The organism is Alteraurantiacibacter aquimixticola, assembly GCF_004965515.1.
Taxonomy (GTDB): domain Bacteria; phylum Pseudomonadota; class Alphaproteobacteria; order Sphingomonadales; family Sphingomonadaceae; genus Alteraurantiacibacter; species Alteraurantiacibacter aquimixticola.
In genome coordinates this window covers 1-226105 of record NZ_SSHH01000003.1, presented here as the reverse complement: position 1 = coordinate 226105, position 226105 = coordinate 1, and the positions used below count along the sequence as shown (strand labels likewise).

Sequence of the window (226105 nt, the reverse complement as noted above, 5' to 3'; positions counted from 1 at the left end):
GCACATCGAGATGATCGGCCAGCGGATCGACCAGCCGCATCACCGGCACCTCGCCGCTATCGTCGCGCTCGGTCAGCAGCGCCGCGCTCACCAGCCGGTGCGGGTCGAGCGTGCGCGCATCGGCCACCAGCTGCGCCATGAAGGCATTGCGCGGCGCGTCCACCGGCGTCTCGTTCCCCACGCTCCAGATCACGACGCTCGCCCGGTTGCGGTCGCGCAGCACCATCTCCGACAGCATGGTGCGCGCATGGGTGAGCACGTCCGGATCGGCGAAGGCGATGCGCCAGTAGACGGGGATCTCGCTCCACACCAGCAGGCCCAGCTCGTCCGCCGCGCGCACCATCGCATCGCCATGCGGGTAATGCGCCAGCCGCACGAAGTTGCCGTTGAGGTCGTCCCTTACGATCGTGAGCAACGCACGCGCCGCAGCGGGCGTCATGTTGCGCGTCGGTTGCGCCCCCAGCTCCTCCTCATGCAGGCTGATGCCGCTGAGGAACACAGGCTCGCCATTGAGCAGCACCTCCGACCCGCGCACGGCAATGGTGCGGAAGCCCACGCGGTCGCGCCAGACGTCCTCGCCCGTGCGGATCTCGATATCGTAGAGCTTGGGGTTCTGCGGCGACCAACGCTCCAGCCCTGACGGCGGCGTGATGCGGAAGGTGACGCGCCCCGTGGGATCGGCATTCGTGGTGAGGCGCAATTCCAGTCCGGGGATGGCGATCTCGACCGGCGCGCCTGCCGCCTGCGGCCCGTCGAGCGCGATGTCCATGGTGATCCGGCCGTCGGGCGTCAGCCGCAGCCATGCATCGTCCACATAGGTCTCCGGCACCGCGATCAGCGAGACGGGGCGGGTGATCCCGCCATAGGTCTCCCAATCGGTGACGGGCGGCGGCACGTCCTGCCAGTCGCGGATCGAGTCCGCGCCGACCAGCAGCCGGTTGCCCTCTGCCCGCAGCTTGCCGGTCACCTCGAAGGCGAAGGGGGTGAAGCCGCCCTCATGCCTCCCCAGGAACTCGCCATTCAGCCACACCTCGGCCGCGTAGTTGACCGCGCCGAAGCGCAGGAACTGGCGCTCGCCCGCGACCGGATCGGCATCGAAGCGGCGCTGGTACCACACCAGCCCCTGATAGTGCCGCATCTCGGGCGCATGGGTCAGCCAGCTGGAGGGGAGCGTCGCGCGGGGCGCGCGGTCCATGTCGTATTCGTAGAGCGCCGGCGGATCGGCCCGCCGCGCCTGCTCCACATCGGTATCGTCATAGCGGCGATGGCCCGTGCCCGCCGCGCCACCATGGAAGCCCGCCATGCCGTCGCGATAGGGATCGATCGAGTAGGTCCACTCGCCCGAGAGGTCCTGCCCCTCGCGCATATCCGCCGACGCCAGCAACGGCCCATCGGGCAGCACTTGCGCGCCGGCCCTTCCCCCATGCAGCAAGGCCATGGCAAAGGCCGCCGCGATCATCCCGAGCATCCTCATGGTAGCGCTATCTACGACAGGCGCGGCCCAGCGACAAGCGAGGGGGCTTGGAACACGCAAGCGCCCTCTTGCGACTGTGACCTTCCGTCCTTCGCAGCCCTGCGCCGCAGCGCCTTGCGCCCCTCCCGCATGGCGCGGTCGATCTGCGCCAGCCAGCTCAGAAGCGCGGAATTGGGCGATTCCCGCACGCTGCCGCAATAGCGCCCGCGCCGCATGACCACGCGCCAGCGCCCGTCCACGATCGCCCGCCACGGCTCGTCATGTGTGACCTTTCGCGGCCCACGCCGTTCCATCGCCGCAGCGGGCGGCGCAGGAGGCCTGCCCCGCCGCGCATAAGCGAGCGCCACGTCCCAGGCCCAGGCAAACTCCTCCGCCCCTGCCCGCCGCCGCAAGCGATAGGCCGTCTCCCGCGCCATCCCCACAAACCGCGCCGCCGCCGCGACCGAGCCTGTCTGGGCGAGCATGCCGATAAACTCGGCCTGCCTGAGCGGCGTCCACCCGTCCGAACGGGCGCGCAGCGGAACGGGAGCAAAGCGCGGAATGCGCGGCGGAGGGAGGGTGCGTGTGCGGGTCATGCCGCCAGGCATGGCGGGGTGGTACGCCTGTAGGAAAGGGGCCTGCCTCAGGCCATCCGGGCGCTCTCAGGCCAAAGCGGCCCGGTAACGCGCGTCCACCACTTCCCAATCGAGGTTTGCCATGAAGGCATCGACATAGCGGGCCGCAGCAGTGCCATAGTCCATGTGGTAGGAATGCTCATACATATCGAGCGCAATCAGGGGCGCACCGCTGACCGCGCCATGCATGTGATCCCAGGCCCAGTAATTGTGCAGCGATCCGGTGTGCCGGTTGTAACTGAGCACGCACCAGCCTGATCCGCCCGAAAGCGACATCGCGGTGCGGCGGAACTCGGCTGCCCAGGCATCGACACTGCCGAAAGAACGGGCCAGTTCCTCGGAAATCGAGCCACCGGCACTGCCGTTGCCGCCGAGGCCTTCGAAGTAGAGTTCGTGCAGGATGACGGAACCCGTGCGATGCAGTTCCTCGCGCTTGAGCCCGCCATAGACCACCGGAGGAAATTCGGGATCGGCCAATGCCTCCGCGAGCCGGAGCTCGATCGTGTTCAAAGCCCTCACCGAACCCTGATAGTTGTTTTCCCAATGCGAGGTGATGAGGCGTTCGGACAGGCCGGTGAGCCCGGCGGGATCGAACCGGAGCGGCACGGGCGCGTGATTGCCGGCGAATGCGGCGATGCGGGCCGGCTCCTGGGCACCGGCAGGCTGGGCGGTTCCCGCCAGCGCGATACCAGCTGCGCCAGCGGCCGCCCTCCCGATTGCATCCCTGCGCGTCAAATTCATCATGTCAGCCTCCTTACAGGAAAAGACCAAGAACCAGTCCGCCCGCCGCGGCAAGGGCGAGCACTTTCGGCACGGACCATCTGGCGCCGAAGACAAGCAGGCAGGCAAGCATCGCCAGCAAAGCCGCGCGCCAATCGAAACTGGACCATTCGGGCAGATAGATCCGCAACGGACCCGCCGTGTCTTCACCCACCTGCCCGAACAGGACATGCAGGGTAAACCATGCAGTGAGATTGGCGATCACTCCTACCACGGCCGCCGTCAGCGCTGCCAGTCCGCCTTTCAGCCTGACCGCGTGGCGCAGCCGGTCGATCCATGGGGCAAAGGCGAAGATCCACAGGAAGCAGGGCGCGAAAGTGACCCATGTCGTCAGCCCCGCTCCGATCAGTCCGGCGACTAGCGGGCTGAAGGGTTCGGGCGCGCGGAAGGCGGCAAGGAAGCCGACGAATTGGGTCACCATGATGAGCGGCCCGGGCGTCGTTTCGGCGAGGCCCAGCCCATCTGCCATCTCCCCCGCCTGCAACCAGCCGAAACCCTGCACCGCTTCCTGCGCCATATAGGCGAGCACGGCATAGGCTCCGCCAAATGTAACGACCGCCAGTTGCGAGAAGAAGGCGCCGATGTCCCACAGCACGTGATCGCGCCCCAGCACCAGGAACACGATGACCATGGGCGCCGCCCAGATTGCTCCCCACAACAGCGCCGCGCCCAGCGTCGCCCGCCAGGGACGCGGGGCGCTGGGCGGCTCGCCCCCCGCCGGCTTCAGGGCCAGCCACTGCGGCAGCACCGCCGCCACAGCGATGCCGAGGACTCCGGCACCCAGCACGATCAGCGGGAATGGCAGGTCGAGGAAGAACAGCGCCACGAAGGCGGCCAGCGCCAGTGCCTGCTTGAAGCGCGTATCCAGCGCCCGTCCTCCGATCCGCAACAGCGCCTGCGCAACGATTGCCAGCACCGCCGCCTTCACGCCCAGGAACAGCGCCGCGAACCACCCGAGATCGGCAGCAAGAGCATAGAGGATGGAAAGCGCGAGGATCACCAGCGCGCCGGGAATGACGAAGAGCAGGCCCGCGGCAAGCCCTCCGCGCCAGCCATGCAGCCGCCAGCCGATCCATGTCGCCAGCTGCTGCGCCTCGGGTCCGGGAAGCAGGTGGCAGAAATTGAGCGCGTGGAGATAGTCCTCCTCGCTCACCCAGCGCCGCTCCTCCACCAGTTCGCGATGCATGAGCGCGATCTGTCCAGCAGGCCCGCCGAAGCTGAGCATGCCGACGCGCACGAATGCTTTCAGGAGAGCGGGGAAGCTTGGGCCGGCACCGGTCTCGGTCATCATCACCTCGCAAAGCACCGCCCGGCCAATGCCGGGGAGACGAGGCAACGCTTGGGCACTACGTGCCTGACCGGGAGGTTGCTCGAACCCGCAGCGCGATCATACAATTCGGGACCTGTAGTGGGAAGGGCCGATCAGCACGCGGCGGTGCAAAGAAAAAGGCCGGCGGATCGCCCCGCCGGCCCCTTCTGCCTTATTGCGATCCCGAAAGGGCTTATTCGGCAACCTCCACCTTCTCGGCGCCCGCACGTTCGGCGTCACGCTTGCTGACGACATAGGCGTAGACCAGCCCGGCCATGAACAGCACACCCACGCCGCCGGTAACGAAAGGCGGCACGTCCATCACCACGGCGAGCAGGAGCAGCGTCACGGCTGCCAGGAAGATCGAAAGTGTGGTCTTCGTCATTGCAGATCCCCTTGAATGGCGGTCCGGCACTCGCCGGTCCGCGATCGGGGCGATTCCACGCCTTTTGGGTTACTTTGACCTTAACAAGACTGGTGAGGGTGGAGTTAACTCTGCGGAGCCCAGCAAAAAGGGCCGGCGGATCGCTCCGCCGGCCCTTTTTATTTGGTTTGCCTCAAGCGCCGGCGGCTGCATCCGCAGCCTTGGCTATCCTCGCTTACGGGCAGGCAAGCTTCCCACGCGCAGTTTATCCTGAGCAGCTGCTGCAGAGCCGTTAGCTTGCTTTACGCGCCTTCGACTTCCGCCAGGTCCACCTTCAGGCCGGGGCCCATGGTGGAGGTCAGGGCGATCTTCTTGACATACTTGCCCTTGGCGCCCGACGGCTTGGCCTTCACGACCGCTTCGGTCAGCGCCTTGAAGTTCGCCTTCAGGTCCTCGTCCTTGAAGGACAGCTTGCCGATGCCCGAGTGGATGATGCCCATCTTCTCGACGCGGAATTCGACCTGGCCGCCCTTGGCGTCCTTCACGGCCTGTTCCACGTTCGGGGTGACGGTGCCCAGCTTCGGGTTCGGCATCAGGCCCTTGGGGCCCAGCACCTTGCCGAGGCGGCCGACGACGCCCATCATGTCCGGCGTGGCGATCACGCGGTCATAATCGAGATTGCCGGCCTGCATGTCTTCCATCAGGTCTTCGGCACCGACCTTGTCGGCACCGGCGGCAGTCGCCTTCTCGGCATTGTCGCCACGAGCGAACACGGCAACCTTCACGTCCTTGCCGGTGCCCGAGGGCAGCGACACCATGCCGCGCACCATCTGGTCCGCATGGCGCGGATCGACGCCGAGGTTCATCGCGACTTCAACGGTCTCGTCGAACTTCGCCTTGTGCTCGCGCAGCAGGGCGATGGCTTCGTCCACCGTGTAGAGCTTTTCCGCATCGAGAGCGGAAACGGTCTTCTGCTTCTTGGTCAGCTTTACCATGATCAGCCCTCCACCACTTCGATGCCCATCGAACGGGCGCTGCCGGCGATGATCTTGACCGCCTGGTCAACATCGTTGGCGTTGAGGTCCTTCATCTTGGCTTCGGCGATCTCGGCCAGCTGGCTCTTCTTGATCGAACCGATGATGTTCTTGCCCGGCTCCTTCGAACCCGACTTGATCTTCATGGCCTTCTTGATGAGGAAGCTGGCGGGCGGGCTCTTGGTGACGAAGGTGAAGCTGCGATCCGCATAGACCGTGATCTTGGTCGGGATCGGGGCGCCCTTTTCGAGATCCTGCGTGGCGGCGTTGAAGGCCTTGCAGAATTCCATGATGTTCACGCCGCGCTGGCCCAGTGCGGGGCCGATGGGCGGAGAGGGGTTTGCAGTGCCGGCGGGCACCTGCAGGTTGATATAACCGTCGATCTTCTTGGCCATGAGGCCACTCCTTTCTCACTGTCGCCCCGGAGCATGCCCCGAAGCTCATGGTAAGCGGTGCTAACGGCCCGCAAGCAGGCCTCCCGCGTGGATTCCCTTTCGGGAAGGCGCGCACATAGCGAAAAGCACACGGAATGCAAGGCGTAGCGCCGCCCCGGGCGATTTCCCGAATGTTAAGGCGCTGCTCGTTATGCTGCCCCGCGCGCGAGCGAAGAGGGGAAATAGCGATGATCGAGAGCGTTCCACCATCGCAAGCGCCATCCGGCTGGCGCAGGAACTGGGCCCTGCTGAGCGCCCTTGCCCTCGCCGCGATCCTTTCCCTGGCTATGCTCGCCACTCCGCGCGCGCAGACGGGCAGCAGCTCCAATAGCGCCGCCTGTTCGGACAGGCCGGTTACCCCGCCCGTCGCACCCGTCAGCAGCTGGGGCCGTGACATGAACCCCGGCGGCCGCGTGCCCGCCTGCGGCTTCGCGGCCTTCTATTTCGACCGCGCAAACCTCGGCGCGGGAAGCCACCGCCATCACGTAAACAGCATCGCCATCAACTACTCCTGGGACGACTTGCACGGCATCTCCTCGGAGAGCTTCGCCGCCTATTGGGTGGGTTTGGTGCATTTCGACATGCCCGGCATGCAGACCATCGCGATCAACCAGGGCCGGTCTTCCGCGCGCATCTTCATCGATGGCCAGCTGGTTTACCAGGGCAACGACGCCGAAACGCTGTCGATCGACATCAGCGAGGGAACGCACCTGGTCGAAGTCGAATACATCAACAACTGGCACACCACCGAATTCAAGGTGACCCTGGGCGGTTCGGGATCGGTTATCGCCCGCGAGGATGTCGGCACATTCATCGATCGTCACGCGACGTCATCGGCGCCGGTCTATTACATCGGTCTTTATGAAAGCGATGCGCGGGATACGCGGGTCGACGTCCACCTGCCCGCCAATGCGAGGAATGCGGTGGTATGGCTCGATTCCTACGAGGCGATCGACTGGGTCATTCACTCAAGCGCGCCCGTCGCAGCCGCGATCATCGCCTCGCATTCGCCCGGCTCACGCGTGGCCGGGGTGGAGGCGAACCGCGTCGCCGGGATCGGCCGCGGCCTGCGCGTGACCAGCGAAGGGACGCGCGGCTGCCATTGCACGGCCGGCCGCTTCCATTGCGAGGGCGAGAGTGGTCTAGATGACGTCGCCACCGAACTCGGCACCCTCACCGGTCGCGGAATGGCGGGATATGCCGTCGCCTATTCGGCCAGGCAGGTGTCCATCACGCCATGGACCAACGGCATGCTCGCCCGCATCCAGGCGCGCGAACAGGCGGTTTTGCGCGAGGCAAACCAGTGCCGCGCGCTGGCCAATCCCGATTTCGATACGATGTTCGAGTGAGGCGGTCGCTGGCCGGTCCGCATGCCCAACGTTGCTTATCGGATGTTAGCAATTGCATGCACAGATAAGCGGGTAAGGGGAATCAGCGGGGGAATATTGTGAAGATTGCAATCCAGATTCGGGAACTTGTGTCCAGCAATGTTTCGGGATTGGTCGAAGCAGCGACCGACCCGGCCAAGATGCTGAAGCTGCTGCGGAAGCAGATAGAGGAAACCGTGATCTCCCTGCAGGGCGACCTCTCCCGCACGCGGCGCCGGTCGGAAAGACTCGCGAATGACGCGCAATCGCTGCTTGCCAGCGCTGACAGCTGGCAGGACAAGGCAAAGACCGCCATGGCCCATCAGCGCGAAGACCTGGCCCGTGCCGCGCTTCTTGCCAGGGAAGACGCCGCGCTGCTGGGTGCCAAGCGGCAGCAGGAGGCGAAAGATGCGGCCGCGGAAGTCGGCGAAATCGAGACGGCTCTTGCCCAGCTTGAGGCCAAGCATGCCGAAACCTGCGAGAAATTGCGTGAGGTTACCCAGGCCGCTGCCGGCCATGGTGGCGAGAGTGGTGGGAATCCGCTCTCTTCCATCTTCGCCGATCGCGGCAGCGCGACGGAACGCAAGCTGGAAAGCGTGGAGCGGCTGGAGAAGCGCGTCGCATTCGCCACCGAGGGCGAGGACGAGCCGAAGTCCGCGAATATCGAGCAGGAAATCGAAGGCCTGCAGCGCGAAGCCCGTGTCGAAGCCGAATTGGCGCTGCTCAAATCCGAAGGTGCGCAGCCGGCTAAACCGGCAACGCGCAAGCGCAAGGCCAAGGGCTGACCGATCGCCGCGTGAGACAAAAGAAAAGGGCCGGCGCAAACCGGCCCTTTTTCGTACGGCACTGGTAGTATTCTTACTTGACCAGTTCGACCTGTTCGAAGTCCAGCTCCACCGGCGTCGCGCGGCCGAAGATGGAGACCGAGACCTTGACCTTGGCCTTGTCGAAGTCGAGCTCTTCCACCACGCCGTTGAAGCTGGCGAAGGGGCCTTCGAGCACCTTGACCTGGTCGCCGATCTCGTAATCGACGTGAATGTCCTTCTTGGGAGCGGCCTTGGCCTCTTCCACACCGCCGAAATAGCGCGCGGCCTCTTTCTCCGAAATCGGCTGCGGCTTGTTGTTGGTGCCGAGGAAACCGGTCACCTTGGGCGTGTTCTTGACCAGGTGATAGATGTCATCGGTCATGTTCAGCTTGGCCAGCACGTAGCCGGGCATGAACTTGCGTTCGACCTGCACCTTCTTGCCGCGCTTGATCTCGGTCACGGTCTCGGTGGGAACTTCCACCTCCTCCACGCCATCGGACAGGCCCAGGCGCTCGGCCTCGGCGAGGATCGAATCGCGGACCTTGTTCTCGAAACCGGAGTAGGCGTGGATGATGTACCAGCGGGCCATCTGAATTCTCTTTCCCTGTCAGTCGTAATCGCGTGCGTGGTGCAAAGCGTCAGGCCAGCGACAGCAGCCAGCGCACCAGCGCGCTGAACACCGAATCGACGCCGAGGAAGAACAGCGAGAGGATCACCATCATGATGAAGACGAAGATCGCCGTGCGGATCGTCTCCTCACGCGAGGGCCACACAACCTTCGAGGTTTCCGACTTCACCTGATTGAGGAATTCGCCGGGGCTGGTCTTCTTGCCGTCCTGAGCCATTGCTCTTGCCTTTGTTCGCTTCGCGATAATTCGTGATGCCTTTCGCCATAGGACCATCGCCGCCCCGATCCAGTTCTGATCGGGAGGGGCTGCGATGCTCCGATGTCGGAAGACGATGGGCTATTTAGGACGCGCTCGCGCCCTTGGCAAGGCTGGCGGTGATTCGTCCCGTGTCACGCGTGCGCACGAAGCCGGTTACAGATGCAACATTGGGGCTTTCCACGCTGGCGGCGCTTGTATAGCCTCCACCGCTTACACGGGATCAATCACAGATGGGGGTCGCCAACTTGGCACAGGCGCAGCAGACGGTCACATTCCTCGACCAGGTCACCAATGTTTCGGACTTCATCTGGGCCGGCCTGTGGAACGGGCAGGAAGTGCTTCCCTTCCCGCCGATGGTCATCATCCTGTTCGGCGTGGGTCTGTGGACCATGGTGGGTCTGCGCTTCTACCCGATCGTCAAGCTGGGCAGCGCCTTTGCCGGGCTGTTCAAGGGCCGCAAGGGAACGGGCGCGGGCGAGATCAGCCCCTTCGCGGCGCTTTCGACCGCACTTTCCGGACAGGTGGGAACGGGCAACCTTGCCGGCGTCGCCACCGCCATTGCACTGGGCGGGCCAGGTGCGATTTTCTGGATGTGGATCACCGCATTGATCGGCATGGCGCTGGCCTTTGCCGAAGGCGCGCTGGCGATCCGTTATCGCGAGAAGACTTCCGACGGCGTCTATCGCGGCGGCCCGATGAGCTACATCATGATCGGTCTTGGCCCGAAATGGACCTGGCTGGCCATCGTCTTCTGCCTGGGCACGCTGTTCTCCGCGCTGGTGACGGGCAATGCCGTGCAATCGAACGCGGTGGCTGACGGCATCAACGAGCTGTTCGGTATCGAGGAATGGATCGGCGGGCTGGTGGTGGCCATCGCGGTCTTCATCGTCATCATCGGCGGCATCAAGTCGATCGGCAATGTGGCGGAGAAGGTCGTGCCCTTCATGGCCGCGACCTATATCGTGATGGCGCTGATCGCTATCCTGCTCGACATCCAGGACATTCCCGAAACTTTCACGCGCATCTTCGACGGTGCCTTCAATCCGCAGGCGGCGACCGGCGGCTTCGTGGGCGCGGCGATCATCATCGCCATCCGTGCGGGCGTGGCGCGCGGCCTGTTCTCGAACGAGGCGGGCCAGGGTTCCACTCCCATCGCGCACGCTGTGGCGCAGACGAACGATCCCGAACAGCAGGGCCGCATGGCCATGCTGGGCACCTTCATCGATACGGTGGTGATCTGCACGATGACCGCGCTGGTTATCCTGACCGTGGAAGGCGATTTCACCGGCAATGGCGAGGCGGTAACGCATGCATGGCAATCGGACCTCACCGGTTTTGCCATGACCAGCGGCGCCTTTGCCGCAGCCTTCCCGTTCGATATCGCCAGCATCCCGGTGGGCACGCTGATCGCCAGCATCGCGCTGATCCTGTTCGTGTTCACCACGCTGCTGACGTGGAGCTATTACGGCGAACGGGCCATCACCTTCATCTATGACCGCGTGCCGGGCTCCACCCGTCGCGGCGAGAAGATGCTGCATATCGGCTGGCGGGTAATCTGGTGCCTGGCGATCTTCATCGGCGCCAGCCGCCCGTCGGAGGAAGTGTGGCGCATGGGCGACATCTCCAACGCCGCCATGGCGCTGCCCAACCTGCTGGCCCTCGCCCTGCTTTCGGGCGTGGTGTTCAAGCTGGCAAAGGGCGACCGCACCGCCGGGCCCGATCACCATGCGGATACCCCGGAAGAGCCCGAGGAGTATTAGGGGAAGCCTGATTGCGTCCACCCATCCGGGTGGACGTCCTCGGTGCTGTTCCCTCCCCCTTCGACAGGCTCAGGGTGCGGGGCACCTGCGGGCGGCCGTTCGGCCTTGCGGTCGCTGCGCGACCGTGCTGCCGCCAAATTGCCGTGACCTTGGTACAGGGCCACGCTGGATTGCCGCGTCGCTTCGCTCCTCGCAATGACGGTGGATACCGAGTCACGGCAGTCGCAGGCCGAACGGCCGCCCGCAGGTGCCCCGCAGTCCAAAGGACGGAGGGAACAGCACCGAGGACGCTCGCCCGGATGGGCGAGCGAAAAGCCAAAGATAAATGAAAATGGCAGGGGTGACAGGATTCGAACCCGTGGCCCTCGGTTTTGGAGACCGATGCTCTACCAACTGAGCTACACCCCTGCAGCGGACCGGGCCTCTATAACGCCTTTGCCGCAATGGCAAGCGACGAGCGCAATACCGCGTGTTAGAAGCCCGATCATGCATGCGCCCGTCCCTCCGAAAGAGCCGCAGATCATCCCGGCAGAGATGCTGATGCTGGCCTATCGCATGGGCGTGTTCCCGATGGCCGATTCGCGCGATGAGGAGGATATCTTCTGGGTCGAGCCGCGCGAGCGGGCGATCATCCCGCTCGATAGCTTCCGCGTCTCGCGCTCGCTCGCCAAGGTCATCAGGCAGGATCGCTTCACCGTCACCTGCAACAAGGATTTCCCCGCCGTGATCGCCGCCTGCGCCCAGCCGCGGCCCGACCATCCCGATACCTGGATCAACCGCCGGATCGAGGCGAGCTACATCGCGCTCCACCAGCAGGGCCATGCCCATTCTGTGGAATGCTGGCAGGATGGCGAGCTGGTGGGCGGCCTATATGGCGTCGCCTTCGACCGGGTGTTCTGCGGGGAGAGCATGTTCAGCCGCGCCAGCAATGCCTCCAAGGTCGCGCTGGCCTGGCTGGTGGCGCTGATGAAGCGCGCGGGCTTCACCGTGCTCGATTGCCAGTTCATGACCGGGCATCTCGGCTCGATGGGCGCGGTTGCCTTGCYGCAGGCGGACTACCTGAAATTGCTGGAAGAGGCCTGCGGCGACCATTTCACCGCCAGCCTGCCCTGGGCCCATGCTCAGTTGCTGGAAGATGCCGAGGCGGCTTCCTCTTCACCTGGGAAGCTCATCGCGCAGTCCTTCATCCACACGTCGTAGATCGGGTGTTCGACGACGTTGACGGCGGGTGCTTCCTTGTAGAGCCAGCCGGAGAAGATGCGGTTCCATTCCGGGTCGCTGTTCACGTCGGCGCGTTCCTGCACCAGCACCTGCACGAAGCCGCCCGTCAGCGGCGGGGTTTCCCACGGCGCGGTCCGCTCGCAACTGGCGAGGCGGATGATGACATCGCCCACGCGCTGCTGTTCGCCGGGGCGCAATTCGATATCGCGCGAGATGTTGTTGCGCTTGTTGATGAGGCCGATCGTCGCCACCCGCTCTTCCAGCGGCGTGCCGATACTCTCATCCACCTCTACCTGCGGCATGGGCTCTGCCGCCAGTTCGTCAGGGATCTCGGTTTCTTCCGCCTCGGGCGGTGGCGCACCGCTGTCGCAAGCCGCCAGCACGAGCAGCGGCAGGCAGGTCGCGGCGAGCCGCAGGCGCATCACGCGTCGGGCGTCCAGGCTTCGTAATCGCCGGTGGCGGCGGCGCGCTTGCCGCCGCGTTCCAGCGCACCCGCCGGGCGGTACGCCGCAGCAGTGCCGGTGGCATTGGGCGTGAAATCGGTTTCCCAGATGCGCGGCGGCGGCAAATGGCTCTCAGGCAGCTCGTCATAGGAGCCGTGCAGCCAGCCATGCCATTCGGCCGGTACGCGGCTGGCATCGTTGGCGCCGTCATAGATCACCCAGCGCCGCTCCTTCTCGCCATCCTTGACGTTCTTTGAGCGGTAATACTTGTTGCCCTGCGCATCGGTGCCGACATGCTCGCCCTTGCGCGCAGACCACAGGAGGGTGCCGATCGTGGCCCCTTCCCACCAGGTGAAGATCTTCATCAGGAAATTCATGCCCGGGCGGTTAGCCGGTTTTGGGTGACTCGCGCAAGCACATGTGCGCGCGAGCCGCTACCCCTCACCATTCCACCATATCGCCTGCCGCAATGCCCAGCTCCGCGGAGCGGCCCGCGTTCAATTCCAGCACCGCCCCGGCGATATCGACCGACCGCACCGATTCTTCCGAATAGGGCGTGGTGTCGGCCGCGATATTGACGATGCGACCATCGGGGCCGATGAAAATGATGTCCAGGGGGATCACCGTGTTGCGCATCCAGAAGCTGGCCATGCGCGGCTGGGTGAAGGGGAAGATCATCCCCTCATCCGCGCCCATGGCAGTGCGGAACATCAGGCCGCGCTGCTGCTCTTGCGCGGTGGCGGCGACTTCGACGCGGAAGGAATGCTCCTCCCCGCCCTGCGTGGTCACGGTCAGCGGGATGACTTCGAGGCCGGATTCGGGATGCACCGCGCTTTCGGCCAGGACTGGAGCGGTCTGTGCCTCGCTAGCCGCCTGAGTGGAACAGGCGGCCAGCATTGCCGCGCCCGCCAGCCCGATCATCCGCGTCCACTTACCAGTGATCATCCCTGCTCTCTTCCTCATCCAGTTCATGCGCCCATTCCTCGGCCGCCTCGACGGAGGCTGCATCGACCATCTGCCGCGCAAAGTCGAGCGTGTGCCCGGCGCGCAGCATGGCCGCTACCTGCTTTTCCCTTTTGTCCCTGTCGAGAGCTTGAACGCCGAAGGGGCCGAAGCGCCTTTTCTGCGCCATGGCGAGCGCGGCGTGGCGCAATTCCGCCTCACCCGGAGCCACTTCGTCGCGAATTTCGGGCGCTATGCCGTCCTGTCCCAGCACCTGCCCAACTCGCCTGGCACCATAGCCGCGCCGCAGCAGGATGGCGCTTTTCGAGCGGGCGAATCCCTTGTCATCGATATATCCGAGCTCGGAATAACGGGCGGTCAGCCCCGCAATATCGGGCGGATTCTCCTCATCCTCCCACCCGCGTTCGCGCAATTTGCGCTTAAGGTAGCGTTCAAGCTTGGCCGCAGAAGTGGCGTATCTCGCCACATAGGAGAGCGCCAAATCGCGCAATTGCGCCGCATCGAGCGGCTTTTTCGCCCGTTTTCTACGCTGACACTCTTGTTCATTGTCTGCCATCGGCCTTATTCGTGCCACACTTCCTATCAAATGGGAAAGATTGACACGGGGCCGGCTACCTAGTCGGCGCCGTTTTTTGAATTCGGGAAGAGCGCAAACAAGGCGCATAGATAGAATGAGGGTTAGCCTGAACGTCCATGACCGAACTCGTCCCCACACCCAATAATTGTGTCCTGCCGCGCATTCGCGCGGATTTCGCCACCTTCAATGACGCGATCGATTACGCGGCGAAGAGCGAAAAGGGCATGAACTTCCACGACATGCGCGGCACGCTGACGCGCGTCTATCCCTATTCCGAAATGCGCGCCGATGCCGTGCAGATGGCCTATCGGCTTGTCGATGCGGGAATCGGCAAGGCCGATCGCGTCGCGCTGATCGCGGAGACGGGTCCCGATTTCGCAGCCTTGTTCTGCGCCTGCACGCTGGCCGGCGCATGGCCCGTGCCGCTGCCGCTGCCGACCACTTTCGGCGGCAAGGACAGCTATATCGACCAGCTTTCGGTGCAGCTGCAAAGCGCCGATCCTAAAGTGCTGATCTACCCGCCGGAAATCGCCGAGATGGCTGCCGCAGCGGCTGAGCGGCAGGGCTGCGAAGGCGTGGACTGGGACACATTCGCCCAGCGCCCGGCGCCCGAAGTCGAGCTGCCCAAGGCCGATCCGGAAGATATCTGCTATTTGCAATATTCCAGCGGCTCGACCCGTTTCCCGCAGGGCGTTGCCGTCACCCATGCTGCGCTGCTGCACAATCTCTATGGCCATGCCGCCAGCATGGATATCGGCAATAACGACCGCGTCGTCAGCTGGCTGCCCTGGTATCATGACATGGGGCTGGTCGGCTGCTTCCTGTCGCTGATCGCCAACCAGGTCTCCGCCGATTACCTCAAGACCGAGCATTTCGCGCGCCGCCCGCTAGCATGGCTGGACCTGATCAGCCGCAATGAGGGCACGACGCTCAGCTATTCGCCGACCTTCGGCTATGACATTTGCGCGCGCCGCATTTCCAGCCAGTCCAATGTGGAGGAGCGGTTCGACCTCTCCCGCTGGCGCACGGCAGGCAATGGCGCGGACATGATCCGCCCGGACGTGATGCAGAATTTCGTCAACGCCTTCTCAGCCGCCGGTTTCAAGGCCAGCGCCTTCACACCGTCCTACGGCCTTGCCGAAGCGACGCTGGCAGTCACCGTCATGCCGCCTGGCGAAGGCATCAGCGTAGAGCTGGTCGAGGAAGAGCGCCTTTCCGGCACCCGCCGCGATCTCTCGCGCCCGGCCCGCTATCGCGCCATCGTCAATTGCGGCAAGCCGCTGCCCGACATGGATGTCGAAATCCGCGGCGAGAATGGCGAGGTGAAGTCGCACCACCAGATCGGCAAGGTCTGGTGCCGCGGGCCTAGTGTGATGCATTCCTACTTCCGCAACCAGGAAGCGACCGACGAATGCCTCGTCCCAAGTGAAGATGGCAAGGGGGCCTGGCTGGATACGGGCGACATGGGTTATGTCGATGCCAAGGGCTATCTGTTCATCGTCGGCCGGGCGAAGGACATGATCATCATCAATGGCAAGAATCACTGGCCGCAGGATATCGAATGGGCGGTGGAGCAGCTGCCCGGCTTCAACCATGGTGATATCGCCGCCTTCGCGGTGGAGACCGAAAATGGCGAGGAAGCCCCCGCCGTGCTGGTCCATTGCCGCGTCTCCGATCCGGACGAGCGGGTGAAGCTGCGCGACGAGATCCGCGACAAGGTGCGCGCGATCACCGGCATGAATTGCGTGGTCGAACTGGTGCCCCCGCGCACCCTGCCGCGCACCAGCTCGGGCAAATTGAGCCGCGCCAAGGCAAAGAAGCTCTACCTCTCGGGTGAGATCGAACCGTTCCGGCTGGCGGCCTGAGCGGAGCTTCACACCGCTGCAAATCCGTCCTATGCCTCCCGCTCTTCAAGGGACGGGAGGCTAGTCAATTGGATCATTCATACCGTATCACCCGCCGCGCCTTTGCGGCGGGCGCAATGACGTTCGGCATCTTCGGCGCCAGCGCGGCACGCGCGCAATTCGGTTTGGGTGACCTGCTGGATGACGGTCTGGGCCTGGTCGGCGACCTGGGCGTCGGCAAATGGCTCGAAGGCGAAGCGCCGGTAACGACCGCATTGAGCGATGCAGAGTGGGCCAATCCTGCGCTCGACAATGTCGACCCGCCTTTCACAGCGCAGCCGCTTGCCAGCCTGGAGCGGACCGACGATGGCGGCTTCATCCTTCAGCCCGGCTGGTGGCAGATCACCGCGCAAAGCTATTGCCTGCATGCCGGAACGCATGGCCCGGGCGGCGGCGACGGCTATCTCTATGCTCCGCTGAAGGGTTCGGCTGACGAATATGTGCGCGACATCTTGCGCAATTCGGTCTCTCGGCCCGATATCGAACAGCGCCAGATCCAGCTGCTGATCTGGGCGATCCTCGCCCGCGCGAAGTTCGAGGATTTGCGGCGCGAGCTGCAGGTGGTCGCGTCGCAATTGCTTTCGCGCCGCCAGCTTGCCCGACTCAACCGCTCGGCCATGGACCTCGTGCCAAACGGCATGATGGGCGAAGTGCTGGGCGAGGTGCCCGGCCCGCTGCGCACCGCGTTCGAGGCGGAGGCGGCGCTGCGCCGTGGCCTGACCGTGGGCGGCGCCAGCTATGACGAGCTGGAAGCGATCGCCGTGCTGGGCGGCGACGTGCCGCTTGGCGCAGGCAGCCGCGAAATTCCCTCCGGCCGCTGGAGCGATCACCCGGACGGCTATCGCATCCGCTACTTCCCGTCAGGCTATAGCGAGACGCGGACCGATATCTGGGTGGCTGAGGACAGCGATGCCGTGGGCGAGGAATACGATCCCTCGATCCAGGTCGCCGTACCCGGCAATACCTCGCGCCAACGCCTCGCCCAGTCGGGGCGCGAGCGCTAGGGCGGCTCAGCCGAGCAGCAAAATCGCGACGATCCCGAGCAGCGCGAGCAGGCCCACGGCCCATACCAGCGTGCGCAGTCTGGGAACGCCCGTCCAGTAAAGCGGCAGGTAGACGAGCCGCGCGCCTAGCCAGGTCCAGGCCAGCGCGGCCGTCACAGCGCTTGTGCGGCCCGTCGCTTCCACCGCCAGCAACGCGATGATGGCGATCGGCCATGTCTCGAGGAAATTGCCGCGTGCCCGGTCCAGCCTTCCGGCAATGTCGTTGAGCGGCGGCAGCGCCTCGTCGCGCGCGCCCATGTTCCATTCGACGCCATATTGCTTCGTCTTGAAATGCGCCGCCAGCAGGATGTGCGCGAGCGCCAACAGCGTGCTGAGCAACAGGACGGTAAGTTCGCCGGACATTTTCTATTCTTCCTCCGTACTCCAGCTCAGCGTCACGTCGGAGAAGCCCGCGCGGCCGGGCTGTGTCTGCACCTCGATCCCACGCTCCTCAAAGGCAAGGCGGGCGGCTTCCACGGCATCGCGGCGGCCTTCCAGCCGGATCGGCAGCTCAATGCGCGCTGCGGCCCATTCGGCAAGGCCGAGCGCTTCCTGCGCTTCGGGTGAAAGTTCGCCATTGGCGAAGGTGAGCGTTGGCAGGTCGCGCAGCGGCGGCGTGAGGCGGATGTCCCAGTCCTCCTGCTGGCCGGCGACGATGCGGCTTTCGAGTTGGCGATAGGCGGCCAAGGTCGCACCTTCCAGCGGGCGCGCGGTGACCGTGGCCCGACGGCGTTCGCGATCGACGGTCACATCATCGGTGGTCACGCCCGCGATCAGCGCCAGCCGCTCGGCCAGAGCGGCGGCTTGTTCGCGATCGGCCTGCTGCTGCTCCAGCGCGGCGGAAAGCTGGGCCTGCTCGGCCGCCTGCGCGCTGGTGCCGACGCGATACTGGTTGATCTTCACTTCCACCGGCGCACCGAGCGTGCGGCTCATCGCGCGTGCGGTGATCCGCTCCGCATCGCCTTCCAGCACGGGGGTAAGGACGGTGGCGGAAACCTGGATCGGGTCGGTGTTGAAATTGGTTTCGATCTGAGAAATACGCGCGCGGCTGTCGAAGGCATCGAGCACGACGCCGTTGATCTGCCGCGTCGCATTCGCCTCCCAGGCAATCTGCCGCAGCGAAATGCCCAGCGGGATGGCCAGCGCGACAAAGGCGGCGACGATCACGAAGGTCTGCAACGCCGTCTGCCTCTCCGACAGGGTGGTGCGGAAGCCGTAGAGACGCGCCATGACCGCCGCCGACAGCGCGATCGTCATCAGGTTGGTAACGAACAGCATCAGCGCGCCGGAAAACACCGTCCAGTTGAAAGTGGCGAGGCCGAAGCCCACCACCGCCAGCGGCGGCATCAAGGCGGTGGCGATGGCCACGCCCACGATCGTCCCCTCGCGCCCGCGGATCATCGCATAGGCGCCGGCGACGGCGGAAAACAGCGCCACCAGCAGGTCGAACAAATTGGGCTGTGTGCGCGCGGCAATCTCGCTCGTCACGGTTTGCAGCGGCGACATGAACACCACCACCGCGCAAAACGCCACCGCCGCCAAGGTGCCGAGAGCAAGCGAGCGCGCCGATTGCTTCATCCACTGGAAATCGCCGATCGCCAGCGAAAATCCGAGCCCCATGATCGGGTCCATCAGCGGGGACAGCAACATGGCGCCGATCACTACGGCAGGCGAGGAGAGCAGCAGGCCAAGGATGGCGATGCCCGCCGACATCGTAATCATCAGCAGGTAGCGCGAGCTGATTTCACATTCGGCGCGCCGCTTTTCGATCACCGCCGCCTGGTCAACCGTCGCGGTCACGGCCATGCGCCACCAGCGGCGCCAGCTCATCAACACATTGCCGAAACCATAGGAGCGGTCGGCCTTTACCGCAGTCGCACCCTGCGCCTCCACACCATCCGTACCAGCATCATTCGCCATAGACATCGCCTCCAAGGGGGAAACACGATATAAACCCATTGAAGCGGAGGGAAACTTGAAATGCGTGTCTTGCCTCACTAATACAGTAGCAAGACTTACGAGGGGAATTGCACTTCCATGGCCACATCCAACGATACGACCACCAAGGTAGCCACCGATCTGGACCTGGAGCTGACGCCTCCCGATCCGGTGCCGCAGGTCGCGCCCGAAAAGGCCTCAGGCCTCGTCCCCGTTTCCGAGGAGAAGAAATCCGCGCTGGAAACCAAGGTCGACGGCTTTGTCGACGAGCTGGTGGAGCTGGACGCCAAGTCGCCCGATTTCGGCAAGAAGGTGGACCAGATCACCAATATGGGCCGCAAGGAAATCATGGCGGCCGCCGGCATGTCCAACCGCTTCCTCGACCGCCCGGTGCGGGCGATGGACCAGGAAACGGGCGTGGGCGCGGATCTTTCCGAATTGCGCCGCACGGTTGAGGATCTCGATCCCGGCCGCCGCGGCAAGATGACCGGGCGCAAGCTGTTCGGCATCATTCCCTTCGGCAACAAGCTGAAGAACTATTTCGACAGCTACACTTCCGCACAGGGCCATATCCAGGCGATCCTCGCCCGCCTCGCCAGCGGCAAGGACGAGCTGCTGATGGACAATGCCGCGATCGACGTGGAACGCCAGAAGCTGTGGGAGGCGATGGGCAATCTTGAGCAGATGGTCCACATCTCCAAGACGCTCGACATCAAGCTGGAGGAAAAGGCGGCAGATCTCGACGCGACCGATCCGGATAAGGCCCGGGCGATCCGCGAGACCGCGCTCTTCTATGTCCGCCAGCGCACGCAGGACCTGCTGACGCAAATGGCGGTGTCGGTGCAGGGCTATCTCGCGCTCGACCTGGTGAAGAAGAACAATGTCGAGCTGGTGAAGGGCGTCGATCGCGCCAGCACCACCACGGTCGGCGCGCTGCGCACCGCCGTCACGGTAGCGCAGGCCATGACCAACCAGAGGCTGGTGCTGGGCCAGATCACCGCGCTCAACCAGACCACCGCCGGGATCATCGATTCCACCGGCCAGCTGCTGCGCGAGAATACCGCGCAGATCCACGAACAGGCCGCATCCAGCACCATCCCGATGGAAACGCTGCAGCGCGCCTTCCAGAACATCTATGACACGATGGACGAGGTCGACAGCTTCAAGCTGCGCGCGCTCGATTCCATGAAGCAGACGGTCGAAGTACTGTCCGGCGAAGTCGAGAAGTCGAAAGGCTATATCGCCCGCGCCGAAGGCCAGGCGCAGGCCGCCAAGGAAGTGAACACCAGTTCGCTGCTGAGCCTCGATAACTGATGAGCAATGACCTCACCCGGCAGAGTGAACGCCTGATCGAAGAGGGGCGATCGCTGGTGCGCGACAACCAGCACGGCGGCAGGCACCGGCGCGAAGGCATTGCCGAAGGGTCGCGCCGCCTGCGCCGCCAGCATTTCGGCAAGAAGCTGAAGTCGATTGCGCTGGCCGTAGTCGGCATCCTGGTCGCCGCATCGGTGGCGGGCGTCATTATCGACGGGATCGGCTTTGTCGGCGTGATGGTGACCTTCTTTGCGATCCTGGCCGCCGTGGGTTTCTTCTCCAGCCGCAAGATCAAGATCCCGCAGCGCGCCGACCTCACCCGCACGCAGGATGCGCGCCAGCTGGTCGCGCGAACCGAACTGTGGCTGGAAGCGCAGCGCCCCGCCCTGCCCCCGCCAGCTGTAAAGCTGGTGGAGGATATCGGCGTGCAGCTCGATGGATTGGGCGTGCAGCTCGAACATGTCGATCCGGCGCATCCGGCGGCGGGCGAAACGCGCAAGCTGGTAGGCGAAGTGCTGCCCGAGATGATCGACAGCTATCGCAAGATCCCGCAGCATTTGCGGCGCGAGCAGCGCGCGGGCTCCACCCCCGATGCGCAGCTGGTGGACAGCCTCGGCAAGATCAGCAAGGAAATCGACCACGTCACGCGGCAGCTGGCCGAGGGATCGCTGGACGACCTCGCCATCCGCACGCGCTATCTCGATTACAGATATGGCGGCGCCGACGGGCTGCCGCCGCCCGAAAAGTCCCAGGAGAATAACTGATGCAGGTCGCAATCCCCCATCAGCTCGGCCGCGAGGAAGTGCGCCGCCGGCTGAAGAGCAACAGCCATTCCATCGCCGATGCCGTGCCCGGCGGCATGGCCGAAGTCACCACCGACTGGCCGAGCGAAGACCGCATGGTGATGAACATCAAAGCCATGGGCCAGGACCTGACAGGCCATGTCGACATCGCCGATAGCGAAGTGGTCTTCGTGGTCGAACTGCCCGCAGCGCTGGGCTTCATCAAGCCGATGGTCGAAGGCGCGATCCGCCAGCAGGGCGAACGCCTGGTCGCTCCCCCGCGCGAGGACAAACCGGCGGACGAAAGCTAGAGCTTCCGCTCGATCTCCAGGTAACTGCGCGGAATACGCAAAGCCGCAGCCGCCTCGCGCGTCTCCTTCAGGAACAGCAGCAGCGCCGCCATCAGCAGCATGATGGCGACGATGAAAACGCCTGCGGCAAGGGGCTGCAGGCCGAGATGCGCGAATTCTTCCAGGAACAGCAGTGCCACCGTGGTGCCGATGCACACGCCGGACATCACGAGCAGCAATATCGCCTTGTTCAGCAGCGCCAGCCGCGCGTCGGCCATGCGTATCTCGCGCACAATGGCGTCATGCTCGGCGCCCTCGGTCTCGCCATGCCGTTCCTGCAAATCGCGCGCGCGATCGACCACACGGCCAAGGCGGCTGGAAAGGATATTCATGATCGATCCGATCGCCACCAGCACGAAGACGGGGGCTAGCGCGAGCTGGATCGTTTGCGCGATCATGGTGGGCATCACGTCTCCCGTCACTGGTTCGATGCTCCGCCAAGCTTGCCGACCTTCTGCGCGCCTTCCATCGTGGTGACGAGCACCTCGTCCCCGTCGACGATCACGGCCACATCCTCCAGCCCGATCACCGAGATGCGCGGCCCGTCGCTTTCGGCAAGCACATTGCGGCAATCGACCAGCTCCACCCGGCCCGCCACACGGTTGCCCTCGCCATCGCCGGTGCGCGCATCGCGCAAAGCGTGGAAATTGCCGATATCGGACCAGCCCATGGCGACGGGCACCATGGCGGCGCGCGCGGTCTTTTCCATCACCGCGTAATCGACCGATTCCCCGTCGATCATGGCGAAGCTTGCCGCGTCGGGGTGGAAGCTCGCGCCCTCCTCGCGACCCTTGGTCACGGCAGCTTCCACCGCCTCGGCAATATCGGGGCGATGGCTGCGCAGCTCGTCCATGAAGGCGCCCGCGCGGAAGGCAAAGATGCCGCCGTTCCAGCTGTATCCGCCGTCTGCGAGGAAGGCCTTGGCGCGCTCGAGATCGGGCTTCTCGACGAAACGATCCACCTTGAAGCCACCCTCCAGCGCATCGCCACGCCTGATATAGCCGAAGCCCGTTTCGGGCGCGTCCGGCGTGATGCCGAAGCTCACCATCCAGTCCTGCGCCGCCAGCGCCGCGGCCTTGCCCGCAGCCTCGCGGAAGGCAGCGACATCGGCGATATGGTGATCGCTGGGGCAGACCAGCATCACCGCCTCTTGCGGCAGGCGCGCGGCGGCGAGCGCGATGGCGGCGGCGGTGTTCTTCGCCTCGGGCTCGACGATGATAGAGGCATTCGCGCTGCCGGCGATCTGCTCGCTGACATGCGGCAGGTGCGCCGCCCCGGTCACCACGATGGGCGCGGCGAATTGTGCATCATCGGCGCAGCGATCGAGCGTCGCCTCGAACAATGTCCGCTCCCCCACCAGTGGCAGGAAGGGTTTGGGTTTGGTCTTCCGGCTCTTCGGCCACAAACGGGTGCCGCTGCCGCCGCACAGGATAACCGGATGGATGAGGCTCATTGTGTCGATCTGCTCCTGTGGGCCTAGCGGCGGAAGAAATCCTGCCGCCACCCATAACGTGCCGGCACCGGATTGCCGAGTGCGTCAATGGCGGGATTGAAGCGAATGCGTTCGATCACCAGCGGGCACACCAGCGCATTGGTCTGCGGGTCCGGCCCCGGATTGCGCACGCTGCAATCGGAGGCCCTGCCGTTGACCCCCACTGTGAAGACCACGGTGACGGAGGTTCCATCGCGCACCCGCCGCCCACCATCGGGAATGGGAAAGTCGCGCGCCGAATCGATGGTGCCGGAACGGACCGAGGGACCGGAGACCGGCACGCCGCCACGCCCCTGCCCCGACCTGCCGCTGCCCGTGCCGAAGCCCTCACCCGCCGCGCCCGTGCCCTCGCCCGCATCGGTGGCGCCCGCAGCATTCTCATTACCGGTGGAGGCCGCGCGCGGGATCGGCGTGGGACTGGGGGAAAGGTTTTCCGGCGCCGCCTGCTCGCGCGCCTCGGCATCGCGGCCGGCTTCGGCCGCAGCGCCTTCGTCCGGGTTCTCGTTCATCACCGGCTCCGGCTCGTTCTCCGGCTCGTCGGGCGTGGTGATGATAACGGTGATCTGCGAACTTGCCCGCTCGATCACCTCGGCGGTGAAATCGGGCGCGAGCAGGCGCATCAGCAGCGCCCCCAGCACCAGGTGGCCGAGCACGATCACCGCCACCAGCCACCAGCGCGGACGGCGGCGCGGATTGTAGCCCCGGCGCTCGACAGTGCCTTTCGCGGCGATGCTCTCTGGCTCTGTTGCCATGCTCCTCACCCTATCGGGTCCGCCCATTCCGTCAATCGCCCCGCAGTCGCGACGGACCGAGGAACGATGGCCCTATTATCCTCGTTGATAAGGCGTAAGTAACGAAAAATAGGAGGAAATATCATGATCGACAATATTATCGACAAGATCCGCATCAAGGAACACATGGAAGTCACCGACAGCAATGGCCAGCATCTGGGCACGGTCGACGAGGTCGAAGGCGACAACATCAAGCTGACCCGGTCGGACAGCAAGGACGACATGCACCACTACGTGCCGCTCGAATCGGTCGGGAAGATCGATGACAACCGTGTCTATCTCAAGACGGGCGCCGCTCTCCCTCCCGGCGTCTGATCTCGATAGCTCTCCTCGCCCGGCATCTGGGCGAAGGAAGCAAGGCCCCGGCCCGCGTCCCCCTCGCGGCCGGGGCCTTTTACGACCATGGCCAGAGCGGCAAATGCCGCTATAGTTAGCTGCGGGAAGTATATCTTGGGGGAGTACGAGGGATGAGCGACGGCAGATTTACGCGTCGCACCGCATTGGGCGGCGCGCTGGGGACGATGGCACTCGCAGTCACGCTGCCGGGTTGCGCGCGGCAAGAGGGGCGCGAGCCGAGGGCCAAGCCGAACTTCCTGTTCATTATGGCCGACGACCTCGGCTATGCCGACCTGTCCTGTTACGGGCGGCAGGAATACCAGACGCCGGTGCTCGACCGCCTCGCTGCCGAGGGGATGCAGTTCCTCGATGGCTATGCCAATTCCGCCGTCTGTTCGGCTACCCGCGTGGGCCTCATCACCGGGCGTTACCAATACCGGATCGAAGCCGGGCTGGAGGAGCCGATCGGCCGCCCCGGCATCGGGCTGGAGCCGGAACATCCCACGCTCCCCTCGCTGCTGAAGGAGCAGGGCTATCACACCGGCCTCGTCGGCAAGTGGCACCTTGGCGGCCTGCCCGATTTCGGCCCGCTGAAGAGCGGTTACGACGAATTCTGGGGCAATCGCGGCGGCGGCGTCGACTATTTCACCCATGAGGTGTTCGGCCAGTCCGACCTGTGGGATGGCGAGGTCCAGATCGAGGAGGTGGGCTATTACACCGACCTGCTCGCCAATCGCTCGATCGAATATCTCGAGGCACGCGCGGCGGAACCGGACAAGCCATGGCTGCTCAGCCTGCATTTCACCGCAGCGCACTGGCCGTGGGAAGCCAATAACGAGAAGGGTCGTGCGGAAAGCGCGCGCATCGCCGCACAGGAGCCCGGCGTGGACGAGCCGGAATGGGGCCACTCCGGCATCCTCCATTATGATGGCGGCGACATGGAAACCTATGCCGGAATGGTCACCAGCATGGATGGCAATATCGGCCGCGTGCTGGAAAGGCTCGCCGAGCTGGGGATGGAGGAGGACACGGTGGTGGTCTTCACCTCCGACAATGGCGGGGAGCGCTTCAGCTACAACTGGCCCTTCACCGGCATCAAGACGGAGCTGCTGGAAGGCGGCATCCGCGTGCCCTTGATCGTCAAGTGGCCGGGGCTGACCGAGCCGGGCTCGACCAGCACAACGCCTGCCTTGTCGATGGACTTCCTGCCCACTTTCCTGGCGGCAGCGGGCAGCGCGCCGCATCCCGACTATCCCAGCGACGGCATGGACCTCGCCCCCACGCTGCGCGGCGAGGAAACGCCCGAGCGCACATTGTTCTGGCGTTTCTGGAGCAAGGACCAGAAAGCCGTGCGGCGCGGGCAGTACAAGTATCTGAAGATCAACGATAACGAATATCTGTTCGATATCGTCGCCGACCCGCTGGAACGCGGGAATTTGAAGGATCGCATGCCCGGACTCTTCGCCGAGCTGAAGGCAGCGCATGAGGCGTGGAATGCCGATATGCTGACCGATCCCAATGCCGCCAGCTTCGGCTGGACGCCAACGCAATTGGCGGACCATTATGGGTGGAACGATTGAGCCGACCATGTAACGTCATTGCGAGGACCCCGGACTTGTTCCGGGGGACGCGGCAATCCAGGGCAGCGCAATACCGCCCTGGATTGCTTCGCTACGCTCGCAATGACGAGAGGGCTCAGGCCGAACTCAGCCGCTCGATCAGCCAATAACTGGCGGTAGTGCCAAGCCCATAGGCGGCGAGCGTGCGCAAGGGCGCCGTCTGCGGCAGTGCGGGGGCAATCCGGCGGGTGAGGTGCCATGCGCCGAACAGCGTGGCGGCGAAGATCACCTGGCCGATCTCGATCCCGACATTGAAGGCGAAGAGCGCAGTCAGCAGCCCCTCGTCCGGCAGGCCGATCTCGCGCAGCACGGAGGCGAAACCGAAGCCGTGCAGCAGGCCGAAGCTCGCCGCCACCGTCACCGGCCTGCGCCATGTCAGGCTGTCGCGCCGCCCGCGCGCGATCTCCACCGCAAGGAAGACGATGCTGAGCGCAATTACCGCCTCCACCGCGCGGGTGTTGAGGCGGATCACGTCGAGCGCAGCCAGCGCCAGCGTCAGCGAATGGGCGAGCGTGAAGCCCGTCACCGTCACCAAGATGCGCCGCCATGTCCCGGCGATGATGATGAGGCCGGTGACGAAGAGCAGGTGGTCGATCCCTTCGCGGATATGCTCGAAGCCCAGCACCACGAATTCGGCGAATGTCGAGCCGGTGCTGGCCTCCTCGGGCGCGGGGATGCGCAGCACATGTTCGCCCGGTTGCAGCAGCAGCGTCTCCACCCCGCCGCCCGCATGGACGCGGGCGATGGTCGCAAGGTTGGGATTGGCGAGCGGATAGGCGATGGCGATATCGGAGCCGGCCAGCCCTTGCGCGCATGTCCATTGCTGCTGACGCCAGTGCCCCAGCGCATCGGACCATTGCCGAACCTGCTCGCCCTCCACGCAGGCTTCGGGCGCGACGAGATCGGGCAGGAAGGCCCTCTCGACATTGGGCGGGACCTTCCACACCAAGTCATAAGCGCCATCGCCCTCCTCGGTGATCGTCACGGTGAAGGGCCGGTTGTCATCCGCCCGCGCGGGAAGCGCCGCCAGCGTGGCGAGCAGCGCCAGCACCGCCGCGAACAACCGGATCATTGCCCGCCAGCCTCGTCGTGGATTTCATAGCTTTCCATCAACCGGTCGATCGCCGCCATGGCGCGTGTGGAGCGTGCTTCTGCCAGCGCATCCTCGGCGACGCGGGCGGCGACATCCTCGAAGGGCGGCACGCGCGGCTCGGCCTTGGCGCGCAGGCCGACAAGGTGCCAGCCATGCGAGCTTTCGAGCGGGCCCTGCCAGTCCTCGCCCGGCTCCAGCGCATAAAGCGCCAGTGTGAAACCCTCGCCGAACTGCCCGGCAATCTCGCGCGCGCCAGCCTCGGCATAGTTCAGCTGGTAGAGGAAGCGGTCGCCATATTGCCCGGCATTGCCGAAGGGTACATCGCCCGAATTGAGCTGCGCCAGCGCCGCGCGTGCATCGGCCTCCGCCGCATCGCCGCGCCGGTCCTTCGCGAAAAACACATGAGTGAAACTCGCCCGCGCGCCTTCGGCATAGCGCTGGCTGTTGGCGTCGTAGAAGGCGCGCACATCCGCGTCGGACAGCGCCACCTCCGTCGCCTCCTCCTCCATCACCAGCAGGCGCATCTGCTGGATCACGCGCTGCTTCACCATCGGGTCTGCCTCGGCGAGGCCAAGCGCCTGCCCTTCGCGATAGAGCGCCTCGGCCACCGCCGCATCGCGCACCAGCTGCACGCGTTCCTCATCGCTCATGTTCGCGAGGAGTTCGGCAAAGCCCTCCTCATCATAGAGCTGCGCCCTCGCCTGCAGATGGTCGAGCAATTGCGCCTCGCCAATGGTGATGACGCGACCCGCCTCGGGCGCAGGCCAGATCCAGCTGGCGAGCGCAAACAGCGCCGCACCGGCGGCGAGGAAGTGGACCAGCGGCTCTTTCAACCAGCTTTTCACATTCACGGGTTGTACCAGACGGGCGAGGACCAGGCGCGTTCCTGGATGGTGGGCGTGATGTCGATACTGGCAGGATCGATCCCCAGCGCCAGCGCATCGAACAAGTGGTGCCGCGGTGTCGGGATTTCGATCACGCGGACATAGTAGAAGGCGCGCTCGGCAGGATCGAAATCGGGATCGGTCCATAGCGTCGCCAGCTCCGCCGCGCCGATACTGTTGGTGTAGCGTGCTGTCGCCAAGTCCACCGTATTGCCGACATCGGGCAGTGAGCCATCGGTGCGCAGCGAACGGCCAGCCGACCAGGCGACGTTGTAGATGCGCTCATGCATTTCCCCATCGGTACCGATCCAGCCCTTCACCACCTGAACGCGGTCGAGATTCGCGCCCTCCGGGTCCTTCACCGCGCGGATCGCCAGCTGGGGTACGCGGCCATTGGCAGGCAGCAGGTTCCCGCCCATCGGCACGCCCATGCGATAGCCGTGATGGGCAAAGTCCCGCCGCTCCACATCGCTCGCCGCAAAGCCGTATCCGGCGAACAGGCGCAAGCTCATGCGCGGGCCGGAGGTGCCGTAGACCTCGCGCCGGCGGAAGGCATCGAAGATCGATTGCCGGTCGTTCCGGTCGGCCCAGACACCCGCAAGGCCCGAAGCGCTCATCTGCGCAGACGGGAAAATGATGTTCACCGCATCGGGGCCGAGCCGATCCTTCGGCAAATAGTCCTCACCCAGCTTGCCGAGGAAATTGCTCTCCTCTTGCGAGGAGAAGCCGGTATGCGAATCGCTCGCCCCGATAATGCCGTACTGGAACGGGTTCACCCCGATGCGCGACTGTTCGGCCATGCCGCGCAGCAAGGCACTGCGCAGGTAGGAGCCGCCCAGCGGATCAGTCGGCACGCCGGTGAGCAGCATGTTCCTGAGCTCGAAATCGGCGAATTCGTCATTGGGCGAGAGCGCCGGATGCGTTTCGGAAGAGCCCTTGTACTGGGTGATCTCGACCACCGGCTCCCACGCATTGCGCAGCTCGGCATAGGCGGCATCGAAGGGATCGCCATTCTTGTCGGTAAGCTCGAACATGCGCCCTTCGGACAGGTTCGAGTTGTGCGGGATGGCGACGAAATCGGCGCCCGTGCGCGTGCGCGTCTGTTCGAAATAGGCGTAGAGATCCTCCGGCCCCTCCGTCTGGTAATTGGCGAGGGGGAGGAACTGGCTTGCGACGTCGCCACCGGCATTGGTGAAGACCACGCGGTGCATGTTCCGCAGGGCGGGCGCGAAGGTCCATTCCCAGCCGATCAGCGCGGTGAATTCGCCGGGGCGGTTGTGCCGTTCGGCGGCATCGATCTGGCCCTGCCAGCTGCCCGCCATGACTTCGTCAGAGCGCATGTCGCGCATGAAGGCCGCGCGCTCTTCCTCGGTGAGGTTGCTCTGACCCATCGCCGCGGTGGTGAGCGCGCGGCCGCCCTCCTCGGTCAGCAATTCCCGCAAGCGCTGCGCGATCGGATATTCCATGATCGACGGATCATTCGCGGCAATCCGGCTGGACACCGCGAGGCCCACCGCATGGTCCGCCATGACGAGGAAATCGAGCGGCCGGTCGATCTGCACTTTCTGCCCGGTGCGCGGGAAGATCACCGGTATGCCGCGCGCAAAGCGGTATGCGCTGTCGATATCGGCATTGGCGGTACCGCTGGAAAAGGCGTCGATCGAATTGATCGAATGCACATGCGTATCGCCCCACAGCAGCACGCGGTCGCCCACGGGCATGGTGGCGGGCGCAGTTTCCGTCACGCTGGCGGATTGCGCGGCGGCAGCAGGCGCATCGGCCTGGTTGCAAGCGGAAAGCGCCAGCGTGGCGGCTGTTGCGAAGAGGAGGCGCATCATGAGGCACCTCCCATGGGCGTGTAGTAGACCGGCGATGTCCAGGCGCGCTCCTGCAGCCAGGGGCTGGTGCTTTCGGACAAGGGTACGCCGCTCGCGACCGAGAGATAGGTCGCCCAGCGCGGGGTCGGGATCTCGATCACGCGGGCGTAATAGAGCGCGCGTTCTGACGGGTCGAAATCGGGATCGGACCATGTGGCGAACAGCTCCGCCGCACCGATCGTGTTCTCATAGGTGGCCTTGGCGGCATCGACGGTATTGCCCACGGCGGGCAGCTTGCCGTCCTCGTCCGGCTGGCGCTCGCCGCTCCAGGCGACGTCATAGATCCGCTCGAAGCTCTCCCCGCCCTCACGCCAGACCTTCACGATCTGGATGCGGTCGAGATTGCCCGATTCCGGGTCCTTCGCCGCCTGCATGATGAAGGTCGGGCCACTGCCGCTCGCAGCGCCGAGATTGCCGCCCATCGGCACGCCCCAGCGATAGGCCTGGGCCGCCCAGTCGGACGCATTGGCAAAGCCCGTAGGATCGCTCCACCCGGCGAACAGCCGCACCCGCATGCGCGGGCCTGAAGTGGCGAAGGTCTCGCGGCGCTGGAAAGCAGCGAAGATCGCCTCGCGCGTATTCTCATCCGCCCAGACGCCGGTCAGGCCCGAGGCGGAAAGATTGGCGAGCGGGCTGCCGATCACCGGCGACAAATCGCCCAGGATCGCGGCGGCGTTCTTGTGATCATCCGACAGGCCCAGCGCGCCGGGGTAATTGTCCTCCTCGGTGGAGGAAACGCCCGAATGGTAATCGGTCGCGCCGACAAAGCCCTGCTCGAATGGGTTCACTCCCAACGCCTCAGCCAGTTCCATGCCGCGCGCAAGGCCGGTGCGGACATAGGCGCCGGCAAGGTCGCCATCGGAGTTGATGATCTCGAAGTCCGCGAACTCGTCATCGGGCGAGAGTTCGGGCCGCGTCTCGCTGGTGCCCTTGATCTGGGTGATCTCCACCAGCGGCTCATTGGCGGCGCGGCGGCTGGCGTAGTCGACCGAGATCGGATTGCCGTAAGTATCGTTCCACGGGAAGGCGAGCCCGTCCGACAGGTTCGCATTGTGCGGGATCATCAGGCTCTCGATCCCGCGCGACCGGTTGGTTTCGGCATAGGCCCACAACGCCTCGTGATTCATTGAATCGAGCGCGGAGAACGGCATTGCCGGGTAAGTCGGACCGCGGAAGATCACATTGCGGTGCAGGTGCGCGCCATTGCTGCGATAGGTGGGCGAATATTCGAAGGCGACGAAGCTGGTGAATGTGCCCGGATCGTTGTGCCGCTCCGCCGCCGCGATAGTGTCCTGCCACGCCTCGTAGCTACGCGCGGGATCGACCAGGCCTTCGTTCGCCTCGCCGTAAAGGCCGCGTACGGCATAGCCGAACAGTTCGAACATGGTCGCGCCACCTTCATGCGAGGTCAGCCGCTCCCACTCCTCCTCGTCATAAGGCACGGGGATCTCACCCGCCATCGCCCGGCTGACATTGCCGAGATATTCGGCATGGTCGGTGACGGCGAGGAAATCGAGCGGCGTGCGCCGCTGCACCATGCGGCCGAGATAGTCGACCGCCTCGCCCTTGGCATACATGTAGGCATCGTCGGGCGTGGTGTTGGTCTTCGCCGCCGCCGCATCGAGCGAATAGCTTGTGTGCAGGTGCAGGTCGCCGAAATAGACCTGCCTGTCGCCGGTGTTGAGCAGGCTGGGCGGGCCGTCGCCCATGCCTTCTCCATCGCCGTCAGCCTGGCTGCAAGCCACCAGCGCCAGCGCTGCGCATGTCGTCGCAATCGTGCTGCGAAAATCCGTCCAGTACCGCATGCCTCTCCCCTTGCATTTCCGGTTTTCACGGCCTGTCTAGGGGCAAGAAGAGACCAAATGCAAAGGCAATCAAGAAGCTATAAAGGCACGGTTATCGAAGCGATAAAGCCGCCCTTATCGCTTGCTGCTGCGGATTGGGGAAAAGGTGGTGAGCCCTGCTGGGCTCGAACCAGCGACCTACTGATTAAAAGTCAGTTGCTCTACCAACTGAGCTAAGGGCCCACTCACCGGAGGCGTCACCTAGGGACAGGGCGGTTGCCGGTCAAGCGCGCATATAGCTGGCCGAGGGAAAGGCCTGTCAGCGGGTCGCGCCAGTCGCGGGCGATGGCCGCCGCGGGGCCGAGCACGAAGTCTCGGGCACGGAACAAGGGATGCGGGATCGCCAGTTGCGGCATGGCGACCACGCCGCCCGACCACAGCACGATATCGAGGTCGATCACGCGGCTGCGCCAGCGTTGCCCGCGCCGCTCGCGGCCCATCGCCGCTTCGGCTTCCTGCAAACAATCGAGCAGGCCGAGCGGCTCCAGCCTGCTCCCCAGCACCAGCGTGGCATTGGCATAGCGGCGCTGCGAAGGGCCGACGGGCGCGGTTTCGATGATCGGCGAGCGGGCGAGGACATCGCCCAGGGTCTCGTCCAGCAAGTCCATCATGGCAGCCACCACTTCGCGCGGGGAGCCCAGCTGCGGATGGCGCTGGTTGGAACCCAGTGCGACCAGATAGGTGTGGCGGGTCAAATGTCCTCTGCAATCCGGCCGTAAAGCTGCGGGCGGCGATCGCGGAAGAAGCCCCAGCTGGCGCGGTGCTTGCGCGCGGCGTCGAGGTCGAGCGTCGCCACCAGCACGCCGGTCTCCTTGCGGCCGAATTCGGCGACCATGTCACCCCATTCGTCACAGATGAAGCTGTGGCCGTAGAAATTATTGCCGGCTTCCTGCGAGCCCTCATGGCCGATGCGGTTGGCGGCGACAACGGGCATGCAGTTGGAGACCGCATGGCCGATCATCGCGCGGCGCCACATGCGGCTGGTGTCCATCTCCGCATCCTTGGGCTCCGACCCGATGGCGGTGGGATAGAACAGCACCTGCGCGCCTTTCAGCGCCAGGCAGCGCGCGGTTTCGGGATACCACTGGTCCCAGCAAATGCCGATGCCGATGCGCGCGGTGGCATCGCCCGTGGGCACGTCCCACACCTTGAACCCGTCATTGCCCGGGCGGAAATAGAACTTTTCCTCATAGCCCGGCCCATCGGGAATGTGGCTCTTGCGATAGGTGCCCTGGATCTCCCCATCGGCGCCGATCATGGCCAGCGTGTTGTAATAGTGATGTCCGTCGCGCTCGAAGAAGCTGGTCGGGATCGCAACCTTCAGCTGCGCGGCGAGCTTGCGCATCGCGATTACGGAGGGATGTTCCGCAGTCGGGCGGGCGAGCGCGAAGAACTCGTCCTTCTCCTCGCGGCAGAAATAGGGGCCGGAGAAGAGCTCCGGCGGCAGGATCACCTGCGCGCCCTGCCCGGCGGCCTCGGCCACCAGGTCGGACACGGCCTGGATATTTTCGGATTCGTCCCCCGATCCCAGGGGAAGTTGCAGCGCGGCGACGGTGAGCTTGGTCATGCCACGCCCCTTATTCCGCCGCCGCGCCGGTGTAAATCAGGGACGCTTGCGGAAGAGCAGCGTCATCCGGTCGCTCTCGCCGATTTGGGCGCGGCGGGCGCGTTCCTCGCTACCTTCCTCCGCCCCGGCAAAGCTGGGCGGCAGCGACCAGACGCCGATCTCCCAATCGGCGGGGTCGGCGGGATTGGCGTTCACTTCGCTACGGGCAACGAGGTCGAAGCCATAGGCGGAGAAGAGCGCCGCCACGTCCTCCTCGCGCTGGTAGCCGCGATCGCCCAGCACGTAGGAGGCCGGCGCATCCGCATTCGCGCGATGCTGCACCACGCCCAGCAGCCCATCGTCCTTGAGCAATGTGCGCGCGGCGACGAGAGAATCATGGAACCAGCCGAAGCGGCGCATATTGTGGATCTCGCGGAAGATCAGCACCCGATCGGCGCTGCCCTCCCATGCGGCAAGATCGTCATCGGTATTGAGGCCGACGACGCGGGCGCCTTCATTGCCCACCCAGCTCCGGGCATCGGAGGGGATGCGGCTTGAGGCGTTGCGATACATGTCCCAATAGCCGGTCAGGTCCGGATGCAGTTCGGGGTTGAGGCCGATATAGGTCCCCTGCGTACCCAGATACGGGATCAGCACGCGCGAATACCAGCCGCCGGCCGGCATGTAATCGACCACCGTCATGCCCGGAGCGATGCGGAAGAATTCCAGCGTCTCGGCAGGATGGCGCCAGGCATCGCGGACGCGATCCTCCGCCCTGCGTTCATGGTCGAGCGCTGCCGCCATGGCCGAAATGGTGGCCTGGTCGGGCGGAGACTGCGCCTCCTCCTCCGGCCCCAGAACGGCATCGAGCACGCGGCCGAGCAGCCTTTCGCCGGTGGACGGTTCTTCATCCTGCGCAAGGGCAGGCGCGGTGAGGGTCATTGCGGCGATGGCGGCAATGCTGGCAAGCAAACGCATGAGGGGCTCTCCCATTACTGTTTTCGCGGGCAGCCTAATATGCTCCCGATGGATGACAAGCGGGTCTTTCGTCCCCATCTACGCCGCCAGCAAGGAGAGCGTTACATGGCTGTTGAGCAGGCAATTGTCGCCGGCGGATGCTTCTGGTGCACCGAGGCGGTGTTCAAGGATGTGATCGGCGTTTCCGGGGTGGAAAGCGGCTATATCGGCGGTACGGTGGCGGACCCGACCTACAAGCAGGTCTGTTCAGGCAGCACCGGCCATGCCGAGGGAGTGAAGCTGACTTTCGACACCGAGGTCGTGACGCTGCCGGAAATCTACGACATGTTCATGGGCACCCATGACCCGAGCCAGCTCAACCGGCAGGGCAATGATGTGGGCACGCAATATCGCAGCGCGATCTTCCCACTATCCGATGAGCAGCGGGCCGAGGCCGAAGCCGCCATCGCGCGCTGGAATGCGGAGCATGCCGGTAGCGAGGCGGTGACGACCATCGAAGGACTCGATGGAGATATCCGGGCGACCTGGTATCCGGCGGAGGATTACCACCAGGAATATTGGGCAGGCGAAGGCCAGCGCAATCCCTATTGCCTGGCGGTCATCCCGCCCAAGCTGATGAAGCTCAGGAAAAGCTTTGCCGGCAAGGTGAAGGGCTGACGCGCCCGCTTAGAACAGGTCGCGCAGCCAGCACACGAAGCGATCCCACAGCGATGCGCGGATCGGCTTGACCTCGCGGTTCTGCAGCAGGCGGCGGCGGATGCTGGAAACCTCGCCGGCCTGGATCATCAGCTCGCGGCGCTGTGCGGGCATCATCCAGGAAAGGTCGGGACCTTCGTCCTCCCATTCCTCGACCTCATCGACGCTCTCGATATAGCTGTGATCGGCGGCAACGGGCTCGGCTTCTGGTGCGGGCTCGACCACGTCCTCGGCGGCAGGCACTTCGTCCCACACCGGCTCGTCGCCCCAGCCTTCTTCGACCGGCTCTTCGAGCGCGGCTACCGGTTCTTCCAGAGCCTCTTCGACAACGGGTTCCGGCTCGACAGCAGGCGTTTCGTCCCAGACGGGTTCGCCAGTCCACTGCTCTTCCGCAGCAAGTTCGTCCTCGAGCACCGCTTCTTCCAGCGGCGCTTCCTCGACGAACTCATCCTCGGCGAGTGCTTCTTCGACCGGCTCGGGCTCGGCAACGGGAGCTTCGCCCCAGACGGCTTCGTCGGCCCACTGCTCTTCCGCCACAGCATCGTCTTCGGCGACGGGCGCTTCCTCGACCGGCGCGACCTCTGCAGCAGGAGCCTCGTCCCAGACGGGGCCTTCCGCCCATGCCTCGTCAGCAGCGGCTTCGTCTTCGACGGCCGCTTCTTCGATAACCTGTTCGGGCTCGGCTGCAGGCGCTTCGTTCCACACCGGCTCTTCGTTCCAGCCCTCGCTGACGGCGGCATCGTCTTCGATCACCGCGTCTTCGACGGGCACGTCTGCAGCGATATTTTCTTCGGGCAGGTCCTGCTCGATCACGTCGAGTTCGACTTCGTCCGGATCGACCGGAGCGGAAAGGTCCTCGGCGGTTTCGAAGCTGTCCTCGATCACGCCAGCATCGGCTTCGGCATCGCCCTGATCGAGTTCGGCTTCCTCGAGGACGGGCTCAATCGCCTCTTCCTCGAACGATTCTTCAACAAGCTCGAGGGGCTCAATTTCCGCTGCCTCTTCGACGACGGAGCTGTCCTCGAAGGCAGGCATCTCGTCGATGACCGGCTCTTCCTCGAAAGCTTCGGCGGGAGCGGCCTCTTCAGCCTCAACTTCGATCTCTGCAACCGGCTCATCGTCGACAGCAGGCTCTTCGAGCACAGGCTCGTCGAAGTATGCGGTCGGGATTTCTTCGGCGACATCTTCGGGTGCCGACAGTTCTTCGGCGGGTTTGAACTCTTCGGTTTCAGCGAATTCCGCCGGGGCCTCGACGTCCCCTGCGCTTTCGAATTCGTCTTCGACGAGCGGCTGCGCATCGTCTGAAGCGGGAGCATCGCTGCCCATCTCCTCGATCGCGCGGCGCAGGTCGTCGAAAGCCGCCTCAGCCTTTTCGGCACCCTCGGCACTCGTCAGCTCTTCGGTCGCAGGCGCCTCGAGAACGTCCTCATCCTCGACCACCTCATCCGAGAAAGGCTCATCCAGGTCCGCCTCGCTATCGAGAGCCTCTGCTTCCGGCGCGTCCTCGAAACCCGTCTCTTCCTCGATCGGCGTTGCATCGAAGGCAACAGGTTCCGCGACCGCTTCATCCTCGAAGGGCTCTGTGTCGAACGCGGCAGGCTCTTCGAAGAAGCCATCCTGCGGCTCTTCCTCGCCCGGCACCGGCGCGGCATCCTCGGGCACGGGATTTTCGAAACTGATGGGCACGTCGATGCCCTGGAGGCCCTTGCCCAGCGGATAATATGCGTCCGCGTCGAATGCGACCGGTTCTTCCATGCCGAAATCGGTCGGCACTTGGGGCTGGACCGGCTGCTGGCCGGCGCGGCGGCCGAAACCGCCCTGGCTGCCGAAGTCCTGCGGCAGGAACTCGTTCATCATGTCGCCGAGCAGCTCGCGCTCGATCTCTTCACGATCGGGGCGCGGCATGCCGGGCGACATGCCCATGAGCGAGCCATAGCGCGAGGTCGACTTCGGCGCGTCTTCGTCCTCGTCGTCGAAGCTGTCGAAAGCCGAGGCATCGTCGTCGTCCTCGTCCGGCTCGGCGGTCTCGTCGACCGGATCCTCTTCCGCCTCGTCTTCATCCTCTTCGGAATAGGCCATGTCGGCGGAGGAACCGGCAAGCGAGGCATAGCGCGAGGGCAACTTGCCCGCGTCTTCCTCGACAACCTCGTCTTCCTCTTCCGCCGCATCATTGTCGAAGCCTTCGAGGATCGCATCATCCTCTTCGCTTTCGGCATCAGCGGTGGAGCGCCAGTCGACGAAGGGAGGCAGCGCGTCCTCATCGACGGGCTCGTCGACGGCGTAATCGTCGACGGCCGTGTATTCATCGGCGGAGAAATCGTCGGCCAAGTGATCGTCGGCAGGCTCGAAAGCCTCGGGCTCGGCAGCGGCAGCTTCCTCCGCATCGGGCAGCTTGCGCATGCGCTGCAGCTGTTCCTCGATGGAGGGGACCGAAGCTTCGGGATCCTCGTCATCGGCCAGCTCTTCCTGCGAAGAAGGGCGCAACAGGCGATCGAGATTGAAGGAGGCTTCCGGCAGCACCTCTTCCTCGGCCTCGGCGGCGAAATCTTCGGCAGCGAAATCTTCGGCAGCAAAGTCTTCGGCGATCTCGTCTTCCGCGCTTTCGAGGCTTTCGGGAGCGATCGGCTCCTCGTCGGTCGCCGCGGCGATTTCTTCTTCGGTCGGCAGCACGGGATAGACGGAGAGATCCTCTTCCACATGGTCCGCGTCCATCGGGGCGAGGCCGAGCATGGCAGAAGGCTGGCGGATACGCTCTTCAGCGGCAGGATCGCCAGCGGCTTCCATGATCTGCGCGCCGCCCGTTGCCATGGCGGCATGCGCCTGGTCGAGCTCGTCCTGATCCACGACCAGCACCATCTTCTTCTTCTTGCGCGCTCCGCCCAGCGAGGAGAGGCTGCCATATGCGTCTTCGCGCACGCCCCCTCTGCGGGACATACGGGAAGCGAGAGAAGATTCAGAACGCGCCGGAACTGCCATGAAAGCCATCCTAATGCCGATATGGTCACCTTAAGATTGGCGATCTTGGTTATGATCGCGTTAATATTACACTAAATTTTCAGCTTTTCTGCGGCTTCCAGCGAGCGATGAAGAATCCATCCAGCCCGCCTTTTTCCAAGAGCATCCCCGGGTGAGTACGTACCCAGCCCTCCACACCTGGCATTAGCCCGTCAGGCAATTCATCCCGGTTAACGGGATCGGGCACCAGCTCCACTGCCCCGGCCTGCTGCTCGCCCTCCTCCGGCTCGAGCGAGCAGGTGGCGTAAACCAGCCTCCCGCCCGGCTTCACACAGCGCGCCGCACGGGCCAGCAACAGCGATTGCAGCTCGGCCATTTCGGCGATGTGCCGTCCGCCGATACGGTGGAGCACGTCGGGGTGGCGGCGGCAGGTGCCGGTGGCAGTACAGGGCGCATCGAGCAGCACGGCATCGAAACCCTCCTCCGGCTCCCACTCCAGCGCATCGGCAACGACGATATCCGCCGAAAGCTGCGTCCGCGCGAGATTCTCGCGCAGGCGCTCCAGCCGCTTGTCGCTGATGTCGAGCGCGGTCACTTTCCAGCCGGCCGCGGCCAGTTGCAGCGTCTTGCCTCCGGGCGCAGCACAGAGGTCGAGCACGCGCCGCGCCGCGCCTTCGCCCAGCAGGCGTGCGGGCAAGGATGCGGCGAGGTCCTGCACCCAGAAGGCGCCTTCCTCGAACCCTTCAAGCTTCTCCACCGCAACGCCGCGCGGCAAGCGGATATGGCCGGGCGCAAGGCTTTCGCCGCCGAGTTTCGCCGCCAGTTCATCGGTTTGCGACCAGTCGCGCAAGGTGAGGTCGAGCGGCGGCGGGGCGGCGATGGCGGGTGCGATCTCCTGCGCCAGCTCTCCCCAGCGCGCGAGCACGCGATCGGGCAGGGTCGGCACTTCGGGTAGCGTCACCTGCTTGCGGGTGAGCGTGGAGAAAACGCCATGCGCCAGCCTCCGCGGTCCGCCATCGAGCAAGGGCAGGCCGGTGGCGATCACAGCATGCGGAGGAGTATCGAGCCGCAACCAGCCCGCCAGCATCAGCCGCAGCACCATGCGCGGCTTGGCATCGTCGGGCAGGCGCTTGCGGGTGGCCGAATCGATCAGCGCGTCGAGATCGGCGAGCCAGCGCAAAGCCTCCCCTGCCAGCGCGCGAGCCAGCGCGCGATCGGCAAAGCCATCCACGCCCTTCAGCGCTGCGCGTTCGGCCACATCCAGCGTCTCCCCCCGCCGCAGCACCGCGTCGAGCAGTTTCAACGCCCCGCGCCTGGCGGGAAATCCGGCGGGAGTATCGGTCAGGAATTGCGGACGTTTGGCCATGGCACGGCCCTTAGGGTGCATTGCATCGCGGCGCCAGTGCGCCCATGATGGCAGGCATGACGAAGCGCGCCACCACACGCCCTGAGGGCTTCACCAAGCCCGCGCATTGGAGCAACGATCCGCCGCCCGCGCCGGAGAAGGCGAAGGATGACGAAGAGCTGTCACCCACCCGCTATGGCGACTGGGTGAAGGACGGCATCGCCATCGATTTCTAGGAGTCCGAGCGCTCGTCGCGCGGTTCCGCCGGTCCGAATATCCGCTCCCACGGAATGCGCGCCAGCGCCACCAGCATACCGATCATCACCACTTGCAGCCCAATCCCCCAAGGGCTCGCGAGCGTCTCGCGGAAGGTGTCACCCAGCGTATATTCCTCCACCAGTTCGGCCGATCCGGCATAGATCGAATAGGAGACCAGCCGCCCGGCGAAGAAGGCCAGCGTGAAAGGCAGGATGCGAATATTGGCCAGGCCGACCGCTGCGAAAAGCTGGGCGGATGGAACGGGTGACAGCGCGAACAGGGCGAGCGCGGCAATGCCATGGCCCTTGCGCCGTTCGAACGCCGCGCGCGCGGCAGCAAGGTTGTCCTTCGTCCTCTGCGAGACATGGTGCGACAGCAGGCGGAAGCCATGCGCCAGCAGGAACCGCCCCGATGCAGCCGCCAGCGCGCCCACCAGCACGATGCCTGTCGCCGGCAGGTCGGTCGACAGGCCGAACAACACGATCACAGACCATGTCGGCGGCCCGAAAGCGGGCAGCAGGTTGATCGCAAAGACGACCGCGAAAAGGATCAGATATTCGGTCACAGCCCGCACATGTGGCGGGGAATGCTGATCAAATCCAGCCCGCCAGTTCGCGGCGGACGAGCGCTTCCAGCATCGCCATGCCCACCTCGCCCGCATTGAGGCAGCTTAGCGCGGCGAACTGCTCGCCGCCCGCCTCGGTGAATTGCTCCTTGCCCCGGATCGCCAGCTCTTCCAGCGTTTCGAGGCAATCGGCGGAGAAGCCCGGTGCGGCGATGGCGAGACGCTTCGTGCCCTTCTTCGCCTCTTCCTCCAGCACTGCGTCGGTGGCGGGTTCCAGCCATTTGGCGCGGCCAAAACGGCTCTGGAAGGTGGTGACCATGCGGATATCGGGGCGCGCCATGGCCGCTTCCAGCAGGCGCGCGGTCTTCCTGCAATGGCAGTGGTAGGGATCGCCGAGTTCCAGCGTCCGCTGCGGCATGCCGTGGAAGCTGAGCAGCAAGACTTCGGGCGTGAAGTCCAGCGCATCCAGCTGTGCGCAGAGGTCCTTCGCCAGCGCATCGATATAGGCCGGATCGTCGTGATAGGGGGGCATGACCCGCAAGCTCGGCTGCCAGCGCATCGCCCTCAGCGCATCGCCTGCCTTGTCCACCACCGTCGCCGTCGTCGCGCCGGAATATTGCGGGTAGAGCGGGGCGAGCACGATGCGCTCGCAGCCCGCTTTCATCATCGCGTCCAGCTTGTCGGGGATCGAGGGATTGCCATAGCGCATCGCCCAATCGACCTGCACGCCATCGCCCAGCAGCGCCTGCAACTTCTCCGCCTGTTCGCAAGTGATGGCGGCGAGCGGCGAACCCTTTTCGGTCCACACCTGCTGGTAGGCATGCGCGCTCTTCTTCGGGCGGACATTAAGGATCACGCCGCGCAGGATCGGTTGCCAGGCGATTTGCGGGATCTCGACCACACGGGGATCGGAGAGGAACTCTGCCAGATAGCGCTTCACCGCCTTAGGCGTAGGCGCATCGGGTGTGCCGAGATTGACGACGAGGACGCCCACGCCGCCGCTCTTCACGGGCGGATGGTCCGAAGGAAGCTGCTGTTTCTGCCAGGTCATTGACGCGTCCTTAGCGCCAAAGCGGCGCTTTGCACTACGGCCTTAGAGCCCGCCCGAAAGCAACGGCAGGCGGCGCAGGCGCAGGCCCGTGGCGGAAAAGAGCGCATTGGCGATGGCGGGCGCGACGGCGGGAACGCCGATTTCGCCGGGATCGAAACTCTCCTCCTCGCTCTCGACAAGCTCCACGCTGATGCGCGGCATGTCCGCCAGCGTGGGCAGGTTGAGGTCGGCCAGGCGCGCGGCTGTCGGCCACCCCTCGTCATATCCGGTGGCGCTGCCCAGCGCGAGCGAGAGGCCAAAGACGATCCCGCCCTCGATCTGTTGCATGGCGATGTCGCGATTGACCACGCGGCCGATATTGACCGCCGCGGCAATGCGGCTGACGCGCACGCCGCCTTCGCCCGCTGCCGCCGTCGCGACCACCGCCACCCGGCCCCTCGCCCCGCCGCGCTCCATCCGGTGGCAGGCAATGCCCTGCCCCGTGCCACGCGCGCCGCCATCCCATTCGGAAAGCCGCGCCGCGCGTTGCAGGCAATCGACCAGCAGCGCGTCCTGCCCCAGCATGGCGATGCGGAAGCTCACCGGCTCGAACCCGCCACGCACGGCCACTTCGTCGATGAAGCTCTCCAGCATGAAGCAGGTCATGCCATGCGCATTGGCGCGCATCCGCCCGGACGGCAGAGGCAATTTAACGGGAATGTGATCGACCGCGAGATCGGGCACGGCATAGGGCATGTCGAGCCCTTCCACCGCCATCGGATCACCCTCTCCCGCCACCTCCTCGATCGCGGACCAGCTGGTCTTGTTGTCGAACAGGCGGCAGCCGAATTCCTTTGCGGCAGGCGGCGTCGCCACGCGCACGCGCATGGCGGCAATGCGCCCTTCCTGCGTCAATTGCGCGCCGATCAGCGCAGCGGCTGGCGGGCGCGGATGGGCAGCGAGCTGCTCCTCCGCGCGCGACCAGACGAGCTGCACCGGGCGTCCCAGCTCGCGCGCGATCAGCGCGGCCTCGATCGCCTGTTCGTGCTCCAGCCGCCGGTCGAAGCTGCCGCCTGCGGGCATGGGATAGAGCACGACATCGCCCAGAGAGAGGCCGATGGCCTTGGCCGCCGCAGCGCGCGCCGCCTCGGGCGCCTGGCTCGCCATCCACAGCTCCAGCCTTCCGGCCAGCAGCCGCGCGGTGACAGTCGCGGTTTCGGGCGTGGCGTGGATGGCGGGCGCGATGTCATAGCGCAGCGCGAAATCGGGCGTGTAGGCGGCATCGCCCTGCCCACGCTCCACGATCCGCTGTGCCGCCCCGCGCCGCACGCCATTGTCGAGCGCGGTCTCGATCCGCTCGCTGCGAACGATATTCTCTGCCGCGAAGCGCGGGTTCATCACGGTGAGTGCCTGCTCCGCCGCCCACCAGTTGGTCGCCGCCGCCGCCAGCCAGCGCTTGCCGCGCACGATGCCCACCATGTCGCGAATGCCGCCAGCCCGCTCGACATCGAAGCCGATGAGCTCGCTGCGGTCGCGGGGGCCGTGACGGATCGCGGCATAGACCATGTCGGGCAGGCGCACATCGCCCGCAAACTGGAAGCTGCCGTCGATCTTGGAGGGCAGGTCGAGCCGGGGAAAGGCGATCTCTCCGCTATCGTCATCCGCATCGGCTCCGGCCGCGAAGGACGGATCGCGCGGCGGCTCGGGCCGCAAGGGCGGGGGATCGGGCGGGGAGAAGTCGGCCGCTTCCAGCGCCAGCTCGCCGAAGGTCAGCCGGTTTTCGCCATGGGTGACGAAGCCGTCGGAGGCATCGCATGCCTCCCAATCGACGCCCCAGCGCTCGGCCGCAGCCATTTCCAGCATCGCGCGGGCAGAGGCGGCGGCGAGGCGGCAGGGCATTTCGTAAGCCGCCATGCTCATGCCGTCGGCAGTAGCAGTGAAGCGGCTCCCCTCGGCCCAGCGGCGAACCATGAAATCGTCCGCATCATCGGCCAGCGCGGGGATGGCGGGCCGCCACAGTGGTGCCCAGCGCGCGGCGAGAGGCAGGTTGGCATAAGCGCCGCTCACCGGCGCGGGCTCCACCGCCACTTGCCGCCAGTCCGCCCCCAGTTCCATCGCCATCACTTGCGGGAGGAGGGTAGTGATGCCCTGCCCCATTTCCAGCTGCGGCACGGAGACAGTAATCACCCCGTCGCTGGCGATCTTCAGCCAGGCATCGAAAGCGGTTTCGCCCTCGGACGGGTCGAGCGGGCTGTCATAATCGCGCGGGAGCAGGGACCAGGCGACCAGCAGCCCGCCGCCCACCGCGGCCCCCGCCAGCACATTGCGCCGCGTCAGCTTCACCTGCCCGATCCCTTTGTCACGGCGCTATTATTGCCCTCAGGACCTGGACGCGTCCAGCCATTCGCCCAGCCGGGCGGCGATGGCCAGGAACGCCTCGCCCTGTTCGCCATCATTGGCGGCAGGCGGCGTGCCCGTATCGCTGGCGACGCGAATGGCCATGTGCAGCGGAACGCGGCCGAGGAAGGGGTGACCCATGCTGGTCGCCGCGACTTCCGCCCCGCCCGCGCCGAAGGGGTCGGACAGCTCGCCGCAATGCGGGCAGACATAGCCGGCCATGTTCTCGACCACACCCACGATCGGGATTTCCGCCTGGCGGAACAGGTCGATCGCGCGCGTGGCATCGATCAGCGCAAGGTCCTGCGGCGTGGTGACCACCACCGCGCCATCGGGCTTGAACTTCTGCATCATGGTCAGCTGCACGTCGCCCGTACCCGGCGGCAGGTCCACCAGCAGCAGCTCGGCATCGTCCCATTCCGCTTCCATCATCTGCGTGAGCGCTTGCCCGACCATCGGCCCGCGCCAGGCGATCGCCTTCCCGCCTTCGACCAGCTGGGCCATGGAGAGGAGCTTCACGCCATATTCGCTCTCGACCGGGATCAGCGTGTTGCCTTCCGCCCTGGGCTTCCCGCGATCGGGATCGAGCAGCATGACCTGCGAAGGGCCGTATATGTCGGCATCGACCACGCCGACCTTCTTGCCCTGCCTGGCCAGCGCCACGGCGAGGTTGGCGGTGAGCGTGGACTTGCCCACACCGCCCTTGCCCGATCCGACGACGATGATGCGCCGCTTCACCTTGTCCGCCATCAGCGCCACGCGCACTTCATGGACGCCTTCGACGGCGCCGACCGCCTCTTCCAGCTCCTTCTGCAATTGCGCCGCGGCGCTGCGGCCAAGGCCGCCGGCATCGGCGATGATCGTCGCCACACCGTCGGCGAATTTCACCGATCGGACCATGGCGGAAAGTTCTGCGGGAATGGCTTGCTGGACGGTTTCGGTACTGCTCATGGCGCCCCTGCTAGCGCCTCGCAGGCGCACTTGCAGCGAAAATTGCACGCCCCTCCCCTGTTTTTTGCCGATTTCCGACCTATACAGATAGCCATGGAAAGACTGGGCGGATTAATCGAAAGGATCGCACTGGCAATGGCCGGCAAGCGGAACCCCTGGGGCAAACCCCAAGACGGCGCCGGTGACGGCGGTAATGACGGTGGTGATGGCGGCGACGGCGCGCCCTCCGGCGAAGGATCGTCGGGCGGGCCGCGCAATCCGTGGCTGCCGGGCGGCGGCGATGGCAGCGGCGACCGTCCGCGCCGCTCCGCCTCTATCGAGGATATTTTCAAGAATCGCGGGCCCGAAGGTCCGCGCCGCGCCGGTGGCGGCGGGGGAGGCCCGTCCTTCCGCCTGCCCGAACGGCCCGGCGGCGGCAGCTGGTTCCCGCTGGCAATTGCCGGGATTGCGGCGATCTACCTCTTCATCACCAGCGTCCATCAGGTCGCACCGCGCGAGCAGGGCATCGTCACCTATCTCGGCGGCAAATATGCGGACACTCTCGATCCGGGCCTGCATTTGACCATGCCCTGGCCGCTCCACACGGTTGCGATCGAGAATGTCAGCCAGATCCGGCTGGAGCGCATTCCCGACAGTGCGAGCGAGGAGAAGCTGATCCTCACCGCCGACCAGAACCTGGTCGACCTGAGCTATCTGGTGCGCTGGAACATCAATGACCTGGCGCTCTATCGCTACCAGCTGGCAGACCCGAACGACACGATGACCGAAGTGGCCGAGGCCGCGATGCGCGCCGCCGTTGCCGAGCAGGACCTCGATACGGTGCTGACCGGTGAAGGGCGCGCCAATATCGAGCTCAACGTGCGCACCAATATGCAGGCGGTTCTCGATGCGCTCGAATCGGGCATTGCCGTGCAGGGTATCGAGATCGAGAAGACCGACGCCCCGCAGCAGGTGATCGAGGCTTTCAACGACGTGCTGGCCGCGCGCCAGGATGCCGAGCGCGACCTCAACGAGGCGCGCCGCTACGAACAGCAGCTGCTCGCGCAGGCTCAGGGCGATGCCGCCGCCTTCAACAATATCTATGAGGAATACCGTCTGGCCCCCGAAGTGACGCGCCAGCGCCTTTATTACGAGACCATGGAAAACGTGCTCGCCAAGACAGACAAGACCATCGTCGAGACGGATGGGGTCGCCACCTATCTGCCGCTACCCGAAATCCGCCGCCGCGCGAGAGAGAGCGCCGCCGCGCAGAATGCCGGGGGACAGTAACATGTGGGAAAATCACAAGTTCACCATCATGGCACTCGTCGCGCTGACTGTAGTCGCGCTCAGCACACTCGTCATCGTTCCCGAAACGCATCAGGGCGTGAAGATCCGCGCGGGTAACCCCGTCTATACGATCAACCGCTTCGACCCCAGCCAGCGCTATGGTGAAACCGGCGCCGGCATCTGGTATCGCATCCCGATCTGGGAACGCATCCAGATGGTCGACCGCCGCATCCTCGACCTCGACATGGAGCGTGAGCAGGTGCTGGCGAATGACCAGCAGCGCCTGGAAGTGGACGCCTATGCCCGCTTCCGCATCATCGACCCCGTGCTGATGGTGGAAAGCGCGGGTGACGAAGACCGGCTGCGCAACCAGCTTGAGCCGATCCTGCGCTCCGTGCTGCGGCAGGAACTGGGGCGCCGCACCTTTGCCGACCTGCTGTCCGATGCCCGCACCACGGCGATGAGCAACATCACGGCGCAGCTGGACCGTTCCGCCCGCCAATATGGTGCGCAGGTTCTGGACGTTCGCATCAAGCGCGCCGACCTGCCCGAAGGCACGCCGCTGGCCGCCGCCTTCAACCGCATGCGCTCCGACCGCGAGGAAGAGGCAGAGACGATTCGCGCGGGCGGCCGCCGCGATGCGCAGATCATCCGCGCCGAGGCCGAGGCCAACGCAGCGCGCATCTATGCCGATGCCTATGGCAAGGACCCGGGCTTTTACGACTTCTACCGCGCCATGCAGTCCTATCGCCGCACTTTCGAAACCGGCGAGGGCGAAAGCGCGATCATCCTGAGCCCGGACAACGAATATCTGCGCCAGTTCCGCGGCAACCGCTAGATCGACTACAATTGTCGTTCAAAACCCGTTCAGGCGCGGTAGCCAGATTGCGCGGTCCGGGACTCGGAACCAATTTACCGCCTCATGCGATGAGGCCGGTGGAAGATAAAAGAGGATGAACAAGGACGTGAAGCCAGTGCGATATTCTTACGGTATCACTTCGGCCCTGCTGCTCGGCGGGGCGGCGTTGACCTTGGTAACGGGCTTTCCCGCAGGCGCGCAGGTGGCGCAGAACGAGCGGCCGGAATTCCACGCCGCCGCCCCCGCGGCAGGCGCTCCGGGCAGCTTTGCCGACCTGACCGAGGCGCTGATGCCCGCTGTGGTGAACATCTCCACCCGCCAGAGCCTGACGATAGAGGGGCGCGGCAACCGGCCGATCACCCGCGAAGGCCAGTCGCTCGGTTCGGGCTTCCTGATTTCGGCGGACGGCTACATCGTCACCAACAACCACGTTGTGCGCCCCGATGGCCGGCTGACGCTGGAACAGGCAACCGTCACGCTGTCCAACGGCACGTCCTACGATGCCGAGCTGGTCGGGGCCGACCCGGACAGCGACCTTGCCGTACTCAAGATCACGCGTGCCGAACCCTTCCCCTTCGTGCGGATGGCGGGCGCGCATGATGCCCGCGTGGGCGACTGGGTAATCGCGATCGGCAATCCCTTCGGACTCGATGGTACGGTGACCGCGGGGATCATCTCCGCGACCTACCGCACCACCGGGCGTCGCGGTGCCTATGACCGTTATATCCAGACCGATGCCAGCATCAATTCGGGCAATTCGGGCGGTCCGCTGTTCGACATGTCGGGCAATGTCATCGGCATCAACAACAACATCATCTCGCCCACCGGCGGCAGCGTGGGCATCGGCTTTGCCATTCCCACCGACGTTGCCGCACCGATCGTGCAGGCGCTGATCAACGGCGACGATATCCAGCGCGGTTACCTGGGCGTGCAGATCCAGCCGGTGAATGCCGATTTCGCCGAAGCGCTGGGCATTCCGGAAAACAGCGGCGAATTCATCCAGTCGGTGCAGCCGGGCGAAGCCGCCGAAGCGGCCGGGCTGGAAGCGGGCGACGTGGTGGTGAGCGTGAACGGCCAGCCGATCACCCGCGACCAGAGCCTGTCCTACCTCGTCGCCAATGTCGAACCGGGCACCACCGTACCGGTCGAATTCATCCGCAATGGCGATCGCCGCCGGGTGAATGTGACCGTGGGCCGCCGTCCCAGCCAGGATGAGCTGAACGCGCAGGCCTTCAATCCCGATGCCGAGCCGGAAGAGCCGCTGGATGCGGAAAATTCCAGCAGCCTGATCGAGGATGCGCTGGGCGTGCAGGGCCTCACCATCACGCCGCAGATCGCCCGCCAGCTGGGCGGCGATGCGGACATGACCGGCGTGGTCGTGGCCAATGTCGATCCCAATGCCGATGCGGCGCGCAAGGGCCTGGCGCGCGGCGCGGTGATCGAAAGCGCCAATTACCAGCGGATCGAGAACCTCGAGGACCTCGAAGCGCAGATCCGCACCGTGCGCGAGGAAGGCCGCGATGCCATCCTGTTGCGCGTGCGCCCGCGCCGCGGCCCGTCGGCAACCGTGCCGGTGCGCCTGCGCAATTCGGACTAGACCGGGCGGCCCAGGGGCCAATGAAAAGGCCGCCTTCCCGTGTTGGGGAGGCGGCCTTTTTCACGGGCGCTCTCTTGGCGCGTCAGGGCGCACCCCGCGGCGGATCGCTCCCTCGCCTCACAGTCACATTGCCGCGGCCATTATCCTGCGGCAGAGCGCCGCCGATTGCCTGTTCGAGGAAATCGTCGCTCGCCGCCTGTGGCGGGTTGGGTAGGCCGATGCCTTCCACGCTGTCGCCGGGGCGCGGCGCGTTCGGATTCATCGGCGGATCGCCCGGCCCGGTATCCTCGCGGGAAGAGCCGCCGGGCTCGATCAAATTGCCCTGCTCATCGATGAAGTAGTAGTCGCCCGGCTCGCCGTAATAGAACTCGTCATCGGGCTCCAGCTGCCATTCGGGCAATTGCAGCTCGGTATCGAAGTCCTCTTCCGGCCGATCCTTCACGGCATAGCGCATATAGGCGGCGAAGGCGCGTGCGGGCGCGGTGCCGCCCTGCAAGCCGGAGACACGCGCATTGTCGTCGCGCCCCATCCACACGCCGGTGGTGATGCCGCTGGAAAAGCCGACGAAATAGCCATCGCGATTGTCGCTTGTGGTGCCGGTCTTGCCTGCGACCGGGCGGCCGATCTGCGCCGCTCGGCCGGTGCCGGTATTGACTGCCGTCTGCAGCAGGTCGGTGATCCCGGCAGCGACATAATCGGGCACCAGCGTATAGCTGCGCGCCTCCTCATGCTTGTAGAGCTCTTCCCCATCTGCGCTGGTGACGCGGATGATGCCATAGGGTTCCACAGACTTGCCGCGCGCGGAAACGGCGGCAAAGGCGCGCGTCATGTCCAGCAGGCGGACCTCGTTGGTGCCAAGCACCATGGAGGGAAAGGCATTGATCTCGCTGCTGATGCCGAAGCGGCGCGCCATATTGGCGACATTGGTGAAGCCGACCTCGTTCCCCAGCTGCGCCGCCACCGTGTTCACCGAATAGGCAAAGGCAGTGCGCACATCGATCTCGCCCGTGTAGCGGCCGTTGGAATTGCGCGGGCTCCATCCGCTGATGGTCACCGGCACATCGCGCACCATGGAGCTGGGCGTATAGCCGGCCTCCAGCGCGGCGAGATAGACGAACAGCTTCCACGAAGAGCCGGGCTGGCGCAGCGCGGTGACCGCGCGGTTGTAATTACTCTCAACGTAGTCGGTGCCGCCGACCATCGCCAGGATCGCCCCGTCGCGGTCGAGGCTGACGAGCGCGCCTTGCGTTCCGCCGGGAACGTTGGACTGGATCGCGGTGGTCGCCGCCGCCTGCATGCCGGTATCGATCGTCGTCCACACCTCGATCGGCTCGAACGAATTGCTCGGCAGCAGGAGGTCGAGCTGTGGCAGCACGTAGTCGGTGAAATAGCGGACCGAGTTCTGCCCCGTCTCCTCGCGCAGCTTCACGGCGGAAACGTCCACCTGCCGCGCCAGCGCCGGGTCGAGATCGCCATAGGCGACCATCTGGCCGACGACGACATTCGCGCGGCCCACGGCGGCGTCGATATCGGCGGTGGGGGAATAACGGCTGGGAGCCTTCACAAGTCCCGCGATGATCGCCGCTTCCTCAAGGCTCAGCTCGCGCGCGGAGTGGCTGAAGAAGCGGCGGCTGGCGGAATCGATGCCATAGGCACCGCCGCCGAAATAGACCTTGTTGAGGTAGAGCTCGAGGATCTGTTCCTTGGAGAACTTCCATTCCAGCGCCATCGCCAGAACCGCCTCGTTCAGCTTGCGGTCGAGCGTGCGGTTGGAATTGAGGAAGACGTTGCGCGCCAGCTGCTGGGTGATGGTGGAGGTGGCGGAGACCTGCCGATCCTCGGAAAAGGCATTGAAGACCGCGCGCGCAAGGCCCAGCGGATCGACGCCGAAATGTGAATAGAAGCGATGGTCCTCAACACTGACCATCGCCTGCTTCATGACTTGGGGGATCTCGTCATCGCGCAGCCATTCGCCATAGGACGGGCCGAGCGAGACGATCTCCGACCCGTCGCGCGCACGCACGACGATGGACTGGCCGTTCTGGCTGCCCATCAATGCCGAATAGGAAGGGATTTCGCGCGCAGCGAAGAACACGGCCGTGCCCAGTGCTATCGCCGCAAGCACACCAATAGCGACGCCGGCGATCGCCAGCCGCTTGAACCAGCGCGCGAGGAAGCCCTGCCAACCCTGCTCCCTGCGGGACTTGGCGCGGGACTTCGCATCTTTTTCGGCCCGTGCCGCCCGTCTCGCCCGGGAGCGCTTGCCACGCTGGATCGCCATTCTAGTGGTTACACCTCGTCAACCGGGCGGGGCGCGCCCGTCACATATTCTCTCTCAAGCTGTGCATAGGGCAAACGTAACGCAGGGTGAACGCCGCGTTTACGCCGCGCGCTCACTTATCCTCCGGATCGAACTCCAGCGAGGCGGAATTGATGCAATAGCGCAGGCCTTCGGGACCGGGCCCATCGGGGAAGACATGGCCCAGATGCCCGTCGCAGCGCGCGCAGGTCACCTCGGTGCGGATCATGCCGTGCGTGATATCGCGATGCTCGTCCACCGCATCATCGCCCGCAGGCGCGGTGAAGCTGGGCCAGCCGGAGCCGCTGTCATATTTGGTCTCGCTCACGAAGAGCGGCAGCCCGCAGCCGGCGCATTTGTACATGCCTGCCTGCTTGTTCTTCTCATATTTGCCGGTGAAGGCCCGCTCGGTGCCCTTCTGGCGCAGGATCGCATATTGCTCGGGGCTGAGCTTGGCGCGCCATTCGTCGTCGGTCAGGTTCACCTTGTCGGTCATAGGGAAGCTCCTTCACCGCTTAGATGGTGATACGCCGCGCAACCTCAACTATTTACATCGGCATAGTGCCGGGGCGGCGGCAGGCCTTCCATCTTTTCGGTCAGCAGGGGCCGGAAGCTGGGGCGGCTCTTCATCACGCGATACCAGCCATGCGCCTCGTCATGACCGGACCAATCGAGGCCGCCGAGATAATCGACGACAGAAATCTGCGCGGCGGCGGCGAAATCCGCCAGGCTCAACTGCGCGCCTGCCAGCCAGCGGCGATGGGCCACCAGCCAGTCGATATATTCAAGATGCTCATGCGCCAGCCGCATCGCATTGCGCAGCTGGCCGGAATCGGGCGCAGCGCGCAGGATCAGCCGCTTCTTCATCTTCTCATGCAGCAGCGGATGGGTGACATCGGCGAAGAAGTTCTGGTCGAACAGCGCCACCAGCCGGCGGATCTCCGCTCGCTGGGTCGCATTGCCGAGGATCAGCGGCGTCTTGTCCACCGTCTCCTCGAAGAATTCGCAGATGGCCTGGCTGTCCACCAGCGTGGCGCGGCGATCCGGATCGTGCAGCACGGGCGTGCGGCCGGCCGGGTTCATCTGGTAGAATTCATCCGGCGCATCCCACGGATAGACGCGCTCAAGATCATGCCCCACGCCCTTTTCGGAAAGCGCGAGCCGGGTCTTGCGGGAAAAGGGGCAGAGGGTGAAGTGATAGAGTCGCCACATGGAGTGGCTGCTCTAGCCTTTCCGCCCCCTTTACTACAATCCCGATTGCGGAAGCAGCGGCAGGCAGACGGGCATCATCGCTTCGACCTGCTGCTTGTCCACCAGATCCTGCGCCTCGCGCTGGAGGACCACGGTTAGCTCCTCGATCGACAAGCCGGTCTCGTCCATCACCCTCGCGCTGGCCTGCACGAAGAATTCGCGCCCGCTTTCGGCAAGGGGCGGATATTGCAGCGCCTCTGCATTGCCGGTCTCCTGCCCATGCGCGACCATAGCGAAGGTGGCCGAACAGCGCAGCAGCATGCGCTGCTCAAGGCTGAGCTCGGGCGCAGGAGCATCCTGTGCGGATAGCGGAGTTGCCAGCAGCAAGGCGGCGAGCGGGAGAAGGCGTCTATGCATAGCTCCGCCTAGAGCCCGCTTCACGAACCCCCGCTTAACGCCGTCTCGGCCTTCGCATCCATCGCGAGCACGGGATTGACCTTGCCGCTGTCGCGCCCGTCGAGGAATTCGTTGCGGATATCGCGATAGGCGAATTTCCACTCCCCATCCACGCGCACCAGTTCGTCCTCGTAAATGCCGAAAGTGCCGAGCGTGGGGGTGAAGCGTCCCGATGCTTCGCGCGGGCCGTCATTGGCGCATTCGAACCAGAAGCCGGTGTGCCAGGCCTTGTCGCCCTCGACCCGGATGACCGACTGGCACAGCACGTGGCGCAGGATGGCGGGGTTGCCGTCCACGTCCTTGTAGATGCCCGCCACGGCTTCCTTGAAACCCTGCGCCGCCGCGCGGATATTCTCGCGGCCCGTCACCGCGCCGCGGGCGAATTCCAGCGTCCCGCCCTCGGTGAACATGTCGGCGTAGGAATCGAAATCATTGTAGTCCATCGCCATCAGGTAGCGTGCCATCAGGTCCTCGATCTCGGCGCGGTCCCGGGCGTATGTGGCGGCGTATCTGGTCATTTTTCCCTGCTCCTCTCCAAGCCTTGTTGACTCTATCCATCGTCTCTCACAATTGTAAGTACAACATACGATTTTGGGAGAGAATCGACGATGTCCGACGATCGCATTGCCGCGCTCGAGGCGAAGCTTGCCGAGATGGAACGACGCCTGACCGTCCGCGAGGACGAGCTGGACGTGCAGAAGCTGCAATACCTCTATGGCTACCTGATCGACAAATGCATGTATGACCAAGTGGTGGACCTGTTCGCCGACGATTGCGAAGTGCGTTTCTTCGGGGGGGTCTTCAAAGGCAAGGCGGGTGTCAAGCGGCTCTATATCGAGCGGTTCCGCAAGCGCTTCACGCATAACAACAACGGACCCGTCGACGGCTTCCTGCTCGATCATCCGCAAATCCAGACGATCGTCGACATCGATGAAGACGGCAAGACTGCGCGCCTGCGCGGCCGTTCGACCATGCAGGCCGGTCGCCACAAGGACTATACCGATGAAGCTGCCGGCCTGGGCGTTCGCCAGTGGTGGGAAGGCGGCCTCTACGAGAACATCTATACCAAGGGCGACGACGGCAAGTGGCGGATCAAGCTGCTAAACTATTTCCCGCACTGGCATGCCGATTTCGACAAGGGCTGGGCCTATACCGATCCCGAATACGTGCCGTTCCTGAACACGCTCTACCCGGAAGATCCCGCCGGTCCGGACGAACTCTATGACGACTTCTTCCTGTGGCCGACGCACAAGCTGCTGCCCTTCCACATGAAGCACCCGATCACCGGCGAGGAAATGGTGGCGGAGCGTTGGGAAGGCGATATCGCCCGCGAGAAGGCCAAGGGCTGAGGCCCTTTGCGCCGACTCACCTGACATCCTAGACAACCCGAAATCCCCGCCTTCCCGGCGGGGCTGGGGAGAGTGACATGACCGATTATCCTTCGCTCCACATGATCATCGATGGCGAGAAGGTGTCCGGCGGGGGCCGCCGCACTTTCGACGTCGTCAATCCCGTCACCGGCGAGACGCTGGCCGAACTGCCGCTGGCCGATCCGGCCGATCTCGACCGCGCACTGGAAGTGGCCGAGCGCGGTTTCCGGATCTGGCGCAAGTCCACCCCGCAGGAACGCGCCCATGTGCTGCAGGGCGCGGCGCGGCTGATGGTGGAGCGGCAGGAAGATATCGCCCGCATCGCGACGATGGAGGAAGGCAAGCCGCTGGCCGAAAGCCGCATCGAAGTGATGATGAATGTCGGCCTGTTCAACTTCTACGCCGGCGAATGTTCGCGCCTCTATGGCCGCGAGCTGGTGCGGCCCGAAGGCATGCGTTCGACCGTGCGGTGGGAACCGGTCGGCCCCGTCGCCGCCTTCGCCCCGTGGAACTTCCCCATCGGCAATCCCGGCCGCAAGCTCGGCGCGCCCGTCGCCGCCGGCTGTTCGGTGATCCTGAAGAGCGCCGAGGAAACCCCGGCATCGGCCCTCGCCATCCTGCAATGCCTGCTCGATGCCGGCCTGCCCAAGGAAGTGGCGCAAGCCGTGTTCGGCGTGCCCGATGAAGTGAGCCGCCACCTGCTGGGTTCGCCCATCATCCGCAAATTGAGCTTCACCGGCTCGACCGTGGTCGGCAAGCACCTCGCCAAGCTGGCGGCGGACAATATGATCCGCACCACGATGGAGCTGGGCGGGCACGGCCCGGTCCTCGTCTTCAACGATAGCGATGTCGACAAGGCACTCGCCACCGCCGTTGGCGGCAAGTACCGCAATTGCGGCCAGGTCTGCGTCTCCCCCACGCGCTTCATCGTGCAGGAAGACGTGTTCGAGAAATTCCGTGACGGCTTTATCGAAGGCGCCAAAGCGCAGGTGGTCGGCAACGGCCTGGAAGACGGCACGACCATGGGACCGATGGCCAATGCGCGCCGGCCCGAGGCGATCGACAGGTTCATCGCCGATGCGAAGGACAAGGGCGCGAAGCTGGGCGCTGGCGGCAAGCGCATCGGCAACCAGGGCTTCTTCTACGAACCCTCGGTCATATCCGAAGTCCCGCTCGATGCCGAGATCATGAACGAGGAGCCTTTCGGCCCCGTCGCCATCGTCAATCCGTATCGCACGGAAGAGGAGATGATCGCTGAGGCAAACCGCCTGCCTTATGGCCTGGCGGCTTACAGCTGGACCAATGATGTTCAGCGTCAGCGCCGTCTGGCAGATCAGCTGGAAGCGGGCATGGTCGGCATCAACAGCCACATGATCGGCGGCGCGGACAGCCCGTTCGGCGGCGTGAAATGGTCCGGCCACGGCAGCGAGGACGGCCCCGAAGGCGTGCGTGCCTGCATGGTCACCAAAGCCGTTCACGAAGGGTAAGCACAATGGCTCACGAACTGAAGACCGGCGGTGACCGCGGTTACCTGCGCATCGCCACCGAAGAAGCTTTCGCCACCGCCGAACAGCTCGATGCGATCCTGCGGCTGGTGAAGGAAGGCAAGGCGGACAAGGGCACTGTCAGCCTGTGGGGCTTCTACGGCACCAGCCCGTCCGAACGCACGACCTTCATCCGCGAGCGGCTGCTCGACCTGGGCGAATTGCGCATCGGTGCGATGGACGCGGCGGGGATCGACAAGGCGGTGCTGGCGCTGACCAGCCCCGGCCTGCAGTCGCTCCACGACGTGGAAGAGGCGAAGGGCATTGCAGCCCGCGCCAACGACCAGCTCGCCGCAGCCTGCGAGAAATATCCTGACCGCTTCTACGGTATGACCGCCATCTGCCCGCAGGACCCGGAATGGTCTGCTGCGGAATTGAAGCGCGGCAAGAATGAACTGGGCTTCCACGGCGTGCAGGTGAACAGCCACACGCACGGGGCTTATCTCGATGAAGAGCAGTTCGACCCCATCCTGCGCACCTGCGCGGAAGAGGGCATCCCGCTCTATATCCACCCGCAGGGTCCGCCCGACGGCATGATCGGCGGCATGGTCGAAGCCGGGCTTGAAGGCGCGGTGTTCGGTTTCGCGGTGGAGACGAGCTATCACGCGCTGCGCCTGCTCACGACCGGCGTGTTCGACCGCTATCCGGACCTGCAACTGGTGCTGGGCCATGGCGCGGAAGGCCTGCCCTTCTGGATCGACCGCCTGAACTACATGTTCAATGCCGGCGTCCGCTCGCAGCGTTACGAGCGGTTGAAGCCGCTCAAGCACAGCCTGCACCACTACCTGCGCAACAATGTCTGGGGCACCACCAGCGGCCTGCCCTCCCCCGCCTCGATCAAGCTGATGATCGACGTGATGGGCGAAGACCGGGTGATGTATGCGATGGACTATCCCTACCAGTATGTGCCCGCCGAGGTGGAGCTGCTGGACGATATGGACCTGCCCGCCGCGACGCTGAAGAAATTCTACCAGTCCAATGCGGAGAGGCTGTTCAAGCTCTGATATCTGGCGCAGGATCGAGGGGAGAGGAGAGACCCATGACGACCTATGGCGTAACCGGTGCGAGCGGCCAGCTGGGCAAGCACGTGCTCGACGAATTGCTGCAGAAGGTGGATGCGGGCGACGTGATCGCCTTTACGCGCGACACCTCGAAGCTGGCGGACTATGCGGCGAAGGGCGTGACCGTCCGCGCAATGGATTACGACAAGCCGGAAGAGATTCCCGCCGCGCTTTCCGGCGTCGACCGCTTGCTCCTGATCTCCGGCAGCGCGCTGGGCGAACGCCCGCGCCAGCATGCCAATGTGATCAATGGCGCGAAGGAAGCGGGCGTCGGCTACATCGCCTACACCTCGATCCTCGATGCCGAGAACACGCCGATCAAGCTGGGCGCGGAACATCTCGCCACCGAAAAGACGCTGGCCGAAAGCGGCATCTCCCACGATATCCTCGCCCATGGCTGGTATAATGAAAACTATATCGGCGCGCTGAAGCCGCAGGTGGAAGCGGGCGTCATCACCGGCGCGCAGGGACAGGGCAGGATCTCGTCGGCCACCCGCGCGGACATGGCCGCCGCCGATGCCACCGTGCTGGTCAGCGGCAAGGGCGGGGAGCGCTACAACATCGCCGGCGATGAAAGCTGGACGATGGAGGACTTCGCTGCCGAGGTCAGCCGCCAGTCGGGCAAGGAAGTGAAGTATATCGACATGGCCGAGGGTGACTATGCCAAGTCGCTGGAAGAGCATGCGGGCCTGCCCGGCTTCATCGCCGCCGTTGTCGCCAATTCCGCCGCTGCGACGGCCAAGGGCGCGCTGGAGGACAATAGCCGCACGTTGAGCCGCCTTGCGGGCCGCCCGACCACACCTATCGCCGAGACGATCGCGGGGGCGCTGGCGTAACTATCGTCATTGCGAGGAGCAAAGCGACGAAGCAGTCCAGGGCTTCGTACGAAACGCTCTGGATTGCTTCGCTGCGCTCGCAATGACGACTGAGAGGTTCTAGCGTGGGCCATGGCCTTTCCGGGAACGGAAAGGCTCTTGGGAGGAAGAGGAAAGAATATGGCATCCGATGCCGCTGCTGCGAACACGGCCGAGGCCAACAAGATCAGCCGCCATGCCTGGTATGCGCTGACGCTGGTCAGCTGCGCGCAGGCGATGAGCCTGCTCGACCGGCAGATCCTCTCCATCCTCGCCACCGATATCCGTGAGGATCTGGGCATTGGCGATGCCGAGCTGGGCCTGCTGTACGGCACGGTCTTCGCGCTGTTCTACGCGCTGTTCTCGCTGCCGCTTGGCCGCCTGGTCGATGGCTGGGTGCGCACCAAGCTGCTAGCGATCTGCCTTGCCGTCTGGTCTCTGTTTGCCGGGATCGCCGCCTTCGCATCGGGCTTTGCCCTGCTTGCCATTTCGCGCCTTGGCGTCGGCATCGGCGAGGGGGCGACGCAGCCTGCGGCCAATTCGATCATCTTCGACACCTTCCCCAAGAGCCGCCGCGGCGTGGGCATGGCGGGCCTGGGCATCGGCCTTGCGCTCGGCCTTGGCCTGTCGATGACGCTGGGCGGCGTGGTCGCGCAGTGGTGGGACCAGCGCTATGCCGCTGGCGGCGCGCCGTTCGATTTCGCCGGCTGGCAATTCGCCTTCATCGTCGCCTCCATCCCCGGCTTCCCGCTCGCCTACCTCATCTACCGGTTGAAGGAGCCGGAGCGCGGCGCGATGGACGGCATTCGGGCAACGAAAGACCCCGCGCCGTTCAAGGCCAGCGCCAATGTGTTGGGTTCGGTCGTGCCGGGGACCAACTGGTATTATTTGTGGAAGCGCGATGCGGGCAGCCGTCAATGGACGGCGAACCTGATCGGCCTCGCCCTGATCCTAGCCGCCGCTGTCACTCTGGTGCGGGTGACGCAGTATTTCTCGCCGCGTCCGGCGCTCGATATTTACGGCCTGCATCTCGATCCGCACGTGCTGCAATGGGGTGTGGCGGCCTTCGGCGCCTTCGTGGTGCTGAACCTGTTCCAGAGCTTCAAGCTGACCGACCGGCCGGCCTTCAACGTGATCGCTTCCCCGACGCTGATCATGCTGATGGTGGTGGGCGGATTGCAGACGGCGATCAATTACGGCGTGATGGGCTTCACCCCCTCGCTGCTGATCCGCGACTTCGGCCTCACCCCGGCGCAGGCGGGCGTGCAGTTCGGCCTGCTGGCAGCGGCACTGGGCATGATCGGGCCGATCATCGCCGGGCCGCTATCCGATTTCCTGGCCGGGAAGATGGGGCAGCGCGGCATGGTCTGGCTGGTGCTGGCGAGCCTCTCGATCTCGCCCTTCTTCGGCATCTGGACCTATTCGTCCGAGACGACGACGCAATTCTACGTCCTGTTCTCGATCTATTCGATCATCCTCACGCTGTGGCTGCCGCCGACCTATGCGCTGATGCTGGGGCTGGTGCTGCCGCGCATGCGAGGGATCACCTTCTCCACCTACATGATCGTGCAGACGCTGCTCGGCCTCGGCCTCGGCCCATATTTCGTGGGCATCGTTTCCGACAGGAATGGCGGCGACTTGGCGCAGGCGATCATCTCCGTGAACATTGTCTGCCCCTTCATCGTCGCGCTGCTGCTGGTGGTGCTGTGGCGCTTCCGCAAGGATGAGGCATCGGTGCTCGAACGGGCCCGAGCCGGGGGCGAAGAGGTCTGAAGCCATGCCTAACGTAAGAGAAGCCGCCTTCGCCGTATTCGAACATTTCGGCGTCGACCGCCTGTTCGGCAACCCGGGCAGCACCGAGCTGCCGATGCTGAAAGCCATGCCCTTTCCATATGTGATGGGGCTGAACGAAGCGGTGGTGATGGGCATGGCCGATGGCTATGCGCGCAGCTCCGGCAAGCCCGCGCTGGTGAACCTCCACTCGTCCGCCGGGACGGGCCATTCGCTCGGCAATCTCTTCACCGCGTGGAAGAACAATGCGCCGATCGTGGTGACGGCGGGCCAGCAGGCGCGCAGCATCCTGCCTTTCGACCCGTTCCTGGGTGCCGAGCGGCCGACCGAATTCCCGCGCCCCTACGTCAAGTTCGCCATCGAACCAGCACGCGCCGAGGATGTGCCGCTGGCGCTGGCCCGCGCATTCGCCGTGGCGCTGACGCCGCCGATGGGTCCGGTCTTCGTCTCCATCCCGGTCGACGACTGGGAGCAGGAGTGCGACCTGCCCGCCCTGCCCGACCTGTCGCTGCGCACGCATCCCGATCCTGCCGGGATCGAGCGGATCGCGGCGATGGTCGAAGCTGCGAGCAATCCCGCGCTGGTGATCGGCACCGCCGCCGCAAATTCGGGCGCATGGGATGCCGCCGTTGCGCTCGCCGAAAAGGCGGGCCTCTCGGTCTGGGCCGCGCCCTATGCCGCGCGCGAGACTTTCCCCGAGGACCACAAGCAGTTCGCCGGCTTCCTCAATGCCTGGCGCGACCAGATCCGCGATGCGCTCGCACCGCATGACGCGATCCTCGTCGCCGGGGCGCCGGTCTTCACCTATCATGTCGAGGGGAGCGGCCCGCACTGGCCCGAAGGCGCACAGCTGATGGCGCTTTCGGACGATCCGCAGCACCTCTCGAACCTGCCGGGCGGCGGCGGCGTGCTGGGCGATATTCGCGCGGGGCTGGAAACGCTCACCGAACGCCTGCCCTCTCGCACCTTCACCGGCAGCACGCACCAGCTGGTCGATCCTCCGGCGGAGATGACCGCCAGCTACGTCCTGAAGCGCATCGCCGCGCTGCGCCCGAAGCAGGCCGTGATCGTGGAGGAGGCGCCGACCGCACGTCATCCTGAGCATGTGACGCTGCCGATCACGCGTGAGGGCGGCTTCTATTCCTGCGCCAGCGGCGGTCTCGGCTATTCGCTGCCGGGCGCGCTGGGCGTTGCGATGGGACAAGATGACAAGGTGATCGCCGTGCTGGGAGACGGTGCCGCGATGTATACGATCCAGGGGCTGTTCACCGCTTTCCAGGAGCAGGCGAATGTCAGCTTCTGCATCATGAACAATTCGGCCTATGCCGCGCTCACCGGCTTTTCCGGCGAGTTCGGCATGAACCATGTCCCCGGCTGCGACCTCACCGGCCTCGACTTCGCGAAGCTGGCAGAGGCGCAGGGGGTGGCCGCGCGCACCGTTACCAGCGTCGATGCGCTGGACGATGCGCTGGCCTGGAGCTTTGCCGAGGAGCGTCCGACGCTCCTCGACATTCGCATCGCCTGACGGCTTATTCGCCTGCAGCCAGGACGCCGCAAGCCATGCGGTCGCCCGCGGTGTCCTCACCAGCGTAGACGATCACGGCAGAGCCGTCCTCATCCATCAGGCCTTCCCAGGTCGCGGCCATGGAAAGCATGTGGCCGAGCGAGCCGGTGCCATCTTCGCCAATTTCCAGGTTGGGCAGGTAACCGGCCTGCTGGTCGTCGCTGGCATCGTCGGGGTTCCAGACTTCGCCGGCCGAGGAGAAGTCGCCCGCGCAAATGGCGGTTTCATGTACGCGCACGCTGTAGGTGCCCGGCTCCATGCCGGTCGCTTCAAGATTGATGGTCACGCCGCCGGCGGAACCGGTTGCGGTGACCGAAGCGATCGTCGCGCCTTCGGGCGTCATCAGCGTGGCACTGGCTGCCTGTGCATCGCCGGCACCCATATCCTCCACGCCCATGTCATCCATCGCCGCATCCTCGGCGGTGTCGGACGAGCCGCAGGCGGCGAGCGTCAGGGCAAAAAGGGAAACAGGCAGAATAATCTTGCGCATCGGTGATCCTTCGATTGCTGTTTGGGGGAAAATTCACGGGCCCCTTGAACGTTCAGAACCCAATGCGCAACCGGCTCTTTAAGCGGGGGACCAAAAGCACAAGCCTTACAGGCCCAGCTCGCTCAGCCCCGGATGATCGGCCGGGCGAGCATTGCCGTCCCAGCGGAAGAGGCGTTCCTCCTCACTGATATGGAGGTCGTTGATGCTGGCAATGCGGCGGCGCATCAGGCCTCGCTCGTCGAATTCCCAGTTCTCGTTCCCGTAGGAGCGGAACCAGTTGCCGCTGTTCTGCCATTCATAGGCGAAGCGGACGGCGATGCGATTCTCGTGAAAGGCCCAGAGTTCCTTGACCAGCCGGTAATCCTGTTCGCGCTGCCACTTGGCGGTGAGGAAATCGACGATCGCCTGCCGGCCGGTGAAGAATTCGGCGCGATTGCGCCATTCGCTGTCGGGCGTATAGGCAAGCGAGACGCGGCCCGGATCGCGGCTGTTCCAGCCATCCTCTGCCATGCGCACCTTCTCGGCGGCGGTCTCTTCGGTGAAGGGGGGAAGCGGGCAGCGTGGTATTTCCATCATTGGTCTCCTGTCGAATTGAGCCGGGCCCGGAGCGCGGCGTTTTCCTGTTCAAGCTGTCTTATCCGGTCGCCTGTCGCTTCGAGCATTTCGGCAATCTCCTGCTCGGTAAAGCGGCGAGCGATGTGCTGCGGGCAGTTCCAGTCGAAGGCTTTCAGCCGCAAGCGGAATATCCGTTCAACCTGCGCGCGATAGCCCGGATGCTCGAGTTCCCATGCAAGCTCGGGCACTTCGTCGAGGTCGAGCAATTCGGCATGGGCGTAGATCTTGAGGCGGCGGCGCTCGGCCTGATCGATCAGGAACAGGCACACCCTGTCATCGTCCAGCGCGTTGCCGGCGCTGATATATTGCCGGTTCCCGCGATAGTCCGGAAAGGCGAGCGTCTGGTCGTCGAGCACCTTGAGGAAGCCCACAGGGCCGCCGCGATGCTGCACATAGGGCCAGCCGCCGGGTGCGGCGCTGGCCATGAAAAAGGTATCGCGCGCGGCGATGAATTCCCGCTCCTGCGCGGTAAAGCGGTCGAAGGCGCGATTGCCGGAAAACCCGTCATAGGTCTTCAGGCTGCCGGCCTTGGCCTGCAATGACCGGATGGTGGGTGTGTAGGCGGTATCGAGAAATCCGTAGGCCATGGCGTGGCTCCGCGAAAAAGGGTGGTGGGTCGGGGTCAGGGGGTCGGGACTGGACCGTCCCCGGCCCACCGGGCCGTCATGCAGCGAGTTGGGTCTGCACGACGGGGAAATCGATGTCGGTCTTGGCGACTTCGTTCAGGTAATTGGTGAAGGTGTTCTCGGCCACGAGGGCGACGATCTCGACCACCTGCGCCTCACTGAAGCCGGCGGCGCGCACTTCGGCGATGTCGGCCTCGCTCACATGGCCGCGCTCCTCGGCAACCTTGCGGGCAAAGTTCACGGCGGCATGGGCCTGCGGATCCTGCGATCCGCCATTGCGCGCCAGTTCGACCTCTTCGGGAGCGATCTTGGCGAGGTTGGTCGCCAAATAGCTATGCGCCGAGAGGCAGTAGCCACAGCCATTGACCTGCGCGACGGCCAGCGCGATCCGCTCGCGGGTCTTGAGGTCGAGCGTCTTCGACAGCGCCGCATTGGCGCCGGTATAGGCAGTCAGCGCAGCGGGGCTGCTGGCGATCAGGCGGAACATGTTCGGCACGCTGCCGAGCTGGCCCTTGACCGCTTCGAGGATCGGCTTCGAGGCTTCGGGCGCATCATCCAGCGTGGGAATGGAAAGGCGGGACATTCATTCTTCTCCTGCTTGCTTTGGGGCCATCACCGGCCCGGCAGGCAAGGAAATAGGGCTTCCCATTTCTTGTGATAATCGGCTATTTCTGAAAATCATCTTTGCTATTTACGGGAATATCATGGACCGGCTCGAAGCGATGGAATTGCTGCTGCAGGCTGTCGAACTCGGCAGCTTCTCGGCGGTGGCGCGCGAAAAGGGCCTGCCGGTTTCGACCGTCAGCCGGCGGATCGCGGAGCTGGAAGCAAAGCTCGGCACCAAGCTGCTGCTGCGCACCACGCGCCAGCTTTCGCTGACCGATGCGGGGCAATCCTATGTCGAGGCGGCGCGGCGCATCCTCGAACAGGTCGAACAGGCGGAGCGGGAGGCTGCGGGCGAATACACCATTCCCAAGGGTGAGCTGGCGATCACCGCGCCGCTCTGTTTCGGACGGCTGCACCTGCTGCCTGTGGTGAGCGACTTCCTCGCCCAGTTCCCCCAGATCACCATCCGCATGCTGCTGTCCGACCGCAATATCCACCTGGTGGAGGACCATATCGACATGGCGACGCGCATCGGCCGCCTGCCCGATAGCGGGCTGGTCGCCACGCGGATCGGCACCATGCGCACCGTGGTCTGCGCCAGCCCTTCACTGCTTGCCCGGCATGGCGAGCCCGATCATCCGGAGGCCCTGCGCGACCTGCCCTGCGTCGCTTTCGATACGCCCATGCCCTTCCCCGCCTGGCAATTCCGCGATCCGGCGAGCGGCAAGGCTTTCGACGTGCCGGTGGCCCCGCGCCTCTCCGTCACCACCGCCGATGCTTCGGTGATGGCCGCCTGTGCCGGTACGGGTTTCACCCGCCTGCTGCACTACCAGGCCGAGGCCGCGATCGAGGCGGGCGAGTTGAAGATCGTGCTGGAGGATTTCGAACCCGAGCCTGCGCCGGTTCACATCCTGCATGTGGCGCGCGGCCAGATGCCGCTCAAGCTGCGCCGCTTCATCGACTTTGCCGCGCCGCGCCTGCGCGACAGGTTGGAGGCCTTCGCCTGATTACAGCACCCGCCAGACCCACAGCTTGATCGAACTGGCATAGCGCGCGCCCGCGCAGATGAAGATCGACTTATTGAGCCAGTCATAGGGCCCGTCGGCCGCGATGAATTCGGGCACGGTGCGGAAGTAGTATTCGGAAGGGTCGACCTCCTCGCCCATCACCAGCCGCTGCATCACTTCGGGTGGGCCGTGGCGCAGGCCCTTGTTGCGGATCTGGATGATCTCGCCGTCATCGGTCTCGATCGCATAGATCGCATCGGCCACGGTCACCCCGTCATGCCGGGTCACCTGCCAGTCCGCCGAATTGCCCATCAGCTTGCCGGAGATCTTCGGCCCCTTCACATAACCGCCAGCAATGATCGGGATGATCCGCCGCGTCCCGTCATAGGTCTCGCCGATCTGGCGCGGCTCTTCCAGATCGCCGCCCGCCTCATAGACGAATTCCAGCTCCGGCTTGATCATACCAGCTCCACCACATCGGCAATCGAATCCACCACGCGGCTGGGGCGGTAGGGGAAGCGTTTCACATCGTCCTTCTTCGTCGAGCCGGTCAGCACCAGAGTGGTGTCGAGCCCCGCCTCGATCCCCGCGACGATATCGGTATCCATCCGGTCCCCGATCATCGCGGTGGAGGCGGCATGGGCATCGATGCGGTTCATGGCACTGCGGAACATCATCGGGTTCGGCTTGCCGACGAAATAGGGTTCGGCCCCCGTCGCCTTGGTGATCATCGCAGCGGCCGCGCCGGTGGCAGGCAGCGGGCCTTCGGGCGATGGCGAGGTGACGTCCGGATTGGTGGCGATGAAACGCGCGCCATCGAGCACCAGGCGAATCGCCTTGGTGATCGCCGCGAAGGAGTAGCTGCGCAGTTCCCCGATCACCACGTAATCGGGATTGGTATCGGTCATGGTGTAGCCGACCTCGTGCAAGGCAGTGGTCAGCCCCGCCTCGCCGATCACATAGGCGGAGCCGCCGGGATGCTGCGTGTCGAGGAAGGACGCGGTCGCCAGCGCGCTGGTCCAGATCGATTGCTCGGGCACGCTCAACCCCGCCCGCTCCAGCCGCGCGGCAAGGTCGCGCGGCGTGTAGATGGAATTGTTGGTGAGGACGAGGAAGCGGCGCTTCTTCTCCTGCAATTTCGCAATGAATTCAGCAGCGCCGGGAATGGCTTCGCCCTCTTTCACAAGGACGCCATCCATGTCGGTGAGCCAGAATTCGGGCGGGTCGCGATCTGTTGTCATGGCCGACTAGGTGCCGCCCGCCGATCCCGAAAGCAATGGCCAAGGACGGATTCGCCTTGTACATTCGCCATTTGAAGCCCAAGGGCGCCCCATCCATGAAAACTGATCACCTCCCGCAGCCTCTCACCGATGCGCTCGCCGCGCGCGGCTTTGACGCGCTGACCGCCGTCCAGGACGCCGTTATCACTCCCGAAGCCGATGGCCGCGACCTGATCGTCTCGGCACAGACCGGCTCGGGCAAGACCGTCGCCTTCGGGCTGGGCATGGCGGCGCAATTATTCGACCAGGGCGCCCTGCCCCAGGCCGACCAGCCGCTCGCCCTGATCATCGCCCCCACGCGCGAGCTGGCATTGCAGGTCAGCCGCGAACTGGCCTGGCTGTACGAGAAGGCTGGCGGACGCATTGCCACCTGCGTCGGCGGCATGGATGCGAGCAAGGAACGCCGGGCACTGTCGCGCGGTGCGCATATCGTGGTCGGCACGCCGGGCCGCTTGCGCGACCATCTCGAACGCGGCGCGCTGCAACTGTCGAACCTGCGCGTAGCGGTGCTCGACGAGGCGGACGAGATGCTCGACATGGGCTTTCGCGAAGAGCTCGAGCAGATTCTCGATGCCACGCCCGATGGTCGGCGCACGCTGCTGTTCTCGGCCACCATGCCCAAGCCGATCGTCGCGCTGGCAAAACGCTACCAGCGCGATGCCCTGCGGATCGAGACCGCGGGCAAGGAACGCGGGCACGGTGATATTACCTACCAGGCCATCACGGTATCGCCTTCCGATATCGAACATGCCGCCATCAACTTGCTGCGCCTGCACGAGGCGGAAACCGCAATCCTGTTTTGCGCCACGCGCGACAAGGTCCGCCACCTCCACGCCAATCTGACCGAACGCGGCTTCCAGGCCGTGGCGCTTTCGGGCGAGCACAGCCAGAACGAACGCAACGCGGCGCTGCAGGCGCTGCGCGACGGGCGCGCACGGGTGTGCGTGGCCACCGATGTGGCCGCGCGCGGGATCGACCTGCCCACGCTGTCGCTGGTGGTGCATGTCGAAGTGCCGCGCGATGCGGAGACGCTGCAGCATCGCTCCGGCCGCACCGGGCGCGCAGGCAAGAAGGGGACTGCGGTACTGCTCGTGCCCTATCCGCGTCGCCGCCGTGTCGAATCAATGTTGCGCGGCGCGAAGATCAACGCCGAATGGATCGCCGCGCCCACGCCGGACGATATCCGCGCGCAGGACCGCGAACGCACGCTTGCCGCGCTGCTCGCACCGGTAGAGATCGACGATGAGGATCGCGCCCTCGGCGCTCGCCTGCTGGCGGAGCGCAGCCCCGAGGATATCGCCGCCGCGCTGGTCCGCGCGCATCGCGCTGCCATGCCGCAGCCGGAAGAGCTGATCGAAGCCAGCGCAGAGCCGCGCCGGGCACCGGGCGAACATCGCCCCGGTTTCGAGGATATCGTGTGGTTCAAGATGGATGTGGGGCGGCGCCAGAATGCCGATCCGCGCTGGATCCTGCCGCTGCTGTGCCGCCGCGGGCATGTTTCGAAAAGCGAGATCGGTGCGATCCGCATCTCAGATGGCGAGACCTTCTTCCAGGTGCCGCGCGCAAATGCCGACAAGTTCGCCGAGGCCCTGTCACGCACCGCCGACGCTGGCGACAAGGACGACATCGCCATCGCGCTCGCAGAAGCCCCGCCGCCACAGCGAACCCGCGGGCCTGCTCGCCAGCACGTCAAGGCCAAGCCGCGCAAGAGCTTCCCCGGCAAGAAGGGTCCCGGGAAACCGGGATTTGCCAAGAAGGGGCCGGGTTCCAAGGGGCCGGGCAAGAAGGGCGGCGGCGGGAAGCCGCACGCGCACAAGCCCAAGGGAAACAAGCCCAAAGGAAAACCGCACCGCCCGAGCTGAGGCAGGTCAACAAGCTCTATCGATTGTCGGCAATCCACGTATGGATCGGGGACGATCGAGGGCCATGACTGGACAGCGCAAAGCTCGCTGGCGTCGCAATTACCGGCTGCGCTGTCTGCCGGGATGCTGCGTGTAGATGGAATTGTTGGTGACGACGAGGAAGCGGCGCTCCCTCTCCTACAGCTTCGCAATGAATTCGGCAGCGCCGGGAATGGCCTCGCCCTCTTTCACGAGGACCCCATCCATGTCGGTGAGCCAGAATTCTGGCGGGTCGCGATCTGTTGTCATGAGGCTGGCGATAGTGGATCAGGATGTGGAGGGACAGGGCAAGGCAGGAGGCCCACAATAGAAGAAATCATCAACAATTGCCTCTTTGACCAATTCTACGCTCAGGCAGGATCACGCCAACCCCCATCATCTGTTGAGACTATTTTGATCGTCCACGGCGCAAGCGCTCGCGAATTAATTCCGCAATTTTGGACTAGTTGACTCGCCCTGTTGTCGCCCTCATAGTTTTGACAGTATCGCTGGAGCAAATTCATGAAATATGACAATTTGTTGGCCGCCTCGTTGGCTGCAGCACTTGTTGCGGCATGCGGTGGAGGCAGTAGCGGTGGAGGTATCTCCAGCACTCCGCCGCCGCCAGCTGCACCCACACCAAGTCCGACTTCCACCTCTGCGCCCACGCCGACACCGACCAATTCCAACGTCGGCAATCTGGTTGCAGACGAGGCCTTCTCGACACTTTCAAGTGGCAGCGACATCTCGCTTTCTGTTATCGATGCGGAAGTCGGTGGGGCAAGTGTCGAAGATCGGAAGGTGGCGATCTCCTACGATGCGAGCACGGACGGCTATACCGTCTCGCTCGGTGGGCAAGGGTCGACCTTCACGAGCGCCGGCATCATCGAACAGGGCGAGTATCCAGGGACCACGCGCTACTATACGGAGAGTGGCAATAGTTCGGAGTTCCTGACGATCTCCACGCGTGGCTACTCGCAGAACTCTGCCAACCAGTATGTTGCACTCGGATACTGGCAACGCAATGTTCTCAACGGCGTACAGCAAGAGACAGAGTTCGACACCTTCGTTTTCGGCTTCCCCGCCAGTTCCAGCGCTGTCCCGGTTTCCGGACTTGGGTCTTACACGATCGACATATTCGGCGCGCTCTCTGTGGTCGGCACCGAAGCGCGCGCACTTTCTGGTAGCGGCCTGCTGGAACTGGATTTCGGGACCGGCGCTTGGCGCGTTCGTACGACGCTCGGCGAATTTCCCCTGGCGGATTACGGCTACTTGTCCGGTGGCTCCCTCAAGTTCAACGCGGACGGATTCGTGACCAGCAATCGCCGGCTAGACGGTATCTTTACCTACACAAACCTTGATGGCGATTTCGTGAGCGGAGACGTTTCCGGTCAGTTCTACGGACCTGCCGCGCAAGAAGTCGGCGCGGCGTTCTCCGGTGGCACTGGTACCGGAGCAGTGCTCAATGGCGCGTTTACCGGCAAACGCGACAATCAATCTCGCGCAGGAACCTTGGCCCTTACAAATATTCAGGGCGACACGGTTGTATCCGGCTATCTCGCTGAGGCTCTCGGCACCATCCAAGACGACCTGACGCCTGCTTTTCGCGGCTTTTATGGAAATACTTACACCGAAAGGCCTTTTACACGCATCCATTTCCAACAAGACGGCACAATTAATGTCCAACTCGATGGTGCGCTGGTGGCTTCGATCGAACCCGGCGAACTTGTTTCGAGCGACGGCGCATATGACGTTTATGAAACCACAACAACTTCCGCTTTTGGAACTGCCGGACTGCCGCTGACCGCCCGCATTTTCAAACCAGGCACAGCCAATCCGGAAGTTCAACTTACCTATTCGAGTTTCGGAATTCTTGAGCAGGAAATATCGGGTTCCGACTATTTGCAGCAGGTACGGCGATATTTCACATATGGCTTCGATACGCCCGAGGGGCATATGAATGTTCGTTCGGGCAGCGCTAGCTATTCCGGAATTGCGGTCGGCACTACCACCAATAGCAGTGGCTTGGCTATCGACGTTGACGGAACTTCGTCATTCGTTGTCAATTTTTCGTCGGATAGCTACTCGGGCATGCTCGACCTGCAGGCCGACGATGGTGGTACTATCGTCGATCTGGGAACGTTCGAATTTGCAAGTACCATTACCAACGGTATCATGGATGCGGCAAACTTCGATTATCCCACTGCGCTCAGCGCAAGTGTGCAATCGCTGAACACCATAATCCCGGTATTCTACGGCCCGGATGGATCGGAGATCGTGGCCCCGTTCTCGATATTGCGCGGACCTCCCAACGCGATCGGGACTACGACCATAACCGGCGTTGCTGTCGCAATCGAAGACTGAAGCAGGAAACCTAGATTCCGGAGGCCGACTGGCCCCGAGCTCCGGGGTCCAGCCCGCTCAGCAGCGCCCCCTCAGGCCGCCTCCAGCTCCCCGGCCTTCAGCCCGATATCCTCGCTGCGGGCGAAGTTGCCGTGCAGGCCGAAGCGCAGGCGGATCGGGCACTGGATGGTCGCGACCGGGCCCTTCTCGATATCGAGCGCGTCGAACACCAGCAGGTCGGTGCGGTGTTCCTCCAGCCGGTTGCAGAGCATGACGATCCATCCGTCGCCCTCCGGCGCGTCCTTGGAACGGGGCACGAAGCAGGGTTCCTGCAGCGATGAGACGGGGCCGCACCACCAGTGCTGTTCGGCTCCGCTTTCGAGGTCCTTCAGGAACAGGCAGTTCATCAGGAAGCCGCCCGCGCTGCCGCCTTTCAGCTCGCAGGGGCGCTTCATGTCCATTTCGAGGCCCCAGGTGTAGCGGTTCTTCACGCCCGTGAAGCGGTCATCGATGCGGGGGAACTCGCTCGCGGTTTCGGTGAGCTGGACGATCTCGTCGAATTCCTCGCCATTGCTGGCCATGTCGACGGTCCAGCGGGTGAGCTTGCTCATCGCTTCCATGCCGTTGAACGGTTCGCCATGCACATCTGGGAAGAAGGGGAACATGTTGTTCTTCGCTTCGGGCACCACGAAATGGACCTTGGTGCCTTCCTGCCAGGCGTTGATGGTGTGGCTGGCGAAGCAATTGTCGCGCTTGAACCAGCGAATGTCCTCGTTCTTCAAATCGTCGCGGCGCGGGATGATGCCGAGATAGACGGGCATGGTGGTGTCGAAGCCGAAATGCGGCTTCTTCTGTTCCAGCCGTTCCCAGCTGCCGATGGAGGGCACGATATGGAGCACGAGGTAATCCTCGGTGATCGCGAAGTCGTGCATCATGCAGTAGTAGGGGACCTTGAACCACTTCTCGCGCACCAGATCGCCATCCGCGTTCACTTCCATGTAGGACACGTCATCGGTGCACAGGCCGCTCGCGGCATAGCCGATGGCGACCATGTTGCCGGTGTGCGGGTCGATCTTGGGATGGGCGGTGAAGGTCTGGCTCTTCATCGCGCCTTCGAAGGTCTCGAACTCCTCCGTCTCCATGGTCACCGGGTCCATGATCAGGGCAGGCGAATCTTCCTTCATCGCCCACAGCTTGCCGGCATAGACCCAGGCATTGGTGTTGGCGGTGGAGCGGATCATGCCCTTCACGCTGTCATCATCGGTCAGCGGGTTGCGATACATGCCGAACAACCCGCGGCCCGCTGCGTGCTCCGCCTTCCACTTGTCGGTCTTCGCCCAGCGCTGGCGGAAATCGCACTGGCCATCATGGAAGTGGAAGCGGGTGATCATCCCGTCTCCGTTGAAGGAGATGTCGTCCCCCAGCATGGGCGGGAATTGCGGATCGGGCTGCACGCGGAAGAAGGCGCCGTCGAGTTCCTTCGGGATCTCCCCCTCATGCTGCAGGTCGGCGATATCCGCCTCGATCCGGCTGGGGGTGTTGAATCCGGTGAAATTGGGTGTGTCGGGAAAATGCGCCATGATTGTTCGAGTCCTCTCCTTGCGCGAAATTGTATGCTCTACTAACAAATTGGCAAGACCGCCCATTACGGGCTTTAGGGGGCATGAGGACACCGGTTTGCGCGATCCTGCATTGATCGAAAGCAATGATGCGGATGAAGAGGACATCGGCGCGCTGGACGGAATCGTGGGCTTCCACATCCGCCTGGCGCATGGTGCCGTCTATCGCCATTTCACCGAAACCTTTGCCGACCTTGGATTGACGCAGAAGCAGGTCTCGGTCCTGTGGCTGGTCGGAGATCACCCGGAAATCGCCCAGATCGAGGTGGGGAGCCGCCTGAGGATGGACCGCGCTACCACCATGACCATCGTCAACCGGCTGGAGGAGCGCGGGCTGCTCCGGCGTGAGAGATCAAGCAGCGACGGGCGCAAGCAGGCAATGTTCCTGACGGAAGAGGGCGAGGCCGTGCTGGAGGAAGCGAAGCGTTGCATCGAAAGCCATGAAAGCTGGCTGAAAAGCCGCTTCAGCGAGGCTGAAATCGAAAAACTGGTGGAAATGCTGGCGCGAATCCACGATTGAGGGCGCCGGAGATTCAGGAGAGGACGAGAGAATGGCCGGAGCTTCCGGGGGGGCTAACCCCATCAATGTGATCAATGAGACGCCGATGAGCGTGCGCCAGTGGGCCGTCGTGGTCCTCATGGTACTGCTCAACGCGCTGGACGGGTTTGACGTTCTGTCGAGCGCCTTCGCCGCACCTGGCATTTCCGCAGAATGGGGTATCGAACGCGCAGCGCTGGGCATCGTACTCTCCGCCGAACTGGTCGGCATGGGCTTCGGCTCTGTCCTGCTGGGCGGCGCGGCCGACAAATACGGCCGCAAGATGACCATGCTCGCCTGCCTGGTCGCCATGGCACTGGGCATGTTCCTCGCCAGTATCGCCGATTCCGTGGCCCCGATGGTCGGCTTCCGCTTCCTGACAGGCATCGGCATTGGCGGCATGCTCGCCGCGACCAATGCGGTTACGGCAGAGAGCACCAATACCAAATGGCGCAAGGCCGCCATCGCCGCCTATGTCGCAGGCTACCCGCTGGGCGCGATCATCGGCGGCGTTGCCGCTTCCGAATGGCTGCTGCCGACCTATGGCTGGCGCGCCGTGTTCGATTTCGGCGCGATCGTGACTGCGGCCCTGATCCCGGTCATGCTGCTGGTGGTGCCGGAGACGGCCGCCTTCCACGCCTCGAAGGGCAACCTGGCGGGCGTCAACAAGACGCTGGGCGCCTTCGGCAAGCAGCCGATCGAGGCTTTGCCTGCCGCCGCTGCCGATGCGGCCAAGCCCAAGGTGACGGACATCCTGTCCAATCCGAAGCTGCGCCCGGTCACGCTGCTGCTGGCCTTCGGCTACATGTTCCACACGATCACCTTCTACTACATCCTGAAATTCGCCGTGCAGATCGTGGCCGACTACCCGCCGGGCTATGCGCCGGGCGAGGCGGCCACCGTGCTCACCTGGGCCAATGTCGGCGGCTTCTTCGGCAGCCTGCTGTTCGGCTTCGTGATGGCGCGCCTCGGCATCAAGTGGCCGACCGCGCTGATGCTGCTGATCGGATCGGTCGCCGTGGCCGCCTTCGGCCTCGGGCGCGAGACGCTGGATGGCTGGCAGTGGGCGACGATCCTGACCGGCTTCTTCACCAATGCCGCGATCAGCGGGTATTATGCCGCCTTCGCGCGCGGCTTCCCTGCCTATGCCCGCGCCACCGGCACCGGCTTCGTACTGGGTATCGGCCGCCTTGGCGCGGCAGGCAGCCCGATCATCGCCGGCGCGCTGTTCACGATCCTCGGCAATGACGAGCTGCTGACGGTCTCCATCATCATGGCGATGGGTTCGGTGGCCTCGCTGATCCTGTTCCTGATGCTGCCCGAGCGCGAAGGCGACGATGTCGTTGCCGAAGACGCGCAGGCTGCATCCTGATCCAATCCTGGGAGAATATCTGAAATGAAAACCCGTGCAGCCGTAGCATTCGAAGCCAAGAAGCCGCTGGAGATCGTGGAAGTCGATCTGGAGGGGCCGAAGGAAGGCGAAGTGCTGGTGGAAATCATGGCCACCGGCATCTGCCACACCGATGCCTACACGCTGGACGGGTTCGATAGCGAAGGCATCTTCCCCAGCATCCTGGGCCATGAAGGCGCGGGCATCGTGCGCGAGGTTGGCCCCGGCGTCACCAGCGTGAAGCCGGACGATCACGTGATCCCGCTCTACACGCCCGAATGCCGCCAGTGTAAGTCCTGCCTGTCGGGCAAGACGAACCTGTGCACCGCGATCCGCAGCACGCAGGGCCAGGGCCTGATGCCCGATGGCACCAGCCGCTTCTCCTACAAGGGGCAGACGATCTTCCACTATATGGGCTGTTCGACCTTCTCGAACTTCACCGTGCTGCCGGAAATCGCCGTCGCCAAGATTCGTGAGGACGCGCCGTTCCAGTCCGCCTGCTATGTCGGCTGCGGCGTGACCACCGGCGTGGGCGCCGTCACCAACACCGCCAAGGTGCAGGTGGGCGACAATGTCGTGGTGTTCGGCCTCGGCGGCATCGGCCTCAACGTGATACAGGGCGCGCGGCTGGCCGGTGCGAACAAGATCATCGGCGTCGACATCAATCCCGATCGCGAGGAATGGGGCCGCAAGTTCGGCATGACCGAATTCCTCAACACCAAGGGCATGAGCCGCGAAGACACGGTCGCCAAGATCGTAGCCATGACCGATGGCGGCGCGGACTACACTTTCGATGCCACCGGCAATACCGAAGTGATGCGTACGGCGCTCGAAGCCTGCCATCGCGGCTGGGGCACCAGCATCATCATCGGCGTGGCCGAAGCGGGCAAGGAAATCAGCACGCGCCCGTTCCAGCTGGTGACCGGCCGCAACTGGCGCGGCACGGCATTCGGCGGCGCCAAGGGCCGCACCGATGTGCCCAAGATCGTCGACATGTACATGACCGGAAAGATCGAGATCGACCCGATGATCACCCACGTGATGGGCCTCGAGGAGATCAACACCGCCTTCGACCTGATGCACGAGGGCAAGTCGATCCGCTCGGTCGTCGTTTACTGATTGGCAGGCGCGTGCGGCCAAAGCGGTCGCATGCGCCGCGACAGGTCAATTCAATCTTTCACAAGGCTGAAGTTTTCGGCTATGTGATAAACCGAGTCACGCGGGCTGGCCTTGCGGCGAGTGCGCACGACATATCGAGAGGAACTTTCACACCATGCTGAACCACGTCTTCCTGGGCACCAACGATGTCGAAAAATCACGTGCATTCTACAACGCCACCATGGACGCGCTCGGCGTAGCGCCCGCAGGTGAATATCCGCACCTGACCGTCTATGCCAATGAAGGCGGCGCGGTGGCCGTGGGCAAGCCTGCCAATGGCGAAGCGGCCAGCGTCTCAAACGGCGCGACGCTGGGCCTCAAGGCCAGCTCCTATGACCAGGTGAATGCATGGCATGCCGCCGGCCTCGCCAATGGCGGCAGTGACGAAGGTGCGCCGGGCGTGCGCGAGAATGCGCCGGGCCAGATGTATGGCGCTTACCTGCGCGATCCGGACGGCAACAAGATCTGCGCCTTCTGCCCTAACGAAAACGCATAAGCCAATGGGTCCGGCCATGTTCACCCATGTGCGAGTTGGCAGCAGCGATCCGCGTGCCTCGATTGCCTTTTACGACGCGACCTTTGCGGCGCTGGGCATTTCCGGCCAGCATCACGAGGCCACGCACGCAATGTATGGCACTCACGACTCGGGCATGTTCATGGTCGGCCCACCCGCCGACGGAGAGGCCGCGACCCACGCCAATGGCGGCACCATCGGGCTTGCTGCTCCAAGCGCGGAGGCGGTACATGCCTGGCACGCGGCAGGCCTGGCCAATGGCGGCACTTGCGAAGGCCCGCCCGGTCCGCGCGACTATGGTGAGATGCCCATGGTCGGTGCCTACCTGCGCGATCCCGCCGGCAACAAGCTCTGTGCCTTTTGGGTAGATCTGGGAGAGTAACAGCCATGTACAGCCACAACATGGTCGGCAGCGACGACCTTGCCGCTTCCAAGACCTTCTACGATGCGATCTTCACCGCCGTGGGCGCGCCAGAGGGCGTGGCCGACCCGGTCAAGCCGCGCGTGCGCTATACGCATAAGGACAATGTCTTCATCGTCACCAAGCCGCTCAATGGCGAACCGGCTTCGGTCGCCAATGGCAACACGATCGGCCTGGTGATGGACAGCCCCGAACAGTGCGATGCTTGGCATGCGGCAGGCCTCGCCGCTGGCGGCACGGCTTGCGAGGACCCGCCCGGACCGCGCGATTTCGGCGGCATGAAGCTCTATCTCGCATACCTGCGCGATCCCACCGGCCACAAGCTGTGCGCCCTGCACAAGATGGATTGAGAGTTCGGCAATGACATTGGAAACGGTCAGCGAGGCAAAGGCTTTCGGCGGGTGCCAGGGCGTCTACTCCCACCAGAGCGAGGCGACGGGCACCGGGATGACTTTCGCCGTCTACGTCCCCGACCATGTGGCGGGGGCGAAGCTGCCCGTGCTGTTCTACCTCTCCGGCCTCACCTGCACCCATGCCAATGTCATGGAAAAGGGCGAGTACCGGAAGGCCTGCGCCGAACACGGCATCATCTTCGTCTGCCCGGACACGTCCCCGCGCGGTGACGATGTGCCCGATGACGAAGGCTATGATTTCGGCACCGGCGCGGGCTTCTATGTCAATGCGACCGAGGCTCCGTGGTCGCAGCATTACCATATGCGCCGCTATGTCGAGGAAGAGCTTCCCGCGATCATCGCGAAGCACTTCCCCGTCGATATGGAGCGGCAGGGCATTACCGGCCATTCGATGGGCGGGCACGGCGCGCTGACAATCAGTCTGCGCAATCCGGGCCGCTACAAGTCGACCAGCGCCTTCGCCCCGATCGTCAGCCCGATGAACTGCCCCTGGGGCGAGAAGGCGCTGACCGGCTATATCGGCGCCGACAAGGCCGCCTGGCGCGAATATGATGCCTGCGCGCTGATCGAGGATGGCGCCCGCCTGCCCGACCTGCTGGTGGACCAGGGACATGCCGACAATTTCCTCGAAGAGCAGCTGAAGACGCACCTGCTCGACGAAGCGGTCACCAAAGCCGGTATGGACGCGACCATCCGCCTCCACGAAGGCTACGACCACTCCTACTTTTTCATCTCGACCTTCATGGCCGATCACATCGCCTGGCACGCTGCAAAGCTGAAAGCCTGAGAGAGAATATGAGCACCAAAGAACAGAAGATCGGCGAGATCATCGCCGAACACCAGGGGCGCGAGGGGCCGCTGCTGCCCATCCTGCATGACGTGCAGGAGGAATTCGGCTGCGTCGACGTGGAAGCCGAAGCGATCATCGCCAAGGCGCTCAACCTGTCCCGCGCCGATGTGCATGGCGTGGTCAGCTTCTATCACGACTACTCGCCCGAAGCCGATCCGCGCCCGGTGGTGCAGGTCTGCCGCGCGGAAGCCTGCAAGGCACGCGGGGTCGAAAAGATCATCGAACAGGCGAAGGCCGCAGCCGGCGAGCGGGTGAAGATCTCGACCGTCTATTGCCTCGGCCTGTGCAGCGCCGGCCCCGCCGCGCGCACGGGTGACGACCTCCATATCCGGCTGGACGAACAGTCGATTGCCAAGCTGGTGGACAACGCATGACCCAGATTGTGAAGATTTCCGACGACGCGCTGGCCCGCGCCGGTGGGGCCGACAAGCTCGCCGCCGCCTTCGAGGCGAAGGGCTGCGAAGTGCACCGCACCTCCAGCTGGGGCATGCAGTGGCTCGAACCGCTGGTGGAGATCGACGGCAAGGGTTTCGGCCCCGCCACGCTCGATGATGTCGATGCGATCCTCGCCGGTACTTCCGACAAGGCCATCGGTGTGATCGAGGAGCATCCATTCATCGCCGGGCAGACGCGCCTGACCTTCGCCCGCGCGGGAAAGACCCGTCCGCTCTCGCTCGAAGACTACGCAGCGCATGGCGGCTGGAGCGGCCTGAAGCGCGCGCGCCAGATCGGGCCCGAGAAGATCGTCGAGGAAGTCACCGAATCCGGCCTGCGCGGCCGCGGCGGTGCAGGCTTCCCGACCGGCATCAAGTGGAAGACCGTGCTCGGCGCACCGGGCCCGCAGAAATACATCGTCTGCAATGCGGACGAAGGCGATAGCGGCACTTTCGCCGATCGCATGGCGATGGAAGGCGATCCCTTCGCCCTCATCGAAGGCATGGCGATCGCGGGCGAAGCCGTGGGTGCGGACCAGGGCTATGTCTACCTGCGCAGCGAATATCCCGATGCGATCCGCAAGATGAATGCCGCGCTGAAGCTGTGCGCGGACATCATCGCGCCGTTCAAATGCGAAGTGCGCGTGGGTGCGGGCGCCTATGTCTGCGGTGAGGAAACCTCGCTGCTGAACTCGCTCGAAGGCAAGCGCGGCGAAGTGCGCGCCAAGCCTCCGCTGCCCGCGCTGGAAGGCTTCATGGGCCGTCCGACCGTGGTCAACAACGTGCTCAGCCTCGCCGCCGTGCCGCATATCCTGATGGAAGGCGGCGCCAAGCAATATGCCGAACGCGGCATGGGCCGGTCCAAGGGCACCATGCCCGTGCAGCTGGCCGGCAACATCAAGCATGGTGGCCTTTACGAGGTTCCCTTCGGCATCACGCTGGACGAGCTGGTGAACAAGGTTGGCGGCGGCACCGCATCGGGCCGCCCGATCAAGGCGGTGCAGGTTGGCGGTCCGCTGGGCGCCTATATCCACCCCGACCAGTTCGACATTCCCTTCGACTACGAAGCCTATGCCGCCGCCGATGCGCTGATCGGCCATGCCGGTATCACCGTGTTCGACGATACGGCCGACATGGGCGAAATGGCCCGCTTCGCGATGGAATTCTGCGCAGCGGAAAGCTGCGGCAAGTGCACGCCCTGCCGCATCGGCTCGGTCCGTGGTCAGGAGATCATCGACCGCATCCGCACCGGCGGCCGCAAGCGTGACGAGCTGGAGCTCGCCCCGCAAATGCACAATGCGAAGAAGAATGAAGGCCGCAGCGTCGAAGAGGAAATCGGCCTGCTGACCGATCTGTGCGAGACGATGAAGTTCGGCTCGCTCTGCGCGCTGGGCGGCTTCACCCCCTATCCGGTGATGAGCGCCCTGAAGCACTGGCCCGGCGACTTCGTGAACAATCCCGAAGCCGTCGAAAAGGCGCTGGACGCGGCGGAGTAGCGTGGTGACCCTTTCATCCGTTCGTGCTGAGCTTGTCGAAGCACCGCTTGTCTTTTTGGCACAGCGCCAGAAGGAAGTGCGGCCCTTCGACAAGCTCAGGGCGAACGGGTTTGGGGGAGCGACACTGTGATCCTCGGCGTCGTCCTTGCAGGGGGCTTGAGCACCCGTTTCGGCAGCGACAAGGCGCTTGCCGAGCTGGACGGGCGCACGCTCATTTCCCGCGCGGTGGAGGCGCTGTCCGCCTGGTGCGACAAGGTCGTGATCGCCGGGCGCAAGGAAGGAAGCGAAACGGGAACGACTCGCTGCATCCCGGACTGGCCGCGCGCCGGAATGGGTCCCCTGGGCGGTATTGCCGCAGGCCTGCGACACGCACAGGGTGAAGGATATTCCAGTATCATCACCTGCGGGGTCGATTCTGTCGCCCTGCCGAGTGATTTGTTGTCAGAACTTTCACCACCTCCGGCATATCTTGAAACTCAGCCGGTTATAGGCCATTGGAATGTGGAAACCGCGGATGCGGTAGCGGCGATCCTCCAGAGTGAAGGACGCCACTCGATGCTGGCCTTTGCAAAGTCCGTGGATGCACGGGCGGTCACAGCCGCATCCACACCGGCAAACATAAACACCCCGGCGGATCTCGCCGCGATGGAGCAGAAGTAATGGGATACGAACGCCAGAAGGACTTCGGCACGCCTGAGGTCGAATCGGACGAGATGGTCACGCTCACCATCGATGGCCGCAAAGTCACCGTGCCTGCGGGCACATCCGTGATGCGCGCCGCTGCCGAAATCGGCGGCGACATTCCCAAGCTCTGCGCTACGGATAATGTGAAGGCCTTCGGCTCCTGCCGCCTGTGCCTGGTCGAGATCGAAGGTGCGCGCGGCACGCCCGCAAGCTGCACCACTCCCGTCGCCCCCGGCATGGACGTGAAGACGCAGACCCCGCGCCTCGAAAAGCTGCGCAAGGGCGTGATGGAGCTCTACATCTCCGACCACCCGCTGGACTGCCTGACCTGCTCGGCCAACAATGATTGCGAGCTGCAGGACCAGGCCGCCAATGTCGGCCTGCGCGATGTGCGCTATGGCTATGAAGGCGCCAACCACCTGGGTGAGGCGACGGACACCTCCAACCCCTATTTCGATTTCGATGCTTCCAAGTGCATCGTCTGCAGCCGCTGCGTGCGCGCCTGTGACGAGGTGCAGGGCACTTTCGCGCTGACCGTGGACGGACGCGGCTTTGCCAGCATGATCAGTGCCGGCCAGGGCGTGGACGATTTCCTCAGCTCCGAATGCGTCAGCTGCGGCGCCTGCGTGCAGGCCTGCCCCACCGCGACGCTGCAGGAAAAGAGCGTCAAGGCGATCGGCAAGCCCGAACGCTCCGTCATCACCACCTGCGCCTATTGCGGCGTGGGCTGTGCGTTCCGCGCCGAAATGCGCGGCGAGCAGCTGGTGCGCATGGTGCCGTGGAAGGATGGCAAGGCGAACCACGGCCATTCCTGCGTGAAGGGCCGCTTCGCCTGGGGCTATGCCAATCACAAGGACCGCATCACCAAGCCGATGGTGCGCGAGAGCATCGACCAACCCTGGCGCGAAGTCAGCTGGGACGAAGCGATCGGTTTCGCTGCCGACCGCATCAAGAAGATCAAGGCCGAGCATGGCCCGCGCGCGCTGGGCGGCATCACCTCCAGCCGCTGCACGAATGAGGAAACCTTCCTCGTCCAGAAGCTGATCCGTGCCGGTTTCGGTTCGAACAACACCGATACTTGCGCCCGCGTCTGCCACAGCCCGACCGGCTATGGCCTGTCGACCACTTTCGGCACCAGCGCCGGTACGCAGAACTTCGATTCCGCCACCAAGACCGATGTCTTCCTGGTGATCGGCGCGAACCCGACCGACGCCCACCCCGTCTTCGGCAGCCGCATCAAGAAGCGCCTGCGCGAAGGGGCCAAGATGATCGTGGTCGACCCGCGCCGGATCGACCTGGTGAAGTCGCCGCATATCAACGCCGCGCATCACCTGCCGCTGCAGCCGGGCACCAATGTTGCCGTGCTGACCAGCATCGCACATGTCATCGTGACCGAAGGCCTCGCCGATGAGGACTTCATCGCCGAACGTTGCGACGCCGATGAATATGCCGAATGGGCCCGCTTCGTTTCCGACGAGAAGCACTCGCCCGAATTCCTCGAAGCCGTGACCAAGGTTCCCGCCGAGACGGTGCGCGAGGCAGCCCGCCTCTTCGCCACCGGCGGCAATGGCGCGATCTATTACGGCCTGGGCGTGACCGAGCATTCGCAGGGTTCGTCCACCGTGATGGCGATCGCCAACCTTGCCATGGTGACCGGCAATATCGGCCGCGAAGGCGTGGGCGTGAACCCGCTGCGCGGCCAGAACAACGTGCAGGGCGCCTGCGACATGGGCAGCTTCCCGCACGAACTGCCGGGCTATCGCCACATCTCCGATCCCGAAGTGCGCGGCCTGTTCGAGAAGGATTGGGGCGTGACGCTGGACCCGGAACCCGGCCTGCGCATCCCCAACATGCTCGATGCCGCCGTCGATGGCAGCTTCAAGGCGATCTACATCCAGGGCGAAGACATCCTGCAGTCCGATCCGGACACGCATCACGTCGCCGCCGGCCTTGCCGCGATGGACTGCGTGATCGTCCACGACCTGTTCCTGAACGAGACCGCGAATTACGCGCATGTCTTCCTGCCGGGCTCCACCTTCCTTGAGAAGTACGGAACCTTCACCAATGCCGAACGCCGCGTGCAGCCCGTTCGCAAGGTGATGGAACCGGCCAATGGCTATGAGGACTGGGAAGTCACCCAGCTGCTCGCCAATGCCATCGGCTGCGAGTGGAACTACACCCACGCCAGCCAGGTGCTGGACGAGATCGCCCGCCTGACGCCGGGCTTTGCCGGCCTCAACTGGGATCGCGTCGATGCGAACGAACAGCTGCAATGGCCGGTCAACGACAAGGCACCGATGGGCTCGCCCGTCATGCATGTCGGCGGCTTCGTGCGCGGCAAGGGCAAGTTCGTGGTGACCGAATATGTGCCGACCGACGAGAAGACCGGTCCGCGCTTCCCGCTGCTTCTGACCACCGGCCGCATCCTCAGCCAGTACAATGTCGGCGCGCAGACCCGCCGCACCGGCAACAATGTCTGGCATGACGAGGATGTGCTGGAAATCCACCCGACCGATGCGGAAAATCGCGGGCTGAAGACGGACGATTTCGCCCGCCTCGCCAGCCGTGCGGGTGAGACGACCCTGCGCGTACTTGTCACCGATCGCGTGGCGCCGGGCGTGGTCTACACTACCTTCCACCACCCGGACACGCAGGCGAACGTCGTCACTACCGACAATTCGGACTGGGCGACCAACTGCCCCGAATACAAGGTGACCGCGGTGCAGGTGACCCCGTCCAACGGGCCGAGCGAATGGCAGGAGGAATATGCAGACCTCACCGCCATGGCGCGCCGGATCGAGACCATGGAGCCTGCAGAGTAATGGACATCGCGAAGCTGCGCCGCATGGCCGACCAGATCGCCGTCAATTTCGCTGCCATCGGGCACGATAACGCGGTGCTCGCCACGGCCGACCACATCAAGAAGTTCTGGGACCCGCGAATGAAGGCGCAGATCTTCGCCGACGACCGCTCCCGGCTCTCGCCCATCGCCGCCGCGGCGATCGACAAGCTGGCTGCGGGCGCGGATCCCGCCCCGCAGACCGGCGCGACCGATTTCAACGAGGTGGACGAAGTCGGGCATATGGACGCGGGATAGGACTTATCCTGACCTCCGTTCGCCCTGAGCTTGTCGAAGGGCCGCCCTTCCTTGTGTCTGCCTGCCCGAAAGAAAAGCAGGGCTTCGACAGGCTCAGCCCGAACGGATTTGGGATATGAGCAAGGCAACCCAGCATTCGCGCGACGGCACCGTGGGCGAAGTTCAGCGCGAGTGGGTGCCCGAAGTCCCGGTGGCGCTGGAATATAACGGCCTCGCTTATGCGGTGATGATGGCGACGCCATCGGACCTTGCCGATTTCGCGCTGGGCTTTGCCCTCACGGAAGGTCTCGCTGCCACTCCCGCCGATGTGACCGATCTCGACGTGGTCGAAGTCGAAAAGGGCTGGATCTGCCGCGCGCAGCTGACCGGCCTCGGTATCGAAAAGCTGACCGAACGCGTGCGCACCCGCGTCGCGGAGAGCAGCTGCGGGCTGTGCGGGATCGAGAACCTCGATGCGGTGGCGAAGCCGCTGCCCAAGGTACCCGCGCATGAGGCGCTCGATCCGCAGGCGATCTTCGCCGCGCTTTCCAAGCTGCGCGATCACCAGCCGCTGACCAAGCAGACCGGCGCGGCCCATGCTGCCGCCTTCTGCACAGTGGATGGCACGATCCTCCACGCGCGCGAGGACGTCGGCCGCCACAATGCGATGGACAAGCTGGTCGGCGCGCTCGCCAAGGCGGGACAGAACCCAACCAACGGCTTCATCCTCTCCAGCGCCCGCTGCTCCTACGAAATCGTCGAAAAGGCCGTGCACGCAGGGGCGACGCGGCTGGTGACCATCTCGCTCCCGACCAGCATGGCTGTGGAGCGCGCCGAGGCTGCGGACCTCAGCCTGTGGTGCCTGGCGCGCGACGACAGCGTGATTTGCGTGAGCGGTGGGGTCAGTTGAGCGGCAAAGGCGACGAGCGGCCTCGCTTTCCGAATGACCCGGTCCCGGCAGAGGCGTAAAATCCGACTCGTCCCAGCGACCGAGTCGGCTCTCGGCACCCGACATAAAACATAGCAAGGCCGGAGACGGCTCCTTCGCGAGACAGCAGCACCGGCCCTGCCGGCCGGCTTCCTATAATCGCGAAAGGATCATCGCATGCCATTCATCACGACCTCTGACGGCACCGAAATCTTCTACAAGGATTGGGGGCCGCAAGACGCGCAACCCATCGTGTTCCACCATGGCTGGCCGCTCAGTTCCGACGACTGGGACAGCCAGATGCTGTTCTTCCGCGAACAGGGCTATCGCGTTATCGCCCATGATCGCCGGGGGCATGGCCGATCGAGCCAAAGTGACATTGGCAACGATATGGATACCTATGCGGCCGACGTGATCGAGCTTGCCCGCGAGCTGGATCTCGAAGGCGCGGTCCATGTCGGCCATTCGACGGGCGGTGGCGAAGTCACGCGCTATGTTGCCCGCGCCGAAACCGGCCGGGTGGCAAAGGCGGTGCTGATCTCGGCCATCACCCCGGTCATGGTGAAAAGCGACACCAATCCCGGCGGCTTGCCGATCGAGGTGTTCGACGGCTTCCGCGCAGCACTCCTCGCCAATCGCGCGCAGTTCTACCTCGATGTCGCGTCGGGGCCGTTCTACAATTTCGACCGGCCCGGCGTGGAACCGGTCGAGGGCCTGATCCGCAACTGGTGGCGGCAAGGCATGATGGGCGGCGCCAGCGCGCATTACGATTGCATCGAGGTCTTCTCGGAAACCGACCTGACCGAGGATCTGCAGCAGATCGACGTGCCGGTGCTGCTGATCCACAGCGAGGATGACCAGATCGTGCCTTATGCCAACAGCGCTGCCCTGGCGGTGGATCTGCTGCAGGACGGCACACTCAAGACCTATCAGGAATTGTCGCATGGCCTCATGTCGACGCATCCTGACCTCATCAACGCCGATATTCTCGCCTTCATCGAGGAGGAAGGCGACGCCTCTCCGGAAGAGGAAAGCGCCGAGTCCGAAATGGCCTGACAAAGGGGGCGGCCCGGCGCTTCGGCCAGTGCCGTATGCCGGGCCGGCCTACCTGCTCAACCGGAACACCGCATGTTCGGCGCGCCAGTTGGCGTTGCTGCCGCCGATCTCCTTGCCGTCCGCAAAGAACCAGCAGCCTTCCACCGTCACGCCCTTGTCGGCGATCAGCTGGCGGAAATCGTCCACGGTCAGGTGGTGGATGTTCTTGGTCTCATACCAGCTGACCGGCAGGTGGCGCGTCACAGGCATGCGGCCGTTCATCAGCAGGCTGAGACGCATCTTCCAATAGGCGAAATTGGGAAAGCTGACGAAGGCGGTGCGGCCGATGCGCAGCAGCTGGTCGAGCATGTAATCGGGGCGTGAGGCGGTCTGCAGCGTCTGGCTGAGGATCGCCACGTCGAATGCGGCGTCGGGATAATCGGCCAGGTCGCGGTCGGCATCGCCCTGCACTACGGAGAGGCCGCGGCTGACGCTCTTCTCCACCAGTTCGGGATCGATTTCCATGCCGCGCGCATCAACGCCGCGCTCGCGTCGCAGCACGTCCATCAGCTCACCCTCGCCGCAGCCGACATCGAGCACGCGCACACCCTCGGGCACTAGCTCGGCGATCTTGGCAAGGTCGGGACGCAGGCTCATGCGGGCACCGGGTAGAGATTGGTGAAGACGCGTTCCATCATGCGGTCGGGCGTTGCCTGTCCTTTCCAGCCCAGTTGCGTGTAGAGCCCGTGCGCATCCAGCGTGTGGAGGCCCCAGCGGCGCAATCCCTGCAGCCGCGGATGGTCCTGCAATGCGGCAACCATGGCTTTCGAGAGCCCGAGCCCGCGATGGTCTTCCAGCACATAGACATCGGCGAGCCAGGCAAAGGTGGCATAATCGGTGATGACCCGCGCAAAACCGACCTGCGCACCATCGTGCCGCACTGCGGCGCACAGGCTGTTCGCCAGCGCGCGCTGCACCGTCTCCAGCGGGATGCCCGGCGACCAGTAGCTGCGCGTGAGATAGGCGTGGGTTGCCTCCACATCGATGCGCGACTGGTCATCGGTCAGCTCATATCCGGGCGGTAGCGCGATCATCCCAGGAACCCCTTCACCACACGGTCCAGCGCCGGGCATTCGAGCAGGAAGCTGTCATGGCCGAACGGCGCGGAGAGTTCCACGAAACTGACCGGTGCGGCCACGGCATTGAGCGCGTGGACCACATTGCGGCTTTCGGATGTGGGATAAAGCCAGTCCGTATCGAAGCTGACCACGCAAAAGCGCGTGTCGCTCGCCTCACGGAAAGCATCGGCGAGCAGTCCGCCATGCTCCTCCGCGAGGTCGAAATAATCCATCGCGCGGGTGATATAGAGGTAGCTGTTCGCATCGAAGCGGTCGGTGAAGGCGAGGCCCTGGTAGCGCAGATAGCTTTCCACCTGGAAATCGGCATCGAAACCGAAGCTCTTCGCGTCACGATCCTGCAGCTGGCGGCCGAACTTATCGGTCAGCCCCTGCTCCGAAAGATAGGTGATATGCGCCGCCATGCGCGCCACGGCGAGGCCCTTTTCCGGACCCTTCCCGCGTGCGTAGTAATCGCCGCCTTCCCAATCGGGATCGGCCATGATCGCCTGCCGCCCCACCTCGTGAAAGGCGATGTTCTGTGCGGAGTGGCGCGCGGTGGTGGCGATGGCCAGCACACGCTCTGTCCGGCCGGGGAAATTGGCGGCAAAGCTCAGCGCCTGCATCCCGCCCATCGATCCGCCGACGACTGCATGCAGCCGCTCGATCCCCAGCGCATCGAGCAGGCCGACCTGCGCGCGCACCATGTCGCGAATGGTGATGACGGGAAAGCGCATGCCGTAAGGCTCGCCATCCTGCGCCGCGCTGGCAGGGCCGGTCGAGCCGAGGCAGCTGCCGATCACATTGGCGCAGATCACGTGGTAGCGGGCGGTGTCGATCGGCTTGCCGGGGCCCACCATGCGATCCCACCAGCCGGGCTTGCCGGTCAGCGGATGCGTCTTGGCCACGAACTGGTCACCCGTCAGCGCATGGAAGATCAGGATGGCATTGGACTTGTCCGCGTTCAGCTCGCCATAGGTTTCATAAGCAAGCTCGACATTGGCGAGCTGTTTGCCGCTGTCGAGCGCAAGCGGAGCGCCCAGCGTCAGGGTGGTCAGGTCGGATGCAAGCGCGGTTGCCATGGGCCTGCGACTTGGGGCCTCATGCGCGCACTGTCAATTGCATGCGCGAGGCGCTAAGGGCGCTGCCTTGAGCAAGGACGCGACCGCAATGAGTGACAGCAAGGCCCCCGCAAACGCCCCGCAGATGAAGCCGTGGATCGCCGCGATCCATGCCTATGTGCCGGGCAAGAGCAAGGGCGCGGACGGCAAGGCGCTGGTCAAGCTGTCGGCGAACGAGAACCCGCTTGGCACCAGTGCGCAGGCGCTGGCGGCGCGCGCCGCTGTGTCGACAAGCGCGGCCTATCCCGATCCCGATTCGACCGAGCTGCGCGCCGCAATCGGCAAGCTGCACAGCGTGGATCCCGCGCGCATCGTCTGCGGCACCGGCTCGGACGAATTGCTCAACCTTGCAGCCCAGGCGTTTGCCGGGCCGGGGGACGAGGTGGTGTTCAGCCGCTATTCCTTCGCCGTTTACGACATTGCCGCGCGCCGCTGCGGGGCGGAGCCGGTGGTGGCGCCGGACAAGGACTATGCCGCCGATGTCGATGCGCTGCTGGCGCATGTAAACGAAAAGACACGAGTCCTCTTTCTCGCCAATCCGAACAATCCCACCGGCACTTTCCTGCCGCGTGCAGAACTGGCGCGGTTGCATGAAGGGCTGCCGCCGGACGTGCTGCTGGTGATCGATCGCGCCTATGGCGAATATGTCGATCCGGCCCATGACGATGGTGCACTGGAGCTGGCGGCACAAACGAACAACGTGCTGGTCACCCACACCTTCTCCAAGATCTACGGCCTTGCGGGAGAGCGGATCGGCTGGGGCACCGGCGCTCCGCATATCGTCGATGCGCTCAACCGCATTCGCGGGCCGTTCAACGTGACCACCAGTGGACAGGCCGCCGCGCTTGCCGCGCTGCGTGACCAGCAATTCGTTATTGCCAGCCGCGAGCATAATGCCGCGACGCGCGCCGACTTCGTCACAGCTCTGGAGGCGCTGGGCAATCACGGATTGCGCGTGGTGCCGAGCGAAGCGAATTTCGTGCTCGTGCTGTTCGAGGGAGAACTGACAGCGGAGGCGGCGCAGGATGCGATCGCCAAGGCAGGCTATGCCGTGCGCCACCTCCCGGGCCAGGGCCTGCCGCAGGCGCTGCGCATCACCATCGGCACAGGCGCGCAGATGCAGGCCATTGCGTCAGCCCTGCGCGACGTGGCAGGTGACGCCGGATGAGCTTTGAAAAAGTTGCGATTATCGGCCTCGGGCTGATCGGTGGATCCATCGGCCTCGCCGTGCGGCAGGATATGCCGGGCGTCGCCACCAGCGGCTATGACGCCGATCCCAAAGTGCGCGAGCGCGCCCGGGAACGGCAGCTCGCCGATGTCATCGCGGATAATCCGGCAGAAGCGGTCGAAGGCGCGGACCTCGTCATCCTTTGCGTGCCGGTTGGCGCCATGTGCAAAGCGGCCAAGGCGATCGCGCCGGGGCTGAAGGAAGGTTGCGTCATCTCCGACGTCGGCTCCTCCAAGAGGTCGATCACGGAGGCGCTGGTGAAGGCGCTGCCCGGTCGAACGATCATTCCCGCCCACCCGGTGGCGGGCACCGAGCATTCCGGCCCCGATGCAGGCTTTGCCACGCTGTTCCACCAGCGCTGGTGCATCGTCACGCCACCGGAGGATGCCCCTGAAGACAAGGTCGCCGAGCTGGTCGATTTCTGGGAAGCACTGGGCGCGATGGTGGAAACGATGGATGCCGCCCATCATGACCGCGTGCTCGCCGTCACCAGCCATATCCCCCACCTCATCGCCTATACGATCGTCGGCACTGCCAGCGACCTGGAGGAAGTGACGCGCAGTGAGGTGATCAAGTACTCCGCCGGCGGTTTCCGCGACTTCACCCGCATCGCCGCGAGCGACCCCACCATGTGGCGCGACGTGTTCCTCAACAACAAGGACGCGGTGCTGGAAATGCTCGACGTCTTCCTCACCGACCTTGCCCTGATGCGCGAGGCGATAAGGGCGGGCGATGGCGAGATGATGCACGACACCTTCAGCCGCACCCGAGCGATCAGGCGCTCCATTGTGGCGCTGGGGCAGGACGATCCGCGGCCCGACTTCGGGCGCGAACACGATTAGGTAAAGCCCTCCCCCGAGGGGAGGAGCAACCGAGACTACTCCGCCGGTACGCTGTCGCGTTTCGAATCCTCAAGCTCCGCCAGGAAGCGTTCGGCATCGAGCGCGGCCATGCAGCCGGTGCCCGCAGCCGTGACCGCCTGGCGATAGGTGTGGTCCATCACATCGCCGCAGGCGAAGACGCCGGGGATCGCCGTCTTGGGCGTGCCGGGCTCGACCACGATATAGCCGCCTGCATCGAGCTCCAGCTTGCCCTTGAACAGTTCGGTCGCGGGGGCATGGCCGATGGCGACGAAGGCGCCGTCCACTTCCAGCGTGGAGGTCTCTCCCGTCACCGTGTCGCGCAGTTCGAGGTGGCCCAGCGTACCCTTGTCGTTCGCCACGAAGCGGGTGACGGTCTTGTTCCACAGGGTCGAGATCTTCTCATTCGCATGCAGGCGATCCTGCAGGATCTTCTCGCTGCGCAGCTCGTCACGGCGGTGGATCAGCGTGACATCGTCAGAATGGTTGGTGAGGTAGAGCGCTTCCTCGACCGCGGTATTGCCGCCGCCGATCACCGCGACCTTCTTGCCGCGATAGAAGAAGCCGTCGCAGGTGGCGCAGGCGGAAACGCCCTTGCCGCCCAGCTCCTGCTCGCCCGGAACGCCCAGCCACTTGGCCTGCGCGCCGGTGGCGATCACCAGCACGTCGCCCACATATTCGTCGCCGCTATCGCCCACGGCCTTGAAGGGCGAGCCGCCCGACAGGTCCACATCGACGATCGTGTCCCACATCATCCGCGTGCCGACATGTTCGGCCTGCGCCTTCATCTGCTCCATCAGCCACGGGCCCTGGATCACGTCGGCGAAGCCGGGATAGTTCTCGACATCGGTGGTGATGGTCAGCTGGCCGCCGGGCTGCAGGCCCTGCACCACGATCGGTTCCATCCCCGCACGCGCGCCATAAATGGCGGCGGAATAGCCAGCCGGGCCGGAGCCGATAATGAGCATGCGGGTCTTGTGGGTAGTCATGGAATCGCCCTGTTGGTGATCGGAAATCGGTTTTCGAGGTAGGCGGCGCGGGGGGTCATTTCAACCGCGCGCTGGACGGCGTGCCGGGGACAGGCTGTGGAAAGCGGCGGCCTGAAGTCGCCAATTGTATCATCTGTTAGAATGGCCTTGCTTTCGCGTGGGCTTGGCGCGACCATATGGGCGTTCACGGGAGAGGACGAACATGACCAAGGATATCAAGGGACCGCGTCTCGACAGGCGCGGCTTCATGGGCGCATCGACGCTGGGCACCGGCGCCGCGCTGGTGGGCCTCGGCGCGGCGAGCAGCGCTTTCGCACAGCCCGGCACGGCCAATCCGGCGGCTGGCGCGCCGCAAGTCGATTTCCCCGAGGATCCGCGCATGTTCGGCGGCAGCGGCACCAACCGCACCGAGATGGATTTGCGCGATTGCGAGGTGGAGGGCGCTTGGCCCAAGGACCTGAACGGGGCGTTCTACCGCGTGGGACCGGACCCGCAATATCCCAAGGCGCCCGAGCATGTGGGCGACATTCCCTTCGATGGCGAAGGCCATGTCTCCATGTTCCGCATCAAGGACGGGCATGTCGACTACAAGACGCGCTATGCCAAAAACGCTCGGTGGAAGGCGCAGGCAGAGGCGCGGCGTTCCCTGTACGGCATGTATCGCAATCCGACGACCAATGATCCCAGCGTCGAAGGGCTGAACCAGGGGACGGCCAACACCCAGCTTTTCACCCATCACGGCAAGCTGCTGGTCTTCAAGGAAGACAGTCCGCCCGTGGCCATGGACCCGCTGACGCTGGAGACCACCGATCCCGAATATACCTTCGGCGGCAAGCTGGAGAGCAAGACCCACACCGCCCACCCCAAGATCGATCCGTATACGGGCGAGTTCATCAGCTTCGGCTATGAAGCAAACGGCTTCCTGTCGAAGGACGTGAACGTCTTTACTGCCGACAAGGACGGCGAGATCACCTGGTCGGTGACGGTCGAGGCGCCCTATGCGGGCATGATGCATGATTTCTGCGTCACGCAGGATTACGTCGTGCTCTATCTCGTCAACATGGTCGCCGATCCGGACCGGATTGCGGCGGGCGGCGTGCACTTCTCCTATGACAGCAAGACGCCTTGCTACATGGGTATCCTGCGCCGCGGCGGCGATGGCACCGACATCCGCTGGCTGACAGGGCCCAACCTGTTCTGCACCCATGTGATGGGCGGCTGGAACGATGGCACGAAGATCACCGTCGACATGGATGGCGGCGAAGGGAACCAGTTCCCTTTCTTCCCCAGCCTGCATGAGCCGTGGGACCCGGTAAAAGGCACCGGCTATTTGCGCCGCTTCACCGTCGACCTGGCCGATGGCGGCAACACCTATCAGGCAGAGACGATCTTTCCCGAACTGACCGGCGTGCTCGCCCGCCAGGATGACCGTTTCCACACACTGCCCTATCGCTGGGGATTCCTGCAGGTGACCGGCCCCAATGGCGGCTGGGGAATCGTCGATCACCAGACCGGCACCAGCAAGATCGCCCGTGTGGAAGGCTATTCGCTGTCCGAAATGTGCTTCGTGCCGCGCACGCCCGATGCACCGGAAGGCGATGGCTATCTGATCGGGCTTGGGTCCAGCCAGGCCGAGAATGGCAGGTCCAACCTGTTCCTGTTCGACCTCGCCGATATCGAAAGCGGGCCGCGCGCATGGGTGAAGATGCCCTATGCCTGCGTGGGCCAGGTCCATGGCTGGTGGGCGGACGCCGAAGCGATCGGAGCAGCCTAGGCATGATCCGCAAGCTTGGTGTGGTGCTGGCAGGCGCGCTGCTGGCGGGCGGGATCGGCCTTGCCTATGCGCAGGACAGTTCGCCGGCAAATGTCGACTGGGCGCATACCGGGCTGGAAGCGAACGAACAGCGCTTCAGCCCGCTCGATCAGATCAATGCGGAGAACGTCTCCGAGCTCGGCCTTGCCTGGTATGTCGATCTCGACACCGATCGCGGGCAGGAGGCAACGCCCATCGTGGTCGATGGTGTGCTGTTCAATATCGAGCCGTGGAACATCACCACCGCCTATAACGCCGCGACGGGCGAGCAGCTGTGGCGCTTCGACCCGCAAGTGCCGCTGCGCTTCGGCAGGCTCGCCTGCTGCGACATCGTGACGCGCGGCCTCGCATACCATGAAGGCAAGGTGCTGATCGCCACGCTGGACGGGCGGCTGATCGCGCTCGATGCGCAGACCGGCGAGGAGGTGTGGTCCACCCTCACCGTCGACAATGCGATGAACTACACGATCACCGGCGCGCCGCGCGTGCATGGCGACATGGTCTTCATCGGCAATGGCGGCGCCGAAATGGGCGTACGCGGCTACGTCTCCGCTTACGATACCTCCACCGGAGAGATGATCTGGCGCTGGCACACCGTGCCGGGCAATCCGGCGGACGGGTTCGAGAATGCGGCCATGGAAGCCGCTGCCGAAACGTGGTCGGGCGAATGGTGGCAAAGCGGCGGCGGCGGCACGGTGTGGGATTCGCTCACCGTCGATCCCGAGCTGGGCCTTCTCTATATCGGCACCGGCAACGGCTCGCCCTGGGTGCGCAAGTGGCGCAGCCCCGAAGGCGGCGACAATCTCTACCTCGCCAGCATCGTAGCGCTGGATATCGCGACCGGCGAATATCGCTGGCACTACCAGACCGTGCCGGGGGAAGAGTGGGACTATACCGCCACGCAGAACATGATCCTCGCCGATATGGAGATCGACGGGCGGATGCGGCAGGTCATCATGCAGGCGCCCAAGAACGGCTTCTTCTACGTGCTCGACCGCGAGACCGGGGAGCTGATCAGCGCCGAGACCATCGCCCCGATCAGCTGGGCAACCGGCATCGACATGGAAACCGGCAGGCCGATCGAGAATCCGGAGGCACGCTATGGCGAAATACCCGTCATGGTCAGTCCCGGCGCGGGCGGCGCGCATAACTGGAACCCGATGGCCTATTCGCCAGAGACGGGCCTTGCCTATGTCCCGGTGACCGAAACCTACATGGCCTATGCCGCGGCGCCGGATTACACGCCGGGACAGGGCCTCGGCACCGCCTTCGCAGGGCATGACGAGATCCGCCGCGAGATCGCCGAATATGCGGACGAACATTCCAAGGGCTGGCTTTCCGCCTGGGACCCGGTGACGCAGACCGAACGCTGGCGCGTGCCCTATGCCAAGAAGGGCTCGGGCGGCGTGCTGGTGACGGCGGGCAACCTCGTCTTCCAGGGCACCATCGGCACCAGTTTCGCCGCCTATGATGCTACCACTGGCGAGAAGGTTTGGGAGATGCCGGTGCAGAACGTGCCGATCGCGGCGCCCATCACCTATATGGTCGACGGCGTGCAATATATCGCGGTCAATGCGGGCTGGGGCGGCGGGCTCGCCCATGTCGAGCGCGCTTCCTTCTCCGAACTGCATCTGGGCAAGCCGCGCCTGCTGGTCTTCAGGCTGGGCGGTACTGTCGAGCTGCCGGCCATGCCGGAAGAAGGCTTCGTCGTACCGGCCATGGCGGCGCGTCCACCTGCGCTCGAGGCGGGACCCGAAGTGGTCGCGCAGGGCGAACGCCTGTTCGGCGCAAATTGCTCCATCTGCCACGGCAATGCCGCGCGCGGCGGGGTGAAGGATTTGCGGCACATGTCGGCCGAGACCCACGCCACTTTCGCCGATATCGTCCTTGGCGGCAGCCGCGCGGCGAATGGCATGGCAAGCTTTGCCGACGTGCTCTCGTCCGAAGAGAGCGAGGCGATCCATCACTACCTGATCGCCCGCGCGAACGAGGACTGGGGCAGCTGAGACATCATCGAGGGGAGAGGATCATGACCATCTGGAGAAACGCGAAGCTGGCGCTCGGCGCTGCGGGACTGGCACTGGCGGCAACGGCCCCTGCCCCCGCGCTGGCCGAACAGCCCGCCTACAATGCCGGCTATGCCGAGGACCGCGCGCAGATCGAGGATTTGATGGCGCGCTATCTCTTCGCCATCGATTTCCATGACTGGGATGCCTATGTCGAAACCTTCGCGCCAGACGGCACGATCGAATTCGCCAGCGGCACCTATACCGGGCGCGAGGCGATCCGCGAGGCGGTGACGCGCTTTGCCGAGGGGATCGGCAATTTCTACCAGACCGAGGACGGCCAGCCCGCCAAGCTGCGCCATGTGATCCTGCAATCCACCGTGCGCGTGGAAGGCGACCGCGCCTGGGCCACCTCGCTATGGGTGGAAATGGCCAATGACGGTCCCGGCGACAGCCTGAAGATGGGCACGTTCGGCACCTATGAGGACCAGTTGGCGAAGATCGACGGCCAGTGGCTGCTGACCTATCGCAATGTCCTCAACGACTTCATCCCCAATCGCAATCCGGGCCCCGAAAACCCGGTGCGCGCGATGGATGCCGCGGCCGAGGCTTACCGCAACCGTTAGGACCTGCTTGCCAATCCCCCGCGATGCACTAACCATGCGCGTGGGGGAGGGTTGGTGATGACGGACAAGGTGGCGGGCGGCGCATCCGCGCCCTACCCGCCCGCGCGGCAGGCATGGTACGCCATCAGCCTGTTCGCCCTGGTCAATGCGCTGGACAATGTCGATCGCGGGATCATCTCGATCCTGATCGAGCCGATCAAGCGTGACCTGCAGCTGACCGATACCGAAGTCAGCCTGCTGGTGGGCTTCGCCTTCTCCTTCTTCTACGCCATTGTCGGCCTGCCCATGTCGCGTTTTGCCGACACCGGCAATCGCAAGGCGATCCTTTCCTTCGGCATCGCGCTGTGGAGCCTCGCCACTGCCGCCGGGTCGCTGGCCAAGACCTTTCCCACACTCTTCATCAGCCGCGGCATGGTCGGCGCGGGTGAGGCGTTGAAGGGCCCGAACGCGATCTCCATGATCTCCGACCTCGTCCCGCGCGAGAAATATCCGCGCGCCATGTCGCTCTACCAGTTCGGCATCTCGCTCGGCTCTGCCCTGTCGCTGATCATTGGCGGCGTGCTGATGGGGATTGTCGGCGGCAAGGTGTTCAACGTGCTGGGCGTCGAGATGAGGGACTGGCAGTTGGTGCTGCTCATCGTCGGCCTGCCCGGCGTGCTGGTCGCGCTGCTGGTCTTCACCACGATCAAGGAGCCGGTGCGGCGCGGGCGGGAGCGGTCGGACAAGCCGCCAGTGACCGAGGTGTTCCGCTTCGCCTGGCGCGAGAAGGCCTTTTACCTCCCCTTCCTCCTCGGCGCGGCCTTCCTGCAGATCGAGATCTACGGCCTGCTGCAATGGCGCATTCCCTTCTACCAGCGCACCTATGGCTGGGGTCCGGAAGTGGTTGGCCCGATCCTGGGGATCCTCAGCATCGCCATCGTGCCGATCGGCCTGGCGCTGGGGGCATGGCTGGGCGAGCGCATGGCGAAGAAGCATGCCGGCGCGATGATCCTGCTCTCGATCATCGGCACCTGCCTGTCGCTGCCGCTGATGATGCTGGTGCTGCTGATGCCCACGGCCGAGCTGGCGCTGGCGCTGACGACGGTGAACTACCTTGCAATGGGCATTGGCGCGCCCGCCAGCACGGCGGCGCTCTCCACCGTGACACCGAACGAATATCGCGGTCAGGTTTTCGCCGCCTATGCCTTCACCATCAGCGTGGTGGGAACGGCGCTGGGCCCCTTATGCGTGGCGCTGTTCACCGACTTCGTCTTCGCCGACGAGGGCGACATCCGCTACGCCATGTTCGCCACGGCGGGGATTTTCGGTGCCATCGGCCTGTGGCTCAAATTCCTCTGCTACGGCCCCTACAAGCGCAGGGTCGAAGCGATCATCGCGGCCGAAAACGAGGCGCTTGGTTAGGACGACGGATTGGTCCGGCGCGGCGCGGGCGCAGGATTGCTCCTTTGCGGCGTGGGCTCCGGATTGGTGCGGCGCGGCGGCGGGTTGGTCCGCGTGGGCGCGCTCCAGTAATCCGCCTGCATCCGGTACTGGTGGCTGCAGGTCGTGTCGTCGTGGCAGGAAAAGTCGATACCGTCGGGCGGCAGGCGCACGGCCAGCTGCGGGAACCAGACCGGCCAGTCCCAATGATTGGACCACAGGCTGATATCGACGAAGGCGCGGCCGATCAGCCCGGGCGTCAGCTCGAAGCCGAGATTGTAGACCGGATCGCTCACCGAAAAGCGGCTGACATGGTTGGCGTTCACCGCCAGCGGATAGGCCTCGCCCGGCCGGTTCATCCGCGTCTGGCTGTCGGCGACATGGTCGCGCAGGGTGAAGCTGAGCCCGTCCGAGACCAGCCGCAGCTGCACCGCCGGATGGACGCGCGCGCCGACCGCGCCGAAATTGCCGCGATTGAGCAGCAGGTCGACGGATTCGAATGCCCGTGCAACCGGATCGGTGCGATCGCCGGGAGAAGGGGGAAGGAGCTGCCCGTTGGCGAAAGGTGCCGGCAAGCGGTCGGTCAGGTCGAGGCCGACGTCGAACAGGCTGAGATCGCCCTGCCGCCCATGCGGAAGCTTGTAGACCAGGCCCGAATTGGCGGTCGCCTCGGCCACCAGCTCCTGCCCGCCGAACAGCTGTGAATTGGCTATGCCGGCGCGCGAATAATCCTGCACGCTGCCGTCGATCGGCATGAATTGCGGCACGAAGGATGCCCGCTCGTTCCCGTTCTGGTGGCGATAACGATAGGTTCCCTCCATGCGGATCGGGAAGCGCAGGCCGAAGCCATAGCTAAAGCCCGCATAGGGCTCGACATAATAGGTCCGCCGGCAGCCGGTGAAGCACCATGCGATGGTGACCGAAACGCGCCGGCGCCATTCGTATGCGCGGCCATAGGTAAATCCGGTGAGGTAGATTTCGCGATCGATCGCGATGTCCTCGGAGATATTGAGCGGCTCGCGCGCCCTGAAATCGCTCGCGCCGGTGATCGGGCCCGCCTGCACCCTCAATCCATCGGGGCCGCGCCTGTGCGCGGGCGGCAGCGAACTGGCTTGCGGTCCGCCCGATCCGGCCAGCCCGAACTCGCCTCCCCCTGGCGGGCTGGACCGGCCGAACCCCGGGCGCGCCTCGATCTGCAGGTCGCGCGCCGCGACATTGGGCACGAACATCACCTCCTCGATCTCGACCTCGGCGGTGTTGATGATTGCGGCCTGCAAGTCCTCGTCACTCAGCGTTTCCAGCCGGGCGATTTCGGCCGCGCCGATCTGCGCGGCGATCTCGGCGCGCTGGGCGGGATCGGCGAAATTGGCACGAAGCTGGGCGATGTCGGCGTCGATCTGCGCCTGCTGCTCGGCCTCTGCCCGTCCGGCTTCGGCCAGCGCGCGCTGGCGTTCGCCCCGGTCGCCCACGAAACGCGCGGAGTTCTCGCTGGATGCGAAAGCCTGATTGCGTTCGGCGGGCGTACTGCGCGTGAAACACTGCACGCCCTGCTCCGCCACGGCGCGGCGCTGCGCCGGATTGCTGCATGCGCCAGGCTGGAGCGAATAGGCGACATATTGCCGCACCACGATGCCTTGCGGGACTTCCGCGATCTCAAAATTATCGGCCTCGACAGAGACAAGCTGGGGCGAGGCGCGCAGGCGTTGGGCGAGATTGACCGGCGCGGCGCGGTTTTCCAGCACCGGGCGCATATCCGCCGTGCCCTGCTCCAGCTCGATCACCGGCTGCGCGCGCACGGCCTGCAGGGAGAGGCGCCGCCGCACCGGCATGGCCTGCAGCAAGTCCGAAGTGTCCCGCTGGCGCAGCAGTACCGAGTCCTGCGGAACCTGCACATCGAGGTCCGCCGGCCGCGCCACTTCGGTGCGGTTGGCGCCGATCGTCTGCGTTTGCGACTGCTGTGCCGCGGCTGCGATCGCCATCGAGCCAAGGCCCAGGCCGATCGCGGCGGTAACCCGCTTGCCCATGGTCATCTCCCCGGCCTCAATCCGCGCGCTGGACAGCTTCGTAGGTCAGCGTGAAGGACCCGTGCGCCCGGATCTCGCTTCGCAGGTTCCGCCGCTGCTCGTTCTGGCGGATGGACACTCCGGACAGGCGATACGTCCTCCTCCCATCGCCCAGGGCGAGTTGGAGCGCTCCCCCGCATTGCGCCAGCGCATTGATCGCTTCGACCGATTTCGCGTCCCCCGCCTCGATGGTGATGCGGCCGGGGCCTCCGCTCCTGGACTGGCGCTCAATGGCCGAACCGACGGAGAGCAGGTCGATCCAGCGTTCGTGCTCTGCATCCGCCGCAGCGGCGCAGGCGCTTCCTTCACTGTCCAACACGCCAACTCCAATGCCTCCCAGGCCTGCCAAACCGGCCATCTGGGCCGCTGCCGGGCTCGCATGTGCCAGCGTCATTCCGATAACGGGCAAGAGAGCGAGGGTTCTATGTCGCATGGTCCATCCCTTTCGATCTGGATAAGTCGCGACCAGTCTAGTCGTCCGGTTTTCGCCAGCTTCGGTAGCCACCCCCAATTTTCGCCAAGGCCGCACCCAATTTTTGCGGCAAGGCTGTTCCGCCCCGGAATAATGCGGCAAACTCCAAGCCATGCTCGCCGAACGGGATAGCGAACTGGCACGGCTGGCCGAACTGCGCGATGCCGTCGGCACGGGCGGCCATGTGGTCGCGATCGGCGGTGAGGCGGGGATCGGCAAGACGGCGCTGCTGCGTGAATTCGCCGCCGGGCTGGGCGAGGATTGCGATTGCATCTGGGGCATGTGCGATCCGCTCCTCACGCCGCGTCCGCTAGGCCCGGTGCATGACATCATCGCCATGCTGGGCGGTCTGGGTGAGGACTGGGATACGGCCGGGGGCACCACGCTCTTTTCGCGCCTGCTGGCCCATCTGGCGGAGCGGCCGAACCCCGTGGTGCTGATCCTGGAGGACGTGCACTGGGCCGATGCCGGGACGCTCGATTTCATCCGCTTCCTCAGCCGCCGGATCACCATTTGCCCGGTGCTGCTGGTGATCAGCTATCGCAATGACGAGCTGGGCCGGAACCACCCCCTGCTGCGCGTCTTCGGCGATATTCCGGGCAGCCAGCTCGACCGGATCGAGCTGCATCCGCTCTCGCTGGCGGCGGTCGCGCGGCTTGCGGACGAGAGCGGGCGCGATGCCGAAAGCCTGCTGCAGATCACCGGCGGCAATCCCTTCTTCCTCACCGAGATCCTCGCCAGCCCCGAGGTCGGCAAGTCGGTGCCCGTCTCGGTGCAGGATGCGGTGAACAGCCGGCTGGCGCGGCTATCGGCGGATCATATCGCACTGATCGAGGCGCTCAGCATCATCCCGGTGCCGATCGACCCGGCGCTGCATTGCCGCTGGATCGAGGATCGGGAACGCCTGCTGCAGGATTGCGTCGACCTCGCTATCCTCGTCGAGGATTCGGATGGCCGCCTGCGATTCCGCCACGAACTGGCGCGCCTTGCCACGAACAATCGCTGTTCCTCCATCGACAAGCGCAACCTGCACCAGCAGCACCTCGCCATGATGCTCGAAAGCCCGGAGCGCTACGACACGGGCGAGCTGGTGCACCATGCCTGCGGTGCGGGCGATGCGGCGCGCGTGCTGCAATTCGCGCCCCTGGCGGCGGAGAAGGCGGCGCTGCTGGGGGCGCATAAGGAAGCGGCCGATTACCTCGAAGCAGCGCTCGATTATGTCGATGAGGCCGAGCCCGCAGAGGCCGCCCAGCTCTATGAGAGCTGGGCCTATGAAGCGGCCATTTCGCACCGCATCGACGACCGCGTGATCGAGGCACGCCGCCATGCGCTGACCATGTGGCGCGCGCTGGGCCGCAAGGAGAAGATCGCCGACAACCTTCGCCACCTCTCGCGCCTGCACTGGTATCGCGGCGAGGCGGTGCAGGCGAACCGCTATCTCGACGAGGCGATCGCCCTGCTCGAACAGATCGAGGATACGGGGCTGCTCGCCCTCGCCTATTCGATGCGCTCGCAGATGCACATGCTGTCGAGCCGGATGGACGAGGCGATAGAGTGGGGCGAACGGGCACTGAAGCGGGTCGAGGGGCAGGAGAGGCCCGAGGTAGAGGTGCACGCGCTCAACAATATCGGCACCGCGCGGCTGTTCATGGGCGATGCGGCGGGCATTGCCGAGCTTCAGCGCAGTCTCGACATGGCGCTGGAGAACCACCTGCATGAGGATGCCGCGCGCGTCTTCACCAACCTTTCCGAATATGCGGTCGACATGCGCCGGCTGGAGCTGGCCGAAGACATTCTCGAACGCGGCATCGCCTTCGATACGGAGCACGATCTCGACAGCTGGACCTTCTACCTGCTCGGCCGGCAAGCGCAGCTGCGGCTCGAACAGGGACGGCTGCAGGAGGCGGAGGAGATCTGCCGTTCGGTGATCGGAACGCCGGGCCAGACCTTGCTGATGAAGCTGCCCGCGCGGATTATGCTTGCCCGCGCGCAGGTGCGGACAGGCGATGCCGAGGCTGCGCAGCTGCTCGCCAAGGCGCACAAGGATGCGCTGGCGACGGGCGAGGTGCAGTATACCATCCCGGTGCTGCTGGGCATGGCCGAGCGCGCCTGGCTGACGGGTTCGGAGACGCTGGCCGCGGATGCGCTGGGCGGGCTCGATCGTCTCGGTGCGTCCTGTTTCAGCCGCTGGACGGCGGCCGAATATGCCTTCTGGAAGAGCCTGCTAGATAGGGAGGTGTCGCCCGCCATGACGGCAAGCGCAACCGCCTTCGGACCCGCACTCCACGGCGACTTTACCAGCTCCGGCATGGCCTTCGCCCGGCTCGGTGCGGACTATCTCGCCAATCTGTGCTTCGGGCTTGCCGACAACCCGCAAACGGTCACCTCCGGTCTCTCCGCCCTTCATCGCCAGGGCGCGAAAGCGGTAGTCGCGCGGCTGACCGAGTTGCTCGAAAGCCGGGGGCTGACGCGCGATGACGTGACCCTGCCGCGTGGCCCCTACAAAGCGGCGCGCGAAAATCCCTTCGGCCTCACCGCCAAGGAGATGACCGTCCTCGAATTCCTCGCCCAAGGCCTGAGCAATGCGCAGATCGCGGACGAGATGTCCCGCTCTCAGCGCACGGTCGAACACCACGTCTCCGCAATCCTGCAAAAGCTGGAGGCGGAGAACCGGCTGGCCGTGCTGCTGAAGCTGCGCGAGCAGCCATGGATCATCGGCGAGGCGCAGGAGAGCGCGCCCTAGCGCAGCCAAAGCTGGCGGTGCACGATCCCAAAATTGGGCATGCATACGGATGACGGGTGGCGGAGCCCGGCACATCTTCGCTTCCGAATTCGAGAAACGATCCGGGAGATATGCCTTGCACCACCCTCGCCTTGTCACTTGCCTTGCCCTCGCCTTTGGCCTCGCGGCACCCATGCCAGCCGCCGCGCAGGAAACGCCGATGGACCAGCTGGAGCGCCGCCTGACCGAGGAATTCCAGCGCCAGTTTGTCGGCTATTCGATTGCCATCGCGCGGCATGGACGGGTCCGGCGCACGCTGGTCTCCGGCCTCGCCCGGCGCGATGCGGACGGGCGCAGGGACTGGGCGCCGCGCACCAGGGCGAATGTCGCCAGCGTCTCCAAATCCATCACCGCCATCGCCGTGCTGCAATTGCTGGAAGCGAACGGGCTGACGATCGAGGAGCCGATCGCGCCCTACCTGCCTTCAGCCTGGGTCAGGGGGCGCGGCTTTCGCGAAGGGCAGAGCGTCACCTTCCGCCAATTGCTCACCCACACATCGGGCATGGGGCAGCGCTTCGACCGGCTGAAGGACAATGGCAATGAGGAGCCCTGGGGCAATGACTGGGACGGGCTGAAATTCGCCGTCGAACAAGGGGTCGCGCAGCGCTTCCTCGAACCGGGCAGATATGCCGAGGAGAATTACAGCTACAAGAATTCCAACTACGCCCTGTTCCGCATCATCGTGCCCAGGCTGTGGCGCATGTCGCAGGGACTTGACGGATCGGATGTGCGCAAGGGCAATCACGGCGCGCTGTTCAGCCTCTATGTCGGTGAGCATATCTTCCAGCCCAGCGGTGTGGAGCAGGCAAGCTGCGTCGAACCGGCAACCGCCCGCCATGCCTATGGCTATGACTGGACGGATCCGACCGGGGCCGGGTCCCGCTTCAACGGCATCCAGGAAAATTGCGGCGCGCATGCGGGCTGGCGGCTGTCGGCATCGCATCTTGCCCGGATTGCCGGGCGCGTGGACTGCAACTCGGCCAATAACTGGCCGCTCGAACGGCGGCTGCTTTCGCAGGGAGCGTGTTTCGCTCGGACCGTCCGCAGGCTGGGATGGGACGACGCTTCGAACGGTGTGACCGATCGGACAAGGAACCGCTACTGGCATGGCGGCGACATGTTGTCGCCGAAGCAGCCGCCACGACGGGCGATCCACAGCTGCATGGTCGTGCTCCCCGATGGCTTCTCGGTCGGAGCAATCGCCAATTCCGACAGCCGTGACGGGGAAACCGTCTGCGGCAAGATCCTCGACGCGGCCGAGTTCCTGTGAGCGGGCAGACGCAATCGCGGGGAGGAGACGGGGCCGGTTAACAGCGCGGATCGCGTTTCGCGAGTCATGCGTTGCAATGCTGCAACGCAACAATGGGGCCAAACCGGCCTGTTGGTGACCGGCATTTGTCCGCAAATGTGACCTTCCAGGCAAGCGATGCGCGTGCCGCAGGCGATCAGTGTTGCAAGGCGCGCAAGTCACGCAACCTGGTGGACGCAAGCGGGTCAGCTGCATGCAACGGAACAGTCTCCGGATTGCCATCACAGCACAACATATCTCCCCAATTGGGCGCCGACTTCAAAGGAGGAAGGTTCCCATGCAAAAAAGAAATTCCCGGATCGCACTCCACCTCGCCGCCAGCACGGCGGCGCTGGTGTGGGCCGCACCCGCGCTCGCGCAGGAGGAAGATCAGTCCGACACGATCGTGATCACCGGACAGGCGACCACCTACACCAACACGCAAGTGTCCGAGCCGATGCTCGACCAGCAGACGCCGATCACCAGCCCGCTGGCGCTGATCGACAATTTGCCCGGCGTGAACGTGCAGGAAGGCGACACGTTCGGCTTCGACGACTGGTCGACCGCCATTTCCGTGCGCGGCTTCCAGACCAATCTCGACACGCAGGAAATCGGCATGACCGTGGACGGCCTGCCCAATGGCGGGTCGAACTATGGCGGCGGCTCCAAGGCCAACCGCTACATCGACACGGCCAATATTGGCGGCATCGCGGTGAGCCAGGGCACGGCCGATATCGGCTCGCTGTCGAACGAGGCGCTGGGCGGCACGATCGATTTCATGACCGACGATCCCACCTTCGACCGCCGCATCCGCTTTTCCGGCTCGGCTGGCGAGTTCGACGCGCTGCGCTTCTATGCCCGCTACGACACGGGCGACCTCGGCGGTATCCGCGCCTGGGTCTCCGCCTCGCACCAGGAAGCGACCGACCACGTCAATGGTTCGGCCGAGAATGAGCGCGACCATTTCGCCGCCAAGATCATCGCCGATGCGGGGGCCGTCACGCTGACGGGCTATGCTAGCTATGACGATACGCATGAGGACAATTACGACCAGCTGTTCACCCTCGAGGACTTCGAACAGCACCCGGACTATGACGGCCTGACTGCCGAATGGACCGGCATCCCCTATATCGACCAGGTCTATCGCAAGGGGTGGTCGACGCTGCGCGAGAACTTCTTCAGCTACCTGATGGCCGATGCCGAGATCGGCAGTGGCGTGACGCTGCACGCGGCGGGCTACTACCATCACAACAAGGGCCGCGGCGACTGGGTACCGCCCTACATCGTGAACGTGACCGACGATGGCGCGGGCAATCCCGAAAGCGAAATCATCGGCAATGGCACGGTGAACGGGGGCGCGCCGCTCGGCCGCATCTACTTCATCGATGGCAATGGCGTGGCGCTGACGCCGATCGACGGCTGCGTTTCCTCGATCACCTTCCCTTATGGCGGTGCTGGTCCCGAATACGATCCGGCCTGCTACGCGGCAGGTGCGATCGGCGCGCAGTCCTATCGCAACACCGAGTATAAGAAGGACCGCCTGGGCGTGACCGCCGACTTTGCGTGGGCCGCGGATTTCGGCGCGGCGATGAACACGCTGCGCGGCGGCATCTGGTACGAGGATGCCGAGCGCAAGGAATTGCGCGACTGGCACCAGATCATCGATACGCGCGTCGGCTATGAGTTCGAAAATCCGGCCTACTGGGTGCAGTATAGCCGCGAATATCCGCAGAGCACGTTCAAGTGGTGGATCGAGGATACGGTCGAATTCGGCCCGGTCACCGTCAGCGGCGGCATCAAGCAGTTCCACAACGATGTGGAGCGGTTCGACGTCTTCGGAGAGTCTCCCACGGTCGAGCTCAATACCAATTCGGACGTGCTGCTATCCGGCGGCATCCAGTTCGAGCCGATCCCGGAACTGAACATCTTCGCGGGCTATGCCGAGAACTACAAGGCGCTGGGTGACGAGATCCTCGAACGCCTGGATGCCGACCTTGCCGATCTCGAGCCGGAGACGAGCGAAAACTGGGAAGCGGGCATGCGTTTCAACAACGGGTTGATCCAGGCTTCGGCGACCTATTTCAACACGTCCTTCGACAACCGGATCATCTTCCTGGCCGCCAATACCGATGCCGGCCCGGATTACCTGATCGGCACCAATGGCACCTACTTCAACGCCGGCGGTATCGATTCCGAAGGCTTCGAACTGCTCGCCAATGCCGAGGTGGTGGAAGGCCTGACGCTTTACGCGTCCTACACCTATATCGACGCCACCTTTAACGGCACGGGCGACGCGCAGGTCGATGCAGCCGTGGGCATCATCCCGGGCAACAAGGTGACCGGCATTCCGGAGAACATGTTCGTCCTTTCCGCCGATTACCGGGACGAGATCTTCCGCGTCGGCATTTCGGGCAAATATACCGATGAGCGCCCGGTCAATGTCGCCAACACCTTCATCACGCCCGATTTCTTCACCGCGGATGCCTATATCGGCGTCACCGGCGAAGCGATCAGCGACAGCTTGAAGGCGGTCGATCTCAGCCTCGTCGTCAACAATGTGTTCGACGAGGATTATTTGGGCGGCATCTCCGGCGGCGGCGCCTGGATCGGTGCCCCGCGCACGGTGGTGTTCACCGCGACGGTGGACTTCTGATCCGACCCTGAAGGCAAGGGGGCGGTCCGATTGGGCCGCCCCCTTTCGCCATTCCGACCCAATTTACCCGTAAGCCCCGTGCAGCAGGAGGTCGCCATGCCCCATTTCCTCAAGCCTTCCGCCTTTCCCGTAAGCCGCCGCGCCACGCTGGCGGGCATGGCTGGCGGGGCGATGCTCTCCGCGCTGCCGCTCAAGGCACACGCGCTGCCCGAGAACGCCAGTTTCCGCCATTCGGTGGCGAGCGGCGATCCCGATCACGAGAGTGTGGTGATCTGGACCCGCATTACCGCCGAAGGCCCGCAGGAGGTGCGCTGGCAGGTGGCACGCGACCTCGATTTTACCGACGTGCTGCAACAAGGCACCGCCAGCACCGGACCCGAGCGCGACCATACGGTGAAGCTGCTCGTCGCCGGGCTGGAGCCGGGCGCGACCTATTACTACCGCTTCATCCTCGGCGATGCGGTGTCCCCCATCGGCCGCGCGCGCGCGCTGCCTGCCGGATCGCTCGAGCGCTTGTCCATCGCGCTCGTCTCCTGCAGCAATTACGCTTTCGGCTATTTCAACGCCTATGACGCGATTGCCCGCGATGCCGAGGTCGATTTCGTCCTCCATACGGGCGACTATATCTACGAATACGGGCATGACGGCTGGGGCGACGATGTCGCGCAGGCCATTGGCCGCCGCCACGAGCCTGCGCATGAGATCGTCAGCCTCGCCGACTATCGGACACGCCACGCGCAGTACAAGACGGATTACGGCTCGCGCGCCATGCATGCGGCGCACACGCTGCTCGCCTGCTGGGACGATCACGAGAGCGCCAACAATCCGTGGAAGGGCGGCGCGCAGAACCACCAGCCGGACAGCGAAGGCGATTGGGAAGCGCGCCGCGCGGCCTCGATCCAGGCCTATTTCGAATGGATGCCGGTACGCGAGCCCGAATGGGCCGGCGGTCCTGCCAGCCGGATGCAGTTCTGGCGGAGCTATTCCTTCGGCGACCTTGCCACGCTCAACACGCTGGAGACGCGGCACACGGCGCGCGCGGAACAGATCGACTATCTCGAATGGTCGACGCGCCTGACCTCTCCGGAAGAGGTAGCACGCTTCAAGGCCGAGGTGCTGGGCGAAGAAGGCCGCGCCATGCTCGCACCCGAGCTGGAGGCCGAACTCGACGCATCATGGCGCGCCTCGATCGCGGCGGGCCAGCCATGGCGGCTGATCGGCAACCCGATGCCGATTGCCAAGACGGACGTGCCCGATGTCGTCGGGCTGGGCATCATGCCCGATCCCTTTGCCGAGGACGCGCCGTTCGAAGGCGAAGCGCTTTCCGCCGCGCAGGCGCTGGGGTGGAAGGGCAAATGGAACCTGCCCTTCTATCCCGACACATGGGACGGTTACCCCTGGGCGCGCGAAAAGCTCTACCGCCTCAGCCGCGAGGCGGGCGCAGGCGACCTGATTTTCCTGACCGGCGACAGCCACAGTTTCTGGGCCAATCAGCTGGCGGACGATGCGGGACGTCCGGCCGGGATCGAGCTGGGCACTGCGGGCGTGTCTTCGCCCGGCGATTTCGTCGCGAGCGGCTTCGGGGATGCGCTGTCACGCCAGCTCGACACTGTGTTCGCACAGCACGTTCCTGAAGTCGTCTGGACCGACAATATGCACCAGGGCTATGTCCGGCTCGACCTGACGCGCGAGGAAGGCACGGCGAGCTTCATCACGGTCGATACCGTGCTCACGCCGCAATACCGGGCCGCGATCGGCCAGCGTTTCACCATCCGTCGCGAGAATGGCGCGCTCACATTCGGCTAAGCCTGCCGCCGAGCGGCGCGGTGATACTGGATGGCCATGCTTGAATGGCGATGGTGCGGTCGAGAAGACTCGAACTTCCACGGGTTATTCACCCACAACGACCTCAACGTTGCGCGTCTACCAGTTCCGCCACGACCGCACATCGCAATAGGGCGGCTAGGTGCCGCCCGACAGGTAGGAGCGCGCCATTAGCAAAGGGGTCCTGCCCCTGCAAGCGCAGTCTTGGCCTCTTTTTCAGCGAAGGTGAATTATTGGGCCTTCCAGCCGATCTCGGCGATCCGCGCCGAACGCGGCACGTCCACCACGGCGCGCATTACGTCGAGGCTTTCACCGGGCGCGAGCGAGGATTGCTCGGGCACGATCTCCAGCTCGAACACCTTGCGCTCGCGCTCGTCACGCAGGATCACCAGGATCGGCGGAACCTCGCGTGCCTGGCTGCCGATATTGGTGATGGTGCCGTTGACCGAGAAATATTCCTGCCCATTGGGCATTTCGCGCTTTTCCTGCTGGTCGATCGGGAAATCGAGCTGCAGGTCTGGCTCGCCCACCGCGAAATCGGGGCGAGTGACCGGCACCCAGTCGGGCAGGCCCCAATAGCTGACCGCAAAGATGATCGCCGCCGCGAACACGGCGAAAATGCCTGCGAACCAGGTCCAGATCTTCAGCCAGTTGCGGCGCGGCCGGAAAGGCGGTTCGGCATCGAAGGGCGAATGCTCTTCCAGTTCCGGCTCGGGCGCGGGGCGCGGGGCGGGGACGGGCGGCACGGGAAGCTCGTCCTCGAACGGCTCCTCTTCCGCGATCTCCGGCTCAGGCACAGGCTCGCGATCAGGCGCGGGAGCCGGCGGCGAGAAGCGGTCTTCCTCGACCACTCGCTCAGGTGCGGGTTCAGGCGGCGGGAAAAACTCCTCGCGCTCGACCGGCGGCGGTGCTGGCGGAGGAGGCGGTGCCGGGGGAGGCGGTGGCGGAGGTGGCGGTGCTGGAGGTGGAGGTGGAGGTGGAGGAGGTGGAGGCGGTGGGGGAGCCTGCTCCCTGGGCTGCTCTGGCGCCTGTTCCGGCACATCGATCGCCGGGCCTTCCTGGAACCAGCTGTGGCGGCACTTGGCACAGCGCACGGTGCGCCCTTCAATGCCCACGGCATTGTCCGGTACGGCATAGCGCGTAGAGCAAGCGGGACACTGAATGATCATCTTGACCGCAAACCCTAGAGCGCGGCGCGTTAACCAACAAGCTGTGGAGCAAATTTGTTACGGCCGTCCGTGGCTTTTTTCCACATCGAACACTAGCTATAGCGGCAGGCCATGTCGCAGTCCCAACGCCTCGCACCCCTCGCCGGGAACGCTCGCCACAGGCGGCTAGCAGGCCGTTTGCCGGCATGAGCGAGGACAGTGGGGGCATCGTCCAGTTCGACAATGTCGGGCTGCGCTACGGCACCGACAAGGAGGTGCTGAGCGACATTACCTTCACGCTTTATCCCGGCAGCTTCTATTTCCTCACCGGCGCCAGCGGCGCGGGCAAGACCTCGATGCTGAAGCTGCTTTACCTGGCGCAGCGCCCCTCGCGCGGGATGATCCGCATGTTCGGGCAGGATCTGATCACCCAGCCGCGCAGCCATTTGCCCGATTTCCGCCGCCGCATCGGCACCGTGTTCCAGGATTTCCGGCTCATCCCGCACCTCTCCGCCTTCGACAATGTCGCCTTGCCCTTGCGCATTTCGGGCATGCACGAGGATGAGGTGAGGAAACCGGTGGATGACATGCTGCGCTGGGTCGGCCTCGACCATCGCAGCGGGGCGCGGCCGGAAACGCTTTCGGGCGGGGAGCAGCAGCGCTGCGCCATCGCCCGCGCGGTGATCGCCCGGCCCGAAGTGCTGGTGGCGGACGAGCCGACCGGCAACGTCGACCCCGACATGGCGCTGAAGCTCATGCGCCTGTTCGAATCGCTCAACCGGCTCGGCACCACCGTGGTGGTCGCCACCCATGATGTGCATTTGCTGCGCAAGGTGCCGGATTCGCTCATCATGCGGCTCGACAAGGGGCGGCTGTCCGATCCCACCGGCGCGCTGCGCTATCCCCCGCGGCGGGAGGCGGTGCGCAAGTGAGCTTGCCCGGTTTCCTCAGGGGCCGCGTGCGGCTGGGTGGCGAGAGTGCGCGCATCCTCCCGCAGGCGCGGCTCTCCGGCCCCATGCCGTGGGTGATCGCCATCATGATCGCGCTGACCGTGATCGCGGTCGCCATGGGGCTGGCCCTTTCCAACCTGGCGCGCAATGCGCAGGCGGAAATCGCCGGCGGAGTAACCGTGCAGGTGGTCGAGGCGGCGCCCGCAGAACGTGAGCGGCAGGCGGAAACCGCGCTGTCCATCCTCAATAATCGCGAAGATGTGGTGCAGGTGCGCCGCGTTCCGGACGAGGAGCTGGCCGCGCTGCTCGAACCCTGGCTGGGCAATGCGGCTGCCGATGCGGAGGCCATTCCCACACCCGCGCTGATCGACCTGCGCCTGCGCGGCGCGGTGACCGACGGGCGGCTGGAGGACCTGCGCGCGGCTCTCGCTACAGCCGCACCTTCAGCGCGTGTGGATGCACAGGCGAGCTGGCTCGCGCCGGTCTTCAGCACTATCGCCTCGCTGCAATTCCTCGCACTCGGCCTTGTCGTGCTTCTGGCGGCGACGAGCGCGGCAGCGGTGTGGTTGGCGGCGCGCAGCGCACTCGGCTCCAATCAGGATACGATCGAGGTGATCCACCATCTGGGCGGCACTGACGGGCAGATCGCCGGGATCTTCCAGCGTTCGATCGCCAGCGATGCGCTGTTCGGCGGGTTGGCCGGGCTGATGATCGGGTTTGCCGCGATCCTCCTGCTCGGACGGCAATTCGCCGCGTTGGGGTCGGGCCTTGTGGCGGGAGGCGGGCTCAACCCGCTCGACTGGGTCATCATCGCCGCCATTCCCTTTGCCGGGATGCTGCTCGCCGTCGTCACCGCGCGGCTGACCGTGCTCGCGGCGTTGAGGCGCATATTGTGATCCGCCGCACCGCCGGAATGCTCGCCATCGCCTGGGCGCTGGGCTTCATGTGGTTCGCGCTCGCGCTGCCACAGCCCGCCGATGCGGAGCGGACCGATGCCATCGTGGTCCCCACGGGCGGCAATGGCCGGATCCAGCGCGGGCTGGAAGTGCTGCGCGCTGGCGAGGCGGAGAAGATGCTCGTCACAGGCGTCGACCTGGACGTACGCCCTGGCGAATTCGCCGCTGAATTCTCGGTGGAGCAGGAGCTGCTCGATTGCTGCATCACGCTGGGCTTTTCCGCGCTCGACACCCGCGGCAATGCGCGCGAGACTGCGGAGTGGATGACGGAGAACAGCTACAGTTCGATGCGGCTCGTCACTTCCGACTGGCATATGCGGCGCACCGCGGTGGAGCTGTCCGATCGCTTGCCCGACGGAGTGGAGGTGCTGCGCGATGCCGTGCCCACCCAGCCAAGCCTCGGCACGCTATTCGTCGAATATCACAAGCTGATCGCCGCTTGGCTGCTGCATCTGGGATGACCAAGGCCAAGCCATGTCCGTGATCCGCAGCATCGCCTTCTACATCGCCTTTTACCTGGGCTCCGTGGTCTATGTGCTGGGCACGATGACCGCACTCGAATCGCCCGCGCGGCTGCGGCGGATCTGTGACGGCTGGTCGCGCTGGCACCGGCGCTGCGTCACCGGCCTGCTGGGAATCGAAGTGCGATGGGAAGGCGAGATGCTGGATGGGCCCGCTCTCTATGTGATGAAGCACGAGGCGTTCTTCGAAGCGATCGATATGCCCGAATTCTTCGACTACCCCGCGCCTTTCGGGAAGAAGGAGCTGTTCGCCATTCCCGGTTGGGGCAAGGCGGCGGAAACCTATGGCGGCATCGAAGTCGCCCGCGACGAAGGCGCCAAGGCGCTGCGCAAGATGCTGAAGCTGGCGAAACAGCGTGTGTCGGAAGGCCGCCCGCTAGTGCTGTTCCCGGAAGGGACGCGCGTGGCGCATGGGACAAGGCCGCCGCTCAAGTCCGGCTTTGCCGCGCTCTACAAGATGCTCGGCGTGCCGGTCGTGCCGGTGGCGGTGAATAGCGGGCCGCTCTATCACCGGCTGTGGAAGCGGCGCGGGACGATCACCTATCGCTTTGCCGATCCGATCCCCGCCGGGCTCGAACGTGAAGAGGCCGAGCGGCTGGTGCATGAGGCGATCAACGCGCTGAACGCGCCAGCCCCCGAAGAACCCTAATTCATCAGCGCGAGCACGCGGTGCGCCCATTCATGGGCTTCCTCGTCATTCCCGATATCGGCAACGAATTCCTGGCCGCGCGCCACGCTTTGCAGGCGGCCCTTGCCCAGCCAGCGTTCGGGCTTGTCATGATAGGATAGCCCGACCCGTTCGAGCCATGGCGGCACGCGCCAGAAGCTGGGCGGACCACCCTCCTCCGACAGGCGCAGTTCGGGATGGGTGGAGCGAGCTTCCGTGCCGCGCCCGACCCAGATCGCATCGTTGGAGCCGTGCGGGGTCAGCGCATGCGGATGGCCGAGTTTGGCAAGCTGCTCCATCTCGGGGTCGCCGTGGCGGACCACTTCCTCGACCCACATCCAGCCGAAGATCCGGTGATGCGGCCGCTCTTTCCCTTCGCGGAACAGGCCGAAGAAGAGGAACAGGTCGCCCGGTCCCACGCCCTGGTTTTCCAGATGGGTCTGCGCCGCGCTGCACTGGCCGAACAGGCAGGTGCCGTCATCGCGGAACATCGGATCGAGATGCGCCTTGTCTTCCCCGCCCAGCGAACCCCCGCTCGCCTCCTCGACATAGTGCGCCATGCCAAGCGAGGCATAGCTTGGCCCCGGCATGCCCTTGCTCGCCGGGATCGGCAGGCTGAGCGGGCGCCCGTCCACGACAGGCGAAGGGCCGCCTCCGGAAGAGCTGTCGAATCCTTTGCGGGAGAGCACGATCTTCATGGGTGAGAAGTGCCTAGCGCGCCTCAACGCTCTCTACTAGCATCTCCAGCAAGGGGAGAGAAAAATGCAGCCGATAAAGCTCGGGCGGATGACCATCCACAAGGTCCACGAGATGGACTCGCCCACACCGATGACGATGAACCTGCCCGGCGTCACCCCGCAGGACCTCGCCCGGCTGAAGCAGTGGTACGACCCTGAGGACGGCGAGATCACGCTCGATCCCGAAACCTCGCAGATGAATTTCTCGGTCCACAGTTTCGTGATCGAGGTCGATGGCCAGACGATCCTCGTCGACACTTGCGACGGCAATCACAAGAACCGGCTGGTCGAAGCGGTGCACCAGCTCGATACCGACTACCTCGGGAACCTGCGCCGCGCCGGCTTCGCGCCGGGCGATATCGACCTCGTCATGTGCACGCACCTCCATTTCGACCATGTCGGCTGGAACACCATGCTGGACGGCGGCAAGTGGGTGCCGACCTTCCCCAACGCCAAATACCTGTTCGGCCGCAAGGACTATGAGTATTTCAAGGAGAACCCGGAGGGCGAGGAAGCGCATCACGAAAGCTTCGCCGATTCCATCGTGCCGGTGATGGAAGCGGGACAGGGCATCATCGTCGATGAAAACCATGTCGCGCACCGCGAGATTGGTGACGGCGTGTGGCTGGAGCCCGCCTTCGGCCACTCCCCCGGCTGCTGTACGATCCACGGGCAAGCGGGCGGCGAGGAAGCGATTTTCTGGGGCGATGTGATCCACCACCCGGTGCAGATGATCCGCTACGACCTGCCCTTCGCCTTCGATGCCGATCCGCCCGCCGCCAGCCAGACGCGCCAGCGCGTGATGAAGCGCGCGGCGGAAGAGGACCTGCTGTGCTTCCCAGCCCATTTCCGCAAGACCAGCGCGGGCCGGGTGAAAGTGGATGGCGATGTCTATCGCTATGAATGGGTGTGAGGATAGGTTTCCCCCGTCATTGCGAGCGACTGAAGGGAGCGCGGCAATCCAGAGCGGATAGCGAAAATGCCCTGGATTGCTTCGTCGGCTCCGCCTCCTCGCAATGACGAATATTGATTACACTTGAAACGAGGTGCAAAGGCGAATCATGCCTCTCGAACGCACCGTCCTTCGCAACGCCTATCGCATGGAGGAGGCCGCCTGCGTCGCCGAGCGGCTGGCGCAGGCGCAGCCCGCTTCGGACCGCCATGACGAAGCGGCCGCTCTCGCCGCGCAGCTGATCGAGGGCGCGCGGGCCAGCGATAGCGGCGGGCTCGATGCCTTCCTCGCCGCCTATGGCCTCGGCACGGAGGAAGGCATTGCGCTGATGTGCCTTGCCGAAGCGCTGCTGCGCGTGCCCGATGCGGAGACCGCCGACGCGCTGATCCATGACAAGCTGGCAGGCGTGGACTGGTCCGAACACCTCGGCGAAAGCAGCTCCACTTTCGTCAATGCCGCCACCTTCTCGCTAATGCTGTCGGGCGAAGTGCTGCGCGGCGGATCGCGTGCGGAGGCGGGCCTCGCCAATGCGCTGCGCCGCGCCGCCGGAAGGCTGGGCGAGCCGGTGATCCGCCAGGCGACCCTGCAGGCGATGCGCATCCTTGGCGGGCAATTCGTTTTCGGCCGCACGATCGACGAAGCGCTGAAGCGTGCCAAGCCGGAGCGGGCGAAGGGCCTCGCCCACAGTTTCGACATGCTGGGCGAGGCCGCGATGACCTTCGAGGATGCCGAGCGCTATCGCGCCTCCTATGCCGGGGCCATCGCGCGGCTGGCGAAGGAGAAGCAGCGCGGCGTTCGGGGTGGCCCCGGTATCTCCGTAAAGCTCTCCGCCCTTTATCCACGCTACGATTTCCTCCACGCCGATGCCGCGCGGGAGGCGCTGGTGCCCGTGCTGAAGGACCTCGCCATCGCCGCACGCGATGCGGATATCCACCTCACCGTCGATGCCGAGGAGGCCGAGCGGCTGGAACTGAGCCTCGACATTATCGAGGCTCTGGTGGCCGATGACGAAGTCTTTGCAGGCGGCTGGGAAGGCTTCGGCCTCGCCCTGCAAGCCTACCAGAAGCGCGCCGTTCCCCTGTGTGATTGGGTGGCGGAACTGGCCCGCAAACATGACCGCAAGCTGATGGTGCGGCTGGTCAAGGGTGCCTATTGGGACAGCGAGATCAAGCTGACGCAGGTAGGCGGGCATGAGGACTACCCGGTCTTCACCCGCAAGCTTTCGACCGATGTCAGCTACCTCGCCTGCGCCGAATGGCTGTTCGCCGCGAGCGACGTGATCTACCCCGCCTTCGCCACGCATAATGCCTATACGATCGGTGCGGTGAAGGCGCTTGCCGCTGGCCGCCCGTTCGAATTCCAACGGCTCCACGGCATGGGCGAGGAGGTTTACGAAACGCTCGCTGAACTGGAAGACGAGCCGACGCCCGTGCGCATCTATGCGCCCGTCGGCGGACACAAGGATTTGCTCGCCTATCTCGTCCGCCGCCTGCTGGAGAACGGGGCGAATTCCAGCTTCGTCAATCGCATGGCCGATGCGGATGTGCCGGTGGCCGAGCTGGTGCATGATCCGGTGGCGGAGCTGACCGCGATGGAACCGAAGCGCAATCCGGCGATCCCACTTCCCGCCAATATCTATCCAAACCGGCTCAATTCCGCCGGCGTCGACCTCGCCCATCGCCCGACAATGACCACCCTGCGGGAAAGGCTGGCGGAGCTGGCGCGCGACTTCCCCGAGGTGAAGCCCGAAAGCATCCAGCACGGCCTGATGCGCAAGGTGCGCGGCCCACAGGATGCCGCGAGCCTGGTCGGCACGATCCACGATGCGACGCTCGCAGATGTCGAGGCGATGATTCCCCGCGCCCTTGCCGCGCAACCGGCATGGGACGCTCTGGGCGGCGTCGAACGCGCGGCGCTGCTCGACAAGGCGGCGGACCTGTGCGAGGAGAACTCCGACCGCATCATCAGCCTGTGCCAGCGCGAAGCGGGCAAGACGCCGGTCGATGCCGTGCTCGAACTGCGCGAGGCAGTGGACTTCCTGCGCTATTATGCCTGCGAGGCGCGGCTGCTCTTTTCAGCGCCCCAGCCGCTGCCCGGCCCGACGGGTGAGGAGAACCTGCTGCGCCTGCACGGTCGCGGCGTTTTCGCCACAATAGCCCCGTGGAATTTCCCGCTCGCCATCTTCATCGGCATGGCCAGCGCCGCCATGGCTGCGGGCAATAGCGTGATCGCCAAGCCTGCCGAACAGACGCCGATGATCGCGGCGCTCGCGGTCGAGCTGTGCCACCAGGCGGGCATTCCGGCAGACGTACTGCAACTCGCGCCGGGTGACGGAGCCATCGGCGCCGCCCTCACCGCCGATCCGCGCATATCGGGCGTCGCCTTCACCGGCTCGGTCGCGACCGCCCAGGCGATCAATCGCGCCATGGCCGCACGCGAGGGACCGATCGGCAAGCTGATAGCGGAGACGGGCGGACAGAATGCGATGATCGTCGACAGCTCCGCCCTCCCCGAACAGGTGACGCGCGACGTCATGTCCTCCGCCTTCCAGAGTGCAGGCCAGCGCTGCTCCGCCCTGCGCGTGCTTTATGTGCAGGAGGATGTGGCGGACACCATGCTCGCCATGATCAGGGGCGCGTTCGAGGCGCTGGTGATCGGCGATCCGGCGGACCCCGCCACCGATGTCGGCCCGGTGATCGATGCCGAGGCCAAGGCCAGCCTCGATGCGCATGTCGCGGAGATGGCCGCGCGCGGCTACACCGTCTGGCAGCGCGATCTACCGCCCGCATGCGCCAAGGGCACCTATGTCGCGCCGACCATCATCGAGGTTGGCTCGATCGCAGATGTCGGCGAGGAGCATTTTGGCCCCGTCCTGCACATTGCGCGCTTCCCGGCGGGCGGGTTGGAGCAGGTGATCACCGATATCAATGCGACCGGATACGGCCTGACCCTGGGCGTGCACAGCCGCATCGGCGCGGTGCGGCGACTGGTCGAGGCGAAGGCGCGCGTCGGCAATCTCTACGTCAACCGCAACCAGATCGGCGCGGTTGTCGGGAGCCAGCCCTTTGGCGGCGAGGGCCTGTCCGGCACCGGTCCCAAGGCCGGCGGTCCGCATTACGTGACCGCCTTCGCCACGGAGCGCGTCACCTGCGTCGACACGACCGCGGCGGGCGGCAATGCCAGCCTGCTTGCCGGTGGATAAGAATCCCGCGCGCTTGCCCTGACAGCGCTTGTCGGGAATCCCTCTCCCATGGCGATTCTTTCCGACAAGTGGATCCGCGACAAGGCGCAGAACGAAGGCATGATCGAGCCTTTCGTGGAAGCACAGCGTCGCGATGGCTGCATTTCCTACGGCCTCAGCTCCTATGGCTATGACGCGCGCGTGGCGCCCGAATTCAAGATCTTCACCAATGTGAACAGCGCGGTGGTGGATCCCAAGAATTTCGATGGCGACAGCCTGGTCGACCGCGAGACCGATGTCTGCATCATCCCGCCCAACAGCTTTGCGCTGGCGCGCACGGTGGAATATTTCCGCATCCCGGAAGACGTGCTGGTGATCTGCCTGGGCAAGAGCACCTATGCCCGCTGCGGCATCATCGTGAACGTCACTCCGCTGGAGCCGGGCTGGGAAGGCCATGTGACGCTGGAGTTTTCGAACACCACGCCGCTGCCTGCCAAGATCTATGCCAATGAAGGCGCCTGCCAGTTCCTGTTCCTGCAGGGCAATGAACGACCCGAAGTCACCTATGCCGACAGGGCGGGCAAATATATGGGCCAGAGGGGCGTGACCCTGCCTCGCCTCTGACCCGGGAGAGGACACGAGAGATGACCACAACCAAGGAACTCGCCGACCGGCTTGACCGGCTCGAAGCCCGCGCGCGCAAGGCGGAGGACTGGACCGACATCGCCAATCTCCAGGCGGCCTATGGCTATTATGTCGACAAGGGATTGTGGGACAAGGCGGCGGATCTTTTCGCCAAGGACGGCACGCTCGAGATCGCCGGGCGCGGTGTCTATGTGGGCCAGGACCGGGTGCGGGCCTATCTCCACCAGCTGCCCGAATACAAGGACGGCGTGATCTTCAACCACATGCAGCTGCAGCCGGTGATCCATGTCGATAGCGAGGCGGGCACGGCCAAGGGCCGCTGGCGCACGCTGATGATGGTCGGCTTCCTCGAAAAGGAAGGCCGCTGGGGCGAAGCGACTTACGAGAACGGCTATGTCCGCGAAAACGGCCGCTGGCGCATCGCCTCGCTGCACGGGATCATCAACTTCTATTGCGAATATGACGAGGGCTGGCACCGCGGCGGCGTGCCGCTTTTGCGCTCCACCCACGGTATCGAACCCGACCGGCCGCAAAGCTTCGAATATGAAGCGCACCCCAAGGCGGTGATCGCGCCCTTCCACTACGACGAGGTGTAAGCCTTCTGCTTTTCGCACCCGCATCCGCGGGTGCGTCCTCGCTAGACGGGCAGGCGAAGCGAAGCTGACCCTGTAAAACAGGGTCAACCTGCCCCCGCTGCGGGCGGCCGTTCGGCCTTGCGGGCCTTAGGCCCGTTCCCCGACTTGGCATTCAAGGCGCGGCAGCACGGTCGCGCAGTGACCGCAAGCGCGACCGCGCGCCCGCAGGTGCCCCGCAGCGTAGCGAAGGGAATTGCACCGAGGATGCGGCCCGGATGGGCCTGCGCAAACTCAAAAACGCGTGCGCACGCTCACCTTGAAGTTCCGCCCTGCCAGCGGGACGAAGTCCTTGGTGTAGCTCGCATGGCGGCGGCCTTCGGCATCGAAGATATTGTCCGCCTGCAGCAACACGCTCAGCCGTTCGTCGCCGAAGGGGCGGAAATTGGCGGAGAGGTTCACATGGGCAAAGCCATCGGTGGCGGTTTCGTTGGGCGCGGTGCGGTCCTGCGCATCGTACCATTCGACCTCGCTGCGCAGGTCCAGCTTCTCCCCCTGCCATTCCAGCGCGCCGGTAAGGCTGAGCGGCGGGATGCGCGGCACGGGGGAGCCATCGTCCAGCGTCGCGCGGATATAGGAGCCGCCCACATCACCCACCAGCACGCCATTGCCGGTTGAGAAGAGCGGCACGCTCGCCTCTCCCTCCACGCCAAACCAGTCGGCATCCTGCTGCAAATATTGGGTGAGCGCCAGCCCGTCCTCTTCCAGCCCGGTATCGAACAGGTAGATGAAATTGTCGAACCAGTTGCGATAGACGGCAAGGCGCATGTCCGCCCCGCCGATGGAAGCACGGACATAGCCCTCCACGCCCCAGGCCGCTTCGGTGCCAAGGTCAGGATCGCCCAGCTCATACTGGCTGGTGGCGATATGCGGACCGTCGGCGAACAGCTCTTCAGCCGAGGGCGCACGTTCGGCCCTGCTGAAGTTGACGCCTGCGCGAATTCCGGAATCGAAGCTGTAGGAGAGGCCCAACGCCCCCGAAAACGTGTCGAAGCTGCGGCTGACCGCGATCGTATCGGCCTCTTGCGTCGTGTTTTCCCAGCGCGCGCCCATTTCCGCCTCGAACGGCCCGGCGCGCACTTCCTGCAAGGTGAAGAGCGCATATTGCTCGGTGCTGTTGGGCGGCACGAAGGCTTCGGCCCCTGTCGCAACGAAATCGCGATAGAAGAACTGCCCGCCAAGGGAGCCGCGCAGCGTGGTGCCACCGCCAAGGTTCTGCTCGCTCTGGATCAGTTCGACACGGCCCTCGACGCCTTCGACGTCGAACACCGTGCCGACTTCGTCACCTTCGAATTCGGTGTGGGTGTAATCCGAATAACCCCAGCGTGTGACGAGGTCATGGAAGAAGCCTTCGCCGAGGTGGAACTCGCCGCGCAGATCGGCGCGGAATTGCTCGAGGCCGATGGTGACCGGCTCCTCGCCATGGTCGTGACCTTCTTCCTCCTCATGCTCCTCCTCGTCGTGATCCTCCTCTTCCTCACCATGGGCATGACCCATGCCGGGCGCGATGGGGATACCGTAATCGGTGTCGTAATAGGAGACGGACACGCCGATCGAATTGAGGCCCGAAAACCAGGTGAGGCCCGTGCCGAGCGAGAGCGTCTCGCTGGCACTGTTGGGAACGATGCCGGAAAGGTTGGCCGCCTCGATCAGTTCATCGGCTTCTTCCTCATGCCCTTCCTCGAATTCCTCGGCCGCGTCGGCCAGCAGGTCGGCGCGCAGTTCATCGGAGAGCGTGAAACCGGCGATCTCAAGGTCGTCCGTCTCGCGGAAGGAGCCATCGACATGCCATGCGAAATTGCGGCCGAGGCCGACATCGAGCGATGCGCCCACTTCGCGCAGGTCGGTAGCGGTATCGCCGGAGACCACGCCATCGAAGCGGAGGCCATCGATGGGAATGCGATGCGGGATACGCCGGTCGATCACATTCACCGCGCCGCCGATCGCGCTCGAGCCGTAGAGCAGCACGGCGGGGCCGCGGAGCACCTCGATGCTCTCGGCGGTAAGCGGGTCGATAGTCACGGCATGGTCGGCGCTGGTGTTGGAAGCATCGATGCTGCCGATGCCGTCGACCAGCACGCGCACGCGCTCACCCTGGAAGCCGCGCAGGACGGGGCGCGAGGCGCCGGGGGCAAAGCCGGTGGCGGAAACGCCGGGCAGGCTTTCCAGCACCTCGCCCACCTGACCCGCCATGTTCCGTTGCAGCTGCGCATCGGTCACCACCGAGGTGCCGGCGAGCATGTCGAGCCGCTCCAGCCCGCCTGCGGTGACTACGATCACGTCTTCCTCGTCATGCGGGTCATGCACATGGGGTACGGCACCCTCGTCCTGCTCCTGCGCAAGAAGGGGAGCTGCGGGAAGACAGGACAAGGCAGTGCCGGCCAGCAGGGTGGCGAGGGGACGACGGATCATGAAACAGTGCACTCCGCAACTATGTAATGGTATAACATTTGCCCGCCTAGCGAGCTTTTCGCAACTGCGAAAGGGGGTAAATGTCACCAATTGTCGTTTTTAGCGAACGCCCCGCGGGATCAGGCGGCGGCGCGTTCCAGCCGGGCCTTGGCTTCTGCGGCCCCGATCAGCGGGAGCAGGCTGGCCATGTCGGGCCCGTGATCCATGCCGGTCAGCGCCTGTCGCAATGGCAGGAAAAGCGGCTTCCCCTTGCGGCCCGTGCTCTCCTTCAACGCAGAGGTCAGCGCCTTCCAGTCATCGCCCGTCCGGGCCAGCTCTTCGGCAGCCTGCGCGCAATAGGCCTTGTCCTCTGCCTCCAATGCGGGCGCATCGATAGGGCCGGTGACGATGGTCCACCATTCGCCCACATCGGCGAGCGTTTCGATATTGGGGCGGATCGCCTCCCAGGCGGCTTCGTCCATTCCTTCGGGCAGGCGGCCTGCGACCTCTTCAAAGGGCATGGCGTGCAGCAGTGCCGTGTTCACCCGCGCCAGCTCGTCATCGTCGAAACGTGCGGGCGCGCGGCCGAAGGTTGAAAGGTCGAAGCTGTCGACCAGCACCTGCCGGTCCGCAATCGCTTCGACCGGCAGCGATGTGCCCAGCCGCGCCAGCATGGCGACAAGGGCCTGCGGTTCGATCCCCTGCTCGCGAAAGGCATCGCAGCCGAGCGAGCCGAGCCGCTTGGACAGCTTGCCTTCGCGGCCCACCAGCAGCGCCTCATGCGCGAACGCCGGAGGTGCAGCATGAAGTGCGGTAAACATTTGAATTTGAACGGCAGTGTTGGAGACATGGTCTTCACCGCGCAGCACATCGGTCACGCCCATATCGATGTCGTCCACCGCGCTCGGCAGCATGTAGAGCCATGACCCGTCGGCGCGGCGAATGACCGGGTCGGAGAGCTGTGCAGGATCGAACTTCTGCGGTCCGCGAACACCGTCTTCCCATGTGATCGGCTCGTCTTGATCGAGCTTGAAGCGCCAGTGCGGTGTGATGCCCTCGGCTTCCTTGGCGGCCCGCTCCGCATCGGTCAGGGCGAGCGCGGCGCGATCATAGATCGGCGGGAGGCCGCGCCCCAGCTGGATCTTGCGCTTGAGATCGAGCTCCTGCACAGTCTCATAGGCGGGGTAGACGCGGCCTTCCGCCTTCAGCTTTTCGAACGCGTCTTCATATAGCGCCAGCCGCTGCGACTGCCGCTCCTCGCCATCGGGATCGAGGCCAAGCCAGGCAAGGTCGGCGCGGATCGCCTCGACATATTCCTCCTTCGACCGCTCCGCATCGGTATCGTCGATCCTCAGCAGGAAGCGCCCGCCCGCCTTCTTCGCCAGCATCCAGTTATGCAGCGCCGTGCGGATATTGCCGACATGGAGGCGCCCCGTGGGCGAGGGAGCAAAGCGGGTGGTGGTCATGACGGGGCCTTTAGCGCGCTGACACGGCGATGGCGAGCAGCGAGCTGGATCAGTAGTCACTGCTCATGCGGAATTGCTGCAGTTCCTTGCGAACGATCCGGTCAACCAGCAAGCGATTGGCGTAAATGCCGAGAGCAAACGCCAGATAAGCAGCGACAAACAGCCAACGTACAAGTTCCGACGCTTCGAAATAACCCATGGTGGAAAGCACCATCATATATCCCAACCACAGGCCCCAGGCGAACCACAACAACCAGCGATTGCCCAGCCGGCGCAGGAAGCGCGCAATGTGCCAATAGATCCCGCCGATAAGATTGCGGGAGAGCTTCACTCCGCCCATCAGATCAAGCGCCTCGGCATTATTGGCATCGATAGAAAGGGCAGACATGACCAGGCGATACGCCTCATCCACGTTCCCGCGATCACGGCAAATCTCACCCAGTAGCACCAGCGCGCCAACGTCCCGGGGATCCTCGGCCACCAGCGTGCGCGCTTGCTGCTCTGCTGCATCAAGCCGACCGCGCGAATGACTAACCCGCGCCTTTTCCAGCAAGGATGCGCGGTTGCCCGGCGATATCTCCAGCGCTTCGCTGATGGCATCATCGGCCGCCTGCCAATCCCCGCGATCACGCAAGAATTGCGACTTCATCTGCAAGGCATCCACATCGCGCGGATTGATCGCCAGCACCTCGCCCAGCCGGCTGAGCGCGCTCTTGCGGCGGTTTTCGAAGAAATCGCATAGCGCCAGAGCCATCATTGCCAGCGTGTTTTCGGCATCCAGCTCCAGCGCACGGGTCGCCTCTGCTCTTGCTCCTATCATGCGGTGTTCCTGTATCAGGCATTGCGCAAGGCCAGCATGGGCATCAGCAATCATCGGATCTTCGGTCAGCACATCGCGCCAAGCCTCAATCGCCGCGCCATACGCACTGCGGCGAGTGAGTTCCTGGGCCCGCGCCATGGCATTCCACAAGGCCTCACTCATAGCGCCATCGCTTCGCGCAATTGCACTGTACGCTGTTGCTGCCAGACAGAATAGAACAGCGGCAGAAACACGATCGCGATTATCAAATCAGTCAAATAGAACAACAGCAGGACGTGCTCCAACCCAAGTTCGACGGTCGTGACGATCACGAAATTGCCGAAAATGTTCAGCAGGAACGTCAATACACCCATCAGCGGATCGAACCAGCGATGCCGCCCGCCGATAAGTAGACCAATGGCACCAGGAATGAAGGCGAACAACACCGCGTATCGGAGGCACAAGTAGACTGTCAGCGGCAGGGAAAGGAAGATCAGTAGCTGTGTACCGGGAACGGGCAAGCGCGCAGCTTCATCGTTAATCCGGTATCGCCCGTCATCACGCATGGATGTCACTTTCCATGCTTGGCGACGAATTCGGCAATCTCGTCATATTGGCCCCCACTATTGCCATATTTCGCAAAATTTCGGGCCGTAGTGAGCCATTCGAACGTGGTGGCCTTCACCTCTTCCAGCGCTTCTGCAAAATGGGCTTTGGAGATGGGCACCTCTCCTCCTGCATCAATCGATTCCTCGATTGCGAAATCGGCCGCCGTGTCGACAAGGTTCTGGATATCCGCGCCGGAAAAGCCCGACGTCTTGGCGGCAATAGCATTCAAATCGAGCGTTCCCGCTCCAGGCCTTCCATCCAGTTGCAGACGCAGGATTTCGGCGCGCGCCACCTTGTCGGGCGGAGGTACAAACAGCATGCGATCGAACCGACCCGAGCGGCGAAACGCCGGGTCTACGCCCCAAGGCATGTTGGTCGCCGCCAGAATCAGCACGCCCTCATTGTTCTGCGCAAAGCCATCCATCTCTGAGAGGAAGGTGGAGACGATCGCCATCTCATGATTCGAGCTGGAAGTGCCGCGCTTGGACGCCAGCGCCTCTATCTCGTCAAAGAACAGCACGGTTGGCGTTTCCCGACGCGCATCTTCGAAAATGGCTGCCAGCTTCCGCTCGGGTTCGCCAATGAACTTGTCGAGCACATCAGTGACCGGCACGTTGATGAAACGCGCCTCACATTCGCCAGCCGTGGCGCGGGCGAGCAAGGTCTTGCCACAACCGGGCGGACCATAGAGCATGACACCGCCGCCCGACTTGCGACGAAAGCGCGAAAAAAGGGCAGGCTTGCGGAAAGGGGCGATAATCCGGCGGTCGATCTGTTTCTTGACGATCTTGTGCCCGCCAACGTCCTTGAACGTAACGCTAGCCGCATCGGTGAAGGAAAGCCGCGCATTGTCCAATTCGGCATTCGAAGTCGGGCCGCGGGCGGGGGCATGGCTTCGCGTTGTGGCGAGCTGCACCACATTGCTTTCTTCGCCGGCGTCATTGCGCGCGACCATCAAGCGCTCCAGCAATTCCGGCTGTTCCAGCGCCGGATTTTCCGCCACCACCTCACGATAGCGAGATTCCGCCTCGTCCAATACGCCCATGTAAAGCAGCGCGCCCACCTCGCTTGGCATGGCTTCGGGCAGGCCCGCTGAAAAACGCAGGGCCAATTGCGGACGACCAGCCTCCAGCGCAGCACGCGCCAACCGCACCGACTCCGCATCGGACAGGCTGTCTTGTGAAGTCTCTTCTGCCAGGTCGAGCACGCGGGATATGTCTTCCTCGCCAGCGCAGACATCCAGAGCGGGCACAAGCATGCGCGCGTCCCCGCTGGCGGCATGGGCAGTCAATATCGCATCAAGTGCTGGATTGCTCATGGCTTTTGATATGCGTGAGCGCGGGGCACTGGGCAAGGGTAGAAAACGAAAGCCCCGCCGGAGGGTTCGCTCCGGCGGGGCCAATTCGTGTCAGCCGTGGCTGGCGGTAAGGAGCTTACTCCTCGCCGCCCTCTTCAGCTTCTGCTTCGGGCGCTTCGGCGGGAGCGGCAGCGCCGCCCATGGCCGCAGCCATCGCCGCTTCGCTCGGCACGGCATCGGCCGGTGCTTCTTCCTCGACCGGAGCTTTGACCGGAGCCGCTGCCTCGGCCGCTGCTTCGATCGCGTCCTGCGCCTTCTTGTACTGTGCACGCAGGGCAGCGTCGCGGCTGGAAGCGGTGACGCGGATGCGGTTCATGCCCGCGCCGGTACCGGCGGGGATGAGGCGGCCCACGATCACGTTTTCCTTCAGGCCGATCAGCGTGTCCTTCTTCCCTTCGACCGCCGCCTGCGTCAGCACGCGGGTGGTTTCCTGGAACGAAGCGGCAGAGATGAAGCTGCGGGTCTGCAAGGACGCCTTGGTGATGCCGAGCAGGATGGGCGTACCGCTTGCGGGCTGCTTGCCCTTGCCGAGCTTGGAATTGTACTCGTCCATCTCGGCGCGATCGACCTGTTCGCCCGGCAGCAGCGTGGTGTCGCCGCCATCGGTGATCTCGACCTTCTGCAGCATCTGGCGAACGATCACCTCGATGTGCTTGTCGTTGATCTTCACGCCCTGCAGTCGATAGACTTCCTGGATCTCGGTGCAGAGATATTCGGCCAGCGCTTCCACGCCCAGCACGTCCAGGATGTCATGCGGGTTGGGCGAGCCGGAAATCAGGGTATCACCCTTCTTCACGAAGTCGCCTTCCTGCACGTCGATCACCTTGGTCTTGGGGATCAGGTACTCCACCGGATCACCCTCTTCCGGGATGATCGCGATCTTGCGCTTGGCCTTGTAGTCGCGAACGAACTCGATCTTGCCGCTGATCTTGGCGATGACCGCATTGTCCTTCGGGATGCGCGCTTCGAACAGCTCGGCAACACGCGGCAGACCGCCGGTGATGTCGCGCGTCTTGGCAGCTTCGCGAGAGGCACGTGCCAGGATGTCGCCGGCGGCCACTTCCTGTCCGTCCTCGACCGACAGCGTGGTGCCCGGCGCCAGCATGTAACGTGCCGCTTCGGACTCGTCGCCAGCTTCGTTCAGCAGGGTCATGCGCGGACGCAGATCCTCCTTCTTCGAACGGCTGGTGGCGCGATATTCGGTCACAACGCGCTGGGCGATGCCGGTGGCTTCGTCCACACGCTCTTCCAGCGTCTTGCCTTCGACAAGATCCTGGTAGCGCACCACGCCCGACTGTTCGGTGATGATCGGCAGGGTGAACGGATCCCATTCGGCCAGGCGATCGCCTTCCTTCACCTTCGCACCGTCCTTGTTCATCAGCACGGTACCGTACGGCACGCGGTGGATGGCGCGTTCGCGGCCTTCCGCGTCGACCACCACCATCTCGCCATTGCGGGCGAGCGACAGGATGCGGCCCTTCTTGTCGACGATGGTCGGCATGTCGCGATAGACGACCTTGCCGTCAGAGATCGATTCCAGATGGCTGGTTTCGTTCAGCTGGGCGGCACCGCCGATATGGAAGGTACGCATGGTCAGCTGCGTGCCGGGCTCACCGATCGACTGCGCGGCGATCACGCCCACGGCCTCACCGATATTCACCGGCGTACCGCGTGCAAGGTCACGGCCATAGCAGGTCGCGCAAACGCCCTGCTCGGCTTCGCAGACCAGCGGGCTGCGGATCTTGGCGACCTGCGTTTCGGCTTCCTCGATCGCCTTGACCATCGGTTCGTCCACCAGCGTGCCGGCCTTGACGATCACTTCGCCGGTCGAAGCGTTGATGATATCCTCGGCCAGCGTGCGGCCCAGGATACGCTCGCCCAAAGATGCGATGACAGAACCGCCCTGGATGATGGCACGCATCTCCAGCGCATTGTCGGTCTTGCAGTCCTCGTCCACGATCACGCAGTCCTGCGACACGTCGACCAGACGGCGGGTCAGGTAACCCGAGTTTGCCGTCTTGAGCGCGGTGTCGGCCAGGCCCTTACGGGCGCCGTGGGTCGAGTTGAAGTATTCAAGGACGGTCAGGCCTTCCTTGAAGTTCGAGATGATCGGCGTTTCGATGATCTCGCCCGACGGCTTGGCCATCAGGCCGCGCATGCCGGCCAGCTGCTTCATCTGCGCGGGGCTACCACGGGCGCCGGAGTGGCTCATCATGTAGATCGAGTTGACCTGCGCCTCGCGACCGTCGTCGTCCTTCGGCGTGGCCTTGATCTTGTCCATCATGGCATTCGCCACCTGGTCGCCGCAGCGGCTCCAGGCGTCGATCACCTTGTTGTACTTTTCCTGCTGGGTGATGAAGCCGTCCTGGTACTGCTGCTCGTAATCGGCAACCAGCGCCTTCGTTTCCTCGATCAGGCCTTCCTTTTCGTGCGGGATGATCATGTCATCCTTGCCGAAGGAAATGCCGGCCTTGCACGCGTGGCGGAAGCCCAGCGCCATGATGGCGTCGGCGAACAGCACCGTGTCCTTCTGGCCGGTGTGGCGATAGACCTGGTCGATAACGTCGCCGATTTCCTTCTTGGTCAGCAGCTTGTTGATGACCGCGAACGGGACCGTGTGGCTCTTCGGCAGGCATTCGCCGATCAGCATGCGGCCCGGCGTCGTTTCGACGCGCTTCATGTACTCGTTGCCGGCCTCGTCCGTCTGCGGGACGCGGGTGTGGATCTTCGAGTGCAGCGTGACCGAGCCGACATGCAGCGCCTGATGCACCTCGTCGATATCGGCCAGCACCTTGCCCTCGCCCGGCTCGCCTTCGCGGTCCATGGAGAGGTAGTAGAGACCCAGCACCATGTCCTGCGAAGGCACGATGATCGGCTTGCCGTTGGCGGGGCTGAGGATGTTGTTGGTGGACATCATCAGCACGCGCGCTTCCAGCTGCGCCTCGAGGCTCAGCGGGACGTGCACGGCCATCTGGTCACCGTCGAAGTCGGCGTTGAAGGCGGAGCAGACCAGCGGGTGCAGCTGGATCGCCTTGCCTTCGATCAGCACGGGCTCGAAAGCCTGGATGCCGAGGCGGTGGAGCGTCGGTGCGCGGTTCAGCATCACCGGGTGCTCGCGGATCACCTCGTCAAGGATGTCCCAGACTTCCTTGCGTTCCTTCTCGACCCACTTCTTCGCCTGCTTCAGGGTCATGGACAGACCCTTGGCGTCGAGGCGGGCGTAGATGAACGGCTTGAACAGTTCGAGCGCCATCTTCTTCGGCAGGCCGCACTGGTGCAGCTTGAGTTCCGGACCGGTGACGATGACCGAACGGCCCGAATAGTCGACGCGCTTACCCAGGAGGTTCTGGCGGAAGCGGCCCTGCTTGCCCTTCAGCATGTCGGACAGCGACTTCAGCGGGCGCTTGTTGGCACCCGTGATCACGCGGCCGCGGCGGCCATTGTCGAACAGCGCGTCAACAGCTTCCTGCAGCATGCGCTTTTCGTTGCGGACGATGATGTCCGGCGCGCGCAGCTCCATCAGGCGCTTCAGGCGGTTGTTACGGTTGATGACGCGGCGATAGAGATCGTTGAGATCGGACGTCGCGAAACGGCCGCCGTCCAGCGGGACCAGCGGGCGCAGTTCCGGCGGAATGACCGGTACGACTTCGAGGATCATCCATTCGGGACGGTTGCCCGAATCGATGAAGCTTTCGACGACCTTGAGGCGCTTGATGATCTTCTTCGGCTTGAGCGCGGACTTGGTGGTCGCGAGCTCTTCCATCAGATCCTCGCGCTCCTGCTCGAGGTCGAGATCCATCAGCATGATCTTCACCGCTTCGGCACCAATGCCTGCGGAGAAGGCGTCTTCGCCATATTCGTCCTGCGCTTCGAGCAGCTCGTCCTCGGTCAGCAGCTGGAACTTCTCCAGCGGCGTCAGGCCGGGCTCGATCACCACATAGCTCTCGAAATAGAGCACGCGCTCGAGCTGCTTCAACTGCATGTCGAGCAGCAGGCCGATGCGCGAAGGCAGCGACTTCAGGAACCAGATATGCGCGACGGGCGCGGCCAGTTCGATATGGCCCATGCGCTCGCGGCGGACCTTGGTCACGGTCACTTCGACGCCGCACTTTTCGCAGACGACGCCCTTGTACTTCATGCGCTTGTACTTGCCGCACAGGCACTCGTAATCCTTCACCGGGCCGAAGATGCGGGCGCAGAACAGGCCATCGCGCTCCGGCTTGAAGGTACGATAGTTGATCGTCTCGGGCTTCTTGATCTCACCGAAGGACCACGAACGGATGCGCTCAGGCGAAGCGATGCCGATCTGGATCTGGTCGAACGTCTCCGGCTTGGAGAGCTGGTTGGTGAATTTGGTCAGTTCGTTCATTTTTCGAATTCCCGTTAGGGGTTCAACAGGGGGCAGCTGGGGGTGGGCGACCGTCAGGCCGCCCGCTCCCTGTTATTCGGCCGCGATCTGGGTGGCGTCGCCTTCGTCCTCGTCTTCATCTCCCAGCGAGGAGAGTTCGACATTGAGGCCGAGGCTGCGCATTTCCTTGACGAGCACGTTGAAGCTCTCCGGAATGCCGGCCTCGAACGTGTCGTCGCCCTTGACGATCGCTTCATAGACCTTGGTACGGCCGACCACGTCGTCGGACTTCACCGTCAGCATTTCCTGCAAGGTATAGGCAGCGCCGTATGCCTGCAGCGCCCAGACCTCCATTTCGCCGAAGCGCTGGCCACCGAACTGCGCCTTGCCGCCCAGCGGCTGCTGGGTGACGAGCGAGTAGGGGCCGATCGAACGCGCGTGGATCTTGTCGTCCACCAGGTGGTGCAGCTTGAGCATGTAGATGATGCCCACGGTCACCTTGCGGTCGAACGCCTCGCCGGTACGGCCATCATACAGCGTGGACTGGCCGGAGCTTGCAAAGCCGGCATTCACCAGCATGTCGGTGACGTCCTGCTCCTTCGCGCCGTCGAACACCGGGGTGCCCATCGGCACGCCGTAGCGCACGTTTTCAGCCAGCTCGATCACTTCGTCGGTCGAACGGCTGTCGAGGTCGTCGAAGTAGCTTTCGCCATAGGCGGTCTTGAGCTTGTCCATCAGCGCTGCCGGCGGCTTGCCGGCTGCCGCGTTCGGATTGGCCGCGCGCCATTCGTCGAGCTGCTCTGCGATCTGCATGCCCAGACCGCGCGCCGCGAAGCCCAGATGCGTTTCGAAGATCTGCCCGACATTCATGCGCGAAGGCACGCCCAGCGGGTTCAGCACGATGTCGACCGGCGTGCCATCCTCGAGGAACGGCATGTCCTCCACCGGCAGGATGCGCGAAATCACACCCTTGTTGCCGTGGCGGCCGGCCATCTTGTCGCCCGGCTGCAGCTTGCGCTTCACCGCGACGAAGACCTTGACCATCTTGAGCACGCCCGGGGCAAGCTCGTCACCGCGTTCGAGCTTCTCCTTGCGGTCCTCGAACTTGTCCTTGATGGCCTTCATCGCCTCGTCATACTGGCTCTTCACCGCTTCGAGCTGGGCCTGCATGTTGTCGTCGGCAACGGCGAACTTGAACCACTCGTGACGTTCGATGTCCTCGAGCAGCGCCTCGTCGATCACCGTGCCCTTCTTCACACCCTTGGGAGCAGCCGAAGCGGTCTGGCCGACCAGCATGTCCTTCAGGCGGTTGTAGGTCGCACGGTTGAGGATGTTGCGCTCGTCCTCGCTATCCTTCTTGAGGCGTTCGATTTCCTCGTTCTGGATGGCGCGGGTACGGTCGTCGATTTCGATGCCGTGGCGGTTGAACACGCGCACTTCGACGACGGTACCGGCAACGCCCGGCGGCAGGCGGAGCGAGGTGTCGCGCACGTCGCTGGCCTTTTCACCGAAGATGGCGCGCAGGAGCTTTTCTTCCGGCGTCATCGGGCTTTCGCCCTTGGGCGTGATCTTGCCCGCCAGAATATCGCCCGGATGCACCTCGGCGCCGATATAGACGATGCCCGCCTCGTCGAGGTTGCGCAGGGCTTCCTCGCCGACATTCGGGATGTCGCGAGTGATGTCTTCCGGGCCGAGCTTCGTGTCGCGGGCCATGACTTCGAATTCCTCGATATGGATCGAGGTGAAGACGTCATCCTTCACGATGCGTTCGGAAATGAGGATGGAGTCCTCATAGTTGTAGCCGTTCCAGGGCATGAAGGCGACGAGGCTGTTCTTGCCCAGCGCCAGTTCACCCAGATCCGTGGAGGGACCGTCGGCGATGATGTCGCCCTGTTCCACCACGTCACCCACCTTCACCAGCGGACGCTGGTTGACGCAGGTGTTCTGGTTGGAGCGCTGGAACTTCTGCAACGTGTAGATGTCGACGCCCGGATTGCCGGCATCGACCTCGCCCGAAGCGCGGATCACGATGCGCGTGGCGTCGACCTGGTCGACGATGCCGCCGCGGGTGGCGGAGATCGCCGCGCCCGAATCGCGGGCCACGGTCTCTTCCATGCCGGTGCCGACCCAGGGCGCTTCCGCCTTCACGAGCGGCACGGCCTGGCGCTGCATGTTCGAGCCCATCAGCGCGCGGTTGGCGTCATCGTTTTCCAGGAACGGAATGAGCGATGCGGCGACCGAGACGAGCTGCTTGGGCGAAACGTCCATCAGCGTGACCTGGTCGGACGGGCTCATCACGAACTCGCCGTTCTGGCGGGCAGAGATCAGCTCTTCGACGAACTTGCCGTCATCATCGGTATCGGCGGAAGCCTGCGCGACCGTGTGCTTCTGCTCTTCCATGGCGGAGAGATACTGCACGTCGCCCGAAACCTTGCCGTCCTTCACTTGGCGATACGGCGTTTCGATGAAGCCGTACTTGTTGACGCGGGCGAAGGTCGACAGCGAGTTGATCAGGCCGATATTCGGGCCTTCAGGCGTCTCAATCGGGCAGATGCGACCATAGTGGGTCGGGTGAACGTCGCGGACTTCGAAGCCGGCGCGCTCACGGGTAAGGCCGCCCGGGCCAAGCGCCGAAACGCGGCGCTTGTGGGTGACTTCCGACAGCGGGTTGGTCTGGTCCATGAACTGCGAGAGCTGGCTGGAACCGAAGAACTCGCGCACGGCGGCCACGGCAGGCTTCGCATTGATCAGGTCGTTCGGCATCACGGTCGACACGTCCACGGAAGACATGCGTTCCTTCACCGCACGCTCCATGCGCAGCAGGCCGACGCGGTACTGGTTTTCTAGCAGCTCGCCCACCGAGCGGACACGGCGGTTGCCGAGGTTGTCGATGTCGTCGACTTCGCCCTTGCCGTCCTTCAGGTCGACAAGTTCCTTCACCACGGCGAGGATATCTTCCTTGCGCAGGGTGGTGACGGTGTCTTCGGCATCGAGGCCGAGGCGCATGTTCAGCTTCACGCGGCCAACGGCGGACAGGTCGTAGCGCTCGCCATCGAAGAACAGGCCTTCGAACAGCGCTTCGGCGGTTTCCTTGGTCGGCGGTTCGCCGGGGCGCATGACCTTGTAGATCGCTTCCAGGCCCTCGTCGCGGTTCTCCGCCTTGTCCGCCTGCATGGTGTTGCGGATCCAGGGGCCGGTGGTGACATGGTCGATGTCGAGCAGCGCGAGCTGGTCGATACCCGCGGCATCGAGCTTCTCGAGGTTCTCAGGCGACACTTCCTCGCCCGCCTCGATATAGATGCGGCCGGTCTTCTCGTCGATCAGGTCGGCGCTGGCATAGCGGCCGAAGATTTCCTCGGTCGGGATCAGCAGCGTTTCGAGGCCGTCCTTGGCCGCCTTGTTGGCCGCGCGCGGGGAGACCTTCTGGCCGGCGGGGAAGACTTCCTCGCCCGTCTTGGCGTCCACCAGCGGGAAGGCCGGCTTGGCACCGCGCCAGCTTTCGGCGACGAAGGGAATTTCCCAGCCGTCCTTGCTGCGCTTCCAGGTGACCTTGTCATAGAAGAAGTCGAGGATTTCCTCGGAATCGAGGCCCAGCGCATAGAGCAGCGCGGTGACCGGCAGCTTGCGCTTGCGGTCGATACGGACGTTCACGATGTCCTTGGCGTCGAATTCGAAATCGAGCCACGAACCGCGATACGGAATCACGCGGGCGGCGAAGAGGAACTTGCCCGAGGAGTGCGTCTTGCCGCGGTCATGGTCGAACAGCACACCCGGCGAACGGTGCATCTGCGACACGATCACGCGCTCGGTGCCGTTGATAATGAAGGTGCCGTTCCCGGTCATGAGCGGCATGTCGCCCATGTAAACGTCCTGCTCCTTGATATCGAGGACGGAGCGGGTCTCGGTCTCCTGGTCCACCTCGAACACGATCAGGCGCAGCGTGACCTTCATCGGGGCGGCATAGGTGATGCCGCGCTGGCGACACTCGGTGGTGTCGTATTTGGGGTCCTCAAGCTCGTAATGAACGAAGTCGAGCTCGGCAGTGCCGGCGAAGTCGCGGATCGGGAACACGCTGCGCAGCGTCTTTTCGAGGCCGGAGACATAATCGATCTCACGGTTGGAGCGCAGGAACTGTTCGTAGCTCTCGCGCTGCACCTCGATCAGGTTCGGCATCTGCACCACTTCGTGGATGTCGCCGAAAATCCTGCGGATGCGCTTCTTCTTGGTGCCGGTGTTTGCCGGAGCTGCCTTCTTCGCCATGGAGGAATATGCCTCTTGCCTTGGGCCGGTCCCGGGATCGGGAGCGGCGGAAAATCTTGTGTGCAAGCGGGATAGCGAGACGCGAAAAGGACCGCGACAAGCGCACCTTAACCGGTGCTGCTACGCAGCCTTTCCATCATGTCTCACGGAAACCGGCGCTTCCATCCTGTGGCACACCCCCGCGAAAGGCGGCCTTGCTCGAAGCTGTCCGGTCGAGGGCGCATATAGGGAGAGGGGGGCGACAAGTCAAACCTGTTTCAGGCGAAATCGCCCCGCAAACCCGCGCAAATCCGTCATTTTCGCGAAACGATAAGCGATATATTGTTTTTCGATATTATCGATTGACAATAAGGGCGACTCGGCATATTGAATATCGATATCGACATGCAAGGAGATCGATAAATGACACGCTTTTTCGAAAATGGCATCGCCGCAATGGCCGCCATCGCCATCGTCGCCATCAGCTTCAGTGCGATGGTCCAGGTCCCGGCCGATTCGGCGATCGTCGCCAGCGCAATCGCATTGCCCGTCGCGGCCTGATCCCGACAATGACAACGAAGAAAGGGGCTTCCATGTCCAAGATATTCGACGACCCGCTGCTCTCCGGCCTACGCGGAATTCTCGCAATCCTGATGGGGCTTCTCGTCTTTGCCATGGTGGTGATGGCCATCGCCGCCGGCGCGATCGCCTTCTTCCCGGAACATCTGGAGGCGCATATCGCCGCTGCCGAACCGGGCTGGCTGCGCTTCGCCATCGCCGGATTGGTTCTGACAGCAACCGGCCTCGTCTACATGGCCTACCGCTTCGTACAGGAGCTGCGCCGGATCGTATGGACCGTACATGAGGGCGATCCCTTCGTCGCGCAGAACGCCGACAGGCTGCGCAATATGGGCTGGCTGGCGATCGCCATGCAGGGCGGCGGCATCTTGCTGACGATCATCGCCAGCATCGTACAGAAGGCGGCACCGGCCATGGAAGTCGAAAGCGGCATAGACCTTGGCGGCATAGTGCTTGGCCTGGTGCTTTTCGTCCTCGCCCGTGTGTTCCGCCGCGGTTCGGAGATGCGCGAAGACCTGGAAGGGACCGTGTGATGCCTGCTGAAGAAGGAGCCAAGATCGTGGTGAAACTCGACGACCTGCTGCACGACCGCCGCATGACGCTGACCGAACTGGCCGAGCGCGTGGGCCTGACCCTGGCCAATCTGTCGATCCTCAAGACCGGCAAGGCCAAGGCGATCCGCTTCTCCACGCTGGAGGCGATCTGCCGCGAACTGGACTGCCAGCCGGGCGATTTGCTGGGGTATGATGGCAAAGGGGAGTGACAGGCCGCTCGACCATCACAGCCACTTTAACTTGACTTTCGGGGCGTGCGAGCTAATTGCGCGCCCCGACTGCTTTATGCGGTCATCCGTCCGAGACAGTTGCTGGCAGGGATTGGCCCGGCCTTAATTTGCAGCCTAGACGGGGAAAAGAGATTTCCTGGCGATGGCCATTGGCCTTCGCTCCGTACGCCTGGCGTGCACTCCTTCCCCATCAACGGACCTTGCCTTGTCGCATGAGCGGCGAGGTGATTTGAGCCGGTCGCGGCCGTGTCTTCGGGCATGATCGCGGCCATAGTGAAGGAGTACGGCATGGATCGTTCGCAGAAAACCGAAGCGGTCGCCCAGCTCAACGCTGTGTTCAACGAAGTTGGCGTGGTGGTTGTCACCCGCAACCTCGGGCTGACGGTGGACCAGTCCACCGATCTGCGGAACAAGATGCGTGAAGGTGGTGCGTCCTACAAGGTTGCGAAGAACCGTCTCGCCAAGCTCGCCCTGAAAGACACCGATTACGCCGGCATCGAGGAATACCTCACCGGTCCGGTCGGCCTCGCCTGGTCGGAAGACCCGGTCGCGGCCGCCAAGGCAGCAGTCGATTTCGCCAAGTCGAACGACAAGCTGGAAATCGTCGGTGGCTCGATGGGCACGCAGGTTCTCGACGAAGCCGGCGTCAAGGCACTCGCCTCGATGCCCAGCCTCGACGAACTGCGCGGCAAGATCGTGGGTCTCGTCAACGCCCCGGCAACCAAGATTGCCCAGGTCGTCAACGCCCCCGCGGCCAAGCTGGCTCGTGTCTTCGGTGCCTATGGCGCCAAGGACGCTGCGTAAGACGTTTCTCGCATTCGAGACGAAACATCATGGGGCAGAAACCTGCCCCGCCTCAATTTGGAGTGAAGCACAATGGCCGATATCGCCAAGCTTGTAGAAGAACTGTCGTCGCTTACCGTCATGGAAGCGGCTGAACTCGCCAAGGCACTGGAAGAAGAGTGGGGCGTTAGCGCCGCTGCTGCAGTTGCCGTTGCTGGCCCCGCCGGTGGCGGCGATGCCGGTGCCCCCGCTGAAGAGAAGGACGAATTCGACGTCATCCTGACCGGCGACGGTGGCAAGAAGATCCAGGTCATCAAGGAAGTCCGCGCCATCACCGGCCTGGGCCTGACCGAAGCCAAGGGCCTGGTCGAAGGCGCGCCGAAGCCGATCAAGGAAGGCGTGAACAAGGCCGAAGCCGAAGAGATCAAGGGCAAGATCGAAGCAGCCGGCGGCACCGTCGAACTGAAGTAAGCTTTTCGCTTACGCTTCGATCCGATACCGGATCACCAAGGGGGCGGTGCCGCAAGGCGCCGCCCTTTTTGTTTGCGCGCACCCGCCTGCGCGGCGCATCGTGTCGCGATGGACCCCATGAAGCTCTCCGGCCATGTGATGGCGGTTGCGGCAGGCGCCTGGCACCGGTTCTCCAAGCCCTCACTTGCCTCGATCGGGATTGTCGCCGGGCACGGTGTGGATGGCGATGCCCATGCGGGGAGCGCGGTGAAGCACCGCTCGCGCGTGGCGGCGGATCCTGCGCAACCCAACCTCAGGCAGGTTCACCTGATCCATGGCGAATTGCTCGATGCACTGGCCGACGAAGGCTTCACCGTCGCGCCGGGCCAGCTCGGCGAGAATGTGACCACGCGTGGCATGGACCTGCTGACCTTGCCCACGGGGACGCTGCTTCGCCTCGGCGATCAGGCAGTGCTGGAAGTGACGGGGCTGCGCAACCCGTGCCGCCAGATCGAGGCTTTCCGGCCCGGCCTGCTCGGCCGCCTTGCCCGCAAACGCGGCGACGGTTCGATCGAGCGGCTCGCGGGCATCATGTGCGTCGCGCGGAAAAGCGGACGGGTGGCGCCCGGCGATCCGCTGAACGCCGAACTGCCACCCGCTCCATATCGACCACTCAAGGCGGTCTGACGCGTTAGAGCGTCTTCAGATAGTTGATGATCGCCGTGCGCTGTTCCGCGCTGAGCGGGCCGACGGCCATAGTCGTGCCCGGCACCACGCCCGAGGGATCGGAGAGGTAGCGGTTGAGGTTCGCCTCGTTCCAGGTCAGGTTCGAGCTGCGCATGCCTTCGGTGTAGGAGAAGCCCGCCTTCTGGCCCGCGCGGCTGCCGAACACGCCTGCGAGCGAGGGGCCGATGCCGTGCTTGCCGGGCGCGACCTGGTGGCACACCTGGCACTGGGTGAAGGCCTGCGGAGGCCCGGCCGGAGCGGCGGCGCGCGTCGGCGTAGGTGTGGGCGTCGGGGTGCGAGTAGCCGTGGGCGTCGGGCTGGGTGTCGGCGCAGCGGTGGCTTCGGCGGCAGGTTCCTCGCCTGCAGCTTCGCCTTCTTCGCCGGCAGCCCCTTCGCCTTCAGCTTCGGCGGGAAGCGCGTCGCCACCGGCTTCCACGACCTCTTCCGCCTCGATGGCGGCGACGTCCTCTTCAGCCTCCGGCCCGCCGCAAGCGGCGACAGCGATGGCGAGGAGCGATACGGCGGCAATACGACTGGTGTGACGCATGGAAATAGTCATCCCTTCCGGTGAGATTCGAACCCGCTGTTAGCTTCCAACAGGCCGGAGGGGAAGAGCCCTGTGTCCCAACAGCCGCAGGGGGCGTGACAAATATCTTGCGCAACCGGATTCGCCTTCCTCGCAGGGCCGAGACCCTATATCCGGGCCGGCTTTTTCGATGGCGCATGATGAGACCGATAGCCCATCCCCACCCGCTCGGCTGGAAGGCCGAATGCATCGAGACCCTGCGTCTGGCGGGGCCGCTGGCGGCTGCCAATCTGCTGCAGATGCTGACCTATGCGGTGGACGTGATGTTCATCGCCCGGCTGGGACCGAACGAATTGGCGGCATCGGCGCTGGCCATCGCGGTCTTCGGCATATTGGTCGCCTCGCTCAATGCCTTGGTCAGCGCGGTTTCTCCGCTCGCCGCCGCAGAGCTGGGCGCAAGAGCCCCTGCCCTGCGCCCGATTCGCCGCGTGGTGCGCATGGCCATGTGGCTGGCCCTGGGCGCCTCGCTGGTGGCCATGGTGCTGTGCACGCAGGCAGAGGCGATCATGCTGGCAACGGGGCAAGATCCGGTTCTGTCCAACCTCGCAGGCCGCTATACCGACATCCTGCTCTTCTCGCTGGCGCCGATGATATTGGCGGCGGTATTGCGCAATTTCGTCTCCACGCTCGGCCGCCCGGTCTTCGCCACCGCGATCACCGGCATGGGCGTGGGCGTGAACGCCTTGGCGAACTATGCCTTCATCTTCGGCAATCTGGGCGCACCTGCCATGGGGCTTGAGGGCGCGGCGATCGCGACGCTCATCTCCTCGCTGACGATCCTTGCGGCCTACATAATTGCCATCCGCCTCGACCCGCGGCTGCACCGTTACCATGTCTTCGGCTTCGTCTGGCGGCCGGACTGGCAACGGCTGGCAGAGCTGGTGCGGATCGGCACGCCCATAGGCCTCACCGTGATGGCGGAGGCGGGCATCTTCGGCGCCGCCGCGCTACTGATGGGCCGCGTTGGAACAGAAGAACTCGCCGCGCACACGCTGGCAATCCAGCTCGCCGCGCTCGCCTTCATGGTGCCGATGGGCGTTGGCCAGGCGGGTACGATCCGTGTGGGCTATTTCTACGGCGCGCGCGAGAACGTGGGCATCCACCGCGCCGGCTGGGCTGCCATCGTGATGGGCACGGGATTCATGGGGCTGACCGCCATCGCCATCCTGGTGGTGCCGGAATATATATTGTGGCTCTATCTCAATCCGTGGGAGCCGGAGAACCGGGCGGTGGTGGGCCATGCCGTCGCCTTTCTGGTCGTGTGCGCCGCCTTCCAGCTGTTCGACGGCTTGCAGGCAGTTGCCGCCGGTGCCTTGCGCGGGCTGAAGGACACGCGCGTGCCGATGTGGATTGCGATCTTTTCCTATTGGGTTCCGGGCTTCGGCACCGCCGCATGGCTGGGGCTCTACACCCCGCTTGCAGGAACCGGGATATGGATCGGCCTTGCCGCGGGCCTTATCTGCGCGGCCGTGTTGCTGCTGTGGCGCTGGCACCGGCGCGATGCGCTTGGGCTGACCGCCAGCACTATCTGACGCAGGCGCAAAAATTTTCCGTGCGGACTTGTTGACTCTGCGCAGGGACCACCCCATCTGCCCGCCCGTTGGCACTCTCATGGGGGGAGTGCCAAGACAGACATCAACTAGAATCAGGAAGAGGTCATTATCATGGCATTCCGTCCGCTGCACGACCGCGTTCTGGTCCGTCGCCTCGAAGCCGAGGAAAAGACCGCCGGTGGCATCATCATTCCCGACAGCGCCAAGGAAAAGCCCAGCGAGGGCGAAATCGTCTCCGTTGGCGAAGGCGCACGTGACGACGACGGCGATCGTATCCCGCTCGACGTGAAGGCAGGCGACCGCGTATTGTTCGGCAAGTGGTCCGGCACCGAAGTGAAGATCGACGGTGAAGACCTGATCATCATGAAGGAAAGCGACATCATGGGTGTGCTGGGCTGATCGCCCGCCTTCTCTGACACGCATTCCCCCACCAAGAATTCTCAAAGAGGAAACAGACAATGGCTGCCAAGGACGTTAAGTTCGGCCGTGATGCGCGCGAGCGCATCCTGAAGGGCGTCGATACGCTCGCCAATGCCGTGAAGGTCACGCTGGGCCCCAAGGGCCGCAACGTGGTGATCGACAAGAGCTTCGGTGCTCCCCGCATCACCAAGGACGGCGTTACCGTCGCCAAGGAAATCGAACTGAAGGACAAGTTCGAGAACATGGGCGCGCAGATGCTGCGCGAAGTGGCTTCCAAGGCAAACGACGCTGCCGGTGACGGCACCACCACCGCTACCGTGCTGGCGCAGGCGATCGTGCGCGAAGGCATGACCGCGGTTGCCGCCGGCATGAACCCGATGGACCTGAAGCGCGGCATCGACCTCGCCGTGTCCAAGGTGGTGGAGAACCTGAAGGGCCGTTCCAAGGACGTCTCCGGTTCCGCCGAGATCGCCCAGGTCGGCATCATTTCCGCCAATGGCGACAAGGAAGTCGGCGAGAAGATTGCCGAAGCCATGGACAAGGTCGGCAAGGAAGGCGTCATCACCGTTGACGAGTCCAAGGGCCTCGAATTCGAACTCGAAGTCGTTGAAGGCATGCAGTTCGATCGCGGCTACCTGTCGCCTTACTTCGTGACCAATCCGGAGAAGATGACTGTCGAACTCGACAATCCCTACATCCTGATCCACGAGAAGAAGCTGTCCAACCTGCAGCCGATGCTGCCGATCCTGGAAGCTGTTGTTCAGAGCGGCCGCCCGCTGCTGATCATCGCCGAAGACATCGAAGGCGAAGCGCTGGCCACCCTCGTGGTCAACAAGCTGCGCGGCGGCCTGAAGATCGCTGCCGTCAAGGCTCCGGGCTTCGGCGATCGCCGCAAGGCCATGCTGCAGGATATCTCCATCCTGACGTCGGGCGAGATGATTTCCGAAGATCTCGGCATCAAGCTGGAAAGCGTGACGCTGGGCATGCTGGGTGAAGCCAAGACCGTCACCATCGACAAGGACAACACGACGATTGTCGATGGCGCCGGTGCAGCCGACGACATCAAGGCGCGCGTCGAGCAGATCCGCTCGCAGATCGAGAGCACGACGTCCGATTACGACCGCGAAAAGCTGCAGGAACGCCTGGCGAAGCTCGCCGGCGGTGTTGCCGTGATCAAGGTCGGTGGCGCTTCCGAAGTCGAGGTGAAGGAACGCAAGGACCGCGTCGACGATGCGCTGCACGCAACCCGCGCCGCCGTCGAAGAAGGCACGGTTCCGGGTGGCGGCACGGCGCTGCTCTATGCCACCAAGGCGCTGGAAGGCGTGAAGGGCGAGAACGACGACCAGACGCGCGGTATCGACATCGTGCGCCAGGCCATCATGGCCCCCGTTCGCCAGATCGCGACCAATGCCGGTCACGATGGCGCCGTGGTCTCGGGCAACCTGCTGCGCGAGAACGATGAGACGCAGGGCTTCAACGCTGCGACCGACACCTATGAGAACCTCGTCGCTGCCGGCGTGATCGACCCGACCAAGGTCGTTCGCACCGCCCTGCAGGACGCGGCTTCTGTCGCCGGCCTCCTGATCACCACCGAAGCGGCGATCAGCGAAGTTCCGGAAGACAAGCCCGCCGGCGGCGGCATGCCCGATATGGGCGGCATGGGCGGCATGGGCGGCATGGGCTTCTAAGTCCTGTCCTGAGCCCGTCGAAGGGCCCAACCGTCATTCCGACACGAAACGGGGCCGGAGGGAGCGATCCTTCCGGCCCCTTTTCGTTAACTATCAATATTCTTGACGCGGCGCCTTTGGCCCCATAACGCGCGCCGCCATGTCTATCCGCGTGAACAATTATGCGCTCCATCTGACCGTCTTCGCAGGCGGCAGGGGCGCGTGCGCGTAGGATAGGCGGAAACCCAGTGGGTCCGCCGGGATGGCGGACCTTGGTTTCTTTTCGGCTTCGCCATCCTTTTGGATTCGCTGCAATGCGAAGGAAAGAAGGATGACTACCCAAAGCAGGCATTTCGCCCGCACCATCACTTATGACGAACTGACGTCGGGGCTCGAAGCCGCCCGGTCCGAAGGCGCGATCTATTGCAGGAAGCGCGAAGACGGCCTGCTGATCTGGAACTACACCAACGCCTGCGTCTACGATCGCATGTGGGGGCCGTTCTCGCTGATTGCGCGCGGCCTGATCATCGATCCCGCGCGGCGCGAGATCGTGGCAACGCCTTTCCCCAAGTTCTTCAACCTGGGGGAGCAGGACAGGGTGTTCCCGGATGAGCCGTTCGAGGTCTTCGAGAAGCTCGACGGGAGCCTGATCGTGCTGTTCCACCACGATGGGCGGTGGCAGGCGAGCACCCGGGGAGCCTTTGGCACTCCGCAAGCCGTGTGGGCGGAAGCCCATATGGCGCGCTTCGACCTGTCCGCTCTGGACCCGGAAACGACCTATCTGGCTGAGGCGATCTATCCGGAGAACCGGATCATCGTCTCCTATGATGAGGAAGCGCTGGTGCTGCTCTCGGCCTATGACGCCGAGGGCCATGAGCCGGACTTCGCCGCCTTGCAATCCACCGCCGAACGGATCGGCTGGCGGACTGCGCAGCGGTATCGCTTCGCGAGTGCGGGCGAAATGGTGACCAGTGCGGAGCAGCTTCCGGAACAGGAGGAGGGCTATGTGGTGCGCTTCGCCAGCGGTTCGCGGCTGAAGGTGAAGAGCCCGGCCTATTGCCGGCTGCATGCGATCATCAACCGGATTACCCCGCTGGGCATCTGGGACATGTTCCGGGACGGCGACGACCTCGAAGCCGTCCGCAGGAGCATCCCCGAAGAGCTGTGGGGCGATTTCGATGCCCTGGTCGGGGCGACGCAATCCTTGCTGGATTCGCGCCTTGCCGAAGTGGCGGATGCCGCAGCGCGCTATGAGCGTCTGAGCAACAAGGAGATCGGCCTGATGCGGGACGAAATCCCGCCGCGCATCTTCAGCTACTTGTTCGCCTATCGCCAGAACCCCGACCTTTTGTCGGATGGCAAGGCGCGCGAGAAGCTAATGCGGGAAATCCGCCCGACCGGGAACGTGCTCGAAGGTTACGAACCGTCGAGTGCGCTGACCCACATCATCGGCGACGCCGAATGACGGGCCGAGGCGGATGGGCCGGGAGGAGCGATCCTTCCGGCCCTTCTTCTTGTCTAGCCAACGAAAGTCAGCCGCCCTTGCGGCTATCCTCCACGCGCATCACCACCTCGTCCGGCCAGGTCACTGGCAGCTGGGTCTGCGGGTTGAAGGTTTCGCCCATCTCGGCAGCCTCTGCCGCGGCGATTTCCTCGGCGGTGAGGAACTCGCTCGGCTCCAGCGCGAAGACGTCGATCCCGCGGGCGATCTCGGTCGCGTAGATGCGGCCGTTATACCAATAGGCGGACCAGTACCCGCCCATCGCCAGCTGGTCCTCGGCAATCGGGCCGCGATCGAAATAGGCGATCTCGAACGGGTTGGCCGGATCGGTGAAATCCATGATCGAGATGCCGCCCTGGTACCATGCCTGGACGAAGATATTGCGTCCCGGCACGGGGATGATCGAGCCATTGTGGGCGACGCAATTCTCCTTGTCGGACTGCGGCGCGGGCAGCTTGTAGAGACTGCGGAACTCCAGCTCGCCATCGACGATCTCGTAGATCGCATCGGCGCCCCAGTTGCGCGGGTCCGATGCCTGGCAGCGCGGACGCCCGCCACCGCCCCATTCATCGGTGAACAGCACCATCGTCCCGTCATTGTTGAAGGTGGCCGAGTGCCAGTAGGCGAAGCCCTCATCCACCACCTCGTCGATCCGCACCGGGTTGAGCGGGTCGGAAATGTCGAAGATGATGCCGTTGCCCGAACAGGCGCCCGCCGCGATGTTCAGCGTCGGGAAGACGGTGATGTCGTGGCACTGGTCGGTCCGTCCGGTGTCCTGCGTGTCGTCGCCATGGTCGCCGCCCTGCCACAGCCCCGCCAGCCGCCCGGTTTCGGGATCGGCGAAGACGCGCGGGCTGGAAACGATGCGCGACAACGAGGGATCGGCCAGCGGGATCTCGATCACGTCGATGCTGAAGAGCGAGGTGCGGTCATCGCCCGGCACGTCCCCGATGCAGCCTGCCAGCTCCTCCTCCTCGCGCACGCGCGAGGTGCCCGAATTGTAGACGATCAGGCTGGTCGGCGTCTGCGAGACCACCGAATGCGTGTGCGAGCCGCGGCAGGTCTGCACCTGGCCGACCTGCACCGGGCGGCGGATGTCGGAAATGTCGAAGATGCGCAGGCCGCGGAAGCGATCCTCGCTGACCTTCTCGGTCACGCCCTGCAGCCCGCAATCGACGCGGCCGCGCGTCTGCTCGACGCTCATGATGAGGATGTCGCCGACGATCGAGACGTCGCCCTGCCCGCCGGGGCAGACCACGCTGCTGAGCAGTTCGGGCACGCCGTCCGCGCCCAGGCGATAGGCGTTGAAGCCGTGATAGCTGCCTGCGACCATGACATCGCCCGAAAAGGCCATGTCGGTATTGGCGAAGGACAAGGGCGCGCCGCGTTCGCCGAAGCGAGGTTCGGCTTCTTCCTCTTCCCCCTCGGGATCGGCGGGTGCTTCGCCATCCGCTTCCATATGCGCCATGTGGGCGGCGTGCTCGTCAGCGGCATCGGCAGCGGTCTCGCCGGTTTCCGTCTTTTCGTCTTCGTCCTCCTCGATGAGGGGCTGTTCGCCGGAAGGGTTGTTGGCATCGAAGAAGCCCGCAGGCTTTTCGAGGAAGGCGACATGCCGCAGCCCGCTGATCGCCTCGCCCGCATCGAGGAAGCCGGATGCGAGCCCTGCGCGCGGATCGTCGGACAGGCTGGCGAGCACGGCGATCATTCGCTCGATCTCGGCATTCTGGTCGGTCACCACTTCATTGGTGAATTCGAACATGCGCGGCTCGTAAGCCGTGCCGGGCAGCTCGTGCAGCTCCTCCACCATGGTCACCGCACCCTTGTGGTGCTCGATCATCAGTTCGAGGAACAGCCGGTCGAAATTGATCCCGCGCGCTTCGGCAAGGCGCGCCATGTCTTCGGGCGAGGCCATGCCTTCCATGCCCGAATGCCCGGCATGGCCCATGGCGGGCATGTCCTCCACCTCGCCATGGCCGGCCAGCCATTCGCGCATGAAGCCGATCTCGTCCTCCTGGCTGGCGTCGATGCGCCCGGCGACAGCGACTATCTCCTCGCGATTGGTGCGGTCCGCCACCAGCGCGGCCATGTCGACCGCCTGCTGGTGGTGCACGATCATGCCCTGCATGAAGGCGACGTCGGCAGGGGTATAGCCCGCGCTCGCCAGCGCGGTCGCCTCCTCGGCGCTCAGCTCGCGCGGGGCTTCGCCGGGCGCGCCGGGCTGGACGATGGAGACTTGCGCGATCGCCGGCAGCGATGTGCCCAGCAGGGCGGCGGCAATGACGGTGGCGGAGAAAGAGCGCGCGGCGCCGGTGCGGTACATGGCAGAAGGTCCCCCGGTGGTTTCAGCTGAGACGATGGAGACCGCAACCGCGCCCCGCGTCAAGCCCCGATCTACGCGCGCATTCGCGCCGCCTTCCCAGCGTGACCGATTTGTCCTAGCCTGCGCGCGGAATAACAAAAGAAAAGGGGAGAGAACCAATGAAGAAGCTGCTTGCCGTGGCGCTGGCCGCCACCATGCTGACCGCTTGCGCGAGTGAGGAAGAGGCGGCTGTCGAAGCGCCCGCCTATACTGCCAGCCAGTATGGCTCTGCCGTCAACGATATTGCCCGAACGCCCGAGGATCGCGAGCGTGACGAGGCACGCAAGCCCGGCGAATTGCTCGCCTTTGCCGAGATCGACCGCGGCGACGTGGTGGGCGATTACATCATGGGCGGCGGTTACGTGACGCGCCTGCTCGCCATGGCCGTGGGTACAGACGGCAAGGTCTATGCCTTCCAGCCGGAGGAATTCATCGCCTTCCGCGCCGAATATGCGACCGAGCAGGACGAGGCCATGGCCCCCTATGCCGATGTGGACGGCAGCCCGGTACAGGCCGTGCCGCTGCGCGCCCCGCTGGCGGAGCCGGGTTTCCCGGAACCGCTCGACACCATCATCACGGTGATGAACTGGCATGACCTCTATCTGGAGCAGATGCCCGAGGGAACGCCCGAGACCGTCGCCGCCATGCTCTATGATTCGCTCAAGCCCGGCGGATCGCTGATCGTGGTCGATCACCTGGCCGCAGAAGGTGCCGGGGCGGAGGCCGCCAATACGCTGCACCGCATGGATGCCGCGCTCGCACGCGAAGCGCTGACCGGTGCCGGCTTCGTGATCGAGGAAGAGAGCGACATCTATTCGCGGCCCGAAGATGCGCGCGATACCAATGTCTTCGACGAATCAATCCGCGGCCTGACCGACCAGTTCGCCTGGCGTCTGCGCAAGCCGGCCGAAGCCACGGAATAGGGCCGTATGCGGCCTCACCTGCCCCTGAATTTTCGTTCGGGCGAAAATTGGAGTCGTTTCGTCGCGCGGTCGCTTGCCGCGCGACGACGGCTCGTTAATTTTTCCACAACCATAAATTCCGTAGTCTAGGGCCCATGAAAGATTCGATCTTCGCACGCATTGCCGCCGCCGCCGCGCTCGCCATCGCGTCGATCGTGCCTGCGCACGCGGAAGAGCAGACGATCGAAAGCGCCTTCGATGCGCATTTCGGCACAGAGCTGCGCGAGCCGCGCGACTATTCCGCCGCCTATGACAATCCGCTGGAACGGCACATTGCCTCGCTTGCCGATGGCAGCCAGGGCCGCATCGGGGTCGCCGCCATTGACCTGGCGACCGGACAGCAGATCTCCATCCTGGGCGACCAGCCCTTCCCCATGGCCAGCACCAGCAAGATCGCCATCGCTGCGACTTATCTGGAGATGGTCGATAAGGGGCAACTGAGCCTGACGAGCGAATTCCCGCTGCTGCTGCCGGTGCGATCGCAACGTTTCTCCACCGCGGTGGCGCCGGTGCGCAACGGCGAATACATGCCTGCGCACCAGCTGATCGACCTGATGATCACGCGCAGCTCCAATCCCGCCACCGATGCGCTGATCGCCGCAGTGGGCGGCGTCGACAAGGTCAATGACTGGGCCCGGCGCGCGGGGATCGACAATTTCAACCTCACCCGCGACATCGCCACATTGGTGCGCGACGATGGCGAGTTCGACCCGGCAGTCCATATCGACCTGCGCGACAGCTCCACGCCCGCCGCCATGGTGGAGCTGCTCTCCGGTATCTACCAGGGACGCTGGCTCTCGGCCGAAAGCCGCGCGGTGATTATCGATGCGATGGAGCGTTGCCGCACCGGCACGCGCCGCATCCCGGCGCTGATGCCGGACAATGTGACCGTGGCGCACAAGACCGGATCGCTCAACAACACTTCCAGCGATATCGGCATCCTGACCGGGCCCGATGGACGCTCCATCGCGCTGGCCATCTATGTTACCGGCCAGGGCACGCGCAGCAATCGCGAGGCGCGGATCGCCTCGATCGCGCGCGCCATCTATGATGGATATGCCTTCCCCCAGCGCAACTACGCCAATGCGGAATACGGGGGCGGCAGCCGCTGATCGCAGGCTGATGCCGGATAAGGAAGGGCGCCTCGCAGCGCCCTTTTTCTTGGCTGCAAGGGCCGAGGGCGCCTGCGCCCTTCACGCAAAAGAAAAGGGCGCGGCCCGCGAAGGCCACGCCCTTTCTATGCGTTCAAAGAACGAGAGCGGATTATTCGCCCTGCATTTCTTCGCCGGCAGCTTCAACAGCTGCGCCAGCTTCGTCAACTGCACCGTCGACCGCAGTGCCGGCTTCGTCAGCAGCAGCTTCAGCGCCTTCAACGGCTTCGTCAACGGCGCCTTCCATGGCGTCGCCCATGGCGTCGGCATTGGTTTCGAGGTCAGCAGCAGCGCCTTCAGCAACGTCTGCAGCAGCGTCTTCGGTGCCTTCCGAGCAGGCAGCCAGGGTCAGAGCGGCGCCAGCAGCGGCAGCGGCGAGAATGATCTTGCGCATGAATGATAATCCTTACACAGCAAAAAATGTGAATCGCAGTGAAATCCAGCGATCCAAAGCCAGCCAAGGCGGCCAACCTGCTGCCTAAATACTGCCACAATTGGGGCAGCGCAAGCAAAATGTGGCGCAATTGGGGCATATGGGGAACAGCAGCCTTAAAGGCCGGCTAACCACCCTATCCCCCGTCACGCGCGATTCCGCCAATGACCCGCCTGCAATTGGCTGCTAGCAATTCGCGCATGAGCGACACGCAGCATCTCTACCTCGTCGACGGGTCTTCCTACATCTTCCGCGCCTATCACCGCCTGCCTCCGCTGACCGATCCGGAAGGCACGCCTGTGGGCGCCGTCTATGGCTACACCACCATGCTGTGGAAGCTGGCAGAGGACCTCGACAAGGCCGAGGGACCCACGCATCTGGCGGTGATTCTCGACAAGGACAGCAAGTCCTTCCGCAACGAGATTTACGACCAGTACAAGGCCAACCGCCCGCCGGCGCCCGAAGACCTGGTGCCGCAATTCCCGCTGATTCGCGACGCCACCCGTGCCTTCAGCCTGCCCTGTATCGAGGAAGCGGGGCTGGAGGCGGACGACCTCATCGCCTCCTATGCCCGCGCCGCGGCGAAGCAGGGCTGGGACGTCACCATCGTCTCTTCCGACAAGGACCTGATGCAGCTGGTAAGCAAGGGTGGCGACGGCGTCGGCGAGATCGACATGCTCGATACGATGAAGAACCAGCGCATCTCGATTCCCGAAGTGGAGGAGAAGTTCGGCGTCGGGCCGGAGCTGGTGGGCGACGTGCTGGCGCTGATGGGCGATTCGGTCGACAACATCCCCGGCATCTTCGGCATCGGCCCCAAGACCGCGACCAAGCTGATCCAGGAACATGGCAGCCTCACCGCCGCGCTCGATGCGGCAGAGGGAATGAAGGCATCCAAGCTCAAGGAAAGGCTGATCGAACACCGTGCGGATGCGGAGATCAGCCGGGTACTGGTGACGCTGAAGGAAGATGCCACACTCCCCCAGCCGCTGGAGGAATTCAAGCTGGACGGCGTGCCGCCCGAACCGCTTGCCGCCTTCCTAGAAAAGCACGGCTTCACCAGCCTGCTGCGCCGCCTCGATGCGGGCGCGGGCAGCCCGTCTAAAACCAACGACCTCAACCCCGCCAAGCAGGACAACAAGAGTGAGGCGCATGCGCCCACAGGCAATCGGCAGGAGCTGCCCGAATGGCCCGACGTCGACCGCGACGCCTATGAATGCGTGCAATCGATGGAGCGGCTGGAACACTGGGTCGCCCGCGCCATGGCCGCACGCGTGGTGGCGGTGGATACGGAAACGAGTTCGCTCGATGCAATTTCGGCGGACCTCGTGGGCGTCAGCCTTGCGCTCGGCCCCAATGATGCGTGCTACATCCCGCTCGCCCATGGCGGCAGCGACATGTTTGCGGAGAAACCCGATCAGGTCCCGCTCGAGGATGCCGTCGCGGCGCTGAAGCCGCTGCTGGAAAGCGATGCGGTTCTGAAAGTCGGGCAGAACATCAAATACGACCTCAACGTGCTTGCCCGCCACGGCATCCATGTCGCACCCATCGACGATACGATGGTGATCAGCTTCGCGCTCGATGCCGGACGCGGGACGGACGGGATCGGCGGCGGCCACGGGATGGACGAGTTGGCCGAACGCCACCTCGGCCACACATGCCTCTCCTTCAAGGAGGTCTGCGGCACGGGCAAGAAGGCCATTCCCTTCGGCGAAGTCCCGCTCGACAAGGCGACGCAATATGCGGCCGAGGATGCGGACGTGACCTGGCGGCTGTGGAAGATGCTGAAGCCGCGCCTCCCCGTCGAAGGCGGCACGCGGATCTATGAACGGGCCGATCGCCCGTTGATCCCGGTCGTCGCCGGGATGGAGCGCGAAGGCATCAAGGTGGACCGCGCCGCCCTCTCCCGCCTGTCGGAAGAATTCGCCACCCGCACCTCTGCCATCGAGGGGGAGATCCACGCAATCGCGGGCGAGGAATTCACCATCGGCAGCCCCAAGCAGCTGGGCGATATCCTGTTCGACAAGCTGGGCTACAAAGGCGGGCGCAAGGGCAAGAGCGGGCAATATTCGACCGACCAGGCGATCCTCGAACGCCTGGCCGGCGAAGGCGCGCCGATTGCCAACAAGGTGCTCGAATATCGCCAGCTGTCGAAGCTCAAGAGCACCTATACCGATGCGCTGCAGGACGCGATCAATGCGCGCACGGGCCGGGTGCACACGTCCTATTCGCTGGTCGGCGCACAGACCGGGCGCCTGTCCTCCACCGATCCGAACCTGCAGAATATTCCGATCCGCACGGAGATCGGGCGCGAAATCCGCAAGGCCTTCGTCCCCGAGGATGGCAATGTCCTGCTCGCCGCCGACTATTCGCAGATCGAACTGCGCCTCGCCGCCTATATGGCCGACGTGCCGCAGCTGAAGGAGGCCTTCGCCAATGGCGAGGACATCCATGCGCGCACCGCCCAGGAGATGTTCGGCAGTGTCGATCGCGACACGCGCGCCCGCGCCAAGACGGTGAACTTCGCCATCCTCTACGGCATTTCGCGCTGGGGCCTTGGCGGTCGGCTGGGGATCGAGGCGGATGAGGCGCAGGCGATCATCGACACCTATTTCCAGCGCTTCCCCGGCATCCAGAACTACATTCACGAGACCTTGGAGAACGTGCGCGAGCGCGGCTATTCCGAAACGCTGTTCGGCCGCAAGACCTGGTTCCCGCGCATCAATTCGAAGAACCAGGCCGAACGGCAGGGCTCCGAACGCGCAGCGATCAATGCGCCGATCCAGGGCACCAGCGCCGATATCATCAAGCGCGCCATGACCCGGATGCTGCCTGCGCTGGCCGAGGCGGGCCTGCCGCGAGTGCGCATGCTGCTGCAAGTGCATGACGAGCTGGTGTTCGAATTGCCGACAAGCGACGTGGACGCCGCCAGCCCCGTAATCGAACGCGTGATGGCCGAGGCGGCACAACCCGCCGTCATGCTCGACGTTCCGCTGGGTGTCGAAATCGGCACGGGAACCAGCTGGGACGCGGCGCACTGACAGTTTGATGTTGCCGCGCACAGGCCATAGGCTTCCCGCATGAGGGAATGGTTCGCTGAACTCGCCGCGACGCTTGCGGTCGATATGCAGGAGCTGGGCACTGCACTGCTGCTCGCCGCCATCGGCGTGATTGTGGCGCTGATCGCTCATCGCATCTTCTTCGGCATATTGCGCAGGCTCGCCCATGCCAGCGAGAGCCAGGCGGACAATGTTGTCGTCTCCTCGCTCGCCCGGCCGACCAAATGGGCCATGGTCGCCCTCGGACTCGTGCTCGCCGCGCGCGAGACGCCGCTGCTGGAAAGCGCGTGGGAGAAGGTGGCCGGTTTCGTGATGCCCGCGCTGATCGGCTGGATCGCGCTCGCCATCATGCGCGCGCTGGTGAAGTCGATGGAACTGAAGCTGGACCTGCAGGCGGCCGACAATCTCTACGCCCGCCGCAGGCAGACGCGGCTGACGATCTTCAGCCGCATCGCCACATTCCTCATCATCTTCATCACCATCGGACTGATGCTGCTCTCCATCCCCGGCGTGCGCGATATCGGCGTGACGCTGATGGCTTCGGCCGGCCTGGCCGCGCTCGCCGTGGGCGCCGCCGCGCAACCGGCGCTGAAGGCGCTGATCGGCGGGCTGCAAATGGCGCTGACCGAACCGATCCGGCTGGACGATGTGGTGATCGTGGACGGCGAATGGGGCAGGATCGAGGAGATCCGCACCACCTATGTCGTGGTCAAGGTGTGGGACGAGCGGCGGCTGGTCGTGCCCATGTCCAAGTTCCTCGACGAGAGTTTCCAGAACTGGACACGCCGCAGCTCGGAACTGCTCGGCACCGTCTTCCTCCACCTCGATCCGCTGGCCGAGATCGACCCGATCCGCGCCGAGTTCGAACGGCAGGTGACGTCGAACCCGCTATGGGACGGCCGCGTGCAGGTGGTGCAGGTGACCGAGACAAGCGCGAGCTCGATCGAAGTGCGCCTGCTGATGAGCGCGAAGGATGCGCCGACGCTGTTCGACCTCAGGTGCCAGATCCGCGAAGGCATGCTGGCATGGATGCGCGACAACCAGCCTGACGCGGTGGTCGTGCGCAAGAACATGCCGGTGATCGCAGCGGATTAGGCTGCCGCGCGGCTTGCGGCGGCGCACAGGCCGCGCAGGCAAACCAACCCATCTAGCCTGCCTAGTCGTGCTTCTGGTCCCGCGTCGATTCCACCATGCCTTCATGGATGAAGCCGATGGGTTTCACTTCCAGCGCCTTGCGCTTCAGCTCGCCCTTCATCCTGGCATATTCGGCTTCCATCCGTTCGGTGACGGTGGGGCGGCTGTCTTCCAGCGCCTCCTTGAAATCGGCGGCGGTGACGTTCTCCGGCTCGTCGGTCCGGCGAATGGCGTTGAGGCCGGCGCGGCGCACCACGTCTTCCAGGTCCGCACCCGTATAGCGCTCAGTCTTGGCAGCGAGGGCAGCCAGATCAACGTCATCGGCCAGCGGCATGTTCTGCGTGTGGATCTTCAGGATATGCTCGCGGCCGCCCTTGTCGGGCGCGCCGACATAGATCAGCTCGTCGAAACGGCCGGGGCGCAGCAGCGCAGGATCGACCAGTGCCGGGCGGTTGGTGGCGCCGATCACGACGATGGAGTTCAGTTCCTCCATCCCGTCCATTTCGGCCAGGATCGTGTTGACCACGCGCGCGGTCACCTGCGGCTCATTGCCTGAGGAGCCACGTGCGGGGACCAGCGAGTCGATCTCGTCGATGAAGATCACGCAAGGCGCGACCGCACGGGCGCGGGCGAACATGCGGCTGATCTGCTGCTCGCTCTCGCCATACCATTTGGACAAGAGGTCGCTCGACTTCATGGATATGAAGTTAGCTTCAGCTTCCTTCGCGACGGCCTTGGCGAGCAAGGTCTTGCCGGTGCCGGGCGGGCCGTAGAGCAGGAAGCCCTTGGCCGGACGGATGCCCAGCCGCTCGAAGGCCTTGGGGTTCTTCAGCGGCAGCTCAACGCCTTCGCGCAGCTTCTCCTCCGCCTCGTCCACGCCTCCAATATCGTCCCAGCCGATCTTCGGCGCCTGCACCATCACTTCGCGCATGGCCGAAGGCTGGACGCGTTTCAGCGCCTCGCGGAAATCGTTCTTCTCGACTTGCAGTTCCGCCAGCACTTCGGGCGGGATTTCGCGCGCTTCAAGGTCGAGCTTGGGCATGATCCGGCGCACCGCCTCGATCGCCGCTTCTCTCGCAAGCGCCGCAAGGTCGGCGCCGACAAAGCCATGCGTGGAGCGCGACAATTCGCCCAGGTCCACGCCCTCGCCCAGCGGCATGCCGCGCGTATGGATGGCGAGGATTTCACGGCGGCCGCTTTCATCGGGCACGCCGACCACGATCTCGCGGTCGAAGCGGCCCGGACGGCGCAGCGCCTCGTCGATCGCATCGGGACGGTTGGTGGCGGCAATGACGACGATGTTGGACTTGGTGAGGCCGTCCATCAGCGTCAGCAGCTGGGCGACCAGCCGCTTTTCCGCCTCGCCCGACACGCGCTCCCGCTTGGGCGCGATCGAATCGATCTCGTCGATGAAGACCACGGCAGGCGCGGTCCGCTCGGCTTCCTCGAAAACCTCGCGCAGGCGCTTCTCGCTCTCGCCATAGGCGCTGCCCATGATTTCGGGGCCGTTGATGGTGTAGAATTCGGCGTCGCTTTCATTGGCGACCGCCTGGGCAAGACGCGTCTTGCCGGTGCCGGGCGGGCCATGCAGCAGCACGCCCTTGGGCGGATCGACGCCAAGGCGGGTGAAAAGCTCGGGGTAGCGCAGCGGCAGCTCGACCATCTCGCGCAAGGCGGTGATCGTGTCCTGCATACCGCCGACATCGTCATAATTGACCGTGCCGCGGCCGTCGCGCGGTTCCTCGAATTCGGCGCGCAGCTCGACCACCGTCTCGTCATCGATATGGACGATGCCCTTGGGCACGGTGGAGATGACCTGCAGGCGTATCTGCGTCAGCGCATAGGCGGGCGCGTTGAACATGCGGCGCACTTCGGGCGGCATGTTCTGCACCGGCTGCTGCCCGTGCGTGGCGACAAGGTCGCCAGCGGTCAGCGGGTGGCCGAAGAAGACGCGCTTCAGCGCCTCGGTCGGGCCCTGCAGGCGCATTTCGCGGCGCGCGGGGGCGAAGACAACGCGCGTCGCGGGCTTGGGCTGCGCACGGCGGACCTGCACATGCTCGCCGCTGGCGGTTTCGGAATTGGCGCGCTGAAGGCCATCCAGCCGGATCAGTTCCAGCGCCTCGTCCTCCTCATAGGCAGGCATGGCGATGGCGGCGGAGACGCGCTTGCCTTCGATTTCGACGGGATCGCCTTCGGTGATCCCCAATGCCTGGAAGGCCGAACGCGGCATGCGGGCGACGCCGCGGCCCGATTCCTCCTGCCGCGCGGCAGCAACCTGCAGCTTGATCGTGCCTGCTTCGAGTTCGGCTGCTTCCGCATTTGCCATTAGGGGGGTTCCGTTCCTGCCTCTTAAAATCCGTTACGCTGAAGCTAGGAAGCGGACCTGCCGAATGCAAACTGCCTTTTGATATGGACCGTTGGCAGATTGGCCGCTTCCCGCGCCGGAGCGATGCGGTAAGTGTAGAGCCCATGAAAAGGCTTATCGTTCCGCTCTTGCTGCTGCTCGCCCTTTTTCCGGCGCGCGCGATGGCGCAAGAGGAGCCGGAGCCTTTCGCTGCCGAAGTGGTGCGCGATGGCGATGCGTGGCGCGCCACCTTCCACATTCCCGGCAAGGCACCGGTCTGGGCCTTCTCACGCTCGGCCCTTCAGCGCATCAGCGGAACTTCATGGCGCCCGGACAGCTGGACCGTGCTGACCCCGGGTGTCACGCTGGAGCGGATCGGCCGCTTCGACGCGCTTGTGGCGGAAGGCGGCGCCATGCCCGCCACGGTCGAGATTGCCTTCACCCCCCTCGCCGTCGATCTCGTCGCCGATTACGATCCGGCCATCATCCTCTCCAATGGGTCGCTGGCCATCTATACAGGGCATTTCGGCGCCTTTCCGGTCGCGAGCCGCGCGGAGCTGGAGGCGATGCCCGGTCCCGGCAGCTATCCCGAGCGCGTCAGCCTGCGCGACGAAGGCGGCGAGGTACTCCATCGCGGCACCCGCTATCGCAGCGCGACGCTTTCCGGCGGTGGTTATGTGATCTTCGGCGATGTCGAAGTGATCGAAAGCGAGCATGTTGCGACCATCCTCGATCCCGGCCTGCCGCAATGGCTCGCGGACGGCATGGGCGCCTTCGCCGACGAGGCCTTCACTTTCTACACGGACCGGCTGGGCGATCATGCGGAGAGCCGGCCGGTGATCCTGGCCAGCTGGGCCGGGCCGACGCCCGAAATCATCAGCCTTGGCGGCAGCGTTGCCGGGAATATGATCGGCATGAGGCTGGAAGGCGCAGGGCTGGTCGATCCGGTGCCGCAGGCGCTCGAACGCGCACAATGGTTCGTCGCGCATGAAGGCGCGCATTTCTGGCTGGGGCAGACAATCGGCTATCGCGACCGGCGCGACATGTGGATCACCGAAGGCGGTGCGGACCTGCTCGCCATGCGGCTGATGGAGCGGCAGGAGCTGAGCGAGGGTTCGGACATGCTGGCACTGGTCGACAAGGCGCGCGAGGATTGCGCGGCGCTGCTGCCCAATGGCGGTATCTGGTCCGCAGACGACCGGGGTGACAACCGCGCCTATTATGCCTGCGGCATGTTGTTCGCATTGGCGGTCGATCGGGCGGGCGCGGCGCGCGGGGAGGATTTCTTCACTTTCGTCACCGGCCTGATTGCCGCACAACCTGAAGGCAAGGTCGGCGCCGACGAATGGCTCGATGCCGCTGCCGATTTCGGCCTGTCGCAAGAGATGCTCGCGCTGATGCGCGTACTGCTGGAGGAAGGCAGCAATGATGGCCAGGGCGCGGTCGCCCGCCTGCTTGGCCAGAATGCCTGACCAGCTCCGTTGCAGGCAAAAGAAAAGGCCCGGTTAGAAAAACCGGGCCTGGAAAGTTTTGGGAGAGGATGCCTGAAAGGCAGGTTTGGTATGCTGGAGGGCACTTTATTTCGCAAGTGCGAAAAGCGCAACTGGAGTTGACTTTTATGCAACTCTATATACCTATTTGATTATAAATTATTTTCATGGTTTCAATCTGGTTAACAGGTTGCTTTGGATACTGGATTTTGCCGCTTGCGTGCCCGCTATGTTGCGTTGCACTATAAATGAACTGCGGGTGACAGGGCTGCGGGAGACGCCTATTGTTCGCCCCTGGATCAACCCGGTCGGAGGCGCCCTTCCCATGCAGAAACTCTTTCCCGATGCAGCTTCCGCTCTGGACGGCCTGTTGCATGACGGCATGCTGATCGCGAGCGGCGGCTTCGGCCTGTGCGGCATTCCCGAACGGCTGCTGACCGCCATTCGCGACAGCGGGGTGAAGGACCTTACCTTCGCCAGCAATAATGCCGGGATCGACAATGAAGGCATCGGCATGCTGCTGCGCAGCCGCCAGGTGAAGAAGATGATCAGCTCCTATGTCGGCGAGAACAAGGAGTTCGAGCGGCAGTACTTGGCGGGCGAGCTGGAGGTGGAATTCTGCCCGCAAGGCACTTTGGCCGAACGCATGCGTGCAGGCGGCGCGGGAATTCCCGGCTTCTACACCAAGACCGGCGTCGGCACGCAGGTGGCCGAGGGCAAGGAAGTGAAGAGCTTCGACGGCCCGCACGGACCGGAAAACTACATCCTCGAACATGGCATCTTCGCCGACCTGTCGATCGTCAAGGCGTGGAAGGCGGATGAGACGGGCAACCTCATGTTCCGCAAGACCGCGCGCAATTTCAACCTGCCCGCCGCAACCTGCGGCAAGGCCTGCGTGGTCGAGGTGGAGGAAGTGGTGCCTGCCGGATCGCTCGATCCCGACTGCATCCATTTGCCCGGCGTCTATGTCCAGCGCATGGTGGTCGGCGCGCCTTATGACAAGAAGATCGAGTTCACCACCACGCGTGAGAGGGAGGCGGCCTGATGATCGGCAAGAAGACAGGCGGTCATCCCGGCGCCATCGATGCCGAGCGTGGCCATAACACCACCGGACTCGACACGGTGCAGGACTACCGGAAGCCCAACTGATGCGTCGGCGCACCCGCTTATTCGCGCTGATGGCGCTCTCGGCCGGCATGTTGCAGGGCTGCCAGACGCTGGACAAGGTGAACATCCTCGCGGCGATCGACGGGCCCTTCGTCCCGCGTTCCGAACGCGGCGCAAATGTGCAGGAGCAGTCGCTTGCCGCAGCAGCAGCCTCGGAGGAGGAAACCATCATCGCGGCCCCCGCGCCGGAAGAGGAGGCGACGGACGTCGCCACCGCCTTTGCCGACTTCAGGGCTCCTGCCAGAACGGAGAGCACTCCGGCCCCTCCTCCCGTAACCGCCCCCCGCCCCGAACCTGCGACACGGGAGCTGCCTGCATTGGCTGCCAGCGTCCTGGAGATGGCGCCCGCCCGGCGGCCGGCCAGCCAGCCGGCACTCACCCTCCCGTCGCCGCTTACCGGCTTTCGCAGTTTCTACGAATTCACCCTTGCAAGTCTCGCCAAACCCGGTGATCGCGAGAGCATGCTGCTGGCCGATCCGCCCAGCCTCAACCCGGCGCTCAAGAGCTGCGAGCGCCTGCCGCCTGCCGTGCTGATCGATCTCGATCCCGCTGGCGGCCTCATCCCGCTCACGAGCAGCAGCGCACCCGATCCGGAATTCGCCACCTCCCTCGCCACGCTGCGGCGGCGCGGGGCGACGATCTACTGGATCAGCGGCCACCTGCCCGATGCCGAGCCGCAGCTGCGCGAACTGCTGAAGGAAAGTGGCATGGATCCCGGCGGCATCGACCCGCTGATCGCCACCGGCCTCGGCGCGGAGAGGAAGCAGGAGCGGCGCCACGCGCTGGGCGAGAGCCACTGCCTCATCGCCATCCTCGGCGATAACCGCGGCGATTTCGACGAACTCTTCGACTATTTGCGCGACCCCGCGCTGGCCGAGCCGCTGGAAGTGCATATCGGCCAAGGCTGGTTCATCGCTCCCCCACCACTCGACTGAAGGATTGCACCTGTATGCCCCAAGAGGCCAAAGGATGGACCCGTGACGAAATGGCTGCCCGCGCCGCGCAGGAGCTGGAGGACGGCTTCTATGTCAATCTCGGCATCGGCATTCCCACGCTGGTCGCGAACCATATCCCGGCAGGTATGCAGGTCACGCTGCAGAGCGAGAACGGCATGCTGGGCATCGGCCCCTTCCCCTATCCGGACGAGGTGGATGCCGACCTGATCAATGCCGGCAAGCAGACGATCAGCGAGCTGCCGCACTCCGCCTATTTCGACAGCGCGGCCAGCTTCGCCATGATCCGCGGCGGGCATATCGACCTCACCGTACTGGGTGCGATGGAAGTGTCCGAGAAAGGCGACATCGCCAACTGGATGATCCCCGGCAAGATGGTGAAGGGCATGGGCGGCGCGATGGACCTTGTCGCGGGCGTGAAGAAGATCATCGTGGTGATGGAGCATGTCTCCAAGCATGGCGATCCCAAGTTCATTCCCGAATGCACGCTGCCGCTGACCGGGCAGAACGTGGTCGACATGATCGTCACCGACCTCGCCGTGTTCCAGCGGCCCGACCACGACGCCCCCTTCAAACTGGTGGAACTCGCCCCCGGCGTGACGGCGGAGGAAGTCGCCGAGAAGACCACCGCCCATTACGAAAGCTGACCGGAAGTGACCGCCTACACGCTCATCACCGCCAACCGGAATTACTCCAGCTGGAGCCTCAGGCCCTGGCTGCTGATGAAGGCGTTGGGTATCCCCTTCGCCGACCGGATCGAGCCCTTCCTCAAGCCGGTAAACTGGGAGGAATTCCGCGCCTTCTCGCCCAGCGGACAAGTGCCCGTCCTGCTCGATGGCGACCGCACGATCTGGGATTCGCTCGGCATCACGCTCTACCTCGCCGAGCGGCATAAGGGCGTGTGGCCCAAGGACGAGGCGGCGCGCGCCTTCGCCATGTGCGCGGTCACCGAAATGCATGGCGGCTTCTCGGCCCTGCGCAACCAGTGCCCGATGAATGTCGGCGTGCGGGTGGAGCAGGAGGGGCAGGACGCCGCGCTAACCAAGGACGTCGCCCGCATCCGCGAATTGTTCGAGGAAGGGCTGGAACGCTTCGGCGGCCCCTGGCTCGGCGGGCCGGACTTCACCGCCGTGGACGCCTTCTTCGCTCCCGTCGCCTACCGCGTGCGCACCTTCGGCCTCGACGTAGGCAAAGGGCAAGCCTGGGTCGACCACGTCATCGCCCACCCCGCCATGCAGGAATGGGAACAAGCCGCCCTCGCCGAAACATGGCGCGAGCAGAGCCACGAGGCCGAGATCGGCGCGGCGGGACGGATCACCGAGGACTTCCGTCAATAGCCCTCCGTTCGCCCTGAGCCCGGCGAAGGGCGAGTTGCCGCGCTCCCCACCGAAAGCAGGCGCTTACCATTTCGCGCTATGATGCTGCTCTGATCATTGCGCCTGTCACAAACAGGCCGGCGAGAGGAGAATTGGGCGTGATAGGGCGGTTTCTGGTGGCGGCACTGATGGCGCTCTCGCTCGCTTCGTGCGGCGACGATGCGTTCCCGGACTATCATTACAAGATGACCGTCTATGTTGGCGGGCAGGCCTTCTCCTCGGTCCGGGCAGTGGAGCAGGAGGAGGTGTCCAGCGTTGTCGATTCGACCGGACGAACCGTCAAGACGTCCATGCGCGGTGAGGCGGTGATCATCGATCACCCCAACGGGCGTACCTATTATGCCCTGATCGGCAAGTCAGGCAGTCCGCAATACGGTGCCTTTGCCGCCGAACTTGCACTGATGCCACTGGTGACGAAGGCACAGAGCGCCTCCACCGACAACTGGACGGGGGAGAACCAGTCGGGCGATCTCGACCTGCGCGCTCGCGACCATCAGGCGATGGTGGCGATCGAAGGGCCGCAGGAATTGCGCCGCCGCGTCCCGGTGGACGAATTGCGGCGCCACAGCGGCTCGGGCGACCCCGACTTCCCGGCCTGGCCGATGTTCGTGACCTTCTCCGATCCCGCCGACCCGCGCACCGTGCGCGAGGTGTCTCCCGACAGCTTGGGCGTCGAGCGCATCACCATCGAGATAACCGATGAGGATGTGACGACGGGGATTGAGGAACGTCTTGGTTGGCTCAGTCGGCTCGGGGGCGGTTATCTGAGTGGTCGAGGGACGGCGGTCGGATCGCCTTACGGATTGAGTGGCAGTGCCTTCAGCGAAGGAAATGGCATATGAATAGAGACCTCTTCCTCGCCATTCTTGCGTCACGCCTGCCAACCGATTGACATTGCGCGTCAGATCAGTCATTTCTGAAACGACAGAAATCCCCAAGGACGCAGCCGAGCCGTGAAGATCACCGATATCCCCGAGGCCGAAGCCTTTATCCTCCATTGGGGGGAGATGGGCAGCCATTGGGGTGTGAACCGCTCGGTCAGCCAGGTGCACGCGCTGCTCTATTTGTCCGACCGGCCGCTGCATGCGGAGGAGGTTTGCGAGACGCTGGGCCTTGCCCGCTCCAACGTCTCCAACGCGCTCAAGGAATTGCAGGGCTACGGCATCATCCGCCGCCAGCATGTCGCGGGCGACCGGCGCGACCATTTCGTGGCCGAGACGGACCTGTGGGACATGCTCATGCGCATCAGTGCCGAGCGCAAGAAGCGCGAGATCGACCCAACCATCGAGACCCTGCGCGAGCTCGCCGAGAAGCTGGAGGGCCGCAAGGACGTGCCCGCCCATGTCCGCGAGCGGATCGGCCGGATGCACGAATTCATCGGCACGCTCGCCAATTGGTATGAGGATGTTCGCCGCCTGCCCAAATCCACGCTCGTCACGCTGATGAAGCTGGGCGGCAAGGTCGCGCGGCTGATCCCGGGGAAGTCTGGGAAGGGGTGACCCCAACCCAACCAGAAAGCTGAAAAGGAGACGCCAGACCCACCTTCCCCGAACTTCGCAAAAATATTTCTGTATTTACCGAAACAACAGGAGGAAACGATGTTGATCGAAGTAAGCTATGCCCTCTATCTCGCCTTCAGCATCGGGCTGACCGTCTGGGTCGCCCGCACGCTCAGCTCCAATGGCGAAATTTTCCTGATCGACTGCTTCGGCCATGACGAGAAGCTGGCGCGCAGCACCAACCACTTGCTGGTGGTCGGCTTCTACCTCGTGAACTTGGGCTTCATCTTGCTCGCCCTGCAATTTGGACGCGAGCCGACGACCGGGCCCGAGGCAATCCGCTTCATCGCCACCAAGGTCGGCCTCGCCGTGCTGGTCCTGGGCGGATGGCACTTCTTCAACATGCACGCGATCGCGAAGTTCGGGCGCAAGGTCGGACGCTGGATCCGCGAAGCGCATGTGCTGAACGGATGATGCGACAGGGGGCAGGCGAAAGCCTGTCCCCGCCGGTCGCGTAAGGAGGCTGATATGAGAGATGCAATCCGCAACCTGGCCGCAGCTGTGCTGTGGGGCACGTCGGCAGGCGGTGCGCCATTTCTGCTCATAACCATTCCCGTCTTCTGGTCGGGGTTGGAGCACAGCGGGGTGGAAATGATCTGGGCCGCTTTCCTGCCGCTCGTCTATGCTGGCCTGCTGGTGCTCGCGGCAGCAATCGCAATCGGCTTGCCACTCACTGCACTGCTTGGTGAAGCAGGCATGGAAAGCCCAGTAAATTACATGATTGCCGGGGCGCTGTTTGGGTTCCTGATTCCGGCGACGCTACTTGCCGCACTTGTAGGAGAAGGCGCGGTGGGCCTTCTCTTTGGCATTCCGGGCACGCTGGCGGGCACGGCGACGGCATTCCGCTGGAGCATGTGGAGGACGAAGGTCCAATCACAAGACTGCGGACTTGAAAGCGAATAAACGCTCCGCTCTCGTTTAGGCGGAAAGCACCCCCCTTTCCTACACACCCCTGACCCCTCCATCCGGCGCGGCATGACCCGCTCCGCATCAAGCTGGCCACGCTATGCGCGTGTACCGCTCTTCCTCCCCGTCCCCTTGCGCGACCGTCGCGATGGCTGGAGCTATGAGCGGCAGGTGCGCTTTATCGGCTTCCTCGCCGAAACCGGGTCGGTGGCGGAAGCTGCGGCGCGTGTGGGGATGAGCCGCATGGCCGCCTATCGCTTGCGCCGCTGCGAGGGGGCGGAGAGCCTGGCCCATGCGTGGGATGCGGTGATCGCGCTGCATCGCGGGCGGGACGTGCCGCAGCGGAAGGTTACACTCGGGGAGCTGCCCGAACATGCCTTTGCCGGGCCGGTGCGGATCGCGATGCGCCGGGGCCGCTTCCTCCGCGCACGGCGCAAACCGGGCAATTCCGCGCTGTTGCAGTTCCTCCGGCGGCTGGATGCGGCGGAGCGTCGCGGCGGGATCGGGGCTGGGAAATGAGCCGCAAGACCCTTTCACATTTACCCCGCTTTGGCGTTCCACGCGCCGTCGCGCTTGCAAATGCCCGCGCTTGGTGGGAGCCATGGGGCAAGCGCCCGAAGGCGCGGGGGAGAGGGAGAGACGACCGACATGGATATGCGGCGCAATTCGCCATGGTTGGCGCTGGTGGTGCTGGCGGCGATCAGCACGGTGGGCTTTATCGACCGCATCGTGGTCAATGTGTTGGTGGAGCCGATCAAGGGCGAGTTCGGCCTGTCGGACGGGCAGGTCTCGCTGATGGCGCTGGCCTTCACCGTGCTCAATATCGGCGCGGGGCTGGTGATCGCACGGCTGGCGGAACGGGTGCGGCGCTTGTCGCTGATCTCCGCCGGGACGCTGGTGTGGTCGGCGGCGACGGCCTTGTGCGGCTGGGCCGGTGGCTGGATCCAGCTGCTGCTGGCGCGCATGGGCGTGGGCCTGGGCGAGGCGATCGGGCTGCCCAGCCTGCAATCGGTGATCGCCGACTACTTCCCTGCCAATCGCCGGGGCCTTGCGATCTCGATCCTGATGCTCGCGCCGCCCATTGGCGCATTCGTGGGCTTCGTTGGCGGCGGGTGGATCGCGCAGGAATATGACTGGCGCTTCACCTTCCTGATGGCGGCGATCCCCGGCGGCTTGCTGGCAGTGATCGCCTGGTTCCTGGTGGCAGAGCCGAAACGTGGGGCCTTCGACGGCGCGGCCGCCGATGAGGATGTGCCGCCGATGGGCGCGGTGCTGAAGCGGCTGCTGGGCCTGCCGAGCGCGCGCAACCTCGTCTTCGGATCGGCGCTGGCGGCGATGCTGGGCTTCGGGCTCAACTACTTCTTCACCTCGCTGATGATCCGCAAGTTCGAGGTCGGGCTGGCCGAGGCGGGGTTCTATGCAGGCGTGATCGCCAGCGCGCCCGCCGCTATCTCCGTGATCGTCAGCGGCATGCTGGGGGACCGGCTGGGGGAGAAGAACCCGGCCGCCTATGCGCTGGTGCCCGCCGTGTGCCTGCTGCTGGGCGGGCCGATCTATGTATGGGCGATCACGCGCGAGGAGCTGGTGACGTTGCTGGCTCTGGTGAGCGTCGCGACCTTCCTGTGCTTCGGCTATCTCGGCATCACCTTCGCCGCCTTGCAGAACCTGATGCATCCGCGGATGCGGGCGACGGCCTATGCGGTGCTGCAGGTGTTCTATGGCCTCGCGAGCGCCTTCGGGCCGATCCTGCTGGGCTATATGAGCGATGGCTTTGCCGCGAGCCGGGGCGAGGTCGACGGGCTGGTACTGGCGATGGCGATTACCGGCGCGCTCTATGTCTGGGCGGGGGTGCACTACCTGCTCGCCGCGCGGCACTATGCGCGGGATCTGGCGAGCACCAAGGGAGCCTCGGGCGCATAGATAAAGGGGCGAGGCCTTGTGCGGCCCCGCCCCTTCAGAAACTCACGAAAGGAGAATGTCCAATCAGCCAAGCGCGGCCTTGAGATCGTCCACCAGGTCGGTCCGCTCCCACGGGAAGAAGTCGCCTTCCGCCTTGCGGCCGAAGTGGCCGTAAGCGGCGCTGGTGCGGTAGATCGGCTTGTTGAGGCCCAGATGCGTGCGGATGCCGCGCGGGGTCAGGCCGCCGAGCTTCCCGATCGAATTGATCGCCTCTTCCAGTCTGTCGTCGCCCACCGTTCCGGTGCCGTGCGTATCGACATAGAGCGACAGCGGCTTCGACACGCCGATGGCATAGGCGAGCTGGATGGTGCAGCGCTGGGCAAGGCCCGCCGCGACGATGTTCTTGGCGAGGTAGCGGCTGATATAGGCGGCCGAACGGTCCACCTTCGTCGGGTCCTTGCCGGAGAAGGCACCGCCGCCATGGGGCGATGCGCCGCCATAGGTATCGACGATGATCTTGCGCCCAGTCAGGCCCGCATCGCCATCCGGACCACCGATCTCGAAGCTGCCGGTGGGATTGATGTGATAGACGGTCTCGTCGCTGAGCAGCTCGGCCGGGATGACGTCGGCGATCACCGACTTCACATAGTCGTGCAGCTCCTGCTCCTTCTCGCCCTGGTCGTAGCCCGGCGCATGCTGGGTGGAGACGACCACGGCGGTGCAGGCCACCGGCACGCTGCCTTCATAACGCAGGGTGACCTGGCTCTTGGCATCGGGCTCCAGGAAAGGCGCCTTGCCCGAGTGACGGTCCGCCGCCATCTGCTGCAGGATCTTGTGGCTGAAATCGAGCGTGGCGGGCATCAGGTCGGGCGTATCGTCGGCGGCATAGCCGAACATGATGCCCTGGTCGCCCGCGCCCTCATCCTTGTTGCCGCTGGCATCGACGCCCTGCGCAATATGCGCGGACTGGCCGTGCAGGTGGTTCTCGAAAGTCAGCGTTTCCCAGTGGAAGCCATCCTGCTCATAGCCGATGTCCTTCACCACATTGCGCACCGTCCGCTCGATCTCCTCCAGCGCGCCGGGTGCCCACTCGCCATTCTCGTACACGCCCTTGCAGCGGATCTCCCCCGCCAGCACCACCAGCTGGGTGGTGGTCAGCGTTTCGCAGGCGACGCGCGCCTCCGGATCCTTCGACAGGAAGAGGTCGACAATGGCGTCCGAAATCTGGTCGGACACCTTGTCGGGATGGCCTTCGGAGACACTTTCAGACGTGAAGAGATAGGATTGGCGCATGTCGTGGTGCTGTCCTTAGGGAAGATTGGAAAGGAAATTTCGCCTTCGAGGTCTAACGCTGCGTTCTATGCATTGCAACGGATGCGAGGAGCAGAAGCAAGAACGCCCAGGCGAGCGGCAGGAGATTGCCGAGGCGAGCAAAGAGCGTCGGCTCTGCGGCGGGAGGGAGCATGACATCGATCCGGCCCGCATGATGGCTGGGCAGCATCGCCCGCACCACGCCGCGCGCATCGATCACGCCGGAGATGCCAGTGGTGGTGGCGCGCAACACCGGCAGGCCTTCCTCGATCGCGCGCAGCCGGGCTTGGGCAAAATGCTGCGGCGGGCCGAAAGCCCCAAACCAGCCGTCATTGGTCGGATTGAAGATAAAATCGGGGCGGTCATCGCGGTCAACGACCTGCCCTGAAAAGACGATCTCGTAGCAGATCTGCACACCCGCGCGGCCATGGGGTCCAAGGTCGAGCGTCGCGGGGCCGGGACCGGTCAGGAAGTCGATGGAACCGGGGACAAGGCGGCTCAGGCCGATGGGCTCCAGCAGTGGGCGCAGGGGCAGGTATTCGCCAAAGGGCACAAGGTGAGCCTTTGAATACACGCCTGCAATCCCGCCCCGGTCATCGAGTGCGGTCACCGAATTCCACGCCCCGACCAGCCGTCCTTCGGCGAGTTCGAGGCGCTGCCCGCCGGTCAGTAACATGCTTCCCTCGCCCAAGGTACGAGCGATACGCATCCGGGCGTATTCCGGGCTGCCGAGCGCGGTGGTGCGCGTGTAATAGCGCTGGGGATAGCCGCTCTCCAGATAGTCGGCCAAGCCCGATTCCGGCCACAGCACAAGCCGATGCTCGCCAGGCTCTCCGCGCGGCAGCGAGAGCTGGGCAAGCCTGAGAAAGCTGTTCTCATATTGGCGCGGATCATGGAGCCATTCCTGGCGTATATCGGGCTGCGCAATGGTGACGGGCAGCGTGCCTTCCTCACCTTCGCCGGCAGGCCAGTAGATGCCCAGGGCGAGCAGCAGCACCGCCAGCACCGATGGCAACCAGCGCCGCGCAAGCAAGAGCCACGCCAGCCCGGCTGCCAGCAGGGCGGCAAGGCCGGACAGCGCATAGGTGCCCAGAACGGGTGCCAAAGCCGCCAGTCCCGGCCGGTCCATCGGCCCCAGCAGCATGATACCGAGCGGGTTCCAGGCAAAACCGGTGAGGACCCAGCTGCGCAGCCATTCGGCAATGATCCAGCACCCGGCAAAGGCCAGCGCAAACGCCATGCCGCCAGCATGCTGCTTCGCGATCAATCGCGTGCCCAGCGCCGCGAGGGCGGGAAAGGCCGAAAGGGGAATTGAGAGCAATGGCACGGCCGGCCAGCCGAGCACGGCGGGCATGTTCGCCTGGTAGGTGAAGGCGACGGCGATCCAGTTGTTGCCGAAGGTGAAATGGCCCATGCCGAAGAGCCAGCCGAGCCATGCCGCCTGCCTCCAGCCCGATGTGGCCGGGATCATGGCCGCAAACAGGCCGGTTGCCAGCAGGCCGAGCGGCCACAGCGCCAATGGCTGGAAGCCGGTGGCGGATAGCACTCCCAGCAGCACGGCGAGCCAGCCCGCGCGGGCCGGAAGCCTGCCCTCTGCGATGGCACTGAAAATCCCGGCGAAGCGCGTCATCGGCGCTTCACTGGACCGGCTGGACACGGCTGACAAGTGCTAGCGGAAGCTATCGCTCGCAGCGCGCCTTTCAGCGCGCAGCGGCGATCAGCCTACGGCCTGCAGCTCGTCCTCGCCGCCGTCATCGCTGCTGCGCGGCTTGCGAGCACGCGAGCGGCGCGGCTTTGCCTCCGGCTCGTCATCGTCATCGCTGTCATCGCCGCGCGCGATGGAAGGCGGCAGCATGTCCGGATCGAGCCCGCCATCGCTGTCGCCATCATCGGCCTTCTTGCGGCTGGTGCGCTTCTTCTTCGGCTTTTCGGCGAAGGGATTATCGCCGTCATCGGCGTCGCCCTCATGGCCGCGCTGGCCCTGCTGGTCGCCATCGTCCTCGGACTTCTCGCGCCGCGAGCGGCCGCGCTGCTTGCGCTGGCTGCGATCCTCGGTGCGATCGTCCTCGTCACCGTCATCATCGTCGCGGCTGTCGCCACGCTCCGCATCGCGCTTGGCGCGCTGCTCATCCTTCTGCGCCTTGCTGTCGGCAATGACGCGGAAATAGTGATCGGCGAATTGCAGGTAGTATTCGGTCTGCACCCGATCGTCGTTCAGCGACGCTTCGTGCGCCAGCTTCTTGTACTTTTCGAGCAGCTGCGGCGCATTGCCCCGAGCGCGCGAATCGATCCGGTTGGACTGGTGCCCCCCGCCTCCACCGCGAGAGCTTCCGCGGCCACGGCGACGATTGTTATTGCGTTGATTATTCAAAGGAAATTCCGCTTCCTCGCTGGGACCGGCATTTTCATTCTCTCCGGTCGCATGACCCCGCGTTGCAGCGCCTTACGCAGCTGCACGTTCTCCGATTTGCGTAGGCTAAGGGCGTATCAGCGCCGCTTACACAGCAAATTGAGGAGTTTCAGGCCCCAGGTCATGGCTAAGACGCCTTTTGCACCATGGGCCTGTCAATAGAGGTAGCTACTCGCAAATGGTTTGCCAAGTCCTAATCTGAAGAGGACTCAATCGCCGGTAAGCATTAGCACCAGCGCACGCGGCCTGCCGGCAAGATCGCGATGTAATTTTGTCGAAAAACCAGCCGCTTGCGCGATCTTCGCCACCGAATCCGCCTGTGCCGCGCCGATTTCGAGGACGGCCACCCCGCCTGCAGCCAGAAGGGCGGGCAATTGGGGGATGAGGATGCGGTAGTCGTCCAGCCCCTCCGGCCCGGCGAACAGCGCTTCTGCCGGCTCCCAATCGGCAACATCGGGATCGAGCGTGGCGGTGGTTTCGACATAGGGCGGGTTGGCGAGGATGAGGTCGAACTGGCCGAGCTCATCCTTCCAGTCCGGCTCATGCCAGTTGCGATGGAGGATATGCACCCGCTCCTGCAGCCCCAGCCGCGAGGCATTGAGCGAGGCGACGGCCATGGCGCCCAGCGAACGGTCGATGCCGATCCCTTCCGCCTCCGGACGTTCGGCCAGCACGGTAAGCAGGAGCGCGCCCGTGCCCACGCCGCAATCGAGCACGCGCGCCTTTGCCGGGGCATGGGCGAGCGCAGCTTCGATGATCGTCTCGCTATCGCCGCGCGGGATCAGCACTTCGTAATTCACGACGAAATCGCGGCCGTAGAATTCCTGCAGGCCGACAATGTAGGCGACCGGCTCGCACTGCATGCGGCGGGCGAGGAGATCGGCGAAGCTGTCCGGAACGTCGGAGTCCATATGCTTCAATAACAGGTCGGAGCGAGTCACCCCAAGCGCATGGGCCATCAGCACTTCGGCGTCGAGCCGCGCCGTGCCCGATGTCGCTTCCAGCTGCCGGGCCGCATCGCGCAGGGCCTCGGCGACCGTCACCTCAGGCCTCCATCGCCGCGAGGCGCTTGGCCTCGTCTTCGGCGGTGAGGGCATCGACGATCTCGCCCAGCGCCTGCCCCGCCAGCACCTCGTCCAGCTTGTGCAGGGTGAGGCCGATGCGGTGATCGGTCACGCGGCCTTGCGGGAAGTTGTAGGTGCGGATGCGTTCGGAGCGGTCGCCCGATCCGACCATGGCGCGCCGTGCCGCGGCCTCCTCGCCCTGCGCTTCCTCACGCATTTTCTCATAGAGGCGCGCGCGCAGCACCTGCATGGCCTTGGCCCGGTTCTTGTGCTGGCTGCGCTCATCCTGCTGGATCACCACGAGACCAGTGGGCAGGTGGGTGATGCGCACAGCAGAGTCGGTGGTGTTGACGTGCTGTCCGCCCGCCCCGGAGGCGCGGTAGATATCGATCTTGAGGTCGTTATCGTTGATCTGGACATCGACCTCGGTCGGCTCGGGCAGCACGGCAACGGTGGCGGCGGAAGTATGGATGCGCCCGCCGCTTTCGGTCACCGGCACACGCTGCACGCGGTGCACGCCGCTTTCCCATTTGAGCTTGGCGAACACGCCTTGCCCGGTGATATTGGCCACGATTTCCTTGAAGCCGCCCGCATCGCTCGCATTCATGCTGACGGGTTCGACGCGCCAGCCCTGCTCGGCCGCGAAGCGCTCATACATGCGGTAGAGATCGCCGGCGAAGAGCGCCGCTTCATCGCCGCCGGTGCCGGCGCGGATTTCGAGCATGGCGGGGCGCTGGTCGGCCTCGTCCTTGGGCAGCATGGCTATGGCCAGGTCGCGCTCGGCCCCCGGTAGGGCCTTCTTGAGGCCCGCTAGCTCCTCCTCGGCCATGGCCTTCATTTCGGGATCGGCGAGCATTTCGGTGAGCCCGGCAATCTCCTCGCGCATCGCGGTGACTTCCGCCGCCGCCTTCGCCACCGGCTCCAGCTCGGCATAGTCGCGGGAAGCCTGCACGAACGCCTCACCCTCCAGCTGGCCCGAGGCCATGCGCGCCTCAAGCTCCGCAAAGCGGTGGGTGATTTGCTGCAGGCGTTCGGCGGGGATGGTCATTGCAATCTTCTCTATTCGTCATTCCCGCGAAGGCGGGAATCCAGTTCGCTCGGCATCATCTGGATCCCCGCCTTCGCGGGGATGACGAGGTCTAGGACTCCTTGAGTGCGCCGACCAGCCGAATACCATCAGCGTCGCCAGCTTTGATCCGTCGATCAATCGTCCCGTCGCGCATAGCGTATGACACAATGGATCGCGCGCCGGATTTGACGGCCTTGTCGAACCTCTTGCGCGGGCTCCCCGTAGCGAAGAGCTCTGCCGACATGCCCGCACGACGAATGGCCCCGAGTGCGCCGGTCGCCTCTCCCAGCGTGGCATCGTCCTCAACGACCACCGCCCAGTCCGCGACATCCTCACCGACACCTTCGACCAGCATCGCCAGCCGCTCGATCCCGGCAGCCCAGCCGACCGCAGGCGTTGCGGGACCGCCGAGGCTCTCCATCAACCCGTCATAGCGCCCGCCGCCGAGCACCGTGCCCTGCGCGCCCAGCCGGTCGGTGATGAATTCGAAGGCCGTGTGGCGATAATAGTCGAGGCCGCGCACCAGCTTGTCGAGCCGCTGCCACTTCACGCCCGCCGCATCGAGGCCGCTGGTCACCGCGCCGAAGAAGTCCTCAGCCTCGGCAGTCAGGAATTCGTCGATCTTGGGCGCATCGGCAACGAAGGCCTGGTCGCGCGGATCCTTGGAATCGAGGATGCGCAGAGGGTTGCGCTCGAGCCTATCCTGGCTGTCCTCCGACAGCTCGCCGCGCACCGCCTGGAAGTAGGCGAGCAGCGCCGCGCGCCAGCTGTCGCGGCTGTCGGCATCGCCCAGCGTGTTGAGCTGCAAGGTCACGCCATCGGCGACGCCCAGCTCCTTCAGCAACTGGTCCGCCATGCACAGCAGCTCGACATCGGCCTGCGGTTCGGCGGCGCCGATGATCTCCGCATCGATCTGGTGGAACTGGCGATAGCGGCCCTTTTGCGGGCGCTCGTAACGGAACAGCGGGCCATGCGTCGCCACCTTCAACGGCGCATATTGCTGCCAGCCATCGGTGAGATAGGCGCGCGCGATTCCGGCGGTGAATTCCGGACGCAGCGTCAGCGATTCCCCGCCGCGATCGTCGAAGGAATACATTTCCTTGGAGACCACGTCGGTCGTCTCGCCCAGCGAGCGGGCGAAGACCTCGGTCTTTTCGAACACGGGCATTTCCACGCGGCGGAAGCGGTAAAGCTTCCGCACGCGCTCGAATGTCTCGACCACGAAGGCAAAGGCCTCCGCATCGGGTCCGAAAATGTCCTGCGTGCCGCGAATGGGGCGCGGCGTTTCTACCTTGCTCATGGGGAGCAGCCTTTAGGCATGCTGGCCGCCAAGGGCAATTCCCCGCCGCGCGTCATTGCGAGCGGAGCGTGGCAATCCAGGGTGGCACGCGAACTGCCCTGGATTGCCGCGTCGCCTGGCGGCTCCTCGCAATGACGGTTTGAAGTGCGCTACTCCGCAGCCTCGAGGAACAGGTCGTCGATGCTGGTTTCCGCCTTCCAGCTCTTCAGCTCGGGCATCACCTCTTCCGCGAACATGCGGATGGAGCGCACGCAATCGTCCTGCGGCATGCCGCCGAAATAGACATGCGGGAAGAAGCCCTGCGGGTTGTAGATTTCCTTCAGCTCCCACAGCCGCTCGAGGATATCCTTCGGCGTGCCGGTGACCGCGCCCTTGCCGAAATTCTCGCAATATTCGTCGATCTGTTCGGGGGCGAGCATCATCTTCTCATAATGCTCATACCCCTTCACATTGGCGAAGGTGCCGGGCTTGTCGAGATGGTAGTTGGTGATCGCCGCACGCATCGTGTTGGCGAGGTATTTCTGCCCCTGCTCATGCGCATAATCGCCATCCTCATGGATGTAGAAATTGCCCGAGAGCATGGGCGGCGGCGGGCTTGAGCCGTCAGTGTGCACCTCGTCCCACACGCCCTTGTACTGGTCCGGCGGAGCCTCCTTGCCGCGCTGGGGGAGCATCAGGACCATGTTGCCGAAGCCGTGCCTGGCCGCCGCATACATCGAATTGCCCGACAGCGAGCCGCAGAACTTTCGGCCGGCAAAACTCTTGACCGGGCGCGGGCGAAGCTCGCTGCGCGGGATGGAGCCGAAAGCGCCCTCGCCCTCGATCACGCCGGTTTCCAGTGCCGGAATCAGGACGTCGAGGATATCGTTATAGAGCGCGCGGCTATCGTTCTGATCGATGCCGAGGCCGGCGAATTCATGCGGGGCCAGCCCGCCGCCGAAGCCGAGGATCGCGCGGCCGCCGCTCATGATGTCGAGATTGATGATCTTTTCCGCCAGCCGCGCCGGATTGTGCCACGGCACGATGATGCATTGCGTGCCCAGCTTCACATTCTTGGTCTTGCCCGCAAGATAGGTGAGCAGCTGCAGCGGATCGTTGGACATCGAATAGTCGGAGAAATGGTGCTCGGTGATCCACACCGAATCATAGCCCAGCTCGTCCGCCAGGATCAGGTTCTCCAGCTCCTCGCGCACGAATTGCGCATCGTCATAGCTATCGCCGCGCTGGTGCGCGAAGCCGGTGGCCAGTCCTACATGCATGGTCTCTCTCCCTCTCCACTGGCCGGCCACGGTCCTTGCGACTCTTCAGCCCGCCATTATCACGCCCGTTAGAATGACTCACTTTGCCTATTGGAGCAATTCGGCTGTGGCATTGCGCGGCCTTATGTTCTAACCCCGCGCCGGATTTTGGGAGGGGGTGCCGCCACGAATCTCGCGAAAGAGGACGAGCAAGCATCCATGCGTATCGAACATATTCCGGTCGGTGATAATCCGCCCGAGAGCCTGAACGTGATCATCGAAGTGCCCACCGGCGGCGAACCGGTGAAGTACGAATTCGACAAGCCGAGCGGCGCGCTGTTCGTCGACCGCATCCTGCACACGCCGATGCGCTATCCGGCGAATTACGGCTTCATCCCGCATACGCTGAGCCCCGATGGCGATCCGCTGGATGCGCTGGTGATCGCCCGCTCGCCCTTCATCGCCGGCTGCGTGGTGCGCGCCCGTCCGATCGGCGTGCTGAACCTCGAAGACGAGCATGGCGGCGACGAAAAGCTGATCTGCGTGCCGGTGGACACGACCTTCCCCTATTATTCCGACGTCGGGGAAACGAAGGACCTGCCGTCGATCATCTTCCAGCAGATCGAACACTTCTTCACCCACTACAAGGATCTGGAAGCCGAAAAGTGGGTCCGCATCGGCGCCTGGGGCGATGCCGCCGAGGCTAAGCGGGTGACGCTGGAAGCTATCGAGCGTTACGAGGCGGATAAGGCGAAGGGCTGAGGGTTCTTTTGACTTTTGGCAGGCGCATTCGCGCTTGCGGCCCCCTTTGGGGCCGTAGCTGCCTATCTTCCTCCCTTTCGCACAGCGATGGGGGCCTCTGCATACAAGCAGCTGACATTCGCGGGATCGCGCGGCTCGGCCTCGCGGTCCCTTTATCTGTGCCGTGAGTTTGCCGCTATCAGGCGAAGAGGAACGCAAGACCCTTGAACAGGCCGGTCAGCGCAAAGGGCAGGCCAAGGGCGCTGAGCCAGACCAGCGCGCGGTCGCGCTTGAACAGCGATTCCAAGGCGGGATCGGCAGCCTGCGCATCATCGAGTTCGGACCAGCGCGCTTCGAACAGCCGGCAGGCCGGGATAACGGCGAACACCAGCAGGATGAGCGCGAAATAGGGCAGGATGGAACTGTGGTTGGTCTTGAGCACCAAAGTGGTCAAGGCGATTTGCAGGCCGGTATAGACCAGCAGCCCGAAAGCCACATGGTCACTCATACGCTTACGCCAATCCAGTTGATCCGTCGTGGTTTTATGCGACCTTTCGACGGAGCTTGTGATTGCCCTTTCCATGGCAATGCTCCTTATCCAATCCCGATACGATTTATTACATTTCGGCGGCGCCGTTGCAAGAGTGGTAACCATATCGCCAAGGACAGCGGCGGAGGTGTCTCCACGGGGGACATGCAGGAATCTTGCCAATTCCCCTTCAAAGCGCCGCTGAAGGTGCTAGATGGCAAGCTATGAGCATGGATGATCCCACTCTCGATGAAGCTGGCCTCGACACCGAGTCGCTGGCGGAAAGCATGGAACATGCGCATGAAGGCGCCGCGCCCGACCTGCCGCCCGAAGGCGGGCTGGAAGTCGTCTCCATCGCCAAGAGTTACGACAAGCGCGCGGTCCTGACCGATATCTCGCTGACCGTGGCGAAGGGCGAGGTGCTGGGCCTGCTTGGCCCCAATGGCGCGGGCAAGACCACCTGCTTCTATTCGATCATGGGGCTGGTGAAGCCCGATAGCGGGCGCATCATGATGGACGGCGTCGATGTCACCAGCCTGCCCATGTATCGCCGCGCGATCCTGGGCCTTGGCTATTTGCCGCAGGAAACCAGCATCTTTCGCGGCATGACGGTGGAACAGAACATCAATTGCGTGCTCGAAATGGTCGAGCCCGACAAGGCCACCCGCGAGGCGGAGCTGGAGCGACTGCTCGAGGAATTCCACATCACTCGCCTGCGCGACAGCCCGGCCATGGCGCTGTCTGGCGGTGAACGCCGCCGCTGCGAGATCGCCCGCGCGCTGGCCGCCAAGCCCTCCATCATGCTGCTGGACGAGCCCTTTGCCGGCATCGACCCGCTGTCCATTGCGGATATCCGCGACCTGGTAAGGGACCTGAAGCGCCGCGGCATCGGCGTGCTGATCACCGACCACAATGTACGCGAAACGCTCGATATCGTGGACCGCGCCTGCATCATCTATGGCGGGCAGGTCCTCTTCGCCGGCAGCCCGCAGGAGCTGGTCGCCGACGAGAATGTGCGCCGCCTCTATCTCGGCGAATCCTTCACGCTGTGATGGCTGTCGGGAGGAAGTAGCCGATGGCGCTGGGACCCAGGCTGGACCTGCGGCAAAGCCAGTCGCTTGTCATGACGCCGCAGCTGCAGCAGGCGATCAAGCTGCTGGCGCTGTCCAATCTGGAAATCGAAACCTTCATCGGCGAGGCGCTGGAGAGCAACCCGCTGCTCGAAGCGGGCGAAGTCTCGCGCGAGGCGGGCGATGACGCGCCCGACGCTGTTGCGGATGGCGATACGCCGCCCGATGCCCCCACTTCCGACGAGCTGATGCTGGCGGGCGGCGGTGAGGGCGACGCCCCGCTCGATCTCGATCCCGCCGCGCTGGATATCGATCGCGACACGGGCGACTGGTCCGCAGCCCCGGGCTCCGGCGGCGGCGAGGACGGGCCCGACATCAGCGAACATGGCGATGTGGAGGCGGACCTTGCCGCGCATCTCGAAACGCAGGTCGGCCCCGCCGCGCCCAATGTGCGCACCGCCTTCATCGCCCGACACATCATCGGCCTGCTCGATGATGCCGGCTATCTCGCCGCTTCCTTGCGCGATCTTGCCTCCGACCTGAACGTTCCGCTGGCTGAAGCGGAAGCGGCGCTGGAACTGGTGCAGTCGCTCGATCCCACCGGCGTCGGGGCGCGCAGCCTGGCCGAATGCCTCGCACTGCAGGCGAAGGAGGCGGACCGCTACGACCCCTGCATGGAAGTGCTGCTCGCGAACCTGGACCTGCTGGCCAAAGGCAGCTTCGCCCAGCTCAAGCGCATTTGCGATGTCGATGACGAGGATTTCGCCGACATGCTTGGCGAACTGCGCAGCTACGATCCCAAGCCGGGCCTCAAATTCGCCCGCAGCGACAGCGCGCCGGTCACGCCCGATGTGCTGATCCGCGCGAGCAGTGAAACGGGCTGGGACATCCAGCTCAACCAGGCGACGCTGCCGCGCCTCATCATCAATCGCGAATATTATGTGGAACTGCGCGGCGGCTGTACCGACAAGCAGTCCAAAGGCTGGCTGAGCGAGAAGCTGGCCGATGCCAACTGGCTGGTGAAGGCGCTCGACCAGCGGCAGAAGACGATCCTCAAGGTCGCCAGCGAAATCGTGAAGCAGCAGGACGGCTTCTTCCGCCGCGGCGTGTCCGAACTGAAGCCCCTCACCCTTGCCAAGGTGGCCGAGGCGATCGAGATGCACGAAAGCACGGTCAGCCGCGTGACCAGCAACAAATACCTCCATTGCGAGCGCGGGACCTTCGAGCTCAAATACTTCTTCACCTCCGGCGTCGGCGGCGGTGCGGATGGCGAGGGCGCCAGCGCCGAAGCGGTCAAGGCCCGCATCAAGGCGCTGACCGATGCCGAGGACCCGAAGAAGATCCTCTCGGACGACAAGCTGGTGGAGCTGCTCAAGGCCGAAGGCTTCGATCTGGCGCGGCGCACCGTGGCGAAATATCGCGAGGCTATCGGGATTGGGTCGAGCGTGCAGCGAAGGCGGCAGAAGAAGCTGGAGAGTATCTGACCGCCGGCTACCGCCGCGCAATCCTTGCGCGAAGGGAGGCCAATAGCCGCCTGGGTGAACGCCCCGATACATCGAGGGCAAGCCCTATCGCCAGACAGGCTACCAATGCCTGATAGGCCAGCTGCGAGAGCGCCGGACTCCAGAGAGCCCCCAGCAGCGCAAGGCCATCCGAATGCACCGCCAGGACCAGCGTGCCGGTCCACGAATACATGGCGTAGGGCAGGTTCCAGTTCATCGCGATCGAGGCGGCGGGGATCGCTAGGTACTGGTTCGCCATGGCCGAGGAAAACACCACCAGCCCGATCAGGTAGATGCGCAGCTTCTCGAAATCGTCGCGTTCGCGGACGCAATAGCCCAGAGCCAGCAAGGCGCCGATAAACAGCAGGACGACCGGGATGCTGTCCACCAGCGCATCGGGCAGGAGCAGGCGCCAGAGAGGCGCGGCATTGAACGAGCGATAGAGGAAGACATTGTCGAGAATGCCCCTCCACCCGACGGGGGCATAGGCGGCGAAGCCGAGCAGGAAGAGAGTGTAGGGAACGCCGACAACCAGCAACCGGTCGCGCCAGCTCTGCCGCTTCATCGCCAGCCAGAGCGGAAAGACGAAGAGCAGGTGCTTGGCCATCAGTGACAGGCCGAGCCCCAGCAGCAGCACCGCCTGCCCGCGCCAGCCCTGCAGCTTGCCGACATAGAGGATGGCGGCAAAGCCGATCAGGACCGGCAAATTGTCGAACTGGCTGTGATAGCCGGTGATGATCACCGAGATCGGATTCAGGAAGAACAGCGCCGCCACCTTCAGCGAAAAGCGGCGCAGCAGGATGGCAAACAGGCCGACATCGACCAGCGTCAGGAAAGCGGCGATCTTGAAATGCAGCGCCTTGGTCGGATCCGCACCGGGCGGTGAAGGCAGCAGGTCGAGCCAATGGACGATGTTGAACCACACCGGCCCGTAATTATAGCGCGGCGTTTCGGCATAGACATTGCCGCCGGCCGCCATGATGTCGGCCACGATGCGATAGGAATCGACATCGAAATTGTGCTCATGGAAAGGCAGCAGCAAGCGCGCCAGCACACCGGTGGCGAGGACGAGCGCGACCCATGCCGCACCCGGCCTTGCTTCCACCCCTGCCCGCTCGTCACGCATCATTTGCCCCCCGATCCTCCATAGCCGCTGCCACCCGATATCGACAATCGGTGCGCACACTGGACCTTGTCATTGCTTTTCGCCCATACGACCAGTCCAGTGAAGCCGGCGTTACCCGGCCTTCGGAATGGAGCGGGACATGAACACGCGAAGGGTTTCGGACTGGCAGGCTGGACTTGCCGCCTATGCGGCCGCCGCCGCGAAGCTGGCAGCGGCGTCTGCTATCGGCTTCACCCTGTTTCTCGGCCTGGCCGTGATCGGCGCGGGCAGCCAGTTCGACACGGTCTTCTACCGTGGCGTAGTGCTGATCGCGGCAGCCTGTCTGCTTCTCTTCCTGGCAATGATAGCGGTGAACAGGCGATGGCAGCTGTTCTCACCCGATCTCGTGGTCGCCGCCATCGCCACGACCTTCAGCCTCAGCATCGGTTTCCTGATCGTCTTTCCCGTAACGGTCGACCGCTCGATCACGGTTTACCTGCTGAGCCATATGGACCGCCATGCCGAGAGCAGTTTCACCACCGGTGAGCTGCAGGCGGAGTTCCAGCGCACCTATCTGACCGATTGGGAGCAGATCGCCCGGCGCATGGAAGAGCAGACCACGACGGGCAATATCATTGAGGTGGCGCCCGGCCGTTTCCGGATTACCCCCCAGGGGCAGGCAATGGCTGGCACCTTCCGGCGGATTGCCGCCGCTTTCGATACGGACCCGCGCTTCGTTGGCGACGGGCCTGCGCAGGGTGTTGCCAGAAAGACTCAGCAGTGAATCCGCATTGCGTTAAACCTGTTATTAACCTTTTTTGGTGACAAGTTGCGTGGTTAATTCGCGGCAACCTCTCCTAAGGAGGGGTTACCGCCGGGGAAACAAGGGGACACCCACAATGCGCGTGCTGCTGATCGAAGACGAGCCGACAACCGCCAAGGCAATCGAGCTCATGCTCACAACCGAAGGCTTTAATGTCTACTCGACCGATCTTGGCGAAGAAGGCCTCGATCTGGGCAAGCTGTATGACTACGATATCATCCTGCTCGATCTTAACCTGCCCGACATGCATGGCTACGACGTTCTGAAGAAGCTGCGCGTCGCGAAGGTGCAGACCCCGGTCCTGATCCTCTCCGGCATTTCTGAAATGGATTCCAAGATCCGCAGCTTCGGCTTCGGCGCCGACGATTACGTTACCAAGCCCTTCCATCGTGACGAGCTGGTCGCCCGCATCCACGCCGTGGTGCGCCGTTCGAAGGGCCACAGCCAGTCGGTCATCCGCACCGGCAAGCTGGCCGTGAACCTCGACGCCAAGACGGTCGAAGTCGATGGGGCCCGCGTGCACCTGACCGGCAAGGAATATGCGATGCTGGAGCTGCTCTCGCTCCGCAAGGGCACCACGCTGACCAAGGAAATGTTCCTCAACCACCTCTATGGCGGCATGGACGAGCCCGAACTCAAGATCATCGACGTCTTCATCTGCAAGCTGCGCAAGAAGCTTTCCAGCGCTTGCGGCGGCGAAAACTATATCGAGACCGTATGGGGCCGTGGCTATGTGCTGCGCGATCCCGATGCGGACGAGGAAATCGAAGCAGCCTGAACCAAATCTCTCGGTACCCATCGAGATTGGTGTGAACACAGCGAGACGGCCCGTCTTCCATCAGGAAGGCGGGCCGTTTTCGTCGTTGCTGCTTTTTAGGGATCAGGCGATCCGCATTTCCTTCACGTCCAGCCCGCTCGGCTGCTGGTAGAGGCGCAGGCCGAATTCGGGGAGGATCGCGATGAGGTGGTCGAAGACATCGGCCTGGATGCTCTCATACTCGCCCCAATCGGTGGTCGAGGTGAAGCAGTAGATCTCCAGCGGCAGGCCCTTGGGCGTCGGCTCCAGCTGGCGCACCAGCAGGGTGAAGCCCTTGGTGGCGAGCCGGGGATGCGCCTTCAGGTAAGCGATCACATAGGCGCGGAATGTGCCGATATTGGTGATCCGCCGCGCATTGACCGGGTTGGTATCCCCCGCCAGCTCACGCGCGTTCCATTCCTTCAGCTCCTCGTCCTTCTTGGAGAGGTAATCGCCGAGCAGGCGGAAGCGGCGCAGCCCGTCCACTTCCTCATCCGTCAGGAACCGCACCGAATTCTGGTCCAGCGGCAGCGCGCGCTTGATCCGCCGGCCGCCGCTCTCGCTCATCCCGCGCCAGTTGCGGAAGCTGTCCGAAATCAGCTTGTGCGTGGGGATGGTGGTGATGGTCTTGTCGAAATTCTGCACCTTCACCGTGTGCAGCGCGATATCGATCACATCGCCATCGGCATTCATGCCGGGCATCTCGATCCAGTCGCCCACGCGCAGCATGTCGTTGCTCGACAGTTGCACACTGGCGACGAGTGAGAGGATGGTGTCCTTGAACACCAGCATCAGCACCGCCGCCATCGCGCCGAGGCCGGAGAGGAGCAGCAGCGGCGATTCCTCGATCAGGACGGAGACCATCATGATCGCCGCCGCGCAATAGACGAGAATCTTGACGACCTGGACATAGCCCTTGATCGGGCGCGTCTTCGCTTCCGGCCGGCGGCGATAGAGCTCGTCGATGTAGTCGAGCCCCTTGCTCATCGCCATGGCGATGGACAGCACGATGCAGGCACGGGCGATATTGGTGATGAGCGCCGCGACTTCCGGCGGCAGGTTCGGCACCAGCTCGATCCCGCGCGAGACCATCAGCAGCGGGATGACGGTGGCGAGCCGCGCGGCGGCCTTGTCCGCAGTGCTGGTCCGCGTATCGAGGAAGGGTGCGGCGATGCGCAGGATCACCTTCTTGAGCAGCCAGTTGACCGCAGCGGCGCCCAGCAAGAGCAAGGCGAGCGCGATCAGCGTCTGCACCCAGGGCATCTGTTCGGCGAAGAATGTTGTCGCGTCATTGATCATGGCCGCGCGACCTAGCGTGCCTCTCCGGGCAATCCAACCCTTGCAGTTTGTTTGCTTTGCGAAGGCGCATCCGCGCCTTCATCCTCGCTAGACGGGCAGCAAGCTGCCCCCGATGCGGACGGCCGTTCCGCCTTGCGGTCGCTACGCGACCGCGCTGCTGCAGCTCCTCCTCCAAGCTCCGGAACGGGCCGCAGGCCCGCAAGCGCGAACGCGCGCCCGTAGCCGCCCCGTAGCGAAGCGGAGGGATTCAGGCGAGGATAGCCAAGTGCCCGGATGGGCACGCCGGCGCTTGAGGCGTACCAAAAAAAATGTATGCGCAGCAGACATGACAGCGCACAAGGAAGGCGATCCGACTACGCTCAACCGGCTCTATGGCCGCAGCCAGGGCAAGCCTTTGCGCGCCTATCAGCAGCAGCTGGTGGAGGAATTCCTGCCCAGCATCGCGGTGCCAGCGGAAGGTCTCGTGACGGCCGAACGGCTGTTCGGTTTCGATTGCCCGCTGCATTTCGAGATCGGCTTCGGCGCGGGCGAGCACATGGCCTATCGGGCGGACCTGCTGCCCGATCACGGCTTTATCGGCGCAGAGCCCTTCCTCAATGGCGTGGCGCAGGCGCTAAACCATGTGAAGGAAGGCAACCTTGGCAATGTGCGCATCCATCATGGCGATGCGCTGGAAGTGCTGGCGCGCATTCCCGATGGCGCGCTGACCATGCTCTACCTGCTTCACCCGGACCCATGGCCCAAGGCGCGCCATGCCAAGCGGCGCATGATGAACGATGGCCCCGTGAAGTTGATCGCCGACAAGCTGAAGCCCGGCGGCGAATTCCGCTTCGGCACCGACCACCCGGTCTATCTTCGCCACGCGCTGATGGTAATGCGCCGCTTTACCGACGAGTTCGAGTGGACAGTCGAAGGACCGAAGAGCTGGCAGGTCCGCCCCTCCGGCTGGCCCGAGACGCGTTATGAGCACAAGGCGCGCAACACTTATGGCCACGAAGTCTGGTACTTCCGCTTCCGCAGGCGCGGCTGACATGACCGATCCGATTACCATCAGCTTCTGCACCACCTGCAAGAACCGGCTTTACCAGCTGCGCGAAACCCTGCCCGGCAATCTCGAAGCCATCGGCGCGGGCGAGGAGATCGTGCTGGTCGATTATGATTCGCCCGATGGCCTCGCCAAATGGGTATGGGACAACTTTCGCGAGGCCATCGAGGCGGGGCGGCTGCGCTTCTTCCGGGTGACCGATACAGCGCCTTGGCATGTCTCCAAGGCCAAGAACCTCGCCTACCGCCTTTCGCGCGGCGAATACCTGTTCAATCTCGACGGCGACAACTTCCTCACCGCAAGCGACCTCGAAAAGATCCACGAAGCGAGCGCCGCAGGAACGGGCTGCCGACAGAAGACCGAAAATCTCACTGACGGGACGCCGGGGCGAATCGGCATGGCGCGGCGCATCTTCTTCGAGCTCGGCGGCTATGACGAGGGCTTGCTCGGGGTGATTCTCGAGGATTTCGACCTTGTCACGCGCGCCGAGATGATCGGCTACGCTTTCCGCCAGCTTGGTGCGCCCGAGAGGCTGCCCGTCCAGAACAATGTTCGCGAGCGGCTGGGAACCTATGCCCCCGAGAAAACGCCCGGACGCGCCGAGCTCGGCAAGCTGTGGATGACCAATCTTGCCGTTGCCGAACTGAGGCGCGAACTGGAAGGACCGCGGCGGCACCAGAACTTCGCCAGCTTCCGTGGCCGGCTCAACGGTCAGCCGGTGATCGTCGATGGGGCAGGCTTCATCCGCGCCGATCACACGGTCGCCAATACCCAGCCTTGACCTGGCAGAGCTGGGCGGTTGCATCACGCGCCGCGCAACGTCTCCAGCAGCGCCTCGCGATCCGCATCGTTGTTGTAGACATGCGGCGTTACCCTCAACGAAGACCCGCGTAGCGAGACGAAGACGTTCTTTTCCGCCAGCCGGTCGGTCAGTCCATCGGGCACGCCCTCGGGAAAGCCGAGCGAGAGGAAATGCGGTGCGCGCTGGCCGATGGGCGCGGAAGTGAGGCCGAGCTTCGCCGCCTCCTCCGCGATCCTGCCGGTCTCCTCCGCCAAGGTGTGGGCAATCGCTTCGACGCCGAATTCAAGCAGGAAGTCGAGACCTGCGCTGGCGCCGAACATCAGCGGAGGATTGGACTTCTCGCCCTGGTCGAAACGCCTCGCGCCGGGCTGGTAATCGTCGCGGTAATCGACCAGCCGGGTGAAATCTTCCGACCCGCCGCGATTGATCCAGTTCTGCTCGACCGGCTCGCCATCATGGTGGCGCGGTGCGACATAGAGCATGCCGGTGCCATAAGGTCCCATCAGCCATTTGTAGCAGGCGGCCACGGCGAAATCGGGATCGACCTTGGCAAAATCGAGCGGCATGGCGCCAAGCGATTGCGTGAGGTCGAGCACGAGCGCAGCGCCATATTCGCGGCATTTCGCCCCCACCGCTTCGAGATCCACCACACGGCCATCGGCCCAATGCACATGCGGCACGGCGACCACGGCAGTGTCCGGCCCGATCGCATCGAGCACCGCATTGGTCCATGCCGCATCGGCGTCCCGCTCAACCGCCACCACGCGGCCGCCCCGCTCTGCCGCCAGCTGGCGCCAGGGATAGACGTTGGACGGGAACTGGTCGCCCAGCATCACAACCTGCTGCCCCTTGGCCAGAGGCAGGTTGCGCGCGGCGATCGCCAGCGCATAGCTGACCGACGGGACGATCGCGATGCTGTGGGCGGCAACATCGCACAGCCGCGCCGCCCTATCGCGGAAGGCCTCGCAGATGGAGAAGAAGTCGTCGGGCTTGTAGGTCCAGGGCCTCTGCTTGCACGCTGCACCATCGACCATGGCCTGCGTGACCACATTGGAGAGCGGCGACATGTAGGCGCAGTTGAGATAGTGCACATCGTCAGGGATGGCGAAGCGATGACGCTGGCTCGGAACTGATTGCATGGGCCATGTGTATCACAGGCAGACCTGCCCACAATCACTCCGGAGCAATACCATGACCAGCCCATCCGCCAGCAAGTCCGCATGTATCATCGGGGCCTCGCGCGGGCTGGGCCTGGGGCTGGCGCGCCGCCTGGCGGAGAAGGGCTACACGGTCTTTGCCACGCAGCGTTCTCACTCGGCGGAACTGGCCGATGCTGCCGCAGCAAGCGATGGCGCGATCAAGGTGCATGAGATGGACGTAACCGACGCAGCCAGCATCGCCGCGCTGGCCCAGGCGATCCCCGCCGGATCGCTGGACATCCTCGTCCTCAATGCCGGCGTCTATGGCGGCGGCGAGCAGGACCTCGCCGATCTCACGCGCGACAATGTCGCCGATATCCTCATGACCAATGCCGTCTGCCCGGCGCGTGCGGCGGTGGGCCTGCTGCCGTCCATGAAGGATGGCGGCACGATCGGCATGATGAGCTCCAAGATGGGCTCCATCGATGACAGTTCGGGCGGATCGAACCTCTATCGCCTCAGCAAGGTCGGCCAGAACATGCTCTCACGCTCACTGTTCGAGAAGCATGCGAGGCCCCGCGGGATCGGCGTGATCTCGCTCCATCCCGGCTGGGTCCAGACCGATATGGGCGGCCCCAATGCGCTGATCGATGTCGATACCAGCGTATCGGGCATGATCGATGTGCTGGAAGCCGAGCGCGAACCGCGCCACGCCTTCCTCGCCTATGACGGGCAGGCCGTGCCCTGGTAGCGGTTTCGATCAAGCCGCTTCGGGTCGCATCCCGGTAAAGTATTTCTTCCTTTCGTGACGCCGCGAAAACTCACATCGGGCAGGTGGTTCAACTGCCTGGATTGCCGCCGATGTTTGGCGAATTCGACTGGGTTTCCCTGCTTCCCTACATCGCCGTCGGCTTTGCCGCCCAATTGGTGGACGGCGCACTGGGCATGGCCTTCGGCGTCATTTCCAACGCGCTGATGGTGGGCGTACTGGGCGTTGCGCCCGCCGTCGCATCGCAGCGTGTGCATGTGGTGGAATGCTTCACCACCGCCACGTCGGGCATCAGCCATCTGCTCAACGGCAATATCGACAAGGCGCTGTTCTGGCGCTTGCTGCTGCCCGGCATCGCGGGCGGCGTGCTGGGCGCCTATGTGCTCACCAGCGTCGATGCGGAGGTGGTGCGGCCCTTCGTGCTCGCCTACCTCACCGGCATCGGCATCTACCTGCTCTATCGCGGCTTCACCTATCCCCCTGCCCCGAAGCGTCCGCGCCATGTCGCGGTCCTGGGCCTGACTGGCGGCTTCCTTGATGCAGCCGGTGGCGGCGGCTGGGGGCCTGTGGTGACTTCCAACCTGCTGGTTCAGGGCGCCGAACCGCGCAAGGTGGTGGGCACGGTGAATGCGGTGGAATTCTTCCTGACCGTGACGATCTCTGCCGCCTTTATCATGCAGCTGGGCTTTGCCGATCTTGCCGGGGCGACGCTGGGCTTCCTGATCGGCGGCGTAGCGGCAGCACCCATAGGGGCCTTTGCCGCGCGCCACTTCTCCACCCGGCTGATGCTGCTCACCGTGGGCCTGGCGCTCACGCTGACCAGCGCGATGGGCATCTGGGCGGCGCTGGGCTGAGCCAGCTGCCGCCTACGCAGATCAGCCGACTATCCCCGCACTCGCCAGTACCGCCAGCGTCAGCACATCCGGCGCGATCGAGGTCATCGGCGCGATCTGCACCGGCTTTTCGCTGCCGATCAGCATCGGCCCGATGATCGTGTCGCCCGACAATTCGCGCAGCAGCTTGGCCGAAAGGTTGGCCGATTGCAGCCCGGGCATGATCAGCACATTGGCCGGGCCGGACAGGCGGCTGAAGGGATAGAGGCTCATCACCTTGGGATTGAGCGCGGCATCGGGCGCCATCTCGCCTTCATATTCGAAGCCCGGATCCTCCGCATCGAGGATCGCCACGGCATCGCGGATATTGCCCAGCCACTGGCCGGAGGGATTGCCGAAGGTGGAGTAGGACAGGAAGGCGACGCGCGGCTCATGCCCCATGCGGCGGGCGACGGCAGCCGTCTCCTTGGCGATATGGGCCAGCTGCTCGGCGCTCGGCCGCTCATTGATCGTAGTATCGGCGAGGAAGGTGGTGTGGTTCTTGCCGATTACCATGTGTACGCCAAAGGGCGTTGCGCCCGGCTTGGCGTCGATCACCTTGGCGATCTCGCGCGCTGTCTGGCTGTAGGTACGGGTGAGGCCGGTAATCATGCCGTCGCCCTTGTCGAGCGCCACCAACAACGCGGCAAACACGTTGCGTTCCTGGTTCACCATGCGGCGCACATCGCGCAGCGTGTAACCGCGCCGCTGCAGCCGCTTGTAGAGATAGTCGACCATCTGCTCGATGTCGGGATAGTTGGCCGAATTGGCGATCTCGAAGCTGTCGGGATCCTCCACCGCCAGCTCCACCAGCTTTTCGCGCACCTTCTCGGTGCGGCCGACAAGGATCGGTTCGCCATAGCCGAAATCGCGGAACTGGATCGCCGCGCGCAGGGCGACGTCCTCCTCCGCCTCGGCAAAGACCATGCGCTTGGGATGGGCCTTGGCCTCGTCATAGACGCGGGTGAGCACCGAGGTCGTGGGATTGAGGCGCGAACGCAGCGCGAGCGCGTATTCGTCGAAATCCTCGATCCTGTCCTGCGCCACGCCCGAATCCATCGCCGCCTTTGCGACGGCGCAGGAGACGCGCTCCATCAGGCGCGGATCGAAAGGCGCGGGGATGATATATTCGCGGCCGAACTGGTGATTGGTGCCATAGGCGGCGGCCACTTCTTCCGGCACACGCTCGCGCGCCAGCTCGGCAATCGCCTTTGCGGCGGCAACCTTCATTTCCTCGTTGATCGTGGTCGCCCGCACGTCGAGCGCGCCGCGGAAGATGAAGGGGAAGCCGAGGACATTGTTGACCTGGTTCGGGAAGTCCGACCGGCCGGTGGCGATGATCGCATCGGGGCGCACGGCGCGCGCCTCGTCCGGCATGATTTCAGGCGTGGGATTGGCCATGGCGAAGATGATCGGCTGGTCGGCCATTTTCTCCACCCACGCGGGCTCCAGCGCCCCGGCGGCGGACAGGCCGAGGAAGATGTCCGCGCCCACCAGCGCTTCTTCCAGGCTGCGCGCTTCGGTCGGGACCGCATGCGCGCTCTTCCACTGGTCGACATCGGCGCGGCCGGGATAGATCGGGCCCGAGCGATCGCAGACGATCACGTTCTCATGCGGCACGCCGACCGACTTGATGAGGGCGGTACAGGCCAGCGCCGAGGCGCCCGCACCGTTCACCACCATCTTCACGTCCTTCAGGTCGCGGCCCGTCAGGTGGCAGGCATTGATCAGACCGGCTGCGGCGATGATCGCCGTGCCGTGCTGGTCGTCATGCATCACCGGGATGTTCATCCGATCGCGCAGCGCCTGCTCGATGATGAAGCATTCCGGCGCCTTGATATCCTCAAGATTGATGCCCCCGAAGCTCGGCTCCATCAGCGCGACGGCATTGATAAAGGCTTCCGGGTCCTCGGTGTCGAGTTCGAGATCGATCGAATCCACATCGGCAAAGCGCTTGAACAGCACCGCCTTGCCTTCCATCACCGGCTTGGAAGCGAGCGCGCCGAGATTGCCGAGGCCGAGGATAGCCGTACCGTTGGAGATCACCGCGACGAGGTTGGAGCGCGCGGTATATTTCGCCGCCAGCGCCGGGTCCTCGGCGATCGCCTTCACCGGGGCGGCAACACCGGGAGAGTAAGCCAGCGACAGATCGCGCTGGGTCGCCATCGGCTTGGAGGCGATGATCTCGATCTTACCCGGGCGAATGGTCTCGTGATAGAACAGCGCCTCGCGCGTGGTGAAATCGTTCGTCTCGTCGGCCAAGTGATCCTCCTCTTCGCGTCAGACCCCTTAATGGGCAATTCCCGCGCGCGATAGGGGAAAGACTGCGCCCCGCCCTTCCCGAATCATATTGCGGCCTATTACCTCGCGCATCGCAATGGCCGGTTCCGCAACTCCGATGATGAAGCAGTATCTCGACCTCAAGAAGGAGGCCGGAGACTCTCTGCTGTTCTATCGCATGGGCGACTTCTTCGAGCTGTTCTTCGACGACGCGAAGACGGCCGCCGGCGTGCTCGATATCGCGCTGACCAGCCGCGGCGAACATGGCGGGGAACCGGTGCCGATGTGCGGCGTGCCCGTGCATTCGGCGGAAGGCTATCTCGCCCGCCTGATCCGTGCCGGTTGCCGCGTGGCAATTGCGGAGCAGGTGGAAACGCCCGATGAGGCAAAGGCCCGCGCCAAGCGCGAAGGCACGCCAAGCTCCAAGGCGCTGGTGAAGCGCGATATCGTCCGCTTCGTCACCGCCGGTACGCTGACCGAAGAGGCACTGCTCGAACCGCGCCGCGCCAACATGCTCGCCGCCGTCGCCGATTTGCGCGGGACTTGCGGCGTGGCCGCCTGCGACATCTCCACCGGGCGGATGGAGCTGGAAGAATGCACAGCGGACCAGCTGGGCGCGGTACTGGCACGCATCGGGGCGAGCGAATTGGTTGCGCCCGAGGGATGGGACGAAGCACCGTTCGACGCGATCGCCCGCACCCGCACAGACTTTGCCAGCGAGGCGGGAGAGGCGGCGCTCAAACGCGTGCACGGTGTTGCCACACTGGACGGTTTCGGTGACTTCAGCCGCGCAATGCTGGGCGCGGCAGGCGGCCTCATCGCCTATCTCGACCATGCCGGTCGCGGGAAACTGCCGCTGCTCCTGCCGCCGGTCGCGCGCAGTTCCTCCGCCATCATGGCGATGGACGAGGCGACGCGGGCGAGCCTGGAGATTGTCGCGGCGCAGAATGGCGGACGCGCGGGATCGCTGCTGGGCGAGGTCGATCGCTGCGTCACCGGCGCGGGCGCGCGGCTTCTGGCGGAGGACCTGTCCGCCCCGCTCACCGATCATGCCGCCATCGAACAGCGGCTGGCGCTGGTGGCGGAGATTCACCGCGATCCGCTCCTGCGCGCGGACATGCGCGAGATGCTGCGCGCGATCCCCGACCTTGGCCGCGCGCTGGGCCGGATCGTTGCCGGGCGCGGCAGTCCGCGCGACCTCGGCCAGGTGCGCGACGGATTGATCGAGGCACGGCGGCTGCATGGCGTGCTCCAGAGCCGCAAGGACCGCCCCGCCCTGCTCGACGCGCTGCTGCCCCACCTCACTGGGCATGGCGCGCTGACCGATTTGCTCAGCCGCGCGCTTATCCCCTCCCCGCCAACCGAGCGCAGCCAGGGCGGCTTCATTGCCGGGGGCTATGACGAGGGGCTGGACGAGCTGCGCGAAGTCTCCGGCAATGCCCGCCGCGCGATCGCCGCGATGGAAAACCGCTATCGCAGCGAGACCGGCATCGCCTCGCTGAAGATCAAGCATAATGGCGTGCTCGGCTATTTCATCGAAGTGCCGAGCAAGCATGGCGACGCGCTGATGACGGCGGACAGCGGTTTCATCCACCGGCAGACCATGGCCAATGCGGTGCGTTTCAATTCGCTCACACTGCATGAGGAAGCGAACCGCATTGCCGAGGCGGGCGGGCGCGCCATCGCTGCCGAGGAAGCGCATTTCGAAGAGCTGGTAGGCGAAGTCTCCGCCAGCCGCGAGCGCATCGCCGCCACGGCAGCGGCCCTCGCCCGGCTCGATGTCAGCGCGGGACAGGCGGAGCGGGCAGCAGAGGGCGGATGGTGCCGGCCGGAGGTCACCAACGATACCTCGCTCGCCTTCACCGGCGGGCGGCATCCGGTGGTGGAAGCCGCGCTAGCGAAGCAAGATGTGCGCTTCATCGCCAATGATTGCACGCTGTCAGGCAGCGACCGGCTGTGGCTGGTCGGCGGCCCGAACATGGGCGGCAAGTCGACTTTCCTGCGCCAGAACGCGCTGATCGTGCTGCTGGCGCAGGCGGGCGGTTTCGTCCCTGCCGAAGCCGCACGGATCGGGCTGGTGGACCGGCTGTTCAGCCGCGTCGGTGCGTCGGACAATCTGGCGCGCGGGCGCTCTACCTTCATGGTCGAAATGGTCGAGACTGCCGCCATCCTTTCCCAGGCAGGCGAGCGCAGCTTCGTCATCCTCGACGAGGTAGGGCGCGGCACATCGACCTATGACGGGCTGGCGCTGGCATGGGCGGTGGCAGAAGCGATCCATGAGACCAATCGCTGCCGCTGCCTGTTCGCCACGCATTATCACGAAATGGCGCGGCTGGCGGACACCTGCCCCGCCCTCTCGCTCCACCATGTGCGGGCGAAGGAATGGAAGGGCGAGCTGGTCCTGCTGCACGAACTGGCCGAGGGCGCGGCAGACCGGTCCTATGGCCTCGCGGTCGCACGGCTGGCGGGCGTGCCGAAGGAAGTGGTCGCCCGCGCCAAGTCGGTGCTCGACAAGCTGGAAAAGGGCCGCGCGGAAACGGGCGGGCTGGCGGCGGGCCTTGGTGAATTGCCGCTCTTCGCCGCTGCTGCCGAGGCAGAGGAAGAGGAATGCGACCTCTTGCGCGAGGAGCTGCAGGCGCTCGATGTCGATGCGCTGAGCCCGCGCGAGGCGCTCGAAGTACTCTACCGCCTTAAGCAGGAAGCGGGAACGGCAGGCGACTGACAGCCGTTCATCGAGGCATGAGCGACAAGCATGCCTATGACCATGGCGAAACCTGCGAGGAAGACGAGGCCAGCGAAGCGCTCGCCCGCGACCGGACGGATATGGCCGAAGACCGCACGATCATGGCGGTCGAGCGGACATTCGCCGGCTGGATCCGCACCGCCTTTGCGGCGATCGGTATCGGCCTCGCCTTCCGCGTGCTGTTCGGCGAACTCCAGCCGCCATGGCTGGCGAAGGCGATTGCCAGCATGTTCATCGGCTTTGCCATCTTCCTGGCGCTCAATGCCGAAAAGCGGGCACGGCGCTCACTTGAACGGATGAAGACGCATGCGGTGGAAGGCCCGGACCATCCGCGCTTCCGCCTGCTCGCATGGGGCGTTTCAGTCGGAGCGGCGGTGCTGATCGCGGGCCTGTGGATCCTCAATGACGGGGACCTGACGGGCTAACTACGAGCCATCGCCGCGCAACCCGTCGAGCTTGGCCTGCGCACCGAACTTGTCGACATTGTCATCATGGTTGGGCTCGCCGCGATAGGCGTCCATGTCCACGCGGCCGCTGCTTTCCATGTCGCGCATGTGATCGATCACGTCCTGCGTGGAATCGCCGAGGATCTCGCTGGAATTCGGACCCTTGGTGCTCTCGGTCGGGCTGCGGACTTCCTGCGTCAGGCCCTGCGCATCCTGCGCAATGGTCTGCGCCTGCATGCGGTGATCGTCCTGCTCGTCATTATGCGTCTCGGGTGCGAGGCCGGACTGGCGCTGCTCGTAAGACGGGATATTGCTGTCGGTCATGCGAATTCTCCTTTGCCCGATCAACGGGAAAGGAGGGGTGCGGGTTCCGACCCTGCGCTCGGCTAGCGGTTGGCCCCTGGCTGCCAGAGAATATCGCCCTTGCCGCCATCATTGGCCGCGCGGCACAGCACGAAGAGATAGTCCGACAAGCGGTTGATATAGGCGAGCGCCGCCGGGTTGACCGCCTCGCCCTCCGCCAGCGCGGTCACCGCGCGCTCGGCGCGGCGCGCGGCGGTGCGGGCGAGATGAAGGCGCGCCGCGGCTTCATTGCCACCGGGCAGGATGAAGCTGGTGAGCGGCTCCAGCCCTTCATTCAGCGCATCGATCCGTTGCTCCAGCCATTCGGCCTGCGCGGGTACGATTCGGAGCACCATTTCGGAGGGTGAGAAGTCCTCTCCGGGCGTCGCCAGGTCGGCACCAAGGTCGAACATGTCGTTCTGGATGCGGGTGATATGGTCTCGCGCTTCCCCTTCCAGTGCCAGCACGGCAAAGCCCAGCGCGGCATTCGCCTCGTCCACCGCGCCCACTGCGTCCATTCGCGGGGCGTGCTTGAGCAATCGCGAGCCATCGACAAGGCCCGTCGTCCCGTCATCGCCGGTGCGGGTATAGATGCGGTTGAGCTTGACCACGCGCCCCTCCCCCGCGTGCCAGCCGTCAGCTGTTGATGGCGAGCAGGATGACCACCGCGACGATGGCCAGCGCCTGGTACTTCACGCGGTTGAACATCATCTTGTTCTGCCGCGCGTGCATCTCGGCGATATGCGCCTCGTTTTCCTGATTTTCGAGGTCGATCTTGGTCGTTTGCAGGAATGCGACAATCCCGCGCACGAGCGAATAGACGACGAAGCCCATCAGGACGACGATGGCGAGGGTGAGAATCCAGTTCATGGGGCGATATCTAGGGATTGCGAGAGGGTAATGCCACCCGGCATTTGGCCCATGCGCAATTGCTGTGCCAGCGCCGCACCATCCTCCCCCGCCATCCGCCGGTCGGCGAGCGAGGGTGAATTTCGCCTTTTGGCAAGTTTCCTGCCCTCCTCGTCGAGCAGCAGTGCGTGGTGGTGCCAGCGCGGGACCGTCAGGCCGAGCAGTTCCTGCAACAGGCGATGGATATGCGTGGCGGCGAACAGGTCCGCCCCGCGCGTCACCAGCGTGATGCCGTCCGCCGCATCGTCCAGCGTCACGGCGAGGTGGTAGGAGGCGGGCGTTTCCGCATCCTTGCGGACCAGCACGACATCGCCCGCAAGATCGGGCCGCGCCTGCTGCTCTCCGGCCAGCTCGTCATGCCAGGTCAGCGGCCCGCAGCGCGCCATGGCGGCAGCGACGTCGAGTCGCCATGCCACGGCTTCGTCCGGACGCGGCAGATCGGCCTTGCAGGTACATGGATAGACCGGACCGTCCGGCCCAGTCCTGGTGGCGGCGGCGGCAATTTCCGCCCGCGTGCATTTGCACGGATAGAGCAGGCCCATGGCGGCGAGCGTGGCGGCGGCGACCTCATATTCGTCCACGCGGCTCGATTGCGCAGGCACTTCCTCCCATGAAAGGCCCAGCCAGGCGAGGTCCTCGCGAAACTCTTCTGCCAGCTCTGGGCGCGATCGGGCTCCGTCGATATCCTCTATCCGCAGCAGGAAGAGCCCGCCCGAAGCACGGGCGAGATCATGCGCGACAATCGCCGAATAGGCGTGCCCCAGGTGCAACGGTCCGTTGGGGCTAGGAGCAAATCGGGTCACAACCAAGACACAACTACTCCCGCCAGCCCTTCGCGACTCGTGAATATTCCTGTGGATTCGCTATTTGTAACAGTCTTGACGCTTTTTGGCGCAAATGCTCCACCTGTACGTATCAGGGAGGACACAGACAGTGTTCAAAGCCGAACTGATCGAACGCGCCGCGCATTTCCGAAGCGCGCAGGATGACCCGACGAGGAAGCTGGAAAGCTGCCCCGCGCTGGTGCTCAATGCGGATTACACGCCGCTCTCCTATTACCCGCTGAGCCTGTGGCCCTGGCAGACCGCGATCAAGGCGATCTTCCTTGAGAGGGTGGACGTGGTGGCGAGCTACGACCGGCAGGTGCACTCGCCTTCGCTCGACATGAAGATCCCCAGCGTGATCGCGCTGCGGCAATATGTGAAGCCCAGCGAATTTCCCGCCTTCACGCGCTTCAACCTGTTCCTGCGCGACCGCTTCGCCTGCCAGTATTGCGGCAGCGGCCAGCACCTGACTTTCGATCACGTGGTCCCGCGCCGGCTTGGCGGCAAGACGACGTGGGAGAACATCGCCACCGCCTGCGCGCCCTGCAACATGAAGAAAGGTGGGCGCACGCCCGAACAGGCACATATGCAGCTGCAGGTGGGCCCGATCCGGCCGACCAGCTGGCAATTGCAGCAGCAAGGCAAGAGCTTCCCGCCCAATTACCTGCACGAAACCTGGCGCGACTGGCTCTATTGGGACATCGAGCTGGAGGCATAATCCTCCCGCCCGCTGCAATTACCCCTCAATCACGCGATCGGCAGGGTGGTGCTTGTCGAGATGCTTGCGGATAATCTTGAGGTTGCGGCTGTTCGAGCGGAACAGGAAGTCGAACAGGTCGCCCGCCACCGGCACCGCGCCAACCGCGCTATCGAACAGGACATTGCCCGCCATGCGTGCGATCTTCCACTTCGGCAGGCCGAGATTGCGGGCTTCCCACACGATATATGCGCCCATGGCCGCAGTCACGACGTCGCCGACCACAGGGATCAGGCCGGCAAGCGCATCGAGTCCGACCGGGCGATTGATGCCGGGAATGATGAAGCTGCGCTCGAGGATCGCCTCCATCGCCTCAACCCGCTGGCGAATGGCCGCCGGTTCCTTTCCCAGCGGCAATTCGGGGGTGAAGGGACGCGGGCGCTGCGGTTCTGCCATCGAAATGCTCTCCATAGGTGCCTTATCTGGGTATGACAGCAAGATCCGGCAAGGGGTGGAAGGCAAAACGGTTGCCGGCAAAGCCTGATACATTGCTGCGCACCAGCGACCATCTGAGCGGAGAACCCAAGGGAATATAGACATTTGCTGCAGTCAGCGACACTTCCGCCTGACCCAGCAACTGCGCCCGTACCGCCGCATCCGCCTCATCCGTGGCATAGCCTGCCAGCACGTCCGCATCCTCGCTGCACAGGCCTTGACCAAGGCTGCAATTGAACTGGTTGAGGAACCAGCGCGAGGATGGATAGCGAGCGACGCGATCGAGCAGGGCGAGGTCCGCATCGTCCCGCTCTTCCGCCCGCACCAGTGCGACACCGATCGTCGCAAGCTGGCGCGAAAGCGTGTTGAACAGTAGCGCATTGCCGGGCGCATCTGCGATCAGCAGCGAGAGCGTGGCGCCCTCGCTTACGGCATCTTCCTCCGCTGCGTTCCGCCAGGCGGCGACGCGCGTGGCGGCTATACGCCGCCGATCCTCGATCGAAAGGTCTGTCCAGCGTTCGCCCACCATGCCGGAATCGCCAGCAAGACCCGGCGCGACCACGCGCGTGGTCGCAATCCAGCCGTCGATATTGAACAGCGCCGCCAGCTCGCCACGATCGATCGCCATGGCGATGGCCTCGCGCGTCTCGGGAGTTTCCAGCAGCCCGCGGTCACGCAGCACTTGCAGCCCGAACAGGCCGAGCGCCGCATCGGCGCGAATGGTGCCGCGCGTCAGCGGGCCGGTATCGGCCAGCGGCAGCGAACCCAGCCGGCCGCCCAGCACCACATCGACATTTCCTTCGCCGAACTGATCGATTGCTTCCCGCGCAGAAAGCGCTCGCAGGTTGATATCGCGCGTATATTCAGCCCAGTCCTCGGTCTGCGGCAAACCGCGTTCAGCGGGAGGCTTGAGCGCCAGCAGCGCGTCACCTCCCTCGCCACGCTCCAGCGCCATCGGCCCGGTCTCGCCCTCGCCATTGGTCAGGCCGAGTTCGGGCTGGGCGAGCAGCAGGAGCAGGTCGGGCACGGGGCTGGCGAGGCGGATTTCGATCACGCCCGCAGCCATGGCGCGCACCTCGTCGATCGGCGCGAGGTCGATGCCTAGCGACGTGCCGCGCAGTTCCCTGATCGCCCGCAGCAGAGCCGTACGCACGCTTTCGCCCGTCAGCTCCTCACCATTGGGCCAATTCCCATCGCGCATGCGGAAAACAAAGATCTGTCCGTCCTCCAGCACATTCCATCGGTCCGCCAGCGCGGGCACGACCTCGCCGTCGGCATCGAGCGCGACGAGGCCCGAGCGCGTCGCCGCACGCAAATGCTGGCCGCTGTCCGCAAGGCGGATGCCCTCGGCAAACAGGTTCTCTTCGCTGTCGATGAAGGCGACATTCAGCGTGCCCTCAACCGCATTGTCGCAACCGGCAAGGGCAAGGGCTGCAGCAAGCGCGGCGGTCAGGGATGCGCGAAAAGACATGGCCTCGGCTTAAGCGGGCCTGATCGCCGCATCAACCGTGAAGCGATCATATCTTGCGCAGGCGATCCTTTGGAGTTGGTGTCGGCGCAGGCGCCTGGCGCAGATGCGGGGTGCCGCCGGTCCTCTCAACGGGCGCAGCGGCAACCGGCGCCCGGGCGCTGCGGGGATCGATTTCGTCCATGAAGGCGATGCCGAAGCGGTTGTCCTGCTTCCACGCCACCGACCCTTCGACCACGCCGATATTGCGCAGTTCCACCTCGACCCGCTGGCCGCGCGCAACCCTGACGGTGCCTTCGGCCATCATGCCCCCGGCGGAAAGATTGCGCACCTTCACCGGATGCGTTTCGGATTGGCCGTCCACACGGACCTGCGCGAGCAGGAACAGGCTGTCCCTTCCCACCTGGCGTGTATCGACATTGCTCATGGTCTGCTTGTTACCCTTGGTTAGACGTCCTCGCAATCGGCCGCCCCAGCCGTCCAAGCGGATTGGCCGGGCGCGAATGCGTTGAGTGCCGGGTGCACCCCCAAGTGCTAACCAGATATTAATCCGGGGGCAGGGGCGGCAGACTTGTCCCGGATCGGGTCAATCGTCGCGGGAAATCTTTTCCCGGCGCTCATGCGCCTGCTGCGCTTCCACCGTCATCGTGGCAATGGGCCGGGCGATCAGGCGGTTGATACCGATCGGGTCGCCAGTCACTTCGCACCAGCCATATTCGCCTTCCTCGATGCGGCGCAGCGCCGAATCGATCTTGGCAATCAGCTTGCGCTGGCGGTCGCGCGTGCGCAGCTCGATCCCCCAATCGGTCTCCGACGAGGCGCGATCATTGAGATCGGGCTCACGGATCGGGCCGTCCTGCAGGTTCTGCAGCGTGCCTTCCGATGCTTCGAGAATCGATCTTTTCCATTCCAGCAGCAGCACCCGGAAATAGGTCAGCTGCTGGTCGGACATGTATTCTTCATCTTCGCCCGGCGAATAGTCATCGGGCAGGGCCCGCTTCGCTTTGGCAAGAATATCAATATCGTCCCGGGGAACCGAGGCCATCATTTACTCCGCATCCTGATCCTGCCGACCTGCCCTGCGTCAGTAGCGCCTTGCCCTTTTGGGTCTGTCAGCCGCCTGAACCAGGTCGGAGTAGTGGCGCGCCTATAGGGGTCACGTAAAGGTCGCACAAGCGGCAATTGGAGCTAGTCGTGGAGGGGATTCCCGTGATCCGCCAAAAGCGCCGAACATCAAGGTGTAAGGCGCGTTAACCATTTATTGAGCATGATCGTCAAAACCTGTTGTCAACGAAGGCCACGGATAAGGGTCCCGCGGCCAATCATGGGGGTACACGATCATGGAACTTGCCAAGATCGAGACTTTTGCGAAGACCGAACCTGCCGACATGGCCGGCTACGACATGGTCGTTGCCCAGTGCCTGGCCGATGCCGCCGGTGGCAACCACACCGCCTATTTCGACCTCGGCGTGATCTATTCGACCGGCAGCCACGGCGCCGGTTGCGACCTGATCGAAGCGCATAAGTGGTTCAACCTCGCCGCCAGCCGCGGCCATGAGGAAGCCGCCTGGTGCCGCGCCGATATCTCCGACGAGATGACCGCCCGCGAGATCGCCGAAGCCCAGCGCCGTGCGCGCGAATGGCTTGCCGCCGGGACCCGCCGCGCCGCCTGATCAGCCTTTGCGGAACGGGGTGTGCCGGCCGATATGCAGCCGGTCCATTTCCACGCCCCGCCGCTCGCGGTCGAGGAAATCCTCCACCGCCGCACGAAAGCCGGGATCGGGCAGGTAATGCATCGAGGTCGTGGCCACGGGTTCATAGCCCCGCGCCAGCTTGTGACCGCCCTGCGCGCCCGCTTCCACTCGCTTCAGGCCCCGCGCGATCGCGATATCGATGGCCTGATAATAGCATAGCTCGAAATGCAGGAAGGGCTTGTCGACGAGGCAGCCCCAATACCTGCCATAAAGCGCCTCCTGGCCGATGAAATTGAGCGCGCCGGCAATCGGCCTGTCATCCTCGAAAGCGAGGATTAGCAGCACGCTCTCCCCCATCCGCTCCCCGAACAGCTCGAAGGCTTCACGCGTCAGGTAGGGCGTGCCCCATTTGCGCGCACCGGTGTCTTGGTAGAAGAACCAGAAGGCGTCCCAATGTTCGGGGCGGATCTGGTCACCCACCAGATGGCGAATCTCCACGCCCTGCTGGGCCCGCTCACGCTCCTTACGCACCGCCTTTCGCTTGCGTGAGGCGAGAGCGGCGAGGAAGTGGTCGAAGCTCGCATAATCGCGGTTCTCCCAGTGGAACTGGATGTCCTCGCGCTTTAGCCAGCCGGCCTGTTCGAACAGGTGATGCTGTGCAGGTTCTACGAAGGTCGCATGGGCGGAGGACAGCTCCGCCTTGAGGCACAGGCTCTCGGCCGCCTTGAGCAGCGGCAGGGCATATATCTCATCGCGCAGCAGCAGCCGAGGCCCAGTTGCCGGAGTGAACGGCGCAGATATCTGCAGCTTGGGGTAGTAGCTGCCGCCCGCCCGCTCCCACGCATCGGCCCAGGCATGGTCGAACACATATTCGCCCTGGCTGTGACTCTTGGCATAGCTGGGCATGGCGGCGAGGAGCTTTCCTGCCGAATCCTCGATGACGATGGGCACAGGCTGCCAGCCGGTCCCCTCGCCGACGCTGGCGGATTCCTCCAGCGCGGCAAGGAAAGCGTGGCGCATGAAGGGGTTGCCGCCGCCGGTCAGCGCGTCCCATTGGCTCGCATCGAGCGAGGCTACGGAAGGAGCAATACGGGCGGTGAGATTGCCTTCGGCCATTACCGCCAATCTAGGGCAGCGCAGGCGCGATTGCGAGGGGTCCTAAAGACCCTCTCCTTCGGCAATGGGGGCATCGGCATGCGCGGCAGCACGCTCGCGCAAGGCCGGGCTCTTTACCGTCCATGTCAGCAGCGGCAGCCCGCGGCGGCGCTGGCGGGCGGGGAACGCGCCGGGCAGGTCGCGAATGTCATAGGCGAGGAATTGCGCGCGCGAGGTCCAGAGCGAGACATGCCGCTCCACCGCCGCTTGCCATGTCCGCTTGTCCTGCTCGGTCACCACCAGCCCGCGCACGATTGCCGGGGCCTTGCGCGCGAACCAGCGGCCGACGCGCGGATCGAAGGACATCACCGCCACCGGCCCATGATAGCCTTCGAGGTCACGCCGTACCGCGCGGCACAACACCTCGATGTCGCGCCCCTTGTCGCTTTTGATCTCGAGCAGCAGGGGAACCTGTCCCACCACTTGGTCGAGCATGTCGCGCAAGGTCGGGATGGTTCCGCCGCCATCGCGGAGGGCGATCTGCGTGATCTCCCCCACCGGCAAGTCGTCCAGCCGCCCCTGGCGATTCGTCAGGCGTTCCAGCGTCGCATCGTGGAAGACAATCGCCTGCCCATCCTTGCTGCGGCGCACGTCGCACTCGATCCCCAGCCCCCGTGCAATGGCCCCGGCAAAGGCAGCGGTGGAGTTCTCCGCCACCCCCTCTTCATGCAGACCCCGATGAGCATAGGTGACGCTGCCGAGCCACGCCGCCACGTCGGCAGGCGGAGCCGGCGCGCGCCAGCGGTCAATCAGCGCGAAGGGCAATGACCGCGTCCACTTCCACTGCCGCACCCAGCGGCAGCACCGGGACGCCGACAGCGCTGCGGGCGTGCCGCCCGGCCTCGCCGAAGATCTCGAACATCAGGTCGGACGCGCCATTGGCGACCTTGGGCTGGTCGGTGAAATCGCCGGTCGAATTGACGAAGGCGCCGAGCTTCACCACGCGCTCCACCCGTTCCAGCACGCCGGCGGCCTTCAACTGCGCCGCGATCATCAACCCGCAGGCGCGGGCCGCGGCGGTGCCCTGTTCCAGCGTCACGTCCTCGCCCAACCTGCCGGTGACGAGCTGCCCGTCGATGAAAGGCAGCTGGCCCGAGACATGGGCTAGCCCGTTTGCGATCACCACCGGCTGGTAGCTGGCAACCGGCGCCGCCGCTTCAGGCAGGGTAATGCCGATCTCGGCAAGGCGGGATTCGACGCTCATTTCTTCTCTCCATGCAGGGTTTCGAGCAGCCAGGGCAGCGCCTCGGCCCAATTGTCGATTCGCGCATGGGCGTCACCCGCCTCCAGCGCGCAGGGGACATGCGGGGCGATCGCCGGTTCGCCGCAGAAATGCAGGCGATGGACATGCGGCACTTCGGCCCGCGCCGATTCGTGATGCGTGGCGATATCATCGATGAAGATCGCGCGCGCCGGATCATGCTCGGCGACGATTCGCGCCAGCGCCCCGCCCTTCGGCCCTTGGTTGGTATAGACAGGCACGGTGATGCCGAATTCGCGCAATTGCCGCGTGCGCGCCTCGTTCCGCTTGTCGACCAGGTTGGTGAGCACGACGACATCCGCCTCGCGCTGCAGTTCGGCAATCGCTTCCACCGATCCGGCAATCGGCGTCTGCCGCCCCATCTGCGTGTCGAAAAAGCCGCCCAGAAGCTCCCACACCTCGTCCTCGGACATCGCCACGCCGCTGTCGCGCCGTTTCATCGACTGGACGAAGGGATTGCCCTCCAGCTCGAACAGCACGTCATGCTCCTCGTCCAGCCAGTCGCGGAAGTGGCGCACCATATGCAGCAGCACTTCATCGCAATCGGTGATGACCAGCGGACGTTTCATTGGGACAGGGCTTCCTTCATGCGGGCAAGTTCGGCGGGTTCCATATCGAGAGCGCGCGCCGCTTCGACAAGGTCCGGCTCATGAGCGCAGAGGAATTCGAACACTGCGCGATGGGTGGCAACATCGTCCACCGCCGTGCGCAGCCCGTCCACCGTCAGGCCAGTCAGGTCGAGGAAACGGTGCGCCCGGCGCTCCTCCGCCAGAATCCAGCCGAGAGCGCCCAACGCGACAACCGAGGCATGCTTCACCAAATCTTCACCGCCGGTAATAATTGTACACAGTCCAAAAAGAGGGTAAGGGTTGCGGTAACAATACTTCCGTGGGGGACGGAGGATCGGGGACGCAATGACCAAGCGAATTCTCGTTGTCGAGGACAACGACCTCAACCGCAAACTTTTTTGCGATGTGTTGCAGGCCGGCGGCTTTTCGGTGGAGCCGGTTGCAGATGGCAGCAAAGCGCTTGAAATGGCGCGCGGATTCCTGCCGAACCTAGTAGTGATGGATATTCAATTGCAGGATGTCTCCGGGCTGGACTTGATCGCCCGGATGAAAGGCGACTCCAGCCTTTGCGAAGTGCCCGTGCTGGCCGTGACGGCCTATGCCGGCAAGGGTGACGAGGAACGGATTCGCGAGATGGGCGCCGAAGGCTATCTTTCCAAGCCGGTATCGATCGGTCCGTTCATGGCTGCGGTAAAGGGCCTGATCGAACGGCCCGCCTGATCAGCGAGAAAGCCCTAGTTCCACTGCGAACGCAGTCAACGTGACGAACAGCCCGCCAATGAAGATACGGTAGGCGAGCGACAGGTAGCGGTATTTGCGCCGCTGCAGCACCTGGCCGTTCTGGTAGATGTCATGCAGCATGACACGGAACAGGTGATCGTCATGGCGCATCTGCTTCAGCACATCCTCGGTCCATTGCCCCTCTTCCATCCCGCAGAAATGCCCGAAGAACAGCAAGTTCGCCCGGTCTCCAGGATCGGCCTTGCCGACCGAAGGCAGCACCGCCATCACCGCGCAAAGCGAGCTGAGGAAGGCGAAGACCGCCAGGATCGCCAGCGAATAGGGCAGGTCGCCCGCCAGCGAGCGGCTGACCGCGATCGAGAACACCAGGAAGGTCGCCCCCATCAGGATCGAAGCCTTCTGGTCCGCCATTTGCGAGAGCATCAGCGTATTGACCTGCACCGTGCGCAGCATCTGCACCGCTTGCGGCGTATATTGCGGCAAACCGGCCGGCGCCTCGTCCTCAGCGCCGCTGCCCTGTTCCGAAGGCTGGGTCATCATGCCCCTCAATTCCGCGAATTTGGCCTTGGACGGAGAGTCTGCCAGTGTGCGCCAAGCTTGACAAGCAGGCCGAAGAGCCGCTTTTCCGCCGCAATGGGATGGCAGCACGTCGCTGCCCCTTATCAGAACTGGAATAATACGCATGGACCGCGCCGCAACCGACAGCACCATCCGCTCGCTGATCGAGCCCTTCAACAAGAAGCTCGTGGAGGTTACCGACGCCACCACTTTCGCCGGTGACCTCGAATTCGACAGCCTGACCGTGATGGACTTCGTCGCAGCGATCGAGGACGAATTCGACATCATCATTTCCATGAACCAGCAGGCCGAGATCGAAACCTACGGCCAGCTGGTTGATGCCGTCACGAAGCTGCAGGGCGAGTAATCCAGAACATGAGCGAAGGTGTGACGCAGGCCGACCAGCCGACCGTGCGCGAGGGCGAATCGCGCGACCTGTTCTCCAAGTTCGACGAGACCATCAAGGTCCGTGAAACGCTGCTCGCCAGCGGGGTGGAGGATCCCTTCTCGCTGGTGATGGAAAAGGTGCTCTCGCCCACCCGTGCGATCTGCAACGGGCGCGATACGATCCTGCTCGGCACCTACAACTATATGGGCATGACCTTCGATCCGGACGTGATCGAGGCGGGCAAGCAGGCGCTGGAAGACTACGGTGCGGGCACCACCGGCAGCCGCGTGCTGAACGGCACCTACCAGGGGCACAAGGAGTGTGAGGAGGCGTTGAAGGAATTCTACGCCATGGACCACGCCATGGTGTTTTCGACCGGCTACCAGGCCAATCTCGGCATCATCTCCACGATCGCCGGCAAGGGCGATTACATCGTGCTCGACATCGATAGCCATGCGTCGATCTGGGACGGCTGTTCGATGGGCAAGGCCGAGATCGTACCCTTCAAGCACAACGATATCGAAGCGATGGAAAAGCGCCTGAAGCGCATCCCCGAAGGCGCAGGCATCCTGGTGGTTCTCGAGGGCGTCTATTCGATGCTGGGCGATATCGCGCCGCTCAAGGAGATGGTGGCGGTCGCCAAGAAATACGGCGCCATGGTGCTGGTGGACGAGGCGCATTCGATGGGCTTCATCGGCGAGCATGGCCGCGGCGTGTGCGAGCAGGCCGGGTGCATCGACAATGTCGATTTCATCATCGGCACCTTCTCCAAGTCCGTCGGCACCGTTGGCGGCTTTTGCGTTTCCAACCACCCGAAGTTCGAGATCATGCGGCTGGTCTGCCGCCCCTATGTCTTCACCGCCTCACTGCCGCCCAGCGTGGTAGCGACGGCGGCGACATCGATCCGCAAGCTGATGCATGGCTCCAACAAACGCGCGCATCTGTGGGAGAATTCCAAGCGGCTGCATGGCGGCCTCACCGAAATGGGCTTCCAGCTCGGCACTGCCGAGCCGCAAAGCGCCATTGTCGCGGTCATCATGCCCGATTTGGAGCGCGGTGCAGCGATGTGGGAAGCGCTGCTGAAGGAAGGCCTGTACGTGAACCTCGCGCGCCCGCCGGCAACGCCTGCGAACATGACCCTGCTGCGCTGCTCGCTCTGCGCCGAGCATTCGGAGGAAGAGGTCGAGACCATCCTCGGCATGTTCGAACGCGCCGGCAAGGCGGTGGGGATCATCTAGTCCCCGCTGCCTTGCATTACTGCGCGAACCGGCCCCTTGTCCTGTTCGCCAGCGCAACGAGCGACAACATCACCGGCACTTCCACCAGCACGCCAACCACGGTGGCCAGCGCCGCGCCGCTGGTGAGTCCGAACAGGCCGATGGCCACGGCAACCGCCAATTCGAAGAAATTGGACGTGCCGATCAGGGCGCAGGGCGCTGCAATCGGGTGCGGCACCTTCCATGCCCAGGCGGCGGCATAGGCGACGGCGAAAATTCCGTAGGACTGGATGATGATCGGGATGGCGATCAGGACGATCAATAACGGTTGTCCAACGATGGTCGTGGCCTGGAAGGCAAAGAGCAGCACAATCGTCGCCAGCAACCCAATGATGGAAAACGGCTTCAGGCGTGCCGTGAAGCGATCCACTGCACCACTATCGCCTGCATGCCGTTCGACGATCCGCCCGCGCGTCACCCATCCGGCTCCCAGCGGCACGAGCACGTAGAGAACGACTGAGAGCAGCAGCGTCTCCCACGGCACGGCAATGTCGGTCACGCCCAGAAGCAGGGCAACGATCGGCGCGAAGGCAAAGATCATGATGATGTCGTTCACCGAGACCTGCACCAGCGTATAAGCCGGATCGCCCCGCGTCAGTTGTGACCACACGAACACCATCGCGGTGCATGGGGCTGCACCCAGCAAGATCAGGCCAGCGATGTATTGCTGCGCATCTTCCGCCGCAATCAATCCGGAATAGATGACATCGAAGAAGAGGACGGCGAGCGCCGCCATCGTGAAGGGCTTCACCAGCCAGTTGACCACGACGGTGATAATGAGACCGCGCGGCTTCGTCCCGATCTGGCTGATGCTTGAGAAGTCCACCGCGGTCATCATCGGGTAGATCATCGCCCAGATCAGCACAGCGACGATGAGATTCACGGACGCGATCTGGAATTCGGCAAGAACCGCGAACAGGCCCGGTGCAACGAGGCCCAGGATTACACCCGCGGCAATGGCCAGCGCCACCCACAGCGAAAGCCAGCGTTCGAACAGTGCCATCAGGTCGCCCCCTCGGAATTGCGCCCGATCGCAGTCAAGGCATCGCGCCAATCGCGTGCATCGAGCTGGTCTTCGTCGAGCTTGAGCATGGCGTCGACCCTGCGGGACAAGCGGTCATAGGCAATGCGAAAGTCTTCGGGTCTGCCATCGTCTTGCATGCCCGCCGGATCGGGAATCCCCCAGTGGGTCTGGATGGGATGTCCGGGCCAGATGGGGCAAGTTTCACCCTTCGCATTGTCGCAAACCGTGATCACGCAATGGAGGAAGGGCGCGTCCAGCGCAGCGAATTCGGTCCAGCTCTTTGAGCGGAGGCCCGACACGTCATGTCCCTCCTGCTCGAGCAGCTCGATTGCCAATGGATTGGGGACACCTCGCGGGTGACTGCCTGCCGAATAGGCCTTGAAGCGCCCGGTGCCCTTCTGGTTGATAATCGCCTCCGCCAGGATCGATCTGGCGGAGTTACCGGTACAAAGGAACAAGACATTGCGTGTCATGGTTGCCTGGTCTCCATTGGCATGGCTGTCGTTTCGCAATCGCCGCCGCCGCAGCAGTTCTCGGTGAGGAAGTCGACAAGGCCGCGCATCGCGGCGAAGTCAGCGCTGTAAATTAGGCTGCGCCCGTCGCGCCGCTGGTGCACCAGCCCCGCCTCCGCCAACTGGGCCAGGTGGTGCGATAGCGAGGAATTGGGGATGTCGAGCTGCGTTGCGATCTGCCCGGCGGGCAAGCCGTCCGGCCCCGCCTGGACGAGCAGGCGAAAAGCAGAAAGGCGGTGGTCCTGAGCCAGCGCGGATAATGCAATGACGGCGTGATTCGCTTTCATTTCGATATTTATCGAAATGTTCGCACCATCATGCAAGCCTTATTTCGACAATTGTCGAATTATCTCTCGATCGAGGTCACATTGCCGCAAGGATCGTCCGATCCTCCTTCGCCGCCGCCAAGCTGCGTCAGGATCAGGAAGCCGCCGATCAGCAACACCGTGAAAAGTGCGGTCAGCCAGCCGAGATACTTGTCGACGAAGGTCTTGATCGGCGCGCCGAAGAGCTGGAACAGCACGCCCACCACCATAAAGACGAGGCCGCGCCCGCCAATGCTGGCGAGCAGGAAGGTCACGAAATCCATCGAGATGAAGCCGGCGGTGATCGTCAGCAGCTTGAAGGGAATCGGCGTGGTCCCTGCAATCAGGATCGCCTGCCAGTCATTCTCGCGCAGATAGCAGGCCGCCTTGGGGAACGCCTCCGATAGGCCCAGCACGCCGATCAGCCATTCGCCGATCGCCTCATAAAGGAAGTAGCCGATCGCATAGCCGAAGATGCCGCCCAGCACGGAGAAGGCGGTACAGATGAAGGCGAAGCGCAGCGCCTTCTTCGGTTCGGCCAGGCACATCAGCCCCAGCAGCGGATGCGGGGGAATCGGGAAGAAACTCGATTCGACGAAGGCAAAGAACGCCAGCCACCGCTCCGCATGGGGATGCGCCGCCTTGGCCATGGTCCAGTCATACAAGGCGCGCAGCCACTTCATCCCACACTCCGATCCCGCGGTTTTCCGGGAGTTAGGCGAGCGCCGCCGCCCGTGCAAGCTGGAAAACATAACCTATTTGGCACTTTTATATTGACATTGTCACGCTGTTTGGTTAGAGAAACGGAACATCGCGATAGACCGAGTCGACAAGGGCGGCCCTGACGGGGACACCGCCCTTTTTCGTGCCCGCCATCGCGCAGACGGGATTGACGAACCATGGCAGGAATGAACAACAGCAACGAGGGTGGCGAGGATCCGAAACTGGATCGCCACTGGCGCAAGCGGTTCCTCGATGCGCTGGCCGAAACATCCAACGTATCGGCCGCCGCCCGCGTGGCCGAGGTGACACCCAGCCGCGCCTACAAGGTCCGCCGCACCGAACCGGCCTTCCGGACCCAATGGAACGAGGCGCTTCTGGAGGGTTACGAGCATCTGGAGATGGAAACGCTGCACCGCCTGCGCATGGGCGTGGACAGCGGCAAGGAGGATCGCAAGTTCGACATCGCCAATGCGCTGCGCCTGCTCTCGCTGCACAGCCAGACGGTGGCGCATGAACGCGCCCAGCGCAGCCAGCAGGACGAAGACGAGGTTCTCGCCGCGCTCAACGCCAAGATCGATGCGATGCGCGCCCGCGAAGGCGCGTTGAAGGAGGCGGGCGAAAAGGGCGACCATGACGCTGGTTGAACGGCTCGACTGGATCGTCGGGCGCCGCTGGGTGGACCGGCAGAATTTCCTCGCCCAGCTGACTACGGCGGAGAGGCGCAAGCTGCTCGCCCATTGGAGCTTCTGGGCGCGGGAGGAGCAATTGCCTCCCTCGGGTGACTGGCGCGTGTGGCTGATCTGTGCCGGGCGCGGCTTCGGCAAGACGCGCGCAGGCGCCGAATGGGTGAACGAGATTGCCCGAACCACACCCGATGCGCGCATCGCGCTGATCGGCTCATCCATCGGGGAGGCGCGTGCGGTAATGGTCGAAGGCGAAAGCGGGATCATGGCCTGCAGCGCGGATCACGCGCGGCCGGTGTTCGAAGCTTCCTTGCGGCGGCTGACCTGGCCCAATGGCGCGCAGGCCTGCCTCTATTCCGCCGCCGAGCCGGAAGGTCTGCGCGGCCCGCAGCACAGCCATGCCTGGTGCGACGAGATCGCCAAATGGGATAATTCCTCGGATCGCGCCTTGTCATCTTGGAACAATTTGCAGATGGGCCTGCGCCTGGGCAAGGAGCAACGGTTGCTCGCCACCACCACACCGCGTGCCGTGCCCTTGCTGCGCCGCCTGTTCGATGAGCAGGAGAAGCTCGGCATGGTCGTGACCCGCGGCAGCACGCATGACAATGACGCCAACCTTCCGGCGAGCTTCATCGAGGCGATGGATCGCCAGTTCGGCCAGTCCATGCTCGGCCGGCAGGAACTGAATGGCGAGATGCTGGAGGATATCGAAGGCGCGCTGTGGAACCGCAGCCTGCTCGAAAGCTGCCGCCAGGCCGTCTCTCCCGAAGAGGTGGTGCGCATCGTTGTCGGCGTCGATCCGCCGGCCTCCGCGCATGGCGATGCCTGCGGCATCGTGGTGGCGGGCGTGACGGCGGAGGGTCAGGGCAAGGTGCTTGCCGATCGCTCTGTCGCCAATGCCAGCCCCGAGAAATGGGCGCGCGAAGTAGCCGCCACGATGAGCGAATGGCAGGCCGACCGCGTGATTGCCGAGGCGAACCAGGGCGGGGCGATGGTGGAAAGCGTGCTGCGCGCCGCCGACTGCCAGATGCCCATCCGGCTGGTCCATGCCAGCCGCGGCAAGGTCGCCCGCGCCGAACCGATCGCCGCGCTCTATGAAGCGGGCCGGGTCAACCATGTCGGCCAGCATGCGATGCTGGAAGACGAGCTGTGCGGATTGATGACCGGGGGCAGCTATCAAGGCCCCGGCCGCAGCCCCGACCGCGCCGACGCGCTGGTCTGGGCTCTCACCGAATTGATGCTGACCGAACGCAAGGATCCGCGCGTCCGCCGCTTCTGACAGACGCGCTAATCGATCACGCGGCGCGAGAGGACACGATCTACGACGATGTACGGATAGACCTCTTCAAGCCCGCACAAGGGACGCCGTCCGACGAATTCCACTTCGAGGACGGCGTCCCTTCCCGTGCGGACGACGTCCTCCAGCTGTGTGCCTTCATAGACGAGCCTGCGGGTCCCTGACCCCTCTTCGGCGAAGGCATCGCCTTCAGCGTCCAGCGTCCAGGTGCCGGTGATCCGCTCGACCGGAGCCAGCGGGACACAGCTTTCCATCAGCGCCCGTCCGCTGAGTTCCCGGCGCAACTGGACGCATTGATCGAGGTTCTCGCGTGCGCCCTCGCAATCGGGTCCCTCGGGGCGCGACTGCGCGCAGGCCGTGAGCAAGAGTGACGCAGACAGAACAAGGGTGAGCCGCATGATCCCAGCCTAGCGAGGTTGGCACGGCTCGCCAATCGCGGTGCTCCAAGCGCCCACAACGAACGAACAAACCGCCCCACCCAAGGAGATGTCCATGTCCTTCCTCGATGCCTTCCGCTCCGCCTTCAAGGGCGGGGGCGCGGGCCACGTGCCGCTGGCGCGCAATTACACTTCGCCCTGGTACTGGTCGCAGGACCCGGCCGGCACCCGCCCGCCTTTCGATTACCGGCGCGATGTCGGCACCGCCTTCCTCGACAATCCCGTGGCGCAGCGCGCAGTGCGCATCGTTTCCGAAAGCGTGGGCAGCGTGCCGCTCAACCAGGTGGACGAGCGCATCGCCAAGTTGGTGCGCGCCACCAGCGCTGGGCAGTCGCTGCTGGAAACGCTGGCGGCGCACCTGCTGCTGCATGGCAATGCCTATATCCAGATCATCCGCGATGGCGCGGGCGTTCCGGTGGAGCTCTTCGCCCTTCGCCCCGAGCGCGTCAGCGTCCAGCCCGGCCCCGATGGCTGGCCCGCCGCCTGGCGATACAAGCTGGGTGACAGCACCATCACCATTCCGGTTGAGGATGAGGATGGCTGGCCCGGCCTGATCCATGTGAAGGCCTTCCACCCTTCGGACGATCACTATGGCGCAGGCTGCCTCTCCGCCGCCGCGCCTGCCGTGGCGATCCACAATGCCGCCGCCGAATGGAACCGCGCGCTGCTGGAAAATGCGGCACGCCCCTCCGGCGCGCTGGTCTATGAAGGCGGGGCGGACACGTCCGGCCTCACCAATGACCAGTTCGACCGGCTGAAGGCGGAGCTGACCGCGGCCTATGCCGGCGGCGGCAATGCCGGGCGGCCCATGCTGCTTGAAGGCGGTCTCAAATGGCAGAGCCTCTCGCTCTCGCCCGCCGACATGGACTTCGCCGAGCTGAAGGCCGCCGCAGCGCGCGACATCGCGCTCGCTTTCGGCGTACCGCCCATGCTGCTCGGCCTGCCGGGCGACAATACCTATTCGAATTATCGCGAGGCCAACCGCGCCTTGTGGCGGCTGACGCTGCTGCCGCTGACGGGCAAGATTCTCTCCAGCATTTCCGAAGGCCTCGCCCCGTGGTTCCCCGGCACCGCGCTCTCGGTCGATCTCGACCAGATCCCGGCGCTGGCGCAGGACCGCGAAACGCTCTGGTCGCAGGTCACCTCGGCCGAATTCCTCACCGACAGCGAGAAACGCGAAATGCTCGGGCTTCCCCCGGCGAAAGGACAGTCATGACCAATGAAGACATGCTCGCCAAGCTGATGGCGCAGGCCAGCACGCAGGGCAGCGACCTCATCACCTTGCGAGCGATCGTCGAGGAATCGAGCGAGCTGGGCGCGAACCGCGTGCTCAACAAGCTCGGCCTCGAAGACGATGACGCGCATCAGGACCTCAACGAACTGCGCGAGCTGCTCGCCGCATGGCGCGCGGCCAAGACCAGCGCTTCCAAGGCGGCGATCGAATGGATGGTGCGCGCAGTCATGGCGCTTCTGCTGATCGGCATCGCCGTGCGCCTGGGCGTATCGGAACTGCTGCGGTGAGCGGCAGGACCCTTTCCATCGCCGGCTATGCGGCGCTGTTCGACATTCCCGATGGCGCGAAGGACGTGATCGTTCCCGGCGCTTTCGCCCGAACGCTGGCCGATCGGCAGCAGGCCATCCCGCTCTACTGGCAGCACCGTCCCGAACAGCGCATCGGCACGGTGCGGCTGGCCGAGGAGGATGGGCGCGGCCTGCGCGTCGTCGCCGATATCGACAATCCGGACAGCCGGGCGGTCAGCGCGCTGCTCGCCCGCGAGGTGAACGGCCTGTCCTTCGGTTATCGCGCGCGCGGTTTCCGCCGCACCGCCGATGGCCGCCTGCTGGAAGATATCGAACTGCTCGAGGTCAGCCTCGTCACCCATCCGCTGCAACACGGGGCGCGGGTCCACTTCGTCCAGTGATCGCAGCATCCAACCCGTTTTCGACCGGCCGCCACTGGGGCGGCCTTTTTTGTGCCCCCCAACCTACCCCACGTGAAGAAAGGTGAATGTCCCAATGGATATCGCAAATGAAACCGACACCATGGCTGCCAGCTTCGACCTGGTCGCCCGCCAGGACCAGGCCGAGAAGGACATCTCGGTTCTGCGCTCCGATGTCGACGAGGTGAAAGCCCGCATCGACAAGATCGGCCGCGCTGCCGCCCGCCCCGCCATCGAAGGCGCGGCCAAGGACAGCCCGGAAGTGAAGGGATTTGTCGACGGCTACCTGCGTCGCGGTTCGGAGACCGAACTGAAGTCCATTTCCGGCATGGTGCAGAGCGAAGGCGGCTTTGCCGTCCCGCGTGAAATCGACGCCATGATCGCTTCGGAACTGAAGGAAATCTCCCCCATCCGCCAGCTGGCGCAGGTCGTGCAGGTCGGCAGCGCAGGCTATCGCAAGCTGGTGACCACCGGCGGCACCCGGTCGGGCTGGGTCAGCGAGACTTCGGCGCGTCTCGAAACCGAGGCCCCCGAATTCGCCGAGATCGCTCCGCCCGCAGGTGAGCTTTATGCCAATCCGGCGGCGAGCCAGGGTATGCTGGACGATGCCGGTTTCGACCTCGAAGGCTGGCTGGCGAACGAGATCGCGATGGAATTCGCCCGCGCCGAAGGCAGCGCCTTCGTCAATGGCTCGGGTGCGAACCAGCCGCTCGGTTTCCTCTCCTCGCCGACCTCCATGGCCGGTGACGCGGTGCGCCCCTTTGGCTCGGTCCAGTATATCGGCTCGGGCGATGCCAACGGCTTCTCGACCAACCCGGAAAGCGGCCTGATCGACCTCGTCCACACGATGAAGGCCGGTCATCGCCAGGGCGCCAGCTGGCTGATGAACTCCTCCACCCTGTCCGAAGTGCGCAAGCTGAAGACCAGCGACGGCGCCTTCCTGTGGCAGCCGGGCCTGGTCGAAGGCCAGCCCGATCGCCTGCTGGGCTATCCGGTGGTCGAGGTCGAGGACATGCCCGACGTCGCCGCCGGCACTTTCCCGATCGCTTTCGGCAACTTCAAGGCCGGCTACCTGGTGACCGAACGCAGCGCGACGCAGATCCTGCGCGATCCGTTCACCAACAAGCCCTTCGTCCACTTCTACGCCACCAAGCGCGTGGGCGGCCAGGTGCTCGATAGCGCCGCGATCAAGCTTCTGAAGATCGAAGCGTAATTTGTTTGCGCCCTCAGGCGCCGGGCGCGGCCCATCCGGGCCGCTAGGCTCGGCCTAACCGGCCGGCGCGCATTCGCGCTTGCGGGCTGCCAAGGCAGCCCGTGTCCCGCGCCCTGAGGATAGCAAACACGCGCCTGCGTGGTGGGGGTCCCTTCCCCTCCCGCCCCTGCCGCGCAGGCGCACCCTTTTTCTCCCTTGCAGACAGGAGGCCGCCACATGAAGCGGGCAATCCTCGTGCCCCCGGCCCTTGTGCCGGGCGCTCTTGATGAACTGAAGAACTGGCTGGCCATATCCACGCCGCAAGACGACATCAGCCTTACCGCACTGCTGACCAGTGCGCTCGACATGTGCGAGGCTTTCACCCGCCAGATGCCGCTGGAGGCGCAGTGCGAGGAAGTGCTTCCCGCCGTGCGTGACTGGCAGCGCCTTTCCACCACGCCCGTGCAATCGGTGACCGGCGTCGAACAGATCGCCACCGACGGCGCGCGCACGCCGCTTGGCGCGGGCGACTACGCCCTGGACCTGGCGGCAGACGGCACGGCGCGCATTCGCCTGCTCGCGCCTGCCGTGCATGGCCGCATCGCCGTGCGCTTTGCCGCCGGTATCGCGCCAAGCTGGGACACGCTGCCCGAAGCTTTGCGCCACGGCATTATCCGCCTCGCCGCCTACAACTATCGCCAGCGCGATCTCGACAGCGTCAAGCCGGTTCCCCCGGCCGCCGTCGCCGCGCTGTGGAGCCCGTGGCGCCGGTTGCGGCTGGTATGATCGCGGCAAGCTCCGCCCACCTCGGCAGTCTCGCCGCGCGCCTTTCTGCCCGCGCCGAACGGCTCGCCCGCGCCCATGCCGAAATGCGCCTGCGCCGCCGCAAGGGAGACCCTTCCCGCTGGCGCAAGCCCGGCCTGCTCTGGCCGCTCTTCACCAAGGACTGATCCATGTTCGAAACACGATTGCGCAGCGCCCTGGTGGAATGGCTGCGAGACGATCCGGCGCTTGCCGGCCAGCTCAATGCCGTGACCGAGGAAGCACCCGTGCGCACTTCCGCGCCCTGGCTCGGCATCGTCGCCAGCGCCAGCAGCGACTGGAGCGCCAAGGACCGCAAGGGCCGCGAAGTGCGCGTGGCGATAGAGCTGCATGTGCGCGGCGATGCGCCCGACACGGCTGCCGACCTGACGAGCGCTATCGAGGCGCGGGTCGAGACGCTGCCGCCGGCGCAATCCGGCTTCACCGTCATCACCACCCAGTTCCTGCGCGCCCGGGCCGAACAGCGGCCCGCCAATCTGCGCGCGATCCTGATCGAATACCGCTTCCGCCTGCTGGAAGCCTGACCCACCCCCCTATTCGGAGACATGCCCATGACTGCCCAGAAAGGCTCCGCCTTCCTCCTCAAGATCGGCGATGGCGGCAATCCGCCCACTTACGAAACCGTCGCCGGTCTGCGCACCACGCAGCTTTCGATCAATGGCGATGCCGTTGTCGTCACGCACAAGGAATCGGGCGGCTGGCGCGACCTGCTGTCCGGTGCGGGCACACGCTCGGTCTCCGTAAGCGCGGCTGGCATCTTCCTTGGCAGCGATGCCGAAAACGCCATCCGTGCGCATGCCCTGGCGGGCACGATCGACGAATACGAGCTGTCCTTCGAAGACGGCAGCAAGCTGCGCGGCCGCTTCCTGGTGCAGCGGCTCGACTATGCCGGCGACTTCAATGGCGAGCGCAATTACACGCTGCAGCTCGAAAGCTCGGGCGCGGTGCTGCCCGCATGAGCCTGAGCGAGACACCCGCCAATCCCGAACGCGGCGAGGCACTCCTGCTGGTCAATGGACGCGAGCATATCCTGCGCCCCAGCTTCGCGGCACTGGTCGCGGCGGAAGAGGAGCTCGGCCCGCTTTTCGCCCTGGTCGAGAGGGCCGGCGAAGGCCGCCTCTCGCTGCAGGAAATCGCCGCCCTGTTCCACCACTGCTGCCAGGATCGCGCGGCAGTGACACGTGAGCAGATGGGTGAAGGTGTGCTTACCATGGGCCTTGCCTCCGCCGCCGTGCCGCTGCGGATGCTGCTCAAGCAGATTCTGCAAGGCCGGGGGTGAGCGAGCGCTTCGCTGCCGGAGCGCGTCGGCTGGCCGGCCTTGCCACGCGGCAATTCGGCTGGACGCCCGACCAGTTCTGGCACTGCACCCCGGCCGAGCTGGCCGCGATCCTGACTATCGAAAACCCCGCGAGCGAGGACCCGCTGAGCCGGTCCGAACTCGCCGCCCTGATGGAGCGCGAGAACAATGGATGATGAAATCGACACGCTGATGGTGGATGTGCGCGCCAGCACCGATGGCTTTCGCGCAGATATCGAAGGCATGCGTACCACGCTCGATTCGAACCTGGTGGACGGGTTCCAGCGCGCCGGCGCCGTGCTCGAACGCGGGCTGCTTTCAGCCGTGCGGCGGGGCAGCCTGGGTTTCGACGACCTGAAACGCGTGGCCTTAAGCACGCTCAACGAGATTGCGTCGCAGGCGCTTACCAGCGGCATTTCCCAGCTGTTCGGCTCCGGCGGCGGGCAAGGCGGCGGCGGTGGCTTCGGCCAGTTGTTCTCCAGCTTGATCGGTACGGTGCTGGACCTTCCCGGTCGCGCCACTGGCGGGCCGGTTGCGCCCGGCCAGGCCTATCTCGTCGGCGAGCGCGGGCCGGAACTGTTCGTGCCCACATCGGCAGGCCGCGTCGAAGCCAATGGCGCGGCCGCCCAACCGCAGCGCGACGTCCGCGTGGCGATCAACCTTGCCAGCCCGCGCGGCACCGATGTGCCGGTCGCCCTGCGCCGGTCATCGCGCCAGCTCGCCAGCCAGGTGCGCCGCGCGCTGCAGCAGGCTTGAGGAGGGAGACAGGACATGGCCTTCTGGCTCGCCCGGTCGAGAGACGGGCAACAGACCGATTTCATCCAGCGCTTCGACCCGCGCTTCTGGACCGTCGACTTCCCGCGCCCGATGATGGCGAGCGTCGTCACCACCGGCCCGGATTCGCTGCGGATGGATTTCGAATTTCACCACCGCGACGCGCTGGCCGGCTTGATCTGGTGGAGCGAGGACACGCTCGACCACCCGCTGCTCGCCTATGATACGGACCGCGACTACTCACGTACCACGCTCAGCTTCCGCTGGCGTTCGGGCGGTGTCCTGCCGCTCGATGCGGTCAATGGTCCAACACTGACGATCGAAGGGCGCGATGCAGCGGGCAATGCGCGGACCTGGTATGTCCGCATGTGGAACTACGCCACCGGATCGCCGCAGGACGCCCAGATCGTGCTGCCCTTCTCCGACCTGTTCGGCGGCTGGGACATCGGGAGCTCTACCGACCAAGTCTACCCGAATGACATCGACCGGATGTTCATCTCGCTCGCGCCGCCGCTCTACGATTCGACCGATGAGAGCCTGCTGCCCGCACGTGTCGATGGCTGGGTGGAGATGAGCGAAATCAACTGCGATGGCGACCGCGCGCTGCTGGAGATCGGCGACGTGATGGTCCCGCCGCACGGCGTACGCATGGCCACTGCCTATGACGACAGTTACAACCAGACGCCCGAACGCCTGCTGCGCAACCTTCGCGGCCTCGGCTATCGCGACGAGATCCTCCATTATGTCGGCATGAGCCACTACTACCGGGTCGTGCCCGGCCCGGGTGACACGATGGTGGCGGATGACCCGGCCGTGTTAGCCGAACCGGCGCTCGCCTGGCATCGCGACATGCTGGCGAAGGCGAAAGCGCAAGGGTATGATTTTATCCTCTCCTTCTCTTTCGAGCTGCTGGCGCAGAATTGCCCGAAGGACTGGACGCAGCGCGCGCATGACGCCTCGCCCGCTTTGACCGGCTGGGACCCGCCATCCTCCCTGCTGGCCCTTGGCAATAGCGAGGCCGTGACGCATCTGCGGCAGCTGGCGCTGAAGCTCGCGCAATTGCAGGCCGCCGCCGGCTTGCCGGTGAAGATCCAGATCGGTGAACCCTGGTGGTGGGTGAAAGGCAGTTACGCGCCCTGCATCTACGATGCCGCGACAGCCGCGCTGTTCGATCCGGCAGTGCCCAGGATCACCGACATGCGTCAGACGCTGTCTTCCGCGCAAATCGGCGTACTCAATACGGCCCGCGATTTGATGGGCAGCGTCACACGCTCGATCAAGCAGGACATCAAGAACGCGCATGGCTCCACCGCAGAGGTCCTGCTGCTGGCCTTCACCCCCACGCTGCTCGATCCGCAAATGCCGGCCATGACGGAGCTCAATATCCCGCTGGAATGGCAGCATCCGGAATTCGACCGGCTGCAGCTGGAGGATTACGACTGGCTGACCGGCGGCGCCGAGGCGCTGCGGCGGCAAGGCTACCAGACCATGGACGCGCTGCTGCAATATCCGCTCGACCAGCAGGATTACATGTCCGGCTTCGTCCTGAATGCAGAAGACGCCGACGCCTTCTGGCCGCTTATCGATGCGGGCCTGGAAGAGGCGAAGGAACGCGGCGTGCCCCGCCTCTATGTCTGGGCGCTGCCGCAGGTCTGCCGCGATGGATACACCCGCCTGCCGGACAGTCCCCCCGACATTGGCGAATATGAGGATGACGACATGCAGGCTTTCGATGATGTGCTCTATCCACTGGCGCTCGGCCGCGACGCCGGTGTCAGTCCGGAGTTCTCCACCTCCATCGTGCTGACCGCATCGGGCCATGAGAGGCGCAACAGCCTGTGGAGCGATGCGCGCCTGCGCTACGACGTCGGGCCGGGCATCCGCTCCGAGAGCGAGCTGGGCGTTCTGCTGGAATTCTTCCGCGCCCGGCGCGGTGCGGCGCGCGGCTTCCGTCTCGCCGACCCGTTCGATTTCAGTTCCAACGGCTTGACCGGCAGCCCGTCCATGTTCGACCAGCGCATCGGCGTGGGCGACGGCCTTGCCGGCGTGTTCCAACTGACCAAGTCCTATGGCGAGGGCGCCGAGCCGCAAGTGCGCCCGATAAGCCGCCCGCGCCCGGGCACTATCACCATCAGCGTGGACGGCGCGCCGGAAACCGGCTGGACGCTGGAACCGGGCGGCAAGATCGTCTTCACTCATGCGCCGCCCGCAGGAGCCGTGATCCGCGCGGGCTTCCTGTTCGATGTGCCGGTCCGCTTTGCCGAGGATCGGCTCGACATCACCGGCGCGGCCTTTGCGGCAGGCGAAGCGCCTTCCGTTCCACTGGTTGAGATTCGCGAGGAACTATGAGCAAGGTCTTCTTCCGTCAGGAGCTGGAAGGCGTCGCCACATTCTGGCGCATCCTCCGGCGGGACGGCTGCACCCTGGGCTTTACCAGCCACGACCGCGACTTGCGCTTCGGCGGCGTGCTACACCGCGCCGCGCCCGGCATGGTACCTTCCGCCATCCGCCGCAGTGGTGATATCGCCAATGACAGTGCCGAGGTGGAAGGCGTGCTGGCGCATGACGCAATCCATGCCGCCGACCTCGCCGCTGGCCGTTATGACGGTGCGCGCTTTGCCGTTGGCGTGGTCGACTGGGAAACGCTCGAACACGCCGTGCTCTATCACGGCGAAGCGGGCTCCATCGCCGAGGAGGATAATGGCTTCCGGGCGGAGTTGCAGTCTGCCAAGGCCGCGCTGCAGGCAGACCTCGTCCCGCGCACCAGCCCAACCTGCCGCGCCAGCTTCTGCGGACGGGAATGCGGCCTGAACACCAACCGGCATACGCATGAGCTGCAATGCGCCTTCGTCGATGCGGAAATCGGCCTCGTCCGTTTCAGCAGTGCGCCCTCGGCGGAAAGCCTGCGCGATGGCTGGGTTCGCTGGATCGACGGCCCGCATGCCGGACTGACGATGCAGATCATGCGCTCCGATGGCGACGGCCAGCTACTCGACCGGGCGCTCTCGCCCAATCTGGTGCCTGGCGCGCGGGCGCTCCTCCGTGAAGGCTGCGATCATACGCTGGCGACCTGCCACAGCCGCTTTGGCAACGCCGCCAATTTTCGCGGCGAACCCTTCCTGCCGGGCAACGACCTGCTCGCCCGCTATCCGACCAGCTCGCAATGAGCACGCCCGGCGAGCAATTTGCCGCCATTGCCCACTCCCTGCTCGGCACGCCCTTTCGCCTCCATGGGCGCAGCGCATCCAGCGGCGTGGACTGCGTAGGCCTCGTTGCCCTGACCCTGCACGCAACGGGCAGGACGTCGCGGAGCCCGGTCGGCTACACACTGCGCAATCTCGCCGCCGATGCCTACCTGCCGTTGCTGGAGGCCAACGGCTTCTTCCCGGCCACTGACGTCCCGCTGACGGGTGACCTCGTCCTTGCGAGGCCGGGACCTGGGCAGTTCCACCTCCTCATTCAATCCGGCTGCGGCGGGCATATCCACGCCCATGCAGGGCTGGGCCGCGTGGTCTTGACCCCACCCCCGCTCTCCTGGGCAACCCTCGGCCGCTGGCGGCTTGCACCCGACTGAAAGGCATCTTCGCATGGCTACTATCGTACTTTCCGCCGTCGGCCAGGTGGTCGGCGGACCGATCGGCTCGGCCGTTGGCGCACTTATCGGCAGCCAGATCGACCAACTGATTTTCAAGCCGGGTGATCGCGAAGGCGCGCGCCTCAAAGAACTGCGCATCACCACCTCCAGCTACGGCACGCCCATGGGCCGGCATTACGGCAAGATCCGTGTGCCCGGCAGCATCATCTGGGCCACCGACCTCGCCGAAAGCAGCGAGAGCCAGGGCGGCGGCAAGGGCCAGCCCTCGGTCACGACATACAGCTATTCCTCCTCATTCGCCGTCGCGCTGAGCAGCCGGCCGATCAAGAATATCGGCCGCATCTGGGCGGACGGAAACTTGCTGCGCGGTGCCGCGGGTGACCTGAAGGTCGGCGGCGAGCTGCGCATCTATCTCGGCCATGGCGACCAGCAGCCCGACCCATTGCTCGCCTCTGCGATCGGCCCCGAATGCCCTGCCTATCGCGGGCTTGCCTATTGCGTATTCGAAAGCCTGGAGCTGGCCGACTTCGGCAATCGCATCCCCAGTCTGTCCTTCGAAGTCATAGCCGATGACGGCGAGGTCTCGCTGGCCGAAATGATCCGCCCTGCCGGAAGCCAGATCGAAGTCGACCGCCCGCTGCCCTCGCTCGTCGGCTTCAGCGAAGAAGGCGGGCCCCTGATGTCCAGCCTCGAGAGCATCGCCACGGTCTATCCCTTTTCGTGCGATGCCAGCGGCCAGACACTGACGGTAAAGTCATCCGATACGCTCCCCGGAAATCCCGCCCTCCTGCCCCAGACCGCCACCGATCTGTCAGGCGATGGGTTCGGACCAACATCGGGAAAGAGCCGCAGGCGGCAGGCGGACTTGCGCGAGATTCCCGAAGGGCTGCGCTATTACGATCTCGCCCGCGACTACCAGGCCGGACTGCAGCGCGCAGACGGCCGCGCGCGCCCGGGTCGCAGCCGGGTGATCGACTTCCCCGGAGCACTCGATGCAAGCGATGCACGCGGCCTCGCCAACCAGGCCGCCGAACGCGCGACCTGGGAGAAAGAGACGATCCTGTGGCGGATTGCCGAGCTCGACCCGGCCATGGCGCCAGGCAGGATTGTCGTTCTGCCCGGAAAGCCCGGTTTGTGGCGCATCGAGAACTGGGAGCTGCGCGAAACCGGCGTCGAGCTGGAGTTGCAGCGGATGCCGCATTCACCCGCGCGCATCCAGCCAGCGGATCCGGGCATTTCGTTGCGGATAGCGGATATCCAAGCGACGCCGACCGAACTCCACGCTTTCGAGCTGCCGTGGGACGGCACGGGCAGCGGAACCGATCGGCAGGTCTATGCCGCTGCATCCTCGACCACATCGGGCTGGGCTGGGGCAGCACTCTATGCGGTCGTCGACGGGGGACTCGAACCGGTTGGCACTACCGGGCGGCGACGTACGATCCTCGGCACGACCAGCACTGCACTCGCCCCGGGCAATCCCGCCCTGCTTTCCAGAGTAGAGAGCATCGAAGTCGAACTGGCATCGGAGGATTTCCAGCTTGTCGGAGCAACCGCTGCAGGTCTTGCCGGGGGCGCCAACAAAGCGCTGCTCGGAAGTGAGATCATCCAGTTCGCGCACGCCACCCCATTGTCGTCCACGCGCTGGCGATTATCGGGACTTCTGCGCGGTCGCGCCGGGACGGAACGTCATGCTACCGAACGTCACCCCTCCGGCACACGCTTCGTCCTGCTCGACAACAGGCCGATGCTGCTCGATCCCGCCCGCATTGCCTCGGCAACTGCTATTGCCGCAACCGGCCTCGCCGATATCACGCCCGTGACCGCACCGATCGAGCTGGCAGGTACAACGTTAAGGCCGCTCTCTCCCGTCCATGGGCGCGCGACCCCGGCAACGGACAACTCCCTGACTCTCAGTTGGACGAGGCGATCACGCGGCGCATGGGAGTGGCCCGACCTCGTCGATGCCCCTCTGAACGAGCAAGCCGAGCGCTACCTGGTCGGCTTGGGGGACCCGCAGAGCCCCGACCTTTTGTGGGAGGTAAGCGAACCAGCGCTGTCGATTGCTCCGGCGACCGCGGCCACTCTGGCAGCCGACCATGCGGGCAAGCCCATCTGGGTACGCCAGGTCGGCAGCTTCAGCGCATCCGATCCACTGCTCCTCCACACCATCGCCTGACCCCACATAACGGAGATACCTACCATGGCAGATCCCATCAGCTTTACTTCGGCCAGCCCACGCTTCGGGCTTCCCTTCCTCTTCCCCGGACAGGCGCAGAAAGAGTTCTTCGTGAACGAGGCGCATGCGCTGGCAGACCTGCTCTTGCATCCCGCCATCGAGGGCGAAGCCGGGACACCCCCCGCCAATCCCGCAGATGGCGAATGCTGGCTCGTGGCCGCGGGCGCCAGCGACGGATGGGCTGGCCATGATGGCGAGCTCGCCTGCCATCAGGCGGGCAACTGGATCTTCGCGACACCGCGCAACGGCATGACAGTGCTCGATCAGGCCGCTGGCCAGCTTCGTCGCTATGCCGATGGCTGGCACATGGCGAGCACGGTTGCGGAACCCTCCGGTGGCAGCGTCGTCGATACCGAAGCGCGCGCGGCAATCACTGGACTGATCGCGGCGCTCGTCGCAGCAGCTATCCTGCCGGATACCTGATCAAGATGGTGCGTGCGCGACGCGCGCCAGCGATGCCGGGTAGTGATGCACGGCCATCCACAAGGCCAGCATGCCCGGCACCACCGCTACCAGTGAGAACATCACACCGCGCCCCAGGCTCCCAGTGGTTTCGGAGATCAGACCCGCAATGAACGGGCCGAAGGCTAGCCCGATCAAGGTCGCGCCGAGCAGGAAGACCGCCGTGGCCGTTCCACGCATACGCGGCTTGACCAGCGCGAGGCTGGCCGCCGCACAGGCTCCCAGCGCCGATGAGGTGACCATCTGGCCAAGGAAGTTGCAGACCAGGAATAGTGTGCTGGAGGCCGTGGTGTAGCCGACCAGCAGAAGTGGCACCGACGCCAGCAATGCGATCGCCGGCACCAGCACGCGACCTGCCTGGAAGCGACGGGCAAGGCGGTCCGCCAGCCAGCCGCCCATGATAACGCCAAGGAAGCCGCCCAACGCATTGGGCGCGCCGATCAGCCAGCCCAGCTCCGATTTCGAAAAGCCAAAGGCACGCTCTGCATAGGGCGCCGCCCAATAGGTGATCGAATAGCCGATATAGCAAACAGCGGCATAGATCAGCACGATCTCAACGAACGCGGGAGCCTTGATGGTCATCGCAAAGGTTTCGGCATCTTCGGCGTGCAGCGCGCTGGCCCAGCTGAACACTGCGTAGTAGCCGACGGCCACGAACCAGAATTGCTGGGCGTTTCCGAACAGCAGTGAGGCTCCAAAAGCGAGGATGGCGAGCGCAGCTGCTACCGAGAGGTTGATGGCGAGGGATGAGCCACCGCGCCGTGCGGCACCCACCAGCGTGAACGGCGGGACGATCTGCACAACCTGGCCGGCAAAGTCGCGCCATGCATTGGGATTTCCTTCAGCCTCCCCCCCGTCCAATACGCCGCGCTTCGGTTCCCGAAGGGACAAAACCCAGACTGCGAGCAGCAGGCCGGGCAACCCAACCATGATGAAGGCAGCCTGCCATCCCGCAAGGCCCAGCAGCCCGCCTTCTGGGTAGGTGGTATTCCAGCGCTCGACAATCGTGCCGCCGATCAGCAGCGACAAGCCGCTGCCAACGAACAGGCCGGACGAATAGATCGCCAACGCCGTCGCCCTGATCCGCTTGGGAAACCAGTCCGAAATGAGCGAATAGGCACACGGGTTCGCGCTCGCTTCCCCTACACCCACGCCGATCCGCGCAATGGTCAGCGTAGTCATATTCCGCGCCAAACCGGACAGGATTGTCATGCAGGACCACAAGGTCAGGCCAAGGCTCAGGAGCCGCACGCGCACCCAGCCATCGGCAAGACGGCCCAGCGGGATGCCGAAGAGAGCATAGAAGATCGCAAACGCCGTTCCGTAAAGGAATCCAAGCTGCGCATCGTCGATGCCAAGGTCCGCACGGATATCGTTCGCCAGGATCGACAGGATCTGGCGGTCGACGAAATTGACTAGGTAGACAACGAACAGGACGCCAAGGGCATACCAGCTGTAGCCGGGAACCTTGTCGTCGTCGCTGTGCTGTTCCTCTCCCGCTTCAGCCATCAACCCGGTCCTGGCCGCGCAGCGTAAGGCGTGGGGTCTTCAAGCCCCGCTTCCGCAAAGCCCTTCTGACGTAGACGGCAGCTGTCGCACAATCCGCACGCCATTCCTTCGGGCGTGGGATCATAGCAGGACCAGCTCATGACCGGATCGAGGCCGAGCCTCTCCGCCTCCTGAGCAATGCGGGCCTTCCCCCAATGCTGCAGCGGCGCATGAATTGTGAAGGGCTTTCCCTCGACCCCGTCGCGCGTTGCCAGCCGCGCCGTTTCCTGGAAGCTCGCAATGAAGTCCGGGCGGCAATCGGGATAACCGGAATAGTCGAGCGCGTTGACGCCGATGAAGATGTCATGTGCACCGATCGCCTCCGCCCAAGCCAAGGTGAGCGACAGGAAAACGAGATTGCGCGCCGGCACATAGGTTACGGGGATGCCTTCCCCCACGCCGGTCTTCGGCACTTCGATATCGTCCGTCAGCGCCGATCCGCCGAACTGGCTAAGGTCCAGCGGCAGGACCACATGCCGCTCTGCACCCAGCGCTTCGGCAATCTTCCGCGCCGATCCGATCTCGCGACGATGCCGCTGGTTGTAGTCGATGGTCAGCGCATAGATCGCGTAGCCCTGTTCACGGGCGATCCCCCCGGCGACCATCGAATCGAGGCCCCCCGACAAGAGAATGACTGCCTTGGGCGTGGTTTCTACCATAGGCCACGGCTAGGCAGCTGCGCTGCATAGAGCAAGAGCGCTCTCGCCTTTCGGCTCAGCAGGCACCCGTCCTGCGCGCTTCCCCCTCAAGTGAAAACGGTGCCCCGCCCTGGATGCCCTGGCTGCGGATCTGCACGAGCGCATTGCCTTCCCGGCGAATTGTCGTGCGGCCATAGCCGTCACCGCGGCAGGTATATTGCACCGTAACTTCGTTCGGTTCGTCCTGAACGACGAAATGCGAGCAACCCGATTGACGGTGCCGAATCTGGATCAGCTCGCGGCCAGTACGCACGCAAATGGAGCGCTGCGAACCATCGGTCCGCAGGCGGAGCTGCCAATTGCCCTTGTCCAGCTGATCGAGCATCGCAAGTTCAGGTGCCTGTGCGGCGACTGGCCACGACATGGCGAAAAAGGCCGCGGCGGCGGCGAATGCCAGTCTGACTGCCCTTTCTCTTACCATGTCATTCTCCAAAACCTTTTCGACAGCACTTTGTACATCACGCAAGATGAACGGCCAATTGCCCTCTACCTGCGACGAGTTGCCTACCTTCGTGATCAATCCTGAATCGGGAACTGCTTTGAACAGAATGCGCAGTCGACCATGATGATCCCGTTTTCATCCGCCATGTCGCGACGATCCTCTTTCGGAAAGCGAGCCAGGACCTCCTCGAAATAGACTTCCGAACAGCGGCATCCGCGCATGAGCTTGGCCCCCTGCTCGACGCGAATCTCTCGCTCATCGTGATACAGGCGCCAGAGCAGTTCTTCCAATGACAAACCCTGTTCGATCAACTCCTCGTCGCTGAGGCTTTCGGCCAGCACGGCGACATGCTCCCAATGTGGGTGATCGAGCTGGGCATGCAGGCGCTCACGCCCTTCCTCACCTTCGGGAAGATGCTGCACCAGCAGCCCGCCGCCGATATTGCCGGACGCGCCGGACTTTCCCGCCGTATGGATGAAAGTGGGCACCTGCTCGCTCTGCGCGAAATAGGCTTCGACCGCATCGGTCAGCGATTCGCCTTCGAGCGGCACCACGCCCTGATAGCGTTGCCCGGTCTTGGCGATGTCGAATGTGATCGCGAGATAGCCGGTGCCGAAGATATCCGCCAGCGTCGGGTCCGACCCGAGCGTGTCGAACTCCGCCGGATCATGTTCGACATAGCCGCGCAGCTCGCCCTGGCGATAATCGCACACCAGCAGGGTGATAACGCCGTCCTGCGCCTGCGCCTGCATGGTCAGCTGGTCTTCCTCCTCCTTGAGCAGTCCGCCCATCAGAGCGGTGAGCACCAGAGCTTCGGCCAGCACGTGCTTGATCGCAGGCGGATAGTCATGCGCGCCCAGGATCGTGTCCAGCACCGGCCCCAGCCGCACCATCCGCCCGCGACAGTCGCGTTCGGGGATGGTGAAGCTGAGGATCTGGTCGAAGCCGGTCTGCGGCTGTTCGGAAGAGGATTCTGCCATCGCCCGAATATGGGGATAGTCTGGCGCGAAGTTAACCCGCGCCGTCACCCAGCAAGCCGAAACTCCACAAAAGCACCGATTTCTGCGCGTGGATGCGATTTTCCGCCTCGTCGAAGACCACCGATTGCGGTCCTTCGAACACGTCCTCGCTCACTTCCTCACCCACATGCGCGGGAAGGCAGTGCAGGAATTTCGCACCCGGCTTGGCCTTTGCCATCAGCGCCGCATTGACCTGGAAAGGCGCAAGCTCAGCCAACTTCGCTTCTGCATGCTCCTGCCCCATCGAGATCCAGGTGTCGGTGACCACCACATCCGCACCCGCCGCAGCTTCGGCCGCATCATGAGTGACGGTGATGGTGGAACCCGCAGCACGCGCCGCTTCGATATAGAGCGGATCGGGCACGTAGCCCTCGGGGGTGCCGATCGCCATGTCGAACTTCATCAGCCCGGCCGCCTGGACCAGCGAATTCATGACATTGTTGCAGTCGCCCAGCCAGGCGAGCTTTAGCCCCGGAAGCGCCTGCCCATGCTCGATCACGGTCAGCAGGTCGGCGACGATCTGGCATGGATGCGAGCGATCGGTCAGCCCGTTGATGACCGGTATACCCGCATGGCGGGCCATTTCCTCGACCTTCGCATGATCGTCCGTCCGGACCATGATCGCATCGGCCATGCGGCCGAGCACGCGCGCTGTATCGGCCACGGTCTCTCCACGACCGAGCTGCGATGTCCCCGAATCGAGGATCAGCGGCGTGCCGCCCAGCTGGCGAATGGCGATATCGAAGCTGACGCGCGTCCGGGTCGAGTTCTTCTCGAACACCATGGCGAGCACGCGCCCGGACAGCGGCGCATCGGCATCGGGATGGCCCTTGGGCCAGCCCTTGCGCGCCGCTTTCCGGTCGATCGCGTCATTGATCATGGCGGCAATATCGTTGCCGCCCGCATCGGCGAGGTCGAGGAAATGCCGGTAAGCCATCAGCTTTCCTCGTAATCCGCAGTGCCGGCGGAGAGCTTCTCGAAGAACTCGTCCATCTCCACATCGCCGATCACCAGCGGCGGCAGCAGCCGCAGCGTTCCATCGCCCGCCGCGACGGTCAGCAGCTGGTGATTGTCGCGCAGATGCACCATGAAGGGACGCGGCTCACCCTTCATCTTCAGGCCGAGCATCAGGCCCATGCCCCGCACGCCTTCGAACAGCTCGGGATAATTCCCGATGAACTGTTCCAGCCGCGAGCGCAGCCGCTCTCCCTTCTCGCGCACCTGGGCAAGGAAGTCCTCATTTGCCACGGCATCCATCACGGCACTGCCGGCCGCCATGGCCAGCGGGTTGCCGCCATAGGTGGAGCCATGCGTGCCGAAGGTCATACCGCGCGCAGCCTTTTCGGTGGCGAGGCAGGCGCCGAGCGGGAAGCCGCCGCCAATCCCCTTGGCAGTCGCCATGATGTCGGGCTCAATGCCGTACTGCTCATAGGCGTAGAGCGTGCCCGTGCGGGCGACGCCGGTCTGCACCTCGTCGAACACCAGCATCAGGTCATGCTCGTCCGCCAGCTGGCGCAGGCCCTCGATGAATTCGGGCGTGCCAACGCGAATCCCGCCTTCACCCTGGATCGGTTCCACCAGGAAGCCGGCCGTATGCGGACCGATGGCTGCCTTCGCTCCTTCGAGATCGTTGAACTCGACATATTTGAAGCCGGGCAGCAGAGGGCTGAAACCCTTGTGCATCTTTTCCTGGCTGGAGGCGCTGATCGTCGCCATCGTCCGGCCGTGAAAGGCGTTGTTGAAGGTGATCAGCTCGAACCGATTCGAATCACCCCCCTCGCTCTGGTGATAGGCGCGCGCGGTCTTGATCGCCGCTTCGACGGCTTCGGCGCCAGAGTTGGTGAAGAAGACGGTGTCGGCGAAAGTGGCGTCGACCAGCTTCTGCGCCAGCGCCTCCCCCTGCGGACTGCCATAGAGGTTGGAGACGTGCATCAGCGTTTCCGCCTGCTTCTGGATCGCGCCGATCAGGCCGGCATGCGAGTGCCCCAGCAGGTTGACCGCGATACCCGATGCGAAATCGAGATAGCGCGTGCCATCTTCGGAAATGAGGTGGCAATGCTCGCCCTTGACGGGCCGGACGCCGCACCGGGGATAGACCGGCATGAGCGGGGTGATGGACATGAACAAATTCCTTCGAATCGATATCTGAAACGACAAATGGCGGCCGGTTGGCCGCCTCGTCATGCCTAATCATCTATGACGGGGACGGCGGCCGGTCAAACACGCGGCCGCCGAACCGGATGTGCCCGCAGGCCTAGCCCTGCACCGGCACCAGATTGACGGCCGAGTACTTGCCTCGTCGGTCGACTTCGAGATCGAACTCGAAGCGGTCGCCTTCGTTGATTCCGGACAGGCCGGAACGCTCCACAGCCGTGATGTGGACGAAAGCGTCTTCCTTGCCGTCATCACGGGTGATGAAGCCAAAGCCCTTGATCGCGTTGAAGAATTTCACCGTGCCAACGGCCTTTTCGCCGGTCAGCTCACGCTGCGGCGCACGAGCAGGAACTTCGATCACATCGCCCACGACCTGAAGGTCGGCTGCGGAGACCTTGCCCCCGCGATCGACCAGGTTGAACTGCAGCTCCTGCCCTTCGGCCAGCCCTTCGAGGCCCGCACGTTCGACCTGGCTGATATGGACGAATACATCCTCGCCGCCTTCATCGCGCTGGATGAAACCGAAGCCTTTCTGGGCGTTGAAGAACTTGACCTTGCCCTGGCCGGTGCCGACGACCTGGGCAGGCATCCCACCGCCGCCGCCGCCGCCGCGCGGTCCACCGCCGCCGCCGCGACCACCAAAGCCGCCGCCGCCGCGATTGCCGCCACGATCATCGTTGAAGCGGCCACCGCCGCCTCCACCGAAGCGGTCGCCACCACCGCCGCCGCCGCCACGCCAATCGTCGCCGCCGCCGCCGCCGCGCCAGTCGTTACCGCCCATCGGCGGCATGCCGCCTTCCTGGAAAGGATCAAATCCGTCTTCGCCGAAACCGTCCCGCTTGTCGCGTCCCCGGCCGCGACGACCTTTGTCGTAACCCATGTACTCAATAAACCTTCATTACCGCCCTGATCGTTCACCCCGCGGACCGGACGAACCGCCCGCGAGGAGGAAGCGAAGGACCTGCCCACCACTCCAGTTGCGGTTATATATAGCACTTATGACCCGCTGGCGAACATTTTAAGATTGCGCTCTTGTTACAGCTATTCGGCATTTGTGGCAGGCGGAGAAGCCAAGGCCCTTGCGTCACGCCGATCAGCGGGCTTTAGAAAATGCACAACAGCAGCCGCGCAATGCGCAAACAGCAAGGCGGTAGCAGGTGGAGCAGGAACAATGAGCGACTTTCGGGAAGTAACAGAAGAGTTCTGGGCAAGCCCGCAAATCACCGTCGCGGATGTTGCCGAGGCGGCCGAGCAGGGCTTTGTCACCATTATCAACAATCGCCCCGAAGGCGAAAGCAGCGACCAGACAGAAGGCGCGAAGATCCGCGAGGCGGCTTTGGCGACGGGTATGGCTTACCATGCCATTCCCATCACCCATGCCGGTTTCAGCGAACCGCAGGTGAAGTCCATGGCCGACCTGCTCGATACCGCGGAAGGGAAAGTCCTCGCCTATTGCCGCTCAGGCACGCGCTCCACGCTGCTGTGGGCACTAGCGCAATCGAAGACCGGCGGCGATCCGGAAGAGCTCGCCAAGGCTGCGGATCGCGCGGGCTACAACGTCGCTCCCATATGGGAAAAGATGCAGGATTACGCTGCCAAGGCCAAAAGCTAGAGAGGCTTGCCTTGTCGCTTGCCGCCATCGGCGCCACGATACTTGCCGTCCTGTTCCTGATCGGACTGGCGCGCTGGCTCGGTTTCGCCGGAAAGCCGCAGCTGACCGATGAGGCGGAGGCTGCAGCGCTGGCGGCATCGCTTCCCGGAGGCTTCGCAGCGCGCGATATCGCTCTGGATTGCGTGGGACACGGGGCATTGCTGGCCGATGCGGACGGGCGCGTGGCGGTGATCATCCCCCACGGCGCGCATTTCATGGTCCGGCTGGCAGGCCCGGGACTGTCCGTCACCCGCGATGCAACCGGCATCACGCTGGTCGATCCGCTGTGGAAGTTTCAGCTGGCGATCGAGGACGATCAGGGCTTTTGGATCGAATCGCTTGAAAAGGCTATTGCTGCCGCATGACGGCTTTCGATCCCCTTCCCTATGCCATCCCCTTCTTCGTGGCACTGATCGCGCTGGAGATCGTCTGGGCGCGACGCACCGGGCGCCAACGCGCCTATGAGAGCCGCGATACTGCGGTCTCGCTCGGCATGGGAATGGGTAGCCTGGTGGCGGGGGCGCTGGCCGCACTCGCCACCGTGCCGCTGCTCGGCTGGGTGCACGGCTTTGCGCCTTTCGCGATCGGCTGGGCCTGGTGGGCCTGGGCCTTGTGCTTCATCCTCGATGACTTCGCCTATTACTGGCAACATCGCACCGGGCACCGCGTGCGCTGGTTCTGGGCTGCGCATGTGAACCATCATTCGAGCCAGCATTACAATTTGTCGACTGCGCTGCGGCAGACATGGACCAGCTTTGTCGCCCTGTCCTTTATCTTCCGCCTGCCGCTGGCGCTGATCGGGTTCGAGCCGGGGATGATCCTGACCTGTGCCGCCTTCAACCTGATCTACCAGTTCTGGATTCACACCGAAGCGATCAACCGCATGCCGCGCTGGTTCGAGGCGGTGATGAACACGCCGTCGCATCACCGCGTCCATCACGCGACCAACGGCCGCTATCTCGACCGCAATTATGCCGGCACCTTCATCGTCTGGGACAAGCTGTTCGGAACCTTCGAGCTGGAGCGGGATGACGAGGTGATTCGCTATGGCATCGTCCACCAGCTGGGCAGCTTCAACATCGTGAAGGCCGCGTTCCACGAATGGGCAGATATCGCGCGCGACGTCCGGTCGGCGCCTTGGAAGCACAAGCTTTCCTATATGTGGCGCGAGCCCGGCTGGACACATGACGGCAGCCGCGAGACCTCCGACATGATCCGGCAGCGAACCGCCTTGGCTGAGCAAGAGACTGCCGAGAGTTGAGTCGCACCTGATACCCACAAAGAAATGGCCGGGAGTTCGCACTCCCGGCCCTTCTCATATCGCCTGGCTGCTAGCTTGGCTTAGTTGCCCGAGCCCGGACCGTAGGTGATTTCCACGCGGCGGTTCTGCAGCTCGCGCACACCGTCGGCGGTCGGCACACGGGGCATGCTTTCGCCGAAGGCTTCGCTCGAGATGCGCGCCTGCGGGATGCCGCGAGCGGTCAGGTAGCCCTGCACACTCTCGTTACGCCGTTCGGACAGGCCGACATTGTAGGTCGTCGAACCCGAGCGGTCGGCGTGGCCTGCCAGCATGATAGCTGCCGTAC

At 64.5% G+C, this 226105-nt stretch carries 221 protein-coding genes, 3 tRNA genes and 1 pseudogene (1 of these 225 cut by a window edge); 120 read left to right on the top strand and 105 right to left on the bottom strand.

Annotation, left to right across the window (positions count from 1 at the left end):
• The 7 genes from E5222_RS12020 to rplK form a co-directional block, all read right to left on the bottom strand.
• Positions 1-1474 carry the 5' portion of a glycoside hydrolase family 2 protein gene (locus tag E5222_RS12020; protein WP_246021743.1) on the bottom strand. 392 nt of this gene lie to the left of the window's left edge, so only the first 1474 of its 1866 coding nucleotides appear in the window; it begins with the start codon at positions 1472-1474; the stop codon falls past the left edge of the window.
• A gap of 11 nt (positions 1475-1485) precedes the next feature.
• Entirely contained in the window at positions 1486-2049 is a 564-nt protein-coding gene (locus E5222_RS12015; RefSeq protein WP_136694037.1) for a hypothetical protein, read from the bottom strand.
• Positions 2050-2115: 66 nt separating this feature from the next.
• Complete coding sequence (locus E5222_RS12010) at positions 2116-2832, bottom strand: superoxide dismutase (RefSeq protein WP_136694036.1); 717 nt, start codon at positions 2830-2832, stop codon at positions 2116-2118.
• A gap of 10 nt (positions 2833-2842) precedes the next feature.
• The gene (gene chrA, locus E5222_RS12005; RefSeq protein ID WP_136694330.1) at positions 2843-4156 is read right to left on the bottom strand and encodes a chromate efflux transporter; all 1314 of its coding nucleotides are present in this window, start codon (positions 4154-4156) and stop codon (positions 2843-2845) included.
• Positions 4157-4370: 214 nt separating this feature from the next.
• The gene (locus E5222_RS12000) at positions 4371-4562 is read right to left on the bottom strand and encodes a hypothetical protein (RefSeq protein WP_136694035.1); all 192 of its coding nucleotides are present in this window, start codon (positions 4560-4562) and stop codon (positions 4371-4373) included.
• A gap of 281 nt (positions 4563-4843) precedes the next feature.
• The gene (rplA, locus tag E5222_RS11995) at positions 4844-5536 is read right to left on the bottom strand and encodes a 50S ribosomal protein L1 (protein WP_136694034.1); all 693 of its coding nucleotides are present in this window, start codon (positions 5534-5536) and stop codon (positions 4844-4846) included.
• Positions 5537-5538: 2 nt separating this feature from the next.
• Positions 5539-5970 (bottom strand): 50S ribosomal protein L11, encoded by a 432-nt coding sequence (gene rplK / locus E5222_RS11990; RefSeq protein ID WP_136694033.1) that lies wholly within the window; start codon positions 5968-5970, stop codon positions 5539-5541.
• 227 nt (positions 5971-6197) lie between these two features.
• Here rplK and E5222_RS11985 point away from each other — a divergent pair, with 227 nt between their 5' ends.
• Together E5222_RS11985 and E5222_RS11980 are read left to right on the top strand one after the other, a co-directional pair.
• Positions 6198-7358, top strand: a complete 1161-nt coding sequence (locus tag E5222_RS11985) for a PA14 domain-containing protein (RefSeq protein ID WP_169053575.1) — start codon at positions 6198-6200, stop codon at positions 7356-7358.
• Positions 7359-7486: 128 nt separating this feature from the next.
• Positions 7487-8161 carry a PspA/IM30 family protein gene (locus E5222_RS11980; protein WP_169053574.1) on the top strand — a complete coding sequence of 225 codons (675 nt, stop codon included), beginning with the start codon at positions 7487-7489 and terminating at the stop codon, positions 8159-8161.
• A gap of 73 nt (positions 8162-8234) precedes the next feature.
• Here the strand turns inward: E5222_RS11980 and nusG are convergent, their stop codons facing one another.
• Both nusG and secE read right to left on the bottom strand, forming a co-directional pair.
• The gene (gene nusG, locus E5222_RS11975; RefSeq protein WP_136694030.1) at positions 8235-8771 is read right to left on the bottom strand and encodes a transcription termination/antitermination protein NusG; all 537 of its coding nucleotides are present in this window, start codon (positions 8769-8771) and stop codon (positions 8235-8237) included.
• A gap of 49 nt (positions 8772-8820) precedes the next feature.
• Positions 8821-9027, bottom strand: coding sequence for a preprotein translocase subunit SecE (gene secE, locus E5222_RS11970; protein WP_136694029.1), 207 nt, complete (start codon positions 9025-9027; stop codon positions 8821-8823).
• 272 nt (positions 9028-9299) lie between these two features.
• Between secE and E5222_RS11965 the strand changes: the two genes are divergently transcribed.
• Complete coding sequence (locus E5222_RS11965; RefSeq protein ID WP_136694028.1) at positions 9300-10829, top strand: alanine/glycine:cation symporter family protein; 1530 nt, start codon at positions 9300-9302, stop codon at positions 10827-10829.
• A 332-nt stretch (positions 10830-11161) separates the two neighbouring features.
• Here the strand turns inward: E5222_RS11965 and E5222_RS11960 are convergent.
• A tRNA-Trp gene (locus E5222_RS11960) sits at positions 11162-11237 on the bottom strand.
• Positions 11238-11315: 78 nt separating this feature from the next.
• Between E5222_RS11960 and aat the strand changes: the two genes are divergently transcribed.
• On the top strand, positions 11316-12029 hold the full coding sequence (aat, locus tag E5222_RS11955) for a leucyl/phenylalanyl-tRNA--protein transferase (protein ID WP_169053573.1): 714 nt from the start codon (positions 11316-11318) through the stop codon (positions 12027-12029).
• Here aat and E5222_RS11950 read toward each other — a convergent pair.
• From E5222_RS11950 to E5222_RS11935, 4 genes are all read right to left on the bottom strand, one after another.
• Positions 11951-12472 (bottom strand): DUF2155 domain-containing protein, encoded by a 522-nt coding sequence (locus tag E5222_RS11950; RefSeq protein WP_136694329.1) that lies wholly within the window; start codon positions 12470-12472, stop codon positions 11951-11953. The two genes, aat and E5222_RS11950, sit on opposite strands and share 79 nt — an antisense overlap.
• Positions 12472-12870 (bottom strand): NADH:ubiquinone oxidoreductase subunit NDUFA12, encoded by a 399-nt coding sequence (locus tag E5222_RS11945; RefSeq protein ID WP_136694026.1) that lies wholly within the window; start codon positions 12868-12870, stop codon positions 12472-12474. Before E5222_RS11945 ends, E5222_RS11950 begins: the two co-directional genes overlap by 1 nt.
• A gap of 64 nt (positions 12871-12934) precedes the next feature.
• Positions 12935-13438 carry a DUF192 domain-containing protein gene (locus E5222_RS11940; protein ID WP_246021740.1) on the bottom strand — a complete coding sequence of 168 codons (504 nt, stop codon included), beginning with the start codon at positions 13436-13438 and terminating at the stop codon, positions 12935-12937.
• Complete coding sequence (locus E5222_RS11935) at positions 13425-14012, bottom strand: regulatory protein RecX (RefSeq protein WP_136694025.1); 588 nt, start codon at positions 14010-14012, stop codon at positions 13425-13427. Before E5222_RS11935 ends, E5222_RS11940 begins: the two co-directional genes overlap by 14 nt.
• A 137-nt stretch (positions 14013-14149) precedes the next feature.
• On the opposite strand from E5222_RS11935, the gene E5222_RS11930 reads away from it, so the two are divergent.
• Both E5222_RS11930 and E5222_RS11925 read left to right on the top strand, forming a co-directional pair.
• Entirely contained in the window at positions 14150-15898 is a 1749-nt protein-coding gene (locus tag E5222_RS11930) for a fatty acyl-AMP ligase (protein WP_136694024.1), read from the top strand.
• 68 nt (positions 15899-15966) lie between these two features.
• The gene (locus tag E5222_RS11925; protein ID WP_136694023.1) at positions 15967-16941 is read left to right on the top strand and encodes a hypothetical protein; all 975 of its coding nucleotides are present in this window, start codon (positions 15967-15969) and stop codon (positions 16939-16941) included.
• Positions 16942-16947: 6 nt separating this feature from the next.
• Here E5222_RS11925 and E5222_RS11920 read toward each other — a convergent pair whose 3' ends face one another.
• Both E5222_RS11920 and E5222_RS11915 read right to left on the bottom strand, forming a co-directional pair.
• On the bottom strand, positions 16948-17343 hold the full coding sequence (locus E5222_RS11920; protein WP_136694022.1) for an MAPEG family protein: 396 nt from the start codon (positions 17341-17343) through the stop codon (positions 16948-16950).
• Positions 17344-17346: 3 nt separating this feature from the next.
• On the bottom strand, positions 17347-18900 hold the full coding sequence (locus E5222_RS11915; RefSeq protein ID WP_246021739.1) for a DUF389 domain-containing protein: 1554 nt from the start codon (positions 18898-18900) through the stop codon (positions 17347-17349).
• Between the two features lie 117 nt (positions 18901-19017).
• Here E5222_RS11915 and E5222_RS11910 point away from each other — a divergent pair, with 117 nt between their 5' ends.
• From E5222_RS11910 to E5222_RS11900, 3 genes are read left to right on the top strand one after another with little or no spacing between them, the layout of a single operon-like run.
• Positions 19018-20232: a toxic anion resistance protein gene (locus E5222_RS11910; RefSeq protein ID WP_136694020.1), complete on the top strand. Its 1215-nt coding sequence runs from the start codon at positions 19018-19020 to the stop codon at positions 20230-20232.
• Positions 20232-20996 (top strand): hypothetical protein, encoded by a 765-nt coding sequence (locus tag E5222_RS11905; protein ID WP_136694019.1) that lies wholly within the window; start codon positions 20232-20234, stop codon positions 20994-20996. Before E5222_RS11910 ends, E5222_RS11905 begins: the two co-directional genes overlap by 1 nt.
• Positions 20996-21325, top strand: coding sequence for a polyhydroxyalkanoic acid system family protein (locus E5222_RS11900; protein ID WP_136694018.1), 330 nt, complete (start codon positions 20996-20998; stop codon positions 21323-21325). Before E5222_RS11905 ends, E5222_RS11900 begins: the two co-directional genes overlap by 1 nt.
• Here E5222_RS11900 and E5222_RS11895 read toward each other — a convergent pair.
• Genes E5222_RS11895 through E5222_RS11885 form a run of 3 tightly spaced genes read right to left on the bottom strand, consistent with a single transcriptional unit; the run spans position 21322 to position 23608 of the window.
• On the bottom strand, positions 21322-21771 hold the full coding sequence (locus tag E5222_RS11895; protein ID WP_246021738.1) for a DUF2721 domain-containing protein: 450 nt from the start codon (positions 21769-21771) through the stop codon (positions 21322-21324). The genes E5222_RS11900 and E5222_RS11895 overlap by 4 nt on opposite strands.
• An 11-nt stretch (positions 21772-21782) precedes the next feature.
• Positions 21783-22817 carry a mannose-1-phosphate guanylyltransferase gene (locus E5222_RS11890; RefSeq protein ID WP_136694017.1) on the bottom strand — a complete coding sequence of 345 codons (1035 nt, stop codon included), beginning with the start codon at positions 22815-22817 and terminating at the stop codon, positions 21783-21785.
• A gap of 23 nt (positions 22818-22840) precedes the next feature.
• The gene (locus tag E5222_RS11885) at positions 22841-23608 is read right to left on the bottom strand and encodes a hypothetical protein (RefSeq protein WP_246021737.1); all 768 of its coding nucleotides are present in this window, start codon (positions 23606-23608) and stop codon (positions 22841-22843) included.
• A gap of 123 nt (positions 23609-23731) precedes the next feature.
• Here E5222_RS11885 and E5222_RS11880 point away from each other — a divergent pair, with 123 nt between their 5' ends.
• Together E5222_RS11880 and E5222_RS11875 are read left to right on the top strand one after the other, a co-directional pair.
• Positions 23732-23962 (top strand): DUF2171 domain-containing protein, encoded by a 231-nt coding sequence (locus E5222_RS11880; RefSeq protein WP_342773181.1) that lies wholly within the window; start codon positions 23732-23734, stop codon positions 23960-23962.
• 152 nt (positions 23963-24114) lie between these two features.
• On the top strand, positions 24115-25563 hold the full coding sequence (locus tag E5222_RS11875; RefSeq protein ID WP_136694016.1) for a sulfatase family protein: 1449 nt from the start codon (positions 24115-24117) through the stop codon (positions 25561-25563).
• A 115-nt stretch (positions 25564-25678) separates the two neighbouring features.
• Here E5222_RS11875 and E5222_RS11870 read toward each other — a convergent pair whose 3' ends face one another.
• The 8 genes from E5222_RS11870 to E5222_RS11835 all read right to left on the bottom strand — a co-directional run bounded on the left by E5222_RS11870 (position 25679) and on the right by E5222_RS11835 (position 33824).
• Complete coding sequence (locus E5222_RS11870; RefSeq protein WP_136694015.1) at positions 25679-26674, bottom strand: HupE/UreJ family protein; 996 nt, start codon at positions 26672-26674, stop codon at positions 25679-25681.
• Positions 26671-27540, bottom strand: coding sequence for a peptidyl-prolyl cis-trans isomerase (locus tag E5222_RS11865; RefSeq protein ID WP_136694014.1), 870 nt, complete (start codon positions 27538-27540; stop codon positions 26671-26673). The genes E5222_RS11870 and E5222_RS11865 overlap by 4 nt, the downstream gene beginning before the upstream one ends.
• 2 nt (positions 27541-27542) lie before the next feature.
• Positions 27543-29417: a DUF3604 domain-containing protein gene (locus tag E5222_RS11860; protein ID WP_136694013.1), complete on the bottom strand. Its 1875-nt coding sequence runs from the start codon at positions 29415-29417 to the stop codon at positions 27543-27545.
• Positions 29414-31261: a DUF3604 domain-containing protein gene (locus E5222_RS11855; RefSeq protein ID WP_136694012.1), complete on the bottom strand. Its 1848-nt coding sequence runs from the start codon at positions 31259-31261 to the stop codon at positions 29414-29416. Before E5222_RS11855 ends, E5222_RS11860 begins: the two co-directional genes overlap by 4 nt.
• Before the next feature lie 146 nt (positions 31262-31407).
• Positions 31408-31483: transfer RNA gene (locus tag E5222_RS11850), tRNA-Lys, on the bottom strand.
• A gap of 14 nt (positions 31484-31497) precedes the next feature.
• A complete protein-coding gene (folK, locus tag E5222_RS11845; protein WP_136694011.1) occupies positions 31498-31995 on the bottom strand; it encodes a 2-amino-4-hydroxy-6-hydroxymethyldihydropteridine diphosphokinase in 498 nt (165 codons plus the stop codon).
• Complete coding sequence (gene aguB / locus E5222_RS11840; RefSeq protein WP_136694010.1) at positions 31992-32867, bottom strand: N-carbamoylputrescine amidase; 876 nt, start codon at positions 32865-32867, stop codon at positions 31992-31994. The genes folK and aguB overlap by 4 nt, the downstream gene beginning before the upstream one ends.
• Positions 32868-32903: 36 nt before the next feature.
• Positions 32904-33824 carry a class I SAM-dependent methyltransferase gene (locus E5222_RS11835; protein WP_136694009.1) on the bottom strand — a complete coding sequence of 307 codons (921 nt, stop codon included), beginning with the start codon at positions 33822-33824 and terminating at the stop codon, positions 32904-32906.
• Positions 33825-33929: 105 nt separating this feature from the next.
• Between E5222_RS11835 and msrA the strand changes: the two genes are divergently transcribed.
• The gene (gene msrA / locus E5222_RS11830; RefSeq protein ID WP_136694008.1) at positions 33930-34481 is read left to right on the top strand and encodes a peptide-methionine (S)-S-oxide reductase MsrA; all 552 of its coding nucleotides are present in this window, start codon (positions 33930-33932) and stop codon (positions 34479-34481) included.
• 9 nt (positions 34482-34490) lie between these two features.
• Here msrA and E5222_RS11825 read toward each other — a convergent pair whose 3' ends face one another.
• Both E5222_RS11825 and E5222_RS11820 read right to left on the bottom strand, forming a co-directional pair.
• On the bottom strand, positions 34491-37436 hold the full coding sequence (locus tag E5222_RS11825) for a hypothetical protein (protein ID WP_136694007.1): 2946 nt from the start codon (positions 37434-37436) through the stop codon (positions 34491-34493).
• Positions 37437-37575: 139 nt separating this feature from the next.
• On the bottom strand, positions 37576-38841 hold the full coding sequence (locus tag E5222_RS11820) for an RsmB/NOP family class I SAM-dependent RNA methyltransferase (RefSeq protein ID WP_136694006.1): 1266 nt from the start codon (positions 38839-38841) through the stop codon (positions 37576-37578).
• Positions 38842-38897: 56 nt separating this feature from the next.
• On the opposite strand from E5222_RS11820, the gene E5222_RS11815 reads away from it, so the two are divergent.
• On the top strand, positions 38898-39056 hold the full coding sequence (locus E5222_RS11815; RefSeq protein WP_136694005.1) for a DUF1674 domain-containing protein: 159 nt from the start codon (positions 38898-38900) through the stop codon (positions 39054-39056).
• On the opposite strand, the gene E5222_RS11810 is transcribed toward E5222_RS11815, so the two are convergent.
• Genes E5222_RS11810 through E5222_RS11795 form a run of 4 tightly spaced genes read right to left on the bottom strand, consistent with a single transcriptional unit; the run spans position 39053 to position 44021 of the window.
• Positions 39053-39643, bottom strand: coding sequence for a hypothetical protein (locus E5222_RS11810; protein ID WP_136694004.1), 591 nt, complete (start codon positions 39641-39643; stop codon positions 39053-39055). The genes E5222_RS11815 and E5222_RS11810 overlap by 4 nt on opposite strands.
• Before the next feature lie 28 nt (positions 39644-39671).
• The gene (hemH, locus tag E5222_RS11805; RefSeq protein ID WP_136694003.1) at positions 39672-40694 is read right to left on the bottom strand and encodes a ferrochelatase; all 1023 of its coding nucleotides are present in this window, start codon (positions 40692-40694) and stop codon (positions 39672-39674) included.
• Between the two features lie 42 nt (positions 40695-40736).
• Entirely contained in the window at positions 40737-43016 is a 2280-nt protein-coding gene (locus E5222_RS11800; protein ID WP_136694002.1) for a molybdopterin cofactor-binding domain-containing protein, read from the bottom strand.
• A gap of 36 nt (positions 43017-43052) precedes the next feature.
• Positions 43053-44021, bottom strand: coding sequence for an Mrp/NBP35 family ATP-binding protein (locus E5222_RS11795; protein WP_136694001.1), 969 nt, complete (start codon positions 44019-44021; stop codon positions 43053-43055).
• Positions 44022-44156: 135 nt separating this feature from the next.
• On the opposite strand from E5222_RS11795, the gene hflK reads away from it, so the two are divergent.
• The 3 genes from hflK (at position 44157) to E5222_RS11780 (ending at position 47746) form a co-directional block, all read left to right on the top strand.
• Positions 44157-45290, top strand: coding sequence for a protease modulator HflK (hflK, locus tag E5222_RS11790; RefSeq protein ID WP_136694000.1), 1134 nt, complete (start codon positions 44157-44159; stop codon positions 45288-45290).
• Positions 45274-46128, top strand: a complete 855-nt coding sequence (gene hflC, locus E5222_RS11785; RefSeq protein WP_136693999.1) for a protease modulator HflC — start codon at positions 45274-45276, stop codon at positions 46126-46128. Before hflK ends, hflC begins: the two co-directional genes overlap by 17 nt.
• A 115-nt stretch (positions 46129-46243) precedes the next feature.
• Positions 46244-47746: a trypsin-like peptidase domain-containing protein gene (locus tag E5222_RS11780; RefSeq protein ID WP_136693998.1), complete on the top strand. Its 1503-nt coding sequence runs from the start codon at positions 46244-46246 to the stop codon at positions 47744-47746.
• Positions 47747-47828: 82 nt separating this feature from the next.
• On the opposite strand, the gene E5222_RS11775 is transcribed toward E5222_RS11780, so the two are convergent.
• The 5 genes from E5222_RS11775 to E5222_RS11755 all read right to left on the bottom strand — a co-directional run bounded on the left by E5222_RS11775 (position 47829) and on the right by E5222_RS11755 (position 52210).
• Entirely contained in the window at positions 47829-50027 is a 2199-nt protein-coding gene (locus E5222_RS11775; protein ID WP_136693997.1) for a transglycosylase domain-containing protein, read from the bottom strand.
• Positions 50028-50139: 112 nt separating this feature from the next.
• Positions 50140-50541, bottom strand: a complete 402-nt coding sequence (gene msrB, locus E5222_RS11770) for a peptide-methionine (R)-S-oxide reductase MsrB (protein ID WP_136693996.1) — start codon at positions 50539-50541, stop codon at positions 50140-50142.
• Between the two features lie 44 nt (positions 50542-50585).
• Positions 50586-51257, bottom strand: coding sequence for a glutathione S-transferase family protein (locus E5222_RS11765; protein WP_136693995.1), 672 nt, complete (start codon positions 51255-51257; stop codon positions 50586-50588).
• Positions 51258-51290: 33 nt separating this feature from the next.
• Positions 51291-51653 (bottom strand): hypothetical protein, encoded by a 363-nt coding sequence (locus tag E5222_RS11760; RefSeq protein ID WP_136693994.1) that lies wholly within the window; start codon positions 51651-51653, stop codon positions 51291-51293.
• Positions 51654-51673: 20 nt separating this feature from the next.
• Complete coding sequence (locus tag E5222_RS11755; protein WP_136693993.1) at positions 51674-52210, bottom strand: nuclear transport factor 2 family protein; 537 nt, start codon at positions 52208-52210, stop codon at positions 51674-51676.
• Positions 52211-52300: 90 nt separating this feature from the next.
• Here E5222_RS11755 and E5222_RS11750 point away from each other — a divergent pair, with 90 nt between their 5' ends.
• The 6 genes from E5222_RS11750 (at position 52301) to mdlC (ending at position 59837) form a co-directional block, all read left to right on the top strand.
• A complete protein-coding gene (locus tag E5222_RS11750; RefSeq protein ID WP_136693992.1) occupies positions 52301-53041 on the top strand; it encodes a nuclear transport factor 2 family protein in 741 nt (246 codons plus the stop codon).
• Positions 53042-53118: 77 nt separating this feature from the next.
• Positions 53119-54549 (top strand): NAD-dependent succinate-semialdehyde dehydrogenase, encoded by a 1431-nt coding sequence (locus tag E5222_RS11745; RefSeq protein WP_136693991.1) that lies wholly within the window; start codon positions 53119-53121, stop codon positions 54547-54549.
• Positions 54550-54554: 5 nt separating this feature from the next.
• Positions 54555-55610: an amidohydrolase family protein gene (locus tag E5222_RS11740; RefSeq protein ID WP_136693990.1), complete on the top strand. Its 1056-nt coding sequence runs from the start codon at positions 54555-54557 to the stop codon at positions 55608-55610.
• Between the two features lie 35 nt (positions 55611-55645).
• A complete protein-coding gene (locus E5222_RS11735; RefSeq protein WP_136693989.1) occupies positions 55646-56503 on the top strand; it encodes an SDR family oxidoreductase in 858 nt (285 codons plus the stop codon).
• Between the two features lie 159 nt (positions 56504-56662).
• Positions 56663-58294: an MFS transporter gene (locus E5222_RS11730; protein WP_136693988.1), complete on the top strand. Its 1632-nt coding sequence runs from the start codon at positions 56663-56665 to the stop codon at positions 58292-58294.
• Positions 58295-58298: 4 nt separating this feature from the next.
• The gene (mdlC, locus tag E5222_RS11725; RefSeq protein WP_136693987.1) at positions 58299-59837 is read left to right on the top strand and encodes a benzoylformate decarboxylase; all 1539 of its coding nucleotides are present in this window, start codon (positions 58299-58301) and stop codon (positions 59835-59837) included.
• A 4-nt stretch (positions 59838-59841) separates the two neighbouring features.
• Here mdlC and E5222_RS11720 read toward each other — a convergent pair whose 3' ends face one another.
• The 4 genes from E5222_RS11720 to E5222_RS11705 form a co-directional block, all read right to left on the bottom strand.
• Positions 59842-60366, bottom strand: coding sequence for a superoxide dismutase family protein (locus E5222_RS11720; protein ID WP_136693986.1), 525 nt, complete (start codon positions 60364-60366; stop codon positions 59842-59844).
• A gap of 105 nt (positions 60367-60471) precedes the next feature.
• A complete protein-coding gene (locus E5222_RS11715; RefSeq protein WP_211196147.1) occupies positions 60472-60939 on the bottom strand; it encodes a nuclear transport factor 2 family protein in 468 nt (155 codons plus the stop codon).
• The gene (locus E5222_RS11710; protein ID WP_136693984.1) at positions 60939-61568 is read right to left on the bottom strand and encodes a pyridoxamine 5'-phosphate oxidase family protein; all 630 of its coding nucleotides are present in this window, start codon (positions 61566-61568) and stop codon (positions 60939-60941) included. The genes E5222_RS11715 and E5222_RS11710 overlap by 1 nt, the downstream gene beginning before the upstream one ends.
• A gap of 76 nt (positions 61569-61644) precedes the next feature.
• Positions 61645-62190, bottom strand: coding sequence for a carboxymuconolactone decarboxylase family protein (locus tag E5222_RS11705; RefSeq protein ID WP_136693983.1), 546 nt, complete (start codon positions 62188-62190; stop codon positions 61645-61647).
• A 121-nt stretch (positions 62191-62311) separates the two neighbouring features.
• Here E5222_RS11705 and E5222_RS11700 point away from each other — a divergent pair, with 121 nt between their 5' ends.
• A complete protein-coding gene (locus E5222_RS11700; protein ID WP_136693982.1) occupies positions 62312-63220 on the top strand; it encodes a LysR family transcriptional regulator in 909 nt (302 codons plus the stop codon).
• Here the strand turns inward: E5222_RS11700 and E5222_RS11695 are convergent, their stop codons facing one another.
• Entirely contained in the window at positions 63221-63682 is a 462-nt protein-coding gene (locus E5222_RS11695) for a DUF3237 domain-containing protein (protein WP_136693981.1), read from the bottom strand.
• The gene (locus tag E5222_RS11690) at positions 63679-64461 is read right to left on the bottom strand and encodes an HAD-IIA family hydrolase (RefSeq protein ID WP_136693980.1); all 783 of its coding nucleotides are present in this window, start codon (positions 64459-64461) and stop codon (positions 63679-63681) included. The genes E5222_RS11695 and E5222_RS11690 overlap by 4 nt, the downstream gene beginning before the upstream one ends.
• A 95-nt stretch (positions 64462-64556) precedes the next feature.
• On the opposite strand from E5222_RS11690, the gene E5222_RS11685 reads away from it, so the two are divergent.
• Positions 64557-66362: a DEAD/DEAH box helicase gene (locus E5222_RS11685; protein ID WP_136693979.1), complete on the top strand. Its 1806-nt coding sequence runs from the start codon at positions 64557-64559 to the stop codon at positions 66360-66362.
• A gap of 177 nt (positions 66363-66539) precedes the next feature.
• On the opposite strand, the gene E5222_RS16925 is transcribed toward E5222_RS11685, so the two are convergent.
• Positions 66540-66650, bottom strand: a complete 111-nt coding sequence (locus tag E5222_RS16925; RefSeq protein ID WP_425456255.1) for a hypothetical protein — start codon at positions 66648-66650, stop codon at positions 66540-66542.
• A 252-nt stretch (positions 66651-66902) separates the two neighbouring features.
• Between E5222_RS16925 and E5222_RS11680 the strand changes: the two genes are divergently transcribed.
• Positions 66903-68744 (top strand): HupA family protein, encoded by a 1842-nt coding sequence (locus E5222_RS11680; protein ID WP_136693978.1) that lies wholly within the window; start codon positions 66903-66905, stop codon positions 68742-68744.
• A 71-nt stretch (positions 68745-68815) separates the two neighbouring features.
• Here the strand turns inward: E5222_RS11680 and E5222_RS11675 are convergent, their stop codons facing one another.
• Entirely contained in the window at positions 68816-70303 is a 1488-nt protein-coding gene (locus E5222_RS11675) for a lignostilbene-alpha,beta-dioxygenase (RefSeq protein ID WP_136693977.1), read from the bottom strand.
• Between the two features lie 97 nt (positions 70304-70400).
• On the opposite strand from E5222_RS11675, the gene E5222_RS11670 reads away from it, so the two are divergent.
• The 14 genes from E5222_RS11670 (at position 70401) to E5222_RS11605 (ending at position 83300) form a co-directional block, all read left to right on the top strand.
• Positions 70401-70862 (top strand): Saro_0803 family transcriptional regulator, encoded by a 462-nt coding sequence (locus E5222_RS11670; protein ID WP_246021736.1) that lies wholly within the window; start codon positions 70401-70403, stop codon positions 70860-70862.
• 31 nt (positions 70863-70893) lie between these two features.
• The gene (locus tag E5222_RS11665; protein WP_246021735.1) at positions 70894-72252 is read left to right on the top strand and encodes an MFS transporter; all 1359 of its coding nucleotides are present in this window, start codon (positions 70894-70896) and stop codon (positions 72250-72252) included.
• Positions 72253-72276: 24 nt separating this feature from the next.
• Entirely contained in the window at positions 72277-73389 is a 1113-nt protein-coding gene (locus E5222_RS11660) for an S-(hydroxymethyl)glutathione dehydrogenase/class III alcohol dehydrogenase (RefSeq protein ID WP_136693976.1), read from the top strand.
• Positions 73390-73543: 154 nt separating this feature from the next.
• Complete coding sequence (locus tag E5222_RS11655; protein ID WP_136693975.1) at positions 73544-73924, top strand: VOC family protein; 381 nt, start codon at positions 73544-73546, stop codon at positions 73922-73924.
• Positions 73925-73940: 16 nt separating this feature from the next.
• The gene (locus E5222_RS11650; RefSeq protein ID WP_136694322.1) at positions 73941-74324 is read left to right on the top strand and encodes a VOC family protein; all 384 of its coding nucleotides are present in this window, start codon (positions 73941-73943) and stop codon (positions 74322-74324) included.
• A 5-nt stretch (positions 74325-74329) separates the two neighbouring features.
• The gene (locus E5222_RS11645; protein WP_136693974.1) at positions 74330-74713 is read left to right on the top strand and encodes a VOC family protein; all 384 of its coding nucleotides are present in this window, start codon (positions 74330-74332) and stop codon (positions 74711-74713) included.
• A gap of 10 nt (positions 74714-74723) precedes the next feature.
• Positions 74724-75563, top strand: a complete 840-nt coding sequence (gene fghA, locus E5222_RS11640) for an S-formylglutathione hydrolase (RefSeq protein WP_136693973.1) — start codon at positions 74724-74726, stop codon at positions 75561-75563.
• Between the two features lie 8 nt (positions 75564-75571).
• Positions 75572-76000 (top strand): NAD(P)H-dependent oxidoreductase subunit E, encoded by a 429-nt coding sequence (locus E5222_RS11635; protein WP_136693972.1) that lies wholly within the window; start codon positions 75572-75574, stop codon positions 75998-76000.
• On the top strand, positions 75997-77556 hold the full coding sequence (locus E5222_RS11630) for an NADH-ubiquinone oxidoreductase-F iron-sulfur binding region domain-containing protein (RefSeq protein WP_136693971.1): 1560 nt from the start codon (positions 75997-75999) through the stop codon (positions 77554-77556). The genes E5222_RS11635 and E5222_RS11630 overlap by 4 nt, the downstream gene beginning before the upstream one ends.
• A gap of 126 nt (positions 77557-77682) precedes the next feature.
• Positions 77683-78216, top strand: coding sequence for a molybdenum cofactor guanylyltransferase (gene mobA / locus E5222_RS11625; protein ID WP_136693970.1), 534 nt, complete (start codon positions 77683-77685; stop codon positions 78214-78216).
• Positions 78216-81062, top strand: coding sequence for a formate dehydrogenase subunit alpha (gene fdhF / locus E5222_RS11620; RefSeq protein ID WP_136693969.1), 2847 nt, complete (start codon positions 78216-78218; stop codon positions 81060-81062). The genes mobA and fdhF overlap by 1 nt, the downstream gene beginning before the upstream one ends.
• Positions 81062-81337, top strand: coding sequence for a formate dehydrogenase subunit delta (locus tag E5222_RS11615; protein ID WP_246021734.1), 276 nt, complete (start codon positions 81062-81064; stop codon positions 81335-81337). The genes fdhF and E5222_RS11615 overlap by 1 nt, the downstream gene beginning before the upstream one ends.
• A gap of 115 nt (positions 81338-81452) precedes the next feature.
• On the top strand, positions 81453-82226 hold the full coding sequence (gene fdhD, locus E5222_RS11610; RefSeq protein ID WP_136693968.1) for a formate dehydrogenase accessory sulfurtransferase FdhD: 774 nt from the start codon (positions 81453-81455) through the stop codon (positions 82224-82226).
• 195 nt (positions 82227-82421) lie between these two features.
• Positions 82422-83300, top strand: a complete 879-nt coding sequence (locus E5222_RS11605) for an alpha/beta fold hydrolase (protein ID WP_136693967.1) — start codon at positions 82422-82424, stop codon at positions 83298-83300.
• A gap of 48 nt (positions 83301-83348) precedes the next feature.
• Here E5222_RS11605 and metW read toward each other — a convergent pair whose 3' ends face one another.
• Genes metW through metX form a run of 3 tightly spaced genes read right to left on the bottom strand, consistent with a single transcriptional unit; the run spans position 83349 to position 85476 of the window.
• Positions 83349-83936, bottom strand: coding sequence for a methionine biosynthesis protein MetW (gene metW / locus E5222_RS11600; protein ID WP_136693966.1), 588 nt, complete (start codon positions 83934-83936; stop codon positions 83349-83351).
• Positions 83933-84373 carry a GNAT family N-acetyltransferase gene (locus E5222_RS11595; protein WP_136693965.1) on the bottom strand — a complete coding sequence of 147 codons (441 nt, stop codon included), beginning with the start codon at positions 84371-84373 and terminating at the stop codon, positions 83933-83935. Before E5222_RS11595 ends, metW begins: the two co-directional genes overlap by 4 nt.
• The gene (gene metX, locus E5222_RS11590) at positions 84370-85476 is read right to left on the bottom strand and encodes a homoserine O-acetyltransferase MetX (RefSeq protein WP_136693964.1); all 1107 of its coding nucleotides are present in this window, start codon (positions 85474-85476) and stop codon (positions 84370-84372) included. Before metX ends, E5222_RS11595 begins: the two co-directional genes overlap by 4 nt.
• 88 nt (positions 85477-85564) lie before the next feature.
• Here metX and hisC point away from each other — a divergent pair, with 88 nt between their 5' ends.
• Together hisC and E5222_RS11580 are read left to right on the top strand one after the other, a co-directional pair.
• Positions 85565-86683, top strand: a complete 1119-nt coding sequence (gene hisC / locus E5222_RS11585; protein ID WP_136693963.1) for a histidinol-phosphate transaminase — start codon at positions 85565-85567, stop codon at positions 86681-86683.
• On the top strand, positions 86680-87585 hold the full coding sequence (locus E5222_RS11580) for a prephenate/arogenate dehydrogenase family protein (protein ID WP_136693962.1): 906 nt from the start codon (positions 86680-86682) through the stop codon (positions 87583-87585). Before hisC ends, E5222_RS11580 begins: the two co-directional genes overlap by 4 nt.
• 35 nt (positions 87586-87620) lie before the next feature.
• On the opposite strand, the gene trxB is transcribed toward E5222_RS11580, so the two are convergent.
• On the bottom strand, positions 87621-88592 hold the full coding sequence (trxB, locus tag E5222_RS11575) for a thioredoxin-disulfide reductase (RefSeq protein WP_136693961.1): 972 nt from the start codon (positions 88590-88592) through the stop codon (positions 87621-87623).
• A 202-nt stretch (positions 88593-88794) separates the two neighbouring features.
• Between trxB and E5222_RS11570 the strand changes: the two genes are divergently transcribed.
• The 4 genes from E5222_RS11570 to E5222_RS11555 are packed head-to-tail and all read left to right on the top strand — an operon-like array spanning position 88795 to position 94438.
• On the top strand, positions 88795-90366 hold the full coding sequence (locus E5222_RS11570; RefSeq protein ID WP_136693960.1) for a carotenoid oxygenase family protein: 1572 nt from the start codon (positions 88795-88797) through the stop codon (positions 90364-90366).
• Positions 90367-90368: 2 nt separating this feature from the next.
• A complete protein-coding gene (locus E5222_RS11565) occupies positions 90369-92411 on the top strand; it encodes a PQQ-dependent dehydrogenase, methanol/ethanol family (protein WP_136693959.1) in 2043 nt (680 codons plus the stop codon).
• A gap of 23 nt (positions 92412-92434) precedes the next feature.
• Positions 92435-93037 carry a nuclear transport factor 2 family protein gene (locus E5222_RS11560; protein ID WP_136693958.1) on the top strand — a complete coding sequence of 201 codons (603 nt, stop codon included), beginning with the start codon at positions 92435-92437 and terminating at the stop codon, positions 93035-93037.
• 57 nt (positions 93038-93094) lie between these two features.
• Positions 93095-94438: an MFS transporter gene (locus tag E5222_RS11555; protein WP_136693957.1), complete on the top strand. Its 1344-nt coding sequence runs from the start codon at positions 93095-93097 to the stop codon at positions 94436-94438.
• Here the strand turns inward: E5222_RS11555 and E5222_RS11550 are convergent.
• Both E5222_RS11550 and E5222_RS11545 read right to left on the bottom strand, forming a co-directional pair.
• Positions 94435-96480: a hypothetical protein gene (locus E5222_RS11550; protein WP_136693956.1), complete on the bottom strand. Its 2046-nt coding sequence runs from the start codon at positions 96478-96480 to the stop codon at positions 94435-94437. The two genes, E5222_RS11555 and E5222_RS11550, sit on opposite strands and share 4 nt — an antisense overlap.
• Positions 96481-96496: 16 nt before the next feature.
• Positions 96497-96835, bottom strand: coding sequence for a hypothetical protein (locus E5222_RS11545; protein WP_136693955.1), 339 nt, complete (start codon positions 96833-96835; stop codon positions 96497-96499).
• A 268-nt stretch (positions 96836-97103) separates the two neighbouring features.
• On the opposite strand from E5222_RS11545, the gene E5222_RS11540 reads away from it, so the two are divergent.
• From E5222_RS11540 to E5222_RS11525, 4 genes are all read left to right on the top strand, one after another.
• Positions 97104-99734 (top strand): ATP-binding protein, encoded by a 2631-nt coding sequence (locus E5222_RS11540; RefSeq protein WP_136693954.1) that lies wholly within the window; start codon positions 97104-97106, stop codon positions 99732-99734.
• Between the two features lie 172 nt (positions 99735-99906).
• Positions 99907-101043, top strand: a complete 1137-nt coding sequence (locus tag E5222_RS11535; RefSeq protein ID WP_169053572.1) for a serine hydrolase domain-containing protein — start codon at positions 99907-99909, stop codon at positions 101041-101043.
• Positions 101044-101359: 316 nt separating this feature from the next.
• Entirely contained in the window at positions 101360-103714 is a 2355-nt protein-coding gene (locus tag E5222_RS11530) for a TonB-dependent receptor domain-containing protein (protein ID WP_136693952.1), read from the top strand.
• A 78-nt stretch (positions 103715-103792) separates the two neighbouring features.
• Positions 103793-105520 (top strand): alkaline phosphatase D family protein, encoded by a 1728-nt coding sequence (locus E5222_RS11525; RefSeq protein ID WP_246021732.1) that lies wholly within the window; start codon positions 103793-103795, stop codon positions 105518-105520.
• A 51-nt stretch (positions 105521-105571) separates the two neighbouring features.
• On the opposite strand, the gene E5222_RS11520 is transcribed toward E5222_RS11525, so the two are convergent.
• The 3 genes and pseudogenes from E5222_RS11520 to E5222_RS16885 all read right to left on the bottom strand — a co-directional run.
• Positions 105572-105659 (bottom strand) — tRNA-Leu (locus E5222_RS11520).
• 109 nt (positions 105660-105768) lie between these two features.
• Positions 105769-106389, bottom strand: coding sequence for a thioredoxin (locus E5222_RS11515; protein WP_246021783.1), 621 nt, complete (start codon positions 106387-106389; stop codon positions 105769-105771).
• Positions 106390-106611: 222 nt separating this feature from the next.
• Positions 106612-106707 (bottom strand): annotated as a pseudogene (locus E5222_RS16885) (MJ0042-type zinc finger domain-containing protein); the annotation flags it as partial.
• Positions 106708-106892: 185 nt separating this feature from the next.
• On the opposite strand from E5222_RS16885, the gene ftsE reads away from it, so the two are divergent.
• Genes ftsE through E5222_RS11495 form a run of 4 tightly spaced genes read left to right on the top strand, consistent with a single transcriptional unit; the run spans position 106893 to position 109762 of the window.
• Positions 106893-107618: a cell division ATP-binding protein FtsE gene (gene ftsE / locus E5222_RS11510; RefSeq protein WP_136693950.1), complete on the top strand. Its 726-nt coding sequence runs from the start codon at positions 106893-106895 to the stop codon at positions 107616-107618.
• Positions 107615-108532: a cell division protein FtsX gene (locus E5222_RS11505; protein WP_136693949.1), complete on the top strand. Its 918-nt coding sequence runs from the start codon at positions 107615-107617 to the stop codon at positions 108530-108532. Before ftsE ends, E5222_RS11505 begins: the two co-directional genes overlap by 4 nt.
• Positions 108529-109053: a YdcF family protein gene (locus tag E5222_RS11500; RefSeq protein WP_136693948.1), complete on the top strand. Its 525-nt coding sequence runs from the start codon at positions 108529-108531 to the stop codon at positions 109051-109053. The genes E5222_RS11505 and E5222_RS11500 overlap by 4 nt, the downstream gene beginning before the upstream one ends.
• Positions 109054-109066: 13 nt before the next feature.
• Positions 109067-109762 (top strand): lysophospholipid acyltransferase family protein, encoded by a 696-nt coding sequence (locus E5222_RS11495; protein WP_136693947.1) that lies wholly within the window; start codon positions 109067-109069, stop codon positions 109760-109762.
• Here the strand turns inward: E5222_RS11495 and E5222_RS11490 are convergent.
• The gene (locus E5222_RS11490; RefSeq protein ID WP_136693946.1) at positions 109759-110478 is read right to left on the bottom strand and encodes an Nmad3 family putative nucleotide modification protein; all 720 of its coding nucleotides are present in this window, start codon (positions 110476-110478) and stop codon (positions 109759-109761) included. The two genes, E5222_RS11495 and E5222_RS11490, sit on opposite strands and share 4 nt — an antisense overlap.
• Positions 110479-110542: 64 nt before the next feature.
• On the opposite strand from E5222_RS11490, the gene E5222_RS11485 reads away from it, so the two are divergent.
• From E5222_RS11485 to E5222_RS11470, 4 genes are all read left to right on the top strand, one after another.
• On the top strand, positions 110543-111430 hold the full coding sequence (locus E5222_RS11485) for an MBL fold metallo-hydrolase (RefSeq protein WP_136693945.1): 888 nt from the start codon (positions 110543-110545) through the stop codon (positions 111428-111430).
• 148 nt (positions 111431-111578) lie between these two features.
• Positions 111579-114671, top strand: coding sequence for a bifunctional proline dehydrogenase/L-glutamate gamma-semialdehyde dehydrogenase PutA (gene putA / locus E5222_RS11480; protein ID WP_136693944.1), 3093 nt, complete (start codon positions 111579-111581; stop codon positions 114669-114671).
• 48 nt (positions 114672-114719) lie between these two features.
• On the top strand, positions 114720-115274 hold the full coding sequence (dcd, locus tag E5222_RS11475; RefSeq protein ID WP_136693943.1) for a dCTP deaminase: 555 nt from the start codon (positions 114720-114722) through the stop codon (positions 115272-115274).
• Positions 115275-115294: 20 nt separating this feature from the next.
• A complete protein-coding gene (locus tag E5222_RS11470; protein ID WP_136693942.1) occupies positions 115295-115891 on the top strand; it encodes a nuclear transport factor 2 family protein in 597 nt (198 codons plus the stop codon).
• Between the two features lie 270 nt (positions 115892-116161).
• Here the strand turns inward: E5222_RS11470 and E5222_RS11465 are convergent, their stop codons facing one another.
• The 7 genes from E5222_RS11465 to rpoB form a co-directional block, all read right to left on the bottom strand.
• Positions 116162-118339, bottom strand: coding sequence for a TonB-dependent receptor (locus tag E5222_RS11465; protein WP_136693941.1), 2178 nt, complete (start codon positions 118337-118339; stop codon positions 116162-116164).
• A 119-nt stretch (positions 118340-118458) separates the two neighbouring features.
• Positions 118459-119784 carry a glutamate--tRNA ligase gene (gene gltX / locus E5222_RS11460; protein ID WP_136693940.1) on the bottom strand — a complete coding sequence of 442 codons (1326 nt, stop codon included), beginning with the start codon at positions 119782-119784 and terminating at the stop codon, positions 118459-118461.
• 49 nt (positions 119785-119833) lie between these two features.
• Positions 119834-120766 (bottom strand): tetratricopeptide repeat protein, encoded by a 933-nt coding sequence (locus E5222_RS11455; RefSeq protein WP_136693939.1) that lies wholly within the window; start codon positions 120764-120766, stop codon positions 119834-119836.
• Positions 120763-121149 carry a hypothetical protein gene (locus E5222_RS11450; protein WP_136693938.1) on the bottom strand — a complete coding sequence of 129 codons (387 nt, stop codon included), beginning with the start codon at positions 121147-121149 and terminating at the stop codon, positions 120763-120765. The genes E5222_RS11455 and E5222_RS11450 overlap by 4 nt, the downstream gene beginning before the upstream one ends.
• A gap of 5 nt (positions 121150-121154) precedes the next feature.
• The gene (locus tag E5222_RS11445) at positions 121155-122594 is read right to left on the bottom strand and encodes an ATP-binding protein (protein WP_211196146.1); all 1440 of its coding nucleotides are present in this window, start codon (positions 122592-122594) and stop codon (positions 121155-121157) included.
• 31 nt (positions 122595-122625) lie between these two features.
• On the bottom strand, positions 122626-126918 hold the full coding sequence (gene rpoC / locus E5222_RS11440) for a DNA-directed RNA polymerase subunit beta' (protein ID WP_136693937.1): 4293 nt from the start codon (positions 126916-126918) through the stop codon (positions 122626-122628).
• 72 nt (positions 126919-126990) lie between these two features.
• Complete coding sequence (gene rpoB, locus E5222_RS11435; RefSeq protein ID WP_136693936.1) at positions 126991-131157, bottom strand: DNA-directed RNA polymerase subunit beta; 4167 nt, start codon at positions 131155-131157, stop codon at positions 126991-126993.
• A 402-nt stretch (positions 131158-131559) separates the two neighbouring features.
• On the opposite strand from rpoB, the gene E5222_RS16565 reads away from it, so the two are divergent.
• The 6 genes from E5222_RS16565 to E5222_RS11410 all read left to right on the top strand — a co-directional run bounded on the left by E5222_RS16565 (position 131560) and on the right by E5222_RS11410 (position 134419).
• Positions 131560-131697, top strand: coding sequence for a hypothetical protein (locus E5222_RS16565; RefSeq protein ID WP_169053571.1), 138 nt, complete (start codon positions 131560-131562; stop codon positions 131695-131697).
• A 32-nt stretch (positions 131698-131729) separates the two neighbouring features.
• On the top strand, positions 131730-132248 hold the full coding sequence (locus E5222_RS16560; RefSeq protein WP_169053570.1) for a DUF2975 domain-containing protein: 519 nt from the start codon (positions 131730-131732) through the stop codon (positions 132246-132248).
• Entirely contained in the window at positions 132248-132478 is a 231-nt protein-coding gene (locus E5222_RS11425; protein WP_136693934.1) for a helix-turn-helix domain-containing protein, read from the top strand. The genes E5222_RS16560 and E5222_RS11425 overlap by 1 nt, the downstream gene beginning before the upstream one ends.
• Before the next feature lie 309 nt (positions 132479-132787).
• Positions 132788-133303 carry a 50S ribosomal protein L10 gene (gene rplJ, locus E5222_RS11420; RefSeq protein ID WP_136693933.1) on the top strand — a complete coding sequence of 172 codons (516 nt, stop codon included), beginning with the start codon at positions 132788-132790 and terminating at the stop codon, positions 133301-133303.
• Positions 133304-133375: 72 nt separating this feature from the next.
• Positions 133376-133753, top strand: coding sequence for a 50S ribosomal protein L7/L12 (gene rplL, locus E5222_RS11415; RefSeq protein ID WP_136693932.1), 378 nt, complete (start codon positions 133376-133378; stop codon positions 133751-133753).
• Positions 133754-133861: 108 nt separating this feature from the next.
• The gene (locus tag E5222_RS11410; protein WP_169053569.1) at positions 133862-134419 is read left to right on the top strand and encodes an MOSC domain-containing protein; all 558 of its coding nucleotides are present in this window, start codon (positions 133862-133864) and stop codon (positions 134417-134419) included.
• Between the two features lie 4 nt (positions 134420-134423).
• Here the strand turns inward: E5222_RS11410 and E5222_RS11405 are convergent, their stop codons facing one another.
• Positions 134424-135005, bottom strand: coding sequence for a c-type cytochrome (locus E5222_RS11405; RefSeq protein ID WP_169053568.1), 582 nt, complete (start codon positions 135003-135005; stop codon positions 134424-134426).
• A 176-nt stretch (positions 135006-135181) separates the two neighbouring features.
• Here E5222_RS11405 and E5222_RS11400 point away from each other — a divergent pair, with 176 nt between their 5' ends.
• From E5222_RS11400 to E5222_RS11385, 4 genes are all read left to right on the top strand, one after another.
• Positions 135182-136576 carry an MATE family efflux transporter gene (locus E5222_RS11400; RefSeq protein ID WP_246021731.1) on the top strand — a complete coding sequence of 465 codons (1395 nt, stop codon included), beginning with the start codon at positions 135182-135184 and terminating at the stop codon, positions 136574-136576.
• Positions 136577-136708: 132 nt separating this feature from the next.
• Complete coding sequence (groES, locus tag E5222_RS11395) at positions 136709-136996, top strand: co-chaperone GroES (RefSeq protein WP_136693930.1); 288 nt, start codon at positions 136709-136711, stop codon at positions 136994-136996.
• Positions 136997-137055: 59 nt separating this feature from the next.
• Positions 137056-138705, top strand: a complete 1650-nt coding sequence (groL, locus tag E5222_RS11390) for a chaperonin GroEL (RefSeq protein WP_136693929.1) — start codon at positions 137056-137058, stop codon at positions 138703-138705.
• 310 nt (positions 138706-139015) lie between these two features.
• A complete protein-coding gene (locus tag E5222_RS11385; protein WP_169053567.1) occupies positions 139016-140149 on the top strand; it encodes an RNA ligase in 1134 nt (377 codons plus the stop codon).
• A gap of 67 nt (positions 140150-140216) precedes the next feature.
• On the opposite strand, the gene E5222_RS11380 is transcribed toward E5222_RS11385, so the two are convergent.
• Entirely contained in the window at positions 140217-142505 is a 2289-nt protein-coding gene (locus tag E5222_RS11380; protein ID WP_136693927.1) for a DUF305 domain-containing protein, read from the bottom strand.
• Positions 142506-142663: 158 nt separating this feature from the next.
• Between E5222_RS11380 and E5222_RS11375 the strand changes: the two genes are divergently transcribed.
• The 5 genes from E5222_RS11375 to E5222_RS11355 all read left to right on the top strand — a co-directional run bounded on the left by E5222_RS11375 (position 142664) and on the right by E5222_RS11355 (position 149244).
• A complete protein-coding gene (locus tag E5222_RS11375; RefSeq protein ID WP_136693926.1) occupies positions 142664-143467 on the top strand; it encodes a class I SAM-dependent methyltransferase in 804 nt (267 codons plus the stop codon).
• A 134-nt stretch (positions 143468-143601) separates the two neighbouring features.
• Complete coding sequence (locus E5222_RS11370; RefSeq protein WP_136693925.1) at positions 143602-144618, top strand: serine hydrolase; 1017 nt, start codon at positions 143602-143604, stop codon at positions 144616-144618.
• A gap of 10 nt (positions 144619-144628) precedes the next feature.
• Entirely contained in the window at positions 144629-145057 is a 429-nt protein-coding gene (locus E5222_RS16555; protein WP_169053566.1) for a hypothetical protein, read from the top strand.
• 233 nt (positions 145058-145290) lie between these two features.
• On the top strand, positions 145291-148131 hold the full coding sequence (gene polA, locus E5222_RS11360; protein WP_136693923.1) for a DNA polymerase I: 2841 nt from the start codon (positions 145291-145293) through the stop codon (positions 148129-148131).
• Between the two features lie 39 nt (positions 148132-148170).
• Positions 148171-149244 (top strand): mechanosensitive ion channel family protein, encoded by a 1074-nt coding sequence (locus E5222_RS11355; RefSeq protein ID WP_136693922.1) that lies wholly within the window; start codon positions 148171-148173, stop codon positions 149242-149244.
• Between the two features lie 61 nt (positions 149245-149305).
• Here E5222_RS11355 and E5222_RS11350 read toward each other — a convergent pair whose 3' ends face one another.
• Positions 149306-151609, bottom strand: a complete 2304-nt coding sequence (locus E5222_RS11350; protein WP_136693921.1) for a CDC48 family AAA ATPase — start codon at positions 151607-151609, stop codon at positions 149306-149308.
• 143 nt (positions 151610-151752) lie between these two features.
• On the opposite strand from E5222_RS11350, the gene E5222_RS11345 reads away from it, so the two are divergent.
• From E5222_RS11345 to E5222_RS11295, 11 genes are all read left to right on the top strand, one after another.
• Entirely contained in the window at positions 151753-153099 is a 1347-nt protein-coding gene (locus tag E5222_RS11345; RefSeq protein WP_136693920.1) for a hypothetical protein, read from the top strand.
• A gap of 343 nt (positions 153100-153442) precedes the next feature.
• Positions 153443-154162 carry a CoA transferase subunit A gene (locus tag E5222_RS11340; protein WP_136693919.1) on the top strand — a complete coding sequence of 240 codons (720 nt, stop codon included), beginning with the start codon at positions 153443-153445 and terminating at the stop codon, positions 154160-154162.
• Between the two features lie 133 nt (positions 154163-154295).
• Positions 154296-155219 (top strand): HAD family hydrolase, encoded by a 924-nt coding sequence (locus E5222_RS11335; RefSeq protein WP_211196145.1) that lies wholly within the window; start codon positions 154296-154298, stop codon positions 155217-155219.
• A 14-nt stretch (positions 155220-155233) separates the two neighbouring features.
• On the top strand, positions 155234-155884 hold the full coding sequence (locus E5222_RS11330) for a CoA transferase subunit B (protein WP_136693917.1): 651 nt from the start codon (positions 155234-155236) through the stop codon (positions 155882-155884).
• Positions 155885-155890: 6 nt separating this feature from the next.
• Positions 155891-156574, top strand: a complete 684-nt coding sequence (locus E5222_RS11325; protein WP_246021730.1) for a glutathione S-transferase family protein — start codon at positions 155891-155893, stop codon at positions 156572-156574.
• A gap of 137 nt (positions 156575-156711) precedes the next feature.
• Positions 156712-157455 carry a hypothetical protein gene (locus E5222_RS11320; protein WP_136693916.1) on the top strand — a complete coding sequence of 248 codons (744 nt, stop codon included), beginning with the start codon at positions 156712-156714 and terminating at the stop codon, positions 157453-157455.
• 111 nt (positions 157456-157566) lie between these two features.
• Positions 157567-158112, top strand: a complete 546-nt coding sequence (locus tag E5222_RS11315; RefSeq protein ID WP_136693915.1) for a GbsR/MarR family transcriptional regulator — start codon at positions 157567-157569, stop codon at positions 158110-158112.
• Positions 158113-158211: 99 nt separating this feature from the next.
• Positions 158212-158586, top strand: a complete 375-nt coding sequence (locus E5222_RS11310; RefSeq protein WP_246021729.1) for a hypothetical protein — start codon at positions 158212-158214, stop codon at positions 158584-158586.
• A gap of 54 nt (positions 158587-158640) precedes the next feature.
• The gene (locus tag E5222_RS11305) at positions 158641-159075 is read left to right on the top strand and encodes a hypothetical protein (protein WP_136693914.1); all 435 of its coding nucleotides are present in this window, start codon (positions 158641-158643) and stop codon (positions 159073-159075) included.
• Between the two features lie 72 nt (positions 159076-159147).
• Positions 159148-159597: a hypothetical protein gene (locus E5222_RS11300; RefSeq protein ID WP_136693913.1), complete on the top strand. Its 450-nt coding sequence runs from the start codon at positions 159148-159150 to the stop codon at positions 159595-159597.
• Positions 159598-159726: 129 nt separating this feature from the next.
• Positions 159727-160998: a spinster family MFS transporter gene (locus tag E5222_RS11295; protein ID WP_169053565.1), complete on the top strand. Its 1272-nt coding sequence runs from the start codon at positions 159727-159729 to the stop codon at positions 160996-160998.
• Positions 160999-161061: 63 nt separating this feature from the next.
• On the opposite strand, the gene metK is transcribed toward E5222_RS11295, so the two are convergent.
• The 7 genes from metK to E5222_RS11260 form a co-directional block, all read right to left on the bottom strand.
• Entirely contained in the window at positions 161062-162270 is a 1209-nt protein-coding gene (gene metK / locus E5222_RS11290) for a methionine adenosyltransferase (RefSeq protein WP_136693911.1), read from the bottom strand.
• A 52-nt stretch (positions 162271-162322) separates the two neighbouring features.
• On the bottom strand, positions 162323-163918 hold the full coding sequence (gene lnt / locus E5222_RS11285) for an apolipoprotein N-acyltransferase (protein ID WP_136693910.1): 1596 nt from the start codon (positions 163916-163918) through the stop codon (positions 162323-162325).
• An 87-nt stretch (positions 163919-164005) separates the two neighbouring features.
• Positions 164006-164659: a DUF4167 domain-containing protein gene (locus E5222_RS11280; protein WP_136693909.1), complete on the bottom strand. Its 654-nt coding sequence runs from the start codon at positions 164657-164659 to the stop codon at positions 164006-164008.
• A gap of 248 nt (positions 164660-164907) precedes the next feature.
• Positions 164908-165741 (bottom strand): peptide chain release factor N(5)-glutamine methyltransferase, encoded by an 834-nt coding sequence (gene prmC, locus E5222_RS11275; RefSeq protein WP_246021728.1) that lies wholly within the window; start codon positions 165739-165741, stop codon positions 164908-164910.
• Between the two features lies 1 nt (position 165742).
• Positions 165743-166810 (bottom strand): peptide chain release factor 1, encoded by a 1068-nt coding sequence (gene prfA, locus E5222_RS11270; RefSeq protein WP_136693907.1) that lies wholly within the window; start codon positions 166808-166810, stop codon positions 165743-165745.
• A gap of 91 nt (positions 166811-166901) precedes the next feature.
• Positions 166902-168131, bottom strand: coding sequence for a histidine--tRNA ligase (gene hisS, locus E5222_RS11265; RefSeq protein WP_136693906.1), 1230 nt, complete (start codon positions 168129-168131; stop codon positions 166902-166904).
• Between the two features lie 149 nt (positions 168132-168280).
• The gene (locus tag E5222_RS11260) at positions 168281-169390 is read right to left on the bottom strand and encodes an LLM class flavin-dependent oxidoreductase (RefSeq protein WP_136693905.1); all 1110 of its coding nucleotides are present in this window, start codon (positions 169388-169390) and stop codon (positions 168281-168283) included.
• 198 nt (positions 169391-169588) lie between these two features.
• Here E5222_RS11260 and ppa point away from each other — a divergent pair, with 198 nt between their 5' ends.
• Complete coding sequence (gene ppa / locus E5222_RS11255; RefSeq protein ID WP_136693904.1) at positions 169589-170131, top strand: inorganic diphosphatase; 543 nt, start codon at positions 169589-169591, stop codon at positions 170129-170131.
• 178 nt (positions 170132-170309) lie between these two features.
• Here the strand turns inward: ppa and E5222_RS11250 are convergent, their stop codons facing one another.
• Positions 170310-170618: a hypothetical protein gene (locus tag E5222_RS11250; protein ID WP_246021727.1), complete on the bottom strand. Its 309-nt coding sequence runs from the start codon at positions 170616-170618 to the stop codon at positions 170310-170312.
• A 308-nt stretch (positions 170619-170926) separates the two neighbouring features.
• Here E5222_RS11250 and lptB point away from each other — a divergent pair, with 308 nt between their 5' ends.
• Positions 170927-171691: an LPS export ABC transporter ATP-binding protein gene (gene lptB, locus E5222_RS11245; protein ID WP_136694314.1), complete on the top strand. Its 765-nt coding sequence runs from the start codon at positions 170927-170929 to the stop codon at positions 171689-171691.
• Between the two features lie 23 nt (positions 171692-171714).
• Positions 171715-173193, top strand: coding sequence for an RNA polymerase factor sigma-54 (rpoN, locus tag E5222_RS11240; RefSeq protein WP_136693902.1), 1479 nt, complete (start codon positions 171715-171717; stop codon positions 173191-173193).
• 7 nt (positions 173194-173200) lie between these two features.
• Here the strand turns inward: rpoN and E5222_RS11235 are convergent, their stop codons facing one another.
• Positions 173201-174340 carry a hypothetical protein gene (locus E5222_RS11235; protein ID WP_136693901.1) on the bottom strand — a complete coding sequence of 380 codons (1140 nt, stop codon included), beginning with the start codon at positions 174338-174340 and terminating at the stop codon, positions 173201-173203.
• A 136-nt stretch (positions 174341-174476) separates the two neighbouring features.
• Between E5222_RS11235 and E5222_RS11230 the strand changes: the two genes are divergently transcribed.
• Both E5222_RS11230 and ctrA read left to right on the top strand, forming a co-directional pair.
• Complete coding sequence (locus tag E5222_RS11230; protein ID WP_136693900.1) at positions 174477-175100, top strand: hypothetical protein; 624 nt, start codon at positions 174477-174479, stop codon at positions 175098-175100.
• A 115-nt stretch (positions 175101-175215) separates the two neighbouring features.
• Positions 175216-175917, top strand: coding sequence for a response regulator transcription factor CtrA (ctrA, locus tag E5222_RS11225; RefSeq protein ID WP_136693899.1), 702 nt, complete (start codon positions 175216-175218; stop codon positions 175915-175917).
• Between the two features lie 102 nt (positions 175918-176019).
• Here ctrA and E5222_RS11220 read toward each other — a convergent pair whose 3' ends face one another.
• Positions 176020-177234: a mechanosensitive ion channel family protein gene (locus E5222_RS11220; protein WP_136693898.1), complete on the bottom strand. Its 1215-nt coding sequence runs from the start codon at positions 177232-177234 to the stop codon at positions 176020-176022.
• 325 nt (positions 177235-177559) lie between these two features.
• Here E5222_RS11220 and trmB point away from each other — a divergent pair, with 325 nt between their 5' ends.
• Both trmB and E5222_RS11210 read left to right on the top strand, forming a co-directional pair.
• Complete coding sequence (trmB, locus tag E5222_RS11215; RefSeq protein ID WP_136693897.1) at positions 177560-178264, top strand: tRNA (guanine(46)-N(7))-methyltransferase TrmB; 705 nt, start codon at positions 177560-177562, stop codon at positions 178262-178264.
• Position 178265: 1 nt separating this feature from the next.
• Positions 178266-179060, top strand: a complete 795-nt coding sequence (locus E5222_RS11210) for a glycosyltransferase family 2 protein (protein ID WP_169053563.1) — start codon at positions 178266-178268, stop codon at positions 179058-179060.
• Between the two features lie 23 nt (positions 179061-179083).
• On the opposite strand, the gene E5222_RS11205 is transcribed toward E5222_RS11210, so the two are convergent.
• Entirely contained in the window at positions 179084-180220 is a 1137-nt protein-coding gene (locus E5222_RS11205; protein WP_136693895.1) for an aminotransferase class V-fold PLP-dependent enzyme, read from the bottom strand.
• Positions 180221-180272: 52 nt separating this feature from the next.
• Here E5222_RS11205 and E5222_RS11200 point away from each other — a divergent pair, with 52 nt between their 5' ends.
• Entirely contained in the window at positions 180273-180971 is a 699-nt protein-coding gene (locus E5222_RS11200; protein ID WP_136693894.1) for an SDR family NAD(P)-dependent oxidoreductase, read from the top strand.
• Positions 180972-181081: 110 nt separating this feature from the next.
• Entirely contained in the window at positions 181082-181843 is a 762-nt protein-coding gene (locus tag E5222_RS11195) for a sulfite exporter TauE/SafE family protein (RefSeq protein ID WP_136693893.1), read from the top strand.
• Positions 181844-181864: 21 nt separating this feature from the next.
• Here E5222_RS11195 and E5222_RS11190 read toward each other — a convergent pair whose 3' ends face one another.
• Complete coding sequence (locus tag E5222_RS11190; RefSeq protein WP_136693892.1) at positions 181865-184123, bottom strand: NADP-dependent malic enzyme; 2259 nt, start codon at positions 184121-184123, stop codon at positions 181865-181867.
• A 115-nt stretch (positions 184124-184238) separates the two neighbouring features.
• On the opposite strand from E5222_RS11190, the gene mutS reads away from it, so the two are divergent.
• Both mutS and E5222_RS11180 read left to right on the top strand, forming a co-directional pair.
• A complete protein-coding gene (gene mutS / locus E5222_RS11185) occupies positions 184239-186863 on the top strand; it encodes a DNA mismatch repair protein MutS (RefSeq protein WP_136693891.1) in 2625 nt (874 codons plus the stop codon).
• 17 nt (positions 186864-186880) lie between these two features.
• Entirely contained in the window at positions 186881-187309 is a 429-nt protein-coding gene (locus E5222_RS11180; RefSeq protein WP_136693890.1) for a YidH family protein, read from the top strand.
• Here E5222_RS11180 and E5222_RS11175 read toward each other — a convergent pair whose 3' ends face one another.
• The 4 genes from E5222_RS11175 to gluQRS form a co-directional block, all read right to left on the bottom strand.
• A complete protein-coding gene (locus E5222_RS11175) occupies positions 187310-187654 on the bottom strand; it encodes a hypothetical protein (RefSeq protein ID WP_136693889.1) in 345 nt (114 codons plus the stop codon).
• Positions 187655-187716: 62 nt separating this feature from the next.
• Entirely contained in the window at positions 187717-188283 is a 567-nt protein-coding gene (locus E5222_RS11170) for a cob(I)yrinic acid a,c-diamide adenosyltransferase (protein ID WP_136693888.1), read from the bottom strand.
• A gap of 25 nt (positions 188284-188308) precedes the next feature.
• Entirely contained in the window at positions 188309-188542 is a 234-nt protein-coding gene (locus E5222_RS11165; protein WP_136693887.1) for an HIG1 domain-containing protein, read from the bottom strand.
• Positions 188539-189390: a tRNA glutamyl-Q(34) synthetase GluQRS gene (gene gluQRS, locus E5222_RS11160; protein ID WP_136693886.1), complete on the bottom strand. Its 852-nt coding sequence runs from the start codon at positions 189388-189390 to the stop codon at positions 188539-188541. The genes E5222_RS11165 and gluQRS overlap by 4 nt, the downstream gene beginning before the upstream one ends.
• Positions 189391-189529: 139 nt before the next feature.
• Here gluQRS and E5222_RS11155 point away from each other — a divergent pair, with 139 nt between their 5' ends.
• A complete protein-coding gene (locus E5222_RS11155; protein ID WP_425456262.1) occupies positions 189530-190123 on the top strand; it encodes an HNH endonuclease in 594 nt (197 codons plus the stop codon).
• 18 nt (positions 190124-190141) lie between these two features.
• Here E5222_RS11155 and E5222_RS11150 read toward each other — a convergent pair whose 3' ends face one another.
• The 4 genes from E5222_RS11150 to dksA all read right to left on the bottom strand — a co-directional run bounded on the left by E5222_RS11150 (position 190142) and on the right by dksA (position 193110).
• A complete protein-coding gene (locus tag E5222_RS11150; RefSeq protein ID WP_136693884.1) occupies positions 190142-190558 on the bottom strand; it encodes a DUF4112 domain-containing protein in 417 nt (138 codons plus the stop codon).
• 22 nt (positions 190559-190580) lie between these two features.
• The gene (locus E5222_RS11145; protein WP_136693883.1) at positions 190581-192068 is read right to left on the bottom strand and encodes an ABC transporter substrate-binding protein; all 1488 of its coding nucleotides are present in this window, start codon (positions 192066-192068) and stop codon (positions 190581-190583) included.
• 46 nt (positions 192069-192114) lie between these two features.
• A complete protein-coding gene (locus tag E5222_RS11140) occupies positions 192115-192492 on the bottom strand; it encodes a PilZ domain-containing protein (RefSeq protein ID WP_136693882.1) in 378 nt (125 codons plus the stop codon).
• Between the two features lie 159 nt (positions 192493-192651).
• On the bottom strand, positions 192652-193110 hold the full coding sequence (dksA, locus tag E5222_RS11135) for an RNA polymerase-binding protein DksA (RefSeq protein WP_136693881.1): 459 nt from the start codon (positions 193108-193110) through the stop codon (positions 192652-192654).
• Between the two features lie 295 nt (positions 193111-193405).
• Between dksA and E5222_RS11130 the strand changes: the two genes are divergently transcribed.
• Positions 193406-193738, top strand: coding sequence for an SEL1-like repeat protein (locus E5222_RS11130; RefSeq protein ID WP_136693880.1), 333 nt, complete (start codon positions 193406-193408; stop codon positions 193736-193738).
• On the opposite strand, the gene E5222_RS11125 is transcribed toward E5222_RS11130, so the two are convergent.
• Genes E5222_RS11125 through E5222_RS11105 form a run of 5 tightly spaced genes read right to left on the bottom strand, consistent with a single transcriptional unit; the run spans position 193739 to position 196992 of the window.
• Positions 193739-194875 carry a GNAT family N-acetyltransferase gene (locus E5222_RS11125; protein WP_136693879.1) on the bottom strand — a complete coding sequence of 379 codons (1137 nt, stop codon included), beginning with the start codon at positions 194873-194875 and terminating at the stop codon, positions 193739-193741.
• A gap of 42 nt (positions 194876-194917) precedes the next feature.
• A complete protein-coding gene (locus E5222_RS11120) occupies positions 194918-195628 on the bottom strand; it encodes a glycerophosphodiester phosphodiesterase family protein (RefSeq protein ID WP_246021726.1) in 711 nt (236 codons plus the stop codon).
• A 31-nt stretch (positions 195629-195659) separates the two neighbouring features.
• Positions 195660-196118 carry a RidA family protein gene (locus tag E5222_RS11115; RefSeq protein WP_136693877.1) on the bottom strand — a complete coding sequence of 153 codons (459 nt, stop codon included), beginning with the start codon at positions 196116-196118 and terminating at the stop codon, positions 195660-195662.
• Positions 196115-196744 (bottom strand): HAD family hydrolase, encoded by a 630-nt coding sequence (locus E5222_RS11110; protein WP_136693876.1) that lies wholly within the window; start codon positions 196742-196744, stop codon positions 196115-196117. The genes E5222_RS11115 and E5222_RS11110 overlap by 4 nt, the downstream gene beginning before the upstream one ends.
• The gene (locus E5222_RS11105) at positions 196741-196992 is read right to left on the bottom strand and encodes a DUF3572 family protein (protein WP_246021725.1); all 252 of its coding nucleotides are present in this window, start codon (positions 196990-196992) and stop codon (positions 196741-196743) included. The genes E5222_RS11110 and E5222_RS11105 overlap by 4 nt, the downstream gene beginning before the upstream one ends.
• Positions 196993-197089: 97 nt before the next feature.
• Between E5222_RS11105 and E5222_RS11100 the strand changes: the two genes are divergently transcribed.
• Complete coding sequence (locus E5222_RS11100; protein WP_136693874.1) at positions 197090-197464, top strand: response regulator; 375 nt, start codon at positions 197090-197092, stop codon at positions 197462-197464.
• Here E5222_RS11100 and E5222_RS11095 read toward each other — a convergent pair whose 3' ends face one another.
• Positions 197465-198025, bottom strand: coding sequence for a Pycsar system effector family protein (locus E5222_RS11095; protein WP_136693873.1), 561 nt, complete (start codon positions 198023-198025; stop codon positions 197465-197467).
• A 142-nt stretch (positions 198026-198167) separates the two neighbouring features.
• On the opposite strand from E5222_RS11095, the gene E5222_RS11090 reads away from it, so the two are divergent.
• Both E5222_RS11090 and spt read left to right on the top strand, forming a co-directional pair.
• Positions 198168-198410 carry an acyl carrier protein gene (locus tag E5222_RS11090; protein ID WP_136693872.1) on the top strand — a complete coding sequence of 81 codons (243 nt, stop codon included), beginning with the start codon at positions 198168-198170 and terminating at the stop codon, positions 198408-198410.
• 8 nt (positions 198411-198418) lie between these two features.
• Positions 198419-199669 carry a serine palmitoyltransferase gene (gene spt, locus E5222_RS11085; protein ID WP_136693871.1) on the top strand — a complete coding sequence of 417 codons (1251 nt, stop codon included), beginning with the start codon at positions 198419-198421 and terminating at the stop codon, positions 199667-199669.
• 16 nt (positions 199670-199685) lie between these two features.
• Here spt and arsB read toward each other — a convergent pair whose 3' ends face one another.
• From arsB to E5222_RS11065, 4 genes are read right to left on the bottom strand one after another with little or no spacing between them, the layout of a single operon-like run.
• Positions 199686-200711 carry an ACR3 family arsenite efflux transporter gene (gene arsB, locus E5222_RS11080; protein WP_136693870.1) on the bottom strand — a complete coding sequence of 342 codons (1026 nt, stop codon included), beginning with the start codon at positions 200709-200711 and terminating at the stop codon, positions 199686-199688.
• The gene (locus E5222_RS11075) at positions 200711-201205 is read right to left on the bottom strand and encodes an arsenate reductase ArsC (protein ID WP_136693869.1); all 495 of its coding nucleotides are present in this window, start codon (positions 201203-201205) and stop codon (positions 200711-200713) included. Before E5222_RS11075 ends, arsB begins: the two co-directional genes overlap by 1 nt.
• The gene (locus E5222_RS11070) at positions 201202-201531 is read right to left on the bottom strand and encodes an ArsR/SmtB family transcription factor (RefSeq protein ID WP_136694313.1); all 330 of its coding nucleotides are present in this window, start codon (positions 201529-201531) and stop codon (positions 201202-201204) included. Before E5222_RS11070 ends, E5222_RS11075 begins: the two co-directional genes overlap by 4 nt.
• 59 nt (positions 201532-201590) lie before the next feature.
• Positions 201591-202232: a YqaA family protein gene (locus E5222_RS11065; RefSeq protein WP_136693868.1), complete on the bottom strand. Its 642-nt coding sequence runs from the start codon at positions 202230-202232 to the stop codon at positions 201591-201593.
• 216 nt (positions 202233-202448) lie between these two features.
• On the opposite strand from E5222_RS11065, the gene E5222_RS11060 reads away from it, so the two are divergent.
• Positions 202449-202916 carry a hypothetical protein gene (locus tag E5222_RS11060; RefSeq protein ID WP_136693867.1) on the top strand — a complete coding sequence of 156 codons (468 nt, stop codon included), beginning with the start codon at positions 202449-202451 and terminating at the stop codon, positions 202914-202916.
• Positions 202903-204234, top strand: a complete 1332-nt coding sequence (locus E5222_RS11055; protein WP_136693866.1) for a DNA-packaging protein — start codon at positions 202903-202905, stop codon at positions 204232-204234. The genes E5222_RS11060 and E5222_RS11055 overlap by 14 nt, the downstream gene beginning before the upstream one ends.
• An 8-nt stretch (positions 204235-204242) precedes the next feature.
• On the opposite strand, the gene E5222_RS11050 is transcribed toward E5222_RS11055, so the two are convergent.
• Complete coding sequence (locus E5222_RS11050; RefSeq protein WP_136693865.1) at positions 204243-204506, bottom strand: hypothetical protein; 264 nt, start codon at positions 204504-204506, stop codon at positions 204243-204245.
• A 238-nt stretch (positions 204507-204744) separates the two neighbouring features.
• Between E5222_RS11050 and E5222_RS11045 the strand changes: the two genes are divergently transcribed.
• From E5222_RS11045 to E5222_RS10975, 16 genes are all read left to right on the top strand, one after another.
• The gene (locus E5222_RS11045) at positions 204745-205905 is read left to right on the top strand and encodes a phage portal protein (protein ID WP_136693864.1); all 1161 of its coding nucleotides are present in this window, start codon (positions 204745-204747) and stop codon (positions 205903-205905) included.
• On the top strand, positions 205902-206210 hold the full coding sequence (locus E5222_RS11040; RefSeq protein ID WP_136693863.1) for a DUF6127 family protein: 309 nt from the start codon (positions 205902-205904) through the stop codon (positions 206208-206210). Before E5222_RS11045 ends, E5222_RS11040 begins: the two co-directional genes overlap by 4 nt.
• On the top strand, positions 206207-206611 hold the full coding sequence (locus E5222_RS11035; RefSeq protein WP_246021724.1) for an HK97 family phage prohead protease: 405 nt from the start codon (positions 206207-206209) through the stop codon (positions 206609-206611). The genes E5222_RS11040 and E5222_RS11035 overlap by 4 nt, the downstream gene beginning before the upstream one ends.
• A 94-nt stretch (positions 206612-206705) precedes the next feature.
• Positions 206706-207842 (top strand): phage major capsid protein, encoded by a 1137-nt coding sequence (locus tag E5222_RS11030; RefSeq protein WP_136693861.1) that lies wholly within the window; start codon positions 206706-206708, stop codon positions 207840-207842.
• A 216-nt stretch (positions 207843-208058) separates the two neighbouring features.
• A complete protein-coding gene (locus tag E5222_RS11025) occupies positions 208059-208607 on the top strand; it encodes a head-tail connector protein (RefSeq protein WP_136693860.1) in 549 nt (182 codons plus the stop codon).
• Entirely contained in the window at positions 208604-208771 is a 168-nt protein-coding gene (locus E5222_RS16550) for a hypothetical protein (RefSeq protein ID WP_169053562.1), read from the top strand. The genes E5222_RS11025 and E5222_RS16550 overlap by 4 nt, the downstream gene beginning before the upstream one ends.
• A gap of 3 nt (positions 208772-208774) precedes the next feature.
• Positions 208775-209167 carry a DUF3168 domain-containing protein gene (locus tag E5222_RS11020; RefSeq protein ID WP_136693859.1) on the top strand — a complete coding sequence of 131 codons (393 nt, stop codon included), beginning with the start codon at positions 208775-208777 and terminating at the stop codon, positions 209165-209167.
• Between the two features lie 27 nt (positions 209168-209194).
• On the top strand, positions 209195-209602 hold the full coding sequence (locus E5222_RS11015; protein ID WP_136693858.1) for a phage tail tube protein: 408 nt from the start codon (positions 209195-209197) through the stop codon (positions 209600-209602).
• Positions 209599-209922, top strand: coding sequence for a gene transfer agent family protein (locus E5222_RS11010; RefSeq protein WP_136693857.1), 324 nt, complete (start codon positions 209599-209601; stop codon positions 209920-209922). The genes E5222_RS11015 and E5222_RS11010 overlap by 4 nt, the downstream gene beginning before the upstream one ends.
• Positions 209919-210116, top strand: coding sequence for a phage tail assembly chaperone (locus E5222_RS11005; protein WP_136693856.1), 198 nt, complete (start codon positions 209919-209921; stop codon positions 210114-210116). The genes E5222_RS11010 and E5222_RS11005 overlap by 4 nt, the downstream gene beginning before the upstream one ends.
• Positions 210109-210696, top strand: a complete 588-nt coding sequence (locus E5222_RS11000) for a tail tape measure protein (RefSeq protein WP_136693855.1) — start codon at positions 210109-210111, stop codon at positions 210694-210696. The genes E5222_RS11005 and E5222_RS11000 overlap by 8 nt, the downstream gene beginning before the upstream one ends.
• Before the next feature lie 15 nt (positions 210697-210711).
• Complete coding sequence (locus E5222_RS10995; RefSeq protein WP_136693854.1) at positions 210712-213063, top strand: DUF2460 domain-containing protein; 2352 nt, start codon at positions 210712-210714, stop codon at positions 213061-213063.
• Positions 213060-213881 carry a DUF2163 domain-containing protein gene (locus E5222_RS10990; RefSeq protein ID WP_136693853.1) on the top strand — a complete coding sequence of 274 codons (822 nt, stop codon included), beginning with the start codon at positions 213060-213062 and terminating at the stop codon, positions 213879-213881. The genes E5222_RS10995 and E5222_RS10990 overlap by 4 nt, the downstream gene beginning before the upstream one ends.
• On the top strand, positions 213878-214288 hold the full coding sequence (locus tag E5222_RS10985) for an NlpC/P60 family protein (RefSeq protein WP_136693852.1): 411 nt from the start codon (positions 213878-213880) through the stop codon (positions 214286-214288). Before E5222_RS10990 ends, E5222_RS10985 begins: the two co-directional genes overlap by 4 nt.
• A gap of 13 nt (positions 214289-214301) precedes the next feature.
• Positions 214302-216485 (top strand): phage tail protein, encoded by a 2184-nt coding sequence (locus tag E5222_RS10980; protein ID WP_136693851.1) that lies wholly within the window; start codon positions 214302-214304, stop codon positions 216483-216485.
• A gap of 24 nt (positions 216486-216509) precedes the next feature.
• A complete protein-coding gene (locus E5222_RS10975) occupies positions 216510-216968 on the top strand; it encodes a DUF2793 domain-containing protein (RefSeq protein WP_136693850.1) in 459 nt (152 codons plus the stop codon).
• Here the strand turns inward: E5222_RS10975 and E5222_RS10970 are convergent, their stop codons facing one another.
• The 7 genes from E5222_RS10970 to E5222_RS16835 all read right to left on the bottom strand — a co-directional run bounded on the left by E5222_RS10970 (position 216969) and on the right by E5222_RS16835 (position 223748).
• Positions 216969-218516: a spinster family MFS transporter gene (locus E5222_RS10970; protein ID WP_136693849.1), complete on the bottom strand. Its 1548-nt coding sequence runs from the start codon at positions 218514-218516 to the stop codon at positions 216969-216971.
• The gene (queC, locus tag E5222_RS10965) at positions 218516-219214 is read right to left on the bottom strand and encodes a 7-cyano-7-deazaguanine synthase QueC (protein ID WP_136693848.1); all 699 of its coding nucleotides are present in this window, start codon (positions 219212-219214) and stop codon (positions 218516-218518) included. The genes E5222_RS10970 and queC overlap by 1 nt, the downstream gene beginning before the upstream one ends.
• Positions 219215-219269: 55 nt before the next feature.
• Complete coding sequence (locus tag E5222_RS10960) at positions 219270-219773, bottom strand: DUF3617 domain-containing protein (RefSeq protein ID WP_246021723.1); 504 nt, start codon at positions 219771-219773, stop codon at positions 219270-219272.
• Positions 219770-220675, bottom strand: coding sequence for an Hsp33 family molecular chaperone HslO (hslO, locus tag E5222_RS10955; protein ID WP_136693847.1), 906 nt, complete (start codon positions 220673-220675; stop codon positions 219770-219772). Before hslO ends, E5222_RS10960 begins: the two co-directional genes overlap by 4 nt.
• 31 nt (positions 220676-220706) lie before the next feature.
• A complete protein-coding gene (gene argF / locus E5222_RS10950; RefSeq protein ID WP_136693846.1) occupies positions 220707-221651 on the bottom strand; it encodes an ornithine carbamoyltransferase in 945 nt (314 codons plus the stop codon).
• Entirely contained in the window at positions 221651-222835 is a 1185-nt protein-coding gene (locus E5222_RS10945) for an aspartate aminotransferase family protein (protein WP_136693845.1), read from the bottom strand. Before E5222_RS10945 ends, argF begins: the two co-directional genes overlap by 1 nt.
• Positions 222836-222968: 133 nt before the next feature.
• Positions 222969-223748 (bottom strand): cold-shock protein, encoded by a 780-nt coding sequence (locus tag E5222_RS16835; protein ID WP_136693844.1) that lies wholly within the window; start codon positions 223746-223748, stop codon positions 222969-222971.
• Between the two features lie 291 nt (positions 223749-224039).
• Between E5222_RS16835 and E5222_RS10935 the strand changes: the two genes are divergently transcribed.
• The 3 genes from E5222_RS10935 to E5222_RS10925 are packed head-to-tail and all read left to right on the top strand — an operon-like array spanning position 224040 to position 225780.
• Entirely contained in the window at positions 224040-224480 is a 441-nt protein-coding gene (locus E5222_RS10935) for a protein tyrosine phosphatase family protein (protein WP_136693843.1), read from the top strand.
• Positions 224481-224491: 11 nt separating this feature from the next.
• Entirely contained in the window at positions 224492-224884 is a 393-nt protein-coding gene (locus E5222_RS10930) for a hypothetical protein (RefSeq protein ID WP_136693842.1), read from the top strand.
• Positions 224881-225780: a sterol desaturase family protein gene (locus tag E5222_RS10925; RefSeq protein ID WP_136693841.1), complete on the top strand. Its 900-nt coding sequence runs from the start codon at positions 224881-224883 to the stop codon at positions 225778-225780. Before E5222_RS10930 ends, E5222_RS10925 begins: the two co-directional genes overlap by 4 nt.
• A gap of 80 nt (positions 225781-225860) precedes the next feature.
• On the opposite strand, the gene E5222_RS10920 is transcribed toward E5222_RS10925, so the two are convergent.
• A partial coding sequence (locus E5222_RS10920) for an OmpA family protein (protein WP_136692845.1) occupies positions 225861-226105 on the bottom strand: 245 nt, incomplete at its 5' end.

Excerpts from the sequence above, each read along its gene's own strand:
- E5222_RS12015 (WP_136694037.1), bottom strand. The coding sequence starts at position 2,049 with ATGACCCGCACACGCACCCTCCCTCCGCCGCGCATTCCGCGCTTTGCT.
- E5222_RS12010 (WP_136694036.1), bottom strand. The coding sequence starts at position 2,832 with ATGATGAATTTGACGCGCAGGGATGCAATCGGGAGGGCGGCCGCTGGC.
- chrA (WP_136694330.1), bottom strand. The coding sequence starts at position 4,156 with ATGACCGAGACCGGTGCCGGCCCAAGCTTCCCCGCTCTCCTGAAAGCA.
- E5222_RS12000 (WP_136694035.1), bottom strand. The coding sequence starts at position 4,562 with ATGACGAAGACCACACTTTCGATCTTCCTGGCAGCCGTGACGCTGCTC.
- rplA (WP_136694034.1), bottom strand. The coding sequence starts at position 5,536 with ATGGTAAAGCTGACCAAGAAGCAGAAGACCGTTTCCGCTCTCGATGCG.
- rplK (WP_136694033.1), bottom strand. The coding sequence starts at position 5,970 with ATGGCCAAGAAGATCGACGGTTATATCAACCTGCAGGTGCCCGCCGGC.
- E5222_RS11985 (WP_169053575.1), top strand. The coding sequence starts at position 6,198 with ATGATCGAGAGCGTTCCACCATCGCAAGCGCCATCCGGCTGGCGCAGG.
- nusG (WP_136694030.1), bottom strand. The coding sequence starts at position 8,771 with ATGGCCCGCTGGTACATCATCCACGCCTACTCCGGTTTCGAGAACAAG.
- secE (WP_136694029.1), bottom strand. The coding sequence starts at position 9,027 with ATGGCTCAGGACGGCAAGAAGACCAGCCCCGGCGAATTCCTCAATCAG.
- E5222_RS11965 (WP_136694028.1), top strand. The coding sequence starts at position 9,300 with ATGGGGGTCGCCAACTTGGCACAGGCGCAGCAGACGGTCACATTCCTC.
- E5222_RS11950 (WP_136694329.1), bottom strand. The coding sequence starts at position 12,472 with ATGCGCCTGCGGCTCGCCGCGACCTGCCTGCCGCTGCTCGTGCTGGCG.
- E5222_RS11945 (WP_136694026.1), bottom strand. The coding sequence starts at position 12,870 with ATGAATTTCCTGATGAAGATCTTCACCTGGTGGGAAGGGGCCACGATC.
- E5222_RS11940 (WP_246021740.1), bottom strand. The coding sequence starts at position 13,438 with ATGATCACTGGTAAGTGGACGCGGATGATCGGGCTGGCGGGCGCGGCA.
- E5222_RS11935 (WP_136694025.1), bottom strand. The coding sequence starts at position 14,012 with ATGGCAGACAATGAACAAGAGTGTCAGCGTAGAAAACGGGCGAAAAAG.
- E5222_RS11930 (WP_136694024.1), top strand. The coding sequence starts at position 14,150 with ATGACCGAACTCGTCCCCACACCCAATAATTGTGTCCTGCCGCGCATT.
- E5222_RS11920 (WP_136694022.1), bottom strand. The coding sequence starts at position 17,343 with ATGTCCGGCGAACTTACCGTCCTGTTGCTCAGCACGCTGTTGGCGCTC.
- E5222_RS11915 (WP_246021739.1), bottom strand. The coding sequence starts at position 18,900 with ATGGCGAATGATGCTGGTACGGATGGTGTGGAGGCGCAGGGTGCGACT.
- E5222_RS11910 (WP_136694020.1), top strand. The coding sequence starts at position 19,018 with ATGGCCACATCCAACGATACGACCACCAAGGTAGCCACCGATCTGGAC.
- E5222_RS11905 (WP_136694019.1), top strand. The coding sequence starts at position 20,232 with ATGAGCAATGACCTCACCCGGCAGAGTGAACGCCTGATCGAAGAGGGG.
- E5222_RS11900 (WP_136694018.1), top strand. The coding sequence starts at position 20,996 with ATGCAGGTCGCAATCCCCCATCAGCTCGGCCGCGAGGAAGTGCGCCGC.
- E5222_RS11895 (WP_246021738.1), bottom strand. The coding sequence starts at position 21,771 with ATGCCCACCATGATCGCGCAAACGATCCAGCTCGCGCTAGCCCCCGTC.
- E5222_RS11890 (WP_136694017.1), bottom strand. The coding sequence starts at position 22,817 with ATGAGCCTCATCCATCCGGTTATCCTGTGCGGCGGCAGCGGCACCCGT.
- E5222_RS11885 (WP_246021737.1), bottom strand. The coding sequence starts at position 23,608 with ATGGCAACAGAGCCAGAGAGCATCGCCGCGAAAGGCACTGTCGAGCGC.
- E5222_RS11880 (WP_342773181.1), top strand. The coding sequence starts at position 23,732 with ATGATCGACAATATTATCGACAAGATCCGCATCAAGGAACACATGGAA.
- E5222_RS11875 (WP_136694016.1), top strand. The coding sequence starts at position 24,115 with ATGAGCGACGGCAGATTTACGCGTCGCACCGCATTGGGCGGCGCGCTG.
- E5222_RS11870 (WP_136694015.1), bottom strand. The coding sequence starts at position 26,674 with ATGATCCGGTTGTTCGCGGCGGTGCTGGCGCTGCTCGCCACGCTGGCG.
- E5222_RS11860 (WP_136694013.1), bottom strand. The coding sequence starts at position 29,417 with ATGATGCGCCTCCTCTTCGCAACAGCCGCCACGCTGGCGCTTTCCGCT.
- E5222_RS11855 (WP_136694012.1), bottom strand. The coding sequence starts at position 31,261 with ATGCGGTACTGGACGGATTTTCGCAGCACGATTGCGACGACATGCGCA.
- aguB (WP_136694010.1), bottom strand. The coding sequence starts at position 32,867 with ATGACCAAGCTCACCGTCGCCGCGCTGCAACTTCCCCTGGGATCGGGG.
- E5222_RS11835 (WP_136694009.1), bottom strand. The coding sequence starts at position 33,824 with ATGCGTTTGCTTGCCAGCATTGCCGCCATCGCCGCAATGACCCTCACC.
- msrA (WP_136694008.1), top strand. The coding sequence starts at position 33,930 with ATGGCTGTTGAGCAGGCAATTGTCGCCGGCGGATGCTTCTGGTGCACC.
- E5222_RS11820 (WP_136694006.1), bottom strand. The coding sequence starts at position 38,841 with ATGGCCAAACGTCCGCAATTCCTGACCGATACTCCCGCCGGATTTCCC.
- E5222_RS11815 (WP_136694005.1), top strand. The coding sequence starts at position 38,898 with ATGACGAAGCGCGCCACCACACGCCCTGAGGGCTTCACCAAGCCCGCG.
- hemH (WP_136694003.1), bottom strand. The coding sequence starts at position 40,694 with ATGACCTGGCAGAAACAGCAGCTTCCTTCGGACCATCCGCCCGTGAAG.
- E5222_RS11795 (WP_136694001.1), bottom strand. The coding sequence starts at position 44,021 with ATGAGCAGTACCGAAACCGTCCAGCAAGCCATTCCCGCAGAACTTTCC.
- hflK (WP_136694000.1), top strand. The coding sequence starts at position 44,157 with ATGGCCGGCAAGCGGAACCCCTGGGGCAAACCCCAAGACGGCGCCGGT.
- hflC (WP_136693999.1), top strand. The coding sequence starts at position 45,274 with ATGCCGGGGGACAGTAACATGTGGGAAAATCACAAGTTCACCATCATG.
- E5222_RS11780 (WP_136693998.1), top strand. The coding sequence starts at position 46,244 with ATGAACAAGGACGTGAAGCCAGTGCGATATTCTTACGGTATCACTTCG.
- E5222_RS11775 (WP_136693997.1), bottom strand. The coding sequence starts at position 50,027 with ATGGCGATCCAGCGTGGCAAGCGCTCCCGGGCGAGACGGGCGGCACGG.
- msrB (WP_136693996.1), bottom strand. The coding sequence starts at position 50,541 with ATGACCGACAAGGTGAACCTGACCGACGACGAATGGCGCGCCAAGCTC.
- E5222_RS11765 (WP_136693995.1), bottom strand. The coding sequence starts at position 51,257 with ATGTGGCGACTCTATCACTTCACCCTCTGCCCCTTTTCCCGCAAGACC.
- E5222_RS11760 (WP_136693994.1), bottom strand. The coding sequence starts at position 51,653 with ATGCATAGACGCCTTCTCCCGCTCGCCGCCTTGCTGCTGGCAACTCCG.
- E5222_RS11755 (WP_136693993.1), bottom strand. The coding sequence starts at position 52,210 with ATGACCAGATACGCCGCCACATACGCCCGGGACCGCGCCGAGATCGAG.
- E5222_RS11750 (WP_136693992.1), top strand. The coding sequence starts at position 52,301 with ATGTCCGACGATCGCATTGCCGCGCTCGAGGCGAAGCTTGCCGAGATG.
- E5222_RS11745 (WP_136693991.1), top strand. The coding sequence starts at position 53,119 with ATGACCGATTATCCTTCGCTCCACATGATCATCGATGGCGAGAAGGTG.
- E5222_RS11740 (WP_136693990.1), top strand. The coding sequence starts at position 54,555 with ATGGCTCACGAACTGAAGACCGGCGGTGACCGCGGTTACCTGCGCATC.
- E5222_RS11735 (WP_136693989.1), top strand. The coding sequence starts at position 55,646 with ATGACGACCTATGGCGTAACCGGTGCGAGCGGCCAGCTGGGCAAGCAC.
- E5222_RS11730 (WP_136693988.1), top strand. The coding sequence starts at position 56,663 with ATGGCATCCGATGCCGCTGCTGCGAACACGGCCGAGGCCAACAAGATC.
- mdlC (WP_136693987.1), top strand. The coding sequence starts at position 58,299 with ATGCCTAACGTAAGAGAAGCCGCCTTCGCCGTATTCGAACATTTCGGC.
- E5222_RS11720 (WP_136693986.1), bottom strand. The coding sequence starts at position 60,366 with ATGCGCAAGATTATTCTGCCTGTTTCCCTTTTTGCCCTGACGCTCGCC.
- E5222_RS11715 (WP_211196147.1), bottom strand. The coding sequence starts at position 60,939 with ATGGAAATACCACGCTGCCCGCTTCCCCCCTTCACCGAAGAGACCGCC.
- E5222_RS11710 (WP_136693984.1), bottom strand. The coding sequence starts at position 61,568 with ATGGCCTACGGATTTCTCGATACCGCCTACACACCCACCATCCGGTCA.
- E5222_RS11705 (WP_136693983.1), bottom strand. The coding sequence starts at position 62,190 with ATGTCCCGCCTTTCCATTCCCACGCTGGATGATGCGCCCGAAGCCTCG.
- E5222_RS11700 (WP_136693982.1), top strand. The coding sequence starts at position 62,312 with ATGGACCGGCTCGAAGCGATGGAATTGCTGCTGCAGGCTGTCGAACTC.
- E5222_RS11695 (WP_136693981.1), bottom strand. The coding sequence starts at position 63,682 with ATGATCAAGCCGGAGCTGGAATTCGTCTATGAGGCGGGCGGCGATCTG.
- E5222_RS11690 (WP_136693980.1), bottom strand. The coding sequence starts at position 64,461 with ATGACAACAGATCGCGACCCGCCCGAATTCTGGCTCACCGACATGGAT.
- E5222_RS11685 (WP_136693979.1), top strand. The coding sequence starts at position 64,557 with ATGAAAACTGATCACCTCCCGCAGCCTCTCACCGATGCGCTCGCCGCG.
- E5222_RS16925 (WP_425456255.1), bottom strand. The coding sequence starts at position 66,650 with ATGACAACAGATCGCGACCCGCCAGAATTCTGGCTCACCGACATGGAT.
- E5222_RS11680 (WP_136693978.1), top strand. The coding sequence starts at position 66,903 with ATGAAATATGACAATTTGTTGGCCGCCTCGTTGGCTGCAGCACTTGTT.
- E5222_RS11675 (WP_136693977.1), bottom strand. The coding sequence starts at position 70,303 with ATGGCGCATTTTCCCGACACACCCAATTTCACCGGATTCAACACCCCC.
- E5222_RS11665 (WP_246021735.1), top strand. The coding sequence starts at position 70,894 with ATGGCCGGAGCTTCCGGGGGGGCTAACCCCATCAATGTGATCAATGAG.
- E5222_RS11660 (WP_136693976.1), top strand. The coding sequence starts at position 72,277 with ATGAAAACCCGTGCAGCCGTAGCATTCGAAGCCAAGAAGCCGCTGGAG.
- E5222_RS11655 (WP_136693975.1), top strand. The coding sequence starts at position 73,544 with ATGCTGAACCACGTCTTCCTGGGCACCAACGATGTCGAAAAATCACGT.
- E5222_RS11650 (WP_136694322.1), top strand. The coding sequence starts at position 73,941 with ATGTTCACCCATGTGCGAGTTGGCAGCAGCGATCCGCGTGCCTCGATT.
- E5222_RS11645 (WP_136693974.1), top strand. The coding sequence starts at position 74,330 with ATGTACAGCCACAACATGGTCGGCAGCGACGACCTTGCCGCTTCCAAG.
- fghA (WP_136693973.1), top strand. The coding sequence starts at position 74,724 with ATGACATTGGAAACGGTCAGCGAGGCAAAGGCTTTCGGCGGGTGCCAG.
- E5222_RS11635 (WP_136693972.1), top strand. The coding sequence starts at position 75,572 with ATGAGCACCAAAGAACAGAAGATCGGCGAGATCATCGCCGAACACCAG.
- E5222_RS11630 (WP_136693971.1), top strand. The coding sequence starts at position 75,997 with ATGACCCAGATTGTGAAGATTTCCGACGACGCGCTGGCCCGCGCCGGT.
- fdhF (WP_136693969.1), top strand. The coding sequence starts at position 78,216 with ATGGGATACGAACGCCAGAAGGACTTCGGCACGCCTGAGGTCGAATCG.
- E5222_RS11615 (WP_246021734.1), top strand. The coding sequence starts at position 81,062 with ATGGACATCGCGAAGCTGCGCCGCATGGCCGACCAGATCGCCGTCAAT.
- fdhD (WP_136693968.1), top strand. The coding sequence starts at position 81,453 with ATGAGCAAGGCAACCCAGCATTCGCGCGACGGCACCGTGGGCGAAGTT.
- E5222_RS11605 (WP_136693967.1), top strand. The coding sequence starts at position 82,422 with ATGCCATTCATCACGACCTCTGACGGCACCGAAATCTTCTACAAGGAT.
- metW (WP_136693966.1), bottom strand. The coding sequence starts at position 83,936 with ATGAGCCTGCGTCCCGACCTTGCCAAGATCGCCGAGCTAGTGCCCGAG.
- E5222_RS11595 (WP_136693965.1), bottom strand. The coding sequence starts at position 84,373 with ATGATCGCGCTACCGCCCGGATATGAGCTGACCGATGACCAGTCGCGC.
- metX (WP_136693964.1), bottom strand. The coding sequence starts at position 85,476 with ATGGCAACCGCGCTTGCATCCGACCTGACCACCCTGACGCTGGGCGCT.
- hisC (WP_136693963.1), top strand. The coding sequence starts at position 85,565 with ATGAGTGACAGCAAGGCCCCCGCAAACGCCCCGCAGATGAAGCCGTGG.
- E5222_RS11580 (WP_136693962.1), top strand. The coding sequence starts at position 86,680 with ATGAGCTTTGAAAAAGTTGCGATTATCGGCCTCGGGCTGATCGGTGGA.
- trxB (WP_136693961.1), bottom strand. The coding sequence starts at position 88,592 with ATGACTACCCACAAGACCCGCATGCTCATTATCGGCTCCGGCCCGGCT.
- E5222_RS11570 (WP_136693960.1), top strand. The coding sequence starts at position 88,795 with ATGACCAAGGATATCAAGGGACCGCGTCTCGACAGGCGCGGCTTCATG.
- E5222_RS11565 (WP_136693959.1), top strand. The coding sequence starts at position 90,369 with ATGATCCGCAAGCTTGGTGTGGTGCTGGCAGGCGCGCTGCTGGCGGGC.
- E5222_RS11560 (WP_136693958.1), top strand. The coding sequence starts at position 92,435 with ATGACCATCTGGAGAAACGCGAAGCTGGCGCTCGGCGCTGCGGGACTG.
- E5222_RS11555 (WP_136693957.1), top strand. The coding sequence starts at position 93,095 with ATGACGGACAAGGTGGCGGGCGGCGCATCCGCGCCCTACCCGCCCGCG.
- E5222_RS11550 (WP_136693956.1), bottom strand. The coding sequence starts at position 96,480 with ATGGGCAAGCGGGTTACCGCCGCGATCGGCCTGGGCCTTGGCTCGATG.
- E5222_RS11540 (WP_136693954.1), top strand. The coding sequence starts at position 97,104 with ATGCTCGCCGAACGGGATAGCGAACTGGCACGGCTGGCCGAACTGCGC.
- E5222_RS11535 (WP_169053572.1), top strand. The coding sequence starts at position 99,907 with ATGCCAGCCGCCGCGCAGGAAACGCCGATGGACCAGCTGGAGCGCCGC.
- E5222_RS11530 (WP_136693952.1), top strand. The coding sequence starts at position 101,360 with ATGCAAAAAAGAAATTCCCGGATCGCACTCCACCTCGCCGCCAGCACG.
- ftsE (WP_136693950.1), top strand. The coding sequence starts at position 106,893 with ATGAGCGAGGACAGTGGGGGCATCGTCCAGTTCGACAATGTCGGGCTG.
- E5222_RS11495 (WP_136693947.1), top strand. The coding sequence starts at position 109,067 with ATGTCCGTGATCCGCAGCATCGCCTTCTACATCGCCTTTTACCTGGGC.
- E5222_RS11490 (WP_136693946.1), bottom strand. The coding sequence starts at position 110,478 with ATGAAGATCGTGCTCTCCCGCAAAGGATTCGACAGCTCTTCCGGAGGC.
- E5222_RS11485 (WP_136693945.1), top strand. The coding sequence starts at position 110,543 with ATGCAGCCGATAAAGCTCGGGCGGATGACCATCCACAAGGTCCACGAG.
- putA (WP_136693944.1), top strand. The coding sequence starts at position 111,579 with ATGCCTCTCGAACGCACCGTCCTTCGCAACGCCTATCGCATGGAGGAG.
- dcd (WP_136693943.1), top strand. The coding sequence starts at position 114,720 with ATGGCGATTCTTTCCGACAAGTGGATCCGCGACAAGGCGCAGAACGAA.
- E5222_RS11470 (WP_136693942.1), top strand. The coding sequence starts at position 115,295 with ATGACCACAACCAAGGAACTCGCCGACCGGCTTGACCGGCTCGAAGCC.
- E5222_RS11465 (WP_136693941.1), bottom strand. The coding sequence starts at position 118,339 with ATGATCCGTCGTCCCCTCGCCACCCTGCTGGCCGGCACTGCCTTGTCC.
- gltX (WP_136693940.1), bottom strand. The coding sequence starts at position 119,784 with ATGACCACCACCCGCTTTGCTCCCTCGCCCACGGGGCGCCTCCATGTC.
- E5222_RS11455 (WP_136693939.1), bottom strand. The coding sequence starts at position 120,766 with ATGAGTGAGGCCTTGTGGAATGCCATGGCGCGGGCCCAGGAACTCACT.
- E5222_RS11450 (WP_136693938.1), bottom strand. The coding sequence starts at position 121,149 with ATGCGTGATGACGGGCGATACCGGATTAACGATGAAGCTGCGCGCTTG.
- rpoC (WP_136693937.1), bottom strand. The coding sequence starts at position 126,918 with ATGAACGAACTGACCAAATTCACCAACCAGCTCTCCAAGCCGGAGACG.
- rpoB (WP_136693936.1), bottom strand. The coding sequence starts at position 131,157 with ATGGCGAAGAAGGCAGCTCCGGCAAACACCGGCACCAAGAAGAAGCGC.
- E5222_RS16565 (WP_169053571.1), top strand. The coding sequence starts at position 131,560 with ATGACACGCTTTTTCGAAAATGGCATCGCCGCAATGGCCGCCATCGCC.
- E5222_RS16560 (WP_169053570.1), top strand. The coding sequence starts at position 131,730 with ATGTCCAAGATATTCGACGACCCGCTGCTCTCCGGCCTACGCGGAATT.
- E5222_RS11425 (WP_136693934.1), top strand. The coding sequence starts at position 132,248 with ATGCCTGCTGAAGAAGGAGCCAAGATCGTGGTGAAACTCGACGACCTG.
- rplJ (WP_136693933.1), top strand. The coding sequence starts at position 132,788 with ATGGATCGTTCGCAGAAAACCGAAGCGGTCGCCCAGCTCAACGCTGTG.
- rplL (WP_136693932.1), top strand. The coding sequence starts at position 133,376 with ATGGCCGATATCGCCAAGCTTGTAGAAGAACTGTCGTCGCTTACCGTC.
- E5222_RS11410 (WP_169053569.1), top strand. The coding sequence starts at position 133,862 with ATGGACCCCATGAAGCTCTCCGGCCATGTGATGGCGGTTGCGGCAGGC.
- E5222_RS11405 (WP_169053568.1), bottom strand. The coding sequence starts at position 135,005 with ATGCGTCACACCAGTCGTATTGCCGCCGTATCGCTCCTCGCCATCGCT.
- E5222_RS11400 (WP_246021731.1), top strand. The coding sequence starts at position 135,182 with ATGATGAGACCGATAGCCCATCCCCACCCGCTCGGCTGGAAGGCCGAA.
- groES (WP_136693930.1), top strand. The coding sequence starts at position 136,709 with ATGGCATTCCGTCCGCTGCACGACCGCGTTCTGGTCCGTCGCCTCGAA.
- groL (WP_136693929.1), top strand. The coding sequence starts at position 137,056 with ATGGCTGCCAAGGACGTTAAGTTCGGCCGTGATGCGCGCGAGCGCATC.
- E5222_RS11385 (WP_169053567.1), top strand. The coding sequence starts at position 139,016 with ATGACTACCCAAAGCAGGCATTTCGCCCGCACCATCACTTATGACGAA.
- E5222_RS11380 (WP_136693927.1), bottom strand. The coding sequence starts at position 142,505 with ATGTACCGCACCGGCGCCGCGCGCTCTTTCTCCGCCACCGTCATTGCC.
- E5222_RS11375 (WP_136693926.1), top strand. The coding sequence starts at position 142,664 with ATGAAGAAGCTGCTTGCCGTGGCGCTGGCCGCCACCATGCTGACCGCT.
- E5222_RS11370 (WP_136693925.1), top strand. The coding sequence starts at position 143,602 with ATGAAAGATTCGATCTTCGCACGCATTGCCGCCGCCGCCGCGCTCGCC.
- E5222_RS16555 (WP_169053566.1), top strand. The coding sequence starts at position 144,629 with ATGCCGGATAAGGAAGGGCGCCTCGCAGCGCCCTTTTTCTTGGCTGCA.
- polA (WP_136693923.1), top strand. The coding sequence starts at position 145,291 with ATGAGCGACACGCAGCATCTCTACCTCGTCGACGGGTCTTCCTACATC.
- E5222_RS11355 (WP_136693922.1), top strand. The coding sequence starts at position 148,171 with ATGAGGGAATGGTTCGCTGAACTCGCCGCGACGCTTGCGGTCGATATG.
- E5222_RS11350 (WP_136693921.1), bottom strand. The coding sequence starts at position 151,609 with ATGGCAAATGCGGAAGCAGCCGAACTCGAAGCAGGCACGATCAAGCTG.
- E5222_RS11345 (WP_136693920.1), top strand. The coding sequence starts at position 151,753 with ATGAAAAGGCTTATCGTTCCGCTCTTGCTGCTGCTCGCCCTTTTTCCG.
- E5222_RS11340 (WP_136693919.1), top strand. The coding sequence starts at position 153,443 with ATGCAGAAACTCTTTCCCGATGCAGCTTCCGCTCTGGACGGCCTGTTG.
- E5222_RS11335 (WP_211196145.1), top strand. The coding sequence starts at position 154,296 with ATGGCGCTCTCGGCCGGCATGTTGCAGGGCTGCCAGACGCTGGACAAG.
- E5222_RS11330 (WP_136693917.1), top strand. The coding sequence starts at position 155,234 with ATGCCCCAAGAGGCCAAAGGATGGACCCGTGACGAAATGGCTGCCCGC.
- E5222_RS11310 (WP_246021729.1), top strand. The coding sequence starts at position 158,212 with ATGTTGATCGAAGTAAGCTATGCCCTCTATCTCGCCTTCAGCATCGGG.
- E5222_RS11305 (WP_136693914.1), top strand. The coding sequence starts at position 158,641 with ATGAGAGATGCAATCCGCAACCTGGCCGCAGCTGTGCTGTGGGGCACG.
- E5222_RS11300 (WP_136693913.1), top strand. The coding sequence starts at position 159,148 with ATGACCCGCTCCGCATCAAGCTGGCCACGCTATGCGCGTGTACCGCTC.
- E5222_RS11295 (WP_169053565.1), top strand. The coding sequence starts at position 159,727 with ATGGATATGCGGCGCAATTCGCCATGGTTGGCGCTGGTGGTGCTGGCG.
- metK (WP_136693911.1), bottom strand. The coding sequence starts at position 162,270 with ATGCGCCAATCCTATCTCTTCACGTCTGAAAGTGTCTCCGAAGGCCAT.
- lnt (WP_136693910.1), bottom strand. The coding sequence starts at position 163,918 with ATGACGCGCTTCGCCGGGATTTTCAGTGCCATCGCAGAGGGCAGGCTT.
- prfA (WP_136693907.1), bottom strand. The coding sequence starts at position 166,810 with ATGACCATCCCCGCCGAACGCCTGCAGCAAATCACCCACCGCTTTGCG.
- hisS (WP_136693906.1), bottom strand. The coding sequence starts at position 168,131 with ATGAGCAAGGTAGAAACGCCGCGCCCCATTCGCGGCACGCAGGACATT.
- E5222_RS11260 (WP_136693905.1), bottom strand. The coding sequence starts at position 169,390 with ATGCATGTAGGACTGGCCACCGGCTTCGCGCACCAGCGCGGCGATAGC.
- ppa (WP_136693904.1), top strand. The coding sequence starts at position 169,589 with ATGCGTATCGAACATATTCCGGTCGGTGATAATCCGCCCGAGAGCCTG.
- E5222_RS11250 (WP_246021727.1), bottom strand. The coding sequence starts at position 170,618 with ATGAGTGACCATGTGGCTTTCGGGCTGCTGGTCTATACCGGCCTGCAA.
- lptB (WP_136694314.1), top strand. The coding sequence starts at position 170,927 with ATGGAACATGCGCATGAAGGCGCCGCGCCCGACCTGCCGCCCGAAGGC.
- rpoN (WP_136693902.1), top strand. The coding sequence starts at position 171,715 with ATGGCGCTGGGACCCAGGCTGGACCTGCGGCAAAGCCAGTCGCTTGTC.
- E5222_RS11235 (WP_136693901.1), bottom strand. The coding sequence starts at position 174,340 with ATGATGCGTGACGAGCGGGCAGGGGTGGAAGCAAGGCCGGGTGCGGCA.
- E5222_RS11230 (WP_136693900.1), top strand. The coding sequence starts at position 174,477 with ATGAACACGCGAAGGGTTTCGGACTGGCAGGCTGGACTTGCCGCCTAT.
- ctrA (WP_136693899.1), top strand. The coding sequence starts at position 175,216 with ATGCGCGTGCTGCTGATCGAAGACGAGCCGACAACCGCCAAGGCAATC.
- E5222_RS11220 (WP_136693898.1), bottom strand. The coding sequence starts at position 177,234 with ATGATCAATGACGCGACAACATTCTTCGCCGAACAGATGCCCTGGGTG.
- trmB (WP_136693897.1), top strand. The coding sequence starts at position 177,560 with ATGACAGCGCACAAGGAAGGCGATCCGACTACGCTCAACCGGCTCTAT.
- E5222_RS11210 (WP_169053563.1), top strand. The coding sequence starts at position 178,266 with ATGACCGATCCGATTACCATCAGCTTCTGCACCACCTGCAAGAACCGG.
- E5222_RS11205 (WP_136693895.1), bottom strand. The coding sequence starts at position 180,220 with ATGCAATCAGTTCCGAGCCAGCGTCATCGCTTCGCCATCCCTGACGAT.
- E5222_RS11200 (WP_136693894.1), top strand. The coding sequence starts at position 180,273 with ATGACCAGCCCATCCGCCAGCAAGTCCGCATGTATCATCGGGGCCTCG.
- E5222_RS11195 (WP_136693893.1), top strand. The coding sequence starts at position 181,082 with ATGTTTGGCGAATTCGACTGGGTTTCCCTGCTTCCCTACATCGCCGTC.
- mutS (WP_136693891.1), top strand. The coding sequence starts at position 184,239 with ATGGCCGGTTCCGCAACTCCGATGATGAAGCAGTATCTCGACCTCAAG.
- E5222_RS11180 (WP_136693890.1), top strand. The coding sequence starts at position 186,881 with ATGAGCGACAAGCATGCCTATGACCATGGCGAAACCTGCGAGGAAGAC.
- E5222_RS11175 (WP_136693889.1), bottom strand. The coding sequence starts at position 187,654 with ATGACCGACAGCAATATCCCGTCTTACGAGCAGCGCCAGTCCGGCCTC.
- E5222_RS11165 (WP_136693887.1), bottom strand. The coding sequence starts at position 188,542 with ATGAACTGGATTCTCACCCTCGCCATCGTCGTCCTGATGGGCTTCGTC.
- E5222_RS11150 (WP_136693884.1), bottom strand. The coding sequence starts at position 190,558 with ATGGCAGAACCGCAGCGCCCGCGTCCCTTCACCCCCGAATTGCCGCTG.
- E5222_RS11145 (WP_136693883.1), bottom strand. The coding sequence starts at position 192,068 with ATGTCTTTTCGCGCATCCCTGACCGCCGCGCTTGCTGCAGCCCTTGCC.
- E5222_RS11140 (WP_136693882.1), bottom strand. The coding sequence starts at position 192,492 with ATGAGCAATGTCGATACACGCCAGGTGGGAAGGGACAGCCTGTTCCTG.
- dksA (WP_136693881.1), bottom strand. The coding sequence starts at position 193,110 with ATGGCCTCGGTTCCCCGGGACGATATTGATATTCTTGCCAAAGCGAAG.
- E5222_RS11130 (WP_136693880.1), top strand. The coding sequence starts at position 193,406 with ATGGAACTTGCCAAGATCGAGACTTTTGCGAAGACCGAACCTGCCGAC.
- E5222_RS11125 (WP_136693879.1), bottom strand. The coding sequence starts at position 194,875 with ATGGCCGAAGGCAATCTCACCGCCCGTATTGCTCCTTCCGTAGCCTCG.
- E5222_RS11115 (WP_136693877.1), bottom strand. The coding sequence starts at position 196,118 with ATGAGCGTCGAATCCCGCCTTGCCGAGATCGGCATTACCCTGCCTGAA.
- E5222_RS11110 (WP_136693876.1), bottom strand. The coding sequence starts at position 196,744 with ATGAAACGTCCGCTGGTCATCACCGATTGCGATGAAGTGCTGCTGCAT.
- E5222_RS11100 (WP_136693874.1), top strand. The coding sequence starts at position 197,090 with ATGACCAAGCGAATTCTCGTTGTCGAGGACAACGACCTCAACCGCAAA.
- E5222_RS11095 (WP_136693873.1), bottom strand. The coding sequence starts at position 198,025 with ATGATGACCCAGCCTTCGGAACAGGGCAGCGGCGCTGAGGACGAGGCG.
- E5222_RS11090 (WP_136693872.1), top strand. The coding sequence starts at position 198,168 with ATGGACCGCGCCGCAACCGACAGCACCATCCGCTCGCTGATCGAGCCC.
- spt (WP_136693871.1), top strand. The coding sequence starts at position 198,419 with ATGAGCGAAGGTGTGACGCAGGCCGACCAGCCGACCGTGCGCGAGGGC.
- arsB (WP_136693870.1), bottom strand. The coding sequence starts at position 200,711 with ATGGCACTGTTCGAACGCTGGCTTTCGCTGTGGGTGGCGCTGGCCATT.
- E5222_RS11075 (WP_136693869.1), bottom strand. The coding sequence starts at position 201,205 with ATGACACGCAATGTCTTGTTCCTTTGTACCGGTAACTCCGCCAGATCG.
- E5222_RS11070 (WP_136694313.1), bottom strand. The coding sequence starts at position 201,531 with ATGAAAGCGAATCACGCCGTCATTGCATTATCCGCGCTGGCTCAGGAC.
- E5222_RS11065 (WP_136693868.1), bottom strand. The coding sequence starts at position 202,232 with ATGAAGTGGCTGCGCGCCTTGTATGACTGGACCATGGCCAAGGCGGCG.
- E5222_RS11060 (WP_136693867.1), top strand. The coding sequence starts at position 202,449 with ATGGCAGGAATGAACAACAGCAACGAGGGTGGCGAGGATCCGAAACTG.
- E5222_RS11055 (WP_136693866.1), top strand. The coding sequence starts at position 202,903 with ATGACGCTGGTTGAACGGCTCGACTGGATCGTCGGGCGCCGCTGGGTG.
- E5222_RS11050 (WP_136693865.1), bottom strand. The coding sequence starts at position 204,506 with ATGGAAAGCTGTGTCCCGCTGGCTCCGGTCGAGCGGATCACCGGCACC.
- E5222_RS11045 (WP_136693864.1), top strand. The coding sequence starts at position 204,745 with ATGTCCTTCCTCGATGCCTTCCGCTCCGCCTTCAAGGGCGGGGGCGCG.
- E5222_RS11040 (WP_136693863.1), top strand. The coding sequence starts at position 205,902 with ATGACCAATGAAGACATGCTCGCCAAGCTGATGGCGCAGGCCAGCACG.
- E5222_RS11030 (WP_136693861.1), top strand. The coding sequence starts at position 206,706 with ATGGATATCGCAAATGAAACCGACACCATGGCTGCCAGCTTCGACCTG.
- E5222_RS11025 (WP_136693860.1), top strand. The coding sequence starts at position 208,059 with ATGAAGCGGGCAATCCTCGTGCCCCCGGCCCTTGTGCCGGGCGCTCTT.
- E5222_RS16550 (WP_169053562.1), top strand. The coding sequence starts at position 208,604 with ATGATCGCGGCAAGCTCCGCCCACCTCGGCAGTCTCGCCGCGCGCCTT.
- E5222_RS11020 (WP_136693859.1), top strand. The coding sequence starts at position 208,775 with ATGTTCGAAACACGATTGCGCAGCGCCCTGGTGGAATGGCTGCGAGAC.
- E5222_RS11015 (WP_136693858.1), top strand. The coding sequence starts at position 209,195 with ATGACTGCCCAGAAAGGCTCCGCCTTCCTCCTCAAGATCGGCGATGGC.
- E5222_RS11010 (WP_136693857.1), top strand. The coding sequence starts at position 209,599 with ATGAGCCTGAGCGAGACACCCGCCAATCCCGAACGCGGCGAGGCACTC.
- E5222_RS11000 (WP_136693855.1), top strand. The coding sequence starts at position 210,109 with ATGGATGATGAAATCGACACGCTGATGGTGGATGTGCGCGCCAGCACC.
- E5222_RS10995 (WP_136693854.1), top strand. The coding sequence starts at position 210,712 with ATGGCCTTCTGGCTCGCCCGGTCGAGAGACGGGCAACAGACCGATTTC.
- E5222_RS10990 (WP_136693853.1), top strand. The coding sequence starts at position 213,060 with ATGAGCAAGGTCTTCTTCCGTCAGGAGCTGGAAGGCGTCGCCACATTC.
- E5222_RS10985 (WP_136693852.1), top strand. The coding sequence starts at position 213,878 with ATGAGCACGCCCGGCGAGCAATTTGCCGCCATTGCCCACTCCCTGCTC.
- E5222_RS10980 (WP_136693851.1), top strand. The coding sequence starts at position 214,302 with ATGGCTACTATCGTACTTTCCGCCGTCGGCCAGGTGGTCGGCGGACCG.
- E5222_RS10975 (WP_136693850.1), top strand. The coding sequence starts at position 216,510 with ATGGCAGATCCCATCAGCTTTACTTCGGCCAGCCCACGCTTCGGGCTT.
- E5222_RS10970 (WP_136693849.1), bottom strand. The coding sequence starts at position 218,516 with ATGGCTGAAGCGGGAGAGGAACAGCACAGCGACGACGACAAGGTTCCC.
- queC (WP_136693848.1), bottom strand. The coding sequence starts at position 219,214 with ATGGTAGAAACCACGCCCAAGGCAGTCATTCTCTTGTCGGGGGGCCTC.
- hslO (WP_136693847.1), bottom strand. The coding sequence starts at position 220,675 with ATGGCAGAATCCTCTTCCGAACAGCCGCAGACCGGCTTCGACCAGATC.
- argF (WP_136693846.1), bottom strand. The coding sequence starts at position 221,651 with ATGGCTTACCGGCATTTCCTCGACCTCGCCGATGCGGGCGGCAACGAT.
- E5222_RS10945 (WP_136693845.1), bottom strand. The coding sequence starts at position 222,835 with ATGTCCATCACCCCGCTCATGCCGGTCTATCCCCGGTGCGGCGTCCGG.
- E5222_RS16835 (WP_136693844.1), bottom strand. The coding sequence starts at position 223,748 with ATGGGTTACGACAAAGGTCGTCGCGGCCGGGGACGCGACAAGCGGGAC.
- E5222_RS10935 (WP_136693843.1), top strand. The coding sequence starts at position 224,040 with ATGAGCGACTTTCGGGAAGTAACAGAAGAGTTCTGGGCAAGCCCGCAA.
- E5222_RS10925 (WP_136693841.1), top strand. The coding sequence starts at position 224,881 with ATGACGGCTTTCGATCCCCTTCCCTATGCCATCCCCTTCTTCGTGGCA.